The sequence below is a fragment of the Billgrantia hypersalina genome (assembly GCF_052584175.1).
On sequence record NZ_JBMIQI010000018.1, the window covers coordinates 349,546 to 579,186 of the forward strand.

Genomic DNA, 229,641 nt, shown 5'->3' on the forward strand with positions numbered 1-229,641 from the left:
GCATCACACTCATTTATCGACCTCCTACCAGCGTCGTGACGCGCAGTGTCCTGTCATCGGGTATTTCCGCCTGCGACATGACAACCAGATGACGCATGCGCCGACGCAGGAAGCGGGACAGCAGCGGACGCAGGCTGTGTTGCACCACCAGCACGGGCGGCTCACCGCTGGCTTCATGCCGCTCCACGGCCTGTTCGGCCTGCTTCATCAACGTTTCTGCCAGCCCCGGCTCGAGCGCCCCGTTACCGTTCATGGCCTGCAGCAGAACCTGTTCAAGCTGGGCATCGAGGCCTATCACATTCAGCGTATCGCGCCCCGGGAACCACTGCTGGGTTATCGCCCGACCCAGCGCTATCCGCACCAGCGCGGTCAGCTCATTGGTATCCTGCTGGTGTGGCGCGTACTCCGCCAAGGTATCCAGGATAGTGCGCATGTCGCGAATCGAGACGTCCTCTTCCAGCAGGTTCTGCAGAATGCGCTGCAGTGCCGTGAGGTTGACCGCCTTGGGTACCACGTCCTCGACCAGCGATTTCTGCTCTTCACCCAATTTATCGAGTAGCTTCTGCACCTCCTGACGCCCCAGCATCTCGGGTGCATGCCGATGCAGCAGGTGATTGAGATGGGTGGCGATCACCGTACCGGCGTCCACCACGGTGTAGCCGTAAACCTGGGCGTGCTCGCGCTGGCCGGCATCGATCCAGACCGCCGGCAGCCCGAAAGCCGGATCGGAAGTGGGTGAGCCCTGGAGCTGGCCGGTGACCTGACCGGGGTCGATGGCCAACCATTGACCCGGAAACGCTTCGGCGCGACCGATCTCGGCCCCCTTGAGGGTGATCACATAGGTGTTGGCCCCCAACTCGAGGTTGTCGCGGATGTGCACCACGGCGGGAAGGAAGCCAACTTCCTGGGCGAACTTCTTGCGTACGCTCTTGATCCGTCCCAGCAGCTCGCCGTCCTGGCGCTGATCCACCAGCGGGATCAACCTGTGCCCGACTTCCAGGCCCAGCGTATCCACCAGCTGGACGTCGTCCCAGCTGGCCTCCGGCGCCTCCGGCTGAGGTGGCGGCGCGGTGCTGAGCTCCTTCTCCACCAGGCGCTGCTCCTTCTGGCGCGTCAACATCCAGGCCAGGCCGGCCAGCAATACGGTGAAGATCAGGAAGACCAGGTTGGGCATGCCCGGCACCAGGCCCAGGAGCCCCATGACCAGGGCCGCCAGCACCAGCACCTGGGGATTGACGAACAGCTGGCTGATCATCTGCTGCCCGACGTCCTGCTCGGTATTGACCCGGGACACGGTCACGCCTGCAGCGGTGGAAATGACCAGAGCGGGAATCTGGGCCACCAGGCCGTCGCCGATGGTCATCAGGGTGTAGGTCCGTGCGGCATCGCCGAAGCCCATGCCATGTTGCAGCATGCCGATCAGCAGCCCGCCGATGACGTTGACCACCATGATGACCAGGCCGGCCATGGCATCGCCGCGAACGAACTTGCTGGCCCCGTCCATCGAGCCGTAGAAATCGGCCTCCTGAGCGACTTCGCCGCGACGGCTACGCGCCTCCTCCTCGCCGATCAGACCGGCGTTGAGATCGGCATCGATGGCCATCTGCTTGCCCGGCATGGCATCGAGCATGAAGCGCGCACCGACCTCGGCAATCCGGCCCGCACCCTTGGTGATGACCATGAAGTTGATGATGACGAGAATCAGGAACACCACCAGACCCACGGCGAAGTTGCCGCCGATGAGGAATTCGCCGAAGGCCTCGATGACCTTGCCGGCCGCGTCGCCGCCCTGATGGCCTTCCATGAGGATGACCCGGGTAGAGGCCACGTTGAGCGACAGGCGCAGCAACGTAGTGAACAGCAGCACCGCCGGAAACGCGGCAAAGTCGAGCGGCTTCTGGGTGAACATGCTGACCAGCAGCACCATCACGGCCAGGGCGATGTTGAAAGTGAAGAGCAGATCGAGCGCGAACGGCGGCAGCGGCACGATCATCATGCCGAGGATCATGATGATCAGGATCGGGCCGGCCAGCAGTTTCATGCGGACGTCGCCCATCCAGTCGCGGCGCCCCATGAGATGACTCAGGGATTTCATCGACGAGCTCCGCCGGGCTCGGACGGCCCTTGGTCAGTGGCACCATCGACCGCATCGGCGGCTGGTATTTCCAGGCTTTGCGGTATGGTCAGGTTCTCGGGTTTAGGCGGCACCTCTCCCCCCTCTCGTGAAACGTGCTTGAGACGGAAGGCCCAGGCCAGCACCTCCGCCACGGCGGTATACAGATCCAGCGGAATCTCGTGGTCGAGGTCGACGTGATGGTACAACGCACGCGCCAGGGGCGGTGCCTGCAACAGCGGTACGCCGGCTTCCTCGCCAAGCTCGCGAATGCGCGCCGCCACCATGTCGGCACCCTTGGCCACCACGCGGGGGGCGCCCATGCGCGCCTCGTCGTACTGTAACGCCACCGCATAATGGGTAGGGTTGGTGATGATCACGTCGGCCTCCGGTACCTTGCTCATCATGCGGCTTCGCGCCATGGCCTGCTGTTGCGAGCGGATGCGCGCCTTGACGTGCGGATCGCCCTCCGACTCCTTGTGTTCACGCTTGATCTCTTCCTTGGACATGCGCAGCTTCTTGGCGTGGCTCCAGAGCTGATAGGGAACGTCGATCAGGATCACCACCAGCAGCGTCAGCACCATCAGACCGCAGGCTTCGGCCGCCATCCACAGGGCGCGGGCCAGTGCCTGGCTGGTGGGCAGGTTCATCAACGCCAGGTACTCCCCGATGTTGAAATAGAGGTACGCCATGCCGACGCCACCAATCAGGATCGACTTGGCCACTGCCTTGAACAACTCCACCAGTGCCTGCGTGCCGAACATGCGCTTAAGCCCCTTGAACGGGTTGAGCTTCGACATCTGGGGTTTGAGCGACTTGGCTGAGATCAGCCAGCCCCCCAGCAGGGCCGGTGCCACCAGCGCCACCAGGGTAAGCAACAAGAACAAGGGCAGCATGGTCAGCAGCGTACGGCTGCCAAGATCGAGCACATTGCTCAGCATGGGGCCGGTTTCGAAGGCCTGGCGACGCTCGAACAGAAAAGCCTGCTCCATCACCAGCCCCAGCTGGTCGTAGAGCAGCGCGCCCATCGACCACATGCCGACCACGCCTCCCAGCAGGAGCATGAAGGTGGTGAGCTCCCGGGAGCGGGCAACCTGACCTTCCTCGCGCGCCTTCTCGAGGCGTCGAGGCGTGGCCTCTTCGGTCTTTTCCTGATCACTGCTCTCGTCGGCCATGGCACCCGCACACTTTTACGCACGGTGGCCATTGTGGCGTCAACGGCAGGCTGGCGATACGCCAAAAAGCGCCGATGATCGTGGCTTTATCGGCCAGGACCCTCGACGCTGGAGAAGGTAGCGAAGTGAGACACGATCCAGCCATTCGCAGGGATCGCCGTCACTCTTCGCCTGGGTTACGCTTTTCAAGCGTAGGGGGTAGCCTAGAAACCGAGCTGATCGAGAAGATCGTCCACCTGATCCTGATTGGTCACGACATCGGCGCCGGGCTTGATCTGTGGTCCGTTGAGCAACCCTTCCTCACGCCGACGCGCTTCGTTCTCCCATTGGTCGTTGGCCTTGCGCTGCATGCTCTCGCGAGCCACTTCCTCGGGAACATTGTCGATCAACACCTGGACAAGCTGATGCTCGATCTCGCGAATCACATCCATCATTTTCTTGATCACCTGGCCGGTCAGGTCCTGAAAGTCCTGGGCCATCATGATCTCGATCAGCTCCTTCTGGGTGGCCTGGGTCTTGACCGGCACCTCGCCCAGGTAGGAGCGTGTCTGCTTGACCAGGTCGCGGGCCTCGTCGAGCTCCTTGGGCTCGGCGAACCACTCCGCCCAGCGCTTGTCCAGCGACTCGGCGCCATTGCTGATCGAATCCTGCAGTGGCTGGGCACGATCGATGGCGTTGAGGGCGCGTTCCGCAGCCTGCTCGGTCATGGTGGCCACGTAGCTCAGCCGGTCACGCGCATCGGGGATGGCTTCCGCCGCCTTCTCGATCTCCTTGTCCAACCCCAGCTCACGCATGCTTTCCCTTAGCATGCGGGTCAGCTGCCCGATACGCTGGACCAGCTCTTCGCCAGCGGCATTAGGTTGAGCCTCGCCAGGCTGCTCATTAGCGCTCATCTTGTTAACTCCTCCGCAAGCGGATCTCGCTTGCCGGCTTCACTTGCCCAGTTTTTCGAAAATCTTGTTGAGCTTCTCTTCCAGCGTCGCGGCGGTGAACGGCTTCACCACGTAGCCGCTGGCCCCCGCCTGAGCAGCCGCGATGATGTTCTCTTTCTTCGCCTCGGCAGTCACCATCAATACGGGCAGCTCCTTGAGCGCCGCATCGGCACGGATCTGCTTGAGCATCTCGAGCCCGTCGAGGTTCGGCATGTTCCAGTCGGACACCACGAACTCGAAGGAGCCTGAACGCAGCTTTGAAAGCGCTTCCTGACCGTCTTCGGCCTCTTCCACATTGGTATAGCCCAGCTCCTTGAGCAGGCTCCGAACGATCCGGCGCATGGTCGGGAAATCGTCCACCACCAGAAAGCTCATGTTCTTGTCGGCCATCGTGATTCCTCTTCTCTATCAAGCTACGTTCGTTGTGACGGCCGCTGAATGCCGTCATGGATGCATAAAAAGGGTCAGAACTCTTCCCACTCGCCCGCCGCCACCGGCTCGGCCTGGGGCTTGCGCCGCGGCTTGGGATCGGCATCGGTCACCGCGCGCGCGCCCACCCGGGCCGGGACGTTCGGTTTGGGCAAGGTGGGAGCAGCGGCACGCTGCGTCTGGTTCGTTACGCTGGCGATATCCCCAGCGCCCCGAGGCTCATCACGCCTGGGCTCACGCTGTGCGTCGCCAGCCAGCCGGAACACGGCGACGGCCTGTTCGAGCCGCTTCGCCTGCTCCTCGAGCGAGGCGGCAGCCACCGTGGCCTGCTGCACCAGAGAGGCATTCTGCTGGGTCACCTGGTCCATTTGGCCTACCGCCTGGCTCACCTGCTCAATGCCGTCGCTCTGTTCCTGAGAAGCCGCTGATATCTCATCCATGATATCGGTGACACGACGCACGGCCTTGACCACTTCGTCCATGGTCTCGCCCGCCTGTTCGGCCAGGGTCGAGCCCTCTTTCACCTGAGCCACCGAACCGTCGATGAGCGCCTTGATCTCCTTGGCCGCCGTGGCACTCCGGCTGGCCAGATTGCGCACTTCACCTGCCACCACGGCAAAGCCGCGACCCTGCTCGCCCGCCCGGGCGGCCTCCACCGAGGCGTTGAGTGCCAGGATGTTGGTTTGAAACGCGATGGAGTCGATCACGCTGGTGATATCGCTGATCTTCTGTGAGCTGGCCGAGATACCGCCCATGGTCTTGACTACGCGATCGACGACATCCCCGCCGCGCTCGGCGGTGGTAGAGGCGTCCAGAGCCAGTCCGCTGGCCTGACGTGCGTTGTCGGCGTTCTGGCGCACCGTGGCCGTAATCTCCTCCATGCTCGAGGCGGTCTCCTCGAGCGAGGCAGCCTGTTGTTCGGTGCGCGAAGAGAGGTCCGCATTACCGCCAGCGATCTCTCGGGTGCCGATATGGATCGAGCTGCTGCTGTCGCGCACCTGACCCACGATGCGACCCAGGCTTTGCTGCATGTTGCGCATGGCATTGAACAGCTTGCCGATCTCGTTGCGGCTGCCCTCGGGAATGCTGCCGGTCAGATCGGCCTTGGCAATGGTCTGGAGGTGCTTGACCGCGGAATTGAGCGGTCGAATGACGGTGGCGCGAAGCCCTGCATAAACCAGCACCAACACGGTTACGGCAATCGCCATAGCTGCCAATATTATGAAGACGAACCGCTCTGACTGGGTGCGGAAGTCAGCCGTCATCGCCTGGGCGTTATCGAACGCATAGTTAACGAACTCGGTCATGCTCCCGGCAAGTGAAGCGCTCGGTTCGAATAAAGCCTCGCGCAGGTTGTTAAACTCCCGAGCACTCAGCTCATCCAGCGCTTGATGTTGCTCCCGTACCAGGCCCAGCACGGAGGCAAAATCCTGTTCGATTCGACGAGCCATGCCCATGGCACGCTCGGATTTCGGTGCCGCGACAAAGTTGCTGAAGTGGATTTCGGCCCGATCCATTCGGTCTGCCGCGATATCGAGCTGCTCATTGGCGTCGGCCATGCGTCCCAGCATAATCTGATTAGAGGCGATCTCTAGACTCACCCGGGCCACGTTGAGCAAGGCATCCGCGCGGTTGATCTCGTTGAGCTGCTGCACGTTGATGCGGTCGAGGTCCGCCATGATCCGGGCGGCCTGGCGATCCGACATGATCGAGAGAGCGGATACGACAGCGATCAGCACGGCAAAACTGGCCAATGCAGCAATAACGGAAGCATGAATGCTAATGTTGCGTATAAAGCGGCTCATCAATGGCATTCCTCGCGATTCGTTCAGTCAAATTCCGTAACGTCTTATTCAGGTTATTTCCCCGATCAAACTCGCTGCGCGCGGCCGGAAGCCGCCACCAGCGCCATCAGGCGCTCGGGAATGTCGTCTAGGCCGATCACCTCCACCGCCCCCCCCAGGGCAATGGCTTCGCGCGGCATGCCGAAGACCACGCAGCTCGCCTCATCCTGCGCCAGGGTGGCCGAGCCGGCCTGGCGCATCTCCAGCAACCCCGCCGCGCCATCCTTTCCCATACCGGTAAGAATGACGCCGATGGCGTTGCGACCTGCCTGGGTGGCAGCGGAGTGGAACAGGACATCGACCGAAGGGCGGTGCCGATTGACCGGCGGCCCGTCATCGAGCCTGGCGACATAGTTCGCACCGCTTCGGGAGAGCTTCAGGTGAGCATCGCCAGGCGCGATATAGGCATGCCCCGGCAGCACACGCTCGCCGTCGCTGGCTTCCTTCACGGTCACGTTGCAGAGGCGATTCAAACGCTCGGCGAAGGAGCGGGTGAAACCACCAGGCATGTGCTGTGTGATCAGGATGGCCGGGCTGTTGGCCGGCAGCGGCTCGAGCACGGCGCGTATCGCCTCGGTACCTCCCGTGGAGGCGCCGATGATGATCAGCTTTTCGCTTGACACCAGCGGGGCCTTGAGAGTCGCCCGCGGCGCAGCCTGGGCCTGTCGCGCCTGACGCGGGCGCGACTTGGCGGCGGCTCGAATTTTCTCGGCGATGTCATTGGCGTATTCCAGCATTCCGCTGCGGATACCCAGGGACGGCTTGGCGACAAAGTCCAGAGCACCCAGTTCCAGTGCCCGCAGGGTGACCTCGGAGCCAGCCTGCGTCAGCGACGACACCATCAGCACCGGCATGGGCCGCAGACGCATGAGACGCTCGAGGAAATCGAGACCATCCATTCGCGGCATCTCGACGTCAAGGGTCAGCACGTCGGGATTGTGGCGCTTGATCAAGTCGCGCGCGACCAGAGGGTCCGGCGCTACGGCCACCACTTCCATGTCCGGCTGCGAGTTGATGATCTCGCTAAGCAGGTCACGAATCAGCGCCGAGTCATCAACGCACAGCACCTTGATCTTGTTCGATCCCAAGGCAGGTCTCCTGGTTTGTTAGGGAGTCTTGCGCCCCAAGCCAAATAGATATTTCGTTACATCGGCGCAGCCGGCTGAAACTTTAGGTTGTGTCTGAAAATCGGCGAGCACGGGTCAGGCAAGGCAAAACCAATGCGAAGACGGACCGGGCTCACGTGCGAGTCACCAGGCTGAAAATGAGGAAACGCCTAGGCCAGGGTGTAGACCGTTTGGCCGCGCAGGCGAAACACCTTGCTGATGTAGGAAAAATTCTCGGAGTGGCCGGCAAACAGCAAGCCGTCGGGCTTGAGCAGGGGGGCGAAACGTTCGAGGATTCGCGCCTGGGTCTGCTTGTCGAAGTAGATCATCACGTTGCGACAGAAGATGGCATCGAAAGGCCCCTTGAGCGGCCACTGCGGCGCCAACAGGTTCATGTGCGTGAATTCCACCATGGACGACACTTCGGGCCGAACCCTGGCCATCCCCTCATGCTGGCCCCGCCCCTTCTGGAAGAAGCGCCTGACCCGGCTCTCATCGAGCTTGCGAACCTGTTCGATGGGATAGACGCCCGCTCGAGCACGGGTCAGTGCCTCGGTATCGATGTCCGTCGCCACGACACGGGCTTCGGTCGCCCGCGCGCCCAGGCTCTCCTGCAGTGTCATGGCGATTGAATAGGGCTCCTCGCCCGTTGATGCCGCCGCACTCCAGATGCGTACGGGACTGCTTGCCTTGCCGACGTGCTCGGCGAGCAGCGGGAAATGATGCATTTCGCGAAAGAAAGCCGTGAGGTTGGTCGTCAACGCATTCGTGAACTCCTCCCATTCACGTGCATCAGGCTGGCGTGCCAGGCGCTCCAGGTAGTCGCTGAAGCGGGTCAGGCCATGGTGACGCAGCCGCTTGGCCAAGCGGCTGTAGACCATCTCGCGCTTGTGTTCCGCCAGCACGATGCCGGCCCGCTGATAGATCAGCTGGCGAATCTTGGTGAAGTCTTCGTCGGTCAGGACCAGGTCGCGTTCAAGATGCCCCAGCCCTGACCACTGCCCCGGTTCATTACCGGGCGTCCGTGACTGTGTCAAAATGTTTCCCACTCTTCATCGGCTGCCGCCTTGCTCGATTTGCCTGCTGTCCGTTTTATGGGAAGCGGGTCGTGCGACAAGGCGGGAGCGGTAGCCCGTGAACGTTCGGCCTTGGCATGTTTGCCCTGGCTGTGTAGCTGGCTCGGCACCTGCTCGAGCCCGGCGCCGCGCAGGCGGAAGACCCGAATGGCTTGGTCGAGCAGCTCCGCCTGGTGCTGCAGGTCGCTTGCCGCCCGTGCACTCTGCTGCACGCGCTCGGCATTCTGCTGGGTGACCTGGTCCATCTCGGTGATGGCCTGGTTGATCTGGCCGATGCCCCCGCTCTGCTCCTCGGAGGCCGCGGTGATCTCGCCCATGATGTCGTTCACCCGCTGCGAGGCCGCCACCACTTCGGCCATGGCGCTCTCGGCACGCTGGACCTGGCTGGCCCCCTCATGGATCTCGCTGGCGGAGCCGTCGATCAGGCGACGAATCTCCTTGGCGGCGTCCGCGCTGCGCCCCGCCAAATTGCGCACCTCACCCGCCACCACGGCGAAGCCGCGGCCCTGCTCGCCCGCCCGGGCTGCCTCCACCGAGGCGTTCAGCGCCAGGATGTTGGTCTGGAAGGCGATCGAGTCGATGACGTTGATGATGTCCTTCATTTTCTCGGCGCCGGCGGTGATGCGCTCCATGGTCTGCACCACCCCATGCATCAGTTCGCCGGTGTCGCGGACGCGGCTGGCGTTGTCCAGTGCCAGTCCGCTGGCCTGGCGGGCGTTATCGGTATTCTGCTGCACCGTGGTGGTCATCTCCTCCATGCTCGAGGCGGTCTCCTGCAGCGAGGCGGCCTGCTGCTCGGTGCGGGCCGACAGGTCCTCATTGCCGCGGGCGATGGAGCGCGATGCGGGCGTTACCACGTCGATGCCCTGCTGCACGCTGGCGGTGGTGCTGTAGAGGCTCTTGCGCATGGTATTCAGTGCACCGAGCAGCACGCCGACTTCGTCGCGCGTACGCTTCGGCGAACGTATCGCCAGGTTGCCTGAAGCGACCTGCAGGGTGAAATCGACGGCGCGCCGAAGCGGGCGCGTCACTGCCCGCCGGGTCCAGATGCCGAGCAGGACCAGAAACAGGATACCGATCGACAGCGCTGCAGCCTGGCCGATCAGCATCATCTGCTGGCCGCGCTCGGCCTCACCGGCCAGCTGATTGGCATAGTCGAGCTTGCCTTCGATCAACACATTGATGCCGTCGGAAATGCCGTCGACTTCGGCCCGCAGCACATCGTTGTAGGCCTCGTAGGCGGCAAAACCACTACCGTCGATCAGCGCCTGCAACGTGGGCCGAATGCCTTCATCGACGGCTACGCCGAGCTGGGTGTCGAGAGTCGCCACTACTTCACGCGTTGCGTCCTCGCCATCGAGGAAGCTTGCCCATGACGCGTTGATCCGCTCGACGACAGTTTCGGTTTCCTCCGCCAGTTCCTGTATCTGGTCCGGGCTAAGCGCCCGCGGGTTGCGCACCGGGCGCTCGAGATCGCTCATCAATTGGCTGAGCAGTTGATCGATGCGCTGCAGGTCGGCGATATCCTGCACCCCGTTGTCGTTGAGGTAGGCCACCCGATCGCCGGACACCTTGAGCCCGTAGAGTCCCACGGCCCCGCTGAGCAGCAACAGCAGAACAGGCACCAGCGTCAGCGTGACCAACTTGGCGCTGATGGTATGCACGTTGAACCGGGTCAGCGCCCCAACCAGCCCACGATGCACCAGCTGCCCCTGCCTGAACCTCAGTTTGCTTCGCCCTGCTCGCAGCTGGGCGTAGCGTTTCGCCGTCGCCTCGATAACGGCCGCCTCGGCACGCGTGCGTACCGAGGTGTAGCCCTGGCACTTGCCGTCGTCGAGAATCGGCGTCACCGTGGCCTGCACCCAGTAGTGATCGCCATCCTTGCGCCGGTTCTTGATCACCCCTTGCCAGGATTCGCCCGTCTCGATGGTCTTCCACAAGTCGGCAAAGGCTTCCTGCGGCATGTCGGGATGCCGAATGAGGTTGTGCGGCGCGCCAATCAGCTCTTCATGAGAGTAACCACTTACCTCGACAAACGCTGCGTTAGCGTAGGTGATACGCCCTTCCAGATCCGTTCGAGTGATGAGCAGGTGCTCATCGCTCAGTTTGAACTCCCGCTGCGTTACCGGCTGATTGTCGCGCATAGTTATTATCCTGTGCCGTCCTGGTAAGTCCCCTGGTGCTGCTTATGTTCAGAACGTCTCCCACTCTTCGTCCATTGCCGGCTTGCTCGCCTTGGCCGGCGCCCGCTTGGCGGGACGAGGATCTTGCTGCAAGCCAGGCACCCTGGCCGGCTGGTGTCTCTCGCCGCCCGGCTTGCTCGCTTGCGCCGCTGGCTGGCTGGGCACGCTTTCAGGGCCGGCGCCGCGCAGGCGGAAGACCCGAATGGCCTGGGCCAAGTGCTCCGCCTGGTGCTGCAGGTCGCTTGCCGCCCGTGCACTCTGCTGCACGCGCTCGGCATTCTGCTGGGTGACCTGGTCCATCTCGGTGATGGCCTGGTTGATCTGGCCGATGCCCCCGCTCTGCTCCTCGGAGGCCGCGGTGATCTCGCCCATGATGTCGTTCACCCGCTGCGAGGCCGCCACCACTTCGGCCATGGCGCTCTCGGCACGCTGGACCTGGCTGGCCCCCTCATGGATCTCGCTGGCGGAGCCGTCGATCAGGCGACGAATCTCCTTGGCGGCGTCCGCGCTGCGCCCCGCCAAATTGCGCACCTCACCCGCCACCACGGCGAAGCCGCGGCCCTGCTCGCCCGCCCGGGCTGCCTCCACCGAGGCGTTCAGCGCCAGGATGTTGGTCTGGAAGGCGATCGAGTCGATGACGTTGATGATGTCCTTCATTTTCTCGGCGCCGGCGGTGATGCGCTCCATGGTCTGCACCACACCATGCATCAGTTCGCCGGTGTCGCGGACGCGGCTGGCGTTGTCCAGCGCCAGTCCGCTGGCCTGGCGGGCGTTATCGGTATTCTGCTGCACCGTGGTGGTCATCTCCTCCATGCTCGAAGCGGTTTCCTGCAGCGAGGCGGCCTGCTGCTCGGTACGTGCCGACAGGTCCTCGTTGCCGCGGGCGATGGAGCGCGACGCGGGCGTCACCACGTCGATGCCCTGCTGCACGCTGGCAGTGGTGCTGTAGAGGCTCTTGCGCATGGTGTCCAGCGAGCCGAGCAGGGCACCGATCTCGTCACGGGTCTCTGGTGGGGTGCGGACGGCCAGGTTGCCCGAGGCGATCTGCAAGGTGAAATCCGTCGCACGACGTACCGGCCGGGTAATGGCGCGCATGATCCACACGCTGATGATCAACAGCAGCACGAAACCGAGCGCCATGAACCCGAGCTGGCCGGCAAGCATGCGCTGCTGTCCCTGCTCGGCTTCTTCGGCCATGCCCAGGGCAGCGATGCGCTGCTGCTCGATCAACTCGTTAACTTGGACCGTCAGGGTCGCTGCGCTATCTCGCAGATCCGAAGTATTGTTATTCAGAGCCATCATGGCGTCGAAAGCCTCGGTCCCGCCCAAGGCATTGGCCATCGGGGCCAGCCCCTCCTCGAGGAAGCCTGTCAGCGCGGCATCGAACTCCAGCGCCAGTTCGGTTCGGTTGCGAGCCAGGAAGTCGCTCCATAGCCCTGACAGCTCCTCGGCGAGGTCGGCCAGTTCCTCGGCGTGCTGATGCCGCTCGCCGAGTATTTCCATGCGCTCGTTGCCGGTAAGGCGCTGCGGCCCTTCATTTATCAGCTGGCCGAGCTGCTGCAGCCGTATCACGTCCTGCAGCCCGTCGCGGTTGAGTTCCGCCAGACGCTCGCCCGATTCCTGTAAGCCATAGAGTCCCACAGCGCCACTGATGGCGAGCAGCAGCAGGGCCGAGACGGTCAGCATCGACAGCCGAGCACGGATGGTCCGCGGGTTGATGCGTGCGAGCCAGCCCAGCGGCCCGCGCCGCACCAGTTGACCCTGACGAATGGCGAGGCCCGAACGGCCGGCTCGCATGCGCGCGTAGTCACGCTCGGCGGCTTCCGCCAGCTGGGGTTCGATGGCCGTGCGTACCGAGGTGAAGCCCAGGCACTGCCCCTCCTCGACGATGGGCGTAACCGTGGCGCGCACCCAGTAGTGGTCGCCGTTCTTGCGTCGGTTCTTGACCACGCCCTGCCACGTTCCGCCGCCCTGAATCGTCTTCCACAAATCGGTAAAGGCCTCCTGCGGCATGTCAGGGTGACGGATCAGGTTATGGGGCGCTCCGATCAACTCATCATGCTCGAAGCCGCTCACTTCGACGAAAGCCGAGTTGGCGTAAGTGATTCGGCCCTTGAGGTCGGTGCGAGTGATCAGCAGTTGCTGATCATCCAGTTTGTATTCCCGCTGCGTGACTGGCTGATTGTTGCGCATTGTCATTATTCCCTTTAACCGCCTCGATTCATCAGGGGTGGGCGTTGCTTACGGCACCACCTGTCCAAGAGTTCTACGGCCTCAGAACGAGGCCCACTCCTCTTCTTCTTTTTTATTCGGCGGTGCGCTCGATGCAGCAGCCGCTTGTGAGCGCCCGGCAGGCAGCGGGTCGCACGGTATGGATTCCGGGAGGGCCTTGGTTGCCTTTGTCTGGGGGCTCGCATCGCCGCTGCGGGAGCGGTGCTCCACCGGCCCGTTCGCTTGTCCGGACAGCCTGAAGCGCAGCACGGCCTCGCGTAGGCGGGCGGCTTCCGCCTCCAGTTGTGTCGCAGCCGTGGCCGCTTGCTGCACCAGGGCCGCATTCTGCTGTGTCACCTGGTCCATTTGGGTCACGGCCTGATTGACCTGCCCGATGCCGTTGCTCTGCTCCAGCGAGGCCGAAGCAATTTCATCCATGATGTCACTGACCCGCTGTACCGCGGCGACGATCTCGCTCATGGTCTGGCCGGCCTTGTCCACCCTGGCCGTGCCGACATCCACCTTCTCCAGCGACGCCGCAATCAGGGCGCGAATCTCGCCGGCTGCCGAGGCACTACGCCCCGCCAGGCTGCGCACTTCCTGGGCCACGACGGCAAAGCCCCGTCCGTGTTCGCCGGCCCGGGCAGCCTCGACCGAGGCATTGAGGGCCAGGATGTTGGTCTGGAAGGCGATGGTGTCGATCACGCTGATGATGTCGGACATCTTGTGCGAACTCTCGCTGATGTCGTGCATGGTCGAGACGACCTCGCTGACCACCTCGCCCCCCTGGGCCGCGGTGCGCGATGCTTCGGCCGCCAGTTGGCTCGCCTGGCGCGCATTGTCAGCGTTCTGCTCGACGGTGGAGGCCAGCTCCTCCATGCTCGAGGCGGTTTCGGCCAACGAAGCGGCCTGCTGCTCGGTGCGCGAAGATAGTTCGCCGTTTCCTTCAGCGATGTCCTGCGCCCCGACATAGATACCCTCGCTGCTGCTGCGCACCGTCCCGACGGTGTCGGAAAGGCCGTCTTGCATGTGCTTGAGGGAGGTGAAAAGACGCCCGATCTCGTTGGTGCCCCGATTTTCTACCGGCTGGGAGAGATCTCCCTGCGCCAGGCCCTCGAAGTACCCGACCAGGCGCGCGAGCGGCCGCAGCACATTGACACTGATACCCCAGACCACCACGACCATGACCGCCACCGAGCCTGCCAGTGCGGCAATGATGACCAGACGCATCATGCCTGCCGTGGCGGCGAAAGACGCCTGGTAGGCGGCCCCCGACTCCCCGGCATGTGGCGCCATCGCCGCCACGGCGGCACTGCCCTGCTGCAAGGCGTAAAGCCCCAGGCCACTGAGCACGGCGATCATGCCGCCGAAGAAGAGCAGGACCAGGAACCAGCTGGCCCTGACCGTCAGGTTATCGAGTAGCTTCACGTTTCCCCCATCCCAATCAACCCCAGGCAAGCCGTCACTCAAGTGACATATCGGCTTTCTCGTCAGAAACTTGACGGTCCTATTCAGCAACCCGTTCGACCAGTTCCATTTCGTCGCTGGTCAGCAGCTTGTCGATATCGACGATCACCAGCATGCGGTCATCGAGGCTGCCCAGGCCGCTCAGGAAATCCGACGACAGGGTGACGCCGAACTCGGGAGCCGGCTTGATCTGGTCGGGTGAAAGTGTCATCACGTCGGAAACGCCATCGACGACGATACCGACGACTCGATCTTCGACATTGACCACGATCACGACGGTCTGGCCGCCATATTCCACCTTGTCGAGATGGAACTTGATACGCAGGTCAACGATAGGAACGATCACGCCACGCAGGTTGGTCACGCCCTTGATGAAGTCCGGTGCGTTGGCGATCCGTGTCACGTTCTCGTAGCCGCGGATCTCCTGCACCTTGAGGATGTCGATGGCGTACTCTTCTTCGCCCAGAGAGAACACCAGAAATTCACGGTTATGGGCTTCGGCCGCGGCCAGTGCCGCATCATTCATCTGGTTCATGATCAGGTCTCCAGCTCTTTGTCGGTGAGGGCTTCGAGTGACGGTTTACGCTCAGGCCGGCGTTTTTCCTTCTTCGCCCGGCTGAGGCGATGCAGACCGGTGATGTCGAGGATCAGCGCCACGCTGCCATCCCCGAGGATGGTGGCGGCGGAGACTCCCGGCACCTTGCGGTAATTGGTTTCCAGGTTCTTGACGACGACTTGCTGCTGGCCAACCAGATCATCCACCAGCAGCGCATAACGACGCCCCTCGCCCTGCACGATTACGGCGATGGTTTCGGTGAGCTCGGTCTTGGCGTTGGGCACCTCGAGCGCTTCGTGTACCGCCACGACCGGCAGGTACTCGTCACGCACTTTGAGCACTACGTCGTCGCCGGCCATGGCATAGAGGTCTTCCTTGGCCGGCTGCAGCGACTCGAGGACGGCGGACAGCGGCAGAATGAACATCTCTGCGCCTACCTTGATCGACATGCCGTCGAGGATCGCCAGGGTCAGCGGCAGGACAATGCGAATCGTGGTTCCCTCGCCCGGACGCGACATGATCTGCACATGGCCGCCCATGCCCTGGATGTTACGCTTGACCACGTCCATGCCGACGCCGCGTCCCGAAACGTCGGTGACCTCCTTGGCGGTCGAGAAACCCGGGGCGAAGATGAGCTGCCACACCTCGTCGTCGCTCATGCTGTCGGATACCGGCAACCCGTTCTCCCGCGCCTTGGACAGCAACCTGTCGCGGTTGAGGCCGGCGCCGTCGTCAATTACCTCGATGATGATGTTGCCGCCCTGATGCTTGGCCGAGAGCACCAGCTTGCCGGTGCGTGGCTTGCCGGCCGCTTCGCGGGCGTCGGGCGGCTCGATGCCGTGATCGAGGCTGTTGCGCACCAGATGTGTCAGCGGATCGATGATGCGCTCGGTGAGGCTCTTGTCGAGCTCGGTCGACTCGCCCTCTGTGACGAGCTCGATCTCCTTGCCCAGCTTGCTGGCCGTCTCGCGCACCACCCGGGGAAATCGGCTGAAGACGAAGTCCATGGGAATCATGCGGATCGACATCACCGATTCCTGCAGGTCCCGGGCGTTGCGCTGCAGCAGGCTCATGCCATTTTGCAGGGCACTATTGGTGCTGTTGTCCATCTCGCTGACGGTCTGGTCGAGCATCGACTGGGTGATGATCAGTTCACCCACCAGGTTGATGATCTGATCGACCTTGTCGACAGACACCCGTATCGAAGTCGACTCGCCGCCGGGCTTGGCCTTGCCCTTCGCCTTGGCGGCCTTGGCCTCACCCGTAGGCTTGCCGGCAGCGGCAGGCCTGGCCGGTTCCGCCGCGGACTCAGCCGGCTTGGCAGCCGCCTCGACCGGTGCGGTCGGTGCAGCCTCAGGGGCTTGTTCCTGAGAAGCCGCTTGCGGTGGTTGCCCACCATCGACAGCGCGGATCTTGACCTGGTCGGCATCGATGATGAAGCACATCACCGCCTCGATGTCGTCGTCGCTGTCAGTCGAGACGAGCGTGACTTCATAGCACGCCTCGTCGCCGCCATGGTTTATCACTTCGCCCAGCTGCCCCAGCTCTTCGACGAGCAGCTGGCGGTCCTTCTCGCTGACGTTGAGCAGCGTCACGATGCGCTGGGCAGCGCCGTCGTCGCTTGCGGGCTGCTTCTCGGCCTCTGGCTTGGCCACGGGCTTCGGCTCGGGCTTGGGCGCGGCAGGAGCCCCGCCCTCCAAATCCTGGCCGATCTCCTCGAGAGCGATCTGCTGGAGCGTCTTGCAGATGCGCTCGAAGGCCTCTTGATCGGGCTCGTCGCCGTTGCGATAGGCGTCTAGCTGATCGCTGAGCATATCCTTGGTTTCCAGAAAGGTATCGACGATATCCCGGCGCAGCGTCAGCTCGCCTTTGCGGGTATGGTCGAGCAGGTTCTCGAACAGATGCGTGGTTTTTTGCAGGACGTCGAAACCGAACGTGCCTGCCCCCCCCTTGATCGAATGGGCGGCACGGAAGATGGCGTTGAGCTGCTCGCTATCCGGCGCGTCCACGTCGAGCTCCAGGAGGTAGCGTTCCATGTCGGCCAACAGTTCTTCGGCTTCCTCGAAGAAAGTGTCATAGAAATCCGTGATATCCATGCGCTTTACCACCTGGTGTCAAATTGATTTCCTGTCGCCTCGCTCTCGCCCTAGTCGGGATCGAGCGTGTTGCGCAGACCTTCAGTAAACTGTTCTATGGGCGCCAGATCGACATCGCTTTCGAGGCGCGAACTCATCGGACTCGGCACGCCCGGACCGTTGAGAATGTTCGGTCGGCGAATGTATTCCGACACCTCCGGCAGAAGCACCAGCAGCTCGATCCGGCGGTTGTCGGCATCGAACGGGTCGGTGTCCGGCAGCAGCACGCGGTCGGCAAAGCCCGAGACCCGCAGCAGCTTGTCCGAATCGAGCCCACCGGCGACCAGTTCGCGACGCGAGGCATTGGCACGATCATTGGAGAGCTCCCAGTTGCTGTAGCCCCGATACCCGCCCGCATAAGCCCGACTGTCGGTATGTCCGCCAATGCTCAGGTCATTCGGCAGGTCGTTGAGCAACGGCGCAATGGTGCGCAGCAGGTTGCGCATGTAGGGCTCGACGCGGTCACTACCCACGGCGAACATGGGCCGCTGCTCCGTATCCAGCAGTTGGATACGCAACCCTTCGGGCGTCAGGTCGAAGCGCATCTGCTGGCGCAGCTCGCGCAGCTCGGGATCGGCCTCGATCACCGTCTCGATGCGCCGTTGGAGATCCATGAAGAAACGACGCTGCTGTTCGCTGGGCCGCGAGAACTCACGGGTATCGATTCGCGCTCTTTCGCCATCGCTGTGGGCCGGGTCAGGACCGCCACCGGGAATGGCTCGGGTACTACCGGAACGATCCCCGCCCGTGACCGCGCTGGCCAATGGCGCACTGAAATACTCCGCCACGCCCTCACGTTGCTCGTCGCTCGCCACCGACAGGATCCACATCACCAGGAACAGTGCCATCAGGGCCGTCATGAAATCGGCCAGGGCAATTTTCCAGCTTCCGCCATGGTGGGCGTGGACGACCTTCTTGCGCCGGATGATGATCGGACGCTTGTCTGCTCCCGCGCTCATTCCGCTGCCGCACCCGACTTGGCGTTACGTACATACTCCTCGAGCTCGGTAAACCCGGGGCGCTCTGCGGTATGCAGCGCCTTGCGGCCGAACTCCACCGCCAGTTGCGGCGCATAGCCATGAAGGCTGGCCAGCAGGGTAATGCGGATGCACTGCAGCATCTTTTCCGCCTCCTTGATCTGGCGCTCGATGCTGCTGGCGACGGGATTGATGAAGCCATAGCCCATCAGGATGCCGAGGAAGGTACCGACCAGGGCATGAGCGATCATCTCCCCCATCTGCTCCGGCCCGGCGTCGGCGTAGGTCAGGGCCTTGACCACGCCCATGACGGCCGCCACGATGCCGAACGCCGGCATGGCGTCGCCCACCTTGGCGATGGCATCCGCCGGGATATGCGCCTCCTGCTCGAAGGTTTCGATCTCGTGGAGCATCAGCTCGTCGATCTCCATCGGATCCATCCCGCCCGCCACCATCAGGCGCAGGTAGTCGGTGAGGAAATTCATGATCATCGGGTCGGCCAGCACCTTGGGGTGCTCCTGGAACAGCGCACTCTCCTGGGGGCTGTCGATATCGCGCTCGATACCGAGCATGCCCTCGCGGCGGATCTTGGTCAGCAGCTTGAACTGCACCGCCAACAGCTCCATATACATTGACTTGTTGTATTTCTTGGTGCGCTTCAGTTTTGGGATGATCTTGAACGTCGCCTTGATCGCCTTGCCGTTATTGGCGGCAATGAAGGCACCTATTCCGGCCCCACCGATCATCAGCAGCTCGGTAGGCTGAACGAGCGGTCCCAGGAAACCGCCGGCCAGTACGAAGCCGCCGAAGACGCACAATATGACTACGAGATAACCGAGCAGAATCAGCACAACCGATACCTTTTAAATGGATGCGAGTCGTCGTTACCCAATGTATCGGCCAGGCATGGCAACACTTGAGGCTCAAAGGCAAAAAAGAGAAGGGAAAAGGGAGAGATGCAGACAATGCGGTCAGGGAGATAGCATGACGCCGCCCAACATGGAGCGGCGTCAAAAAGGTCCGGCACTCAGGCGATGACCAGTTCAGCCAACCCGCTTGACCAGCACGGTTTCGCTTTCGATGGCAGCGGCTTCGCGCTCGCGCCGCTTGCGCGTCTTGCCGGCCCGGGAAGGCGGCATGCAGATTCCGCACACGTAGTCATGGTCCGGCGTGTGCGCATGTGCAACGAAGTCGCCGCTGCAGTGGGTGCAGGCAGAGAGCTGCAACAGGTCGCTCTCGAAGAATCGCACCAGGGTCCAGGCACGCGTCAGGGCCAGTACCGGTTCAGCCTGATCAATGGCCACCTGCTCGCTGTAGAGCCGGTAGGCCGTGACGAACGCCTGCATTCTTTCGCACTTCTGCTCTTCGAGCAGGCTGCGATAAATGTTGTAGAACAGCGAGGCGTGAACGTTGGGCAGCCAGGTAATGAACCAGTCGGTGGAGAAAGGCAACATGCCCTTGGGCGGGGACATGCCACGCACTTCCTTGAACAGGCGAATCAGGCGTGCACGGCTCAGGTCGGTCTCGGTTTCCAGCACCTGAAGGCGAGCGCCGAGTTCGATCAGTTCAATGGCAAGCTGAACCTGCTGCATTTCCTCGACAAGACTTTTCTGTGTCATCACTCGCCCCCCCGTGACAAGGAAGCCGCTCCACGCCCTGCCATCAGCAGCGAGGCGTGGAACTGGGACAATCCATTGTCACGGGGGTTATCGACGACCTGACGGAGCTGCTCAATGCCTTCGAAACCGAAGTGGCAGAGCAACTGATTGGTACGTGCCAGGCACGTCAGTTGCGCGGCACCGAGCGATTGCAGAAAGTTGGCGGTTTCGTCATCGATCTTTAGACGAAACATGGCCGCCGCTCTATCGTCAGCGATCAAGCGCTGAGCCAAGAGTAGATAGGCGAGGTTGAGCTCCTGGATATCTTCCAGGTGGTTCGTATTCTTCATTCTGGTTTCCCTGCACGCGGTTGATTCGCGTGTCCTTATATTCTTGTCTCTTGCTATTCCAAGGATCAGGCGGACGCCCTAGCCTCGTAAGGACATACTCGACACACATGCATTGTGACCACTGTTTTGCTACCTGCCAACACCCCATATGAGCGCATAGCCTTAAGACAAAAAAATGAGGCTGCTAATGCTTTCGAACGAGTTTGTTAACGCATTGTGCGGCAAAGCAAAAAAAGTTACGTGTCGATATTGACAAAGCCTTAGTCGCTATCATTCAGTAACAAATTTTTACATATTAGAAGGGTTTTTTGCCCTCTTCCCCTTGCTTGTCGGCAACTTCGTAGACCCAGACGAGCAGTTCAGCGATGACCTGATAGAGCATCGGCGGGATCCTCTCGTCGAGGTCGAGGCCCATCAGCAACGACACCAGCTCAGGGGCATCGTGAACGTAAATGCCTTGGCGCTTGGCTTCGGCCAGTATTCTTTCGGCCATGTCGCCGTAGCCCTTGGCCAGCACCCGCGGGGCATCGTCTCCGTCGCGATAGGCCAATGCCACCGCCTGGCGGCGACGTTCAGGCCTGGGTTCCGTCATCCGTTTCTCCTTCTGCCCCTTCTTGCTCCATAGGGCGCGCATCGATCAACACCGACGCCAACCCTGCCGCCCTGAGCCGACGCTCCAGCTCGGGGACACCGGCTTGGAGAGCCTCCAATGCAGATGCGTCACGGCTCTGCAGCTGTAAACGAACATTCTGCTCCTGCAGCCACATGGCAACGCTGAGCTCGCCCAACTGCGGCACCGAGAGCTTCAGCTCGGAGTGCCATGCCTCCTGGCGCGACTCCTCCTCACCACTACCCGACGAGTCTCCTTCGCGGCGGGCGCCGGCAGGCAAGTGGATCACCAGCGCCATGAAGATGCCTGACCAGACGTCCCCCTCCCAGCGCAGCATCGGCGTAACCAGCATCTCGAGCTGATGGCGCACCACCCCCTGAAGACTCTCGTGCACAGGCTCACCGCCGGCGGGACGTGCCCGCGACGACTCGATGCCCTCCCGCATCGCGGGCTCCGTCAACTCACCACGCGCCGCTACCGGCGCCGCACTCTCCCGGGCCTGACCCGCCGGCCCAGAGCCCTCGGCGATAGGCCGCTCGCCTCTCGCCGCTGCGGGATACAGCAATTCGGTAGCCGCATAGGAGTGTGCCGCCTGGGCTGCCTGGCCTTGGCCGGGAATCGTCTGCCCCACTCCGGATGGCAGCGCGCCGGGCGGCGTTATCGGGCTCTGTGGCGCTTGCGGCGATGCCGGCATGGGCGCCGGCGCTGGCGTACCCGCCTGAGTCGGTGCGGCAGCAGTGAAGCGCAGCGTTCGCATCATCTGGGGCTCACGCTCCAGCTGCTGTCGGCTGACTTCGCCTTTATACCAACGAGAGAGATGGGACTCGTAAAACAGGCCGCTGTCGCGTATCCCTGACTGCAGCCTGTCGGCCAGTGTCGAGGCGCTCGGTACCCCGCTCGAGTTCATCAACGGCACCGCCGCATTCAGTACCGAAGGCGGTGCAGGAAAGCGCACCAGCAGATCGGCGATGGTGCGTGCCGTCGGGCTGAAGTGAGTCTGGGCGGAAGCGGGGGGTGGTAGAGCATCGGCGCGTGGCGCCTGGCTTTCGCCTCGCGGGGAAGGCGTGGCAGTGCCTGGCAGAGGTGCCAGTACCGGGCGACGCCCCTCCAGCCGCGAGTCGCTATGCAGAGCCCTGGGGCCTTCGCCCGGATCGACCGGGCGCACCGGTTCAGTCAGGTCGCGCGGCGCCGCCGTGTCGACACGCTTGCCCAGCACCTGGTGGAGAAGCGTATCCAGCAGTGGCGTAATGCCACTCACGGCGTCTCCGGACCGAACTTGTCGGAGGCTTCGATCACGGCAGTCGCCTGCTTGCCATAGCTGCGATGCAGGTCACGCTGACGACGGCTAGTCCCCATCAACTGACCCAGCTCGCTACGGCGTAAAAGGAGCTGTTCGCGGATGGCCAGGTCATCGCCCAGAATCGCTTCCAGCAGATCGGCCTTGCGCTGCACGCCGTCATGATCCAGCTCGGCCTCCTTGTCGAGCAGCCTGATACGATCCGACAATCGTAGATAATCGGATTGGCGCTCGATAAGCGCATCCCACTCACCGGCTCGCGCCAGCTCGAGCATGATGGCGACCTGCTGCCGAAGCTGGGCGTAGCCGTCGAGTAGGGCTCGGGTTGTCGTCATGGCCATTCAGCCTTGCGCTCCTGCACTGCCGATCTCCCGCCATGCCGAGGCGATGTCGTCCAGTAGGTTCTCGGCCTGGTCGAGGCTCTCCTGGTCGTTGTGCAGGTTGGCGGAAAGCAACAGCCGCGAGATGTACTCATAGAGCGAACCGAGCCGCTCGGCGATTTCGCCGCCTTTTTCGGTGTCCAGCGCCGCCAACAAACCGTTGTTGACGATATCCAGCGCCTTGGAGATGGCCTTGCCCTTCTCCGCGGTGTTACCCGCCTGCATGTGGATGCGTGCCGCGCGAATGGCCCCCTGGGCACCATCGAACAGCATCACGATTAGCTGGTGGGGCGAGGCCGACATCACACCGCTCTCCACCCCGACCCGTGCATAGGCCCCGGCGCCACGGCCGTAAGCGGCTGTTCCTCGCATGACAGTCATGGCGAAACTCTCCTATGGTTCATGACCCGGTTACTGCGGCATCACGCTGGCATGGCCGATCACATGTGCCGTCACTTCTTGCGCCCGAGCTGGGCGTTCATCATATCGAACTGCTGAAACAGGTAATCGCTCACCTGGTTCATGTTGGCAATCATGCTGTCGAGCTGACCGAACTGGGTACGGTAACGCTGCATGGTCTGTTCGATGCCGCGCTCCATCCGCTCGTAACGATCCTTGAGACCACTGATACGAGACTCGAGCCCCCGCTTGGCGTTATCCAGCAAGCCACGATCGCGCAGCACCTGATCCAGCGTCTCGCCCAGCTTGCCGGCAAGGCCGCCCGCCTTGTCCTCGCCAGCGAAAAAAGCGGCAAGCGACTGGGGATCGTTGGCAACAATCCCGCTCATCTTTTCCTCATCGAGCTTGAGGGTACCGTCTCGCTGCAGCGTGATGCCCACATCCGACAGCATGCGCAGATCGCCCCCGCCTACCGCACCGCCAAGCACACCGCGCAGGCGCGATTCGACGGTACGCAGGGCGCTGTCGCCCAGCAACTCCCCTGCGACACCGGTATCTGCATTGAAACGCGTCATCTCCCCGACGTTCTTGCGCAGGTCGTTATACGCCTTGACGAAGCCGCTTACCGCCTCGCGAATGGCCAAGGTGTTACGCTCCACCACTACCGTGTTGCTGCTGCCCTCGGCAGTTTCTTCAGCAAGATCGAGGGTCACACCCTGGATCGCCCCCTCGACCCAGTTGGTCTGGCTCGTGATGGCGATGCCATTGACGGTGAGCGAGGCGTTCTTGGCCGCCACCACCGTTTCGGGCGTAACGCCCAGGTGCTGTTCAAGCCCTCCGGAAAACTCTGCCGTAACTGCCGCCTGGGTGCCGGTCTCGCTGGAGGTAATCACCAAGCGATGCGGGCTACCGGAACCATCATCGATGATGGTAGCCGTGACACCGGATTTACTATCGTTAATCGACTGGCGGATATCTTCCAGCGTGCTCTTGGCAGGATCGATGACGATATCGATCGGCTCGCCTTCACCGAGCGTCAGCCTTACGTTGCCTCCGCCCAGCTGCGCTGTCTTGTCCTCCACTCCGGTAGCGGCAATGCTCTGCGCCGTGGCGAGTGCAGTCACGCTGACAGAGTATCGCCCCGGCGGCGCATCGGACTTGGCGGCGGCTGTGATACCCGTACCGGTTACGCTGCTCGAGACGCTCTGGAAGAACTTCGGGTCATTGAGCTTGGCAGCCGCCTCTTGCAGCTTGGTCAAGCCACTCTGCAGCTTGCCATAGGCCGAGATCTTGGCCTGGTGCCCCTGCTGCTGCAGCTTGATGGGCTCGAGCTTCTTGCGCTCGGCCGCATTGAGCTGATCGAGCAGACTATTCAGATCCAGCCCGGAACCGATGCCCAGTGAGCTTATCGTCGCCATGACGCTTCCTTCTTCATGCGGCTATTGTGGCAGGCTTCGCGCCAAGGGTTCCGGTGAAAAGCCCGCGATCAAGGGGTTATTTCCTAATATCGGCCGGTCACGAACCAACTTTAGGGCGGATACCCTCACCCTGCAGGATTGCCTCATGTCGAGACGGCGACCTCCTCGACCATCTCTCCCAGGCGCGCGGTCACGTCCCCACGCATTATCTCGCCCACGGCCTCGCCGGGCGGTGAAACCTCTTCCGTGAGCTGCACCTGGAAGGGCTTGCCCTGCTGATCGAGCCGTTGTATCCAGCCCAGCGCACCGCCCGAGAAACGCACCAACGAGCCCACCGGGCGCAGCCCGAAGCGCTGCACGTAGCGCTTCACCCAGCGTGGATCGAACTGCTGGGGTGACTTGAGCAGATGGCGGTATACCGCATCGATGCGCCACGCGGGCCGGTCGGCCCGGTCACGGCGCATGGCGTCCACCACGTCGACCACCGCACCCATGCGAGCCAGTTCGGAAAGGTCGTCGCCTTCGTTACCTGCCGGGTAGCCGCTACCGTCGAGGCGCTCATTGATACCCGTCACCATGGCTCGCATGATGTTTACCGAAAGCCACTGACAACGCTCCAGGCGCTGTACCAACAGCTCGACATGTGCCTTGAGACTGGCATACTCATCGGGACCAAACGGGCTGGCCGAAAGCAGGCCGGGCGGCAACAGCCCCTTGCCCAGGTCGTGGACCATGGCGCTGGCTGCGAGCGCCTTGCGGACGTCGCGCGGTACCGAGCCACTCCCGGCCAGCGCCAGCACATGCACGGCAACACTCAACCCGTGGCGCACCAGCAGCGGCTCCTGCCCCAGGCAGCGGGTGGCGAAGAGCAAGGCCTCGATATCCTCCTCCGCCAGCTGCAGCAGCATGTCGGCATGCCGAGACAGCTGTACGGGATCGATGCCGTCCCCCTGCTGCAACTCCAGCAGTTGGGCATCGAGATAGCCTGCTACTCTGGCCAGCCGCCGCGCCATGGGAGTCGGGTACGCCAACAGGTTACGCCGACCCACCGGGGCAGCGGCCCCCACCGACTGGCTCTGGAACAGAGTCGACGGCAGGCGGCCCACATCGGCCTCTTCACCATAGCGTGACGACTCGCGCTCGATCTCGCGCACGAAGAACCAGAGCTTCCGCTCCTGCTCGGCGCTGCAGTTCTCGAAGTGAAAGCCGACCCGTAGGGTCTGACGATCGCTATCCGCCACCTTGTGGCGCGGTGCCGCTTGAACCGAGAAACGTGTGCCATTGGGAAAGCAGAGCTCGATCTCGACCAGAGCCGCTTCAGCCAGCAAGGTAGCCGCCGAGGAAGGCAGTTCGAGCTGGCAGCCCTGCTGCGAAAGGTCCTTGAGGTCGCCCTGCACCGTGGCGTCACCACCGGCTTCGATACCGCGAACGATGGCCCCCACCTCCATGCCCAACCGCAGGCGGGCCCGAAAGGCCTCGCGACGCTGCAGTTCTTCGAGGTAATGGGGGTACTCGCATTGGCAGCGTACTCGCCCCTCCTGCGTCTCGATCTGCAGCGACTTCACGAAGGGGGTGCGGATCATCTTGCCTTGCACCTGCCCCAGCAGCTGAAAACCGATACCGCGCTTCAACTCACCGACGATTTCACGCACCGCGGTAATATCGAGAACCATCGACTCGGGCGCCGACAGCTCCATCACGACGACGGGCAAGGGCGTGCTTCCGGTTTTTTCCAGCAGCAGAGACGCACCGCCCGGCTGGATCAACTGCTCCAGCAGCGCCTCGATCTCGGTCGGGCTCCCCACCCGAATGAACTCGTCCTGCCCCATCCTTGTCTTCCGCCCCTTCAGTCGTTGAGTGTTTTACCGTTTGCCGTGGTCGCAGCAGGGCTACTTATTGAACGGCAGTAACGTGTTCCTGGCCGGCGCTGTCTGCTCCCGCAAATAGCCCTGCAGCTTCTCGAATGGCATGGGCCGGGCAAAGAAGAATCCCTGGAACACATCGCAGCCATGCGCCGTCAAGAAATCGCGCTGGTCGGCTTCCTCTATGCCTTCCGCCACCACGGTCAAACCCAGGTGATGTGCCATGGAAATGATGCCCTGCACGATTGCGCTGTCGTGTCGGCTGGTCGCGATATCACGCACGAAACTGCGGTCGATCTTGATCTTGCCGATGGGCAACTGCTTCAGGTAGCTAAGGCTCGAGAAGCCGGTGCCGAAGTCGTCGATGGAAACTTCCACTCCCATGTCGCGCAAACGATGCAGCGTATCGACGGCCGCAGCGGTATCGGCCATCAGAACCCCCTCGGTCAGCTCCAGCTCGAGGTACTCCGGCGCCAGCCCGGTCTCCAGCAGCGCCTGCTGAAGGTTACTCAGGAAGTTGGCGCGCCGGAACTGCAGCGGCGAGAGGTTGACCGAGACGCGATAGTGTCCATAGCCCTCGGCAGCCAACCGACACATGTCGCGGCACGCCTGGCGCAGCACCCATTCGCTGATCGGCCCGATCTGCCCGGTATCTTCGGCCAGCGGAATGAACAGGCCGGGTGAGAGGTAGCCCTTGACCGGGTGCTTCCAGCGCACCAGCGCCTCGAAGCCAATCACCCGTCCGCTGCGGGCGTCCAGCAAAGGCTGGTAATGCAGCTCGAAATTCTCCGCCTCGATCGCTTCCTGCAGATCGTTGCGCAGCGCCATGCGCGCGCTCACCTCATCGTTGATGTCGCTGGTAAAGCACTCCCAGGCGTTACGTCCCTTCTGCTTGGCACGATACATGGCCATATCGGCCTGCTGTATCAGCTCGACGGGATTATCCAGCGCTTTGTCCAGGAAGGCGATACCCACACTGGCGCCGATGTAGAGCTCATGATTGCCGACCCGATACGGGCGGCGTATGCAGGCAAGAAGACGCTCCGTGAGTCGAATGGCGCTCTCCTCACGCAGCAGCTCGGGCAGCAGAATGACGAATTCGTCGCTACCGAACCGAGCCAGCGTATCCCCCGGGTCCAGCTCATCGGCCAAACGCTGGGCCACCTGAATCAGCACCTGATCGCCCACCTCGTGGCCGAGACTGTCGTTGATCGGCTTGAAGTCGTCCAGGTCGACAAACAGGACTGCAAGATGACGCCCGTGGCGCTTGGCGAGTTGAACATCGTGCAGCAGGTGGTCCTCGAACAAGGAGCGATTGGCCAGCCCCGTCAGCGCATCGTGGCTGGCATGAAACGACAACTTCGCCTCATAGGACTTGCGCTCGGAAATGTCGTGCTGGACACCTACGAAGTGCGTGACGACGCCCTCACCATCCCTCACCGGGGCCAGGTAGAGGTTGTTCCAGAAGGGCGTGCCATCCTTGCGGTAATTGCACAGCGTGACACTGATTTCGCGCTGCTCCTTGATCGCTTGCCTCAGCAGCTCCACGGCTTCCGCGTCCGTCTCGCTGCCCTGCAGGATACTGCAGTTTCGCCCCATCACATCATCGCGACTGTACCCCGTGATACGCTCGAAGGCCTCGTTGACATAGACGATGGGCACGCTGGGGAGCCTGGCATCGGCGATAATGATGCCGTTGATGCTCGCCTCCACGCTGCGCTGCAGAAGTCGCAGCTCCGTCTCGCGATGGTGCTGCTCGGTCATGTCCTTGGCGATGCCATAGAAGCCGATGACCCGGCCGTTAATCACGATAGGCAGATTGGTCACGTCGAGATAGACGCTGTGCCCTTCACGGTGGCGGATGGAAACCGAATAGCGGAAAGCCTCGCCCTTTTCGCCAGCTCGATAGAGCGAACGGATTTGCTCCTGCTCTCCCGGCTGGACCAGTATTGAGAAATGCGAGCCGATCAGTTGCTCGAGAGCATACCCCGTCACCTTGCTGCAAGCGGTGTTGGCCGAGGTGAAATGACCCTCCATATCAACTGAGAACACCGCATCGGGGTGGTAGGTGAACAGCGACCGGTAGCGCTGCTCGTTCTCCTTCAATGCCTCGCGGTTGCGTTCACGCTCGACCGCCAGCGAAACCAGTTCGGCAGCTTCGATAACGCGTCGGCGGTCGCTCTTGGTGGGTTCCCCCGGCCGGCAGTAGTAGATGGCGAATGTGCCCAAGACCTGAGCGTTGCTACCCGTCACAGGATACGACCAGCACGCCTTGAGGCCATGCCGCTCGGCGAGCTGATGGAAGCCGCGCCAGCGCGGATCACGTGCGATTTCGGGGCATACCACGAAGTCCCGGATAAAGGCCGCGCGGCCGCAGGCACCGTTTTCGGGGCCAATCGCCACTCCCGCGACGGCCTTGCAAAAGGCTTGCGGCAGATTGACGCTGTAGAGGCGCTCCAGGCAAAGCCTTGCCTCGTCGCACAGCATGATGGAAGCGATACCGCCCGGCACCTGGGCCTCAACGATGCGACAGATGGCGCCAAGCGTCTCCGCGAGCGGCTGATCGCGGGCGATCAAGGTCTGTACGCGCTGCTGGGCACGCAGGTGGCGCTGGGTACGTGCCAGAGCCAGCGAGCGGCGCCGGCTCAGATCGGCCATGGCCAGGCTGAAGGCCAGCAGGTAGCTCAGCACCAACCCGCCTACGGCCACTCCGAGCGGCATCCCACCCAGCAGGCCCGCTGTGGTCGAGGGCCCTTCGCCGTGCACGCGTACCCTGACAGTTGCCCCGCCGGGGAGCACCAGCCATCCGTGTCGGAGTTCCAGATTCGCTTGGTCGTCAGTCCCTTGATTGGTCACCATCAGGCGACCGTGCCGCTGGACGGAAATCGTAAGCGGCGTCACGAGTGAACGAATCTCCTGGCTGAAGAGATGGCTCAGGTCGAGAACAGCCAGCAGACGGCTATCGGCGGGCTCGGGCAGCGGTACCGAAACGAGAGCCAGCTCGGGCCTGTAGGCATCCGGCAGCACCCAGCGCGGGTAGCTGCCCCCTACCGCCAGCCAGTCCATCAGCCAGTCATGGCGCTCGAGCCAGTTCAGCAGCTGGAATTCGGTGTTACGCTCCCGCCCCCAGCGGAACTGTTCATTTTCTTCCCCCTGCCAAAACAACGACAACAGGCTCGGCATGTCGCGAAAGAAAGCGTTGACTTCAACCTGACGATAACTATCAGGCGGCAACTCCCCCAACTGAGCCCAGCGCTCCGCCAGACGCTGCAGCTCTCGCTGCTGTCCATCCACCACACGTTCGGCGGTGATCTTGAAGTTGGAAAAAAGATCGTTCGCATGTTGCTGCCTGGCTTCATGCTGCTGCCAGGTGAGCGCGTACCAAACCAGTCCGCTCGCCGTCACACCACCCGCCAGGGCCAGGATAGCCCCACGCCCCAGCAGTGGCGCTACGTACGGGTTTCTCGCCTTCAATACCATGGCGGTACCGCACAGCAGCGCAGGCAAGGCGGTGAAAGGCGTGGCGAAAGCCGTACCCCAGGGGCTCGAAGCGAGCAGGTCGGGGCGCAGCCCGGCCACGATGCTCAGGCCGCCAATCACGATGATGCCGATCCCCCCCAGCCACCACATCAATCGAGCACGCGACGAGCCGGTACCAGCCATCAGGCAAGCCGAGACGATCAGTAGCGCAATGCTGGTAGCCGGCGAAAGTGGTTCATAAACCTCAGGAAACGTGGCGGTAAGGCCCTGTGGGAGCCACACCAGCACGGGGGCATGGAGCCCGAACGGCAGCAGCAGCGCACCGCACAGCTGCGCCGCCGACCTCCTGCCCAGCAGATTGGCCAACAGGCCTGCACCGACCAGCAGCATGATGGGCAGGCTGACCGAGGCCGGCTGCCACTCAACCGGCAGCTGCCAGTTCGCCAACCCGTAGATGGCGCCCATGACCAGCAGCAGCACCGGCACGAGAAACAACCAGGTATGCAACGCCACCTGCTGAGAATTGTTGGGCATTTTGCCCCCGCTCGCTAACTATCCTGATCCTATATCGGCAGGAAGCCGCAAGACTTGAGGCTGCGCTATTGTGCAAGCGCGCTATCGGATGCCGCCACCACCTGGTTGCGCCCTTCCCGCTTGGCCTTATAGAGGGCCTCGTCGGCGCGCTTGAGTGCCGCCTGGGGCGGTTCGTCCTGCTCCAGCCGGGTCACGCCGATGCTAGCAGTCACCGCAATATGCTGGCCATCGTGGTCGGTGAACTCGCTTTTCTCCACGGCGTAGCGAATCCGCTCGGCCACCTCCATTGCCCTGGCCTGGCCACTACCCACCAGAATGATGATGAACTCCTCGCCGCCATAGCGTGCCACGCAGTCGTGCCGCCGCGTCTGCCTGACGAGCAGACCGGCAAACTGGCACAGCACCTTGTCGCCGATCGAATGGCCATAGTTATCGTTGATGCGCTTGAAGTGGTCCAGGTCGAGCATCAGCAGCGAGCAGGGCACGTTACCAAGGCTGTCTTGCCCTTCGGTTTCACGCTGCCAGGCCTGAACCTTGGCCAGGTGCACCTCGAGCGCACCGCGGTTGAAAAGACCTGTCAAGGGGTCGTGAGTGGCTTGCCGATAGAGCCGAAGCAGCAGGCTGAGCTGGAAATGGTTGGCCGCCAGGGAAACCACCAACAGGCTTCCCAGCAGCCAGAGATTTTCCATGCCGCGACCGGTCAACCAGCTACCGTCGACAACCTGGGAAAAGGCCAGCAGCCCCAGCATGGCAAGACCGGCACCCAGCGACTCCAGCAGCGTGAAGGGAAAGACGCTCAGCGCGGCCACCAGCAGGAAGGGAATGAACCCATACCCTACCAGGCTCGACACCTGGTCTGGCGGCAACATGGCCAACACCAGCAGATAGAACCCTGCCGGCAGTGCCAGCAGCATACCGGCGCTGAAGCGGATCCGCCGGATACGCTCCCGGCTCCCATAGGCAAGCGCCAGGACACCTACCAGCCCCAGCATCAACACGACCCGGCCTATCAGGATATGGCCCAGCAGATCGGTCGGCAGCACCAGGGCATCCACCACGATCCACAGCGGCGAGAGCAGCGCAAAGATGAGCCCCAGCGCCAGTACGCGGCTGCGCAGGTAGCGCGCATGGGCGAAGGCGAAATCACGTGAGTGGTGATGCCAGCTCAGGGTATCCCGCAGTGAACTCAGACCGACGAAAAGTTCATGCCCCACCTCCGGCGGCTCGGCTAACGCATCCAGGTGGGGGTTCTCGTACTCGCGGGGTTCGCGTGCTTTTCTGATGAGCATGGCTTGGCCTTGTGGATTGGCCGCACGTCAAGATGGCCGGTAACGGGAGCGCGTCATAGAGGCGCGAATGAAACGCAACTGTGCCGATTCGTCGTTATAGCAGAGCGAGTTAATCGTAACGAGACATCGAAGGTTGACCTGAGACAAATAACGCGCGGTTAGGTGGCTATTTCAAGCGCGTCAAATCAAGGAAGCGCCCTTCAGGCGTGAAAGTGAGCCGAAACGTACCATGCACACCCTCCCGGGTGACGACACGACGCAGCGCTTCGGCAGGAAACGCCACTCGCCGGCCATCCAGGCTGGAGGCAAGCACCTGACCTACCCGGCCCTCGTAGTGGGCAAGGCAAGCCTCGGCAGAAAGCTGCAACACGACATCGATACTGGGCATGACGGTAACGAAGGCTCCTGGCGACGTGACCTGGCGTTAGAATTGCCTTCAACGCACGACGCGACAATACTCTACTCGATCCTGTCTCTCGAACGGATGACCCTCATGTTCGCTTCCACGGTTATCGGCCCTGTCAGCTACTCAGCCCAAGCGCCTGGCCCGGCCCAACCCTCGGTGCGTGACGAGCCAACACGCGCGCTGGGCGAAGCCGACAAGAGTGACTCGGCAAATGCCGCGGGCGAAGAAGCCGCCGATGGCAAGGTGGCCAAGGCCGATACTGCCCAGAAGCCCAACGGAGAGACCCTCAGCGAGCAGGAACTGCAACAGCTGGAACAGATGAAAACCACCGACCGCGACGTGCGCCAGCACGAGCTGGCCCACCAGATCGCCGGCGGGCAGTATACCGGCGCGGCCAGCTTCCAGTACGAGCGTGGCCCCGATGGCAAGCGCTACGCCGTGGCGGGCGAAGTCCCCGTAGACTACGGCCCCGTGCCCGGCGACCCTCGTGCCACCATCGGGAAGATGCAGCAGGTGATCAGCGCGGCCCTGGCGCCTGCCGACCCTTCACCCAAGGACCACCAGGTGGCCGCTCAGGCACGTCAGTATCTGCTGACTGCCCAGTTAGAACTGTCGCGCCAGGCCAGCGAGCTGCACGCCAGCCAGCGCCCTCCCCTTAATAGCGGCGCACGCGCCGAGGAGACCACGGCCGAATCGAGCGCGCCACAGAACACGGCCAACCGTAACACGCTGGATGCCTCACCTTCGCTGAGCCAATACGACGTTATCGCTCGGGCGGTGCAGAGCCAGGGCGGTAGCGCCAGGCTCAGCAATACGGCCTGAAGCCCCGCGAGTCCTTCCAGCGTGGAATTAACGCTAGCCATCTCATGACGATAGCGACTTCTCATAAGGCCCTGCGCGGCATACGCTCTCGCTTGCGCGCGGCACCCGTTTACGTTGCGTAACCGGGGCGCCCTTGCCCGAGCCCTTGCTCGCTTACGCAGGAAACCCACATGAAAAGAACTCAAACAAGCGCCTGGCATAACGCCCGTCTCGGGTTAATTGCCTTGAGCATGGTGGCCGCTGCTACCTCAGCCCATGCCCAGGAACCGGATTGGAGCGCCGAGCCCAGCTACGGCAGCGTTCACCTTCAGGCCGGCTTCACGCCCGACCCCTGGACCCAAAGCCTGCAGGCCGGCGGCTCCTCGCCGGTAAGCGCCAAGCTGGGCCCCAACTGCACCGGCTACATCATGGCCAGCGCCCCGGACGTCGACCTGCACTACACGGCCGGCAACATGCCGCTCTATGTCAGCGCTAGCTCAGGCAGCGATACCACGCTGGTGATCAACGCGCCCGATGGTCGCTGGTACTGCAACGACGACTTCAATGGGCTCGATCCGGTGGTCATGTTCCAGAACCCGCCAAGTGGAATGTACAATATCTGGGTGGGCGTTCACGGCAGCGATCAGATGCAGTCAGCGACGCTCCGGATCACCGAGTTGAATCCGACTCAGTAATCAATCCGATCAGACGGGCCGCTCAGTGCGGCCCTGCTCCAGCATCGCCAGCGTATGTTCCCGCTGCTGTTTCACGGACAGGTCGAATATTTCCAGTAGCTTGTCGTAATCTTCCCGCATCTCTTCATCCATGCCGGTGGCCTCAAAACGCGACATTGTTTTGTGGGTTTCTTCAATGACCTGCTGGAGCTCGTCGATTACCCGTTGATGCTCAGCTTCATTCATTCGACATCCCGCCCCTATCCGTCTGATATCCATGAGCCTGGGCATACAGCCGACGAATGCTCTCGATGGCCACGGTTTCATGCTCATCCAGTGCCAACGAAGCGTCTTCCAGCCCTTGTTGAACCGCAATAAACTCCTTAGAAAATCGCCTGAGAAGATGATCGAGATTCATGCGGATCATGCCGAGTTCCAGCTCGAACTCCACCTTGAGTTTATTCAGCCTCAGTTTCTCTCTGGGATCGAGACAAGACTGAATCTTGACCTCAAGCGTATCGGCAAGGAAATGCTCGGTCGCCTTTAGCTTAGGCATAAGAATATCGAGCAGTTCCCTTGCCGATAGGCTCGTGTGTCGTTCGGTCATCTAGTTCTCCTTAAAAAAACAGGCGCCACGAGGGCGCCTGTCGGGGTCCAGAGAGCGAGGCCAAACAAGCTCCTCTCTCTTTGTCTGGTCCAGATTAACCCAGCAGAGACAGCACGTTCTGCGGGATCTGGTTGGCCTGGGCCAGTACGGAAGTGCCGGCCTGCTGCAGGATCTGCGCACGGGTCATGTTGGCCACTTCCACCGCGTAGTCGGCATCTTCGATGCGCGAGCGGGCGGCAGACAGGTTGGTTTCGTTGGTCTGCAGGTTAGTGATGGCAGATTCAAAACGGTTCTGGATAGCACCCAGATCAGAGCGCAGGGTATCCACTTGGCTAAGTGCATCATCGATAGCCTTCAAAGGATCGACAGTCAGTGCCTCACCTACACTAGCTTCACCATCTGTGGCAATAGTTGCCAGATTGTAAGTGCCATCACCATTATCGATGACGTACTCACCGGTGCCATTACCATCCTTATCGTTAATTTCGACAAGATCGGAGCTAGCGAGATTGGTAGCGGTATCGAGCGTCACATCGGCAAGAACGCTATCCACCGGCCCGCTTTGGGTATCAACATCATCAGCATCGACGGCTGTTGAGCTAGAATCAAAAGTCAGGGCACTTGCGTCGCTAGTATCGATGTCATAGTAGTTCCCATCACTAGCCAGCGCGACGTAACCGCCACCATTCTTAGCAAAGATATTTCCGTCTGCAGCCACATCAGCCAACGGCGTGCCATTCTGGTCCTCCATGTCAGCAATAGCACTAATATCAAACTTAACGGTTACTCCTGTGTCAGTATTAGAGGCAGTAGCGCCAAAGTTCTCTGACTGGATAGTACGCTGCGTCACATCAAGGCTATCCATTCTCATGGTTTCTGAAGTGATCTTTTTGAGATCGACACTGATGGTTTCCCCATCATTTGCACCGACCTGAATGGAAATTGACTGGTTTTCAGCCAGCACTTTGGTGCCGTTGAAATTGGTTTCCTCGGAAATACGATCAATCTCATTCAGACGTTGGTTAATTTCATCTTGAATGGACTTAAGATCATCTGCGGAGTTAGTGCCATTCTGTGCCTGTACGGTCAGCTCACGAACGCGCTGCAGGTTGTCATTAACCTGATTCAGTGCGCCTTCAGCGGTCTGGGCGACAGAGATACCGTCGTTGGCGTTACGCTGCGCAGTAGACAGACCCGTGATCTGGCTGGACATGCGGTTGGCGATGGCCTGACCGGCGGCGTCGTCCTTGGCGCTGGTAGACGGTCCTGACAAGAATGGCTTGATTAGCAAAGACTTTTTATGATGCTAATAGTATCACGACGACTTCTTTCTACTCATTTTCTACAGCGCGAGCCTTGAAAAGGAGTAGCTGGCGCATGGCAAAAACCAACCAAGCCATTGATTTCAATGGAAGAGGCACTGTTTTGGCTTTCTACGTCTGATCATTCTTGTCCTTGGGCAGCTTGCTCAAGGTTTCCTGCGTCCTTTTTGCTATCCGGTCGTGGTCGTCCTTGGTGAGCCGGACAGGCTTCAGAACCCCGATTCCGGTCTGCGTCCGGTCCTGCCGCCGCCGTCCCTGGTCAGCTAAGCGCTCTCTGAGGGACTCAAGTGCCTGCGGTTCGAACTCGATCTGAACGCTATCCGAGTAGAGGGTATCGACCTTGACGCCGATTTCTCTCAGTTTTCTTAGCACGTTGGAGTAGGAATCCAGCCGCATCGCGACTTCCATGGTCTCGGCACGCGCAATGGTTGGCTTGGAGACGCCGACCAGTTCAGCGAACTCGGCCTGATTGAGACCAAGGGCACCACGAACGGAACGCAGCGCTACGGCTATCTTGAGGTGGGCGTCGATGTCGTCGCTCAAAGCCAAGGCTCCAATGATACTATTAGTATCTCAATAATAGACAGGGTGCCGCCATCGTGATACTGTTAGCATCACGAGGTGACAGCCATGCCAAAAACTAAACTCACACAACCCTTTGTAGCATCTGCTTCCTGCCCCACAGGCAAGCAGAAGATCGACTATTTTGACACAGATGTGCCCGGCCTGCTGCTGAAGGTCATGCCCACAGGCAAGCGTACCTACTATGTCCGGTACAAGGATCCGCACGGCAAAACAAAGGAACGTAGGCTCCATGATGCCAGCGTGGTTAGCCTGGATGATGCGCGCCAGCAAGCGAAGCAGACCCTTTCCAAGATCGAGCTTGGCCAGGATCCGTTTGCCGAGAAGGTGCTGAAGCGTCAGGTGCCAACGCTCAATGCGTTCATCCATGACACCTACCTGCCCTACATCAAAGCAGCCAAGAAAAGCTGGCAACTGGATGAAGCTCAATTACGTCTGCATGTGCAGTCCAGCATCGGGAAGCTGTATATGGATGAGATTGCCTCTCAACATATCAACAGCCTTTTCATCGCTCACAGCAAGGCTCACAAACCAGCGAGTACCAACCGGATGCTGAACGTCCTGCACCGGTTATTCGTTTGCGCGCTGGACTGGGAAATTCCCGGAGTGACGCAGAACCCTGCTGCCAAGATTCGCAAGCTGAAGGAGAATAATCAGCGAGATCGGTATCTCTCTGAAGATGAACTAAGGTCACTTTGGAAGGTGCTGGATGAACTGGAATCTACCGTTCATGCCAACCTATTCAAAATGCTGATCTTGACAGGGGCGAGAAGAAATGAAGTTGCTGAGTCCAAGTGGTGCGACATCGACCTAATTCAGAAGCAATGGCGCATTCCCAAGAACAAGTCGGGCAAGGTTCGCTATGTGCCATTGTCGGATTACGCTGTAGCTCTGCTGAAAACTGTCGAACGGTTTTCTGGCTGTGACTATGTGTTCCCGAACCCTGAGACACTGAAGCCTTATGTCAACTTGTTTCATACCTGGGATGCAATTCGAAAGGATGCTGGAATTCCCGACATCAGAATTCATGATCTACGCCACACCCATGCCAGTTATCTGGTCAATACTGGCACACCGATTTATGAAGTGAAGGAATTACTGGGACATTCGAATGTAGCAACGACACAGCGCTATGCTCATCTCAGCAACGCGACACTTCTCAGGGCAACCAACACGGTGGCAAGCTTTGTCAATGAAACACTTGCCACCATACCCGGACAATTAGAAAGAAGTCAATTGAAAATTGGGCACCCGGCTTAATCAAAGCCGAATTCGTCGCCCATCTAGGCTGACCTGATCCCAGACAATGGGATCACTATTCAGAGTAGAATGAATTTGTTTGGTCATGTACTCCACCACGGGTCCAACATTGTCAATTCGCTTGATCCATTCATCACTGGCTGCAGTCAACGCAGGATTCCCTGCCGAAGAACTGGCTTGCAGCCATGATTCAATTACAGCATCTCGCAAATTGAATTGATTGCGTCGCTCAGGATTGAGAATTTGCGGCGTGAGATCTTGAATCATCATGTGAACATGGAGCGAATTATCGAAATACCCTTCCTCAATTACCGGAAACGACGTAATTCGCTTCTTGGATCGACGTCCAAATGCCTTTTCACTCAGTTTATTGAGGAAATTCTCAATTGCATTTACTGCCGCGAACCTATCTTTCACAGCATGCTTGAATGTTAACGTGAGAAACCAGTCGAAACTAATATCACCCAGCATCTTCTTGACACCAGCGACATAGCGAAACTTTCTCTTCTCCTCTTCAGTCAGCACAATACCTCTTACCTCAAACTTTCTTCCCGTACTAGTTTCCATCATCTTCTCTCCTGTGTTCAATTTATCAATCGATCAGCTGAATCTACAGATAATACAACCACCAAGACATCCGCCGTCATTGTGCAGATGCCTAACCAACCGGTATAATATTCGGCCTGTGAGCCTCTTTTCGTGGAAGTCTGCCACTGCAGTTAAGTCCACAGAGTGCGAAGAACTGCCTTCACTCACCCACCTATTTACGATGGGCATCTGGAATTCGACCGCATGTCTCAAAATTTTTCAGCCCGGCCCCGGCCCACTGACTCTGAGAAGGCTTTGATCGTTGATCGGATCGAGAAAAGGCAACAATATGGGGTCGTGAGCTATGCGGAAGCCTGCCGTGAGCATGGCGTAGCGCTGAGCACGTTTCAGCGCTGGCGCAAGGCCATCAAGGGAGAGCGCCAGCCAGCCAAGCGTCCCAAGACGCCTGGAAGAACGCTGACGGCGGAAACGCAAAAGCTGATCATCGAGCTGGCGCAAGATCCACGTCATACCAGCGGGGCGAGTGTCGCCAGGGCCGTCAGGGAAGCCGGGGTTGCGGTAGGAGATGCCACGGTGCTGAAGATCCTGCGTGACGCAGGAATCTATCATCAGATCAAGCGTAGAGGTCGACCTTAGCGCCCTGGATGCAGCGTTTCTGACACGGTGTAAGAGCCAAGACAGTGGGTCAGACTCTGGGCTCCTATTCTATGATAGATATAACTGTAACCACCGCCCTGCCGTGCAAGGGTCACACGGTGGATTGTTTCGGCAGTTTCATCGTTGTGGGCAATGCCGTCTTCATGAGATCCGCCAGAGAAGCGCTCTGGCGAATTTTGACAGTAGCCCTATGGGTAGGCATGGGAGATAGATAAAAAAAGGCTCAGCGAAGCTGTCAGGGCGCACCAGAGCGCGTCGACTGCGATGACTCCGACGCATCCAGCATCTGCATCACGTATTGCCGCTGCTCCTTGATCACCTGAGTGGCAATCTCTTCAAGCCGGGCATAGTCATCCGACATCTGCTCATCCATGCCTGTAGCCTCGAAACGCTCCATGGTGGCGCGAGTGTCGTCCAGCACCGCCTGAAGCTCATTAAAGACTTGCTGGTGTTCATCGGGTGTCATGCTCGCCTCGTTTGCACTTGGGTGCGCTTTCAAGGAATGTGGTTCTGCCCCCCATTACTATTGGTATAATTCGGAAACCGAGAAAAGGGCCGCCAACCCTACTTTAGTGCACGGCCCAATTTTAGATCATTCAATCATTAACACCTTGGGTGTCAGCTTGCTAAAATCAAGTCCAAGGAGCATGCCTTGCTGATCCCCATTTTTAATCGGGGTGACATGTGTCCAGCCAGCATCAAAGGCAGTCTGGGAAAACCAGTCAATTACGGTTTGACTAAAATTTTTTGCTTCACTCCCCGTTTCTTGGTTGTACAAGGCTACAACCATTTCTTTGGTGCAAAAATGGGTGGGATTTTGAATAGTAACCCTAGTGGGATCAGGAAAGTTAAAATTTCGACCGGGACGACCCATAAGCCTTAACAAGCCTCTCTGAGTTAGTTTCATAAGCCATAAAACGGGGGCCAATGGCCCCCGTCATTACTTACCACTTCAGCCTTGCGGCCACGCCTTAACTTAACCCAGCAGAGACAGCACGTTCTGCGGGATCTGGTTGGCCTGGGCCAGTACGGAAGTGCCGGCCTGCTGCAGAATCTGCGCGCGGGTCATGTTGGCCACTTCCACCGCGTAGTCAGCATCTTCGATGCGCGAACGTGCGGCTGACAGATTGGTTTCGTTGGTGTTCAGGTTGGTGATAGCGTCTTCAAAACGGTTCTGAACGGCACCCAGAGAAGAGCGCAGACCATCAATTTTGCTCAGAGCTGCGTCCAGCGTGGCAAGCGGACTGGCAGTGGCTTCGACAGATTCACCAGCAGCACCGCCAACGATGATATTTTCGGCTTTAGCACCGATAGTGACAGCAGCTGTCGGATCGTCAGTGCCATTTCCATCAGTAATACTGACGCTTGCAGCATAAAACTCATTGTCAATCTTGACGTAATGGTTACCGTCGTCGTCCACAGTGAAGTCTGCAGCCGCAACAGTTACTTCCTCACCACCACGAGTAAAGGTGATGTCGGCGTGAGCTACGGTAACCGGAGTGCCTTGACCGTCTTCCAGAGCGGCTTGAGTCAGGTCACCTTCACTGACAAGTGTCTGGACGTTAAAAGCACCGTCAACCAGTGTTTGAGAGTTGATTTGCTGAAGCTCTACCCCGATGACTTGACCATCGTTGGCACCGACCTGAATGTTCAGAGTAGAATTTTCAGCCAGCACACGGACGCCGTTGAAGGCGGTTTCATCGGAAATGCGGTCGATTTCTGACAGACGCTGGGTGATCTCGTCCTGAATGGACTGCCTGTCAGCAACGGAGTTGGTGCCATTCTCAGCCTGAACGGTCAGCTCACGAATACGCTGAACGTTATCGTTGATCTGACTCAGAGCACCTTCAGCAGTCTGAGCCAGCGAGATACCGTCGTTGGCGTTACGCTGAGCCTGTGCCAGACCGGTGATCTGAGCGGTCATGCGGTTGGCGATGGCCTGACCGGCCGCATCATCCTTGGCGCTGTTGATACGCAGGCCGGAGGAGAGACGCTCCATGGAAGTCTGCAGGGCATTCTGCGACTTGCTCAGGTTGGACTGGCCGATCATCGAGGTGATGTTGGTATTGATGACTGACATGGGTCATTCCTTCTTTTCGTTGAGGGCTCCATTGGTGGGCCCACTGAACCTTGTTTCATTGGCCCAGCATCTCGGGCCTACCTCAACGGCGCCGTTGGCCGTTACCCTGTTTAACGGCACTTGGCGCTGGGACTTTAGGGCGAGAAGAAAAAATTTTCGTTTGGCGTTGACAGCCTATGCACGAGACCTGCCCCAGCCGAGGATTACGGCGTGAGCGCGCGCGCGGGCGCACAGGCGATTATCGGAAGCGACGACCACCCCAGGGTCCAAAGAAACAGAAACGCCGCCAGGCGATGCCTGACGGCGTTTCCGCTCGATCAGCTGCGATCAATCCCGCCCAAGCTGGGCGTTCATATTCTCGAACTGCTGGAACAGGTAGTCGCTGGTCTGGTTCATCTGGGCGATCATGCCGTCGAGCTGGCCGAACTGGGTGCGGTAGCGCTCGATGGTGCCTTCGATGGTCTGCTCCATGCGCGTATAGCGCTCATTGAGGCTCTCGATGCGGCTCTCGGCGCCGCTGATGGCGCCACCCAAGGCGCCGTTGTTGCCGACGAGCTGCGTCACGGTTTCGCCCAGTTGGCCGGCCAGGCCGCCAAGCGCATCCTCGCCAGCAAAGAAGTCACCCAGCGAATCCTGGTCGGTGGCGATCACCTCATCCAGTCGCTGCTCGTCGATTTCCAGCGTACCGTCGAGCTTGAGCGAGAGACCGATGTCGCTGAGCATGGAGAAGCCGCCCTCTTCTGCCGCCACGCCGCCGGCCAGCACCCCACGCAAGCGCCCTTCGACACTGCGAACGGCACTGTCGCCAAGCAGGTCGCCGGCTTCGCCGCTCTCGCCATCGAAGGCGGTCAGCTCACCGATGGAGCCCTTCAGGGTATTGAAGGCTTCGACGAAATCGGTGATGGCTTCCCGTACCGCGCGTGTGTTCTGCTCGACCTTGACGATGCTGCTGCCCTCTGCCGCGAGGTTGAGCGTAACGCCCTGGATGGCATCCTCTACCTGATTGGTAGGGCTGGTGATAGCAATACCGTTGACGGTCAACTGGGCATCCTTGCCCGCGCTGTCGACGGCAGTTGCCGTGTCGCTGAAGCTCACCCCATCGGCCAAGGCGACGCCGGTCCAGTCCATGCCGGTGATCGAGGCTTCTTCTCCGGTTTCGGTGGACATCAGCGCCAACCGATGGCCTTCGCCATCGTTGACGATCGAGGCGGTGACGCCGGCCTGCTCGGCATTGATGGCGTCACGGATGTCTTCGAGCGTGCTATCCGCTGCGATGGCAACCGGCACGCTTTCGCCGTTTCCGCCGTTGGCATGCGCGAACTGAAGCTGCAGCGTACCATCACTACTCGTCACCGCGTCATCGAGCGATTCGATCCCTTCCAGGCGTGCCGTGGCATAGCTGCCTGCAGATGCCAGATTGGAAACTTCCACCGCGTAGCTACCAAGGCTGGCGTCGGCAGAGGCAGCGGCATCCACAGCTTCGCCGGAAGTGGATGTGGAAAGGCTTTGGTAGAGCGAGGCGTCATTAAGCGCATTGGTCGCGGTCTGAAAACCCGACAGCGCCCCTTTCAGCTCGCCGTAGGCAGAGATCTTGACCTGCTGGGTCTCGATCTGCTGTTCGATGGGCTCGAGCTTGCCGCGTTCGGCATCGTTGAGCTGTTCTAGCAAGCCGTTGAGATCGAGCCCGGAGCCGATGCCAAGGGAAGAGATGCTGGCCATGAGAAACTGCCTTGTGCCGGTGAATTCGGGTGCCGGGCGTGATTACTGCGCTCGGCACCTTCCTTATCTTTTAGTTGTCGGCTGCTGGCAGGTGAACTTTAGGCCCGTTTCTAATAATTAGCTCAGCTCGACCAGTGCACGCTTGGCGATTCTTTTGCTGGACGAGGCGGCCGGGGAAGCCAGTTGCGTCATGGTTTGGCTCCGCTCGCTGAGTTTGAACCCACCCACAGCCTCGGCTAGACGATCGGCCTGTTCCTTGAGCTGCTCGGCCGCGACGGTGGATTCCTCCACCAGCGCGGCGTTCTGCTGGGTCATGCGGTCGAGCTCGGCCACGGCCACGTTGACATGGCCGATGCCGTCGCTCTGTTCTCCCGCCGCCACGCTGATTTCGCCCAGCACCTTGGCCACGCGGTTGACGCCCGCGACCAGCTCATCCATGGTGGCGCCGGCTTGCTGTACCAGCTGGGTACCTGAGGCCACCTTCTGGCCGGAGGCCTCGATCAGTCCGCGGATCTCTCGCGAGGCCTCGGCGCTGCGCGTGGCCAGCTGGCGAACTTCGCCCGCTACCACCGCAAAGCCGCGGCCCTGCTCCCCGGCCCGGGCCGCCTCGACCGAGGCGTTGAGTGCCAGCAGGTTGGTCTGGAAGGCGATGCCATCCATCACCTTGACGATATGACCGATGCGCTCCGATGAGGCCGTGATTTCCTGCATGGTGGTCACGACCTGACCCACCACTTCGCCTCCACGGGTCGCCACGTCGGAAGCCGACTGGGATAGCTCGCTGGCATGGCGCGACGAGTCCGCCGTGTGCTCGACCGTGCTGGCGATCTGCTCGATCGAGGCCGAACTCTCCTGCAGGCTGGCGGCGGCGTTCTCGGTACGCCGGGAGAGATCCTGGCCGCCGCTGGCGATTTCGCCTGCGGCCACGGTGACCGACTCGCTGGCATCACGAATCGTGAGCATGACGTCTTCAATACGGAAGACGAACTGGTTGAATGCCGAGGCAATTTGCGCGACTTCATCTCGGCCATCCTCCGGCAGCCGTTGGGTGAGGTCGCCATCGCCGCTGGCAATGTCGGTCATGGCGTTGCGCACTGCCTGCAGGCGGCGGAACATGATCGTCAAGAGCGCTCCGAGAACCAGCACGGCTCCCAATACCACCAGCACCAGGGTAAGCGCGGAACTGCCCAGCACTGCGCGTAGGCCGGCAGTGGCTTCGCGCTCGTCCAGCGCGACGACCAGCTGCCAGTCGGTGCCGGCAATCGGCTGGCTCTGAAGCAACCGTGGCCGGTCTGAAAGGACCATTCGCTCCGGTTCGCTCGCCTGCTGAAGCCCGGCAAGGAAGGCTGCGTCCAACTCAGGAGAAAGCTGGGTAGAGGGCTCGAGGCTCAGCTCAGAGTCCGGATGAGCAATCAGTGTGCCATCCGCCGCAACGAGAAAGGCGAAGCTGCTCGGTGTCGGTGCAATACTCTCGACAATGGCCACCACATCGTCGATGGCCACGTCACCGCCGGCCACTGCGGCCAGACGGCCATTGCGTTCAAACGGGCTGGCGATGGTGACGACCAGCCCACCGGTCACGGTATCGACGTAAGGCAGGGTGACGATGCTCTCGCCTTCGGCGGCGGCGCTTTCGTACCAGGGGCGTACTCGAGGATCGAAATCGGCAGGCGGCTCCCAACCGTCATAGAAGATGGTTTCGCCAGTGTCCTGGTACGCCATGTAGGTGGCCAGGAAGCTGCCGGACGCCTGGATCGCCTTCAATACGGGATCGAGATGGTCGGCTCGAATGCTGCTCTCCATCGACTCGAGCATGCTGGCATGCACGCCTACCCACTCACTGATAGTGCGGCCGTTGCCTTCAGCGACGGAAATGAGATTGCGAGAGAGCTGCTCGTCGTTATGCGACTTGACGGTGTAATAGCTGACAGCGGCATTGATTATCAGGGCCACGGCAATGACGGATGCCGCGGCAAACAGGAGTCGGAATCTAAGGGAAGAAAGCATGAAGTTCTCACGATATCGGGATGCGTATCCGAGCACCTCCTGTGCCTCGGGCTGCCCCTGATATCGGCCGCCAACGACTAGACTTTAGGCGCAGATCAACGCGCGTGAATGATCACCTCAACACGTCGATTCTGGGCACGCCCCTCTCCCGTGTCGTTGCTCGCCAGGGGGCGCGTGTCGGCCAGGCCCACCGCACGCAGGCGCTGCGAGTCGACGCCTGCGCGCTCCAGGGCGTGAACGATGGCAATCGCCCTGGCGCTGGAGAGCACCCAGTTCGAGGGAAATTCTTCTGTCTGAATCGAGCGGCTGTCGGTGTGCCCTTCCACGGCGACGTCACCATCGTGGCGCTGAATCACCTCCATCAGTCGCTGGATCAGCACTTCGCCGTCTTCGGTGAGTTCGGCAGCGGCCGTGGGAAACAACAGACGATCTTCCACCCGCAGCTTGATCCCTTCCGCCACACGCGACACCTCGACACCTTCCAGATCGGCCAGGTAGGGGGCTTCTTCCAACCGCTCGTCCAGCGCCTGCTGCAGCGCTTGCGATGCCGCGATGGCTTGCGGATCGACTTCATGCGCGCCATTCGGAGGGCGGTCGGTCACTACCAGAACGAACTCCCCCTCAGGATTCGGCACCAGGCCGTTTGCCGCTAGTACGGTCTTAGGCACTTCAGCCTGCGAGAACAAGAGCGGAGAGGGTTCTCGCTGCGCCAGCAGGGCCAACGGCGTTGGTGGCGCCACGAAGGCAGGCGGTGCGCCTGTAGGGGTTCGTGGTTCGGTCCCTCGCGGCGGGCCCGCCACGCCCAGCGCTGCCGTAATAGCTGATTGGCTCAGTCTGCCGGTAACGGGCTGGGGCTCGACGGGCACGGGCTCAGTCGTGGGCAGCGCCTGGGCCATTTCACTGGGCAGCGGTATTGCGAAGGGAATCGGCGTCGGGCGCTGCGCTGACGTCTCATCAGCGCTGCCGAAATGGGACAGCGTGAAAATGAGCACCATCAAGGCAACCAGCAGCGTCATGATGTCCAGATAGCCGATCATCCAGGTGCTGTCCTGGTCGTGATCGTGATGGGTGGGCATCAGCGACTCGTGGCGCATGGGGCCACGATGATCGCCACTACTGGCGTTCAGTGAACTCATCGAAACGGCAATAATCCGGAAAAGACGATAAAGGCGCCTAGCCTAACGGGTCGGGCCTTCAAGTGAAATGACGAAAAGCGTGAGGTTTCGTCAGGCGTCTTGCGCTTCTACTCCACTGCGCGTCGCCAGGTAGAGGCTGGCAAAGTGCTCGGCCGGCACCGGCCTGCCGGTCAGGTAGCCCTGGATCAATTCGACCCCGTGGCGCCCCAGAATGTCGCGCTGGGCCTTGGTTTCGACGCCGACAGCCGCGAGGCGAAGCTCCATTTCGCGTGCCAATCCGGCGACTGCCGCCACGATCGCCGCACTGCCACGCTGGCCGCTGTCCAGCCGTTGCACGAAACGCCGGTCGATCTTGAGCATGCTGATCGGCAGATCCTGCAGGTAGCCGAGGGAGGCATAACCGGTGCCGAAGTCGTTGATGGCGACCTCGCCGCCCAGGCGGCGCAAGCGCTTGAGCACGACGGCCGCCTGGTGGGGCTTGTCGAGCAGGGTGCGCTCGGCGATCTCGAACCCCAGCAGGCCGGGGAGCAGTCGGTGCTCCTTGAGCTTGGTGGCAACACGCACGGGCAGGTCGTGTTGCCAGAACTGCCGCGCGGAGAGGTTGATGCTGATGGGCACCGCCCCGATACCGACGGCTCCCCAGGCAGCCAGCTGTGCACAGATCTGCTCCAGCACGTACTCGTCCAATTGCGGCAGCAGCCCCGCTCGTTCGGCCAGGGTAACGGCACTGATCGGAGGCACGCTGCCCAGCAGCGGATGATGCCAGCGCAGCAGGGCCTCGGCGCCATGCAGCCTGCCGCTTTCTCTCTCGAATATCGGCTGATAGTGCAGCTGCAGGCCCTCGCCCGAGACGAAGGCTTCGCGCAGGGCCTTTTCAAGCGCTCGCTGGCGATCGTCCTGCAGGTTCATCTCGTTGCGATAGAGGCGATAGCCGTTGCGTCCCTCCTGCTTGGCCCGATACATGGCCACGTCGGCATTGTGCACCAGGGATTCGGCAGTGGTGGCATCATCGGGGTAAAGACTGATACCCAGGCTGCAGCCAAGGCGAAACTCCTGGCCCTCGAGCACGCAGGGTTCCCTCACGGCTTCTACCAGTCGCCGCGCAATACGGGTTACCTCGTCAACCTCCTCGAGATCGGGAAGCAGCACGAGGAACTCGTCGCCGCCCAGGCGAGCCAGGGTATCGTCCTCGCGCAGGCGAAGCTGCAGGCGCTCCGCCATCATCACCAGCAGCTCGTCGCCGAACGCGTGGCCCAAGGCATCGTTGACCTCCTTGAAATGATCGAGATCGACGAAGATCACCGCCAGCCGGGTCTGGTTGCGATGGGCATGGCGGATCGCCAACTCGAGGCGGTCCTCTAGCAGGCGCCGATTGGGCAGGCCGGTCAGGGCATCGTAGTAGGCCAGCTTGCGAATGCGCTCTTCGTTCTCGCGCAGGTGGGTAATGTCGCTGAACAACGCCGCGTAGTGGCTCACCGCCCCATTGTCGTCGGTGATCGCCGTGACGGTCAGCAGCTCCAGGTAGAGTTCGCCACTCTTGCGCCGGTTCCATATCTCACCGCGCCAGTAACCGCTGCGCTTGAGCGCGTCCCACATTTGGCGATAGAAAGCGGCGTCGTGGCGCCCCGATGACAGGACCTGCGGCGTCTTGCCGATCACCTCTTCGGCCGTGTACCCCGTCATGTGGGTAAAGGCGCGATTGACGAATTCGATGCGATTGTTTGGGTCAGTAACGATGATGCCTTCCAGCGAGGAATCGATGACTCGCTCCGCAAGCTGAAGGTTTTCCCGCGACTGGGCGAGCGCTCGGTCGCGCTGCTCCAGCGCGTTGCGCAAATCCTGCATGTAGAGGTGCTCGGCGCCGGCCAGCATATCGCGAAAGCCCAGCAGCCCCACCACTTCATCGGCTTCGTCGAGTACGGCCAGGTGGCGTACGCGATGGTTCATCAGCAGGTCGCGGGCGGCAATCAGGGTGTCATGCTGATTCACGGTCAGGAGAGGCCTGCTGGCCAGCCCTTCGATGGGCGTGTTGCCCGGGTGGCGCGCCACGAACCGTACCAGGTCGCGCTCGGTCAGGATGCCCAGCTCGCCGTCGGCACACTTGACCACCACCGCATCGCATTCGGAGAGCCGCATTGAACGCGCGGCTTGTGCCAGCAGCTGCTCGCCATCCAGCACCAGCGCCCGCTGGCGCATTGCCGCATGTACCTCTCGGAGTCGCAGGTAGGGTTCGAGCCCCTGATTCAGGGCAACATCGGTCTGCGACAGAATGCCGACCGGCGCCCCCGCGTCATCGACGACCAGAAAATGGCGACGTCTCTCGGCGTTGAAGCGCAGCGCCGCCTCGGTCATGGGCGTGGAAAGATGCAGGCTTGCCACCGGCTGGCTCATGATCTTAGAGATCGGCAGGCGAACGGCTTCGGGGTCGGCGAAGTTGACGGCCAACGCGTCGTGTTCGGTCCAGATACCCAGCGGCTGCCCCGCCTTGACCACTACGATGGAACTGCACTGGCGCGCCGCCATGCGCTCGGCGGCCATCCAGAGTGGCGTGTCGGGCTCGCAGGTGAGAAGCCCGGTCTGCATGATGCGTTCGATGGGTAGCTCTTGGCTCATGTCGCCTCACTGGCAGCTGCTGAAAACATCGGCAGAACACCACCGTATGCTTGCACGCACGTTCGGGATTGGAACGCCACGAAATGTAGCCAATCCGTAACAGCATTCTATCCTCTTGGCCCCACTTTGCACCAACGAACCGTCAATCCAGCCAACGCTGCGGTCGTGGTCACAATCGAAACAAATAATTTCGAGTCGAGGCTAAAGCTGCGACTTTCGCGGCCGATAGAGTTAACGGGAGAGGCTATCTAGAAAAGACGATCTGCAGAAAGCCTTGGAGGGGGTGCTGTTTTGCCAGCATCAGCACGGGGATATCCATAAGGAAACAACATGTCTTCGCCATTGACCGATGCCACTAATGCCTTGAGCACGTCGGCACTGCATGACCTGACGCCACGTCAGCGCAAGGAAACCGTGCTGGCTACATTGCCCACCGCCGGCACCATGCTGGCCCAGGCCGAGAGCCACGGCATGTCACCAAGCCAGGCCGACCTGGTGGAGCCGGTACAGCGGATCAACGAAGTGCTGCGCCAGTATGGCGTGGAGTTCGAGCTAAACGACACGTCGCGCGTCGTCACTCGCATCGTGGACAGGGAAACGGGCGACGTGCTGCGTCAGATTCCTTCCGAGGAGGTACTGGCCATCGCCGAGCGGCTGGATGAACTGCAGGGGCGGCTGATCAATCTACAGGCTTGAAACCGACAGTCCATAGCGAACTGGAAAGTCGGCGTGCGAATACCGGATATCCAGCCTCAGACCTGCATGTTCATGACGTCTTTATAGGCCGCCACCAAGCGGTTACGAACCTGCAGGCCCATCTGGAACGCCACGCTGGCCTTCTGCATGTCGACCATGACGTCGTTGAGTTCGACATTGGGATCGCCGGCCTGGAATGCCATGCTTTTGGCGGCGGAGGCCTGCTGCAGGCGATTGATGCGCTGAATCGAGGCCTGCAGCTCGCCGGCAAAGCCGCCCTGCCCCACCTGAGTGGAAACCTGCTGGCCCTTGGCGGCCTGTCCACTGGCTTGGGTCGCCAGCGTCTGCATCTGGGCCAGCGCCGACTGGATGGCAGGTGAACTCATGATCAGCACCCTCGCTCGTTAGGTTATGGGTCGTCTCGTGCGCCTGCGGCCTCCCGAAACCGGCCCCTGGCGAATGTAGAGCAAGGCTATCAGGTTACGTATTTTCACCAAACGACCAATTGGCAGGTAAAAAAGGGGCTTTTCCCGCCTTTGGCGTAGAGGGCGACTCGCATAATAGCGTTCATCACAGTTGCGCCCCGTCAGGGGCAGCCAGAACGCGGTGAACGGATGCAGTCAATGCCATCTTCCAGCAACACTTTCCATGCAGCCGATGGTGCTCTCTTCTGGGGGCGCGCATGAGCAATGGTGCCACGACGCAGGAGCGTCAGGCCTCGTCAGCCAGCGCTTCCTCTACTGCGCTGCTCGAGCGACTCCAGCAGCAGCTGCGCGGCAACCCGCTGATCGCCATCCTGGTCGGCGGCGCCGCGATGGTCGCGATCGTGGTCGCCCTGATGATGTGGGCACGCGAGCCCGAGTATCGCGTCCTCTACAGCAACCTTACCGAAGCCGATGGTGGGCGCATCATCAGCGAACTGGAAACCCGGGGCGTGCCGTATCGCTTCAGCGAAGGGGGCACCGCGCTACTGGTACCGGGCGATTCCGTACATAGCCTTCGACTCCAGTTGGCCGAGCAGGGCCTGCCGCGCGGCGGCAACGTCGGCTTCGAACTGATGGACAGCCAGGCATTCGGCGTCAGCCAGTTCGCCGAACAGGTCAACTTCCAGCGCGGCCTCGAAGGCGAACTGTCGCGCTCCATCGAGTCCCTGGGGCCGGTGGAGCGCGCGCGCGTTCACCTGGCCATGTCCCGGGACTCGGTATTCGTGCGCGACCGCGAACCCGCCAAGGCCTCCATCATCGTGACCCTCGAGCCGGGTCGCGTGATGGGGGAAGGCCAGGTTGCCGCCATCGTCCACATGGTGTCCAGCAGCGTACCGGACCTGGCCTCGGAGAACGTCACCGTGGTCGACCAGAACGGCCGCATGCTGTCGCAGCCCAACTCTCAAGGTCGCGGTCTGGATGCCACCCAACTCGATTATATCGCCGAGGTGGAACGCTCGTTCCAGAAGCGCATCGAGAGCATCCTGGCCCCGATCCTGGGTCGCGAGAGCGTCAGCGCCCAGGTGGCCGCCCAGATCGACTTCTCACGCCGCGAAGAGACTTCCGAGCGCTTTGGCCCCAACCAGCCGCCCAACGAGGCGGCGGTACGCAGCCGTCAATCGAGCCTCTCCTACAACGGCGGCGATGGCGTCGCGCTGGGCATACCCGGCGCGCTGAGCAATACACCGCCGGGCACCGCCCCTTCTCCCATTGAGGAGCTCCCCACCGATGAGGAAGGAGAACTCACCGAGGAGGCTAAGCAGAGCCTGCAGGCACTGAACAACCTGCAACAGGACGACGTGGTCAATTACGAAGTCGACCGTAACATCCAGCACATCCAGCATCGGCAGGGCCAGGTGACTCGCCTGTCCGCCGCGGTGGTGGTGGATTATCGCGAAGAGCGCAACGAGGACGGCGAATGGCAGCGCGTGCCGCTGAGCGACGCCGAAGTTGCACAGATCGAACGCCTGGTGCGCCAGGCCATCGGCTTCTCCCAGGCCCGGGGTGACGAGATCGAGGTCGTCAACAGCCCGTTCAGCCGCATCGTCGAGGAAGCCGAAGAGCTCGAGTGGTGGCAGTCGCCCGAGGTCCATCAGCTGGCCCTGACCATTGGCCGCTACCTGCTGGTGGCACTGGGTATCCTGCTGGGCTACCTGCTGGTACTGCGCCCGCTGATCAAGCGCTACACCGAACAGCCCGTGTTGGCCAGCGCGCCGGGCACCGGCCTGCAGGTTCGCGTGGGCGACGACAGCGAGCCGACCGAAGGCGAACTGCAGGCGACAGGCGATGAAGACGATGCTCTGCGGCCCTACCAGAAGCCCAAGCGCAAGCGCCGCTCGTCGGCCTATGAAGACCATCTGGCCGAGCTGCGTGAGCTCGCCCAGGAAGACCCCCGCATGATCGCCATGATCGTACGCAGCTGGATGAACAAGAATGAGTAGTGCCAAAGCGATGAGCGGCGTTCGCCGCAGCGCCATCCTGATGCTGGCCCTCGATGAGGACAGCGCGGCAGAGGTATTCAAGTACCTGGGGCCAAAGGAGATCCAGCAGCTCAGCATGGAAATGGCGGAGATGGATCAGGTCTCTCACGAGGACATGCAGCAGGTCATGCTGGAGTTCCATCGCGAGACAGAAGAGTTCATCGCGCTCAACCTCAACTCCAGCGACCATATTCGCTCGGTGCTGACCAAGGCATTGGGCAGCGAGCGCGCTTCCAGCCTGATCGAAGACATTCTCGAGAGTCAGGGCAGCAGCAGCGGCATCGACTCGCTCAACCTGATGGAAGCCACCATGGTGGCCGAGCTGATCCGCGACGAGCATCCCCAGATCATCGCCACCATCCTGGTGCATCTGGAGCGCCACCAGGCCGCCGACGTGCTGGAGCAGTTCGACGACAAGCTGCGCAACGACGTGGTGCTGCGTATCGCCACGTTCAGCGGCGTGCAGCCGGCCGCCCTGCAGGAACTTACCGAGGTGCTCTCGGGCATGCTCGACGGCCAGAACCTCAAGCGCAGCAAGATGGGCGGCGTGAGGACGGCGGCCGAGATCCTCAACCTGATGAACTCCTCGCTCGAGGAAACTGCCATCGAGACGGTTCGCGCCCACAGCGAGGACCTGGCACAGAAGATCATCGACGAGATGTTCCTGTTCGAGAACCTCATGGACCTGGACGATCGCAGTATCCAGCTGGTGCTCAAGGAGATCGATACCAACTCGCTGGTCGTCGCGCTCAAGGGGGCACCCGAAGGGCTCATGGAGAAATTCCTGCGCAACATGTCGCGGCGTGCCGCGGACCTCATGCGCGAGGACATGGAAGCGCGCGGGCCGATTCGAGTCTCCCAGGTGGAAGCCGAGCAGAAAACCATCCTTCAGGTGGTCCGCCGCTTGGCGGATTCCGGCGAGATCGTGCTGAGCGGCGGAGACGACACCTATGTCTGATCGGGTGCCTTCCTCTTCCGAGCGGCATGCCCCCTGGCAGCGCTGGCAGATGGGCGAGCTGCACGCCGATACGCAAGGCGAGCGCCCCGCGCAGGAGCTGGACCCGGCCGAGCAGGCCAGACGCCGAGCCGCCTTTCAGCGGCAGGCGGAGCTGAAGGCGCTACGCGAGAAGGTCATGCAGGAAGCCCGCGAAGAGGGCTACCAGGCCGGTTTCGAGGCGGGGCGCACCGAAGGCCATGCCCAAGGACTGAAAGAAGGAAGAGAAGAGGCGCAGCGCGAGCTGAAGCAGCAGGTGCACGACACCGTGGCACCGCTCAAGCCGCTTGCCGATCAGTTCGCCGGCGCCCTGGAAGCGCTCGACGAAGAGATTGCCAATGACCTTGTCGAACTGGCCATGGCGACCGGGCGCCAGCTGGCCGGCGAGGCGCTCAAGGCGCGCCCCAAGCAGGTGCTGGAGCTGGTCAAGGCCCTGCTGCACACGGAGCCGCCCCTGGTTGGCCAGCAGCGCTTGTGGCTCCATCCTCAGGACCACCAGTTGGTCCAAGAGCATCTGGGCGCGGAGTTGGCGGCGGCGGGTTGGAAACTTCAACCGGACGCTCAACTGACCCGCGGCGGGTGTCGTGTCACCAGCGCGAATGGGGAGCTGGACGCCACCTGGGAAAGCCGATGGGAGTCCGTCAAGTCGCAGGTCAGGCGGCGGCGCTCGGCGAATCCCGATGAAGACAACGAAGCATAGAGACAGTACATGAGCGAAGCAGCATCACCCACTCTCAACACGCACCAGGCACGCTGGCAGCACACGCTGCGGCACGTGCGTGCGCGGGTGGAGACGGTGCCAGGGTATCGCACCAGCGGTAGGGTACTTCGCGCCACCGGCATGGTGATCGAAGCCGTTGGCCTGCGGGTGGCGCTGGGTAACGCCTGTCGCATTGAGCTGCTCTCGCCCGGCGGCAACGAGCCGCCCCGCTTCGCCGAGGCCGAAGTGGTCGGCTTCAACGGCGAGCGCCTGCTGTTGATGCCCCTCACGGAGATTGCCGGCCTGATGCCCGGCGCGCGGGTCTTCCCGCTGGGAGACGGCCCCGACCACGCCGCTCGCCGCTTCCCGCTCGGAGAGTCACTGCTGGGCCGCGTGGTGGATGGCAACGGTGAGCCGCTGGATGGCCTCGGCCCGGTGGATGACGCCCCGCGCGCCCCGCTCTCGACGCCACCGCTCAATCCGCTGAAGCGAGCGCCGATCAACCAGCAAATCGATGTCGGCATTCGCGCCATCAACGCCCTGCTCAGCGTCGGACGCGGCCAGCGCATGGGCCTGTTCGCCGGCTCCGGCGTGGGCAAGTCGGTACTGCTCGGCATGATGGCCCGTTATACCGGCGCCGACGTCATCGTGGTGGGGTTGATCGGCGAGCGTGGCCGCGAAGTGCAGGACTTCATTGACAACATCCTCGGCCCCGAGGGGCGCCGTCGCGCCGTGGTGGTAGCGGCACCCGCCGACACCTCGCCGCTTCAGCGCCTGCAGGGCGCAGCCTACGCCACGCGACTGGCGGAGGGCTTCCGCGACCAGGGCAAGAATGTGCTGCTGATCATGGATTCGCTGACGCGCTACGCCATGGCCCAGCGTGAGATCGCCCTGGCCATCGGCGAACCGCCGGCAACCAAGGGCTATCCGCCCTCGGTGTTCGCCAAGATTCCCAGCCTGGTGGAGCGTGCCGGCAATGCGGAACGCGGTCGCGGCTCGATTACGGCCTTCTATACCGTGCTGACCGAAGGCGACGACCAGCAGGATCCCATCGCTGACTCGGCGCGGGCCATCCTCGATGGACATATCGTGCTGTCGCGTACCCTGGCCGAGGCCGGGCATTATCCGGCCATCGACATCGAGGCCTCGATCAGTCGCGTCATGACGCACATCATCGACGACCAGCAGCTGGCGATGACCCAGGCGTTCAAGCGTCTCTTCTCACGCTACCAGCGCAACCGCGACCTGATCAGCGTCGGCGCCTACAGCCCCGGTCACGACCCTCAGCTGGATGAGGCCGTGCAGCGCTACCCGCAGCTGGAGCACTTCCTCCAGCAGGGCATGAATGAAAACGCCTCGATCGAGGCTTCACGACAGGTTCTGGCTGAGACACTAGGAGTCAGACAATGAGTGCATCGTCCCAACTCGCCATGCTGAGCGACCTGGCACGCGACGCGCGCGACCAGGCGGGCCAACTGCTCGCCGGTGAACGGCAGAACGAACGCCAGGTGGCGTCCCAACTGGAGTCGCTCAATCGCTATCGCCTCGAGTACGCCGAGCGCTTGCAGCAAGCCATGCGCGAGGGCATCGACCCCGCCAGCATGCATAACTACCAGCAGTTCCTGGCCTCGCTCGACGCCGCCCTGCAGCGAGCCAGGCAGGCACTCGATGCCCAGCAACATCGCGTGCAGCAGAGCCAGCAGCAGTGGCAGCAGAAACAGAAACGGCTTTCGGCCTTCGACACTTTGGTGTCGCGGCGCGATGCCGAGCGTCAGCGCCAGGAAGCGCGCCGAGAGCAACGCACCAGCGATGAGATGGCAGCCGGACGACTATTACGCCAGCGTATCGACCCCACGTCGTGAGCCGGTAAGGAGAAAAACATGAATATCCAGACGATCCTGTCCGCCCTGCCGACACAGCTCTCCGGCAAGCCGGAGTCCGGTACCGGCCAGGGCCAGTTTGCACTGGCACTCAACCATGCTGCCGTGGCCAACTCGAGCCAGGCCGGCAACGCCTCGCTGCCCGCCCAGTTGAATGCCATGACGGTCGAGGGTTTGCCACCGCCCACCATGGCCGCCCAACAGGCATTGCTACACGCCCTGAACGCCCACGCGACCCAGCCGCTCAGCGGCGAGGCGGAGCTTGCCCAGCCCGACGCACAGTGGGACGAGATCATGGCACGTCTGGCCCTGATCGAAGGCAGCCATCAAGCGCCGGTCATTACCGATCTGCCCGCCCTGCCCCAACAGGCGCTGGTCGATAAGGATCTGACCGATCCAGAGCTGACACTACCCGCCGACGCGATGTCCACCGAGCTTGCTGAGCAGCCCCAAGCGGCCGCCTTAGTGGCGGCTGCCATGACCGAGACTCAACGCCAGGATAGCCCCCTGCCCGGAGTCAACGCACAAGGGACTAACGCTACACGTCCCGACATGTCGGCCCTGACGACTTCGTCCGTTTCGGCCAGCCCGCTAGCGGCTCAACTGGCGGCATCCGCTGCAGCTGCGGGTCAGGAAGCTGAAGGCGACGGCGAGGCTCCGGCTCGCCCCACCGACTTCACGAGCTCCCTGGCCAAGGTTGCGGCACCCCAAGCCGGTAACGAACTGCGCGCGATGGCACCGGATACGGCACGCACCGGCTTCGTGCCGGAGGCCGCCTCCATGGGCCAGCCCCAGCCCAGCGGCACCGCGGCTGGCCAGGCCAACCCCACGGCACAGCCCGCCCTGCCCAGTCAGGCCAGCCTCAGCGCGCCGCTGCAGAGCCCGGCCTGGCCCGGCCAACTGGGCCAGCAATTGGTGCAGTTCGCCCGCCAGGGCGGAGAACAGCAGGTCGAGATGCGCCTGAACCCGGCCGAGCTGGGCCCGCTCTCAGTCACTCTCAAGGTGACCGAACAGGGCGCTCAGGCGCAGTTCCTGTCGGCTCATGCCCAGGTACGCCAAGTACTCGAGCAGGCTATCCCGCAGCTTCGCGAGGCGCTGGCCGAGCAGGGCATTTCCCTCGGCGAGGCTTCGGTGGGCGACCATCGCCGCCAGGATGCCCAGGCCTTCGCAGGGGGAGAGGGTCGACACGGCCAGTCCGGCACGGACCAGGGTGAAGGCATTCCTGCCATGGACAACGACGTGGCGCTGGGTACCGCCACCCCGATGTCGCTGGATGGCCGTGTGAACCTCTACGCCTGAGACAAAATGCCAAGATAAGCCCATTCGCGCGGTCTGTTCCTGTCATCACAGGCCGCGCAACTTCGACACAATACCCTTCATCCGCTGGTTCAACACAATAGGCAAGGCAATGGCAAAATCGACGGGTGGCTCCTCCAAGCTGCTGTGGTTGATGATACTGCTGGTACTGCTCTCCACGGCAGCCGCTGGAGCGGCCATCTATATGGTCATGAGCGATCGCAACGGCAATGAGGGAGAGAACGCCCAGGCGCAGCAGTTGCAGCGTCAGGCACCGATCTTCGTCAAGATCGACCCCTTCACGGTCAATCTCGCCGACGACAGCTTCGGCTCACGGCTCCTGTACACCGGCATTTCGTTGAAAGTCGGTAGCGAAGAGACCCGTGAGATCCTCACCGAGCACATGCCACAGGTACGCAGCCGACTGCTGATGCTCTTCTCCGGCAAGCAGGCGAACGAACTGACCACACCGGACGGCAAGCGCCGCCTGAGCGAAGAAGTCATTGCCATTCTCACCGAGCCGCTGACCGAGCCGCAGCCCGCCCTGGAAATCCGGGATGTGCTGTTCACCGAGTTCATCGTGCAGTAACCGGGTGTTCTTGCCACATGTCCCAAGACGATCTGCTGTCACAGGATGAGATCGACGCCCTGCTGAAGGGAGTCAGCGGCGACGATGAACCCGTTGCGCAAAACGACGGTAACACTCGCGTTCGCCCCTATGACCCCGCGACACAGCACCGCGTCATTCGCGAGCGCCTGCAGGCGCTGGATATCATCAACGAGCGTTTTGCGCGGCATTTCCGCATGGGGCTGTTCAACCTGTTGCGGCGCAGTGCCGATATCACCGTCGATTCGGTACGCTACCTGAGCTACAGCGAGTTCTCACGCAACGTGCCGGTGCCGACCAATATCAACATCATCGGGATGAAGCCCCTGCGCGGCTCGGCGCTGATCGTGTTCCCGCCGAACCTGGTGTTCATGGTGGTCGACAACCTGTTCGGCGGCGATGGCCGCTTCCTGACCAAGTCCGAAGGGCGGGAATTCACCAACACCGAGCAGCGCATCATCCAGCGTCTGCTGCATCTGGCCATCGACGCCTACGAGGAGTCGTGGAAGTCGGTCTATCCGCTGCAGATCAGCTACCTGCGCTCGGAGATGCAGTCGAAGTTCGCCAACATCACCAACTCGCCCAACGAGATCGTGGTGAACACCAACTTCAATATCGAAGTGGGCAATCTGACCAGCAGCTTTCAGATCTGCATTCCCTACTCGATGGTCGAGCCATTGCGCGACCTGCTGGCCAATCCTCTCAGCGATGGCCACCATGACCAGGACGGTTCCTGGACCAAGCGCATGGCCGGCGAGCTCCGCCGCTCCGAGGTGGAGCTGATCGCCAATTTCGCCAGTGTTTCCACCCGTATCGCGCATGTGATGGCGCTCAAGGTGGGCGATGTACTTCCCTTCGAACTCCCTGAAACGGTAACCGCCAGCGTCGATGGCGTTCCGGTGATGGAGTGCGATTACGGTAGCCAGCACGAGCAGCGCGCGCTGCGTGTCATCCGCATCATCGACCATGGTGCACAGAACCCGGTGTCCAAGGACGCCTTCATCAAGGGCGCAGCGCCTCAAGCCAAGGATTCCAAGCATGACTGATCCCAAGAAACCCGATCAGAACGTTTCCGACGACGACTGGGCCGCCGCCATGTCCGAACAAGACGGCACCCCCGCTGTCGACGACGATCCCTGGGCCGAAGCCATGGCCGAGCAGGAAGCGGCCGAGGCAGCGGCAAGCAGCGGCGGCGATGATGACCCCTGGGCGGAAGCCCTGGCCGAACAGGAAGCCGCCGAGGCGGCCGCCGACGAGACACCCGCCGCAGCCAGCGCGCCCGCGTCTGCTCCGCAGTCCGCCGGCGATCGCGTTTTCCGCCCGCTGGACAAGGGCAAGGAAGGCGGGGCGGCCCGTGACCTCGAGATGATCATGGACATCCCGGTCAAGCTGACCGTGGAGCTGGGCCGTACCAAGCTGACCATCAAGCAGTTGCTGGAGCTGGCCCAGGGCTCGGTCGTCGAGCTCGACGGACTGGCCGGCGAGCCGATGGATATCCTCATCAACGGCTACCTCATCGCCCAAGGCGAAGTGGTGGTGGTCGACGACAAGTACGGGATCCGCATCACCGAGATCATTACACCTTCAGAGCGGGTGCAGAAACTCAACCGATGAGCAATACCGCCAATTCCGAGACCGCTGCGGGACTCGACTCTCTCGCCGTCGGCGGCGATGCCCTGGTGGGCATGGCCACCTTCGGCAAGACGGCCGCTGCGCTGGCCCTGGTCATTGCCATCATTCTGGTGTGCACCGCACTGCTGCGCCGCTGGGGCCCCCAGAAGCGGGCCGCTGGCGGTCACCTGCATGTGATCGGCAGCGCCGCTCTCGGCAGCCGGGAGCGCGTCGTGATCGTCGAGGTCGAAGGCACCTGGCTGGTGCTCGGCGTCGGTGGCGGTCAGATCAACAAGCTGCATGAACTGGATGCGCCGGTGCGAGAATCGGGGGATAACGCCAGCGGCGCACCCGACGGCGAGCGCTTTGCCGCTCGCTTCGCCCGCGCGCTCAAGCAGAACGCCGGCCTGGGCGGCTCCGGGCGAGGCGACTCATGACACGCCCCCGCTTGCCGCTGCGTTCGTTGGCGCGACTCGTTGTGCTCGCGCTGATCCTGCTCCCCCTTGGCGCTCATGCCCAGCAGATCCCGGGGATCATCAGCCAACCCCTGGAAGACGGCGGCCAGCAATGGTCGATCCAGCTTCAGACCCTGCTGCTGCTCAGCTCGCTGGCATTCCTGCCGGCCGCGTTGCTGATGATGACCAGCTTCACTCGCATCATCATCGTCCTGAGCCTGCTGCGTACGGCGATCGGTACCCAATCCACGCCGCCCAACCAGGTCATGCTGGGTCTCGCCCTGTTCCTGACCTTTTTCATCATGTCGCCGGTCATCGGCATGGTTTACGAAACCGCCTGGGTACCGCTGTCGGCTGAAGAGATCACCTTTCAGGAGTTTTTACAGCTGGCCCAGGAGCCGTTCCGCGAATTCATGCTGGCGCAGACTCGCGAACCCGACCTGGCCCTTTTTGCGCGACTGGGCGATATCGGTCCCATGCAGGGGCCCGAAGATGTGCCACTGCGTATTCTGGTGCCGGCCTTCGTCACCAGCGAGCTGAAAACCGCGTTCCAGATCGGTTTCACCATCTTCATTCCGTTTCTGATCATCGACCTGGTGGTGGCCAGTACGCTGATGTCGCTGGGCATGATGATGGTACCGCCGGCCACGATCTCGCTGCCGTTCAAGCTGATGCTTTTCGTGCTAGTGGACGGCTGGCAGCTGATCATCGGCTCGTTGTCGGAAAGCTTTTTCATCTAGAGGTGCCGTTATGACTCCCGAAATGGTCATGAGCATTGCCTACCAGGGCATGCGTGTCACTCTGTTCCTGGCCGGCCCGTTGCTGATCACCGCGCTGCTGACCGGGCTTATCGTGAGCCTGTTCCAGGCCGCCACCCAGATCAACGAGATGACCCTCTCGTTCATTCCCAAGATTCTCGGCGTGTTCAGCGTGCTGGTACTCGCCGGGCCCTGGCTGATCGGCCTGATTGTGAATTTCACCCGCAATCTCTTCACCAGCATTCCCAGTATGCTGATGTGAGGCGAACATGGTCGAGGTGACCTTCGCCCAGCTGCACGGCTGGCTCGTCATCCTGCTGTGGCCCTTCGTGCGGATTCTTGCCTTTTTCGCCGCTGCCCCCCTGTGGGGTCACTCCAGCGTGCCCCGACAGGCCAAGGTCGGGCTGGCATTCCTGATTACTCTGGTTATTGCGCCGGTTCTTCCCTCCATGCCGGACGTACCCATCATGTCGTGGGCAGGCCTGGGCCTGATGGTCGAGCAGATGCTGATCGGCATCGCCATCGGCCTGGTGATGCATGTGGTCTTCGCCGTGGTACAGGCTGCCGGTGAGTTCATCGGGCTACAGATGGGACTGGCCTTCGCCACCTTCTTCGATGCCGGCAGCGGCACCAATACCATGATCCTGTCACGGGTGTTCTTCATGATCACCCTGCTGATGTTCCTTGCTTTAGGAGGTCATCTGATGGTGCTCGAGGCGCTCGTTTCGAGTTTTCATGGCCTGCCGGTCGGCATCGGGGCGTTCAATCCCGCCGCTTTCGAGATGCTGGTACGCTATGGCGGCACCATCTTCGTGGCAGGCATGTCACTGGCGCTACCGCTGGTCGGTTCGCTTTTGATCATCAACCTGGCCATGGGCATACTCAACCGCTCCGCCCCGCAGCTGACGGTGTTCAACATCGGCTTTCCCATGACCCTGACCATCGGTCTGGTGCTGCTGATGGTACTGATGACCGACTTGTCCCGCTTCTTGCAGCGCCTGTTCAGCAACGGTATCGAGTTCATCTACTCGTTGATCGAAGCCTTGGCGCCCCTGACCTGAGCCAACGTCACGTTCGTCTTCGAAATGCAGGGTCAAAAAAACCGCCCCGGCGAACCGGAGCGGCGAAACGAGACCGTGCTTTGCAAAGGCAAACGACACGATCTGCAGGGAACCAAAGTACGACGGTGACAAGCCTTGGCATCCCTGCCAGGGTGGTGCTTACAAGAAGTTGAACAGCGACATGCCCTTGACGTCGACGAAAGCCTTTTGAGCCGCCTGTAGCCCCACCTGGCGCAGGCTGTACTCGGAGATGGCCTCGTTGTAATCCAGATCGACAAGATCCGAAAGCGTCTGCTCGTAGTTCATCATGCGGTTGCCGCCCACGGCATCGACCACGTCCAGCTCGTTGAGCCGAGCCCCCATGGAGGCGCGTACGGTCAGGACGTTATCGAGGCTGTTATCCAGCTCTCGCATCACCGTATTGATGGTATTGCGAAAGTGAGCACGATTTTCGGCGGTGCCTTCCTGATCCAGTTCCAGCAGGTCGATGGCATCCTTCAAGGATTTGAACACATCCTGGTTAGCGCTGGCATCGTTGGCCGGGCGCAGCTGCAGCTGGTCGCCGTCTACCGGCTCGCCCTCGAGGGTGATGCTAACGCCACCGAAGGCGATAGTCTTGCCGGTTTCGTAGGCTGCCTCCGTCACAATGGCTGTCGCATTCCCCTCTGTGTCGAAAGCGGTAACGCTATAGACCGTGTTGCCATCGGCATCGGTCCCGAACTCAAGCTGGAAGGCATCGCCAAAATTCGCATCGTTAGGGTCGACGCGGTTAGGCCCGCTGGTAAAGGCAACCGAGCCTTCGTTACGCACATAACCCTGCTGGGTACCGATGCTGATGTTCCCAGCCGATTCACGTTCTGCCCGCGCCACGTAGCCGGCCCCGGAAGGCACGCTCTGGAAAATCGCCTTGCCATTGTCAGCCACCGGCATCAGCCGCGAGGCATCGATGCGCTGTTCGCGTGTATTCTCGTCGCCGATATAGTCGACACCCGAGACACCTTCTCCGGTAGTACGTGCAAAAGGCGGCGAGTTGTCCTGGTAACCACCGAACAGGTAGCGGCCATTGCCGTCGCTGGCGTTGGCTTGGCCAACAAGCGTTTCGTAGATGCCGCGTAGCTCGGAAGCCACGGACTGGCGATCGACATCACTCAGGGTATCGCTTGAGGCCTGCACCAGCAGTGTCTTGGCACTGGTAATGGCATCGCTCACGCTGTTGAGCACGCTTTCGCCTTGGGCCAGCGTATTACGGGCCGACACTCTCGCATCGGCGAACTGCTCAGTCACCGCCTTGGCCTGGGATACCCCCACCGAGCGCGAGGCTGCCTGAGGATCGTCGGAGGGATTGACCACGCGACGGCCGCTGGCGATCTGCTGGCCAACCTTCATGAAATCGCCCTGCTGGCGGTTCATGGACGAGACGCTCTGCTCGTACATGGTCACGGTGCTGATACGCATCGTACGGGACTCCCTGAGAATCAGTTACGCAAGCCGAGAATGGTATCGAACACCGTGGAAGCGGTATCGATGACCCGGGCGTTGGCCGTGTAGAATTGCTGGTATCGGATAAGGTTCGCCGCCTCTTCGTCCAGGTTGACCCCGGATTCGGATTGCTGCACCGCCTTCAGCTGATCGGTAAGCCCCTGCCGCGCATCAAGATTGACCTTGACGATATTGGTACGGTTGCCGACATCGCTGACCATGCCGCCATAGGCTTGGCTCAGCGAAGCGCGGCCGGCCACCAGGGATTGACTCTGCAGGTTCTGCAACGCCAGGGCATTGCGGTTGTCGCCTGTGCCGGAGGCGGCGACAGAGAGCGAAAGGCTAGCGGTATTGCCATCACCGGGGACGCTGTCGACGACAAATTCGATGCCATCGAGGTTGATCCGGTCCCCTGCCACGATTTCATCGCCCGCAGTATAAGCCCCACCGTTGACCGTGAACGAACCGGGATCAGCAGGCGTCGACACCGTCGTTACCCCGCCCGCCGTTGATAGAGTGAAATCATGAGCGGTGGCACTGTTAAAAGCGCCTGCCTCGGCACGCAGGCCGGAGACTGCTAGATCACCTGAAGTCGCTACGAAGCTACCCGCGGCAACCTTGTCCAAATCGCCTATCTTCGATTCCATGTTCGCCGCCGCGCGACGTACCGGCTGCACTTCGTAGCGGTTGCCGTCAGCTGGCACATCGCTGAACTCGAGCGTAATGCCGCCGAAACTCAGTACATTATTATCCCAACTGACTTCATCGGCCGGGACGGCCTGGCCGTTATCCTTGCGGGTAATCTGCGGTTCGCCATCCTGGAAGCGGATGGTGTAGTCGGTCGCGCGCAGCTTGTCTATATTCGTCTCGTCGAATGCCGCTGACGTGACTTCCGCCCCACCGGTATTGCGCGGATACGAGTACGCCTGGGGCTGGCCAATACTGAAGAAGTCTTCGCCTTGCTCGCCGTTAAGATCCATGCCCAAGCGGTGCTGCTCATTGAAGCCCACCGCCAACGACACGGCCAGCTGGCCGATCTGGTTCTGGGTCTTGTCGAGCGTTTCGGCGCGGAAGGTCATCAATCCACCCAGGGTACCGCCCTTGATGGTGTCCTCCGGCAGTGCCACCCGATTACCGCCGGAATCCTTGTAGCCCAGCACTGTCCGCTGAGGATCGTTCGGCGAGTCCATCGCTTCAAGGCGATAGTGGTTGGTACCGGAAACCAGCGGCTGGCCGTTGGGCAGGCTGATGTTGTAGGTCTTGCCATCCTGAACGTCGAGGCGAACGTCCATGCGTTCGCTGAGCTCGGCCACCAGCTGGTCGCGCTGGTTGAGCAGGCTGTTCGGTGCCTCGCCACTGCGCGCACGTGCCAGGGCAATCTCGCGGTTCAAGGTGGCGAGCTGTTCGGTCGTATTGTTGATCTGGGTGACTTCGTCGCCAATCTGACCGTTGATCCCTGTTTGCATATCCTGCAGGTAGCCATCAAAGGCGCGGAACTGGGCGGTCAGGGTATCGGCGGTGCCGAGCAGGCCCTGGCGGGCCGCCGGGTCGGAAGGTGCACCGGCGAGGTCTTCGAGCGATGAGAAGAAGTTCTGCATCAGCGGTGCCAGGCCCGCTTCGCGATCGGCCAGCAGATTGTCGATCTGGCTGATCTGGTTTTCGTAGGTCTTCAGCGCGCTGGAAGAACTGGTCGCGGCATTGAGCTGCGAAGCCACGTACTGGTTAAACTGGCGCTGAATGTCGTTGACCTGTACCCCGGCATCGGCGCGGTTCTGCCCCAGGAGGGTCAGTTCGCGATTGTAGCCCGGCGTATAGACGTTGCTGATGTTGTTGCTTGTGGTGTTCAGCGCGTTCTGTGCGGCATTCAGGCCGCTCAGGCCGACGGAGAAAATGGTGCTCATGGTGTCGTTTCCCTTTCGCCAATGCCCTTTATATCGGCCTGCTTACCCGAAACTTTAATGAACTGTTGCTTGCTCAATAGCTGAAAAAGACCAATGATTCGCCACGCTGCTGCACCGGCCCCATGCTATTCATGACGGCGATCAGCTTGTCGGCGTAGGCCGGGTCGGTGGCATAGCCGCCGGACTGCAGCGCCCTGGCCGCCTGCTCGGCACTGCCGGCTGTGGTCACTTCCGCATAGCGGGGATTGTTGCCGATCAGCCGCGCATAGTCGGTGAAGGCTTCCTCGAAGGAGCCGTAGGCGCGGAAGGTATCGTCCACACGCGTACGCCGCCCGTTGAGGTATTCATGAGTGGTGACGTCAGTGGTACGACCCTGCCAGTTACTGCCCGCCTTGATACCGAACAGGTTGTAACTGTTGCCGCCATCTGATGTGGCGATCTCGTGGCGCCCCCAACCGGTTTCCAGGGCGGCCTGTGCCAGGATGAGCTCGGCCGGCACGCCTGTCTTGCGGCTAGCGGCCTGGGCAGGCCCCGCGAGACGCTCCAAGAAGCGCTGCACATGCTCGCCACTCGGACCGTTAGAGCCGGTTCGGCCCCGCTGTTCAGCTGACGTAGCTGCAGCCGCTGGTTGGGTTTCAGGAGCTGGGCTAGGCAGCGCGGCATCGAGCGCCGACATGAAACCGCCACGCACGGACTCGAGCTCCTCAAGGAAGCTGGACGGCATCGGTGCCGGTTCAGCCTTCTGGCCTTCCACCGGCTCGTCGCGGCCCGCTTCCTCTTCGTTCACGGGCTGCAGCGCATCCTGGAGCACCCGTGGGGTACCCCGGGGTATTCCGGCAATCAGTTCGCTCAGTTCATGATCGGCAACACCGGAACGGGAACCCGCCAGCCCCATCTGCCCTTCCAATTGTGCGACAAGGTGATCGGCCAGCCCGATGCCGCGACCCGCCATGGTCTGCGCCCACTGCTGGTCGAGCATCGACTGGTAGAACTCGCCCTGCTGGCTGTCGAGCAGGCCGCCGGAGGGAATGGTGTCGCGCATGCTCTTGAGCATCATCTGCAGGAACAGCGCCTCGAATTGCTGGGCCGCCCCGCGCAGGCCGGCACCGGTATCCTGGCGTGCCGTGTGCTTGAGCCGCTCGAGGCCCTGCACGTCAAGGGCGAACTGGCCGGTGGCGTCCTGGATGCTCATCAGATGATCTCCAGCTCGGCACGCAGCGAGCCGGATGCCTTGAGCGCCTCGAGGATTGCCATCAAGTCGCTGGGCGTGGCCCCGAGGGCGTTGAGGGCGTTGACCACATCGACCAGGTCGGCGCCTTCGACCAGGCGCAGATAGGCATCCTGCTCCTGAACCTCGATTTCGGTATCCGGCACCACCACGGTTTCACCCGCACCCAAGGGAGCAGGCTGGCTGACCTGGAAGCGGGTGTCGATGACAATGGAGAGGTTGCCGTGGGCCACGGCGGCACGATGCAGCTTGACGGCGCTGTTCATGACGACGGAGCCAGTACGGGCGTTGAAGATGACCTTGGCCGCTGCCTCCATCGGCGTTACGTTGATGTTCTCCACCTGTGCCATGAAATTGACCCGCGAGTTGGGGTTCGTCGGCCCGTCGAGTGCGATCACGCGGCCGTCCCGTGCCGCCGCCACGGGGCGACCGAATTCTGCGTTGATCGCGTTGACCACCCGCTGCGCGGTGCCGAAGTCGGCCTGTTTGAGTTCAAGCTCGAGCAGGCCGGCATTGGCGCCAAGATCTACCGGCACCTCGCGCTCGACCATGGCACCACCGGCGATACGCCCGCCGGCCAGTTGATTCACCTGCACTTGGGCGCCGCCCGCCTGCGCACCGGCGCCGCCCACCAGCAAGTTTCCCTGGGCGATGGCGTAGGTGTCGCCATCGGCGCCCTTGAGCGGGGTCATCAGCAACGTACCGCCACGCAGGCTGCGAGCGTTACCGATGGAGGAAACATTGACGTCGAGCCGCTGACCCGGGCGAGAAAACGGCGGCAGGTCCGCGGTGACCATGACGGCGGCGACATTGCGCAACTGCATGTTGGTACCCGGCGGCACGGTAATGCCGAGCTGCGACAGCATGTTGGTGAGACTCTGCCCGGTGAAGGGCGCCTGCATGGTCTGATCGCCGGTACCGTCAAGCCCTACTACCAGGCCGTAACCGACCAGCACGTTGTCGCGTACGCCGGCGAAGTTGGCGATTTCGCGAATGCGCTCGGCCTGAGCCGGCAGCGCCAGCAGGCACAGCCATGCCAACAGCAGGATTCTTGTCGCCAGTGACGGGGAACGGTTTGGCTTGGGCATCGTGTGAATCATCATGGTCGCCTCGCTCGTGCTCGCATCAGAAAGGCGAAATGTTGAGGAAGAAGCGCTGCATCCAGCCCATGTACTGCGCCTCGTTGATGTAGCCATTGCCCACGTATTCGATACGGGCATCGGCCACGGCAGTCGATGGCACGGTATTCTGGCCGGTAATGGTGCGCGGATTGACCACGCCCGAGAACCGGATGAACTCGACGCCCTGGTTGATGGCGATCTGTTTCTCGCCGCGTACCCGCAGGTTGCCGTTGTGCATCACTTCGAGTACCGACACAGTAATGGTGCCGGTGAAGCTGTTGTTGGCCTGTGAACCGCCACCACCAGCGAAATCGCTCTCGCCGGAGAGGTCGAAGCCGTATTCGGCCAGGCGTTCCAACGCGTCGGGCATCCCCTGCAGGTCAAGGCCTGCCGAGCCGTTGCGGTTCATGTTCGATTGCGAGTTCTTGCTGGCGCTGACCTGCTCGTCCAGCACGATGGTCAGGATGTCGCCTACCATGCGCGGACGACGGTCTTCGAACAGCGGCTGCACGCCACGGTGCGCCTGATAGATGGAGCCATTGGCCAGCCGCGGCGGCGGCTCGGCAATGTTGATCTGCTCCTGCTCTCCCACCACCGACGCACGCGGCACCTGGGCGCAACCACCCAAGGCCAGCATTGCAACGGCGAGAATCGCCAGGGCCACTCTCGCGGCCAGGGTACCCTTACCTTTCATTCTTACTCGCTTCCGGCCGAACGCTTCAGGCCACGGTGTTGCGTTTATCGTCGATCAGAGCTGGCTCAAGCGCGCCAGCATCTCGTCGCTGGTCTGCACGGCACGGCTGTTGATCTCATAGGCCCGCTGGGTCTGGATCATGCTGACCATCTCCTCCACGACGTTGACGTTGGAGGTTTCCACGTAGCCCTGGAAGAGCCGGCCGGCGCCATTCATGCCCGGCATGGCTTCGTTGCGTGGGCCGGAGGAAGTGGTTTCGCGATAGAGATTGCCGCCGATACTCTCCAGGCCGGTCGCATTGACGAAGGTGGAGACGGTGATCTGGCCCACTTCCAGCGATTCATTGACGCCGGGCTGAGTGACCGAGACGATGCCGTCTTCACCGATGGAGATCGACAGGGCGTTGTCGGGAATGATGATGGCCGGTTCCAGCGGATATCCGTTGGCGTTAACCATCTGGCCATTCTCGTTGAGCTGAAAACTGCCGTCACGGGTGTAGGCGGTAGTACCATCGGGCATCAGTACCTGGAAGAAGCCGTTACCGTTGATCGCCAGGTCGCGGGAGTTCTCGGTCTGCTCGAGGCTTCCCTGGCTGTGCAGGCGCTCGGTGGCCACCGGACGCACCCCGGTACCGACCTGCATGCCCGAAGGCAGCCGGTTCTGCACATCATTCTGAGCACCGGGCTGGCGCAGGTTCTGATAGAGCAGATCCTCGAACACTGCCCGAGAACGCTTGAAGCCGTTGGTGCTGACGTTGGCCAGGTTGTTGGAGATGACGTCCAGCTTGACCTGCTGGGATTCCAGGCCTGTCTTGGCCGTCCACAGTGACTTGATCATGATATTTTTCCTTTACCCTTCGGGCCGTCAGCCTTGGATGGAAAGCAGGTTATTGGCCCGCTGGGCGTTCTCGTCGGCAGTACTGATCGCTTTCATCTGCATTTCGTAGCGCTTGGCCACGTCGATCATCGCCACCATGGCTTCAACGGCGCTCACGTTGCTGCCTTCCAGCGCACCGCTGGCGAGACGGGCTTCGTCATCCCCCTGCAGTGCCGCTACCTCGCCCTCGGCATTGGGGGCCATGCGGAACAAGCCATCATCGCCACGCACCAGGTTCTGCTCCGGGGTGACCAGCTTGAGTCGTCCCACGTCGACCAGAGCCTCGGGACCTTCACCCTCGCCGATGGCGCTGAGCGTACCGTCGGCACCGACACTGACGCTCGACCCCAGCGGCACGATGATGGGACCGCCATCGCCGATCACCGGGCGCCCCATGACGGTGACCAAGCCATCGCCATCAACGGCCAGGTCACCTCGCCGGGTATAGGCTTCCGTTCCGTCGTCCGCCTGCACGACGAGCCAGGCATCGCCGTGCAAGGCGACGTCCAGCTCGCGCCCGGTATGGGTGATGGGCCCCGGGCTGAAATCGCTGCCCGGCGTGCTGGCCGCAACCGACACGCGAGTGGGCAAGCCTTCGCCCTGCACCGGCACTGCGCGCATGGCTTGCAGCTGTGCGCGAAAACCACTGGTAGAAACGTTGGACAGGTTATGGCTGACGACAGCCTGCTGATCCATGCTCTGCTTGGCCCCGCTCATGGCGGTATAGAGGATGCGATCCATGACTCAACTCCCTTAGGCTCTATCAAAAAGTGCCTGCGCTCGGCCAGACGGCGTTAAAAATCGGCTCAAAATACTCATTTACAGCTCGTAAACTCCGTTTTTTCACCGATTTTTGCCTTGTCTGGCCTTCGCTCGCCAACTTTTCAGACAGAGCCTAGCGCTTAGTTTTTGCGCTTAGCGCAGGTTGATGGCGGTTTGCAGGAGTTCGTCCTGGGTCTTGATCGTCTGCGAGTTGGCCTGGTAGGCACGCTGCGCCACGATCATGCTGACCAGCTCGCGAGCCATGTCGACGTTGGATGTCTCGACCGCACCCGAAACGATGCCGCCCAGCAGGCCGGTACCTGGTGCACCAACCAATTCCTGTCCCGATTCGTTGGAAGCGCGCCAGACGTTGTCGCCGGCGGGCGTCAGTCCTTCGGGGTTGCGGAAGCTCACCAGCGAGATCTGCCCGGCGGGGCGCGACTCCTCGTTGGAGTAGTTGCGCATGATGGTGCCATCTTCATCAATGGTAATGCCCACCAGGGTGCCGGAGGTATAGCCGTTCTGCGTCAGGCTGCTGACGGTAGAGGTGTTCCCGAACTGGGTAGTGCCGGCGAGGTTGAGTACGAACTCCATCGGTGCAGGATCTCCACCCAGCTCAGCCGCAGTGAAGTTTATCTCAGGCATGGCATCCTCAGCAGGATCTACTAGCTTGCCATTAGCATTGAACTCCAAGTTAAAGTCGTTGGCAGCACTGTAATTCCCATCCATAGTCATTTTGGCGTTCCAGGTATTCGTGGCGCCATCTGCCTTTTCGTAATAAACAGTGATATTTCTAGGATTACCCAGCGAATCGTAGACGGTGAAGTTGTTGGAGTAGTGGTAGTCGATCATGGTGCCATCGTTTGTTTCCACCGTGCTCAAATCATCGCCTGCCACCTTGCGGGCATCCAGGTTGAGGGTGGTACCGACGCGCGTGGTGGCACTGGCATCCAGCTCCTCGGCGGAGACATTAAGCGGTTGCGGCTGGCCACCCACCTGAACCTGACCCTGAGCGTTGAGGCCGTAGCCCATGATCTGGAAGCCCTGGGCGTTGACCAGGTCGCCATCGGACTGCATCGAAAGCTGGCCGTTGCGTGAATAGACCACTTCGCCACTCGTATCCATGTAGCGGAAGAAGCCGTCGCCGGCGACTGCCAGGTCCAGGTTACGGTTGGTGGACTCGACGTTGCCTTCGTTGAAGTTCTGCAGCACAGACGACACCCGCGTGCCCAGGCCGACCTTTGAGCCGGCGAAGACGTCGGAGAACTGGACATTGGAGCCCTTGAAGCCGACGGTCTGGGAGTTTGCGATGTTGTTGCCGATCGTGCCCAGCTTCTGCGACTGGGAGTTCAGGCCGCTCAATGCTTGTGAAAAACTCATTTTTCGTTCCTCTGCCTAAGTGCCGCTATACGCGGTTCTCTTATGTGGTATCAGTGAATGTTGAATCAGAGAATCTGCTTGACCTGATCGAGGCCGACCTGGCCATAGACCGCCCCCAGGTCCAGCTTCACGCCGCCGTTCTTGTCGGGCGGCGTGACCCCGCCGACCACGGCGTAGTTGAGCGTGGTGGCGTCGATCGTCTTGTCGCCGCTGGTGGCCTCGATGCGCACGCGGTAAGAGCCTGCTACGGCTGCCTCACCCTCGCTGGTCCGGCCGTCCCAGGTAAAGGATTCCACTCCCGCCTTGACCGAGCCGATGTCGTAGCGGTTGATCACCTGGCCGCTGGCGTTGGTAATCACTACGTTCACGTTTTCGGCCGACTGGGGCAGTTCGATGCCGAAAGGCGTGGTATGCGATTCGCCGTCCGCGCCCTGCTCGAGCAGCACGCGATCGCCAGGCACCAGCACACCCTGGCCGATCAAGCCGGTGGCCTGCAGCGTCTGGCCGGCGTTCATCTGGTCGGTAATGCCACTCAAGGTCGTGTTGAGATCCTCGATCCCGCTGACGGTATTGATCTGCGCCAGCTGGCTGGTCATCTCGTGGTTGTCCATCGGCTCGAGCGGGTCCTGATGCTGCATCTGGGCAATCAGCAGGGTCATGAAATTGTTGCGCAAATCGGCCGATTGGCTGGCATCAGGCGCGGCAGGGCCGCCCTGGTTCAGGCGCGTGACGACGTTGGCGTCGATGGTATTGGACATGCGATTAGCCCTCGCCCAGCGTGAGTGTCTTGAGCATCATCTGCTTGCTCGTGTTCATGACCTCGACGTTGGCCTGATAGGAGCGCGACGCCGAAATCATGTTGACCATTTCATGCACTGGCTCGACGTTGGGCATGGTCACATAGCCCTCCTCATTGGCCAGCGGGTGCTCGGGGCGATACTCCAAGCGCATGGGCGAAGGGTCCTCGACCACTTCGCGCACCCCAACGCCCCCGACGCCACGTCCGCCCTGCAGGCGCGACTCGAACAATACCTGCTTGGCCCGGTAGGCCTCGCCATCCGGCCCGGCCACGCTGTCGGCGTTGGCCAGGTTGCTGGCAGTGACGTTCATGCGCTGCGACTGGGCGCTCATGGCCGAGCCGGCGATATCGAACACGGAAAACATCGACATGGTAAGATCTCTCTCAGTCTGATCCGGCCTTTATTCCGGCTGCATGGCGTTCTTCAGCCCCTGGATGCGGCTGTTCATGATGGTCAGTGCCGCCTGGTAGCGCACTGAGTTGTCGGCGAACTGGGTCCGCTCGCGATCCATGTCCACCGTGTTGCCATCCAGGCTTGGCTGGTCGGGGATGCGATAGAGCAGTTCCTGGCCGGGCGCCGTCATGCCACGGCCCGACAGGTGCCCTTCCGAGGTTCGCGCCAGCGATAGTCCACTGCCGGACGTGCGCCCCTGCTCGACCGCCTTCTTTAGCTCGCTGGCGAAATCGATGTCGCGCGCCTTGTAGTTCGGCGTATCGGCGTTGGCGATATTGCTCGCCAGGATCTGTTGACGCTGCTGACGCAGCCCCAGCGCCTGCTGGTGGTAATTAAAGGCGGCCTCGAGCTGGTCGATCATGCCGGCACTCCCCGTGCAAACCCAGATGGAAAAGATGCGGAACTTCTTGAGGTTGAAGATTAACGATGCCTCTGTCATTCCAATGGCTGAAACAAGCCACGTTTCCTGGTTCATTTCGTCTGTTTCAGTACGACGGCGGCGGCTAGAATCCTGCCATGGCCCCTGTTGGACGACCTCGCCCCATGCGTTTCACCCGCTTCGCCCTGCTGCTGACGTTGTCGTTGACCACCCTGGTGACGATAACGGCCGCCTCGGCTGACGACACCGAGCTGCTGCAAGCCGTGCACGGTTTTCTGCATGAGCAGGCACAGACGTTGGGCGATGAGCTCATCATTGAGCTGCGTCCACCGTCCGCCAGGCTGCCGGCCTGCGAATCCCCGGATCCTTTCCTGACCCGCCCGGGCCAGGTACCCCTGGGGCGCATTTCCGTTGGTGTGCGCTGTGGCCAGGACGGGCGACAGGTACGCTATCTGCAAGCGGAAATCGGGGTGATGGGAGAGTTTCCGGTGCTCGATTCACCGCTCGCCGCCGGTGATACCGTGCAACGTGAAGATCTGGTCATGCACGAGGGAAACCTGGCCGAGCTGCCCAATCGCGCCCTGCTCGACATCGATGAAATCGTCGGTCAGGTAGCGACTCGCGCCCTAAGCCCCGGCCAGCCGCTGTTGGCCCATCAGTTCCGCAGCCTGCCCCTGGTGGAAAGGAACCAACGTGTCGTGGTCGTAGCCAGAGGAGCCGCCTTCCGGGTTTCACGTGAGGGGCAGGCCCTGGAGCCAGGCGCCTTGGGCGATCGAATCAGGGTTCGCTTCGATAGCCGCGAAGTCGTGACGGCCGAGGTAGTCGGCGAGGGTGCCCTTGTCGTAGACTTCTGAATCCGACCGCAGCACGCTGACGAGTGCAATTGTCTGGCAAGGCGTTTTGCGCCTGGGAAACTTGCGCCGATAAAAAAGGCCTAAAGTTTACCAGCACGCTGCCGATAGCAGAGGAAAGCATTCGGTCATGAGGCCATTAACGTGAAAATCAACAGCCAGAACCCCCTGTCTCGCCCGACCCAGACGACACCGCGCGAGGAGACTCAGCCGGTCAAGGGTGCGACTCCGTCGGGACAGCAGCAGCCCGGCCCATCGGCCGCCACGCACCTGAGCCAGAAAGCGACCGACGCCTCGCGCGACATCGACACGGCTCGGGTCGAGGAGATTCGCGAAGCCATTCGCGATGGGCGCCTGGAGATTCGCGCCGACCGCATTGCCGATTCGCTGATCGAGTCTCTGTCCGCGGAGAGCCGTGGGGAATGAGTCTGGCCAAGCTTCTCGAGGAACAGCAACAGCGCTTGGGCAGTATCATCGAAGCGCTGAGGCACGAACGTACTCTGCTGGCCAGCGCCGATATCGATAGCGAAGCGCTGGCCGAAGCGGCCAAGCGCAAGCAGGCCATGCTGGCGAAGCTGGAAGCCAGCGAAACGCTGCGCCAAGGCGTGCAACGCCGTCTGGGCTATGCCAACGACGCCGCAGGGGCACGACAGGCAGCCGCCGATGCCGGCTGCGAGCAGGCTTGGGAGTATACCCTCGAGCTGACACGCGAAGCCCAGCGCCTCAATACGCTGAACGGCGGGCTCGTCACCCTGCGTATGGAACAAAACACGCGCCTGCTCGATTTCATTCATAAAGCCGCAGAGAAGACCGTGTACCGCGCCAGCGGACGCGTGGCGGCTCAGTCGGGACGAATCAACGCTTCCGTCTAGCCCACCCTATCAAGACCACTCGACCAACCGAAACGGCAGCTCGCTCGAGCTGCCGTTTCGTTTATGCTTCTCCCTTCCCGACCTTTCTCTCGGCCAAAGCGCCTCACAAAAGCGTGTCGATCAGGTCATCGTCGGGCGTGGTTATCACTACGGTATTGCGTCCTTCGGCCTTTGCCCTGTAGCTTGCCTGGTCGGCGCGGGCGAGCACGGCTTCGACAGATTCGTCCTCCTCCTGTAGCGCCGTGACGCCCATGCTCAGGGTAATGTTGTAGGTCTTGCCCTCGTTGGTCACGGTGACCTCGGACACCGCACGCCGCAAGGACTCGGCGATCTCACTGGCCTGCTTGAGGGTACAGCTGGGCAACAGGACGGCAAACTCATCGCCACCCTGGCGGGCGACATGGTCGCTGCGCCGGACCTCCCAAGCAACCACCTGGGCGATGCGCCGTAGCATTTCATCTCCCAGGGCATGCCCACCCTCATCGTTGATCGGCTTGAAGTGATCCAGGTCGAACAGGATCAGCACCGAAGGCGTGCCGGTCTTGGCATATTCCGCCAGCGCTTCCTCGAGACGCCGCTCGAAACCGCGACGATTGAGTAGCCCCGTCAACGGGTCGTGCTCGGCTTCCCAACGCTGTAGGGCTTCTTGCTGCCGGCGCTCGGTAATGTCCTTGACCATACCCACGAAGCCCAGGGGCTGATCGTTACCGAGTACCTGACTGGCATGTACTTCAACCCACAGGGTAACCCCGTCCGGATGCAGGAAACGCAGTTGACGCAAGAAATCACTGCCGGTCGCCCGGGTGTGGCGCCACATATCCTGGGTGCCCTGCTTGTCGTCAGGATGAATCCTTTCCCACCAATCCTTGAAGCCTTCCTTCCCATCAAGCCCGAGCAGATCGAGCAGCGCCGGATTGAAATAGTTCAGGTGTCCCTTCAGGTCTGCCACGAACATGCCGATGGGCGTCGAGCCGAGCACGGCGTCGAGAAATGCCTGACGATCACGAAGATGTTCCAGCGCCGCCAGCCGCTCATGCTCCAGTCGGTTGAAGCTGCTTGCCACCTGACGCATCTCCTGCATGCCGGTGGAGAGTTCGAGATATCGCCTTTCGCCCGCGCCGACCTGGGCGATCTGCCGCTCGAGCCGATGGAGAGGCTGCAGAAGCCGCCTGACCAGCCAGCGCATGGTGATGAGCAACACGATGGCCAGCACCAGCCAGGCCCACCATAACCGGGCCAGAAAGTCTCCCAGCGGCTCCTGCGCCTGCGCCTGTGGCACTGCCACCTTGACGATCCAGTTCGCCGGCCAGATCTGTCGATACGCCATCAAGTTCGGCGTCCCGTCGGCGCCCTGGGTGATGCTCTCACCCTGCCAGCCGCTCAGTGCCAGCGCCATCGTGTCGTCGGCAGCAGAAGGAGACGCTTCCTGGGTCAGGTGAGTGCTGCGGTGCGGATGAAACAGCACGTCGCCTCGGGCGGTGAGCACCGATACATAGCCATCCTCGCCCAGCCGGATGGTTTCCAGGCGACGAAAGAGGCCGCCCCGTGTCAGATTGATCATGCCACCCACCATACCGGCGAAGGCGCCTTGCTCGTCGAAGCGCGGCACCAGCATCAGCACTTGGGAATCGCCGCTCGCCCGACCGACGAAAGGCTGGCTAACGTAGGGCCAGGGCGAATGTCGTACCATGCGATAGTATTCGGTCCCGGCGGTATCCAGCCCCATCCGCCCCGGCACCTCGGGCCAATCCGCGATCACTCGCCCCTCGGCATTGGTGACCATCAGCCCCTCGAACCACTCCAGCAGCACCTGGCTATGCGACAGCCGATACGATATTTCGCTCGGCTCTGCATCGTGCAGACTCCGCTCAAGCCGCTCGAGCGCGCTTAACCGGCGCTCGACCTGTTCGGTCATGTCGTCGGCGATAAGCTGCGATTCGTAGCGCAGGTGGGCAAGATTGGCCTCGTCGACGAGATCCTTGCCGAACTGCCAGGCAAGTGCGAGCACGACTCCGACGATGACCAGCCAGGTCATGACCAGCCCTGCCAGCAGACGCCCCTGGAGCGAGCAGATCGAGCGAGCCATGGACCCGAAATGTGACGTCACGTGAAAGATTTCCCCTCGGTCAAGGTAACAGGCGGCCTGTCGGTGGGTATTGACAGGACATGCCGCCCTCCCTTGGCAGCCCCACGCATGGGAAGTGCATCACTACCATCGCTATCGGCATTTCCCAAGCGAACTTGAGCCCCCAATGCGCATCCAACATCTTACTCAGCCAAGGAAGGGCCCTCTCAACGCAAGGACGTCGGCTCCCTCAAGTTCGCGTCAAAGTGGACGATATAACAGCATCTCCTTGGATACGTTTCGGCGACAGCTCCCTGATGAACCAACACGGCAACCGCCCCCCGGGCAAGCAGATCCCAATCCTTGCCCAACATCCTGCCCGGCTCGTGCAGCAGGCTTTCGAGCAGAGCCAGACCGGCATGGTCATCACCGATGCCGAAGGGCGAATCGTGCTGGTCAACGACGCCTTCTGTCGCATCGCCGGCACCGATAGCGCCGAGACGGTCGGTTGGCCGATCGAGCATTTCTTCGTCTCGCTTCGCTCCCCTTCTTCCCAACCCCCTATGGCGGACAGGAAGGCGCACGAAACTGTCACCTGGCAGCAGGAAGTACTATGCCGCCGCAACGACGGTGAATCGATGCCCGTGCTGATGACGGTTGACGGCCTGCTCGACGACCAGCATGTCCCGCATCACTATTTTCACACCTTCGTCCTCCTGAACGCCCCCGGCGGCGAACTTCTCGAAGATCGCCACTGGATCCACATCGACCCCATGACGGGCCTGCCGAACTGGCTACTGCTGCGGGATCGGCTAAGCCACGCCCTGGCACAGGCAGAGCGTGCCGACACCACGCTCGCGCTTCTGTTCATCGATATCGACCGCTTCAAGACGATCAACGACGCGGTCGGTCACATCGAGGGCGATCGCATGCTGGGCGAGATTGCCCAGAGGCTGCAGCGTGAGGTGCGCAGCAAGGATACGCTGGCCCGACTCGGCAGCGACCAGTTCGTCGTGCTGCTGGAAAAGGATGGCTCGGCCGAAGCCGCCCAAGTCGTGGCGGAACGGCTCCAGGAAGCCCTGGAGCCGCCATTCATCACCGGCGATCGCTACCTGTTGATGACGGCATCGATCGGCATCGCCCTATACCCCGGCGATGCCCAGGACATCGAGACGCTGATCTCAACGGCCCGCAGCGCCATGTTCATTGCCCGCAAAAAGGGCCCCGGCCGCCTGGCCTTCGTCGATCATCGTCTGACGTCACGGCTCAAGGAGAAACATCGGCTGGAGGGCCTGCTCAGCGAAGCCATCCACATGCCGAATGATCATTTCGAGCTGCACTACCAGCCGGAATTGGAGCGTCACTCTCTTCACTGTACCGGCTTGGTAGCCATGCTTCGCTGGAAGCACCCTGGACGGTGGCAGCATCCACCGGCCCACTATCTGGACGTGATCGCGCGCCTGGGGCTCGGCGTACGCCTCAATCGCTGGATGATCCAGACGGTAATCGCCGACCACCGCCAGTGGCGCAACGCCAACTCCCGCCTGGGCAGTTTGCCGGTGGCCATCCCTCTTTGTGAAGCGCATTTGACCCAGGATACATTCGACCACCGACCGCTCGATCACTTTTTGCGTCATCATGAATCGGCCACCCTCGAGTGGCTGACGCTGAAAATGCCCGCGCAGAGTTTGAGCAGCCACCTGGACAGCGCCACGCACATGTTCAAGCGGCTCGAGCAACTCGGCATACGCCTCGCGGTCGATGAACTCGGCGATACCCCTGTCGACCTCGCCTCGCTAGCCCGCCTGCCCTTCCAGAAGGCCTACATCGATGCCCGGTTGGCAAGCCCTCAGCGTGACGGTCGTCGCCTGGTGGAAGCCTCGTGTCGCATGCTCAATGCCTTGGGTATCGAGCCGGTCCTGGTGGGTGTCGATCACGAGGAGAACGCAGCCGAGCTGGAAACCCTCTCCGCGCGGCTGGTGCAGGGCAACCTTTTTTGCCCCGCCATGCCCACCGAGGACTTGGCCCAGTGGCTGAGCGAACACCCATCGCCTGCTCCCTGACCGTACGATAATTCAGGCGCGATTGCGTCCCGCATCGTGGCGTGACAGATCCAGCTCTTCCGGATATTCGGGTGGGAATGCCTCCAGAAAGGCCTGGCTAGCGCGCAAGACGCGTGCGTCGTCATGCTTGCCACCGGCCAGTTGAAAGCCCACCGGCATGCCATCCGGCGTGAAGCCGCAGGGAATGGAAGCGGCAGGCTGCTGGCTGAGATTGAAGGGATAGGAAAATGGGGCCCATTCCTCCCAATCGCGCATGCCACTGCCTGGCGGAACGTCGTGGTGAAGCGGAAAGGGGCGCACTGCCACCGAAGGCGTCATCACCAGATGGTAGCGCTGGTTGAAGTGCTCCAGCCTCTCCGTCAGGCGCGCCCTGTCCTTGAGCGCGTAGAACATGTCGAGCGCGCTAAGCTGTTCCGCACGCTTCGCATCCGTCACCATGCCCGGGTCGAGCAGCCTCCGCTGCCGCTCGTTGTGCTCGCGATAAACCGCCAGCGAAGCGGTAAACCAGAGCGTGTTGAAGATACGGATGGGCGACTCGAAGCCAGGATCCACCTCCTCGACCACGGCTCCCAGCTCTTCCAGGCGACAGGCAGCCCGGCGCACGCACTCCGCCACAGCCGGCTCCACTCGGGCATAGCCCAGCGTCGGCGAGAAGGCGATGCGCATACCCGCTATGCCCTGGCCAAGCTCTTCGCCCCAATCGGCGGGCTGCCCACGCAAGGCATAAGGGTCGCGATAGTCGTAGCGCCCGATCTCGTTGAGCATACGTGCTGCGTCGGACACGGTACGCGTCAGCGGCCCCAGATGGGAAAGCGACGCCTCCTTGGAGCGCGGCCACTCCGGAACCCAACCGAAGGTAGGTTTGAAGCCGAACACCCCCGTGAAGGAAGCGGGTATGCGAATCGAGCCGCCGGAATCGCCGCCTTGATGCAGCACGCCCATGTTGAGCGCCGCCGCACCGCCTGAGGACCCCCCGGGGGTCAGGCGGGTGTCCCATGGATTGGCCGTGGCGCCAAAGAGTCGGTTGTCGGTGATGGCCTTCCAGCCGAACTCCGGCGTATTGGTCTTGCCCAGGATCACCGCCCCCGCTTCACGCAGCATGCGTGCTGGGGGTGAGTCCTGTTCGCAGGGGACATCCGACACCGTGAGCGATCCTTTACGTGCCGGCAATCCGGCGGATTCTGTCAAGTCCTTTAGCGAAACAGGAACACCGTCGATCGGGCTGAGCGGTCGCCCCTCCTGCCAGCGCCTGGTCGAGGCGTCGGCTGCCGCTTTCGCTCCTTCCCTGTCAACCACGACATACGCGTTGACGACACTATTGAAGCGATCGATACGCTCGAGCGCCGCCTTCGTCGCCTCCAGCGGCGAGGCGGCGCCATTTTCGAAGAGCCGACGTAGCTGGCCGGCATCCATGGTGCCGAGATCGGTGTCGCTCACGAGAACCTCCGTTTCCCCAGTGCGTCCTCTTGATTGTGGAAAAAAGCAGCCTATAAGGGCAAACATGAGCCATGAGCTTGGTGTTGGATACCTCCAACCCGCTAGCGGCGAGACACCGATTGACGCCTCCGACGCTTGAGCAACATCCAACTACCGATCGCCACGGCAGCGACCGCTGAAACTGCCGCCAGCCCTCCATGCCGCATGCGAGTCGAGCGATAGTCACCGTCGATGCGCCGTTCACCGGCCGGTGGCGCAAACAAGTTTCCCGACGATCTCGGTAAGGTATTGGCTCGGCGCAGCGAAAAGTCCACCAGCCCCGCATTGATCAGGCTGTAGCCCGGAATGAACTGAGCCAACAGCGACAGTACCGCCGGCAGGCCGACGTAAACGCTATGCCGCGGACGCCTGGCGAGCCCGACGATGGCCCTTGCGGTGCGCCGCGGATCGTAGACCGGGGGCACGGGCTTGATGGACCGGCCGGTATAGTTGCCACCATCACGGAACCCGGGCGTATCCATGACGGCCGGGTAGACATTACAGACGTGGATGTCGGGCCAGCGGCGCAGCTCACCGCGGAGGCTCTCGGCGAAGGCACGCAAGCCGAACTTGGCTGCACTGTACGACGCGGCATAGGGCTGCGGGGCCCAGCCACCCAGAGAGATATTGTTGATCAGGATGCCGTGCTCCTGCCGCTTGAAGTGCGGTATTACGGCATGCGCTCCACGCAGGCCGCCCAGCAAGTCGGTCTGCACGACCTGCTCATGCGAATCGAGGGGAACCTCCTCGAATGGCCCAAGTGCGCCGATGCCGGCATTGTTGACCCAGACGTCGATGCCCCCCGCCGTTTCGATCACGCCCTGAGCCAGCCGCTTCATGTCGTCGGGTCGACTAACATCGGCAACGACAATCCTGGCCACGCCGCCCAGCCGATGACACGTCTCGGCCACCTCGTGCAAGGCGTGGCGATCGCGGGCGGCGAGAAACAGTGCGGCACCGCAGCGGGCGAATTCGTAGGCACTCGCCCGCCCGATACCGCTGGAAGCCCCGGTCAATACGACCACGGCATTACGCAAGTCTCGTGTACGCATCTTCATTCCTCCCTGATCGCTACAGTCCATAACCTATGGCGTCGTCCTTCCAACGTAGCCGCGCGACGGGGAAAAGGCTCAGCGATCCGAGTCGGCTTTGAGCCTGGCCCCGAAGCCAAACGTCCCAAACAGGAGATAGGAACGGTGACTGGCGCTGAGAGCAGAAACGAAAAAGCCGCCTGGCGCGATGCGCCAGGCGGCTGATTCTTCGAAACTTGTTGGTGGAGCCTAGCGGGATCGAACCGCTGACCTCAACACTGCCAGTGTTGCGCTCTCCCAGCTGAGCTAAGGCCCCACACGTTCCCGCCTTGCGAGAACGAGGCGAATCTTACCCATTGCGATCCTGTTCGTCAAGACTCGTACTTAGTAGAGCCCGCCTCGTTGCTGAGATATTGGGAAACGGTATACTCATCCAATTTCCCTTGCCCGATGAGTATGGCAAGCTTACCTGAAACACCCAGGGGTTCACCCGATAGTGCATCGCGGGATCCGTTTCCAAGCTCCGCGGCGCGCCTGCTCGACGCCGCCAGCTTCCGTAATGACGAGGAATGTCAGCCTTGATCAAGGTGCTCATTGTCGATGACCATCATCTGGTTCGAACCAGTCTCGCCCGCTTGCTCGAGAATGAAGAAGACATAGAGGTACTGGGCGAAGCCGCCAGTGGCGAAGAAGCCATCACCCTCTGCCGCAAGCTGGAGCCCGACGTGGTACTGATGGATCTCCGGATGCCGGGTATCGGCGGCCTCGAAGCCACGCGCAAGATCATGCGCAACAGTTCCGATGTACGCATCCTGGCCTTGACCGGCTTCATGGAGGACAATTTCGCCCAGCGCATGCTGGAGGCCGGGGCCGGAGGGTTCATCAGCAAGGATACGCAGGTCGCAGACATGGTCGAGGCCATTCGCAGCGTCTTTGCCGGGCACCGTTACATCAGCCCCGATATTGCCCAGCGCCTGGTGCTGTCCCGCTTCGACTCGGAAGAGAATCCCTTCGACCAGCTCTCCCAGCGTGAGCTCCAGGTCGCCATGATGATCGTCAACTGCCAGCGGGTCTCGGAGATCTCGGATCGGCTATTTCTCAGTCCCAAGACCGTCAATACCTATCGCTACCGCATCTTCGAGAAGCTGGGAGTCCAGACCGACGTTGAACTGACCCACCTGGGGCTGAAGCACGGCCTGGTCGAAGGGTTCGACACCACCAGCTGAGCGGTCGCGCCAGGTAAGCTTCCTCATCATGCCCTTGTCCCTCTGTCACATCGCCAGGACGCCATGACCTTCGATTCACGGCTGTTCCTCGCCAACCTCACCCAGTCGCCGGGAATCTACCGGATGCTGGACGAGTGCGGCGATACGCTCTACGTAGGCAAGGCCAAGCGGCTGAAAGCCCGCCTGGCCAGCTACTTTCGCGGCGCACACAACGCCAAGACCCAAGCCATGGTGTCCCGCATCGCGGACGTCCAGGTCACGGTCACGCGTAGCGAAATCGAGGCCCTGCTGCTAGAGCAGACCCTGATCAAGGAACTGCGCCCGCCTTATAACATCCTGCTGCGCGATGACAAGTCCTACCCCTTCGTCTTCGTCAGCGATCGCCACCCCTACCCTGCGCTGGAGTACAAGCGTGCCCGCAGGCGCCACGAGGATGGTCGCTACCTGGGTCCGTACCCCAGCAGCGGCGCGGTGCGGGAAAGCCTTTCGCTGATGCAGAAGATCTTTCGCATACGCAACTGCGAGGACAGCGTCTTCTCGCATCGCACGCGCCCCTGCCTGCAGTACCAGATACAGCGCTGTAGCGCGCCCTGCGTGGGCTACATCAGCGAAGGCGACTACCGTCGCGACCTGGAGCATGCGGTCATGTGCCTCGAAGGGCGTAGCGAGCAGGTCACTGAAGAATTGACCGAAGCCATGGAGACCGCCAGCCGCAACCTGGCCTTCGAGGATGCCGCCCGCCTGCGCGATCAGATACAGCACCTGCGCCAGCTACAGCATCGCCAGTTCGTCGACACCGAAGGTGGCGACGCCGATGCCTTCGCCCTGGCCGAACGGGAAGGCGCCCTCTGCATCTCCGTGTTGGCGATACGCCAAGGCCGCCTGCTGGGCGCTCGCCACCACTCGCCGGACAATGGGCTGGGTCTCGAGGCCACCGAGCTGCTGGGTGAATTCGTCAGTCAGTACTATCTCGGCCAGGAACGCGAAATACCGCGCGAGGTCATCGCCAGCCTGCCGCTTCCCGACAGCGACATACTGGAAAGCGCCCTGAGCAGTCGCGCCGAGCGACGCGTACGTGTGACGCACAAGGTACGCGGCCACCGTAGCCAGTGGCTCGAGCTGGCCAGGACCAACGCCGAACAGCAGCTGGCCAGCCGTCTGGCCAGCCAGAGCGAGCTCGATCGCCGCTTCGACTCGCTGCGAGAGGCGCTGGCATTGGACGCGGCGCCCGAGAGGCTCGAGTGCTTCGACATCAGCCACAGCCACGGCGAGGCGACAGTCGCCTCGTGCGTGGTATTCGATCGCAACGGCCCGCGAAAATCGGACTACCGCCGCTTCAATATCGAAGGCGTGACCGCAGGCGACGACTACGCCGCCATGCGTCAGGCGCTCAGCCGGCGATTCCGGCGCCTGGCGGAAGGGGAAGGTATCGCGCCCGATGTACTGCTACTGGACGGCGGCAAGGGGCAGCTCAACCTGGCGCGCGACGTGCTAGGCGAGCTGGGCCTCTACCACATTCGGCTGCTCGGCGTGGCCAAGGGCACCACGCGCAAGGCCGGGCTCGAAACGCTATTCATCGAAACCATCGACCGTACCCTCGACCTTCCGGCGGCCTCACCCGCCCTGCACTTGATTCAGCACGTGCGCGACGAGGCCCACCGCTTTGCCATCACCGGACATCGAAACCGCCGCGACAAGGCCCGGCGCAGCTCCGCTCTGGAGGACATTGCCGGCATCGGACCCAAGCGGCGGCGTGAGCTGCTGCGCTTTTTCGGTGGCATGCAGGGTGTCAAGCGAGCCAGCCGTGAAGAGCTGGCACGCGTTCCGGGCATCAGTGCCGCCCTGGCCGACGCGATACATCGTTCGCTGCATGGATGATAGCGGCCGGTGCAGATAGAATGGGCCACCTCGGCTTTCGTGACCCTCGGCAAGGACCCCTCGTCAATGAACATCCCCAACATCCTGACGCTGGCAAGAATCGCCTTCATTCCGCTGCTGGTGGTGTTCGTCTATCTCCCCTATTCGTGGAGCATGCCCGTCGCGGCAGGCCTGTTCGCCCTGGCCGCGGTGACGGATTGGCTCGACGGCTACCTGGCACGACGCTGGAACCAATCCACACCGTTCGGGGCCTTCCTCGACCCGGTCGCGGACAAGTTGATGGTGGCCGTTGCCCTTGCACTGCTCATCGAGCGCTTCGACAGCATCTGGCTGACCCTGCCGGCACTGGTCATCATCGGTCGCGAGATCGTGATCTCGGCACTCCGCGAGTGGATGGCCGAAATGGGCAAGCGGGGTAGCGTCGCCGTCTCATGGCTGGGCAAGGTGAAGACGACGCTGCAGATGATTGCCCTGCTACTGCTGCTGGCCTTTGCACCAGGCACACAGCTTGCTTTGGTGGGGGTTCTCACCCTGCATGTCGCCGCCATCATGACGCTCTGGTCGATGATCATGTACCTCCGCGCCGCTTGGCCCCACCTGTCTCGCTCGATGTAAACGCAAGCCACCACTCGCCACCAAGTGATTGACAACAGCGAGCTTATCCGTATAATTCGCACTCGAGTCAAGCGGGAATAGCTCAGTGGTAGAGCATCGCCTTGCCAAGGCGAGGGTCGGGAGTTCGAATCTCCTTTCCCGCTCCAATGTGACTCATCGAGGCTGGATGGCAGAGTGGTTATGCAGCGGACTGCAACTCCGTGTACGCCGGTTCGATTCCGACTCCAGCCTCCATTCCTGTTTCCTTTCAGCTGCCTGCTCGAAACCGTGCCGCCCGGATGGCGAAATTGGTAGACGCAAGAGACTTAAAATCTCTCGGTGGCAACACCGTGCCGGTTCGAGCCCGGCTCCGGGCACCAGACTCTTCGCTATCCTCTCGCGCCTATCCAGCCGACCACCTTATACGGCATGCTGGCTGACGCAGAAGGCTTCAGCGAGAATGCGCATGGTCCCTATCAGACAGGCCCGTAGCGAACACGACGTGCTTATCATCGGCGGCGGCGTTGCCGGCCTGACCCTGGCCCTGCACGTTGCCGGAACGCGCCGTGTCACCTTGGTACGCCCCGCCAGCGACGAGCAGGGCGCTAGCCGCTGGGCCCAGGGCGGGATAGCGGCGGTACTCTCCCCTCAGGACGACTTCGAGGCCCACGTGGCGGATACGCTGGTGGCTGGCGATGGGCTTTGCGACGAGCGCGCTGTGCGCTTCACCGTCGAGCAGGGCCCAGGGGCCATCGAATGGCTGCTGTCGCTTGGTGTGCCATTCACACGCGACACCAGTCCGTCCGCCAGCTACCCCTACCATCTGACCCGCGAAGGCGGGCACGGCGCACGTCGCATCATTCATGCCGAAGATGCCACGGGGCGTGCCGTGCTGGATACACTCAAGCGTCATGCACAGACCCAGCCGGCGATCACGATCCGCGACGACCTGGTGGCCTTCGGCCTGCTGTCCGATGCCGAAGGCCGGTGCCGCGGCGCTCGCTGCCTGGACCGAAACGGTAGGCTGCAGGAACTGCTCGCCGGCGATACGGTACTGGCCACCGGGGGCGCCAGCGGCATCTACCGCCACACCACCAGCCCGCACCCGGCCAGCGGCGAGGGCATGATGATGGCCGCCGAGCTGGGTGCCGAGCTGATGAACCTCGAGTTCCAGCAGTTCCACCCAACTTGTCTCTACGATCCGGAAGGCCCTCCCTTCCTTATCAGCGAAGCGGTCCGCGGCGAAGGTGGGCGACTCTTCAGCACCGACGGACGACGTTTCATGCCGGAGCGGGACGAGCGCGCCGAGCTGGCACCACGGGACATTGTCGCTCGCGCCATCGACGCCGAGATGCAGCGCACCGGTTCACCTCATGTCTGGCTGGATGTGACCCATCTCGGCGACGAAGCCATTCGCCATCACTTTCCCACCATTCACGCGCACTGTCTTGGCCGCGGTCTCGACATCACGCAACAGCCGATCCCCGTCGTGCCCGCCGCCCACTATAGCTGCGGTGGCGTTGCCACTGACCTCGATGGCAGCACCAGCGTGCCGCACCTCCATGCGGTCGGTGAAGTCGCTTGTACCGGGCTACACGGCGCCAATCGCATGGCCAGCAATTCACTGCTGGAATGCCTGGTATACGCGCGAAGCTGCGCCGAGAAACTGGCGACCTGCGTCGCCCCCAACACGACGCCGCTGGCACCGAACGAATCGGAAGGAAAAGCGGTGGATACCCAGCGCATTCAGCAGTGGCGCGCCACCCTGCGCGACACGATGAGCCGCCATGTCGCGATCGTTCGTCGCGACGCCGGGCTGGACGTGGCAGCTAACGAACTGTCAGCACTGGCGCAAGACGTCCAGGCCGCCATCGAGGAAACCCCTCTCAATCTGAATCTGGCAAGCCTGTGGCACGCCCTTCGCCTGGCTCGCCTGACCGTATTGGCGGCACGGATGCGGCGTGAATCGCGTGGCCTGCATTACAATCCTGACTGCCCTCACCACGCGCCTGGCGGCCTGGCACCGCAACCCTCGCGACTGCATCTGGACGACCTGCACCGGCCGGCCCCGGCCTGAAAGCCAACCTGCTTTGCCAACTCAGCGGAGCAGGACGCACCGAAGCTCACGCAGCATGTCACGCGGCGCACTGTCAGGCCAGAGCCATATCCGGCTCCCCTCGATATCAATGGCGACCAGCCAAGGGCCCAGGTAGGCGCAGCGCAACTCGACCGGTTGCGCCTCGGTTGCCGAGGCGGGTTGCCACGACCAGCGCCAGCCTCCACCAGGCTCCGGCTCCCCGTGCAGTTCGCCACGCTCCTGATCGTGCCAGAGCCACCAGCCCAGCGGCACCAGCCACGCAAGGGCCAACAGCTCCAGCCAGCCAGGCGCGTGGCTCAGCACCACCCCACTGACAGCCAAGGCCAGCAGGAATTGACAGCCCCAGGCCAGTTTAGACGGGACGACGCGGATCGTTGTCTGCGTTCTCGGCATGCTGCTGGATCAGGGTCACGATACGCTCAAAGGACGGGGCCGGCGGCTCCCGCTGCATCAGCCAGGCGAACAGATCCTGATCCTCACCCTCGATCAGGGTCCGATAGGCCGCCTGATCCTCGGCATCAAGCTGGTCATAGCAGTGCTCGAGGAAAGGTATCAGCAGCAGGTCGAGTTCCCACATCCCGCGCCGAGAGTGCCAATAGAGCCGCTTGCGCAGGGCAGTATCATCCGGAGTATTCGCTTCGCTCAACGTCGGCCTCGGTGGTACGAATGAATGGAAAACCAGTATACCGGACCCGAAGAAATCGGGCAGTGCTCCGCCCCACTTTGCGGCCTTTTCTTGACCATGGTCGTAGTGCGTTGTTTTATCACGATTTGCGCAGTATGCTGACGAAAGAATAAGAATGCCGCCTAGGTCCCACCGGACCGGGAATCGCCTGGAGATGACCCGATGACCAAATCAGAATTGATCGAACAGATTGCCATGCGACAGCCTGAGCTTTCGATCAAGGAAGTCGAATCCGCGGTTCGCCTGATTCTCGATGACATCACCGACACCCTGGCCGAAGGGGGGCGGGTCGAGATCAGAGGATTCGGCAGCTTTTCCCTGCATTACCGGGAGCCGCGCATCGGCCGCAACCCCAAGACCGGCGATCCGGTCGAACTGGAGGGCAAGTTCGTGCCACACTTCAAGCCCGGCAAGGAGCTCCGCGAGCAGGTCAATGCCAGCCGCGCCCTAGGCTATTAATTCTTTCGTCATTCACAAGGGATAAACTCATGCGTTGGCTCAAAGGCCTGATCCTGGCCATCATCCTGCTGGCGGTACTGCTTGTCGGCATACTCTTCGCCGTCAACAACCAGCAGACGGTACCGCTCAACCTGATCTGGATAGAGCTGCCGGCCATATCGCTCTCCGTCTGGCTCCTGGCCGCCCTGGTCTGCGGTGTGGTACTGGGCATGCTGGCGATGACAGGCGTCTGGCTGAGGCTACGTACTGCGCTCTCGCGCGCCCAGCGCCTGAATCGACAGCAGCGCAAGGAACTCGACCGGCTTCGCGTTCAGGAGCTCAAGGAACTGCCCTAAATGCCCGATGCCCTGCTGCTTGCCCTGCTGGTGGCGGCCGTTGCCATTGGCTGGTGGCTAGGCCGACGTGAGCGCCAGGGTAGCCACGATCCCGCACCACAAAATACGCTGTCGCGGGATTATTTCGTCGGTCTGAACTACCTGCTCAACGAGCAACCCGATCGCGCCATCGAAACCTTTGTCGCCGCACTCGAGGTGAACAGCGAAACCGTCGATACCCACATCACCCTGGGCAACCTTTTTCGCACCCGGGGCGAAGCCGATCGCGCCGTCAAGATCCACCAGAACCTGCTGGCCCGCCCTACGCTGACCGTCCTTCAGAGCGACCAGGTACAGCTGGAACTCTCGCGCGACTTCCTGCATCTCGGCCTGTTCGACCGCAGCGAGAGGCTGCTTCAGCAGTTGGTACGCGACTCCTACCACGACGACATTCGCCATGCCGCCAAGCGCCTGTTGGCCGACCTCTTCGATCGCGAAAGGGAGTGGCAAGCGGCCTTCGACGTGGCCTATCCCAACCTCGTTCGGCAGCACGAGGACATCCGCCGCGCAGCCGCCCACTGGCTATGTGAACTGGCCGACCAGGAGCGCCACTCGGCAAGCCCGGGCCTGGCCCGCAAGCACCTGAGGCGGGCGCTTGCCATCGACCCACGCTGTGTACGCGCCAACTTGCTGTTGGCGGCGCTGGCCCAGGACACGGCGCAGTACCACGAGGCCATCCGCATCCTCATGCGAATACCGGACCAGGACCTCGATATGATGCCGATTGTGCTGGAACCGCTTCGCCACGCCTACCTGATGCTGGATAACGAAGCGGGCCTGGTGGCGTGCCTGGAAGGGTTGCTCGAGCGCGCCCATGTCACCAGTCTCATCATCATGCTGGCGGAGGCCCAGCGCCGCCGGCTGGGGCTGCAGGCCGCCATCGAGCTGGTCAGCGAGCAGCTCAACCGAGCCCCCAGCCTGGGTGCGCTCGACTATTTGCTCGACCTCTACCAGTACCAGCAGCAGGAGCGGGGCACGCCAGACAGCCGCCTGCAGCTGCTCAAGCAACACACCCACACGCTGCTGGCGGCTCGCCCTCGACATCGCTGCCAGCGCTGCGGCTTCGCTGGCCAACCCCTGCACTGGCAGTGCCCCAGCTGTCGTAGCTGGGGCACGACGCGCCCCATCACGGGTATTGAAGGGGAATAACGCCTAGCTGGCAGCGAGCTCCTGCTCGATGAGCGCCAACGCTGCCATCGGATCTTCCGCCTGGGTGACCGGCCGGCCGATCACCAAATGCGTGCTGCCTGCCGCCATGGCCTCGCTCGGCGTCATTACCCGCTTCTGGTCGCCATGAACGGTATTGGCGGGCCTGATTCCCGGCGTTACCTTGAGGAAACCGTCACCGCAGAGTTGACGCAGCCGCGCGGCCTCATGGGCTGAGCAGACCACACCGTCCATGCCGCATTGCCGGGACAGCAAGGCCAACCGTTCGACGTGCGCCATCGGTTCCGCCGCGACGCCCACTTCCACGAGATCCTCCGCCGTCATACTGGTCAGTACCGTCACGGCAATCAGTCGCGTCTTCAAGCCATGACGATCGAGCCGCTCGCGCGCGGCCTCCATCATTCGCCGTCCGCCGCCGGCGTGTACGTTGACCATCCATACGCCCTGCTCGGCAGCCGCCTGAACGGCCCCGGCCACGGTGTTGGGGATGTCATGGAACTTGAGGTCGAGAAATAGCTGAAAACCGCGTCCATGCAGCGCCTCGATGACTTCAGGACCACTGCGTGTGAACAGCTCCTTGCCGACCTTGACGCGGCAGCGTTCGGGATCGAGGCGATCTGCCAGACACAGGGCGGCATCGAGCGAGGGGTGGTCGAGGGCGATGATCAGCGGGGATTGACAAGACACGTTGAAGGGCTCCGGCGGCAGACTGGGGCAACGATTATAACAGTCCCAGCCGGTTAACCGTTCGTCACAGCGTGGTCTATGCTCTACCTAACGTATGTTATGGCGCCCGCGAGATGCGTTTCGCCCAGCGTATGCGGATCATCCGCCCTACCCCGAGCCGATGGACCAGGAGGACTCCATGACAAGTGAACAACGCATCGGCCCCATCGTATTACCCGACAATCGAGCCCAGCGCGTTTTAACCTCACTGCTCGAGGGCTCGGGCGTCACCCTGAATGGCGACGCCCGCTGGGATCCACAGATCTACCATCCCGATTTCTGTTCCCGCATTCTGCGGCAAGGCTCCCTCGGGCTGGGGGAATCCTATATGGATGGCTGGTGGGAGAGCGACAGTATCGACGAGCTGGCGTACCACCTTCTCCGGCATGGTCTCGGCGAGCGCGCCCGCCCGCCGTCGGACCGCATCATGTACCGCCTCCAGGCCGGGCTGCTCAATCTGCAAAGCAAGGCGCGCGCCTACATCGTCGGTGAAGCGCATTACGATCTCGGCAACGACCTGTTCGAGCGCATGCTCGATCCTACGATGTGCTACTCCTGCGGCTACTGGAAGGAGGCCCGAACGCTACACGAGGCTCAACTTGCCAAGCTGGACTTGGTCTGCCGCAAGCTGGAACTGCGCCCCAACATGCACGTACTCGACATCGGTTGCGGCTGGGGCAGTTTCGCCGAATACGCCGCCCGCCACTACGGTGTCACCGTCACCGGCATCACCATTTCTAGGGAACAGGCTGAACTGGCCCGCGAGCGTTGCGCCGGCTTACCCGTGACCATCGAGCTCAAGGACTACCGGGAACTGAGCGGTAGCTTCGATCGCATCGTCTCGATCGGCATGTTCGAGCATGTCGGCCATCGCAACTATGGCGTCTACTTCCAGACCGTAGAGAAGTTGCTGGCAGAAGGCGGACTATTCCTGTTGCACACCATCGGCTCGAATAGCTCCGAGATCAGCGTAGACCCCTGGATCGACCGCTATATCTTCCCCAACGGCGTGCTGCCTTCGGCCCGCCACATCGCCGATGCCAGCGAGGGCCTGCTGCTGCTCGAGGATTGGCAAAACTTCGGTCCGGACTACGACAGGACCCTCATGGCCTGGCGCGACAATTTCGATGCTCACTGGCACGAGATCGCCGAACGCTACAGCGATCGCATCCGACGCATGTTCCGCTACTACCTTTCAGTATGCGCCGGCGCCTTTCGCGCCCGGGAGATCCAGCTCTGGCAGGTGGTGTTCTCTCACGAGCGGGCACAACGCTACGACGCCCCGCGCTAGCGTCCATGCATGCTCAGCAAAGGGGGCTTACAGAAGGTGTCGTCAATCTCCTACACCTTTCAGCAGGTGATTTACGCACTGTTACATCGTATATTAGGCCTTCGTCCAACGGCTCTTCCCTGATGCAGGTCGCTTTCACGAAGCCATGCATGCCTACGGCAATGCACCGAGCCGTCAATATCATGAGCCGTTAAGAACAACAGCACGATTGCGCCTGCAACAGCAGGGAACAAGGGACACCCGCATGCCTGAAGACAATGCCATGACGGGTGGGGGTCTGAATGAGCCGGTTAGCATGCGTGACTTCGCCGAACGCCTGCCTGGCGTCATCTTTCAGTTCCATCGTGACCATAGCGGTCACATGCACTTCCCCTACCTGGCCGGAAGCGGTACCGGTCTGCCTGGAATCGACCGCAACGACCTGGGACGGGACGCGCGTCATATGCTCGACCGCCTGGACGCCGAAGACTATCCGCGCGTCATGGCGGCCATAGAGCGCTCGGCGCGCTGGCGCATTCCGATTGCCACCAAGTTTCGCCTGCGCCTGTCGCGCCGCCACTGCCGCTGGGTTGCCCTGCGCGCCCAACCCGAGGACTCGACGACCGGCGTACTCTGGCACGGGCTGATGATAGACATTACCGAACAGATGTCCGAGGAGGCCCGGCTGCGTCGGCTCTCCGATACCGACGACCTGACCGGACTGGCCAATCGCCGCCGGCTGATGACTCGGCTGGACGAGGAGATCGCCAGGAGCAACCGCCACGCAAGCCCACTGTCGCTGATGCTGATCGATCTGGATCATTTCAAGCGTGTGAATGACACTTGGGGGCACCTGCAGGGCGACCAGGTCCTGGCGGAATTTGCCAGCCTGTGCCAAAAGTTGCTGCGCGAAGAGGACGTCATCGGTCGTCTCGGCGGTGAAGAATTCGCCGTTGTACTGCCGCTGACACCGATCGTGGCCAGCTTCCCCCTTGCCGAACGGCTACGTAGCGCCATAGCGGAGCACGATTTCGGCATCTCGGCCGGCCAGGTCACGGCCAGTATCGGTCTCGCCGAATACCGACTGGGGGAACCGCGGGACACCCTGATCGACAAGGCCGACCGCAGCCTCTACGCCGCCAAGCACCGCGGCCGCAACCGTGTCGTCAGCGACTGATTGCGTTCCGACCCGCCGTGGGTCGAGTGGCAGATTGCCTTAGGCGATGGCATGATGTAAAGGGAACGGGGCATGCGTGTCGAGAGGCCCAGCATCGCCACGATTACCCCTACTTGCCGCCAGAACCGACGAGGTAGCGAAATAAATGTTCGAACATATTGAGCGGGTACCCGGGGACGCCATCCTCGGCCTGATCGAGGCATTCAAGAAGGATACCAATCCTCAGAAGGTCGATCTCGGCGTCGGTGTCTACAAGGACGCCCAGGGCAACACGCCTGTGATGCGCGCCGTCAAGGAAGCCGAGGCCCTGCTGCTCAAGAACGAAACCACCAAGACCTACATCGGCTCCCATGGCGCTCCCGAGTACGGCGAGGTAGTCCTGCCGATGGTGCTCGGCGAAAGTTCGCAGGTACTCGCCGGCGGTCGCGCCAGTGCCACCCAGTCGCCAGGCGGTACCGGCGCACTAAGACTGGCAGCCGACTTCATCAGTGCCCAGCTTCCCGGCAAAGGCATCTGGGTGAGCAACCCCACCTGGCCGAACCATCACGGTATCTTCACCGCCGCCGGCATCGAACTTCACAAGTACCCCTACGTGGACGCCGAGAACCGCCTCGATTTCGACGGCATGCTGAAGGCCGTGAAGCAGATTCCCGCCGGCGACGTCATCGTCTTGCATGCTTGCTGCCACAACCCCACCGGTTTCGACCTGAACCGTGACCAGTGGCAACAGATTCTTGAAGTGGTCCGCGAACGCAGCCTGCTGCCGCTGATCGACTTCGCCTATCAGGGCTTCGGCGAAGGGCTCGACGAAGATGCCTATGGCGTCCGCCTGATGGCCGAGAATCTCGACGAGGTAATCATCACCAGCTCCTGCTCCAAGAACTTCGGTATCTACTGCGAGCGCACCGGCTGCCTGATCATGGTGGCGAAGAACAAGGAGCAGATGGAGAACGTGCGCTCACAGGTGGCGATCGTGGCTCGCGAGAATTACTCCAATCCGCCGGCCCATGGCGGTGCCATCGTTAGCGAGATTCTCCGCTCCGCCGAGCTGGCCGCCCTGTGGCGCGAGGAACTCACCGAGATGCGCGACCGCATCAATACCCTGCGCCGGGATTTCGTCGAAGCCCTGAAGCCCTACGGGCTCGACCAGAAATATGCCTGCGTGGCCGAACAGCGCGGCATGTTCTCCTATACCGGCCTGCAGCCGGAGCAGGTCGACCGCCTGCGCGACGAGTTCGGCATCTATATGGTCCGCTCGGGCCGTGCCAACGTGGCCGGTTTCTCGCACGAGAACCTGCCCTACCTGGCCAAGGCCATCGCTGCCGTCAATTGACCGCACGACGGTCGAAGGTCCCATGCCCCGGTTCTACCGGGGCATGTTGTTCATGCAGGTCCGTTAATTCTCGGGGGGCTTGGCCAGACGCACATCAGACTCCCAAACCGTTGAAAAGTGGTCGTATGTTCTCGATCAGATAGCGGTCGTCGAACCCGGCCTCCTCCTTGAGCGCCTCCAGGTCAGGCAGCATGACCTTGTGTCGATCCCGAAAGACCAGACCATCATCGCTCAAGGCACTGAAGGTACGACTAACATGCACGGGGCTTAGCCCCAGCAGGTCGGCCAGCACCTCCTGTGACAAGGGCAAGCGGATGCTCTCGCTGCCGTTGGCCTCGTTCTGCTTGATACGCTGGAACATTTCCAGCAGGAAGTGAGCCAGCTTCTGACGGGCATTGCGGCGTGCCAGATTGACCAAACGTTCCGTGATCAGCACTTGCTGGCGGCTGGCGATGGCAAACAAAATCGAGGTAAGGGTAAACGAGCGCCGAAAAATGTCGATAAGATGGCTGTGCGGAAAGAAGCAGGCCTCCCCATCCTCGACCATCTGCACACCGGCCAGGCGCTCCGAGAAGGCGAACTCGCGCAAGCCGATGATGTCGCCCGGTAGGTAAATTTCCAGAATCTGTCGCGTCCCGTTTTCGAGATTTCGATACGAAAAGGCCCAGCCACTCTTGAGGGTACAGAACTCTTGAGCAGCGTCACGCTCTTCCCACAGCACGGTTCCCGCCCTGACCGGCGTGGAGCTGTCTTCCAGCGCCGTCAGCAACTCTCTATCCTCACGCGACAAGGGGTAATAATAGTTGAAATGGCGGACAATACAGCTCTGCTCTGAGTCCATCGACATTCCCTCTTGCTATACGGACCGAAGCCCCCAATGTGAACGATGCGCGAATTGTCCCAGACTCGGGCTAGAAAATCCGCTGTGCTCCGTCACCTCACGTTGACCCTGATCAGCCAGAACTAAGACAAAGGCAGCCTTGACCATTCAGTCAGATTGGCCCCAAACTGGCTCTGCCTTGTATACAACCCGACAACACAAGAGGCTCAACATGGCGGCTTCCCCTGTGCACTACCCGTGGTACAAGAAGGAGGATACCGACGCCTTCTTCGCCCTGTTTCAAAACAATATCGCGAACTTCGTCATCATCGCCATCACCATGCTGGGCATGGGTTTTCCGGCATCCATCGTCTACGGCCAGGTCTTACCCGGCGCCGCCGTTGCGGTGATGGTGGGAAATTTCTATTACGCATGGAGTGCGGCTCGCCTGGCGCGCAGGGAGAACCGCGCGGACGTCACCGCCCTTTCGTACGGTATTTCCACTCCGGTCATGTTCGTCTTCCTGTTCGGTGTACTGTTGCCCGCGAAACAGCTCACTGGCGATGCCGAGCTGGCATGGAAGGTTGCCGTCGCGGCCTGTTTCATCAGCGGTGCCATCGAGGCCGCGGTAAGCCTGGTCGGCCGCTGGGTTCAGTATCATCTGCCACGTGCCGCCATGCTCGGAGCCGTGGCCGGCGTGGCACTGACTTTCATCGCCGGTGAGATGCTGTTCAAGACCATGGAGATGCCGGTCATCGGCCTCCTGGTGCTGGCTATTATCATCGTCGGACTGGTGGCACGCGTGGCGATGCCGTTCCGCCTGCCCACATCGCTGTTCGCCATCGTCATCGGCACCGCCATGGCATACCTGATCGGCGATGCCGGCGGCGAGCGCTTCAGCGATGCCTTCACCCACCTCGGGTTCTATCCCCTGCTGCCCAACCTGGCCTGGTTCGAGGGCCTCGGACTGCTGTTCACGGGAATGCTGGCGGTACTCACCGTGGTGCTGCCGATCACGCTGTACAACGCCATCGAAACCATGAACAACGTCGAGGCGATGGAAGCCGCGGGCGACAAGTACGACGTGCGCGAATGCCAGGCCGTCGACGGTGCGGGTACCATGCTTGGCGCGCTATTCGGCGGCGTCTTCCCCACTACGGTCTATATTGCCACGGTGGGAGCGAAATGGATGGGTGCCGGCCGCGGCTACAGTATCCTCAACGGTGCCGTCTATGCCCTGGCCACCATGTTCGGCCTGATCGCCGCGTTGGCGGCCATCATTCCGGTATCGGTCGTCGCACCCATCCTGGTCTTCGTCGGCATGTCGATGATCGCGACCGCCTTCCAGAGCAACGACACCCGCTACTACCCGGCCGTGGCGCTGGCCATGCTGCCCTACTTCGCCAACTACGTCATGACGCGCTTCAATCGGGGCGCCGGCGAGGTGGTGGCAGACATATCGGGAGGCATCGTCGCCATGGGCCAAGGGGCCATGTTCATGGCCATCTTCATTGGTGCCATGACCGTCGCAGTCATCGACCACCAGTTCCGCCGAGCTGCGGCTTTCGCCGCTGTCGCCGCCGGCTTCTCCTTCGTCGGCCTGATGCATGCGCCGGAACTCGCCTTCAACGCGGCCTGGGACTTCACGCTCGGATATCTGGTGATGGGTGCACTATTTCTCTATTTCGCCTGGCAGCAGGAGAAACTGGCTGCGCCTTATGCAGGCGCATCACGCCCGGCGCCAGCGACACAGCCTCCCGCAGCTGACTGAGGCACTTCCCCGTCCAGCTGCAAAACAAGCGCATGCTGACCCATGGATGAGTGCAGACGTCCTTCGATACTCTCACGCAAAGGCCCTGTCCACTGGACAGGGCCTTTTGCCGAGCGCCAACAGGCGACCTTTGGGAACAAAAAAGAAGCGGCTCCCGTATGGGAGCCGCCACGAAGCCTACCTAGCGCTTACTGAGCGGGCTGGGCAGGCTGTCCTTCTTGCTGTTGCATCTGATCCTGCAGGTCCTGCATCTGCTGTTGCTGCTGGGAGATTGCCTCATCCAGGCGCTGACGCTGTTCGTCGGTGAAGACCGACTCGATGCGAGACTGCAGCAAGACGGACTCGGCAGTGATCTCACCGGTCAGGTCGCCGAGCCGAGCGGCATCCTGACGAATCGCATTCTCGTCGTAATCCGGCCCCACATGATCGCCGAGACGTGCCTGGAGTGCCTGAGCCTCCTGCTCCTTGGGCGCAAGTTCACGCTCGGCCTCGTCCAGCAGGCTGCGAATTTCCTGCTGCTGGTTCTCGTCCAGGTCGAGCAGTTGGTCCAGCTGATCCACCTGGTCGCCCTGAGGCGCCTGCATCTGCTCCTGTGCCGTTGCAGCACCGGCAAAACCCAGAGTGAAAGCGAGCGCTGCCAGGAACTTGGTCAACTTCATGTCCTACTCCATTCCTTAAGAGTTGCTTTCATGGCCCGACCCGGTCGAACCACTACGTTCTATACCTGACAGCGGAAAAAACGTCAGGTTCGCTCGTCAGGTAAAAGTTCCGATCCACGGCGTCCGCCTGAGCCCTCTCGCGGTAGCGTTCTTCGCAACAGCCTCCAGGCAACCCAACCGGCCAGCACATTACCCAGCGCCGCCCCCAGTGCCAGACCCGGCAGTTCGCCGAGCCATGCGCCGAGCCCCAGGCAAGGCAGATAACACACAAACAGCCTCGCTGCCGATAGCAGCATGGCGCGCAGCGGCCAGCCCAGGGCGTTGCCAGCGGAAACCACCAGCATGCAGACGCCAAGCGCCGCATAGCTGGGCAAAAGCAAGCGGATGAGGATCGTCAGGTCGTCGCGTACGTCCGGGCTGCCCGCCAGCAGTTGAGAAACCCAAGGCGAGAACACGGCGAGCATCAGCCCTAGACCGAGCTGCCATGCCACCACGGTCCTTAGCGCCAGGCGCATCAATTGCCGGACCTGCTCCCAGTCACCGGCACCATAGCAACGCCCCAACCAGGGGGGCAGCGACATGGTCATCGCCAACACCACGACCAGCGCCAGCGTCTCCAGGCGACTCGCAAGCCCCCAGGCGGCGACCGCCGACTCGCCCAACCCGGCCACTATCGACACCGCCAACATCGCTGCCAGCGGAGGCATCAGCTGGCTGAGCATGGCCGGCCCGGCAATACTCGCCAGAGGGCGCGCCGAGGCGGCTAGTTCCTGGCTCAACCCATGGCGCGCCAGCCAGTCGTTCTGCCTCAGGCGTCTGACCACCAGGAGCAGACCACTCGAAAAGGCGATCGCAGTAGCCCAGGCCGCCCCTGGCAACCCCAGACCTGGCCAAGGCCCGAAGCCAAAGATCAACAGCGGATCGAGCGCCAGGTTGACGAGACTGGTGATCACCATCAACTTGCCGGGAAGGCGGGTATCGCCGTGGGCGCGAAACAGGCTATAGAGGAAATAGAGCACCGCGCCAAGCCACGCTGCCAAGAGCTGCGGAGCCCAGTAGTCGCGAATCAATTCCAGCGTTGCCGTATCGGCACCCAGGCGGGAGAAAATCGGCCCTTGGGCCCACCACAGCAGGAGGGCGAGCAAGGCAATCGCGACGCTGCCCAACATTAATACCAGCGACCCGAGGCGGCGCGCCCGCGCCGCCTCACCGGCCCCCAACGCGCGCGAAATCAAGGCGGCGATAGCAATACCCAACCCCACTTGCACGCCGATGATGAGAAAGGTCAAGGGAAAGGTGAACGACTGCGCGGCCAAAGGCGCCGTGCCCAGGCGTGCCACAAAAGCGCTGTCCACCAGTTGGAAGCCCAGCAGGGCCAATACCCCAATGGCCATCGGCCAGGTCTGACGCCAGAGCGTCAGCCCCAGGGAAGCTGCGGCGGTGGCAGGTGGCATCAGGACAACTCCGTCGAATGTCAGGGAGCTGCATTCTACGCGAAAGGTCTTACAGGCTCAGCCTTGCAGATCGCCGGGGCTGCTGACCAGCCCCAGCAGAACGCGCTCTGTCTTTTCTGCCGGCAGCGGGCGGTAGAAGAAGTAGCCTTGCACAAGGTCGCATTTCATCTCGCGAATCAATTCGAGCTGATCACGATCCTCGACACCCTCCGCCACGACCTCGAGTCCCAGCCGATGGCCGATGAATACCGCAGCCTCCATGATGGCCCTGTCCTTCGGTTCCCCTGGCGCATCGCGTATGAAGCTACGGTCGATCTTGAGCGCCGTCACCGGGAAGCGCTTGAGATAGCTCAGCGAGGAATAACCGGTGCCGAAATCGTCGATGGCGATGCGAAACCCTTGGTGGTAGAGCTGCCAGAGCCCGGACAGGATGCGTTCGTCGGCTTCGATCAGAACGTTCTCTGTCAGCTCGATGCCGATCTCCCTGGGCCCGAGCCGGTAACGCAGCAGGCATCGGTTCAAGCGCTCGAAGATATCCGGTTTCGCTAGCTGCCGCCCCGATACGTTGACATCGATGCGCTCCAGCGGCACACCTGCGTCTCGCCATCGAGCCCTCTGTCGACAGGCCTCTTCCATGACCCAGTCGCCCAGTCGATGAATCAGCCCGGAGCGTTCGGCCACCGGGATGAACTCGTACGGGGACACCGCGGCCCCACCCGGCGGCTCCCAGCGAAGCAGCGCTTCGAGATTCTCGATCCTTCCGCTGGCCACCGATACTTGCGGCTGGTAGTGAAGCGTCAACTCGCCGGCCTCCAGGGCACGTTCCAGGCTCTCGGCCAGGCGATGCTCGCGTACCAGTTCGTCGTGCAGTCGCTGGTGGAAGAAACGCACGCTTCCACGCCCTTCCAGCTTGGCTCGATTCTTAGCCACATCGGCATTTCTGATCAGCTCCCGCGCCGCGCTGCCGTTATCGGGAAAGAGGCTGACACCGATGCTGGCCGAGATACGGCGCTCATGCCCCTCCAGACCAAAGGGTTGCCGGAACAAGCCATGGATCTTGTTGACGATCTGCAGTACATCCTCCTCGCGATGCAACCCGGGGAAGGCGAGGACGAACTCATCGCTCGATACGCGTGACAACAGATCGGTGGAGCGCAATTGATCGCGCAAGCGCCGGGTCAACTCTATCAGGAGTTGGTCGCCCTGCTCGTAGCCCAAGGCGTCGTTGATCTCGACGAAGCGATCGATATCGACGTAGAGAAGGGCCAGGCCGATGCCGCGTCGACGGACACCATCGAGAACATGGTCGAGGTCCGCCTCGAAGGTCAACCGGTTGGGCAACTGCGTCAGCCTGTCATAGCGAGTCGCGAACTCCAGATCCCGATGCGCCTGCTTCTGTCCGGAGAGGTCGACGTCGACACAGAACATGAGGGGATCGTCGGTATGCTCCTGCAGCATGACATGGTGGGAAAAGACCGGAACCAACTCACCGCTCTTGTGCCGGAGCTCCAACTCTTCCGCGGGGATTTCAACGCCTTCGCGTATCCAGGCCCGGTGTGCCCGAATGACGCCCTCGCGCATGGCATCGGGAATGATGAGTTCTTCGAGCAAGCCGCCAAGCGCCTCCTCGGGGGTGTAACCGTAAAGTCGCGTGCTGGCCTCGTTCCAGTAGATGACTCGCCTGTTACGGTCGTAACCCTGGACCGCTACCTTGGGTAGGCTTTCGAGCAGGGCTCGGAAGCGCTGCTCGCTTTCCAGGTACTGTCGGCGTACGCGTTCGACGGAATCGGGCTCTTCCGCATGGGCTCGGGGCGAAAAGGGCTTACCAAGCAGCCTGCGCAGCCAGTGTCTGAAGCGCTGTTCGCGGCGCATACATCTTTCCTCGTGGGGGCATTACGGCGTCTTCCGTGCCTCCTGGCAAAACATTTGCGCCGCTTTTTGTTACATCCTACACAGCAAAGTCTGATTTCTCCTACGCCCTTTGACCAAATTCTTCAGGCTGTCCCGCCTCCGGCTCACGAGTAAGCTGTGAATCGGCCACTGTCGAATAACATTTTTTGACATTTAGTTGCATTTGTTTTCACTTTCAATCGTTGCGGGGTTCTCCCCGGCAGCAAAGGGCAATTCCGCCCACCTATAGGAGAAAGCGACATGAAACTCGATACCCTCAAGCATGGTTACGACTATACCGGCATGCCTGTCGACCCTCGCTCCCATTACTGGGAGGCGAGCGTCGTCGCTGATCTGGGGCGTCAGAACTGGGCGCTGACTGACATACGCTCTCAGGTGGAGCTTTCGGCGTGGCAGGCCTTTACCGCCGACCTGCCCCGTGACCCTTACGTCAACAGCCGCTGGAAGCGCATGTCATGGCTGGCATTGGATGATGCCGGTGAGGTCAGGGACATGGGGCACTGCCCCATGGCTCAGGGCGGCGCCTTCAACGCAGCCGAAAGCATGGCCGACCGGCTGCGCTACTACGACCCTCTGACACCCGAGTTCCTCGAGCGCGCCGACGTCAAGGCCTTCGTTCGCGCTTGGGCCAAGCTGTGGGACCTTCAACCCAATGAGCCGATTCTGATGCAAATTACCGGCGTGCGCGGCCAAGGCCAGGTCGATCCCCTGCAGGGCCAAGGCATCCACGCCGATGGATGCAAGGCGCTGAGCATACTGGTTTTGCAACGCGAGAACGTGAGCGGCGGGGCCAATCACCTCTATGCCGACAGGAACGGTAACCAGCCGTTGATGGAAGCTACCCTGCAGGAAGGCGACATTCTTCACTTGCACGATGACCGGCTGTATCACAGCATTGACGGTATCGCCCAGCAGAACCCGAACGCCGCGTTCGAGCGCTTCATCATCATCATCAACAGCCGCTTCGTGGACGATTTCCAGAACCGCATTTTGCGCCGGCATTTCCCCCATGCGGTACTCAACGAAACCCGCTAAGCGCTGAGAAGCTCCTGCCCCGCTCGTGTCCCGTGACAAACGCCCCCCCCGGCACAGGCCGGGGGGGCGTTCGTTCTGCTACGCAGTAGCCAGCTTCGCCAGTCTTACTGACGAACGCCTTCGAAGGTGACGTAGAGTTCGAGTTCGTGCATCACTTCAGGAAACTCGCTCATGTCGATGCCGTAATCGGCCAGCGTCAGCGTGGTCGAACCCTCGAAGCCGGCGCGGTAATTGCCCCACGGGTCGTCACCCTCTCCCATCAATGTCACCGGCATCTCGATCTCGCGGGTTTCGCCCTTGAGGGTCAGTTCCCCGGTGAGCACGCCCTCGTTCTCCCCTTCCGGTTCGAAGCCGGTGGAAACGAAGGTGGCAGTCGGATATTCGTCGGCGCTGAGGAAATCATCGCTCAGGATATGGCGGTCACGCTCAGCATGATTGGTGTTGAGGCTGCCCACCTGTACCTCCATTTCCACGCTTGCGGCCTCGAGATCCTCGGGGTCGTAGTGGAAACGCCCTTCGAATTCCTCGAAATTGCCGAGAATGTAGGAGAAGCCGAGATGGTTGATCTTGAATTGGACGAAGGCATGCTGCCCCTCGGTATCCACCACGTATTCATCGGCCATGACCTGACCGGTAGCGGCCAGGGAAACGGCGCAAAGGGCAGTAGCGAGTGCGGCTTTCTTGAACATGTGTTTCTCCTTGATTGAGCGCTTGCAGCGCGGGCGTTCAGCGGCGACGCGTACGTGCCGGGTTCAACATGCGCACGATAGTATCGTGGCGATCGACGAAGTGATGCTTGAGCGCAGCCAGAGAGTGCCCTGCTGCCAGCAGCAGCAGCGCCAGGGCGCTGTACCAGTGGATCTCGCCGGCGATACTGGCCTGGTCGGGCAAGTGGCTGACCAATGCCGGCACCTCGAACCAGTCGAATACGCTGATACCGCGGCCGCGGGCCGTGGAGATGAGATAGCCGCTTACCATTACCGCGAGCATCAGCACATAGAGGGCGATATGACCCAGGTGGGCAGCGAGCCGTTCCATCGGGCGCCCCTGCGCCACAGGAGTCGGTTGCAGGAGGCGCCAGACGATTCGCAGCAGGGTCGCGAACAGCAAGAGCATGCCGATCGAACGGTGCCACCAGGGGGCAAGGTTGTACCAGGGGTCGTAGTAGCCCAACCCGGTCATCCACCAACCAAGGATGAACAAGCCCACGATAGCCAAGGCACTGACCCAATGCAGGGTAATACTGAGCAGGCCCCAGCCTGAGCGGGTGTTGCGCCACATTACTCATCGCTCCCGTTGAGCTTCGCCAATGGGGGCAGCATACCGTAACGCATCCTCAAAACGCGCTGAAAATTCCGAATGTTACGTTCGTAAAAATTCCTGCTCTACCCCGATGCTCGTCGCAGCATTGCTTCCGGAGCCGAGTGTCAGATCAACGCGTCGAGCCCTCGCGCCAGATCGTCGCGTATATCCTCGAAAGCCTCGAGCCCGACCGCGACGCGTATCAAGCTCTCGCCGATGCCGGCCGCCTCCTTCTGCGCATCGGAGAGGCGTCCATGTGTCGTGGTGCCGGGATGGGTAATGGTGGTCTTGACGTCGCCAAGGTTACCGGTGATCGACAGCATGCGCGTGGCATCGATCACTGACCAGGCACCCTCGCGCCCCCCTCTCACCTCGAAACCCAGCACCGCGCCGAAGGCGCTCTGCTGGCGTTTCGCCAGCGCATGCTGAGGATGATCGGACAAGCCGCTATAGAACACTCGTGTCACGGCAGGATGCCCCTGCAGCCACTCGGCAAGCGCCTGGGCGTTCTCGCAGTGAGCACGCATGCGCAGGCCCAGCGTCTCGAGGCCCTTGGTGAAGAGCCAGGCATTGAACGGGCTCAGGCAAGGCCCGCAGGTGCGCACCACCCCGAACACTTCCTCCAGCTCCTTGTTACGTCCCACCACGGCACCGCCCACCGCCCGGCCCTGGCCATCCAGATACTTGGTCGCGGAGTGTATGACCAGGTCCGCCCCCAGCGCCAGCGGCTGTTGCAAGGCCGGTGTCAGGAAGCAGTTATCGACGGCAAGCAGCGTGCCATGCCGATGGGCGATTGTCGCCAGCGCGGCAATATCGACCACTTCCGAAAGTGGGTTCGAAGGCGTCTCGGCGAAAAGCAACCGCGTCCTGGAGGTGATCGCCGCCTCCCAGGCGGTCAGATCCGAGAGTTCGACATAACGGGTGGTGATGCCGAGCTTGCCGAAGTACTTGTCGAATAGGCTGACGGTAGAGCCGAATAGCGAGCGCGACGCGACGATCTCGTCACCGGCCTGCAGCAGCGCGAGTACTGTCGAGAGAATTGCCGCCATGCCGGAGCTGGTCGCCACGCAGCGCTCCCCTCCTTCCAGTGCCGCCAGGCGTTGCTCGAAGGTGCGCACCGTAGGGTTGGTGAAGCGAGAGTAGACGTTGCCCGGCTCCTCCCCCTTGAACTTGCGTGCCGCTTCCGCAGCGCTACCGTAGACGAAGCTGGAGGTCGGGAAGATCGGCTCGCCATGCTCCTGCTCGTGGGTGCGCTGATGACCGGCGCGAATCGCCAGGGTCTCCAGGGCCCAAGCCGTGTCGGGCGTCGTCTCGTCGTGCATGGTGGCCCCTCAGTCGTCGATGTCGTCTTCCTGATTGTGCATGCCCACCAGCGCGTGGGCACCTACACTTTGCTGCTCCTTGGCGGCATCGTTGCGCGAGGCTTCGAGTGCCGAGAGATAGCCGGAATCGATGTCGCCGGTGATGTAACTGCCATCGAACACCGAGCAGTCGAAGTGTTCGAGCTTGGGATTGACTTCACGGCAGGCGGCCTTGAGGTCCTCCAGGTCCTGATAGAAGATGCGATCGGCGCCGATCAACTCCCCTACCTCTGCCTCGCTGCGGCCATGGGCGATCAGCTCCGAGGCTGCCGGCATGTCGATGCCGTACACGTTAGGGTAGCGTACCGGTGGCGCCGCCGAAGCGAAATACACCTTGTTGGCACCCGCTTCCCGGGCCATCTGGATGATCTGCTTGCACGTCGTGCCACGCACGATGGAATCATCCACCAGCAGGACGTTCTTGCCCTGGAATTCCACACCGATGGCGTTGAGCTTCTGGCGCACCGACTTCTTGCGCTGGGTCTGGCCCGGCATGATGAAGGTCCGCCCGATGTAGCGGTTCTTCATGAAGCCTTCCCGGTAGGTCACGCCAAGATGCTGGGCAAGCTCCAGAGCCGAGGTGCGCGACGTGTCGGGGATCGGAATCACCACGTCGATGTCGTGCTCCGGCCATTCGCTGCGAATGCGATCGCCCAGCTTGCGCCCCATCTGAATGCGCGTTCCGTAGACATAGGCACCATCGAGAATGGAATCGGGGCGCGCCAGGTAGACATGCTCGAAGATGCACGGCGCCAGCAGCGGCGCATCGGCGCACTGCTGGGTATGGATATTGCCTTCCATGTCGACGAAGATCGCTTCGCCGGGCGCCAGGTCGCGATGCAGCTCGAAGCCACCGACGTCGAGCGCCACCGACTCGGAGGCAATCATCACTTCCTGGCCGTTGCCCTCGTCACGGGTGCCGAAGACGACGGGGCGTATGCCGTTGGGATCGCGGAAGGCGACCAGGCCCACGCCATTGATGATGGCCACGGCGGCGTAGCCACCGCGACAGCGACGATGCACGCGACGCACCGCATCGAAGATGTCGCCGGGCGCCAGGTGCAGGCCCTGCTTGCCCAGCTCATGAGCGAATACGTTGAGCAGCACCTCGGAGTCGGAGCTGGTATTGATGTGGCGCAGGTCCGAGGAGAACAGCTCCTGCTTGATCTGCTCCGAGTTGGTCAGGTTGCCGTTGTGGGCCAGCGCGATGCCGTAGGGCGAGTTGACGTAGAACGGCTGCGATTCCGCCTCGCTCGATGAGCCGGCGGTCGGGTAACGCACATGACCGATACCCAGGTTGCCCTTCAGACGCGCCATGTGGCGAGTGTGGAAGACGTCGCGAACCAGGCCATTGCTCTTGCGCAGCAGGAAGCGCCCCTCGTTCCACGTCATCATGCCGGCGGCATCCTGGCCGCGATGCTGGAGCACCGTCAGGGCATCATAGATCGCCTGGTTCACGGTCTGCTTGGCCAGTAGGCCGACGATACCGCACATTCCACCTTACCTCGCTTACAGGTGCCGACCGCAGCCGGCAAGAAGAAATCTGTTCACTCCGTACCGCCGTCCGGCTCGCTCCCGTCGCGCCGCTCGGGAAGCGACATATTGCGCCATCCCTCGGGCGCCTGGGGTACCCGGCCTTCCCAGGCCTCGAGCTGGTTGACCGCCCAGTCGCGTAGCTGCTCGAACGACGGCCTCAGCTGCGCTCCTTGCCACGCCTGCAGCTGTGACAGTGGGGTCAAGCTGATCAGGATGGTGGCAACCACCAACACCGCTGCCCCTCGTGCGGCTCCGAAGCAGGCGCCGGCCACACGATTGAAGAACCCCATGCCGACCCACTCCACGGCGGCATGTACCATGCGAATGACAATACCGCACAGTAGCACCACGCCGAGGATCACCAGAACGAAGGCGAGCACCAGCCGGCCATCCGCATTGTCGATCAAGCCGGACAGCAGATCGGCTACCGGCTCGGCGAGTAGCCGCGCTGCCAACAGCGCGACGATCCAGGCTGCCAGTCCCAGCCCTTCGCGAACCAGACCGCGCATGAAACCGGCCAGGGTCGAAACGGCCAGCACGGCGAGAAAGCCCCAGTCGATCCAGGTCAGCGTCATGGCCTCACTCTCTCATTCTGACCAGTAGTCCCTGAAGGTTGGCCTGTTCCTTCACTTCGCTCATGGCGCGTTCACCGGACTCGGAGGAATCGAAAGGCCCGACATAGACGGTCGTCATGTTGTTGTCGCGCCGCCGAGTGTAGACGGGAAAGCCCTGGTCCTGCAGTTGCGACTGCAGGCGCTCGGCATTTCCCGGTTCACCGAAACTCCCCACTTGCACCGCCCATACGCCGCTGGACGCTGCATTAGCGGAAGGCGATTGCCGCTCGGGCTCGGGATTCTGCGTATCGGGCTGACGGTTGCTCGCCAAGCGCTCTGAAGCCGCCTGGGCCAAGTCGGCGATCGGATCCTGTCGAGGCGTCTCGGCCGGCGACGAGGCCTCCCGGTTCTCGGTGCTCGCCGCCTCGTCCTGCTGTACCGCTACTGCGGGCTCTGGGTCGACACGCGCCACGTCGCCGGGTTCAGGCTCGACCCCTTCCAGCGCAGGCCGAGGCTCCTCCAGCGCAGGACTCGACTCGGGGGAGCGGATCTGTCCGAGACTCTCCGGGGGTTGCGGATCGGGCACGTTGCGCCGCTCCACCGGCACCGGCTGCTCGATGGTCAGCACCGGCTCGGGGCGTTCGTCGCGGGGCGCCGGCTCGTCGAACAGCATCGGCACAAAGATGACGGCCAGGGCGACCAGGATAACCGCCCCGCTGATTCGTTCACGCATTCCGTACTTCATATGCCCTCCTGCCCCAGCCAGGCTGCCCGTGCCTGATTCCATGCCAGTATGTTCGCTACCGTGTAGAAGGAGCCGCAGACCAGTACGCGATCGTCGGGCGCCAGGCGCTCGGATAGCCAATCGGCACCGGCTTCGGGCGAATCGGCCTGGGAGGCGACATGTCCCTGGTGAGCTTCGATGCGTCTCGCCAGGTCCGCGGCGGGACGCGAGCGTTCGCCCGCCAGGCTCACCGCTATCCACATGTCCGCCACGCCGGCCAGGGCCTCGATCACACCATCGGCATCCTTGTCAGCCAGCATGCCTAGCAACACCCAGGTACGCCCGCGACATGGCTGTGACGATAATTTCGCTGCCAGGTAAGCGGCAGCATGGGGGTTATGACCTACGTCCAGGCACCACTGGCCCAGCCACTGCATGCGCCCGGGCACCCGCACTCCGGCCAGTGCCGCCCGGCAGTTCGCCTCGTCCAGCTCGATACCGGCCGAAACCAGTGCCTGCAGCGCCGTTGCGGCATTGTCCAGCGGCAGGCCCGGGTCGGGCAAGCCTTCAAGCCAGGCAGAAACGCCATTAGCCGCCGTTCCCTGCCAGCGAAAACGGCCCGCCTCAGACGCATGCCAGAAGAACTCGTGACCCAGCGCCACTACCGCAGCCCCACGTTCATCGGCACTCTCTCGCACGCTCGGGGGCAGGTCGCAACTGCCCAGCACGGCGGGTCGGCCAGTGCGCATGATGCCGGCCTTCTCGCGGCCGATACCCTCGAGGTCGGTACCGAGGAAGGCGGCATGGTCAAGTGCAATGGTGGTAATGACGGCGACATCGGCATCGATGACGTTGACCGCATCCAGCCGTCCACCCAGGCCGACCTCGAGGACGGCGAGATCGGGTCGGCGCCGGGCAATGGCCCAGAGCGCCGCCAGGGTACCGGCCTCGAAGTAGGTCAGACTGACCGGGACGTCGGCTAGGCGTGCCGCTTCCACGGCTTCAAACCCGGCAATGAGGGTGGCGTCGTCGGCCTCGCAACCCTCGAGCCGTAGCCTCTCGTTGTAGCGCAGCAGGTGGGGCGACGTGTAGGCGGCGGCGGTGAGGCCGTGAGCTCGCGCCACTGCCTCGATCATGGCCACGGTCGACCCCTTGCCATTGGTGCCGGCAACGGTGATGGTACGGCCTGCCAGAGGCTGCTCCAGTAGCCCCATTCGGCGGGCGACCTCTGCCACCCTGTCGAGCCCCAGGTCGATGCCTACCGGATGGATCTGCTCAAGGTAGCTGAGCCAGGCCTCGAGCGTACGGGGTGGCGATGAGGGCATCACGTTCCTTCAGCGCACCGAGTCGGCTCGGTCATCGTCATCGATGCTATCCGACGATAAGGTTTCTTCCGGCGCTTCGTGATCGGAGGAATCGATATAATCGCCTTCAGCCGCTTCGGCACGCTCTGCCTCGTCGACGAGATCGGGCGCGAGGGCCATGTCCTCTTCGAGGCCATGGGGAGGCTGGTGGGTCAGCTTGCGCAGTACACCACCCAGACGCTCGCGCATCTTCCCACGATGAACAATCATATCCACCGTGCCATGCTCGAGAAGGAATTCGCTGCGCTGGAACCCTTCAGGGAGTTTTTCACGCACGGTCTGTTCGATGACCCGGGGGCCGGCGAAGCCGATCAAGGCATTGGGTTCCGCCACGTTGAGATCGCCGAGCATGGCCAGAGAGGCCGACACGCCACCGAAAACCGGATCGGTCAGCACGGAGACATAGGGTACGCCAGCCTCGCGCAGCCTTTCGAGCGCAGCCGAGGTCTTGGCCATCTGCATCAGCGAGAAGAGTGCTTCCTGCATCCGTGCCCCGCCCGAGGCGGAGAAACAGATGAAGGGGATGCGCTCTTCCAGCGCCAGTGTGGCGGCGCGCACGAACTTCTCACCCACCACGGCTCCCATGGAGCCGCCCATGAAGGTGAACTCGAACGACACCACGACCACGGGAAGGCCGTCCAGGGTACCGCGCATCGCGATCAGAGCATCCTTCTCGCCGGTTTCCTTCTGGGCCGCATTGAGGCGGTCCTTGTATTTCTTGGAATCGCGAAACTTGAGGCGGTCCAGCGGCTCGAGATCGGCTGAAATCTCCTCCCGGCCCTCCTTGTCGAGGAACCAGTCGAGTCGCTTGCGCGCGGTCAATCGCAGATGGTGGTCGCACTTGGGGCAGACGTTATGATGCTTCTCGAGCTCGGGCAGGTAGAGCACCGCCTCGCATTTGGGGCACTTGCGCCACAGGCCGTCGGGCACGCTGGCCCGCCGGTCCTTGCGCTGAATACGTCCCATCGAGGGAACAATCTTGTCGAGCCAGCTCATGTCAGAAAGAGTTCCGTATGCTGTTGCGCCCGGCAGAGCCGGGCGTCATGAATCACAACTGTAGGCCAGGGCATGCTCAGCGTTCGGGCAGCGCATCCAGGGCCCGGCGCATCTCACCGATTATCGCCTTGAGCTCATCGGCAATCGCTTCCGGTCGCTCGGCATTGTCGGCGATACGGCTGACCAGGGCGCTGCCGACGATGACACCATCGGCTACCTTGCCGACCTCGGCCGCCGAGGTACCGTCACGGATGCCGAAGCCGACGCACAACGGCAGTTCGGTCAGGCCACGCAGCGGTGCCAGGTGCTCGGCCACGTCCGCGGCATTGAGCGTGGCGGCGCCGGTCACGCCCTTCAGCGCGACGTAGTAGAGGTAGCCCTCGCCATGGGCGCATATTGTAGCGGCCCGCTCGGTCGAAGTGGTAGGGGCGACGAGAAAGATCGAGGCCAGGCCGCGCTGCTTGAGGATGGGGCCGAACTCATCGGCCTCCTCCGGCGGCATGTCCACCGTGAGCACGCCGTCGATGCCCGCGGCGGCAGCCTGATCGGCGAACGCCTCGAGACCGATGCGCTCGACAGGGTTGAGATAGCCCATCAGCACGATGGGCGTGTCGCCGTCGCGTTGGCGAAATTCACGCACCATCTCGAACAGATGCGTCAAACGTACGTTGTGCTTGAGCGCACGCTCACAGGCCTTCTGGATCACCGGGCCGTCGGCCATGGGGTCGGAGAACGGCACGCCTAGCTCGAGCACGTCGGCCCCGGCCTCCACCAGGGCATGCATGAACCCCACGGTGTACTGCGGTGCCGGGTCCCCGGCGGTGATGTAGGGAATCAGCGCCCTACGGCCCTGTTGCTTGAGTTCGGCAAAGCGCTTGTCGATTCGATTCATCGTCAGAACTCCAGGCCGTCGATCTTGGCAACCGTCATGATGTCCTTGTCGCCGCGGCCGGAGAGGTTGACGACGATGTTCTGGTCGGGGCTCAGGGTCGGAGCCAACACCTTGGCATGGGCCAGGGCATGGGCGGACTCCAGCGCCGGCATGATGCCCTCGACCCGAGTCAGCTCGCGGAATGCCTCGAGCACGGCGTCGTCGGTGGCCGCCACGTACTGCACCCGGCCCACGTCCTTCCACAGCGCATGCTCCGGTCCCACGCCGGGGTAATCCAGGCCCGCAGAAATCGAGTGGGTGTCGGACACCTGACCGCCCTCGTCGGACATCAGGTAGGTACGGTTGCCGTGCAACACACCACGCGGCGCGTTGGAGGCGAGCGGAGCCGCATGACGCCCGGTGTCGACGCCGTCGCCGCCGGCCTCGACGCCGTACATGGCAACCTCATCATCCTCGACGAAGGGATAGAACAGCCCCATGGCGTTGGAGCCGCCACCGACGCAGGCGATCAGTGCATCAGGCAACTGGCCGAACTCCTCCAGCGACTGGCGTCGTGCTTCGCGGCCGACCACGGCATTGAAATCGCGCACCATCATGGGATAGGGATGCGGCCCCGCCACGGTGCCGATGATGTAGAAGGTATCGTCGACGTTGGTCACCCAGTCGCGCAGCGCTTCGTTCATGGCATCCTTGAGGGTCCGGGTGCCCGAGGTCACCGGATGCACCGTGGCGCCGAGCAAACGCATACGATAGACATTGAGCTTCTGGCGCTCGACGTCCTCGGCTCCCATGTAGATTTCGCACTTCAGCCCCAGGCGTGCCGCCACGGTAGCGGTGGCCACCCCATGCTGGCCGGCACCGGTTTCGGCGATCACCCGCGGCTTGCCGCTCATCTTGGCCAGCAGCGCCTGTCCGATGGTGTTGTTCACCTTGTGCGCGCCAGTGTGGTTGAGGTCCTCGCGCTTGAGCCAGATCCGTGCCCCGCCGAGTTTCTGCGACCATCGTTCCGCGTGATAGAGCGGGGAGGGACGGCCCACGTAATGGGCCAGGTCGTAGTCGAATTCGGCCTGGAAGTCCAGATCGTCACGAAGACGCAGGTAAGTCTTCTCCAGATCATCCAGGGCGAAGCTCAGGGTCTCCGAGACGAACCGACCACCGTACGGGCCGAAATGGCCTCGGGCATCCGGCAGTCGGGTCAGGTCACTGAACTTGCTCACTCAAGACACCTCATAGGGTCGCCATCAGGATTGGGTGTGGGATCGGGCCTGTGCACGGGTGCGGTTATGTCACGCGCCTGCGGTCACCCTGAGCCGCTGCCTCGGCGAAAGCCGAGAGCAGGCGTGGGTCCTTGCGACCGGGCTCGGCTTCCACGCCACCGGAGACGTCCACCGCAAAAGGGTGCACCTGCGCGATGGCGCTGGCCACATTGTCCGCAGTCAGCCCACCGGCGAGAATAACAGGTTTTGCCAGGCTTGCGGGGATTCGCGACCAGTCGAAGGTTTCACCGGTGCCGCCCGGTACGCCGGGACGATAGGCATCCAGCAACAGCGCTTGAGCCCCGGCGTAGGCCTCGGCCGCGCCGTGCAGGTCGAGATCGTCGCGCATGCGTAGCGCCTTGATCCAGGGCCGCTCGAAGCCGGCGCAGTATGCGGGGGGCTCCTCGCCGTGAAACTGCAGCACATCGAGGTGTCGGCTGGCGCGCAGGATCAACTCGGGCGGAGCGTCGACGAACAGGCCTACCCGCGCGACAAAGGCCGGTACGCATTCCACCAGCGCCGCAAGGCGTGATTCGTCGACGTGGCGTCGACTGCCGGGCCACAGCACGAAGCCGAGCGCATCGGCTCCTGCGGACACGGCATCGACCACATCGTCCTCGCGGGTCAGGCCACAGAACTTGATGCGCGTGCGCATCGGCTGAATGCGAGCTGTCATGCCTCGTCCTCTCTCACCATGGATTCGCCGGACGTCCTGGCTGTCGGGCGGCCTCGTCGAAATTCGACCATGGGACATGACGGCAGTTCGCGCTCACCGGTCCATTCGCCCAGAAACGCCAGCAGATTCGGCCCCAGCGGCTCACGCGGCAACCCCCAGGCGTCATCGTAGAGCGAATCGACGAAATGCAGGCCGCAGGCCGGTGCGGTCACGTCGGAAAGCGTTCGATCCTTCAGCGCCAGCAGTTCGGCCAGGTAGCCGTCGCCCCGCTCTCCTCGCCCCACCGTGACCAGCGCACCGACGATGTTGCGAATCATGTGATGCAGAAACGCGTTGCCCTGCACGTCGACGACGACCAGTGGCCCATGCCGATGGACTTCGATGAAATGGAGATGACGCCAGGGGGTCTTCGACTGGCAGCCCGCGGCACGAAAGCTGGAGAAGTCATGCTCGCCCACCAGCGCCTGGGCCGCATGGTGCATGGCCTCGGCATCCAGGGGATCGCGACACCAGGTAACATTGTGCCGCTCCAGCACCGGTCGGCTCGGCTGGTTGAGAATGATGTAGCGATAGCGCCGCGCCAGCGCCTTGAAGCGGGCGTGGAAGTCCTGGGGCACCTCGCGTACCCAGCGTACCGCGATATCGCGTACCAGGTTGGCATTGACCCCGAACACCCACGCCTTCTGCGAGCGCGGCGCGGGCGCATCGAAATGCACGATTTGGCGCGTGGCGTGGACACCGGAATCGGTCCGCCCGCTGGCATGCACCGTCACCGGCTGGCTCGCCACCTTGGACAGTGCCCGCTCCAGCTCGGCCTGCACCGAGGGGGCATGCTTGAGGCGCTGCCAGCCACAGTAGGCGCTGCCATCGTATTCCACCCCCAGGGCCAGGCGGCCAACCAAGGGGGTGCGTTCGTCGAGAGGTCGAAACAGGGTCATGCCACCGTCAGAGTCGATAGTGAGTGATCAGCGCCTGTGCCTCGTCACGCAGGCGTGGTGCTTCGGCCCCCTCGAGCACTCGCTGCAACAGTGCGCGGGCACGCTCCACCTCGCCGCTCTCAAGCAGACGACGAGCGTCGGCCAGGTCGTCAGGCTGGGCAGGCATCTCGGGGCCAGCGCCATTATCCGGGTCCAGCGGCGGGAAGGCTACCTCCTCGACTTCCCATTCGACCTCCTTGTTATCAGCGGCCGCTCCGGACGCTGACGCCACAGGCTCCGCCTCCTCGGGCTGCCCGTCCCCCTCACCCACCAAGGGGAAGTCAATGCTCGGCTGCATCGGCGTCTCCGTGCGTGGTGCCGGCTTCGGGTCGAGGGGAGGAGGCTGGTAGTCGATCACATCCCATTCGACCCGAGCCTCCTTCTGCATCGGCCGCGACGGCGGCTCCGGCATGGGGTCGTTTGCCGGCGGTGCCGAACGCTTCGCTTCTCCCAACTCTGGCGGAGCCGCAGGTCGCGCACCCGAATCGTCGCCCATGAACGAGGGGAAGGAGGCGTAGTCAAGCGTCGCCCCGGGTACGGCCTCCCTTCTCTGGGCTTTCTCGGCAGGCGCTTCCACATCATGCCCGGCCCCGGCAGTCGGACTGTCGCTCGCTATCTCCGGGAAAGCCTCGTGCTCGGGGTTGTCCGTGGCTTCGTCGTTGGCCCTCGCCTCTCCGTAGGCTGGGTATGCCCCCGTCTCGGGCGTCTGCCTTTCGGCGGCTTCTTCCACAGCGCCGCTGGGCCTGGCTTGCTGCCGGGCCATGAGCCTTGCCGCTTCAGCCAGCACTCCCGAATCGCCGGTTTCGGCCAGCGTCTGCATAGTCTCTTCGGCTGATTGCCAGTTGCCTTGCTCCACATGAACGTTAAGCAGCTTGAGCCTCAGGTCGTGTCGCTCGGGATCACGGTCCAGGCTGGCCTGCAAGAGTTCCCGGGCCTGGTCATAGCGTCCATAGGCCATGAAGATATCCGCTTCGCTGATGGCCTCCGCCTGGGGCATCGTCGGGCGAGGTGCTTCATCCTGCTGTGGTTCGCCAGTCTCAACGGTCATGCCCGCCACCATGGGCGGCATCGTGGCCGACGATGCGCTCGACGGAATGGTTACCGCCGACGTCGGCATACCATGGATCATACTGGGCATGGCGGCGCTCCCCATGGCGGCATCCGCATCACGGCGCTGACGCCGACGCACCCACAGCCAGAGCCCAAGCAGCGCCACCAGCCCGGCGCCGCCCACTACCAGGTTGCGATCGAGCGACGCCGGGTACATCGCGCCGCCCCACCATGACGCGTCGCCCTGTGCGTCGGCATCCGATTGCACGACCACACGGCCAACCCCACCCCCTTCGGTCCCCGTCCCGTCAGCCAGCAGCACGGCCAGTTGCTCGCGCATGGCCTCGACCTCGTCGCGCAGGCCGCCAAGCTCCTGCTGCAAGGCGTCGCGCTCGGCTTGCACTTCCTCCAGCGCAACGCGGCTCTCCTGCCAGCGACGCTCGAGCAGGGCAAGACGTGGATCGGCCTGCTCCAGGGCCAACTCGCCCGCTCCGAGCGTCGCAAGCGTATCGGCATCGAGCGTGTCGTCGGACTGGCCCGCCTCGCCGACCGAGACCCCCTCTTCCGACTCGTCAACCCGATCCGCCCGCCCCTCCGTCGCGTTCTCGGCCGCCAGCTCCTCGTCGCTGAGCAGCGTCAGGCGCGGCGTGGAGCCGGCCTCCTCGGTGGCCACGGCAAGAACGGCCCCGCCCTGGTCGAGCGTGCCGGTGTCATCGGTTATCGTGGAGGGCTCGGCGACCGCTCGAGCAGCGGGGGCTGCGACGACCTCATCGCCCTCTCCCGTCGCCACGGAGGGACCGAGAGGGACGCGGCGGGGGGCTTCGCTACCGCGACTGGCCCAGGCCTGGTTCATGGCCTGGACGATGCGGGCTGCCTCATCAGCCGAACGGGTGGCGATGGCATCACGCGCCGGTACGACCAGGCTGTGCCCGGCACGCATGGCGTTGATGTTGCCGGAAGGAAAGATGTCGGGATTGGCTTCGACCAACGCCACCATCATCTGGTTCATGCTGATGCCGCTGTCTGGACGCAGCCGCCCGGCAACCGACCACAGCGTATCGCCGCTGCCGATCCAGGCGCGGCTCTCCGCTTGAGGCTGGCGGCCTGCCGACGTTTCAGCCGGCCGTGACGCCACGACCTCGGTCTCGGCCTCCTCATGTTCCGCCGCGCCAGGGCTTGTCGCAGATGCAGGCCGCCGACTCGAGCCACTCACCAGCACCGGCATGTTGTCGTAGCCCGGCGGGTCGAGCAGCAGGGTGATTTCTCTCAGTTGGCGGCCCGATGGCCAGTCAAAGCGCAGCAGCAGATCCATCCAGGGCTCCCGAACCGCTCTTTCGCTGGCCAGGGTCACCACCCACTCCCCCTGGCGCACCTCGACGTCGGCCCGGACGCTGGCGGCAAGAGGCGTACGCAAGAGCCCCGCCGACTCGAACTCCCGCGGGTCAGCCACGCTGACACGTAGCAGCTCGGGATCGAGCCCGCCCGTATCGGTAAGCGGAATGACGGCACGCAGCGGGGCATTGAGGGAGGAACGCACATCGACCTCCCCGACACCCAGCGCCAGCGCCTGGGAGTTGGCTGCCGACAGCGCCAGCAGCACGGCAAATGTCAACTTGCGTCTCATCGAGTTCCCTTGCGTTGCCCGCTTGCTTTTAAAACATACTGTTCTTGTGAGCCGAGAATTAAGATCATGGAGGAATATACAACCTTTCTTCTTGCCGCCGCTTCCGGACCGACGCCCATGTAAAACGGGGCATCTCCCGCAGGAGATGCCCCGTCAATGGCACTGCGGGTGGATCACTGCTCGCGCAGGATCTTCAACATCCGCTTGAGCGGCTCGGCAGCTCCCCACAGCAACTGGTCGCCAGCCGTGAAGGCGGAGAGGTACTCGCCACCCATCTGCATCTTGCGCAGACGGCCTACCGGGACGCTCAAGGTGCCCGTGACGGTAGAAGGCGTCAGCCCGGCAATGGTGGCCTCCTTATCGTTGGGGATCACCTTGACCCACTCGTTGTGCTTGGCGATGCGCTCCTCGATTTCATCTATCGGCACATCTTTCTTCAACTTGATAGTGAAGGCCTGGCTATGTGAACGCATGGCGCCGATACGTACGCAGATGCCGTCGATCGGTACCGGGTTGTCTTGCAGGCCGAGAATCTTGTTGGTCTCGACGCTTCCCTTCCACTCCTCACGGCTTTGGCCGTTTTCAAGCTTAGTGTCGATCCAGGGCAACAGGCTGCCGGCCAGCGGTGCGGTGAAGTTTTCGACCGGGAAATCGCCACTCCGCATGGCCTGCGTGACCCTGCGGTCGATATCGAGAATGGCACTGGCGGGGTCGTCCAACTCGTCGGCCACGCTGTCGCGCAGCGCGCCCATCTGCAGCAGCAGCTCGCGCATGTGCTTGGCGCCGGAGCCGGAGGCGGCCTGATAGGTCATGGAGGTCATCCATTCGATCAGGTCAGCCTCGAACAGCCCACCCAGGCCCATCAGCATCAAGCTGACGGTACAGTTTCCGCCGACGAAGGTCTTGGCGCCACGCGCCAGCTGCTGATCGATGACACGACGATTGACGGGATCGAGCACGATGGTCGCTTCGTCCTCCATGCGCAGGGTGCTGGCGGCATCGATCCAATAGCCCTTCCAGCCGCTGCCACGCAGGTCGCCATAGACCTGCTTGGTGTAATCGCCACCCTGGCAGGTGATCACGACATCCAGTTGCTTGAGCTCGTCGATGTCGGTGGCATCCTTGAGCGGAGGCACGTCCACGCCGATGTCGGGGCCGGGCTTGCCGACCTGGGAGGTGGTGAAGAAGATCGGCTCGATGCCGTCGAAGTCTCCATCCTCCAACATGCGCTGCATGAGCACGGAGCCCACCATGCCACGCCAACCGACGAAACCGACTTTCAACATGTGAAGTCCTCCTGAGAAGTATGAGGCCCATAGTATACATGACCCGGGCCCACCTCGCAGGCGGGCCCAGCCCCGGGGCAACGGCTCTTGATATCGGGCAACCCTCAGGCCTCGAAGGCGGCCAGCACGGCATCGCCCATCTCGCGGGTAGAGACGGTGCGTGTTCCCTCGGAGGCAATATCCGCGGTGCGCAGGCCGTCGTCCAGCACTTTCCCGACGGCAGTCTCGATACGGGCCGCCAGCTCGGGCTCGGCGAGTGAATAACGTAGCATCATCGCCACCGACAGGATGGTGGCCAAGGGGTTGGCGACGTTCTGCCCCGCAATATCCGGCGCGCTGCCGTGGCAGGGCTCGTACATGCCCTGGCCGCTCTCGTTGAGCGAGGCCGAGGGCAGCATGCCGATGGAGCCGGTGAGCATGGCGGCCGCATCCGAGAGGATGTCACCGAACATGTTGCCGGTGACCATCACGTCGAACTGCTTGGGGGCACGTACCAGCTGCATGGCGGCGTTATCGACGTACATGTGCGAGAGTTCGACGTCGGGATATTCCGGCGCCAGCCGCTCCATCACCTCGCGCCACAGGATGGTGACCTCGAGCACGTTGGCCTTGTCGACGCTGCAAAGGCGCTTGCCGCGCTTCTGCGCCAGCTCGAAGGCGACCCGGCCGATGCGCTCGATTTCACTCTCGGAGTAGATATAGGTGTTGAAGCCGACTCGCTGGCCGTCGCGTACCTCGATGCCGCGGGGCTGGCCGAAGTAGATGCCGCCGGTCAGCTCGCGCACGATCATGATGTCCAGTCCTGCCACCAGCTCATGCTTGAGGCTGGAGGCGCTGGCCAGCTGCGGATAGGTAATGGCCGGGCGCAGGTTGGCGAACAGGCCGAGGTTCTTGCGCAAGCCGAGCAGGCCTTTCTCGGGGCGTTTGGCCAGGTCCTCGAGCTTGTCCCACTTGGGCCCGCCCACGGCACCAAGCAGGATGGCGTCGGCGGCCTTGGCTTTGTCCAGGGTCACTGCGGGCAGCGGCTCGCCGTGCTCGTCATAGGCGCTCCCCCCCACCAGACCTTCCTCGACCTCGACGTCCAGGCCGCGGGCCTTACAGGCAGCCAGGATGCGGCTCGCCTGGGCGGTGATCTCGGGGCCGATGCCGTCACCCGGCAATACCAGAATCTTGCGTGTCATCGTTGTTTCCTTGGTTGACTACGCCGTCCAAGCGGGGGCTCCGGGGGCAAGCCGAAGAGGAAGTCTTTTGCCAGGCATGGCAAAAGTAGCGCCCAGGGATGGGTTCACAGCGCCTCCTCGCAGGCCTGCCGCCGGATCAGCCCCGCGCCATCGACGGATGCAAAGTTAAGTACGTGTCAGGCCTGAGCCGGACTCCGGAACAGCCACGGCCGCTCGGCACGGTGGCGCTGTTCGAAGTGGCGGATGACGTCCTCGTCCTGCAGCGTGATGCCGATATCGTCGAGCCCCTCGAGCAGGCAGTGCTTGCGAAAGGCGTCGACGTCGAACTCGAGGATCTCGCCCGAGGGCGTGATCACCCGCTGATTCTCGAGATCCACGTCGAGGCGATAGCCTTCGTTGGCCTCCACCTCGCGGAACAGGTGATCCACGGCCTCTTCCGGCAGGGTGATGAGCAGCAGGCCGTTCTTGAAGGCATTGTTGTAGAAGATGTCGGCGAAGCTCGGGGCGATCACCACGCGAAAGCCGAAATCCTCCAACGCCCACGGCGCATGCTCGCGTGAGCTGCCGCAGCCGAAGTTGCGCCGGGCGAGCAAGACGCTTGCGCCCTGGTAGCGCGGCAGGTTGAGCACGAAATCGGGATTGACCGGGCGCTTCGAGCAGTCCTGGCCGGGCTGGCCCTCGTCGAGATAGCGCAGCTCGTCGAACAGGTTGACACCGAAACCGGTGCGCTTGATCGACTTCAGGAATTGCTTGGGGATGATCAGGTCAGTGTCGACGTTGGCCCGATCGAGCGGGGCAACGAGCCCCTCGATGCGTTCGAACTTTCTCATGGCTCAGGCCTCCTCTGCGACGGGCTGGGCATCGAAGCGACGTATGTCGACGAAGTGGCCGGCAATGGCGGCGGCAGCGGCCATGGCCGGGCTGACCAGGTGGGTGCGCCCGCCGTAGCCTTGCCGCCCCTCGAAGTTGCGATTCGAGGTGGAGGCGCAGTGCTCGCCGGACCCCAGTTTGTCGGCATTCATCGCCAGGCACATGGAGCAGCCCGGCTCGCGCCACTCGAAGCCCGCCTCGATGAAAATCCTGTCGAGCCCCTCGGCTTCAGCCTGGCGCTTCACCAGGCCGGAGCCCGGCACCACCATGGCGAGCTTGATGGAGTCGGCCACTTTCTTGCCGCGTGCGACCTTGGCGGCCTCACGCAAGTCCTCGATACGCGAGTTGGTGCACGAGCCGATGAATACCTTGTCGAGCTTGATGTCGGTGATTTTCTGCCTGGGGGCCAGGCCCATGTATTCAAGCGCCCGGGTATAGCCACGGCGCACGGTGTCGTCGTCGGTGTCGGCCGGGTCGGGCACCTCACCGGAGATACCGGTGACCATCTCGGGACTTGTCCCCCAGCTCACCTGGGGTTCGATCTCGGCGGCATCGAGCGTGACCACTTTATCGAACTCAGCGTCGGGGTCGGAAACCAGGTTGCGCCAATCGGCCACTGCGGCCTGCCACTGCTCCCCCCGGGGGGCGAAGGGGCGCTCGGCGAGATACTCGATCGTGGTGTCGTCCACCGCGATCAGACCGACCCGGGCGCCAGCCTCGATCGCCATGTTGCACACCGTCATGCGGCCTTCCATGGAAAGGTCGCGAATGGCGCTGCCGGCGAACTCGATGGCATAGCCTGTGCCACCGGCGGTACCGATGCGGCCGATGATGGCGAGCACGATATCCTTGGCGGTCACGCCCGTGCCGAGCTTGCCCTCGACGCGCACCTGCATGTTCTTCATCTTCTGCGCCAGCACGCACTGGGTCGCGAGCACGTGCTCCACCTCCGACGTGCCGATACCGTGGGCGAGCGCGGCAAAGGCGCCATGCGTAGCGGTATGAGAGTCGCCGCAGACCACGGTCATGCCCGGCAGGGTGGCGCCCTGCTCCGGCCCCACCACGTGCACGATGCCTTGGCGCGGGTCGTTGATCTTGAATTCCTCGATGCCGAATTCGATGCAGTTATCATCGAGCGTCTGTACCTGAATCAGCGACACCGGGTCCTTGATGCCGGCATTGCCCTCGGCGCGTTCCTTGAGGGTGGTCGGCACGTTGTGGTCCGGCGTGGCCAGGTTGGCATCGAGCCGCCACGGCTTGCGCCCGGCCAGGCGCAGCCCCTCGAAGGCCTGCGGGGAGGTCACTTCGTGCAGCAGCTGGCGGTCGATGTAGATCAGTGCGGTACCGTCGTCGCGCTCCTTCACCAGGTGCTGCGACCACAGCTTGTCATAAAGCGTCTGGCCTGCCATATCGTTCTCCCGGGCGCTATGGCCCTTTGCCTGTCCGGTCTAGGGAAAGACTCCCCAAATGACTGCGCGAGCGAATCGCTGCGTTGCGCGGTGCTCGGAATCCTCACATATACCCCATATGCTCCGGTTCCTGTGCTCCGTGCGCCTTGCGCTTCATCTCGCTCGTCGATTTGTTCAGCGCACCCAAGGTTCGCCGATCTCGTACGTTTTGCCTCAAGAGCCATTGCAGCAGGACTCGCCGAGGGGCGCCGGGGACAGGTCGGAGAGGAGGTCATTTGCCATGGATGGCAAATGTAGCGTCCAGGGATGGATTCACAGCGCCTCCTCGAAGACCTTGTCGCCGGCAAAGCCCCGACATGCCAAGGCTACCCTTTCCTGCATCGCCATGGCCGAGTGATTGCAGTCTTGCGCGGCTCGCCCATAAAATCAATTCATGTTATTTATTCATTGGATTCCAGAAGGGAATAGAAAGCGAATCGATGGATACCCAGAGCCTGCAAGCCTTTCTCGCCGTGGCCGATAACGGCAGCTTCTCCCGCGCCGCCGAGCAGCTCTACCTGACGCAGCCGGCCGTCTCCAAGCGAATCGCTACACTCGAGGATCAGATCGGTGCCCGGCTGTTCGATCGCATCGGCCGCCGCGTCACTCTCACCGAGGCGGGCCGGGTGCTGCTGCCGCGCGCCCGGCAAATCCTCGTCATGGTGGACGACAGCCGGCGTGCGCTGACCAACCTCGAGGGCCAGATAGCTGGCAGCCTGACCCTGGCCACCAGCCACCATATTGGCCTGCATCGCCTGCCGCCGCTGCTAAGGGCTTACACACGGGCGCATCCCCAAGTGCGTCTGGATCTGCGATTTCTCGATTCGGAGCAGGCGTACCAGGGCGTACTCGACGGCGAACTGGAAATCGCTGTGGTCACCCTTGCTCCCCACCCCGACCCTCAGATCGACGTGGTGCCGGTATGGGACGACCGGATGTGCTTCGTCTGTGCCGAGGATCATCCGCTGGCGGGCCGCAGGCGGCTGACACTGCACGAACTGTGCGGCTTCGATGCCGTGCTGCCTGGCCCCTTGACGTTCACCCGCACGCTGATCGAATCGCGCTTCGCCGCCGCCGGCCTCGAGCTGCCGGTGGCGCTCTCCACCAACTATCTCGAAACCCTCAAGATGATGACGGCCATCGGTCTGGGATGGAGCCTTCTACCGGAGCGACTGGTCGCTGGCGAGCTCCACGAGCTCGATGTGGAGCATCCCGTCATTCACCGCTCGCTGGGCTACCTCGTGCATCGAAGCCGGACGCTGAGCAACGCCGCGCGAGCCATGCTGAGCCTGCTGGAAGAGGCACGAGACACGGCGATTCGCCGTTGAATGGCGTATATTGTTAGACTGCTCACGAATAGCATGACCGTCTCGATTCGCCCCGGAGTCACACCATCGTGCCCTCTCCCGATTCGCCACCCCTCTCGCGTCATGCCCTGGCCGGTTCGTTGATCCTGCTTGGCCTGGTGCTGCAGATACTGGGCTTCGCCGGGGTTTCGCCCTTGCCGCATGGCGTCGGCTACTCGCTGTGGCTGGCCACGTTCTTGCTATGGCGCGATACTCCCCGGCGAACCCGCTGGCAGGCCGGCGCACTGGCTGCCATCGGCCTGGGGCTGCTGGTCCTCGCGCAGTGGCGCTATGCCGCCGAGATCGCCTGGGTGTCGGTAACCAGTGGCAACACTTACGTGGTCGCAATGCTGGTGGGCGTCAGCTTCATTGGCTTGATCGGAAACCGCAGCGGCAAGACGCGCCCGCTTGGCCGTCCGGTCACCGGTTGCCGAGGCACCCTGGGGACCTGGCTGGGCGTGCATCTGCTCGGCACCATCCTCAACCTGTCGACGGTTTTCATGGTTGGCGACCGCCTGGCTCGTCGAGGCCCGCTGACCACCCCCCAGCTGCTGGCACTGAACAGAGGTCTTTCGAGTGCCGCGTTGTGGTCGCCGTTCTTTGCCTCCATGGGTGTGGTCATGACGCTGGCACCCGACATGGCGTACTCCCGCATCCTTGCGGCCGGCCTACCGCTCGCGCTTCTCAGTGGGCTTATCACCACGCTGGAGCTGTCGCGCCGCTACGATCTGGCCGAGGTACCGGGCTTTTCGCTTTCGCCCCGCAGCCTGCTGATGCCGGTAGCGATGGCCATCCTGGTGATGCTGTTTCATCTCCAGCTCACCCCCGAGCTCGGCATCGTCAGCATCATCACCTTTCTGCTGCCGGCGGTAGCGCTGGCCAGTAATCTGCCCGCCGGGCCGCGCTGGACCCTGCGGCGGGTGCGTCAACACACCCTGACTCGCCTGCCGGCCATGCGCGGCGAGATCGCCCTGTTTCTCTCGGCGGGCCTGTTGACACTGGGCCTCTCCACGCTGGTGGGCGCAGCCACGGGTAGTGAATGGACACTCTTTGCCCGCTTCGGCCCTGCCCAGGCAGTGGCCAGCTTCCTGGCAATCGTGGCCAGTGCCGTGGCGGGCCTGCATCCGATCATCGGCGTCTCGGTACTCGCCTCGACCCTTGATCTCACTGGAAACGAACAGACGCTATTCGCCTTCACCGGACTTGCCTCATGGGCGGTGGGGACGTCGGTGGGCCCACTGTCTGGCATCAACCTCTCGCTGCAAGGACGCTACGGGGTCAGCGGCTATCGCATGATGCAGCATAACCTGGGCTATGCCCTGGCGCTCAGTGTGCTGGTGGTCGCCGTCATTCTTTTGAATGAGGCCTGAGCACTGAGCGCATGAGGATGCTGGTCCCTGACGACCAATGGTTGCACCTCGGGGGAGGAGAACACTCTGTCCCTTACGGCAACACCCTCCAATGCAATTTCATGCGATGCAGCGAAGGATTTCAGGCGGAACGCCCTGCAACGTTGTGTGACACTACGGGCGAATCAAAGGCGCACCGTTTCTTTCGCTCGCAAACGCAGGTTTTCATGAGGCGCTCATGATCGGGTACCACTATTTTCGCTCCGACGGCTTTCTCTGGCGCAAACACCTTGGCGCCCTGCTTCCCCTGTCGATGCCGCATCGCAGCCCCGGGCTTCGTCAATCGCAGGCCATAGCGCTGCTGGCCAAGCATTTCGCCTACTTGGTTCGCTGGGAGTCCGACTTTGATAGTGCCACTCCCGGCGAATGGTGGCATGTCATCAAATCGGAGCCCGAGGAATTGGGCAATCTCAGTGCCAATACACGCAACAAGGTACGCCGAGGCGAGCGGCAGTTTCTTATCGAAGCGGTTTCCCGTGAACGAATATTGGACGAGGGGCACGAGGTATACTGCAAGGCTTACCAGCGCTATGACACTTTCGAGCCCATGATGTCAAAGGTCGCCTTCAACAAGGCAATTCTCGCCCTGCCGAAGGAGACCGAGTTCTGGGCTGTCCGCGACCGGAACACCGGGGCTATGGAGGCTTTCAGCGAGAATCTGGTCATTGATGGTGCTTGTTTCTATCTTACCATCTGGCTATCTCCCGATTCGCTGAAGCGATACGCCTCATACGCACTGATACATCATATGAACCGGCACTACCTCAATACACGGGGACTCGCCTATGTCTCGGATGGAGCAAGAAACATCAGTCATGAAAGCGGCATACACGACTTTCTCATTGAACGTTTCGGCTTTCGCAGGGCCTACGCCAGGCTGCATATCGCCTATTTTCCCTTATTGATTCCGGTAATCCATGCCCTCTTCCCCTTTCGCCGAAAAATCGGCCGGGCTCAGGGAAACGTATGGAAGAAAGTGGCTGTGCTTCTGGAACAGGAAGCCATACGGCGTTCCTTTCAAACGCATCGGGGCACACGAACCGTCACCGGCTGACCTCCGCTTCAGCATGTCCCGTGCGGCAACGCTAGTCACGACTATTGGAGCGACACCGTGAATCTCTTTCGTCCCGTATCACGTAGCAAGAAGCGTAAGCTGGATATCGCCTTGGCCTCCGTGGGGCTGTGTCTCGTGTGGTGGTTGATCGGCTTGGCCTGGATTGCGGCCTCTATCGACACCCGCCGGAATGGTCTTTTCACACAGCAACGGATTGGCATGAACGGCCGGACGTTCACGCTCTACAAGATACGGACCATGAAAGATACTCCCGAGGTCACTACGACGGTGACTTGCTCGAAAGACCCCAGGATCACTCCCCTGGGGCATCTGCTGCGACGGACGAAGGTGGATGAACTGCCTCAGCTCTGGAACGTGCTGAAAGGCGACATGAGTTTCGTTGGCCCCCGGCCGGACGTCGTGGGTTTCGCCGATAACCTTGAGGGCGAAGAACGCCTGTTGCTGCGTGTTCGACCCGGCATTACCGGCCCCGCCACGCTCAAGTATCGGGATGAAGAGGAGCTTCTCAGCAAGGCGGAAGATCCCGAAGCCTATAACCGCAATATCATCTGGCCGGACAAGGTTCGCATCAACCTGCATTATTTGCGGGAATGGAGCCTGGCCGAAGACCTGAAGTTCATCTGGCGAACCCTGGCAGGGTAACCTCGCCGAGTGAGTCGTTGCGGAGAGCCAGGCGCGGTGGGGCGGAACACAACCCCCACGCCTGACATCTGCGGAAGCTCGCATCACTCCGGGGCGCGAGCAAAATAGCGGTGCCCGCATCGATGACACGGCTCGAGGCGGGTCACACCCTCGAGTTCGACCACGGCGTCGCAGTGCACGCAGGCCATGCGTCCTGGCGCGACAATCTCACCTTCGCAGTAATCGGCACGGGCCGCTTCCAGGTCTTCCTTGAGTCGCTCGTTCTCGACGATGCTGCGATCGGCGATGGAGAGCAGGGACTCCGCCACCTTGCGTGAGAGCAGGTCGAGATCGATGCCCAGCCAGGCAGCTACGCCCCGCCCACCTGCCTGCAGGTAACGCCGCATGTCCACCAGGTCGCGCTCGACCCAGGCGCGCAGCAGGGCGAGCTCATCCTTGGTGAACTCTTCGAGTTCGGCTTCGAATTCCACTGCCTCGTCCAGCTCCCGCTGCAGGTTCTCCCAGGTCAGGTCATCCGCACCCTCGCGCAGCCGGGCCAGCATGCGCTCGTAACCTTCTCGCAGCCGATATTCTCGTTGGGTGCCGGGGCGTTCGCTCATGGTCGTCATCTCCTCGTCGCAGGTTAGGCATAGGCCGGGGCATGGCCGGGCATGCCCTACTGGGGTATCCTTGGGTACCATTTAGACGCCATCCTGCCGTCAGTTCAACGTTTTATCGTGCGGTTGAAGAGCAGGAGCGACGTCGACCCATTTCCTGCGCAAGCGCACGGCACTCCCGTGCACGAACACTCTAAGGTCATTGCGAAAGCCGATGGACGCACAGTACAAGCCCTTTGAAATAGAACGTGACGCCCAGCAGTTCTGGGACGAAAACCAGTGCTTCAAGGCGGTGGAGGATGCCAACCGCGAGAAGTTCTACTGCCTGTCGATGTTTCCCTACCCCAGCGGCAAGTTGCACATGGGTCATGTGCGGAATTACACCATTGGCGACGTCGTATCGCGCTTTCAGCGCATGCAGGGCAGAAATGTCATGCAGCCCATGGGCTGGGACGCTTTCGGCATGCCGGCCGAGAACGCCGCGATCCAGAACCGGGTGCCACCGGCGAAATGGACGTACGACAACATCGACTACATGCGTCACCAGCTCAAGGCGCTGGGGTTCGCCTACGACTGGAGCCGCGAATTCGCGACCTGCGACACCGACTACTACCGCTGGGAGCAGTGGTTCTTCGCCAAGCTGGTAGAAAAGGGGCTGGTGTACAAGAAGATGTCCACGGTCAACTGGGATCCGGTGGACCAGACCGTGCTGGCCAACGAGCAGGTCATCGAGGGCCGCGGCTGGCGCTCCGGTGCGCTGGTGGAGCGTAAGGAGATTCCGCTGTGGTTCCTCAGGATCACCGACTACGCCGACGAACTGCTTGCGGATCTCGACAAGATCGACTGGCCCGAGCAGGTCAAGACCATGCAGCGCAACTGGATCGGCAAGTCGCGCGGCGTGGAGCTCAGCTTCGAGATCAAGGCAGCGGATGGCACTGTCGCAGCCCCGCTGTCGGTGTATACCACCCGACCCGACACGCTGATGGGTGTGACCTACGTGGCAGTGGCGGCCGGCCACCCGCTGGCCAAGACGGCTGCCGAAAGCAATGCCGCGCTGGCCGCCTTTTGCGAGGAGTGCGCCCGCGGCGGCACCTCGGAAGCCGAGCTGGCCACCATGGAAAAGCGCGGCATGCCTACCGGGCATGTCGCCGTGCATCCTATCAGCGGCCGTGAAGTTCCCGTCTTCGTGGCCAACTTCGTGCTGATGGAGTACGGCACCGGCGCCGTCATGGCGGTACCCGGCCATGACCAGCGCGACTGGGAGTTCGCCGCCAAGTACGACCTGCCCATCGAGGCGGTGATCGCCGACGAGAATGACCAGGAACCGGATCTCTCCGAAAGCGCCTACGTCGAGTATGGCCGGCTGATCAATTCGGGGGAGTTCGATGGACTGGACTTCAACGCCGCCTTCGACGCCATCGCAAGTAGGCTGATCGAGCTTGGCCGAGGCGAGGTGAAGACCAACTACCGCCTGCGCGACTGGGGCGTTGCCCGCCAGCGCTACTGGGGCGCGCCGATCCCGGTCAAGTACGGACCCGAGGGCCAGACCGTGCCGCTCTCCGACGACGAACTGCCGGTGGCTCTGCCCATGGAGGTGACCGTCGATGCCAGCGGCTCGCCGCTGAAGAAGATGCCCGAATTCTACGATCTCGGCGGCGGCTGGGTGCGTGAAACCGATACCTTCGACACGTTTATGGAGTCCTCCTGGTACTTCGCCCGCTTCTGTTGTGCCGACAACAAGCAGTCGATGCTCGACGAACGTGCCGACTACTGGTTGCCGGTTGACCTTTACATCGGCGGTATCGAACACGCCATCCTGCATCTGCTCTACGCCCGCTTCTTTACCAAGCTGATGCGTGACCTCGGCCTGGTAAAGGTCGACGAACCGTTCCAGCGCCTGCTCACCCAGGGCATGGTGATCGCCGAAACCTTCTATCGCCACACACCGAACGGTGGCAAGGCGTGGTTCAACCCGGCCGATGTCGAGGTCAAGCGCGACGACAAGGGTCGCCCGGTCAGCGCGGTGCTGATCGAGGATAGCCAGCCGGTAGAGATGGGCGGCATCGAGAAGATGTCCAAATCGAAGAACAACGGCGTCGACCCGCAGGCGATGATCGATCGCTTCGGCGCCGACACCGTGCGCCTGTTCATGATGTTCGCCGCCCCGCCCGAACAATCGCTCGAGTGGTCCGACTCCGGCGTCGAGGGCGCCAGCCGCTTCCTCAAGCGCCTGTGGCGCCTGGTGGCCGAGCACCTCGAGGCCGGCGAGCCGGGCCCCCTGGAAACTGGCGCGCTCGATGATACGCAACGTGAACTGCGGCGCAAAACCCACGAGACGATCAGGAAGGCCAGCGACGATATCGGTCGGCGCACCACCTTCAATACCGCCATCGCAGCGGTCATGGAGCTGACCAACGCACTCGCCAAGTTCGACGACCTCTCGCCCCGGGGCCTGGCCGTGGCTCGCGAGGCGGTGGAAGCCTGCGTGCTGCTGCTCGCGCCGATCACACCGCATGCCTGCCACGCCCTATGGCGCGAACTCGGCCATGCCGAACCCGCCATCGATGCGCAGTGGCCGCAGGTGGATGAATCGGCTCTGGAGCGTGACACCGTCGAATTGGTGGTGCAGGTCAACGGCAAGCTGCGCGCGCGTATCGAGGTGGCTGCCGACGCCTCCCGGGAAGCTGTCGAGGCCGAGGCCTTCGCCGCCGAAAACGTGCAGCGACACACCGAGGGCAAGACGGTGCGCAAGGTAATCGTGGTGCCGGGCAAGTTGGTCAATATCGTGGTGAGCTGACGCAGATCGAACAGGAGCAACCATGCAGCGACGCGGTTTTCTCAATCTCGCCCTGGCGGCCGGTGCCGCTCTGGGCCTGGCCGGCTGCGGCTTCCGCTTGCGCGGCTACGACACGCCGGGGCCGGCCCTCGACGAAGTCGCTCTGGCCGGCAGCGACAGCGAATTCTCGCGTCTGGCCGCCGAGCGGCTGGCTGCCGTCGGCACCCGGGTTCACGCCGCCGCTCCGTGGGTGCTCAACTTGGGTGAGGAGCGTTTCAACGAGCGCTCCCTGAGCGTACTCGACAGCGGCTCGCAGGAGCAGGAGATGAGTCTGTCGCTGCCTTTCTCGGTTCAGCGAAGCAGCGACGGTGCCTACCGACTGCCCGAGCAGCGCCTCGAGGTGACGACCCGTTACATGGTCAACGAGGATGAGCTGCTGGCCCAGGACGAGCTGCGCGAGGAAGCTCGTCAGGATCTGCGTCAGGAGGCCCTGCGCCAACTCTTCGACCGGCTTCGCTCGCTGGAAAAGGCAGGCCCATGAAAGCGGGCTTGCGTGAGGTTTCCGCGTGAAGGTCTTTGCCGACAAACTGCCGGAAGCGCTGGCCAAGAAATTGCCGCCGGTGGTCATCGTGGCCGGCGAGGAGCCACTGCAGCACATGGAGGCCTGCGACGCCGTGCGCGCCGCAGCTCGTGAGCGTGGCATCGAGGAGCGTGACATTCTCCACGTTGAGGCCAACTTCGCCTGGGGCCGGCTGCGCGAAGCTTCGGCCAGCCTGTCGCTGTTCGCCTCGAGCAAACTGATCGAACTGCGACTGGGAAGCCAAAACCTGGGGCAGGAGGGGGCCAAGGCGCTCAAGGAGTATGCCGACGCACCGGGAACCCGTGACAACGTCCTGCTCATCAGCATGGGCAAGCTTGATTACCGTCAGCAGAAAAGCGCCTGGTTCCAGGCGCTCGACAAGCTCGGCCTTTTCGTACCGGTTTGGCCGGTGGACGTATCGCGGCTGGGCTTCTGGTTGCGCGACCGTGCCGAACGACACGGCCTTTCTCTGGACCTCGATGCCGCCCGCCTGCTGGGAGATCGCACGGAAGGCAACCTGCTGGCAGCGGATCAGGAATTGCAGAAACTTGCCCTGCTGCTACCAAGCGGTACGCGAGTGGGCCCCGCCCAGGTCGCCGGCGGGGTGGAGGACAGCGCCCGCTACGATGTCTTCACCCTGGCCGACGCCTGTCTCAAGGGGGAGCGGGAACGCGTATCGCGCATCGTTCGCGGACTGCGTGGTGAAGGCGTCGAGGCGCCTATCGTTCTGTGGGCGTTGAATCGGGAATTGCGCACCCTGCTCTCGCTTCACCAGCACCTCGACCAGGGACAGAGTTTCGAGCACGCCTGCAAGGCACAGAAACCGGCCATTTTCGACAAACGTCGCCCTGCCTACCAGCAGGCCATCTCTCGCCTGCCCAGAAAGCGCCTGCATAAACTGCTGTTGTTCTCCCAGCGCCTCGATCTCGCCATCAAGGGCGCCGCCTCGCTACCGCTATGGGAAGGTCTTCACGATCTGGCCCTGACGCTGGCCGGAGGGCGTGGGCTGCTGGCCGAGCTGCCCTCCTCTTACCGGGTCGTATAAGGACAACGCCCCTCGCGCTGACGAAAGGCGATTCAACCGTAAAATCAGAGAGCGCAACGAGCCGGCGCCGGCCAACCGCGAAATAGGTCTGCAAGGGCATGAAATGTCACGCGCTTTCTGCTTATACTGATATAGCATCGTTGGAGCTAATCAGGACGACTGCGCTCGCAGCCCTGAGCGCTGGATCATTCAAGAGCCGGAAGCCCTAGCCAAAGAAGAAGGAACATGATCATGAAAACACTCCGCCGCTTTCTCAGTCCGCTGTTGATCCTGGCCCTGGTACTGGGCAGCGTATCGGTTTCAGCCGCTCCGTTGCCCGCCAGCGAACTGGTTTCCACCCAGGCCGCCCTGTCGGCTGAGCGTGCCGACGCCGATCGCGAGCGCATCCATGAGATCCTGTCTCGTGACGACGTTCAGGAGCAGCTCGTCGCCCAAGGGGTCGATCTGGCCGAGGTCGAGGCCCGTGTGGCAGCGCTTTCCGACGAGGAGGCGCGCCAGATGGCCGAACAGCTCGACCAGCTACCCGCCGGTGCCAGCGTTGTCGGCGCCCTGCTGCTTGTCTTCCTGGTTCTGTTGGTCACCGACATTCTGGGCCTGACCAACGTCTTCCCCTTCACGCGATGAGGGACCGAGTCGTGCAAGACCGATACGATCGGACCTGCCTGAACGCCCGCCTAGCGGGCGTTCTGCTGCTGGGCCTGTGGATTCTGCTGCTGGCGGGGTGTGTCTCCTCGCCAAAGCTGGCCGACACGACGGAGCAGGCCCTGCCTCGTCAGGCAGAGGTGGAAGACGTTCCGTTCCACGCTCAGCGCGAGTACCAGTGCGGCCCGGCCTCTCTGGCCATGGTGCTCAACCATGACGACGTCGACGTGGCCATGGAAACGCTGATTCCCCAAGTGTTCATACCAAGCCGCGAAGGCAGCGTGCAGCCGGAGATGCTCGCCACAGTGAGGCGCCACGGTCGCATCCCCTTCGTACTCAACGATTCCTTAGACGCCCTGTTGACCGAAATCGCCGGCGGCAACCCGGTGGTGGTGATGCAGAACCTCTCACTGCCCGCCTGGCCCATGTGGCATTACGCCGTGGCCATCGGCTACGACCTGGATGCCGAGGAGTTGACCCTGCATAGTGGCGAAGAGGCCGAGCGTATCGAATCGTTTCGCCGCTTTGATGCCACCTGGGCACGAAGCGGTCGCTGGGCCTTCGTTGCCCTGCGACCTGGCGAATTGCCGCATAGTGCCGACGAGCAACGCACGTTGAAGGCAATCGCCGCTTTCGAACAGGTACAGGGCCCCGACGTGACGCTTCCCGCCTGGGAGGCCTATGTCGTGCGTTTCCCCGACAATGGAATGGGCCATTTCGCGCTGGGCAACGCCCGCTACGCTGCCGGGGATGCGCCGGGCGCCATCGAGGCCTTCCGCAGCGCCGTTGCACATCGCGAGGATCACGGCGCGGCATGGTTGAACCTGGGGCTTATATTGCGGGCCGCCGACAAGCCCGAGGAGGCCCGGCAGGCACTGACGCGCGCGGCCGAGCTGCCGGGGCCGTGGCAGCAGCGGGCCCACCAGGCGCTGGAGAGGTAACGGTCAAAGTGCCCGGGCCGAGGTTTCCTGCCAGTTCTCCTTGCGATGCGTGCGCGCCCTGTCAACCAAGTAACACGTCTGCAACAAGTTGGCGCGCTGGATGATGGACAGCCCCGGCTCCTTCAGCGCGCCTGCCGACACGGCAGCCCTCAGGGCAGGCAAGCACAAATGCTCCGGCTTCACTGCGTCCTGTGCCACCTCCCATTCAGGGCTCGCCGCCACCGTCTTCCAGTCCGCCCAGGAGCCCTGATAGCGTCTCTGCAGCCTCAAGCGTCGCGCCAACTCACGGCCCCCCCAGATCGTTGCATGCAGCGGAAAATTCACCCACCAGGGAAAAGCCGGCAACCGGCCGTCGGCATGAAGCAAGAAGCGTGTCTGCTTCAGGTAGGGAGCGAACGCGGCGAGGAACAATTTTCGATTGAGCTTCCAGCGCGTAGGGCATGCGGCGCTGACCTTCACCGCCTCCTTGGCCATGAACACCTCGTAGCTGCGAAAAAGGCGACGATTGCTGTAGAGATTGGAAATGCCGAGCCGCATCGTCATCGGCCACAGCGCGAACCACTCGTGCGCGCTTTGCGGGCGCATAGCGCTGACTTCGTGAAAATGCTCGCGTCGTCGTCGCGTCACCTCCCGCAGCAGGTGCGCAGGAAACAGGCGGCTCCTCACCGGCTGGGTGCGCGTCTCGCCTGGTAGCGGCCACTGCGGCAGAAAGCTGAAGAATCTGGCCAACGGCGGCTTCCTCGCGGAGCGCGACTTCAGCAAGGTGTCGCTGACATATCCGCCAAAGACGGCTTCGTAATCCGCCAGCCCATGACGCCCATGGAAGCCCAACGCATGCGCATGGATATACTGGTGCCCGCTGCCGACCAGACGCGAGGCCTCCGGCAGGATGAAGAGATAGTGGAGTTCGTCTCGGTAGTCGGGAAGGAAGCGGGACTCCGATGCGGCTGCCACTTTTGCCGCTATACGGCCTTCGCGAGTCATGCTGTTGAGGAAGATGAGGCTGTCCCGCTCCAGCCGCTTTGGCAGCATGGCGGCCAAGACCCTTGAGTCTTCTCCGCCACTGATGAATTGGGCCACTCGCCCCATCGAGTCGGTCACCCGCTCGATGTAACCCTCAAGCCCGTCCCTCAAGGCCTCGGCCGCCTCCCCCAGGTGGCGGAAAGGTGCCGTCTCCACGGGCTGCCAGTAAGGGACACGCTCGAGGTGGAGAGCTGCGCCCTGGCGCAGTCGGAATACATGCAGCGTGGCGGGATGACACTGGCGGATCTGACGATAGGCGGTGTAGGGAAAGGTGACGACATCGTGAAGGATGAAATCGACCAGAGAGGCCTCATCGAAATTCGTCTCCAGACCGCAGGCTCCCGCCAGTGCATCGACATGAGTGCCCAAAGCCAGCCAAGGCTTCCGCTGGAACCGATAGACAGGGATGAACATCATGAGATCGGTAATGCAGGTGACACGGTGCGTAAGCTTATCGATGATCAGGATCACGAAGGGGCCGCTGAGATCTTCGCTCCAATCCACCGCCCCCCGTTTCCAATGAGCGAGGATAGCCTTCGTACCCGCCTGGTCGTCGTTGCCCGTCAGGAAGCGGTTGTCATGAAAATATAGAACCGGGCCGCCGATGACCACGCAGAGGTGGGTTCCGCTCTCGACTGGAGCGAAACCGGTATATCGGGACGAGGACACGGCCAGGGAACCCCAGTCGCCATGATACTCTCGGACAGGAATAGGATCCTCGAGATAAATCGATTCAAGTTCCTCGGTGAGGCGGCCAGCAGGAAGACGCTTGGAACTGAACAGGAAGTCGCTCATACAATCCCTCGCATAGATGGCAGAGCCGTCGGCAACCGAAAACGGGGTGAGTCAGCACGATGCCGAAATCCCTGTCAGTACACCTCACCTCCCTTACGGCGTCCAATCCAGTGCGCGGGCTCGCCATCGTCTCGGAGCCGGCGTAAACCCAAGACGAAGCCAGGCGGCAATCGCTTCCACCGGGAAGGACAAGAATCAAGTATGGTTGCTCTCACCCGACGCAATGACGAAACTAAGCATCCCGGACAAGGATTGGAGGGGCCCATGCCATACGACGTTGCACTGAAGAGAATCTATGCAGAGCCCGATAGCCGTGATGGGGCCCGTATCCTGGTGGACAGGCTCTGGCCACGCGGCATGCCGAGGGAACGGCTGGCTTTGACCGACTGGTATCGTGATGCCTCGCCTTCCCTCGCTTTGAGCCGGCAGCGCCGTACGGGAGAGATCAGCACAGCCGTGTTCGCCGTTCGTTATCGCGGTGAGCTACGTGATGCTCCCGAGAATCTGCTGCCTCTCATGCGCCACGCCCGCCGGGGCAGGCTCACGTTACTCTCTGCCTCACGCGACCTGGAAGCGTCCCACCTACCGCTCTTGCGCCAGGCAATACTGGACGCGCTGCAGAAGGAAGACGTCGAGGATGCCTTGCCCTCGTCGCCTCCCTGTTACCTGGGATTACTGGATCGAAATGGAAGAAACGAGCGGAACGAATGAGCGGGGCGGCGCCTCTCTCTTACGACGTCGCGCAGGGCGACGCCATGTAGCCAGGCCAATCTCACCACTTCGGCGCGGCTCTCCATGGCAGCGAGCCGCTTGATCGCCAGGCGACGGGGAAGGAAGCAAAGCTCGACACCGGCCCACGCCAGCATGAAGGCAGTAAAGGGCCACCACCATTCCCAGCCTTTGACGCTTAAAAGCGTAAACGCAAGGAGGACTACAGGCGTCAGTACCATGCCCCACCATGCCTGATGCCTACCCAGGAACCGATTGATGCGCAACATCTCCCTGCGCAGCTCCTTCGACGATCTGGCGACGGGAAGGCCTACGGTGTTCATCTTGTTCATCGGAGCGCCTCATCAGAAAGATCGTTGTTTGATGAGTTGCGTTCAGCAGCGGTAACAGCAGCAATATACGTAGCGCTGATCAGTAAATCCATCCGGTATCCAGACTGCTGTTCATGACACAAGCACTCCACATACCTGACGGTAAGTCTACTCGATCATGGCACGTCTAATGCTGAACCCCCCTGTCAGCATCCTTTTCATTAATAAAACGATACCAGACGACTTTGCACAGACTTCGGCACCCGGAAAAAAGCCCTTGGCCAGGGCGATTTTCTTTCTTCAAAATAACACAGATACGAAAAATAACATGGCTTAATTTCCTCGGTCCGCCAGAGCGCTTCACCTCGGTGTCTTATCATGACGCACTCGTTTTATATTTTCTTGCGACACCAACCCGGTAAGGCGTGTCTTCAATAGCACCCAGTAAGCCATGGCCAGTCCCAGGTAGCCGCTCATTCCCCTCACGTCACGCAACATGGACTGCGTCAAGCCATACCCGATGAATGCAGTGACAATCAACAGGCCGGATAACGCCAGTACCCTGGCCTGGGGATCGCACGAGCGGCGCAAGTGAAGCGCGAACAACAGGGCTGGCACTCCATAAAGGGCCAGTAGCGTCACGATCCCCAGCACACCGCGCCGTGCCGCGGTATCCACGAGGTCGCTGTGCAACTGGTCGTGTCGGCTCGCTCCAGGATGCAACACGCCACGAGCCACCATATCGTCGCGAGCCACTTCGAGCCCCCCTTCTCCCCACCCCAGCAGCGGTTTCTGCAGGAAGATACGCCCCCCCGCCTGCCACATCTCCAGACGCAACCCCACGGAGCTGCCGCCATCGCCCTCGAGCAGGTAGCTTCGTACATCGTCTATGGCCCGTTCCACCCGCTTGGTCACGCCGTACTCCGTGATCGTTGTCATCGCCACCAACAACACCATCAATATCCCGCCCCCTGCGGCCAAACTCAGCCGCTGGCGACGAGAAAAGACGGGTCGAAAGGCGCTGTAACTCAGCCAGGCCAGCAGCGGTACGGCCACCCAGCCGCCGCGAGTGCCGGACAGGAAGGAGGCGGCCATGCCGGCCACCGCTGCCACTCCCAGTGCCAAGGTGAGCCCGGGGAAGGCGGAGCACGAACGATTAAGGCGACCCAACATGGCTACCAACGCCAGCACACCAAGCAGGAGGGAAAGATTGCCGAAAGGTATGGCATTCATGCCGTTGTCGGCGCGATAGGCGTCCAGCACGAAGCGTTCATATAAGGCAATGATTCCAGTCCCCGTGCCTCCCGCCACCAGGCCCAGCCACATGCCCATCCGAGAGGGGGGATATTGGCGCCACCAGATCAGCAGTGCTGCCGCGAGCAAAGGCCATAACGGCATCGTTCCCCTTACCGGTTCCAGAGCGGGAAGAAAACCGCTACGCGCTGCATCCAGGCACCATAGCGTCGAGTATGCCGCGAGAGACAGCAACCAGAGCCGATCCTCACCATCCAGCCTCATCGCCGGGGTCCTTGCCGGATCGCGGTGCAGTACCGCTCCCGCAATAGCTAGCACGCAGGCGGCCAGTGGCACGGCTTTGTACCCCCAAGGCACAAGGAGCAGAAGGGAAACGAAGGCTCCCAGCACTAGGGTATTCGCCTTGCACCAAGCGCTTTCGCCTCGCTCGACCGACCGCCGCCCCAACGTCACATCTGGCATACGCTTCGCTCCCAGCTTCAAGCCCCGATGGGTTCCCGCCCAGCTACGTCAGGCCAGGGAGCACGTTACAGCTTGCCGATCCAACCGTCGGCAGCCTCGAGTAGAAGCTGGTGCACGTGTCGAAAAGCCTCGGTGCTCTTGCGGTAAGGATCGGGTATTTCACGACCCTGGCCAGCGTCAAGCCAGCGGCCGAAAAGCATCGTCTTACCCAGCACGGAGGGCGCCATCTGACCTACGGCAAGGCGCTGCCCATCAGACATCACCAGCACCAGATCGGCCTTGAACAACATGTCCGCATCGACTTGACGTGCTTGGTGGTCATCGACGTTCAAACCGGCGGCCTCGGCCAGTAAACGCGCCGTGGGCTCCACCTCCTGGCCCTCCAGCGCGTTCAGGCCCGCTGTCGCGATATCCCTGTCGGGAAGCCGAGCCTTCAGCATGGCCGCTGCCACAGGGCTGCGGCAGATATTGCCGGTGCACAGTATCAAGATTCGATGAAACATAACGCCTCGAATAGTTAGGAATGGATGGGGGTTACGCAACCAATCATAAGGCACTACGACGCAATAGCGCGCTTGAGCGGTCCAGTCAGCAAATCGAGTCGAATGGATATTTCAAGATTTCTCTCCGTTCGGATGATGCCTTCTCAGCCGGACTAACTAAAACTCTCCAGCATGACAGGACGAGAAGAATGAAAAGAGACTACGAAACCTCTGCCACACGACCCATGAAACAAATCTAGTTTCGCGCCGCTTGAAGATTACCCCTTCCGCCCCTCCCAGCACTCATTCATTAATTCTCCCTAATCGCTGCTGACTTACCTCGCATCCCACCTCGTTTTAAAAAAACCAACTTGGGCTTTTACCCTTCATTCAATATGCTTTGAAACATTGATTAACAAAAATGAACACCATTTATTTACATACATCGCCGCGGTCTTCGATTCAAGTTTTTTAGGACTTTTTTCTCCGGAAAGGATTCGACACGATGCCTCTCGATCGCCTTTTTCGCTTGCCTCGATACTACAAGCGATTGATTCAGCTTTTCATCGACGCCATCTTGCTGACACTTAGCTTCGTCATGGCGATCTGGTTGCGCCTCGAGAACCTGGAACCGCTATCGGACCCTGCGATCTGGGTGATGTGGTTGACCGTACTGCCGATCAGCCTGGCAGTATTCGCAAAGCTGGGGTTTTACCGCGCGGTGATACGCTATCTGAGCGTCAAGGCATTGAAAACGCTACTGATCGGAATCTCAGCCTCTGCGGCTCTTCTCGTGATCACCTCCAGTCTGTTCGCCATTTTCTTGCCGCGCTCAACCTGCCTGATCTACCCCATGCTGGCATTGTTCAGCGTGGGCGGTGTGCGTTATTTTCTGCGCTCGCTGAATATGCACAACATGATCCGCTACAAGGCAAGGGTCATCATCTACGGTGCCGGAGCGGCGGGTTCGCAGCTGGCGAATACCCTTCGGCAAGGTTCGGAATATGCGCCGGTTGCTTTTGTCGACGATTGGCGTGGCATGCATGGCACCTTCGTCGAGGGATTGGAGGTTTATGGACCGGAGATGCTGCCGGGACTGCTCAGGCACTTCGGGGCAGAGCGGATTTTGCTGGCCATTCCCAGCGCGCCGCGATCCCGCAGGCGAGAGATCCTGCGCAGCCTGGAAACCTTGTCCGTCCCCGTACAAACCCTGCCGAGCATCGAGGACATCATCGGCGGCCATGCACGACTCAATGAGATACGGGATATCACCGTAGAGGATCTGCTGGGACGCGACCCTGTACCTCCAAACCAGGCATTGATGGATGCCAACGTACGCGGCAAGGTGGTCTTGGTAACCGGTGCCGGGGGGTCCATCGGCTCGGAGCTGTGTCACCAACTGCTTCAGCAGTGTCCCAAACAGCTGCTGTTGTATGAGTTGTGCGAATTTGCCCTGTATGGCATCGAGCGCGCTCTCGCTCAGCGGATGCAGGAGCAGGGGCTGGATGTTTCGGTGAAGGCTCTGCTGGGTTCTGTACAGGATCGCAAGCGCCTGGATAACGTGATGCGTACTTTCGGCGTGGAAACCATCTACCACGCCGCCGCCTATAAGCATGTCCCCATGGTGGAACACAATGTGTCCCAGGGTATCCTCAACAACGTCTTCGGTACCTTGGCCACGGCTCAGGCGGCGGTGGCTTGCAAAGTGGAAACCTTCGTTCTGGTCTCGACCGACAAGGCGGTACGCCCCACCAACGTCATGGGCACCACGAAGCGCATTGCCGAGCTGATCTGCCAGGCGCTGGCCGACCAACAGTCACAGACGCGCTTCAGCATGGTTCGTTTCGGAAACGTCCTGGGCTCTTCCGGCTCTGTGGTACCTCTTTTTCGGGACCAAATCGCTCGTGGCGGGCCGATTACCGTGACCCACCCGGAAGTGACACGCTATTTCATGACCATCCCAGAGGCTGCCCAACTGGTAATCCAGGCAGGCGCGATGGGTAGCGGTGGCGATGTCTTCGTCCTCGACATGGGCAAACCGGTTCGGATTGCGGACTTGGCAGCGGAGATGGTCAGGCTGTCCGGACTGGAGGTATTGAGTGAGGAGAATCCCGAAGGAGACATCGAGATACGTCACACGGGCCTTCGACCCGGCGAGAAGCTTTACGAAGAGCTTCTGATCGGAGAGAACGAGGCGCCCACTGCCCATCCGCGCATCCGGACCGCCAAGGAGTATTACTGGCCCTGGTCCCGCCTGGAAGCGTACCTGGGTCGACTACTGCAAGCTATCGAATATCAGCAGCATGAACAGATCCGTGAACTGCTCATGACGGCTCCCACGGGGTATGCCCCACGAGACGGCATCGTCGACCTGGTGTGGCTCGGCCGCACCCCTTCCCCTGCCAGGCAACGCACACTGGATCTGCCCACTGAAACGGGTAGTCAGCCAGCCATGCTGGATGCAAAGCCCGCGCCTGATGCTTTCAATACACTAAATGGATGAGGTGACTCCCGAGACGCTCCCTCACCGCACTTCGGATTCAGTCCATGGCGCGCGAGTGGCAAGAGGCCGTGGACGTTTCATTGCTCCCAAACCAGGGCGGCCAGCCCCATGTATTCATGCAGCGCACGCTCGGTTTTCTTGAGTGCCTGGCTGGTGGGAAGCCAGTAAGCCAGGTTCCATGGCATGTCAGGATTGACCATCCGGTGGGTTGGGGCTGCCACGGGTTCGAGGCCCACGGCCTGAAAATGCGCCATGGCCCTGGGCATGTGGGAGGCCGAGGTCACCAGCAATAGTCGGCTATCCTCTTCGAGCAGGTCGCGCACCGCCTGGGCTTCGCTTGCTGTGTCGGTGGGCCAATCGATCACTTCCAGCCGCTCGGCTGAAACACCAAGCTCTCTCGCGGCCTGAGCGTACGCTTCCGCCACGGGAGGAAAGCCTTCTGCCCGACTGCTGCCACTGACCAACAAGCGCGCCTGAGGAAAATCCTGCAGCAGCCTCACCCCTTCGATCAGTCGGTAGAGAGAACTTTCGTTCAGGCGTGACAAGTGGGAGCCGCCCCGCTCAGGCTGCCAGCCGCCGCCCAGCACGACAATGGTTTCCACCCAGGCTTCGCCACGGGAAATCGCCAGCGGCGGATAACGACTCTCCAGGGGGCCCAGTAACCGATCGGCTACCGGGGCCCAGGCTGACAACAGCAGCATGGCCGTTGCCAACATGCCGGTGCCAATCCCCGCTCGCCGGCGGCCACTCAGGAATAGCGCCCCAGCGAGGCCCACAAGGCAGAGAAAGAGGGGTAACGGCATGGCGTAAGCGGCAACCAAACCCTTCAGAGTGGAGAACATGGCGCTCCTCTATGCGGAGTGAAGGGTAATGCCAGTCAACCGGTGGCATGAGACATCACCTCTGTCAGTACCCGGCAAGTGAGATCGACCTGCGCTTCGGTGAGCGTAGGATGACACAGAAACATCAGGCTGGTCCGACCCAGCTCCCTCGCTACCGGCAACCCCTCGGGCGGCTGCCAACCGGTGCCATCAAAGGCCTTTTCCCGATATATCTCGGAACAGGAGCCGCTATAGCATGGCACGCCACGGGATACGATCGCGTCGATGATGCGATCCCGATCCCAGCCCTGCGCCAGCGCCTCCGGCTCGACGAATACGTAGCATTTGTAGGCAGCATGCTGAATGTACTCAGGAGGAGTCGGCACCCGCAACCCCGCGCACTGACTGGCGGCATGCCAGATGCGTTGGGCATTGTGCCGACGTTTCTCCGACCACTCCGTCAAGCGTCTCAGCTGGATCCTGCCGATGGCCGCTTGCATCTCGGTAAGCCGCCAGTTCGTGCCGAAATGGTGATGCAGCCAGCGAAAGCCCGGCGGATGACGTTCCTGGTATACCGCATCCCAGCTCTTGCCATGATCCTTGTAGGACCACATGCGTCGCCAGAGGTCCGGGTCGTTGGTCGTGACCATACCGCCCTCTCCGCCAGTCGTCATGATCTTGTCTTGACAGAAGGACCAGCAGCCAACCTTGGCGATGGAGCCGACGCAACGATCGCGGTAACGCGCCCCGTGGGCTTGCGCGCAATCTTCGATCACCTCGATGCCGTTGCGCGCAACCGCCATGAGCCCGTCCATGTCGCAGGGCCACCCGGCCAGATGGACCGCGATTATCGCTCGCGTGCGTGGGGTAATCTTGGCGGCAACCGTGGCTAGGGTAATGTTCTGGGAATCACGGTCGACGTCGGCAAATACCGGTGTCGCTCCCACGGCAACGATGCAGGAGGCGGACGCCACGAAGGTACGTGAAGTCACAATGACTTCATCGCCAGGCCCGATGCCCAGTCCACGCAACGCCAGCTCGAGGGCTACCGTGCCATTGCTGACCGCGATGGCGTACTCGCAGCCGGACGCCATGGCGAATTCCTGCTCGAAAGCCCGCCCTTCATCACCGGTCCAGTAGTTGACCCGGTTGGAGAGCAGAACTTGCTCGACGGCCTTGGCTTCTTCCTGGGTAAAAGAGGGCCAGGGGGAAAAATCGGTATTCAGCATGGGTATGCCCCTTAGTCTATGAAGCCGACAGTAGTCGCTATCTGTCGTGTGGTACCAACACCTTGGCGTCGTAACGAAGCATCAACAGGTCCCGCTCCCAGCGGTCGAAGTGGCCTATCGCTTGCCCCAACAGGTATTCGCGAATCAGCCAATCGGGGTAATTCGCTCCGGCGGCATCCGCCAGGGGAAACCCCCCTCCGAAACGCGGGTTGATCTCGAGTGCCTTGATGCTTCGAGTGTCAGGCTGGTAGAAAAGCTGAACGGTGATGCAACCACGAGCGCCTCTCAATCGTGCTAGCCGCCCGGCCAGATAGTCATAGACGTACCCCTTGCGGGTAACACCCTTGCTGACTTCCCCCCCACGAACCTCGAGGCGCTGCCTCGGGACGAAACATTTGAGGTGACCATGCCGGTCGTAGTACGCGTCCACGGTGTATTCGTGGTAGTCCTTGCCGATCGGCTCCATGAACATGTTCCGCTCGTCATCAAGCGTGGAACGACTGAGGCGATCGGCCCCGGATACAAGGAAGGCTCCCTCTCCGCTGCTGCCATCGTAGGGCTTGCAGAAGCAGGGGAAGGTCAAGGAGTGCCGCGAATAGATCTCAGGCGTATCGATCCCGATCGATTTGAACAGTTTGGCGGTAAGCCGTTTATCACGACCACGGGCGATCAGGCGCGCATCTGAAATGACGAGATTAATCGACTCCTCGAGAAACCGATACCGGTACCTCGAAAGCGCCATGAGTTCAGTATCAATCGTTGGGATGACCAATCCCACCTTTTGCTCCCGACACAGCGAAAGCAGCGCATCGATATAGCCAGGATCGGATACGGCCGGTATGTCGAAGAAAGCATCGGCTAACTGGCAAGCCGCCGAGTAGCGAGACGACATATCTGCCGCGAATACCTTGGCCAGGGGAAGATGAAAGCGCAGGGACTCGCGAAAGGACTGCAGCAGCTCGACGCGACGCCCAGCCGAGAGGATAAGCACGTTTTGATTCGTCATGGGCTTTTACCCGGCGAACGTCTGTCGCAGGAGCCGCTGAAGCGTGGGGTGACCTCATGGTGGCTCGTGGTGATCCCCTCACGAGTCATTACCTTCGCCACGGTCAGCAGCAGTATCTTGATGTCGAGCCACAGCGAAACGTGGTCGACGTACCATACATCGAGACGAAACTTCTCTTCCCAGCTAAGATTGTTACGGCCATTGATCTGAGCCCAGCCAGTGATGCCCGGACGTACCTCGTGCCGGCGGAATTGAAACGGGGAATAGAGAGGCAGGTACTCCATGAGTAACGGCCGGGGTCCGACAAGGCTCATATCGCCCTTGAGTACGTTCCACAGCTCCGGCAGCTCATCGAGACTCGTCGCTCTCAATTTTTTGCCGAAGCGCGTCAGCCGTTGGTGCGAAGGCAGCAACTCGCCATTGGTATCTCGCGTGTCAAGCATGGTGCGAAACTTGAACATTCGAAAAGGATGCCCCTGCAGGCCAGGACGTTCCTGACAGAACAGTACGGGAACGCCCAGCTTGAGTTTTACCAAGCCAGCGATCACAAGCATGAGTGGTGAAAGAATGATCAATAGGAACGTGGCAATACCGATATCGAAGAGGCGCTTGAACATGAAACCTCCATTTCCCTGAGCATGACAGCGTTGACTTTGCACACGTCATATTTCCGAAGTGCCTCCTCACGCGAACGCCTACCCATGGTGGCAACACGATGTGGCGCTCGGATAAAGGTTCGCATCGCGCTCTCCAGCTCAGTGGCATCGCGGGGTGGAACCAGATAACCGTTCTCACCGTGCTTGACCGTTTCGCGGCATCCCGGGGTATCCGTAGTAATAATGGCGCGCCCCATCGACATGGCTTCAAGAATAGTTCTGGGAATACCCTCACGATAAAAGGAAGGCAGCACGAAAACGCTGGCACGCCCCAGAGCATCGCGTACATCTTCCAACTTCCCGAGATAACTGATGACACCGTCCTGGACCCAGCAGTCAAGCTCATGAGCAGTAACCGAGTTCGGATTACTGTCGAGATCGCCAACCAACATGAATACGGCATCGGGATAGTCAGCCTTGAGACGATAAGCGGCCTCAGCATATTCACGCACCCCTTTATCTATCAGGAGCCGGGCTATCAATAGAAAGGCGACCTGGCGAGGATACTCATGTGGAAAATAGTGATTGACATCGACGCCGGAGCCATTGACGACCACGGAAGGAACGCAACCATTAATAATCTTTCTCTCTAGGAATAGAGCCTGATCGTCAGGATTTTGAAAAAAAATCTTGTGGCTAAATCGCAGCGATAAGCTATAGAGCGCAGATGCCACGCGGCCAACGAGACGGGTTTTAAAGGACTGGTTATAGCTGGAGAAGCTATAACCCAGCCCTGTAATCAGAGCAAACCGCCTAGGGCAACGTGCCAATGCGGCAGCGAGAGTACCAAAGATGACGGGTTTGATCGTATATCCAAGTACATAGTCGGGCTTTATTGCCAACATGAGCCGTACCAGCCCGACCATCGAGCGGAGATCATGAAAAGGGTTCATGCCTGTACGGCTGAGGTAAATATCGTGCACCTTGGCCCCCATCTGCTCCAGCTTGGAGCACGTCGGGACGTCCCGGGTGAGATCCGGTGCGGCGGCATGTACCTCGAGCCCGTTGGCGAGAATATCTTTGATAAGCTGTCCGCGAAAATTAACCAAGGATCCCGACGCGCCGGCAATGATAAGAAACTTCATGTTAGTTACTAGCCTCCTTGCAGTCTGACCACACACTATCGAAAGCATCGACCATACGGTCGATAGTGAAATGTGTTTGTATGTGTTCTGCTGAAGATCGGCAACGTTGAGACCAGAGCGAAGGTTGTTCTTGGCTCTCATTTATTGCCGCATGAATCGCATCGGCCAGCCGCCCGGAGTCCCGAGGTGGAACGACCCACCCCCACTCGCCGATAATCAGTGAGGTATCGCCTACATCCGTACCAACGCAAGGCGTACCACATGCCATCGCCTCCGCAATCACGTTGGGAAAGGCTTCTCCAAAAGAGCTCGAAAGGACGTGCAGGTCAAGACAATTCATGACAACTGGGATGTCCGACCTCAATCCCAGCAACTTGACCTTGTCTTGAAGACCGAGCCGATTGATCCAATCAACTAGTGTCTTGTTGCTGAAATCAAGATCGGCACCCACCAACAGGCAGCGAAAGTCCAGACCACGAGACGCCACCTCTGCCAAAGCTTCGAGAAGGTTGGCATGATCTTTTTGGGCATTAAAGCGACCCACCATCCCCAAGACAGGTAAATGCCGCTCATCATGACTCAGAAAAATGCGTCGGCAGGCCTCGACGTTAGCGTAGGGGTAAAAGTCTGAAAGATCGTAGCCGTTGGGAATGACAACCATCCTGTCAGATCGGTAACCCAGTGCCTCATGCACTTTCGCCGCTTCATGAGCACAACAGACGATACGGGCGGGAACCACCCCGGACAGGGAGGCACACAATCGAGCAGACCATATGGATGAGCGTGAACTCTTCCCGCTTTCCAGCACCGTATGGCGAATGCCCCAGCACACATGGCGAACACCAGCAAGACGTGCACAGACACCGCCGAATAAGTCTGGATGGTACATCCAGGTTTGTACGAGGTCCGGACGATACGATCGGAGTAGCTTTCTGAGTAATAGAAAGCCCTTTAAAACACCATTCCGTCGCGTAAAACCTAAGGTTTCGACGACGATGCCATAGTCACCGAGGGTCTTCTCCAAGTCACCGCCCCCGATCATGGCTACCACGGTATGCGTGTTTTTCTTATCTCCGATACACAAGCGACACAGCGCCGACTGGGCCCCGCCCGGGTAAAGACTGGTGATAACATGAAGAATATGCATGAACAGCCCATTCTGGAAGGATAGAAAAAACCCATGCTAAACTGCAGGATCTAGTTCCCACAGCCTACCCAACCATTTATCGTAAATAATGGAGGAAAACCTGCCTCTTCCCGATGCATGGGCGAAAGTGATTTCACCAAAAAAGATGTTTCCATCAATATTGTAAAGATCCACTCTGGCATGCGAAAAAGGCAAAGCCAGCAATTTAGCTATTTCAAGCATCTTGTCAAAACCTTCTGGCCGCACCATGCTCGTCCTCAGGCAGGGTTGCTTCCAGGAAAACGGTAACCATTCAAGCGATTCGTTAAAAAAAGAACGATGCAATATACCGTGACGATCATAGTCCATTTGCAAAATAACGGTCTGCTTTTTACCGTCGCTTCCATTGAAAACATGAAACTTGTAATCACAAGGATCAGATCCATCGGCCATGCGAAGCTTGCGCTCTACAAGAACTTTAGGCTCGATATGGCTATACCAGGGTTCCTGCTTAACCTTCCCGTAGTTTTCCGACAACTGACGGTTAATTACGTCACAAACGCTTCGCACATGCTCTTCACTATATCCAGGTTCAAGAAATTGAACCGGACCAGAGTTATGATTCGCCTTTACTACCAAGGGACCATGACCCTCCAGTAGTTGCTTGGCTTGCTCGGGCTTGATCATGTCACCGACAAAGACAGAATCAATGATATACTTTTCTCCTATTATATCCGCAACATAATGCTTTACTGCTACTTTATCAGAGCAGGTGATAAAAAGCTTATTCTTCCAATACAACTTGCGGTAGTTTACCTTCTGGTTATAAGTTACGGGATTTTTAAACTGAGGATAGTAACCGGCACGCATCATGAAGGCGGCTCTCTCACGCAGGCCAACAGGGAACAAACGATAGATTGCTTTCATGTCGAACTCCGAATAAGCCAAGATTAACGTGCAATCAAGATGGCAAACGACGTTTATGGACGGCCTCGAGGAAGCCGAATGGCAACGAGGATATCAAGGACCACTTTAAGCAAAAGAAAAAGTCACCCTCCCAATAGAACGCCTTGCGGAGCTCGGCGCCATCCATAGAGGAATTCACCTTATTTTGTTCAACCCAAGCATACTTCATCATTTTATTAGAATATTTCTTGAGCAGGTTTATATCTTTTGCAGCAATATGAGGGCTCAGGTCTTCAACCATGTCATGAAATAAACTCAACGACGGTACGCTATTGCGCGAGACAAAAGAGGCGTCACGATAAGAAATGGAAGCAACATGGGGAGACCACACCATGCGCCTCATTCTTGCCAGCAGTTCTACCCAAGCATAAAGGTCACCTGAACGCTCGGTACGTCCCTCTGGAAAGATGGTGTGCTTATATAGAGAAGCGCGTTTAAAGAGAAGCGAATTGGTGCCCACAGCGCGCAACCCTTTACAAGCGAATTCAAGATAATCGGAAAGATAAAGAATTTGGGGTCCTTGCGAAATAAACTGTCTGGCAAAGGGGTCCAATTTATCAGTGCCACCAACTTGGCTCATCCGTGCGGCACTGATGATAGGGATATCCGGAAATTCACTTGCCACTCGCATCGATTGGGCTAGGTGCTCGGGAAACCAGGCATCATCTGCATCCAGAAAAGCTATCCACTCCCCCTTGGCTTCACTGATACCGTAATTCCGGGCAGCGTAGCCTCCCGGTCCGGGCCGCGGACGGTGCAATACCCGTATACGCGAATCGTGGAACTCCGCCACCTTGTCCAGGCTCCGGTCTTGAGATGCATCATTAACGACGATTAGTTCATATTCTTGGTACGATTGGTCCAACACGGACTGAACCGCTCGTGTAATATATTTATCCTTGTTGAAAACCGGCATTACTACAGAAATTAGCGAGTGCATGCCCCCCCCTTTAAACATGTCAAGCTTTGAGCTAACAAAACTTCATCATTCAGAAGCCGTCGAATCGCGCCATGAATCATTTTTAGGAGCAAATCTATAGCACAGGCCTATTCCGATAACCAGCCACATGAGCCTGGCGGAATAGCCCTTGAAAATGAAGGGCTCTTTATACTCCGCAATAAACATTATGACCATGAACACAATCCAGAAGCTTTTATAGTGTGTGACGTTGTAAACGCCTTTACCCAGGTACGCAACAAAAATATAGAAAGCTGCGGAAATGGGTATTCCTAGTGCGGTAAACATGCGCATATAGCCGATATCAACACTCCGTCTCAAGTCGAAATCACCGCTGTGCACCCCTACACCAAAAAGAAGCTTGGGCCACTCACTAGGTATATTGATCATTCTCTTCAAGGCATCCGTCGTGCCTTCTTGTTCAATACCCTCCATACCTTGATATAAAAAGTTTATGGAATATGCGAGAACATTCTCAGGAAAAAAAATAGCAAATACGGAAGGAATCGCCAAAACCAAACCAACAATAGTGGCATACAAAAGGAACCTACGAATAGACAGCCTGTTTGATGAAAACAAAAGATTTATGACATGGAACAAAAAAATTCCGATGATGCCCACGACGATACCGGTACGACCAATGAACAAAAGAGAAGTAAAAATCGTTATCGAGGCGGTAAAAAAGTACAGGAATCCAATCTTTCTTTTGATATAAAGCGCCTGTAAAAGTATCAAGACCGTACCATGAAACAGAGAGAGATTAGCCGCCCCACCTGAAGCAACGCCTCGAAGACGAAACTCTCTCGTCAAGTAATCTATATTTGAATTTTCTGGCAAGTAAAGCATCGACTCTATAAAATTACGAAAAGGAGGGGAATTATACTCTATGATGATTATGATAGAGTTGACAAAGACGATAAATACGACGAGCTTGAAACATAGCGTCAAGACTTGATCCATATCTAGCGACTTTTTCATCAGAGCCAAAGCAAAAACATGACCTAACAATATATACAAGGCAACCTGTATCATGTACGTAAGGAAAGTCGTAGCAAAAACGTCGGTAAAAAAAATGAATACGGCCAGATTATACAGGCAAAAAAGGCAAAGTACGATAAAAGTCGAAACCAAGGGGATTTGCTGGAGTGACTTCAAGGCGATTGCCGGGTGGGTACCTAGAAACAATGCGATCGACAACATACCACCATGCAAGACGGCCGCTCGCAGGTCAAAATAGGGGCTCAGCAAATAGAGATAAAGAAATAAGGTGAGCCAAAATACGTGAGCATAGGTGATTCCATGTATGTAACGGAGACCACCGCGAAAACTATCTACATCAGCTGTTCTAGTCGTGTACTTCACGGCGTACCACCTTGATCTCGTTGCAGGTAATCTTTCAAGATTTTTCCGCCTGCAGTTAGTTTGGTTTTATCCAAACCAACCGCAGGCGCATCATTTACTTGTACGAGTAGCTGTAGTAGCCATACCCGTAGCTTATGGCTGCCGTTTTCTCTATTGCATTCAGTATGCATCCCTGGACATGCACGCCAGTCGTCGCCAGTCGACGCGCGGCGACCTTGACTTCCCTTACCGGATTCACGCCGAAGCGCGCAACAAGTAGCGAAGTCCCGGCTACTTTACCGATGATGGAAGCGTCCGTGACAGCGAGAATAGGGGGAGTGTCGATGAGAACAAGGTCATATTCCTTTTCGACTTTTTCTATCAGATCGGCAAAAGTATGACGCATGAGGAGCTCAGATGGATTAGGTGGCGCTACACCTCGAGTCATGTAATGCAGGCCAGGTACATCTGAACTCCTGATTGCTTTACCAGCCGGAAGTTTCCCAGACAGCACTTCCGAAAGGCCGTTCTCGGATTTGTCATTGAAGGTAAAATGCATATTCCCTTTTCGCATGTCTGCATCGATGACCAGAACCTTCTGGCCCGCTTGCGCACAGACGAAGGCAAGGTTGATCGTGACAAAGCTCTTGCCTATCCCCGGGCTAGGTCCCGTGACCATAATGGCATTGTTACGAGCATCCATCATGGCGAAATGAAGACTGGTGCGAAGACCTCGTATGGCCTCGACCGCCATATCCGTCGGGTAAAGTTTAGCAAGAAAACTGCCTATAGCATGTTGGCTTGCCTTGTTATTACGATATTTTATTCGCTTAACCAGCTTCATCTGGTCTGAAGAGCGGGGGACTGTTGCATACACGGGCAATCCTATGTCTTCTAATTGTTCGGCGTTTTCTACTCCTTTGCTAAGGAAACCGCGCAGCAACACCCAACTTACTGCAAGCAAGCAGCCTACCAAGAGCGAAATGATCACGATCAGTGCCGTCTTCGGTTTGATCGGACTTGATCGTGTCATGGCAAAGTCAATGATTCTGACGTTACCCACCGTCGCAGCTTTGGCGATATTGAGTTCTTGCATGCGATTCAAGAGCTGTACGTAAATCTGCTGAGTAACTTCCACGTCCCGGTTCATTCTTAAAATTTGCTGCTGGGTTTCAGGCAGGTTATTGGTGCGCTGTTCCAGGTTGGCACGCTCACGCTCAAGCTGAGCTCTTTTTTCCAGCAGAGCGGCGTAGACAGGATGATTGGGCGTGAAACGACGCGACAACTCGGCCTCTTGCATTTCCAGATCATTCAAACGGCTTTCGATATCCACCATGCCGGAAAGCATATGGCGCGTCTCTTCGGTCAGATCCACACTTTCTTGTTCGGTCCTGTACGCATTAAGTCGGTTTTCTGCTTCAACCAGCTGTTCACGTACGTTAGGTAGCTGATCATCAAGAAACTGCAGACTATTTTCCGCTTCCGCTGCCTGACGGGCGATATTCTGAGCCAGATAGACTTCTGTAATGGCATCAAGGGAGGATTCGACCTCATCGATATCGGGACCGGTCAGGACGAGCTGCAAGACACCCGTGTCTCGTTCCCCTTTTGGAGCAACGGCGAATCGACTCCTTAGATAATCGATAGTTGCCTGCTGGCTGCGTTTGCGTAGTGTGAACTGAGCCCCGGCCGGCGCCTGTATTTCGCTTATGTGGACCTCCACCCAAGGATCGTTCGATTCAGAGCGCTCCCCTGCACGGCCAAACAGCAATTCCTCCCCTTCAGGATCGAGTACTCGGTAGCCGCCTTCAGCAACCTCTAATGTCAAAGGTTTGTTTTCCAGCTCCGGCGCAACGCTTAATGATTCGACGTGGACCCGCTCGCCTCCCCAGATCTCGGGTCTACCGTATGCGAAATCGGGCCGTGGAATGTCGTGGCGTATGAGCGCATTACCAACGATAGGGAATACGACAGGTGTGACGCTAATATCCAGCTTCTGTCGATTCGCGGCCTGTCCGATGATAAAACGCGATTGGAGAATTTCTATCTGCGCGCCTGTAACCGGCTCCTCTTGCAGCAGCATTGATGCAATTTCATCAGCTCCCGTCCGCGGCCCCGTCTTTTCCACTTGTACCAGCGCATCGCCTTGATAGATGGGTGTGGCCAACAGAGAGTAGACGAGACCAGCTGCCCCAAAAAGCAAGGTGAGAATAATGATCTTCCATTTATTATCGACAAGCATCCCCAGCATACGACCCAAGTCGACGTTCTCTTCGCCTGGTGGCATACTGGTGGCCGGCGGCGCGCCTGATCCGGCATTGAGTACCGGCCTATTTCCTATCAAACTGTTCATCGTCAATCATCCCTCTGAACACACGCAACGGGTTACCCTTGTCCAGTTTGTATCCATGGCGGACGAAGCCTTTCGCCAGCATGCCCGCCATGGAAATGAGCCAGCCAGTACTAGAGATCTCCAATTTCGTTTGAAGTCGACGCTACATTGCCCGGCAGTGAAATGGACGGCAGAAGCAAGCTAATGACGTTGTTCCAACGGGCCAGCGGAGCGGATGTAACGTACACTACGTCATGCGGTTCGAGAGGGAAATACGAGCCCATATTGAGTGCGACAGCGTTGGAAATATCGAGCTGGTATACGGTAGCCATCTTCTCGCTTCCAGCAGGATTCCCGCGTATCACAAATATGCCGGATGGCTCAGCCCGGGACTCGACTACACCACCCGCTCGGCCTAGTGCATCGGTAAGGCTCATTCGCTCCCTTCCAGATGTTATGTTGCCAGGGTTTCTTACTTGTCCTAGCACTGAAATATTTTGATTTTCTGATGATGCCACATGCAACACGTCACCGTGCTGCAATAATGTATTTTGCGCCAGGTCGCCTCTCTTAAGCATCTGGTAAAGTGAGAGGGTTCGCTCTTCGCCATTACGTGTTAGTGTAATGTTATGCCAGTTCGCGTTTTCCGTTGCTCCCCCCGCCGCGCTGATAGCATCCAGAATAGTCAATGGTACATTGGTGATTGGCTGCGCTCCCGGGGTATTCACCTCGCCACTGACGTAAGCCTTCTTGGAATGGAACGCAGCTACCCTTACCTCTACTTGAGGTTCCGTAACAAAAGTTGCGAGTCTGCTTGAAATCATCCGACGGATTTCTCCGACAGTACGCCCTTCAACCTTGAGGTTTCCTATGTAGGGGTAGTAGATCGTACCGTCGGCATGTACGATATTGCCCGACTCTTCAGCACTTCGCTCGCCCCCTGCGGGAATAGTGAGCTCGGGATGTTCGTACACAACTATATTCAGGACATCGCCAGGTCCCACACGATACTCATAATTTTCTAGTTCATTTGCCAATTCCGGCGTCACACCTTGGGCTCGACTGGTGCCATTGTCCGAGCGATACGTTGAAATCAATTCTGGAGTAATCGTCACGATATCCACTTGCTCATCCAAGGAGACTTCCTGGGCTTCATAATCAATATGTCCACCAGGAGCAAGAGCACACCCGCCGATCAGCCCCAATGACAGCAGTGAAGCTGTAATTAAAGTAACGCGTGCATACGTTTTCATTGTCTTCTCCCTTGCTTTCGAGACATCCCACCTGCTCATACCGACTCCCTTGAGTGCATGCAGTGTGCAGTTGCAGCGGGATTGGCGACCACGGCCTGGATGAATCTGTGTTCTCGGGTGTGGCTTAACCCCTAATTGGCCCACGAGATCCAACCCACGGCATTCGGTTACTTAACAAAAATAATGCTTACACAGGATTACAAAAATTACGAACCCAGTAAGTATGGTTTTTATCATCCAAAATGATCAACAAACGACATACGAAACTGCTCAAGCTTGGACCAGCCTATGCAAAAATTTGATTTATATAGATTTTCTTATACTTCTGAAGGACAGATAAAGTTCTTTTCGCTTAGCATCGGAGGCACATGCCCCGCATAGTTTTACTATGGCTAGTGGTATGAGAAAAATAGCTTTATAGAATGAAAAACAGCAAGACTTTCCTATAGTTTATCATCAAGCAAGTGAGACAAACGATCCGATACAAACCGTGTGGCTGCTGACGTGATATGTTGGCTATCGCTGAAGTAGGACCAAGTATCGTCAGACAAGACGCATTGGTCTATACAGAAAATTTCGTGCGGCTGAAGAACGACTACCCCATCCTGTTGTTCGAAAGATACAAAAAAATCTTGTGTTTCGATTAGCTGTTTTTGGTTAACTATTGCCAAGCGACTAAGACCGGCCAGATATTCTTCTTCTGTTATGCTGATCGAAGGTTGCAAGCCGTTGACCCCTGAAGCTCTCGGGTGCCCACCAATTAGCACAATTTTATCCGAAAAATGACTAAAGTGCTCTATGGTTTGATCTATAAATGTTTTCCATCTCATATTATCATTATCGTGCACAACATAATTGAGTACGGAATCTTCATAAGAATCCCAAGCTTGTGAAATCACCACAAGATCATACTCTTTATTCAAACTATAGAGCTCGTCGCGAATATCATTGCACGAAATATCGGCATACTTATCTTTGAATATTACACCTTTTAAAAGAACGCATCCTCCCCTTGTCACGGTATCCACATCTGCTGTATCCAACCCTAGCGCCATCGTTATCGGAAGTATATAGTGCTGCAATACTGAATCGCCAACAAATAAAACTTTCCTGTCATTTTCTGCGGAAACATTTAAACCCCTGGGGAAATTTTCATGAAACGTCGATGCATGAGCCTCACTTATCGTTAGCGCATAAGGATTCATGATCATAAATCTTTCTGGAAGACCATTATTCTTTGCTATAGCTGCACCCATTAATGACATGCTGATAACTGAACTGCATAGAAAAACAGAAATCAATGTCGCCTTTCTGTTTTGAGATCGAGCAATAGTTCTTACTGGCTTTTCTACATAAAGATAAGTACAAAAACCCAAAAATGCAGCAGCCGAGAAAACCAGAAAAAAGATAAAGAGGGGAGGCAGCTTCCATTCAAAAAAGTGAAAAAAGGATATCAAAGGCTGATGGTAAAGATATAAAGGATAAGAAATCAATCCAATGCCTACCAACATCCTTCCTGATAATGCTTTTTTTACGAAACCAGCATTTGGAAAAACAATGAGTATCGCTACCCCTAAGCAGGGCCAAAGGGCATTGAATCCAGGAAAAAGAGTATTCTCATCGTAAATGAACATGGGTGTTAATATCAGAGACAGACCTAGATATGGCAGCACTTTGTTCTTATCGAGGTTCGTTGCTGATAAATATTTATTTTTAACTATTAAAGCGGTAATTGCACCTAGCAATAGCTCATTGGCACGATACTGTATTAAGTAATAAGCCTCATGATCCCCTTCTTGTGCAGCAAAAATGGCGAGGACAGTTGTTGTAATAAAAGTAAAGATAGCTGCGGGTATTACAGCCACTTCCGCGAACCTGAAAAGTACTAAAAAACAAAGAGGCCAGACAAGATAAAACTGCTCCTCTACACCTAAGGACCATAGATGCATCAAAGGCTGGTAAGCGGCGTCAGCTGTGAAGTAGTTTACCCCTTGTGCGTATAAGATATTGACAGCGCCAAAAGAAGAGAAAAATACCTCCTTGCCAAGCTTGTCCAGCGCTTTATCGGAGTAAAAAAACAAACCAAAGAACAGGACCATAGTAAGGGTTAATATCAAGGAAGGAAGCAACCTCGCCAACCTTCTTTTATAAAACGCGATAAAGCTAAAGCTGTTGGTTTCTAATTCGCTCTTTATCATTGTCGTTATAATATAACCGCTTATTACAAAAAAGATATCGACGCCTACGTACCCTCCTGAAAGGGCTTCAACTCCAGAATGAAACGCGACCACACTTAAGACGGCAACGGCTCTTAAGCCATCGAGATCTCGACGATATTCCATTATTATTATACCTACTGTTTGAAGTACATTTCACTCATATCTTACATGCTGCTTTGCAAGCTAAATTTGAATAACTTAAGAATAAAAAATTGAGAACCTTTAGTGAAACCACTTTCCTGTTTTCAATAAATTATAGAGCTATTGTTTTAGTCAGCATTGATTCCTGCTGTGTTTTTTCCTATTTCTTCTATATTTTCAGCTCTATTGATTAACTTCATGAAATTATTCCCTATCATGCCCGTGACCTGATGAGAGGTTACGATTGAATTGTTTCCATCGCCATCGTTTCCTTGAATATCAACCTGCCGGGACCAAAGGAGTCTTACATTACCTCCCTGAAGGTAATTGTCTTTTATTTTGACAATTTGTGTGTATTTATTGGAATCGCCATGATAGGCATCGGTAATAGCTGAATTTGTCGTCTTGAATTGGTTTCCTATAATCCATAAACCGGTGGAAATTTCTCCATCGCGAGTCTTGTGGAAACCTCCGTACACACACCCCCTTTCCACCTGCTCTGCTGTGTTATGAAGGATGTGTATACCTCGATGTCGGTCAATCCAATAAGCGTTTCTCGTATTTTTGGCACTATTCCCGATGAGCTGGGTGTCGTAGGCAGATGCCAGGCGAAACCCGTGTAGTGTTTGGCCATCGGTGTGATTACCCATGATAAGCACATTTTGCGCCCCACCTTCGCACCCGATACCAACTTGGCCTCGAAGAGCGCGACATTGTCGTATAATACCGCGTTGGGTCGAATTCCAGAAGTTACTGTTTATGTTGTTCGTGAAGCGGCCTAAGCCATAACCTGTGACGAAGATTCCGTAGCTCGACGCATCTTCGGTTCTGACGCGTTCTAGAAGGAAATCCGACATGCCTTCCAGTCGTATCAGCGGGCCGTTATCCAGCGCATGCTTGTCAGCTCCAATCACGCAGAAATCAGAAAGAAAGATTCCGTGCGAATGGAGGCTGTCCCCCACGTCCAGGTGCATGGCGACAAAGTCATCCTGGCGCCAGTCTTCAGGACGAGCTTCGATAACGGTTCGCTCCATCCCTTGGCCGCACAACCGTGTCCCGTCATGCAGTGTCAATTTTCGATAGAGGTACCAGTGACCAGCATCAATGATGCCCACCATGCCATCCGTGGCGATGTTATCTAGAAAGGCTTGTAGCTGCTGTTGATCCCGAATGGGATCGTCTGAAGGGGCCATGCCCATTTCACGCGTGGTTATAATGGCAGGTTTCCGTGCCGTTCTTTGTCCTAACGAGTGGGTTGGCATATCGCTACTTAGAGCATGCAGCGCTGTTGCAGGGTTCGCTTGGACCGCATTGACGACACCACCTACTGACCCAAGTGACATGGTATTGTCTCCTATTCCATACATCAGGCTCAGCTGTGGGCCGCCATGCGTTGGAAAATCTCGTTGCGTTGTGATAGCTCGCTATAGCTACCTGAGTCTATAACCCTGCCTTCCTTCATGAGATAGATACAATTGCATTGGCGCACTGTCGCAAGCCGGTGGGCTATCATGATGATAGTCTTTTTTCCCATTATTTCGTGGATCGCTTCCATGATGAGCTTTTCTGTAATACCGTCTAGAGCACTGGTCGCTTCGTCCAGAATAAGCACCTCGGCATCATGGTATAATGCACGTGCTATGCCGATACGCTGACGTTGACCTCCCGAAAGTTGAACGCCTCTCTCCCCGACGCTGGTATCAAGCCCATCGGGCAGCTCATCCAGTAATTCATGCAGATTCGCCATGCTGGCTGCACGTTGCACAGCTTCGTCGTCTATCGATTCAGGCGCCACCCCGAAAGCAATGTTTTCCCGTATGCTGGCATCCGCAAGGTAGATACTCTGCGGAACGAAACCCAGTGTATTCTGCCACCTTCTTTTATTTTCTTTTTCGATTCGAACGTCATCGATCTTTATTTCGCCTTGATCGGGTTCGATAAGACCGAGAAGTATATCAATAATCGTCGATTTACCCGACCCCGAGGCGCCAACGATACCAATCATACGGTTGGCAGGTATTTCCATGTTAACCCCGTTAAGTGCGAACTCGCGGGTCCCGGGATAACTGAACAGTATATTTTCTAGATGTATGCCATCATAAGGTATGAGCTTGCCATCTACACATTCACTTATACCTTTCTTCCGCTCCTGCTCTCTTGTTTCCGAACTTTCGTAAAGGTCGTCACGAACAGCTTCGAACGAGGCCAGATTACCTCGAATCTGTGACATGCTGGAATAGACTTTCTGGAGAGCCGGCAATATCTTGAAGCCAGCCATGGCATAAATAGATAGCACCGGTAGGATCGTTCCCAAATTTCCGTTATGGGTCGTCAATAGGTACAGCACAAGGAAGATGACGCTCGAAAAGGCGACGAGTTCCATGGCATAACGCGGCACCTGACTGATCGCCTGATTACTCCCAGCAGCTTGTGCAAACTCGAAACTGGGCTTCTCGAAGCGTTTTATGAAAGTTTTTTGCTGCCCCAACAGTAGTGCATCCTTTATTCCACCAAACCCTTCGGCCATCAACTTGAAGCGCTGAGATTGTGTCTCTGAAATTACTTTTCCATTCCTGACCAGACGCCGTCGTACGGTTACGAAAAGAAGGTAATAGCAAACAACGAAAATCGTAATCCCTACTATAGCAACCACTGGGTCATAGATGAAAATTACTGTAGCCATCAAGAAAGCCATTACTAGCTTTGCGTTCATGTGTAGCAAAGGGTTGATCACAAAATTTGTCATGCGCAAGGTTTCTTGAGAAATTTGCTTGGTCAAATGGCTGCTGCTTGTGTTTGCGTGGTACAGCCAAGGTTGATACATATAATACCGATAAAGCCTGTTACCGAGTTCGGCACCCACTTTGGCCCCATATAATGACAGGCGCCAGACTGTATACATTGAAACGAATGAGGCTGCTGCCAGTATTGTCAATACCATGATACCCAGCCAGAAGAGAAAGTCCCTGGGTGATTCGACGCCGCTCATACGATACATCGTGGAAGCGATACTCTCCGACTCATACAACAAATTCATGTCGCCTACGAGTGCCATGAAGGGGCCGATCGACATGACGCCGGCTATCTCAGCGAAGGACATTATTATGATCAGCCCCTGAAGCCGCAATAATTTCTTACGCTGGTCCCTTGTCAGCAAGGCGTATAGCTCCTTAAGACTTCTGAGCATCGCATATTCCTTTTGCTGTAAAATACATGAAATGTAAAGAGCCTGCTGCTAGTTAAGTCAATTTCCAGTACGGCTTAATAGCTTAGGTTGGTCGAACATAAGTCAGCGTGGTAGCATCCTGGACTTGATCTTTTTTTTGTTCTTTCTCTACTTCATCCAGCGTTTCTTTTTGGCATGTCTTGATATTAGCGTAATTGTATACGTTATTTACATATTCGACTTTCGGCTTGAATGTAAAACTTTGCACCAACCCCTGCCAGATAACCCAAGCCTTATAGAAATTACGCTTCGTTATCATTTTCAAGATGAGCGCAACGTTATTGAATATGATGGATGCCGTACGACGCCGAGTCTTGTATTTTTTCGATATATATAAATTGTTTCTGATGAAATTTTTGTAATATTCAATTCTTGTCGGATTATTTTCTGCGACAATGCTGATTGTCCCCCCTCCATGCCTCACATGCACTACATGACTGCGACCGACGAGGTAACCGGGAACATGACGAGTGATGCGGAGGGTGAACTCAGCATCTTCGCCCCAGATAAACATTGATGAGAGGGGCAACCCGTATTCTTGCAAAATCTCTCTTGGTATTAGTATTGATACAAAGGTGCCACTTCCGACCGCTACTAATCCATGCTCAAGCTGCTCGGGCCAGCCAAAATATCCGGCACCGTTCTTTGCATTGCAGACCTGTGGTGTGTTGGTTATCTGCCCATGTTCTGTGTAGGCAGTCGAAAGCAGGTAGCTTCTTCGAACATTCTTGCTTTCGAGCAGTGCATCGGCCTCCAACAATTTTTGTAACGCTTCTGGCTCCGGCAGTACGTCATCATCCATCATCCAGACAAGATCCGCCCCATTATCGTAGGCCAAACGGAATCCTGCATTGAAGCCGCCTGCAGCTCCCACGTTCTTCTTCAAAGAATAGACCTTGACATCCTGATAACTACCCTGCATCAGGAAATCCAGCGTACCATCGGTGCTGGCATTATCAATCACGAGGATCATGTCGCACGGACGGGTCTGGGAGCGGACGGCCTTGAGACAGAGTTCGAGGAGCTCTTTTCGATTGTAAGTAAGAATGACGCCAATCACTTTTTTGTGCATGGTTATCTCCCTGCGAACACGCCGAACTTTTAAGTCATTACTTCAATACAGCTGCTGGGTACGTTCCTTTATTAATGGCCAGTTAGCATCCTTATCAGAAATCACCGATATCGGTAGCGGCCATATTATGCCTAATGCTTCATCGTCATATCTGAGCCCGTCCTCGGAGGAAGGTGTATATGGCGCTGTCACGAGATAGCTGACTTCGACATTATCCTCCAAGGTCATGAACGAATGGGCAAAGCCCTGCGGCACAAGGAGTTGCAATCTGTTTCTGCTGGTTAGCTCAAACATTTGATGCTGCATGTACGTCGGTGAATCCTGACGGATATCCACGATGACGTCGACAATGGCGCCGCTGATGCAACGAATCAGCTTGTCTTCTCCATGGGGAGCCTTTTGGAAATGGAGCCCGCGAAGCGTCCCTCGCTGGGCCGAGTAGGAGGTATTCTGCTGTACGAATTCTCTATCTACTCCTATTGTAGAGAATTCTTCTCGACACATTGTTCGCGCAAAAAATCCTCGTTCATCACCACGAGGCTCAAGCTCCACCAAGTAGGCATCCTTAAGGTCCGTCTGGATGAATTTCATATAGCCTCCTTACTCTCGCTGACTTGGAAGAAAGTACGCTCCTGCTCGCGATATAGTTGGTCCACGTGACGCCCTTCAGGAAAGTGAACGTCATCGAACGTCAGCGGCGCATCCTTCTGAACGCTTTTCTTCAATACGCAATCAATGGCAAGCCCAATGGGTAAAAGCCTTTCCCGGCGAATAACGTCAATGTTTTCAGAGACCCCATACACTTCAAAACCGCCAAACTCACGGATCATGCTCCCTACAGCCAGGTTCTTCTTGGCTACGGCCACAACACCCACCATGGGTGCGCCACGAGGTGTCAGCACGGGGTCATTGAACAGGACGGCTCGAGCCACAGAGGTCGGCACTTCAAAATGACAAAGATGATACGGCGTGTAGAAACAGTAGTAAGGTCCTTTGCCTAGCTTGTAGAGTTCAAGGTAGTGTTGTTTCCGCGGATCGGCCACGGTTCCGATGACGAACACACCAGGACCAGGCCTTGCCCCCACGACGTAATCGACGAGCCCTGGCCCCGCTGCATCCAGGTAAGGTTCAAAGCTGGTTAGCGTCTCTTCGATGGGGATCAGCGGTGAGCGTGGATCACCATTGGAAAAATCGGGCCCCAGCATCCCGCGGCGCGCGACTTGCATCCCCGTGCCGTTGGCTACTATCGCCTGTTCGAACGAGATCTTTGTACCGTCGGCGAAAGAAGCCACCATGGCAGACTTTTGCCCCCATCGCTCCGCAAAGGCGCGCTGCGTCTCGGGGTTGCGATAAGGATCATGTAGGCCCTTGATGTTCCCGCACAGTACGGGTTTGATACCCATACCTTTTGCGAACCGGACCAGGTTCATTTGTACGCCCGGTTGGTCGCCATCTGAAAAGGTATAGATCAGCCCAGCCTGCTCCGCTTTCCGCTTGAGGATAGGGCCGACCGTTCCATCGAGCTCCGCATTCATCTGCACGACGTGTTTGCCGTAACGCAGAGCCGTCAGCACCGCATCCGCCGCGTATTCGATCGACCCCGTGACCTCGATGATCGCGTCGAGGCCCTCCGATGCGGCCAGCGCCTTGGCATCTTCCGTCACCACGGGCTGACCTCTGGCAATTGCCGATTCGATCTGTGCGGTTGTTTCGCATCTTACGGGGTTGACCCCTACCTGTTCGTATACCTTTACCGCGGATTCGATATGGCGGTTCGCAACGGCACAGAGGGTCATGCCCGGGGTCGCGGTCATGATTTGCAATCCAATGCCTTTGCCCTGAAATCCCGCACCGATCATGCCAACGCGAATCGGGTTACTGTCCGCTTCTCTCTTGGCTAAAGCCGTATCTACGATAATCATCAATCATACCTGGCAGTTGGTTGAGGACAGATAAGCCATTGACGTTCAATCTTTCCATACTCTCCACGGTGGGTTGTCGGCCCATGCTGCCTCGAGTACCATCTTGTCACGCAGCGAATCCATGCTTTGCCAGTAACCCTGATGATGGAAGTAACCCAGCTTGCCCATCTGAACCATGCGCTCCATGGGCTCGTTCTCCCAGGTCGTGCGATCGCTGTCGATCAGGTCCAGTACCTCGGGTTCGCAGACGAAGAACCCCCCGTTGATCAACCCGCCGTCCACCGCGCTTTTCTCACGGAACGCCATGACGTGGTTGCTGTTCTCATCCAACCGAAGGGCGCCATAACGACCCGGTTGGGTGACGGCTGTCAGGGTGCACCAGCAACCTGATTGCTTGTGGCTCTCCACTAATGCGCCGATATCGACATCGCTGACACCGTCTCCATACGTCAAGCAAAATGTCTCGTTCTCAAGAAGGTGCTTGGCGCGTTTTATCCTGCCACCCGTCAGCGAGTCAGCACCGGTATCGAGAACGGTCACGTTCCAGTCTTCGCTTACGCCATTCAACCATTCGACTCGCCCTGTTTTCAGATCGATGGTGTAGTCGGTCTGCTTGCCGCGGTAATTGAGGAAATAGTTGCGGATATAGTCGACCTTGTATCCTCCTAGAATCACGAAATCCTTGAATCCATAGTGGGAATAGATCTTCATGATGTGCCAAAGTATGGGGCGCCCCCCCACCTCGACCATCGGTTTGGGACGAATGGATGTTTCCTCGCTCAGGCGAGTGCCGAAGCCACCAGCAAGAATCACGACCTTCATGATTATTCTCCTTATATATAACTGAATGGTTCTTATGGTTTATGCGCGACTTACCGTCCTAGGTTTCCATCCATTCCAAGCTCTCCGTCAGGCGTCCATGTTCGAGATGTGACTGCAGGACCTTCAATCGCATCAGCTGCGAATCCCGGAAGTTATGATCGGTGAAGTTCATTCGCGACAGGCCGTCCACCAATCCTTGGATGGAGTCCTGTAGTGTCATCTGGGGTTGATGTTCTGGAGCGAGTTTCTCGAAGAGACTGAAATCGACCTTGTAGGAGCGGCTATCGACGCCCGCTTTCTCATTGATGTGTACGGTCGTGCCGGGAATGGCGCCGGCGACCGCTTCTGCCAGGTCGCGGACTTGATGGTTGCGTTGATTGGAGCCGGCATTGACGCTGAGAATGCGCCCTCCTTGGCTCGCCTCACGCTGCAAGGCCCAGTCAATCGCCCTTGCCATGTCACTCACATCGATGAGCGGCCGCCAAGGAGTCCCATCGCTGAGCACCGTGATGTTCTTCTGGGACAGGGCACAAGCAACGAAATCGTTCAGGACCAGGTCCAGGCGGAGGCGTGGGGACATGCCGCATGCCGTTGCAAATCTGAGGCTGGTGATGACCATATCCCCGTCGATACCGGCAAGCGCTTCTTCGGAGCCGATCTTGGACCGTGCATAGGCGGTCATCGGTGCGAGCGGATCAGTCTCCCTGCGAGGCTCCCCGCTAGCGAGCCCGTATACGCTACAGCTCGAGGCGAAGATGAAATGACCAACGCCAGCCTCAGCCGCCTGCCTGGCAATGCGTATGGTGGCTTCCTGGTTGATTTCCTGTGTGACGGTTTCGAAACGATTGCCCATCGGATCATTGGAAATGGCCGCAAGCTGCACCACAGCCGTATAACCTTCCAGCATGCTAGCCGGGAGATGACGGATGTCACCGTAATATTGCCTGTCTAGATAACTCTCGGGCAGACGTTCCACGTTCGTCAGACAATGAGCGTAATAGGCGTTATCAAAGCCATGCAGTACCGACTCGGGATGTTGTCGCTTCAGTTCCTTGACGACCTGAGGCCCGACGTATCCCATGTTACCCAGAATCAATATCTTCATTACCTCGTCTCCCCTCGCAGATGCTTGGTTTCTTCTCCTTGCATGGCCTCACCAGCCGAGCCATCGCTCAACATACTCAGCCTTAACTCCTCGTCGCTCACCCAACCCTTGTCACTCATCTCTTCAAATATCTGGCTCACCAGTATCGAGGCGCCGGATAAGCTCAAGTGGTTATTGTCGTAATAGAGAATGTCACCATCGATTTGAGTTGCACATCGGCTCGGCAGGTAGGTATCGCAAAACAACCTGGCCGGTTCGATTTTAAGTAGATTATTGTGCTCCTCGACTTTTGAAATTTGCTCATAGGAAGTTTCAGAACGTTGCTTGAATACCTCATAGCTCGTTGAAAGCGGAGAGAACCGATCGACCCCGAACAACTTTTCCTTGACGAGCAGGTAGGGCACGTCCCATCCCACCTCAGGAACCGGATAAATCAAAACAACTTTTTTACCGGCATTGACCATCGCCTCGACGGTTTCCCTAAGCAACGCCCCGACCATATCAACGCGAAGTCGATCGTCAGCAATGTCGAGTCGATCCATGGGCACGGCACGCACGGCTTCATCGTGCTCAATGCCTCCTTCACCGTTGTTGAATGAAACCCCTTCGAATTGAAGCGGGTATCGTCCCAGCATGACCACTATCTCGACATTATCGTCACCAAGGATGTACTCAAGCACTTGCTCGTTGTGTCGCCCGCATTCCGGTTCGTCGCTACGTGTATATCCCGCGATGGGCAGACAATTGGTATAAACGAACTGCTTGACCTTCATTCCCAAGGCATCGACCCGGTCAGCGACTGGGCCGACAAGGGGTGTCGCTTGGCTATCCCCCCAGACCACTACCGTTCTTCCCCCGCTTTCGTTGTAGACGCAAGCTTCTTGAAGCGAGCGTAAATTTCCCGGTGTGCTCTGGCATTCAGCGTTGATGCGCTTTTGCGAGCGCACCATCACGAGGTGTTCAAGCTCACCATTGAAACGCCAAGGGATACCCTGGGTGTATGTACCGTAAAAACCTACCCCAATCATCAGGCAAGACGTTGCCAGCGCCGTCTTGAAGATTTGAGGCCGAGTGAAAAGCCGACGGTTTCGGAACGGTTGTTCGATATAGCGCCATGAGAACCAGGCCAGCAGCAGGGAGAGAATACTCAGCAGGATGAAATCGGTATGGGAAATGGGCCCCAGGCTTCGCTCCCTGGCGAAAGCGAACACTGGCTGGTGCCAGAGGTAGGCGCTGTAGCTGATCAGACCGATCCCGACCACCGGCTTGAGGGATAGCACGCTTCCTGCAACGTCTCGCTCGCCAGCGAAGAGTAGGATCAGCACGGTGCCGAGAATGGGGATGAGGGCCCAGAGTCCCGGAAACGGTATGCTCTGGTCGAACGTGAAGATGGCGTACAACAGTAATGCCAGCCCGCACATGCCCCCAAGGTTGCTGGCCCACGGCGAAAGCCGGGCCCTGTTCCGATGCAGGTAAATGGCAACGATGGCCCCCGCCAGCAACTCCCAGGCGCGGGTCGGCAATAGATAGAAATTGGCCGAAGGGTGGTGCCTTGAAGCGTATTCCGATAGGGCCAGGCTGGCGAAGAAGCCCAGAATCAGGAGACTGATGAGCAGGCCTTTCCTTATTCGACCTACCAAAAGCATGAAGAGAGGAAAGAACAAGTAGAATTGCTCTTCTACTGCCAGGCTCCAGGTATGCAAAAAGGGCTTCATTTCGGCCGGCCCGGCAAAGTAGTCCGTATCCTGCCAAAAATGAATATTGGAGATAAACAAATTAACGGCTATCAGGCTCTGACTAAGACTCTCGAACTCCTCCGGCAGCATCCAAACCCAAGCCACGGCCAAGCAAACGACACTGACAAAGAACAGTGCCGGAAGTATCCGTCTCGCCCGCCGTTCGTAGAAATTTACAATTGAAAAATTACGCTCGACAATTTCGTTATAGATGATCCCGGTGATTAAATAACCACTTATCACAAAAAATATGTCGACGCCAACATACCCGCCGCTAAAGGTATCGAATCCAGCGTGAAAGAAAATAACGGGTACAACAGCTACGGCTCTTAGCCCATCGACCTCTGGCCTGTAGTGACTCGTCATTGCGCCCTCGCCGTGCTTTCTCAAGTGATAAGTTTCATGGATATTCTTCTCCTATATCAGTCGTTTATACTTTGTTGAACTTAGGGTGGATTATTGCAGCCCACGCTACCGCCAGAGGAGTTCATGGTGGATCTCCCTTTCCGTAACAACTGAACAGCTTCCATTGTTATAATTTCCTTCGGCATGTTACTAAACGTACTTACCCTTTGCGTAGTTGGTTTTTACCATACCTGGTTTTAGGCGGGGTTCATTCTGGTGGGCGTGCATATCTGATACGGTGAAGAAATTAATCCTCCCGCTATTAGTAATCTGCTACAGAAAACTTCAGTAAGACATAGCTCCATGAGAGGCGCTAACATAAAAAAACCTGCCCTCGCATGAGGGCAGGTTAGCATCGATTAATGACGAAGAATTATGATTCAGAACACTCGGTTGAGTCCGTTCTGAGCGGCTACGCGATAAGCTTCTGCCATGGTGGGATAATTGAAGGTCGTGTTGACGAAGTACTTTAGCGTGTTGGCTTCGCCGTTCTGCTGCATGATGGCCTGACCGATATGGACGATCTCCGAGGCTTGGTCCCCAAAGCAGTGTATGCCGTATATCTCAAGGGAATCCTGATGGAACAGGATCTTGAGCATACCCACGGTATCGCCGGTGATCTGGGCCCGGGCGGTATCCTTGAAGAAGGCCTGGGCAACCTCGTAGGGGACCTTGGCTTCCGTCAACTCTCGCTCGGTGCGGCCGAAGGAGCTGATCTCCGGGATGGTGTAGATGCCGGTGGGTACTTCGTTGACGAAGCGGTAATCCCGATCGAGTAACTCGTCGCAGGCATTCAGCCCCTGATCGTAGGCCGCGCTCGCCAGACTCGGCCAGCCGATGACGTCCCCTGCCGCATAGATATGCGGGATGGTCGTACGATAATGATCGTCGACCTGAAGCTGGCCACGGCCGTTAGCTTCGAGACCGACGTTCTCGAGGCCAAGCTCGTCGGTGTTTCCGGTGCGGCCATTGGCCCACAGAAAGGCGTCGGCACGTAGCTTCTTTCCCGATTTGAGGTAGAGCACCACGCCGGAATCATCCCCTTCGACGCGCTCATAATCTTCATTGTGGCGGATCAGCACCCCGTGCTTGCGCAAATGGTAGGAAAGGGCATCGGAGATCTCGTCGTCAAGGAACGAAAGCAGGCTGTCTCGGCTGTTGATAAGGTCGACCTTGACCCCCAGCCCCGAGAAGATCGAGGCGTACTCACAACCGATCACGCCGGCACCGAAGATGATCAGGGTGCGCGGCGTATGCGACAAGCTCAGGATGGTATCGGAGTCGTAGATGCGTGGATGTCGAAAATTGATGTCGGCGGGACGGTAAGGGCGCGAACCCGTGGCGATGACGATCTTCTGCGCCACCAGCTCCTCCAAGGCTTCCTGGCGGTCACGTACCAGCAGGGTGTGCTCGTCCTTGAAGCGCGCTACACCGCTGAAGAGGTCAATGCGATTGCGAGCATAGAACTTGGTGCGCATCTCGACCTGCTGATCGATGGTAATACGCGAGCGCTCCATGACCCTGGGAAAGGAGAACCAGCGGGGCTCGCCGATATCGCGGAACATGCGGTTGGTATTGAACTGCATGATCTGTTTGACCTGATGGCGCAGCGCCTTGGAGGGAATGGTGCCCCAATGGGTGCAGTTACCGCCGAGGACGGGCTGCTTTTCCACTACCGCCACCCGCTTGCCATACTTGGCGGCGTTGATGGCGGCACTCTCGCCGGCGGGTCCGGTACCGATCACCACCACGTCGTAGTTATGGACTGCCATAGGCCATACGTCTCCTGTTCCCTTGCCCAAGCTGCGTTTCGTCTACCAAACGATACGCAGTCACGTGTCCGTCAAGTCGCGCCAGCACCGCATCAGAAGCCTCTCGTTGCCTCGACCGGTCCCGGCGTGACCCGCGCTCAAGCTCAACCGCGCCCCATTGCCCCGATCAGCGGCGGGTAGCGTCGTATCCCAGATCGGCGCCGCGACTCTCGTCGCTTTGGCGGCGAGCGCTCGACTGTCCCGCCTGTCGCTTGCGGTTCTCTTCCTCGCAGACCTCGTCCTTGCCTCCGCAGATATCGCATCCTTCCTTGAGACCAAGCTTGTTAAGCCCGCCGCAGGACCCCGCGATGGGCTTGCGCCCCATGATCACGCCGATCGCCATCGCCGCCATGATCAACAGCATGAAGCCTAAAACAACGAGGAAAGTAGTCATTGAACGCCTCCAGGCAGCTATGACTCGAGCCAAGGCTCGAGGGCCGCAGTATGTTGGATTTCGATACCATGTGGTGTCTTGACAACAACTCTGGCCGCACTATCCAGACGCGTGGCCAGGCGCATCGTTTCTTCAGGCCTGGCATGAATCAGAAGGCTGGCCTGATGCATCGCCTCGACGGCATCCGCCGCTATGACGCTTACCGACAGTGGCGTCGATAGAGTCACGAGTGGCGACGCCGCCGGCTGAACGAAGCGGTGCACCAAGGCGGCGTCCCGCAATCGGATGTATCGTGCGTCATCCGGCCCTGGCAGGCCTGCCAATTCCAGGGATAGCCGCCAGTCACCGACGGGAGGCGTCCCCGAGGTGCGCACCAAGCCCCCTACCTCGACCATCAGCGCGGCAGTGTCCAGGCGATGGTCATCCAGCCAGCGCATGAGCAGATCTACCGCATGGGCATGAAACCAGCGATCCACTTCGTGCCTCAATCCTGCCGAAGGCGGAAGCCAGAATCGGCCAAAGGCGAGAGCGCTGGCCTGGAGGAACAGGTCGCGATGTCGTTCAAGGGTTGCCAGTTCACCTTGTATACCGGCCTCGAGAGCTGCCGCCTGATCTTGCTCAAGGTCGGCATACAAGGTGATGTGGTAGCCCGTACCCAGCGTCGTTCCCTGATACAGGTATTCGCCGGATTGCTGTCGGCACGCAGCGAGCAATGCGGATAACAGCAACATGAGAAGAAACAGGGCCGGCCCGTGAAGGGCCAGCCCGGAGAGTCGCCCTTGGGCGAGGCGTATCATCCGCCAAAGTCGTCCAGCAGGATGTTTTCGGGCTCGACCCCCAAATCGAGCAGCATCTTGATGACCGAGGCGTTCATCATGGGTGGCCCACACATGTAGTACTCGCAGTCCTCGGGAGCCGGATGGTCCTTGAGATAGTTGTCGTACAGTACGTTGTGGATGAACCCGGTCGGCCCGGTCCAGTTGTCTTCGGGTTGCGGGTCAGAAAGCGCCAGGTGCCATTCGAAGTTGGGGTACTCCTCGGCCAGCTGGTCGTACTCCTCGTTGTAGAAGGTCTCACGCCAGGAGCGCGCACCGTACCAGAAGGAGATCTTGCGCTTGGAATTGAGGCGCTTGAGCTGGTCGAAGATGTGGCTACGCATCGGCGCCATACCGGCACCGCCACCGATAAAGACCATCTCGGCATCGGTGTCCTTGGCGAAGAATTCACCGAAGGGCCCCATCACCGTCACCTTGTCACCCGCCTTCAGGCTGAAGACGTAGGTCGACATCAGCCCCGGCGGATGATTGGTCCCGGGCGGCGGCGTGGCGATACGAATGTTGAATTTAAGGATGCCCTTCTCTTCCGGGTAGTTCGCCATGGAGTAGGCGCGAATCACTTCCTCGTTGTTCTTATGGGAGATCTTGAACAGGTCGAACTTCTCCCAGTCGCCCCGGTACTCCTCCTCGATATCGAAATCGGAGAAGGAGATGTCGTAGGGCGGCGCCACCAGCTGGACGTAGCCGCCCGCACGGAAGGCTACTTCCTCGCCCTCCGGCAGCCTGAGATTGAGCTCCTTGATGAAGGTGGCGACATTGGGGTTGGCGATGACCTCGCACTCCCACTTCTTCACGCCGAAGACCTCTTCGGGCACCTCGATCTTCATGTCCTGTTTCACCGGCACCTGACAGGAGAGACGCCAACCCTCCTTCTTCTCGCGCATGGTGAAATGGGATTCCTCGGTCGGCAGAATCGAGCCGCCGCCCTCTTCCACCCGGCATTTACACTGGGCACAGGAGCCGCCGCCACCGCAGGCGGAGGAAAGAAAGATGCCGTTGGCGGCCAGGGTATTGAGCAGCTTGCCGCCGGCCTGGGTGGTAATGGTGTGCTCCGGATCGCCGTTGACCTCAATGGTCACGTCCCCGGTGCTGACGAGCTTGCTGCGGGCGGCCAGGATCACCAGGACGAGGCCGATTACGACCACGGTGAACATGAACACACCGAGCAGGATGACAGATGTTCCAACCATGTCGGTTTCCTATTTGCTGTGTGACCGGTTATCCGGCGATGCGAACATCGCCGGAACGCGCCTTAGAGCTGGATGCCCGAGAAGGACATGAAGCCCAGCGACATCAGGCCCACGGTAATGAAGGTGATACCCAGCCCTTGCAGACCGGCCGGCACGTCGCTGTACTTGAGTCGTTCGCGAATGCCCGCCAGCGCGGTGATGGCCAGTGCCCAGCCGACGCCGGAGCCAAGGCCATAGACAACGGATTCACCGAAACCGTAGTTACGCTCTACCATGAACAGCACGCCACCGAGGATGGCGCAGTTAACAGTGATCAACGGCAGGAAGACGCCGAGGGCGTTGTAGAGTGCCGGCACGTACTTGTCGAGGAACATCTCGAGGATCTGTACCAGGGCGGCGATAACGCCGATGTAGGAGAGCAGACCCAGGAACGACAGGTCGATATTCTCGGCCCCTTCGATTCCGGTCCAGGTCAAGGCACCTTCCGCCAACAGCGCGTTGAAGATGATGTTGTTGACCGGCACGGAGATGGTCAACACCACGATCACGGCGATGCCGAGACCTATCGCGGCCGAGACCTTCTTGGATACCGCCAGGAAGGTACACATGCCCAGGAAGAATGCCAGCGCCAGATTCTCGACGAAGACCGAGGCGACAAAAAGGCTAATGTAGTGTTCCATGTTACACAGCCTCCTTGGGCATGCTGTTCTTTCTCATCACGAACTCGTTCTTCTCGACCTGCTCCGGGTGCGTCTCGCGCAGTGCCCAGATGATCAGGCCGATAATGAAGAAGGCAGACGGCGGCAGCAGCAGCAGGCCATTGGGGACGTACCAGCCACCGTCCTGGACGGTTTGCAGCAGCGTGAAGCCGAACACGCTGCCGGAGCCGAACAGCTCACGGAAGAAGCCCACTGTCAGCAGGATGAAACCGTAGCCCAGCCCATTGCCGACGCCATCCAGGAAGGAAAGCCCCGGCGTGTTCTGCATGGCAAAACCCTCGGCGCGCCCCATCACGATGCAGTTGGTGATGATCAGGCCGACGAAGACCGAGAGCTGCTTCGACATTTCATAGGCAAAGGCCTTGAGTACCTGATCGACCACGATCACCAGCGAGGCGATGATAGTCATCTGCACAATGATGCGGATCGATGAGGGAATGTGCTGACGAATCAGCGATACGAACAGGTTGGAAAAGGCCGTGACGAAGATAACGGCCAGTGCCATGACCAGCGATACGCTCATGCTGGTCGTCACCGCCAGCGCCGAACAGATGCCGAGCACCTGCAGGGCAATGGGGTTGTTGTTGAAGATCGGGGTCGTCAGGACGCCCTTGGGAGTCGCAGCGGACATAGTCAGGCTCCTTAAGCTTCAGCTTCGAGTTCGACGTCGGCTTCCTGAGCTTCCTCCGGGTCGATTCCGTCACGGAATCTCGCCAGATACTCACCGAAGCCCTCGGGACTCAGCCAGAACTGCAGCATGTTGGTGACGCCGTTGGAGGTCAGGGTAGCACCGGACAGCCCATCTACCTGATGCTCGCCGCTGGCACTGCCACGCGCCACGCGGATCGCGGGCGCAACGCTTTCCTCGTCGGGGAAGATCTTCTTGCCTTCCCACTGGGACTGCCAGCGCGGGTTGTTCACCTCGGCACCGAGCCCTGGCGTCTCGCTATGCTCGTAGTAGGTGATCCCGACGATAGTGTTGCCGTCACCTTCCACCGACATGAATCCACGCATCAACCCCCACAGCCCCTGCCCGCGAATCGGCAGGATGACCTGATCGGGGTCGTCGGGGTCTCCGACAAGGTAAACGGTGGCATAGTTCTCCACACGGCTCAGGCCGGCAATGTCGCGATCGCCGGACAGGGTACGTCCCATGGCCGGGTCGCGCGCCGCCTGAAAGTGGTCGAAGGTCTCTGGGTCGAACTCGTCGGTGTACTCTCCCGTCCGCATGTCGACCACGCGCGGCGTGATCTCGCGGAAGGCCTCTTCCACGTTTATGCCCGGCTCGTAGAGGTTCGCCACGCTCAGAATGTTGGTCTTGCGGTCCAGCTCCTCGTTGAGCTGTTGCTTGGGCCGCAATGCTACCGCAGCGGTAGAAACAATGACGGAACACACGATGCAGAGTGCGAACGCCACCACGAGAATCTTCTTGATGGAGTTATTGCTCTGTGCCATCAGGCAGTCTCCTCGGCCGGCACACCAGTGCGCTGCAAGCGGCGCTTGATGTTGGCCTGAACAAAGAAGTGATCGATCAGCGGCGCGAACAGGTTGGCGAACAGGATCGCCAGCATGATGCCCTCGGGGAACGCCGGGTTCACCACGCGGATCAGAACCGTCATCACGCCGATCAGGATGCCGAAGATCAGGCGCCCCGGGTTGGTCATCGAGGCGGACACCGGGTCGGTGGCCATGAAGACCATGCCGAAGGCAAAGCCGCCGATGACGAGATGCCAGTACCAGGGCATGGCAAACATCGAGTTGCTATCGGAGCCGATCAGGTTGAACAACGCACTGGTGGCTACCATGCCAAGTAAGCACCCCAGCATGATTCGCCACGAAGCGATTTTGGTCCACAGCAGCACCGCGGCGCCGAGGAAGATGGCCAGCGCCGAAACCTCACCCACGGAACCCGGTACGAAGCCGATGAAGGCGTCCCACCAGCTGTACTGGGAGGTCAGCTCGGCCATGTTCTCCTGGAAGGCGATGGAGAGCGGGGTCGCGCCGGTATAGCCGTCGGCCGCCACCCAGACGGCGTCACCCGAAATCTGTGCCGGATAAGCGAAATAGAGGAAGGCACGGCCGGTCAGCGCCGGGTTGAGGAAGTTCTTTCCGGTTCCGCCGAAGATCTCCTTGCCGATGACCACGCCGAAGGTGATGCCCAGCGCCACCTGCCACAGCGGAATGGTGGCCGGCAGGATCAAGGCATAGAGCACCGAGGTGACGAAGAAGCCCTCGTTGACCTCATGGCCACGCTTGACGGCGAAAACCACTTCCCAGAACCCGCCGACGACGAAGGTCACCAGATAGATCGGCAGGAAGTAGGTTGCGCCGAGCACGAAGTTGGCCCACAGGCTGTCCGGGTTGTGACCGGAAGCCAGAGTCATGAGGATGGCTTCGCGCCACCCGCCCATGGAGGCATAGCCTTCGGCAATGGCGGAGTTCGCCATCCAGCCGGCATTCCACATGCCGAAGAACATGGCCGGGAAGGTACACAGCCACACGGTGATCATGATGCGCTTGAGGTCGACGCCGTCACGCACGTGAGCCGTGGTCTTGGTCACGCTGGGAGGGGCATAGAAGATGGTATCCACCGCCTCGTACAGCGGGTACCACTTCTCGTACTTGCCACCCTTGTGGAAGTGCGGTTCGAGATTGTCGAGTGTCTGTCGGATACCCATCATCAGGCCTCTTTCTCGATCATGGTGAGGTTTTCACGCAGGATGGGACCGTACTCATACTTGCCCGGGCACACGTAGGTGCACAGCGCCAGGTCCTCTTCATCCAGTTCCAGGCACCCGAGCTGCATGGCCACCTCAATGTCACCGACGATCAGCGTACGCAGCAGCTGGGTCGGTAGAATATCCAACGGCATCACTTCCTCGTAGACGCCAATCGGCACCATGGCTCGCTCAGAGCCGTTGGTGGAGGTGTTTGGCGCATAGTTGGAGAGTCCCTTGAACTTCGACAGGTAGATACCCAGCACGGAGTGACGGTCGCTGCCTGGCGACAGCCAGCCCATGAAAGCACGCTTGTTGCCTTCTTCGAGCAGGCTGATCTGGTTGTGGAAACGACCCAGATAACGCAACGAACCCTCGGCCGTAAATCCGGAGAACACCGAACCGGAGATGACGCGTGTGTCTTCGGGTTGGAGGATTTCGCCGGCCAACAGTTCCTCGGTGCTGGCACCGATTCGCGTACGCAGCAGACGCGGCTTCTCGGCACGGGGACCACCTACGGCCACGACCCGGCTGACGTCGATGCGTCCTTCGGCGAACAGCTTGCCGAAGGCGATCACATCCTGATAGCCGATATGCCAGACCTTGCGATGCAGCGCCACCGGCGACAAGTAGTGGATGTGCGTTCCCACCAGGCCTGCCGGATGCGGGCCGCCGAAGGTTTCCACCTGGACGCCCTCGACATCGGCGCCGGGAATGCGGGCGTCGGGCGCCGTGCACAGGTAGACCTTGCCCTGGGTCAGCCGCGACAGCACCTTCAGGCCATCCTCGAAGGCCTCGGCCTGCGCGTTGATGATCTCTGCCGGGTCGATACTCAGCGGATGCGTATCCATGGCGGTGACGAAGATGTCCGCCGGCTCGCTATCGATGGCCGGGCTGCGCGAGAAGGGACGGGTGCGCAGCGCGACCCACAGACCCGACTCCACCAGCTGGTCGACCACGGCCTGACGCTCCAGGCTGCCAAGCCTGTCACGCCCATGGGCAGTGAACTCTACCGCTTCTTCGTTCTCGTCGACCTGGATGACGACGGAGAGCAGCTTGCGCTTCTCGCCACGGTTGATGGCGACGACCTCGCCGGCAGCTGGTGCCGTGAAGCGTACGCCTTCGTTCTTCTTGTCGGTGAAGAGGAGTTGGCCCAGTTTCACCTTGTCCCCTTCCCGGACCTCCATGGTCGGCTTCATGCCAACGTAGTCGGTGCCCAGGATGGCCACGTGACGCACGGGCCGCGCATCCTCGATGCGCGACTCGGGCGCCCCCATGATGGGGAGATCCAGGCCTTTCTTGACTTCGATCATAGTCTCGCCCAGTTGTTGGATCGGAAATACGAAGGAAAGGGGGTCGAATGGATTCGAATTCTTGTTGAGTCAGCACGTTACCAGTCAGGCCCGAAGGAGTTTCGAACCACCCCGAAAAAATCCACAGTATTATAAAGACAAGCGCGTCCAAAGGCCACACGACCTAAGGTCGCAAAAAGGGCGATAAAGCCGCTCTGCGCCTGGTTTCGAAAGAGTTCAATAGGCGTTGAATGCGCTGATTCCCAGCCATTTCGGCAGCCAGAACGAGACGTGCCGATGCCACCACGGCACCGGCACGCATGAGACGAAAGTGACCCAGATCAGTTATTCCCGACCCCGTGGGTCGGGAATGACACCGCTCGATCAGGCTTGGGCCCGCGGCAGCTTGCGGAAATGCACGTTGGAGATGTGCTGGAGGATGCGCACCACTTGGCAGCTGTAACCGAACTCATTGTCGTACCAGACGTAGAGCACCGCTTGCTTGCCGCTGGCGATGGTCGCCTTGGCATCGACGATACCGGCGTGGCGGTTGCCGACGAAGTCCGACGAGACGACCTCGGGCGAGTCGACATAGTCGATTTGCTTCTGGTAGGCCGAGTCGATCGACATGCGACGCAGGTAGTCGTTGAGCGAGGCTGCATCCGTCTCGCGCTGCAGAGTGAGGTTGAGGATGGCCATCGAGACGTTGGGAATCGGCACGCGAATGGCGTTGCCGGTCAACTTGCCGGAGAGCTCAGGCAGCGCCTTGGCCACCGCCTTGGCGGCACCGGTCTCGGTCAACACCATGTTCAGAGGGGCACTGCGGCCGCGACGGTCGCCCTTGTGGTAGTTGTCGATCAGGTTCTGGTCGTTGGTGTAGGCGTGCACCGTCTCCATGTGGCCGCACTCGACCCCATATTCGTCGTTGATCACCTTGAGCACCGGCACGATGGCGTTGGTGGTGCACGACGCCGCCGAAAGAATCGCGTCGCCCTCCTCGATGTCACCGTGGTTGATACCGAAGACGATGTTCTTGATGCCTCCCTTGCCCGGGGCGGTGAGCAGCGCCTTGGACACTCCCTTGCAATGCAAGTGCTGGCCGAGGCCCTCCTCGTCGCGCCAGATGCCCGTATTGTCGACGACCACGGCGTTATCGATGCCATAGGCGGTGTAGTCGACGTCGCTCGGCTTGTCGGCGTAGATCATCTGAATGACGTTGCCGTTGGCATTGATGGTGCGCGCCTCGGTATCGACACTGATGGTGCCATCGAACGGACCGTGCACCGAGTCGCGGCGCAGCAGGCTCGCCCGCTTCTCCAGGTCCTTGGCGATGTCGCCACGACCGCGCACGACAATGGCGCGCAGGCGCAGCAGGTTGCCGCCCCCCGCTTTCTCGATCAGCACCCGGGCCAGCAGGCGACCGATGCGGCCGAAGCCATACAGCACCACGTCCTTGGACTGGCCGTTGTTGCCATCCAGGTCGTGGGCATCGACGATTTCGGCGAGCTCCTCGCGCAGGAAAGCCTTGGCATCGCCTCCGCCTCGCTTCTTGAACGCCACGCCCAGCTTGCCCACGTCGACGTGCGCCGGCCCCAGGTTGAGTTCGGTCATGGCCTGGACGAGCGGCAGGGTGTCCTGAACCGAGAGTTCGGTGCCCTCGACTTTCCTGACGAAACGATGGTCCTTGAGAATACGGATCACCGAGCGGTTGAACAGCGAGCGACCGTAAAGGGTAGTCACCACGTTGTTTTGACGATAAAGGCTGCCGATCAAGGGGATCATCTGCTCGGCCAGTGCCTGATTGTCGTGCCACTCCTGGAAAACGGTTTCGGGGGGTTGCTGACTCACGTGAAGCCCTCTCTCGTAACTGGAATTCAGTATCATTATCCCGTTGGCGCTTCGGTGGGGCAATCGAAGTATGGTCGCAGGCGCTGTAGGGGGATTACAGGAATCGGGGGTTGACTACAAGCGTCGCGTCGGGCTGGTATGATCCTCCTGTCCCCTGCAGCTGCTCTTGCCAAGGCACTGCGAACGGCCTGACGGCCTGCACTAACGACCGAAGAGACGTTCCGACGCCACATGCCCACATTCTCGCCGCTCGACCCGCCCCGCCCAGCAGGGGTCCGCGAAACTTTATACTGGCAGCTACCGCCAGGCAGTGCCGCTGCCCTGGCGCTGGCTCACCTGGCCGACGACGCTCCGCTGCTGGTGGTCACGCCGGACACCGCAAGCGCACAGCGGCTCGAGAGCGATCTGCGCTTCTTCGCCAGCGTGCCCGTGATGCCCTTCCCCGATTGGGAGACGCTGCCCTACGACAGCTTCTCGCCGCACCAGGACATCGTCTCGGAGCGCCTGCGAACGCTGCGCCGCTTGCAAGACGGAGAACACGGTATCGTACTGGTGCCGATCAATACCCTGATGCAGCGGCTGCCGCCCGTGGATTACATCGCCGGTCGCGTGCTGACGCTCGAAGTGGGCATGCGCCTGGATCGCGAGGGCTTTCGCGAGAGCCTGTCGCGTGCCGGCTATCGTGCCGTGGAGACGGTCTACGAACCGGGCGAGTACGCCCTGCGTGGGGCCCTGATCGACCTGTACCCGATGGGAAGCGAGGGCCCCCTGCGCATCGACCTGTTTGACGACGAGATCGATACCCTGCGCCGCTTCGATCCCGACACCCAGCGCAGCCAGGACAAGGTCGAACGCGTGGAACTGCTGCCGGCACACGAGTACTCGCTATCGCGCAGCGCCATCGCCTGCTTCCGCGAAGGCTTCGAGACTTTGTTCGACGTCGATCCGCGCCAGTGCCCGCTCTACCTCGACGCCTTGAAAGGCATACCCTCCCCCGGTCTCGAACAGTACCTTCCGCTGTTCTTCGAGGAAACGGCCACGCTGTTCGACCATCTGGCCAAGGGAGCCCAGGTCGCCCTGTTACCCGGCGTCTTCGATGCCGCAGAGCATCATTGGCAAGCCATCGAGAGCCGCTACGAGAACCTCGGTGTCGATCCCACCCGGCCCTTGCTTCCCCCGCACCGGGCGTTCGTTCCGGTGGCCGAGGTGTTCGCCGCCATCAAGCGCCACCCGCGGGTGGAGCTGACTGACGAACGCGAGCATCCCCATGCCCACGAGGCCGCGGCCCAGTCACTGCCGGAGGTGGCGCTCAATGCACGTGCCAAACAGCCGCTGGGTTCACTCGCGCGCTTTCTGGAGCGCCACGGCAGTACACGGGTGCTGTTCGTTGCCGAATCGCGTGGGCGCCGAGAGGCGCTGGAAGAACTGCTGGCCCCGCTTCGCCTGGAGCTACCGCATGTCGCGGGGTTCGACGCCTTTCGCCAGGGCGACCCACGGCTGGCCTTGACCGAAGGCGAAGTCAGCGCCGGGCTGTGGCTCGAGCAACCCGATCTCGCCGTGATCAGCGAGACGGAACTGTTCGGCGACGTCGTGCGCCAGAGCCGGCGGCGCGAAAAGGCCACGGATACCAATGAACTGGCCATTCGCCACCTCGCCGAGCTGCGTCCGGGCGCACCCGTGGTACACCAGACCCACGGCGTGGGACGTTATCGGGGCCTGGAACGACTCGAGGCCGGCGGCCAGGCGGCGGAGTTCGTCGCGCTCGAGTATGCCGACGGTGCCAAGCTCTACGTGCCGGTGGACAACCTGCACCTCATTTCACGCTACGCAGGCGCCGACGACGAGCTCGCGCCGCTACATCGGCTCGGCTCCGAACAGTGGGACAAGGCGCGCCGCAAGGCGGCGGAGAAGATTCGCGATACCGCCGCGGAGCTGCTCGACGTCTACGCCCGGCGCGAAGCGCGGGAGGGCTTCGCCTGCGCCCCACCCGACGACGAGTATGCTCGCTTCGCCGCCAGTTTCCCCTTCGAGGAGACACCGGATCAACGCGCCGCCATCAGTGCGGTCATCGGGGACATGACCGCGCCGCGCCCCATGGACCGGGTGGTATGCGGCGACGTCGGCTTCGGCAAGACCGAGGTCGCCATGCGTGCTGCCTTTCTCGCCGTGCACTCGGGGCGCCAGGTGGTGGTGCTGGTGCCGACCACCCTGCTCGCGCGCCAGCACTACGAGAACTTCCGCGACCGCTTCGCCGACACCGCCGTGCAGATAGAGCTGGTTTCGCGCTTTACGGCCGGCAAGGGCCAGGCGGATTCGCTCAAGCGCATCGAGAGCGGCCAAGCCGACATCGTCATCGGCACGCATAAGCTGCTGTCGAAATCGACGAAGTTGCCCAACATGGGTCTGCTCATCATTGACGAGGAGCACCGCTTCGGCGTGGCCCAGAAAGAACGGCTGAAGGAACTGCGTGCCGAAATCGACATTCTCACCCTCACGGCCACCCCGATTCCACGGACCCTCAACATGGCCATGAGCGGCATACGTGACCTGTCGATCATCGCCACGCCTCCGGCGCGCCGCCTGTCGGTAAAGACCTTCGTCCAGCAGCGCGACGAATCGATCATCAAGGAGGCGATCCTGCGCGAGATCCTGCGGGGCGGCCAGGTCTATTACCTGCACAACGAGGTCAGGACCATCGAGACTGCCGCCGAGACGATACGCGCCCTGGTGCCGGATGCGCGCGTGGCGGTAGCCCACGGCCAACTGCCCGAGCGATCGCTCGAGCGGGTAATGTCCGATTTCTATCACAAGCGTTATAACGTGCTGGTCTGCTCCACCATTATCGAAACCGGCATCGATGTCCCCAGTGCCAATACCATCATCATCGAACGCGCCGACAAGTTCGGCCTGGCCCAGCTGCATCAGTTGCGCGGTCGCGTCGGTCGCAGTCATCACCAGGCCTACGCGTACCTGCTCGCCCCGCCGCCGCGCGTCATGACCAAGGATGCCGTCAAGCGCCTCGAGGCGATCGGGGCTGCCGAAGACCTCGGTGCGGGCTTTACCCTCGCCAGTCACGACATGGAGATCCGCGGCGCAGGTGAGCTGCTCGGCGAGGAGCAGAGCGGGCAGATGGAAGCCATCGGCTACACCCTCTACATGGAAATGCTCGACCGCGCCGTGGCCGCCATTCGTGCCGGCAAGACGCCCAATATCGAAGCGCCGTTGAGCGCTGGGGTCGAGATCAGTCTCAACCTGCCGGCGCTCATCCCCGACGATTACCTGCCCGACGTGCAACAACGCCTGGTAATGTACAAGCGGATTGCGAGTGCTGCCGACGAAGCCGAGCTCAAGGAACTGCAGGTCGAGATGATCGACCGGTTCGGCCTGCTGCCGGCCCCGGTCAAGACATTGATGCGCCAGACCCGATTGCGCCAGCGTGCCGAACGTCTGGGCATCGCGCGCCTGGAAGCCGGCGCTGAGCGCGGCCGGATAATATTCGGCAATCAGACCCGGGTCGATCCGCTGCTGCTGGTCACGATGATCCAGGCGGAACCGCAACGCTATCGTCTCGACGGTGCCGACACCCTGCGCTTCGAAGTGGAAATGGAAAACGCTGAGGCACGCTTCCAGGCCGTGGAACAGTTGCTCGACGCACTCAATCGGAAGGCGCAGGCAGCCTGAACGGAAGGAACGCACGCGGCTCGGCGGGACTCCCGCATCGGGCGGGAACGCTATACTATGCGCAGGTGTCCCATCGCAGCCTCGACACGAACCCGACGCCACCACAGCGGCTGGCGTATGACCGTCGCCAAGCGGCCCCTGTCTTCTCGGCAGGCATCCGCCTGGTGACCTTGAGACGAGAACACCACGTACATGAAGAACCCCACACTGGCCAGGCGTATCGGCCTTGGCGCTGCCCTGTTCGGTCTCGCCGCCCTGCTGGCAACGAATACCCTTGCCGAGGAAGGCTCCGATAGCCCCCAGGAGCTGCCCCGCGGCCATTATCACCTGCCCGACGAAGGCAACGTGATCGGCGAGACCTATACGGTCGTCGTCGAAGAGGGAGATACGCTGATCGATATCGGTCGGCGCCACAACGCCGGCTATGAAGAGATGCGCATGGCCAATCCGGACGTGAGCCTGTGGGCGCCGCATCCCGGTACCGAAGTGCTGATCCCCGCCCAGCACATCCTGCCGGATGCGCCGCGCGAAGGTATCGTGGTCAACCTTTCGGAGCTGCGCCTGTACTACTACTCGCGCCCCGGCATCGTCGAGACTTACCCGATCAGCATCGGCCGAGACGGCTTCTCCACACCCGTAGGCGTGACCCGCACCACCGTCAAGGTCAAGGATCCCCACTGGTCGCCACCGCGCTCCATGCGCGAAGAGGCCGCCGCCCGTGGCGAGCCGCCTCCCACCGTGGTACCGCCCGGGCCCGATAATCCCTTGGGTCGCCACGCCATCCTGCTCGGCCTGCCCAGCTACCTGATACATGGCACCAACCGGCCCGATGGCGTCGGCATGCGCGCCAGCCGCGGCTGTATCCGCATGTTCCCCGAGGATATCGAGTCGCTCTACGAGCGCGTGCCCAGCGGCACGCAAGTGAACATCATCGACCAGCCATTCAAGGTCGCCTGGTCGTCGGATGGCGTGCTTTACGCACAGTCCTTTCCGCTGCTGGAAGAGAACGTAGGGACCTTCGAACCGATCCTCAACGCCATGGACATACTGGCCAACTCGTTCGGCGAGGAACGTCCCCCGGTCGACTATGCCCAGCTTCGCCGCGTGGTAGAACAGCCCGATGGCCTGTTGGTCTCGCTATTGCGGGTCGCCGAGGAGGAGCCGACGGCGCCAGCCGAGAACCGCGACGAAGGGCTTACCGAGGGACTGTTCGCCGAGATTGAGGTCAGCCAGGTTTCCGGCCTGTTCGAAGAGCTCGAGGCCTACCGGCGCTAGCACTTAGCCAAGCAATACTCATTACGAGAAAACCCCGCCTTGGCGGGGTTTTCTCGTTGCAGAACCGCCATCGCTCGAAGGCGATGAGGCACTCGACAGAATTACTTCTGCATGGAGCGCTGGAACATGCGGTTCATTTCCTCGCGGTTCTGCTCGGACATCTGCAGAGCCGCCTGGGCGTCACGCTGCGCCTGGTTGGCTGTGTTCTGTGCCTGGGTGGCGATGCTGCGAGCTTCGGCAGCGTCGGCCTGGGCGGCTTCAGCAGTCTGGCGCACTTCGTCCAGAGCTGCGTTGCTGGCACAACCAGCCAGGATGGCCAGAGAAGCAGCAGCTGCGGTCAGCTTCAGGGTGGTCTTCAGAGTCATGATGTTCTCCTTGAGTCTTCCTTGGTACTGCACAGGTGTGCAGCGGCGTTAATGTTGCCTGAGTTCCAGGCTCCCCCTGCTCATAGCAGGATCTTGCAGCGACTGCTGCCAAGCACAGGAATCAAACGCTGTTTTATAATACCTTACCGCGCTTGTCCATAGCTCGAAACGTCCCTTGCGTATCTAGAGCCTAGCGGATGACGACGCGAGTGCCAATGTCGATTAGCTCGGTAAGCCTCTCGATCTGAGCGTCGGTCAGCGCCACGCACCCCTGAGTCCAGTGATAGCTGGCATGAACCTCCGGGTCTGCCCTACCGAGACCATGGAGGCCGATGAAGCCTCCAAGCACGGTCCGCTGGGGCGGATAGCCGTGCTGCCGGTAGTAGGCGAAATAATCTGCGTAATCCTGCTCTGTGTAAAGTCCTGATTCCAACGCCATGCGTGCATGGGATGGCGTCGGATAGTCCAGACTGACGAAAATGTGCCACTGGCTTTCCCGATTGAAGCGATTGACGCGAAACTCGCCCTTGGGCGTCACGTTCCCCCCTTCGGTGCGCATTGTGTCGGCTCCACCACGCCCCAGCGAAATCGGCGAAAAACGCTCGAGTAGACGCTCGCCACGATAAAGGCTTAGCGACGAATCTCGATCGTCTACCAGTATCCACACTTCGCTGTCATGACGCGGACGATGAGCACGCGCCAGCATGGCTTCGATCAGGTTGGCCTGGGCCTCCCGCCCCATCAGCAGAGTGAAGGGGGCAAGCAGGGCGAATTGGCCGAAGCGACGGCGAGAAAGGGGCTTCATCGACTCCTCACGGGTAGACCGGTTCATGTCAGCGATTTATAACGCATCGGCGGCCGGCTGTCTGTCGCGATACGTTACATGAGCCAGCCCATGGGGGCCCAACCCGGGGCAAGCGTGGCCGGAAAACGCGTCTCAAGGTCATCGGCGCGCCACTCCCTTGCAAACTAGATAAAAGGGGTCAAACGGAGAGCATCGCACCCATGCGGAACACCTCCCTGACAGTAGTGACTCCCGCCTCGGCCTTGGCCAGACCATCGGCCAGCATCAGCGACATGCCACGCTCCAGCAGGTGTCGACGCAGCTCGGATTCGTCGGCATGCCGCAGGATTCGCGCATGGTCTTCCGGTGTCAGTTGCCATATCTCGAAAACCCCGATACGCCCGCGGTAACCGAGTCCATCGCACTGTGGACATCCCGTGGCACGCCAGGTCCGCTCAGGCACCGCCATGCCGATGGCCTCCATCCACTCCTGGTCGCGTCGGTCCGGCAGTGTCCGTTCACGGCAATGCTCGCAGAGTCGACGCACCAGTCGCTGCGCGATGACCAGCCCCAGGTTGGCACTGATATCACTATCCTCGAGCCCCAGCTGGCGCATCGAGGTCACCACTCCCACGGCGTCGCGACTATGCAGGGTCCCCATCAGCGAGCGCCCGCTGCTGGTCACATTCAACGCGGAAATGGCCGATTCGCGATCGCGAATCTCGCCGATCAGCACATAGTCGGGATCGAGCCGCAGCAACGAGCGCGTGCCGCTGGCAAAGTCCAGACCATGCTCGAGATCCACCTGAATCTGATTGATCCCGGGGATGTCATATTCGACGGGATCCTCCAGCGTTACCACGTGGCTATCGGTGAGCCGCAGCTGTCCAAGCAAGGTGTAGAGCGTCGTGGTCTTGCCCGCACCGGTCGGTCCGGCCACGAGCAGCATGCTGCCCGTGGCATCCATCCAATGCCTGATGCCCAGCGCTCCCGCCTCGCCAATTCCCAGCGAAGCCGTATCCTCGAAAGCCTGTGGCGGTGTCAGGAAGCGAATCGCGAGCTTCTCACCGGCAACGCAGTGCACTGCCGTGACACGCAGGAAGACCTCTTCTCCCCCCTGCTCTTCCCACTCCCAACTGAAGCTGCCCTCCGCGGTCACCAGCGAAGGTACCGGGTTGAGCTTGGAAAGCACCTTGAACTGATTGACCAATCGCGCTCCCTGCCCTGCGTTCATCCGCAGCGCATCGACGATACGACCGTCGATGCGCAGGCGAACCCGATACCCCTCCGGCTCTGGGTCCAGGTGAACGTCAGTGGCTCTGGCCCGCAGGGCATCGGCGAGCAGCGCATGTGCCTCGAGCGTGTTACCGCTCGGCGGCTGCGCACCGAGCAGCGGGGCCAGGGCCGGAAACAGTCGGGTGCGGTAAGTGTCGGGACTGCCAGGCATGCGGGTTCCTCCTTGAAGAAACCGCGCTCCGGCAAGCCGAAGCGCGGCGGGCCGAAGGACGTCTAGTCCGGTCCCTGTGGTCTATCCCTTCGGCTCGACGGTGAAGAGATTCAACAGCTTGTCCTTCTTGCCGTAGAGATGCACCGTCGTTTCGGGGAAAGGGAAGCGGTCCAGGTATTCGCTTGCGCCATTGCAGGGCGGCTTGTGCGCATGAATCATTGCCGCCAGCAGGCGTTCCCGGTTGGCATGGCTGCAGATACCCAGTGAATACCAGAGTTCCTCGCCGGGTTTGAGCAGTTTATGCCACGTCTCCTTCTCGGGATGGTGCTGCAGCTCATGACGTACATTGCGATGCTCGCCTACGTAGAGTAACTGCTGCACTTCCATATCCTGCGAATCAGGCTTGCGACCGGCACGGAATACGCAGTAGACCCCGCCATCGTCCGGCACGTCCCGCAGCGTTTCATCGGACCAGTAGCCATGCATCTCGGGTGAGAGGAAGACGCTGGACCCGGTTTCCATGGTGGGTTTGTCCGGCATGGTCATCTCCTTGCGTGGGTATTTGCCTTCAGTCTGGCAAAAAGGCCATTGATCTTCGAGGCTGCTGTCTCCCGCCTGGCCAAGACGAAGCCCCGGCGCCTGGCGCACATCAACCTTACCTGATGTGTATCAAGCGACGGGGCTCCGTCTCGTTCATGGATGTGATATGTCTCGCTCACCACTCCTGGCTGGTTTCGCGCAGGGCGGCGATTTCCCGCTTGGCCTCCTTGAGGCAGGCCCTCAGCTCGTCGCCCAGCGCCGCACTGCTGCCCACCGCGATGAGTCCTGGTTGGGAAGCGCTGCGGCGGCGCGCCACGCCGTCACTGTCGTGCAGGGCCTCGATACGCTGCAGCAGCCAGCCGAGCCAGCTCTCGGGGCGAGCCGCCAGCTCACGCAGGCGATGCAGCTCGGCAATGTCCGCCCCTTCGCTGCCGAGCAGGTCGCGCCAGTCGTGTCGTGCCAGCCGGGCATGCTCCGTCACTTCGCGCAGCAGCGACTCGAGCGCCAGCTCGGTCAACGCCAGTGCCGATTCCTCGGCGGCCATGCGGCGCGCCTCGGCGTGTTCGTCGTTGCCGGGCGCGACTTCCAGCATCAGCTCAGCCTGGTACAGCAGTTGATTGGTACGGCCTCGCGGGGTCACTTGCGCTTGTCCTCCACCTGCCATCTGCCGTTGTCATAGACGGCTCGCCAGCCAGTCGCCTTGCCCTCTTCCTCGGTCATGACGAACTGCTCCTTGCTCTTGCGAGAATAGCGGATCTGGGCCGGGCGGCCTTCGGGATCTTCGCTGGGCGCATCGAGCAGATAGCGATATTTCTCCGGCAGCTCCTTGGCGTGCGCCTTGAGCTCGCGCACCAGCGGGGGGCGGGTCTCCCGGTTGCGCGGGAACTTGCTCGCCGCCAGGAACAGGCCGCTGGCACCATCACGCAACACGTAGTGATCGTCGACCTTCTGGCAGGAAAGCTCGGGCATGGGGATGGGATCCATCTTTGGCGGCGCCACCTCGCCACTGCGCAACAGCTTGCGGGTGTTCTTGCACGCCTCGTTGGTACAGCCGAAGTACTTGCCGAAGCGGCCCGACTTGAGCTGCATCTCGCTGCCGCACTTGTCGCACTCGATGGTCGGCCCTTCGTAGCCCTTGAGTCGGAACTTGCCGTGCTCGACCTCATGGCCCTCGCAATCGGGGCTGTTGCCGCAGATATGCAGCTTGCGGGTCTCGTCGATCAGGTAGCTATCCATCGCCGTGCCGCACTTGGGGCAGCGGTGCTTGGCACGTAGCGCCTGGGCCTCGGCCTCTTCGCCGGCATCCGCGGGCACCGCCTCGTCGCCGGGCAGCAGGTCGATGGTGGTCTTGCAGCGCTCCTTGGGGGGCAGGTTGTAGCCGGAGCAGCCCAGGAACACCCCGGTAGAGGCCGTGCGAATCTGCATCTTGCGCCCACAGGTGGGGCAGTCGATATCGGTGGGCACCGGCTGATTGGGGCGCATACCCTCTTCGCTCTCGGCGGCCTCCAGCTCTTCGCGAAATTCGGCGTAGAAGGCATCGAGCAGCTCACGCCAGTTGCGCTCACCCTCGGCCACCTCGTCGAGGCTGTCTTCCATGCGCGCGGTGAAGGAGTAGTCCATCAGGTCGGGGAAGGTCTCCTTGAGACGCTCGGTGACGATGTCGCCAAGCTTCTCGGCATAGAAGCGCCGACTCTCCAACTTGACGTAGCCGCGATCCTGGATGGTGGAAATGATCGAGGCATAGGTCGACGGGCGACCGATACCGCGCTTCTCCAGTTCCTTGACGAGGCTTGCCTCGGTATAGCGGGCCGGCGGCTTGGTGAAGTGCTGCTGGGGATCGAGCGCCGCGAGCTGCATGGGCGTACCCTCGGCGAGGTCCGGCAGCGCCTGATCCTCGTTCTTGCCGGCCGGCTTCATTACGCGGGTGTAGCCGTCGAACTTGAGGACGCGCCCCTTGGCCCGGAGCTCATAGCCATCGGCTTCCACGGTCAGCGTACTGGAGAGGTACTCCGCCGGCGTCATCTGGCACGCCACGAACTGGCGCCAGATCAGATCATAGAGTCGCTCTGCGTCACGCTCCATGCCGGCCAGGTCGGATGCCTTGCGATTGACGTCGGAAGGGCGAATCGCCTCGTGGGCCTCCTGGGCGCCCTCCTTGCTCGAGTAGCGGTTGGGCGATTCGGGCAGGTAGCGCTCGCCATACGCCTGCTCGATGTGCTCGCGCGCCATGGCCAGCGCATCCTGCGACAGGTTGGTGGAGTCGGTACGCATGTAGGTGATGTAGCCCGCCTCGTAGAGACGCTGGGCCAGGGTCATGGTCTTCTTCACCGAGAATCCGAGGCGACCGCTCGCGGCCTGCTGCAGGGTCGAGGTGATAAAGGGCGCGCCCGGCTTCGAGCGGGTGGGCTTGTCTTCGCGCGCGGTGATGGCAAGCTTGGCCTTGCGCAGCGCTGCGATACGCTCGAGTGTCTCGGCCTCGGAGGTGGGCCGGAATGCCTTGCCGTGCTGGCGCACCAGCTCGAAACGCACCGGCTCGCCATGGCTCGACACGAGATCGGCATGGACGTCCCAGAACTCTTCGGGGACGAAGGCTCGTATTTCGCGCTCGCGCTCAACGATCAGGCGCACCGCCACCGACTGCACGCGCCCGGCGGAAAGCCCGCGGGCAATCTTGGCCCACAGCAGCGGCGAGAGCATGAAACCCACCACCCGGTCGAGGAAGCGTCGCGCCTGCTGCGCCTCAACACGAGGAATATTGAGTGTGCCGGGCTCCTTGAACGCCTCCTTGATGGCATTCTTGGTGATCTCGTTGAACACCACGCGGCGGTAGCGCTCGTCATCGCCGCCGATGGTCTCCTTGAGATGCCACGCGATCGCTTCCCCTTCGCGGTCAAGGTCCGTGGCGAGATAGACCGCGTCAGCCTTCTCGGCGAGCTTCTGCAGCTCGGCCACGACTTTCTCCTTGCCGGGCAGAATCTCGTAGTGGGCTTTCCAGCCATGCTCCGGGTCGATACCCATGCGCCGGATGAGCTGTTCCTTGGCCTTGTGCTTCTTGTACTCGGCTTTCTCATCGGGCGACATCTTGCGGGTTGCCGCTGCCTGGCGGGCACGCTCCTTGGGATCGGAGGCCGCCTTGCCCGAGCCGCTGGTCGGCAGGTCGCGAATATGACCCACACTCGACTTCACGACGAATTCGCTGCCGAGATATTTATTGATCGTCTTGGCCTTGGCCGGCGACTCGACGATGACCAATGACTTGCCCATAGTGCTCCACATTCTGCAAGGCGGGTCGGTTGGCTCCGCCTGACGGTTTCGGCCCGCCTGTCCGCGGCGGACGCTCCGTACGGGGTGAAAAATCCGCTTACCCTACCCCAGCAACCCGCTTCGCGCCAGTCGCTTCCGCATGGCGGCAGTAAAGCAGCAACTTGAACGTAGCATCAAGAGAGGCTCAGGCGCACGCTGGCCATGAAGGACCTTAACCAGGCATAAAAGAAGTAGCGCCCCTGTCTTGACTCGACAGGGGCGCCGGGAAGTGCTCCGAAAAAACGTCTCGCTCAGCGCTTGCGCGTCCTGCGGGTTGTGGCTTTCTTGGCTGTCGCCCGGCCCGACGCAGCACCGGTCTTAGCATCCCCTTCTTGCTCGACGGCTTTCTTCGTTGCGTTCCTGGCCGCGCCTCGGGTGGGTGCCTTGCGCTCGGCGGCCGTTGCCGTCCTGACCGGCGTCACCGTCTCGGCATCCGCCTCGAGCAGCTTGTTGACTTCGTCCCGGGCAGTCACTTCGGCCCTGGCACCTGACGCCACCTCTTCGTGAAGGTCGGCTAGCGCCTGACGGCTCGCCGCCGGATCGACTCGCTCCAAGGCTTCGGCGAAGAGATCCTTGATGTGCTCGTAGCGCTTGCTGGCATGCTCGCTGAGTTCGCCGCTAGCCGCCAGCACGTGGTCGATATGCTCCAGTGAAGCGCGAATCGCATCGGCTCGCTCGCTTGACAGCAGCTGCGGTATCGCCTCGAGCGCCGCGTCTCGATCCTGCTTGAGGATGAAGAATTGCTCGCGCACCAGATGCTTGAAGTCGGACAAGCTGCTGCCGGGCTCCAATTCGGCACGCGATGCCCGCAGGCGCTTGAAGTTGCGCTCATCGGTGGTAGGCGCGCCACCCAGCACATGAATGACCGAGCGCATCACCGCCTCATGGATGCCGCCCTCGGCCACGCGCTGGCGTAGCTCATCCTGGCGCCGCTCGATGAAGCGGCGATGTTCCGGTTCGCTGCCGGGCTGGCGACGATGGACATGGGCATCCCCGCCCAGCCCCACCATCGCCTGCAGCAGGGGCTGGCCATAGAGGGTGAGGAAGGTATGTTCGATGCTCTGGTCACGAATCTCGCGCCAGGTATCGAGCCCGTGGGAAATCTGTCGCGACGCGGCCAGCTCCAGACTGCGCAACAGGTTTTCCTCGCCTACGGGATGGCGATCCTGCCGCACCCATTCGGCCAGTACCGGCAGCGGTACCGATAACGGGTTGCGATCCGAGAGCAGCTTGTAGCCCAAGCGGATCGGATGCATGCGACGCATCAGGCGGGCTGCCTCGGTTGTCATTACTGCCCGAATCCAGGGCTGAACGAAGAGCCGATAGAGCCCCAGGTTGATTTCCGAGATACGCTCCACGGTGGCGAAACGCCGGTCGTCGTCTTCGCGGTGCTGGAGCACATCCCGATTGAGCCCCTCGATGGAGCGCGCCTTGAACTCGAGGAGGTAGTCACGCTCGATCAGCTCGGCGTCCTCGCGCTCGGCAGCGCTGGTTACCGTGGTCTCGTAGAGGCCCGGCGGCAGCACGTCGATATAGTCGATGTTGGCGGTGAACTCCGTATGCTCCTTGCGCGACACACTGCCCGACACGAAGATGCCGAGGTGGCCGGTCGTGTCGTGCACGCAATAGACGATGGTTTGCTCGTTGGCGATGATGTCGTCGATGCCCTCATAGAGGTCGCGCACCCAGCCCAGCGCCTGTGGCGGCGGCGTAATATCGTCTCCCTGGGAGCAGAACACCACCACCGGCGAACGCACGTTGCGCAGGTCGATGCGCCGGCCATCCGAGGTGACCAGCTGAGCGGTGGAGAGCCGGTTGCCGACGAACAAGTTGTCGACGATGAACTGGATCTCCTCGCCGCCCAGCACCACATGCCCCCCCCACCAGCGTTCAAAGTGAAGGTAACGCTCGGCTTCGGTATCGACATTGGCAAAGAGGCGGTATTGCTTGTCCCACCAAGTATTGGCGGGATTGAGCCGCTCGAAGTTCTGTACCAGCAGGGCGCCGTCGAACAAGCCGTTGCCCAGGTCGCTGGCCAGCGCCGTCATCCAACTGCCGCCGGTCATGCCGCCTGTGTAGCGCATGGGAGCCTTGCCCCGCTCGCCGGCCCAGTACGAGAGCGGCGCACCGGCGATCAGGATCGGACCGAAGACCTCCGGCTCGAGCGAAGCCGCCATCATGATCTGCCAGCCCGCCTGACAGTTCCCCACCACCATCGGCTTCTCACCCTTGGCCGGGTGAAGCTCGACGACACGACGCAGGAAGGCGATCTCCGCCTCCACCACGTCCTCGACGGTCTGGCCGGGCTCGGGGTAAGGCAAGAAGCCAATGAAATAGCAGGGGTGTCCGGCACGCAGGGCGACACCTACCTCGCTGTCGGGCTTGAAGCCGCCGATGCCGGGCCCATGCCCGGCACGGGGGTCCACCACCACAAAGGGGCGGGCCTCGGGATCGACCTCGACCCCATCCGGGGGAAGGATCCGCATCAGCTCGTAGTTCACCGGCCGCGGCAGGCTGCGGCCGTCCATCATCACCTCGGCGTCGAAGCCGAGTACGTTGGGCTTGGTCTTCTCGATATGCTCGAGATACTGGTTGCCACGCTCGCGCATCACGTCCATGTACAGCACACTGCGTTCGACGGCATCACGCCAGTAGTCGAAGGCGGCACGGCCAAAACCGAAAGGATCAAGCAAGCTGAACGCCTCGGTGGGCGGTGTCGGCATCAGTGAGTTCATGTTCGACTCCAGTGTTCCCTGACGAGAGCGCATCGACGTCAGGAGGAGAATTTTTGCTGCGATGCAACAAGCATAGTACGCCCTGCGTCGGTTTAAAGCAGCCGTTTTGTCGATTTTTCGTCACATCGTTCGCTTCACTCTCTGCCGGACGTCACGACCGCTTCGATACCGCCCGCTTCGCGCCACTCCGCCAGCACCCGGCACTCGCGACGCCTGGCTTCGACACCATCTCGCCCCCACGTCATCAGTCGGGCCCTGGTGTCGCCTCCCTCCGCCGCAGGACGATCGAGCCTGACGCCGGGGCCACCCCCCAATTGACCGTTGCCCGGCTGAAGGAGGCGCCAGCGCGCCTGGCCAGGGCGGCCCGGGCCATGCCCCATATGGCCGACCCTGGGACGCCGAAGGCGCTCGCCCGCCACCAGGCGAATCTGTTCGACCGCCAGGTCGAGCCCGCTCAGAACCTCGGCCAGACCCTCGTAACCCGTCAGCCCGGGCCGCATGGCAACGAAGCCCAGGCGATTGCTGACCAGCGAGAAGCTTAGCGTCGCCAGGCCAATCAGCCCGACCGCCCTGGCCCCCTGCACGGCTAGCTGGCCGAGGTAGGCACGCTGCTCGGGCGTCAGCCTCTCGCTCGGGGCAATGGCGAAATCATCACCTAGCCATTCGTGCTCGACCAAGGCCAACGCCTGGCCTCGGCTGTCTGCCAGAACGGGCAGATGCACAAGCAGAGCCTGTCTCCCCGGCCCGCCCAGCGGTAGCCCGGCCTCGCGCATCAGCTGGCGGGCCGCCCGATCGTCACACATGGCCGCCACCAGCCCTTCACGCGGCCCGATGAAGTCGATCCCGGCACGACCACAGGCCCGGGCAAGCGTCAACTGCTCCCCAGGCAACGCCTCACCTGGATGCAGCGCATCGCAGCCCAACTCACTTGCCCGCTCGACCAAAGCTTCACCTGACGTGTCATGGCCGGCACTCCAGACAAGCTCGAGCTCGGTGCATGCCTGGCCGGCACGCAGGGCAGCAAGCCCAAGCCCTGCCACCATGACACGACGCCAGCGTCCCCGGCGCGACGCCTCCCGTATCGGAGTCTGCATGGCTCGATTTCCTCAGCGCAGGCTACCGGCATGACCCTGGGCGCCGGCAGTGTTAGCATCAAAAGGGTGCATCTCCGGGCCTCCCGTGCCCTCCAGCGGATCGACCGATGACGACGCCAAGCCTGCTCAATCGCCTGACCTTTCGCCAGCTGCAGGTCTTTCTAGCCGTGTATCGCCAGCACTCCTACTCGCGCGCTGCTGAACAGCTTGGACTGACTCAGCCGGCGGTCAGTGCGCAGATTCGCCAGCTCGAGCTGGCGCTGGGCCAGGCGCTTTTCAAGTACACCGGCAGGACGCTGCACTTGCTGCCCGCGGCCGATGCCCTGGCGGCATCGACCCAGGCCATATTCGGCCAGGTATCGCGTCTGCAAATGACCTTGTCGGACATGGATGGCACGATCTCGGGGGAACTCAACCTGGCGGCGGTTTCTACCGCCCAGTACGTGGTACCGCACCTCATCGCCCGCTTCCGCGCCCATTACCCCAACGTCCAGGTACGGCTGCGGGTATGCAATCGCAGCCAGGCCCTGGAACGCCTGGCGGCCCGCCGCGACGACCTGGTGATCATGGCGATGGTGCCCGAGGACGACGACAACCTGGTCTTCATGCCCTTCCTCGAAAACGAGCTGATACCCATCGTCTGGCCAGGGCATCCCTTGCTGGAAGCCGATTCACCGACGCTGGAGGATCTCGCTCGCCATTACTTGCTGATGCGCGAGTCGGGCTCCGGCGTGCGCACCGCCTTCGAGCAGCTTGCCGCCGAACAGGACGTCGCGCTACAGCATACCATGGAGCTGGGGACCAACGAGGCGATCAAGCAGGGCGTGATGGCGCATCTGGGCGTCACGGTTCTGCCTCGGCTTGCCGTTCGCCTGGAACTTGGCGCGGGGTTGCTGGCCGAGCTTACGCTGCCGGGCTTCCCTCTGCGCCGCTCCTGGTGCACGGTCTATCCCCGGGATCGCTTTCCCACCCCGGTGACCGAGCTCTTCCTGCGCTTCGTGCGCGAGCGACTGGGGGAGATCGAGGAGCACTTCAAGGCACCGCCGCAACCGATACCCGACCACGGCGTCGTCTGTCTGCCGCTCTCACACGGCTGAGCGGGCATCGCTGTGCCGGGCAGGAGGGATATGTTAGATTACGGGCCTGCGACCAACGTATCAATTGCATACCATGTGAACCGGTAGGCCCCCGGTCATGGCCTACCGTTTTTCCGCCGCATGGTTGTTGCAGCCGCCGAGTGGAGGGGCTCACACCCTATGAGCGACAGCACCTCAAAACGCGTGCCTAGCGGTGCGAAATTTCGTACCGAACATGGCTTCGCCGCCATCAAGGATGGCATCAAGCAACGCCACCAGACCGAGGAGCGCCCGGAACCGGGGCGCAAGCCTCATTGGCTGCGCGCCCAGATTCCCGGCGGCGGTCGCTTCGAGGCGGTAAAGCGCAATGTCAGCGAGCATCGCCTCAGCACCGTATGTGCCGAATCCCACTGCCCCAATATGGGCGAATGCTGGAGCAACGGCACGGCCACGATCATGCTGATGGGCTCGGTATGCACGCGTGCTTGTCGCTTCTGCGCCGTCGATACCGGCAATCCACGCGGCTGGCTGGACAGCGAGGAGCCCGCCAATACCGCCAAATCGGTCGAACTGATGGGCCTGCGCTACGTGGTGCTGACCTCGGTTGACCGGGACGACCTGCCCGATGGCGGTGCATCGCACTACGCCGAATGCATTCGCGCCATCAAATCCAACACACCGGCGGTGGTGGTCGAGGCGCTGACACCCGATTTCGATGGTGACCCGGCTGCCATCGAGCGCGTGATCGATGCCGGCCTCGAGGTGTTCGCCCAGAACGTCGAGACGGTAGAACGACTCACCCATGACGTGCGCGACCCGCGTGCCGGCTATCGCAAGACCCTTGACGTACTGGCCCACGCCAAGCGCCATCGCCCCGAGGTGCTCACCAAGACCAGCCTGATGCTGGGCCTCGGGGAGACGGACGAGGAGATACTGGCCACCTTTGACGACCTGCGCGCCATCGATGTGGATATCGTCACTCTCGGCCAGTACCTGCGCCCCACCCGCCATCATCTGCCGGTGGAGCGCTGGGTGACGCCTGACGAGTTCGAACGTTATCGCCGCCTGGGGCTGGAGAAGGGCTTCATGGAAGTCGCTTCCGGGCCACTGGTGCGCTCCAGCTACCGAGCCGACCGGGTGTTCGAGAAAAATAACCTGGGGCTGGCGGCCCCCGCGGCCGTACCCGGCCAGGAACCTGACCCCAACCGCATCCAGGCAGTCAATGTCGGCTGACTCACCCACCGCCGACACGTTCCGCTAATGACAAGAGGCGACGTCGAGATCGCCTCTTGTGCCTATCATGCCGTCAACGCCCGCAACAGAATAAACGCGCTCAGAGACTCCCGGCCTCGTGGACAGGGGCCAGAGCCAATGGTTCGTCCCATTCAAGCAGCTCTCGGCCCAGCAGTTCTGCCAGGCGGTGGGCAAGCTGCAAGCCAGCTTGCTCGGTGGAAGGCGGCTCGGCAATCAAGTCGGCCAGGCGCGTCATGGCCATGCCGGCATAACCGCAGGGATTGATGCGCTGGAAAGGCGACAGGTCGCCGTCGATATTGAGCGCCACGCCGTGGTAGCTCGCACCACGCCGAATACGCAGCCCCAGCGAGGCGATCTTGGCCTCACCGACATAGACACCGGGTGCATCGGGGCGAGCATGTGCCTCGACATCATATTTGCCCAGTAAAGCGATCACGGCACTCTCGAGCGCCGTGACGAGATCGCGCACGCCGAGTCTCGCCCGGCGCACGTCGATCAACGGATAGAGCACCACTTGCCCCGGACCATGATAGGTAACCTGCCCGCCACGGTCCGTCTGCACCACGGGTATATCGCCTGGCATCAGCAGGTGCTCGGGCTTGCCTGCCTGCCCCTGAGTGAAGACCGGCTCATGCTCCACCAGCCAGAACTGGTCACGGGTGCTCTCGTCGCGACGATCGGTCAGCTCACGCATGGCCCGCCATACGGGCAGATAGGAGCGACGCCCAAGGGCCTGCAGGGCAATTGGCGGCACACGGCCGTCCCCGGTCATGTCACACCACCATGTGGACGCGACCCGTGGCCTTCAGGTCAGCGAACAGTGCCTTGAGTTGTTCCTCGCCAGTGGCCCGCAGGGTCAGCCTGACCGACAGGAAACGGGCCGTACGGCTCTCCACGACTTCGATGCTGGAGGCATCGAAGCTGTCGTCATGGCGCAGCACCACCTGGCAGACGGTGGCTGTGAAATCTTCAGCAGCATCCCCCACCACTTTGATGGGGTAATCGCAGGGGAAGGTAATGGTCGGCGACGCCGCCGGGCCGCTCGTCGCGGATACCCGGCGCAAATCGCGCAATTTGTCGTCTGGCATGGCTCTCAGCCCGAGTCGCGAAGGTGATATCCGAGCATTTTACTCAACTATCGGCCGCCGACCAAGGCTACAGCCAGTCGCTCAGCAAATTGCTGAAAAAGCGACGCACTTGATCGAACAGGCGCTTGAACAGGCCGCCCTCCTCGATCGACTCGAGAGCGACCAGGGGGTGTTCGCCCACGATCTCCTCACCGAGGCGCACCTCGAGAATACCCACTTGTTCGCCGAGGTTGATCGGTGCGGTGAGGTCCGGACGAATGTCCAGGCGAGCATTGAGCTCCTGATTGCGGGCGCGTGGCAATGTCATGGAGACGTCGCTGTCGACGCCGACGCGCAGCTCGTCCTTATCGCCGCCCCAGATACGCGGCGAGTTCAATACCGCCCCCTGATCGTAGAGGTTCATCGTCTCGTAATAGCGGAAGCCATAGCTGAGAAGCTTCTGGGTTTCCTGCGCCCTGGCTTCTTCCGACTCGGTGCCCATGACGACGGAGATGAGGCGCATATCGTCACGCTTGGCCGATGCGACCAGGCAATAACCCGCCTCATTGGTGTGGCCCGTCTTCAAGCCATCCACCGTGGGATCGCGCCATAGCAGGCGGTTGCGATTGGGCTGACGAATATCGTTATAAGTGAAGTACTTCTCGGCATAGATGGCATAATGCTCGGGATAGTCGCCGATGATGTACTGGGAGAGCTTGGCCATGTCACGTGCCGAGGAGTACTGTTCGGGGTGCGGCAGACCGGTGGCATTGACGAAGTTGGTATTTTCCATTCCCAACCGCGTGGCATGCTGGTTCATCATATCGGCGAAGGGGGCTTCGCCACCGGCAAGGTGCTCGGCGACGGCGACGCTGGCATCATTGCCGGACTGGATGATGATTCCGTAAAGTAGATCGCGTATCGAGACGTTCGTGTTGACCTCGATGAACATCTTGGAACCGCCCGTACGCCAGGCGTTCTCGCTGACGCTTACGGCGTCGTCCAGGCTGATGTTGCCGCGGTCCAGCTCACGCTCGACCAGATAGGCGGTCATCAACTTGGTCAGGCTCGCCGGCGGCAGGCGCTCGTCGGCGTTGTGCTCTGCCAGCACCCTGCCGCTGTCGGCATCCATGAGGATCCAGGATTTCGCCGCGATCTGAGGCGGTGCCGGAATCATGGTCTGGGGCTGAGGCACGGCTTGCGCCAGCGCCTGGGATACGACCAACAGCAGGCCAAGCAGCGTCAACGGCAGAAACCGCGAACGGAAACGGGAAAGCAGCACTCGCATGGGCATGGATCTCATCGCTACGTCGAGAAAGGTCAAGGGTGTAACAAGCGCCGATCAATCGGCGTCGTTGACGATAAAGGCCTGATCGAAACCGGCACGCCTCAGCTCTGCCCGAGCCGGTTCGACCTGCCCGGTGTGCGCCAGAGGCCCCACCTGGATCCGATACATGCCGGTAGCATCCGCAACGCGCACGGGATGCGACAGTTCGCGCTCCAGGCGAGCCTTGAGCGCACGTGCGCTATCGGCCGAACCCAGCGCTGCGATTTGCAAATAGATCACTTCCGCGTCGCTGTCGGCTTCGTTGCTTGCGCTGGCTTCGGAGGTTGCACTGGGGGCGGCACGGGACGTCGCCCCCGCGCCGGCCTGTGCTGCAGCGTCGCTGCGTGACGCCCTGTCGGGCGCGGATTGGACAGTGCCCTCAGCCGTTCGGTTCGTCTCTACGCTGCCATTCTCTGCCAGCCAGGCCTCGGGGTCGATCGCTTCGACCTTTACCCTGCCCGTACCGCGGTCGAGTATATCGAGCCTTGCAGCAGCGGCATACGAGAGGTCGATCTCGCGGTCGCTATGGAAAGGGCCGCGATCGTTGACGCGCACGATCACCGAGCGGCCATTGTCGAGACTGGTGACTCGGGCATAGGTGGGCAACGGCAAGGAGCGGTGCGCTGCGCTCATCTTGTACATATCGTAGATTTCGCCGTTGGACGTGGCATAGCCATGGAATTTCTCGCCATACCATGACGCCGTCCCCTGGCGTTCGTAGCCACGGGCGTCCGGCAATACATTGTAGGACTTGCCCCAGACTTCATAGACGGGGCGATTGCCCCCACGCGAGGGGGGCTCCACGCGTGGCACGGCATCGGGGATCTGGCTGACGTCGGGTGGATCCTGGGGGTAGGCATCGCCACTCATGGCGTAACGCTCCGCCGACGTAGAAGGCGCCCCGTCACGCTGCGCCGGCGCACTCGAACCGCTGCCGGCACAGCCTGCCATCAGCGTTGACACGACCAGTACCAACCCCAGGACTTTCACAGTGACTCCTCCTGCTCAACAGACAAGGATACGGACAGCGGGAAAGGCTCGAGGTCGCGCATATCCGCTATTGCCTCGGCCAACTCGGTCACGGCCATGGCATAGAGGTGGCTGTGGTTGTAACGGGTGATGACATAAAAGTTTTCGTGGCCCAGGCGGTAGCGCCATGACGTTTCGTCGACCTCCAGTGCCAGCGGGATCACCCGCTGCTTCGGATCGAGCCCGGCGGGCGATACGACTCTCTCCCGCGCCAGTTCGCCCACCTCGGCATAGGGCCGCAGGGTGCGGTTGAACTCGACCGACTCAGGTGGCGTCTCGGGCCCCTCGGCCTCGACATAGATGGGCTCATCTCGGCGCCAGCCATGTTCGGCGAAATAGTTCCCCACGCTGCCGATGGCATCGACGGGATTGGCCCACAGGTCACGCTGGCCATCGCCGTCAAAGTCAACGGCATAGGCGCGGTAGCTGGTGGGGATGAACTGGGGGTAACCCATGGCGCCGGCATAGGAACCCGTGAGACTGCCGGGCTCCACCTCCTGCTCATGCGCTATTTCGAGAAAAGCTGCCAGTTCGCCGCGGAAGAAGCTGCCACGCGCGGGGTGGTGGAAAGCCAGCGTGGAGAGCGAGTCAATGACACGATGGCGGCCAGTGAAGCGGCCGTAACTGGTTTCAACGCCGATGATGGCGGCGATGATCTCAGGCGGCACACCATATTCGGCCTGGGCGCGCTCGAAGGCCTCGTCGTGAGAATCGATGAAGGCCACGCCCCGGGCGATTCGCTCCGGCTGCAGGAATATCTCCCGGTATTCGTCCCAGCGCAGCCGCCGCTCCGCCGCACCCGCCATGGCATCGAGCACGCCCTGCTGGAAAGCGGCACCCTGCAGGGCCGCCTCCAGCCATTCGCGCTCGATGCCGCGCTCGGCCAGCTCATTCACCAGTTGCCTTGCACCCTCGTGCCGCTCCGGCGCGAAATCCGCCGCGTGCAGAGCCGGCGCCGGCATTCCAAGGAACATGGCCGTCAACGCAGCAGCCCCGGCCCCTTTCCAACTACACAATGGCGTCATGCTTGTGCCACTCCCTGACTGGGCCTAAAAACCGGCTAGCGCGGCAGTAGTCGCCGGTGCCCGTGAATCGACATGAGAATACCGAATCCCGCCAGCAAGGTCACGCTGGAGGTTCCCCCGTAGCTCACCAGCGGAAGCGGAACGCCCACAACCGGCAAGATCCCGCTGACCATGCCCACATTGACGAAGATATAGATGAAGAAGGTCAGTATGATGCTCCCCCCAAGCAACCGGCCGAAGGTATCGTGCGCCGACGCGGCAAGCCACAGCCCGCGGAACACGATGAGGAGGTAGAGTCCCAGCACGAGCAGCATGCCCACCAGGCCGAACTCCTCGCCGAGGACGGCCACGATGAAATCGGTGTGGCGCTCGGGCAGGAATTCCAACTGCGACTGGGTTCCCTGCAGCCAGCCTTTGCCCCACAGCCCGCCGCTGCCGATGGCGGTCGTCGACTGAATGATGTTCCAGCCCGCCCCCAGGGGATCGCTCTCAGGGTTGAGGAAGGTCAGCACCCGCTGGCGCTGGTAGTTGTGAAGATTGATCCATAGCAGCGGCAGTGCCGCAGCCGCTGCGACGCAGAGCAGGCCAATGAAGCGCCAAGAGAGGCCCGCCAGCAATACCACGAAGATACCGGCACAGGCCACCAGCAGGGAGGTGCCCAGATCCGGCTGCTTGGCGATCAACACGACGGGCAAGCCGAGCAACACGGCACTCACCAGCAGATCTTTCCAGCGTGGAGGCAACGGGCGTCGGCTAAGCCATGCCGCGAGCATCAGCGGCATGGCCAGTTTCATCAATTCGGAAGGCTGGAAGCGAATCACCCCGGGTATCTCCAGCCAGCGCTGTGCGCCCATGCCGAAATCGCCCACAAGCTCGACCGCAATCAACATCAACAGGCCGGCGCCGTACATCAGCGGCGCCCAGCGCATCAGCGTGGCGGGTGGCAGCTGTGCCAGGATCAGCATGACCACGAGCGCCACCAGGAAGCGCGTTCCCTGTGCCATGACCACCTCGATACGCTGGCCGCTCGCGCTGTAGAGCACTACGAGCCCCGATACCAGCAGTATCAGCAGCAATGCCAGCAACCACGGGTCGAGATGCGTTCGCTCCCATAGACTCCTGCGTCGCGAAATGCCGCTTTGCGGCGCCCGCACGGGCCGCGCCCGCAGTCCTTTCATCAAGCCCATCAACGCCATCGCTCAGTTCCCCGCCACGGTACTGTTGTCGTTCTCCAATACCTCGCGCACTTCCTCGACGTCGGGCGCCTCTTCCTCCAATAGCCAGGCATCGGTCATGGCCCGTGCAAGGTGTGCCGCATGGGTACTGCCACCACCGGCGTTCTCGACGATAACGGAGACTGCAATCTGAGGGTCCTCCAACGGGGCAAAGGCCATGAACAGCGCGTGGTCGCGCAGGCGCTCGGCGAGCTCTTCTGCGTTGTACCGCTGGTCCTGCCCCAGCGAGAAGACCTGGGCGGTACCGGATTTTCCACCCATGCGGTACTCGAGCCCAACACCGGTGCGCCTGGCCGTCCCCTCGTTGCCGGTGAGCACCTTCTCCATGCCGGCGAAGACGCGATCCCACCAGGCCTCGTTCTGGATGACGATGTCGCCGGGAGTATCCGGCAATTCCGTCGGCACCGGCGCTTCGCCGATCCGGTTCGCCAGGCGGGGCTTCACCCAACGGCCACGATTGGCGAGTACCGCCGTAGCCGTTGCCAGCTGCAGCGGGGTGACTTGCCAGTAGCCCTGACCGATGCCGACCGAGAGTGTTTCGCCTGGGTACCAGGGCTGATTGAAGCGAGCCCGCTTCCAGTCCCGCGAGGGCATCAGCGCTCCACTCTCGCCATAGACATCGTGCGCGACCGTCTGGCCGAAGCCGAAGGCGCTCATCTGCGCATGCAGACGGTCGATGCCCATCTCATGGGCGAGCGAGTAGTAATAGGTATTGTTGGAGACAGCGATGGAGCGCTCCATGTCCACCCGACCATGCCCCCAGCGCAGCCAGTTGCGATAGCGTCGGCTATCGTTGGGCAGCTGATAGAAGCCGGGGTCGTTGATCGTGCGATCCGGCGTGATCACTCCCTCCGCCAGGCCGGCCAGGGCGAGAAAGGGCTTGATGGTCGAGCCCGGCGGATACTGACCGCGGATGGCACGATTGAAAAGCGGCAGGTCGATATCCTCCTGCAGCTCCCGATACGAGGTGAAGTCGATCCCGGTCACGAACTGGTTGCTGTCGAAACCGGGGACGGACACCATGGCCAGAATTTCGCCGGTTCCGGGCACAATGGCCACGATGGAGCCACGCCTGCCATCGAGAAGTTCGTAGGCCAGGTTCTGGAGTTCCCGGTCGAGGGTCAGGGTCAGGTCCTGCCCGGGCACTGGATCGGTGCGCCCCAGCTCACGCAGCACCCGTCCCCGGGCATTGGTTTCCACTTGGCGTAAACCGGCCTCGCCATGCAATACGTCTTCGTAGAAGCGTTCCACGCCGGTCTTGCCGATGAAATGGGTTCCGGCATAGCGCCCCGGGTCCAGCGTCTTCAACTCATCGGCATTGATACGGCCGACATAGCCCAGTGCGTGAGCCATGATGGGGGCATCCGGGTAGTAGCGCAGCAGCTGGGCCTCGACCTCGATCCCAGGCAGGCGATGCCGATTGACCGCCAGCCGGGCGATCTGAAGCTCGTCGAGATCGCTCATCAGCAGCGCCGGCTGGAACGGACGCTGTGGCTGGCGAGCGCGGACACGGAATCCTTCGGCCTCTTCCGGACTCAGCGCCAGCAGCTCTTCGAGTCGATCCAGGGTGGTATCGAGGTCGTCGACCCGTTCCCGGGTCAGGGTCAGGTTGTAGGTGGGCCGGTTCTCGGCCAGCAGCTCGCCGTTGCGGTCGTAGATCAGACCGCGGGTGGGGGGCAGCGGCTCCACCCGCACCCGGTTCTTCTCAGAGCGGGTACTGTAGACTTCATGCTGAACGACCTGCAGATAGATGAGCCGCCCCGACAGCAGCCCGACCAGCAGCAGTATCGTCAGCGCAGCAAGGAAGGCGCGCACGCGAAAGATGCGCAGCTCCTGCTCGGGATTCTTGAGGGTGTCACGGCGGTCGCACATGCCGGCTAATGATCTCGACTCAGGGTTTCGGAAAGCCGCCGCTCAGCGGTGGTAGGGGTGTCCTACCAGCAGGGTCCAGGCGCGGTAGAGCTGTTCGGCCAGTATGACCCTGACCAGGGGGTGAGGCAGGGTCAACGGTGAAAGCGACCAGCGCTGGTCCGCAGCGGCAGAGAGCTCGCTTTCGAGGCCATCCGGCCCGCCGACTAGCAGGACCACGTCCCGCCCGCCGAGCCGCCAACCTTCGGCCTCCTGGGCCAGACGCTCCGTACTCCAGACCCGCCCGCCGACCTCGAGCGCCACGATGTGCTCGTCACCGCGAAGCCGCTCGCGCAAGCGCTTGGCCTCGAGGGCGACGGCCCGGGCGGTGTCGGCGTTCTTGCCGCGCTGTCCTGGGGCGATCTCTTCGATCTCCAGGCTGAAATCGCGAGGCAGGCGCTTGCGGTACTCCTCGACGCCATCGTTGACCCAGGCAGGCATGCGGGTGCCGACCGCCAGCAGGCGGATCCTCATGCGCCACCGTGCTCCTGCTGCTCCATGTCGTTAGGCAGGTCGGCCCAGAGCCGCTCCAGGTCGTAGAGCTGACGCGTTTCGGGCAGCATGACATGAACGACCAGATCGCCAAGGTCCACGAGGACCCAATCGGATCCGGCCTGCCCCTCGACGCCCAAGGGCTGGATACCACTGGCCTTGGCCTGTTCCACCACGTGCTCGGCAAGGGCCGACACGTGGCGGGTGGAGGTACCGCTGGCCATTACCATCAGATCGGTGACGCTGGTCAAGCGCGAGACATCCAGCAGCGCGACATCCTTGGCCTTGAGATCCTCCAGTGCATCTACCACCAGTGTCTTGAGCGAATCGTTGTGCATAGCCCCTCATCTACGGGAAGTCTTGGACGCCGCCATTGTAGCGTCTTGGGCAGCGGCTGGCAGCGTTCAACGCTGCCGATAGAGCGAGTTGGCGATTATCCTTGCCTCGACGGACGCGGGCAGCAGATAACGAACGCTGCGGCCCGCTTGAAGCCGCTGGCGAATCGCCGTTGCCGAGAGAGCCATGCGCGTGGGAAGCGCAAGGCGAAGCAGGCGGCCCGCAGGCCACTGCATCAAAGCGGCGGGACTATCGACCTCGCGCCCCGCAATCAGTTCGACCAAGGCAGGAGACAATGGCGCCTGATGATCGGGACGGTCAATGACCACCAGATGAGCCAGCGCGAAAAGCCGCTGCGGTGAATGCCAGTCGGCCAGGCGAAGAAAGGCGTCATGCCCCAGCGCCATGACGAGGCGCGCCTCGACGCCGTACTCCTCGCGCAGACTGGCCAGGGTATCGGCGCTATAGGAGGGGCCATCACGCTGGAGTTCACGGCCATCGGCCAGGAGCCCCGGGGTATCCCCGATGCCCAGCCGCAACAGCGCCATGCGCTCGCCTGGCGAAACTTGTGGCGAATCGCGCAGCGGCGGCATGCTCGCCGGGATCATGTGGACGCGATCCAACCCCAGCACCTCGCGCAACTCGACGGCACTGCGCAGATGACCCAAGTGCACGGGATCGAAGGTGCCGCCGAGCATGCCAATACGTGGCGGCTCGAGCGGCTTCGCCGCTTGCCTTGAAGGCAGTGCGCTGGTCTGTTGGGACGTCACCGACGAACCTGGCCGTCGCCCAGCACCACGTACTTGCGCGTAGTCAGGCCCTCGAGCCCGACCGGACCGCGCGCATGGAGCTTGTCGGTGGAAATGCCGATCTCCGCCCCCAGGCCATACTCGAAGCCATCGGCGAAGCGGGTCGAGGCATTGACCATGACCGAGCTGGAATCGACCTCGGCCATGAACCGACGTGCCAGGCCGTAATGCTCGGTGACGATGGCGTCGGTATGATGCGACCCGTAGCGCTCGATGTGATCGATGGCGTCATCGATGCCGTCAACCACGCGTAGCGCCAGTATCGGAGCTAGGTATTCCGCGCCCCAGTCTTCTTCTGTCGCGGCAGCAATGCCATCGAGGATGGCGCGGCTGCGTTCGCAGCCGCGCAGCTCGACGCCATGCTCGGCATAGGCGTCGGCCAGCCTCGGCAATAGCCCCTCGGCGACCGCCGCATCGACAAGAAGCGTCTCCATGGTGTTGCAGGTGCCGTAGCGCTGCGTCTTGGCATTGACAGCAATTGCCAGCGCCTTGTCGAGATCGGCAGTGGCATCGACATAGACATGGCAAACCCCGTCCAGGTGCTTGATCACGGGGACTCGCGCCTCACGTGAAATGCGCTCGATCAGCGACTTGCCACCGCGGGGAATGATCACGTCGACGTACTCGGGCATACTGATCAACCGCCCTACCGCAGCCCGATCGGTGGTGGCAACGACCTGCACCGCCTTCTCCGGCAATCCGGCCTCGAGCAGACCCTCTCGAATGCAGGCGGCGATAGCGGCATTGGACTGGCAGGCCTCGGAACCACCACGCAAGATGCTGGCATTACCCGATTTCAGGCATAGGCTGGCGGCTTCCAGGGTTACATTGGGGCGCGATTCGTAGATGATGCCGATCACGCCGAGGGGAACGCGCATCTGCCCCACCTGAATGCCACTGGGACGAGAATGCAGGCCGTCGATCTCACCCACCGGATCAGGCAGCGCCGCCACCTGGTAAAGTCCTTCCACCATGGCGTCGAGTCGCGCATCGTCGAGCGCCAGGCGATCCAGCAGGGCAGCCTCCAGGCCGCACTCTCTTCCGCGCGTCAGATCGGCGGCATTGGCGGACAGTATCTCGCCACGGCGCCGCTGAAGCTGTTCGGCCATCGCCAGCAGGGCGCGGTTCTTGTCGCCCGTTTCGGCACGACGCATCGCAGTGGCGGCGGCACGCGCCGCCTGACCCAGACCGGTCATGTAGGCGGCGACGTCCGCCACCTCGGTATGGGCAAGTTCGGTTTGGGAGGCGTGAGCGGTCATGTGGAACGAAGTTCTCCTGGGGCAGAGCGCCACACGGCGCTACGGGCGTTATACTGGCGCGACAACTCGAGAGACTCCATAGTAAGGCACCATGCAGAGCAAGTACAAAGTCGGGCTGATGCGCCTGAACCTGTGGGCAGCGGCGCTGCTGCTGGTCGTTCTGGCCTATCTTTCGGAACCGCTATCCAGCAGCCTGCTGCTGGTGCTGGCGAGCGGCTGGCTGATTGTCACCGCCAGCCTGCTCGAAATGAGCCATCGGCGCCCGGCCACCATTCCCTGGCAGCTGCTGCCCAGCCTGCTGCTGGCTGGCCTGCTCGTCGTCAATCCCGAACGTCATGCACTCTGGCTATGGGTCTGGCCTGCCCTGCTGATGCTGCCCCAACCCGGCTGGGTGCTGGCGCTGAGCTGCGCGTTGGCCGGATTCACCTGGTGGAACCTGGCCGACCTGCTGGGTCCCGAGCAGACGCTCTTCTCGGGGCTGGTACTGCTGCCCTTGATGCTGCTCGCCCTGGCGCGCAATCGTCATCTGCTGCCGACGCACGCCGCCGCTCGCCAACGCATGCGACTGGTACCGGGACTTCCCCTCTGGAGCGGCCAGCAGCTCTCCCATGACCTGCGCCGCGAGCGCGCACGCTGTCAACGTGAAGGCGTGCACGGCGAGCTCATGCTGTTGCGCACGCCACGGCATCAGCTCTGGCCACTGGCGCAGAACCTGTGCCGCCTGACCCATGAATTCGAGAACTGCTATCGTCTCGACCATCGGACCCTGGCCACGCTGCTGCTGAGTCGCAACCAGGAACAGGCCCGCGGACGACGCCAGACCCTGCTCAAGGGATTGCGTCCCAATGCCAAGGTGCGCTTCATCCCGCTGAGCCACGCCACGTCGCTCGAAGAGCTGACCGGGCGCTTCGAGCACCAGCGCGAGGACACGCTGATCGAGACGGAGCATCTCCATGGATGACGGCAGCCGGCGCCACGCCGCGCGCTTCGTGGTTGCCTATGCCATCGCCGCGCTGCTGCTGGGCGGTTACGCCCTCTGGCGCTACCTCATGGGCGACTACAACCGCATACTGCTGCCCGCCTCCCTCGCCCTGGTCATGCTGGTGGCATGCCTGCTGCGCGTTGCCCGAGCCAGCCACACACGCCTGCCGGCCTACCTCGCCCTGATCGTTGGCTACTTGATGCTGGCGCTGGAGCTGCCATGGCTCGAAGAAGCGGGGGTCATGTGGCTCGGCCTGGCTCCACTGCTCACGGTACTTCTGCTGCCGCTCTCTTCCGCCATGTTGCTCAACCTGCTGCTGACCCCGGCGTGGCTATTGCTCGGCGACATGCTGGTGGAACCGTATCTGGTGTTGAGCTTTGTCGCCATGGCGCTGGTCGTGGCCCTGGTGCCGTGGGAGCAGCGCCGTCAATTGGCGCTGCTCAATGCCACCAACCCCCGCGATCGGCACTGCAACGCCCTGTCACGCGAAGCCATGCACGAACTGCTGGCCAGCGAATACCACCGCACCCAGTTTCTCGGCCAACCCCTCGCCGTCCTGGTGCTGCACCTCCCCCAGTTAGAAATGGCCAGCGAGCAGTTCGGCAGCCGGGCACGCCAGTCGTTGCTCGACGCCCTGTGCCTGGCCGTTCACCGCTGCTCGCGACGCCATGATTTCCTGGGCCGGCAAAGCGCGTCAACCTTCTGGCTGGTACTGCCCGATACCAGCCAGAGCGGCACCCAGATGGTGCAGCAACGCATCGAGCAGGCATTGGAGTCTACGGTACTGGTCGATACCGGCACGCTACAGGCGTCCATAGCCCACTGTCAGCGGATGCCCGGTGAGAGCTGGCCGCGCTTCGAGCAGCGCCTGCTAGGCCTGACACGACAGCTCAGCGAGGCCTGAGCGGCCCCCTGCGACTTGCAAGAAATGACACGAGGAGTCCCTGCTTGAGTCTGTTCGAGACCCTGCAACAGCTTGCCCGCTCCCCCGAAATGCTGCTGTTGATCATGGGCGCCATTGCCCTGTTCGAGTCTCTTGCCCTGGTCGGCCTGCTCCTGCCGGGTGTGGTGCTGGTCACGGCCGCGGCCTCACTTGCCGGCCATCAGGACATGCCGGTGACCTCACTGCTGATAGCGGCTTTCATCGGCGCCGTTCTCGGCGACGGGTTCAGCTTCGCCCTGGGGTATACCCAGCGCGAGCGGGTTACCCGGCTATGGCCTTTGTCGCGCCATCCCGAATGGCTGGCTCGCGGCGCCCGCTTCTTCCAGCGCTATGGCACCCTCTCGGTATTCTTCGGCCGTTTCGTTGGCCCGGTACGTCCTGTGATTCCCCTGATTGCCGGGATGTTGCACATGTCGCCCCGCGCCTTTCTCTGGGCCAACCTGGCATCGGCCGCCCTTTGGGCGCCGGCCTATGTCCTGCCGGGGTACCTGCTGGGGCAGACCTGGCAGCAGCTACTCGACATCCCCGAGGGGCTGGAAGCCCTGTTGATCACCTTGGCGATCATGCTCGTGGTGTTGACGCTGGCCTTTTCGTGGCTGCGCCACCAGGTAAGCCGCTCCGGGCGTGTCTACCGGGCGCTGGCACGCGGCGCCAGACGCCACTCCACACTGCGCCGGGCGTGGCTGAGATGGAGCTGGCGTGGCGGCGAGATCCCCCTGGCCAGCTGGCTGCTGTTGATTCTATCGCTTGGCGGCCTTTCGGGCCTGACGATCGCCGTCATAAGGCAGAGCGGGCCCTTCCTCATCGATCTTCAGGTATACGCCTTCTTCGATTCTCTGGTCGTGCCGGCACTTCCCGCGGCAGGCCAGGTGCTGGCGCGCGTCGGTGACATTGCCGGCATCCTGGCTCTCGTTCTGCCCTGGGGTGCCTGGCTGATGGCCCGCCGGCACCTTGCCGCCCTGGCCCACATCTTCGCCGGCCTAGGCGGCATCGCCGTGCTCAACATACTGGGCAAGGCACTGATCGGCCGGCCACGTCCGGAGACGCCGGACTACCTGACCGGCTCATTGTCCTACCCCAGCGCCCACGCCTCGTCCGCCGTGGTGCTGTACGGCCTGGCCGCCGCCTTCATCGCCCAGGAGCTGCCACCGCAACGGCGTTTCTGGGCTTACTGGCTGGCCATCGCCCTGACCCTGCCCATGGCGCTCTCACGCCTGGTCATCGGCGTGCACTGGCTCTCCGACCTGATCGGCGGCGGCCTGCTGGGACTGGTGGTATGCGCCCTGGTGCGCCTGGCCTGGCAGCGACGGGACCACGCTCCGCTCACGCCCTGCCCATGGCCCTGGTTGACGGTGGCCTCGCTGGTACTGCTCAGCGCCCGGGTCGCCTTGTTGCCGGCGGTTTGATGCGCCCGGTGGCGCCTCAGCCTAGCGCCAGCCAGATTCCCACACCGACCATCAGCGAGCCGGCGATGCGGTTGAGCAGTCTCACATTGCCGCTCTCGCCGAGCACGCGGCGAAGGCCGCGCCCACCGGCGGCATAAAGCAGCAGGCTCAGGAATTCGATGGCCAGGATCACAGCGATAAGCACGACCAGCTGCCCCCCCAGCGGACTCGACGCATCGAGGAAAGGCGGCAACAGCGCAACGAAGAAGGCCCAGCCCTTGGGATTGGCGACAGCCGTGACGAATCCCTGCAGTGCCAGCTGGCCTCGCGAAGCCGGCGGCAGCTCGACGCTCTCGAGCGGAATCGCCATGCGACCACGTGAGCGCCACATCATCACGCCAAGGTAGCCGAGATAGCAGCCGCCGACCCATTTGAACAGGGCAAAGAGTTCAGGCTGACGCAGCATCAGCGTGGCCACCCCCGCGCTGGCGGCGGCGGCAACCAGCCCCACACCGACGAGCTCGCCCGCCATCATCCATAACGTGCGCTTCACGCCCTGGGTCATGCCCAGCACCATCGACAGGGTCATGCACATGCCCGGCGTCAGCGAGACGAACAGAAAAGTCGGCACGAAGACCGACAGCAACGACAACTTGATCACGGCAATTGGCCTCGTCCTAGTGCACTCGGTCTGCCTGGCTTCAAAGACACCAAGGTGGTAGCAACGGGGGCACGACGTTACTCCCCCCAGCGCGGCATGATGCGATGCTCGATGTCGAGCTGGTTGAGAATCCGCGCCACGATGAAGTCGACGAGGTCCTCCACCCTCTCGGGGCGATGGTAGAAACCGGGCGCTGCCGGAAGGATCACCGCGCCCATACGGGTCAGCGACAGCATATGCTCGAGATGGATCGCCGACAGCGGTGTTTCGCGCGGCACCAGGATAAGCTTGCGTCGCTCCTTGAGCGCCACGTCGGCCGCACGCTCGATCAGGTTGTTGCTGGCACCGGTTGCCACGGCCGACAAAGTACCGGTGGAACAGGGGCAGATCACCATGGCGGAAGACGCACCGGAGCCCGAAGCCACCGGTGCCATCCAGTCTTCGCGGCCAAAGCAGCGTATCTGACCCGCCTTCGCGCCGCTGCGCTCTGTCAGGGCACGCGCCAGCCGCTCGGGCCGTGCCGGCAGGGCGGCATCGGTCTCGGTCTCGATGACCAGATGGGCGGCCTTTGAGATCATCACCCATACTTCATGCCCGGTGGCCACCAGCGCTTCGACCAGACGCAGGCCGTACTGAGCGCCGGACGCTCCGGTGATCGCCACCGTGACGGGCCGACCAAAGGTCGTCTCGCCCATCGGCCCGGAACCCGCCTCTTCCATCGGCCCGGAACCCGCCTCAGCCATGAGCCACCTCGAGCGCCGCCAGCAACTTCTCATGGATACCGCCGAAGCCGCCGTTCGACATCACGACGATGCGGTCGAGCGGGCGCGCCTCGGCCACCAGCGCCGACACCAAGGTATCGAGGCTCTCCTCGAGCCGCGCCGGAACCGGGCTGGCCGCGAGCACGGGGCCAAGCGACCAGTCGAGACCCGGCGGTTGGTACCAGTACACCATGTCGGCTGCACCGACACTTTCCGCCAGGCGTTCGCGCAGGGTGCCCAGACGCATGGTATTGGAACGCGGCTCGATCACCGCCAGCAGCCGGCCCTTCGGCGTGGCGGCACGCAACCCCTCGAGCGTGGCGGCGAAAGCGGTGGGATGATGGGCGAAGTCATCGATGACCTGGATGCCGGCCACCTCGCCGCGCATCTCCTGGCGGCGGCGCGGCGTCTCGAAGCGCGCCAGGGCCGCACATGCGCGCGCCAGGTCGACGCCGCAGGCATGGGTCGCGGCCAGAGCGGCCAGCGCGTTGCGGGCGTTGTGGGTGCCGGTTAGAGACCAGTCGACCACGGCATCCTCGTCGATGTCCGCTTGCTGGTGCACCACTCGGAAACGTGAGGCGTCGTCGCGTTCCAGCACGAGTCGCCAAGGGCTCTCCTCCGCAACACCGAAGCGCTCAACCCGCGTCCAGCAGCCCATGTCCAGCACGCGCTCCAGGGCCGGCTCACCATCTGACACGAGCAGCCGTCCGCGCCCCGGCACGGTACGCACCAAGTGGTGAAACTGTCGCTCGATAGCGGCTAGATCGGTGAAAATGTCGGCATGATCGAACTCCAGGTTGCCGAGAATCGCGATCTCGGGTCGGTAGTGAACGAACTTGGAGCGCTTGTCGAAGAAGGCGGTATCGTACTCGTCCGCCTCGACCACGAAAGGCGCGGCGTTACCCCCGAGGCGCGCCGAAACGCCGAAATTGCGTGGAACGCCGCCAATCAAGAAGCCCGGCTCGAATCCGGCCGACTCCAGCAGCCAGGCAACGAGACTCGCCGTGGTGGTCTTGCCATGGGTGCCGGCCACGGCAATGACCCGCCGCTTGGGAAGCACGTGCTCGGCCAGCCACTGCGGGCCGGAGGTGTAGGGAATATCCAGGTCGAGGAGCGCCTCGACTTCCGGGTTGCCTCTCGACAATGCATTGCCCACCACCACCAGGTCGGGCCGCGGTGCCAGGTTGGCCGCAGCGTAGCCGTCACACAAGCCGATGCCTGCCTCTTCCAACTGCGTGCTCATCGGCGGGTAGACACCGCTGTCGGAGCCGGTGACGACATGGCCGAGATCGCGCGCCAGCAGGGCCAGGCTGCCCATGAAGGTGCCGCATATGCCGAGAATATGAAGGTGCATGCAGTTCGACCTTTTCACCAGATAACGCAGGCGGGCAGTGCCCACCGGGAAGGAATCGGCAGACTATCACGGCCCGACGCCAGCCCTCCAGCAGCGTGCAGGTTCGCTGCCTTTCGTCTAAAATATTTCGCCTTGTCATGAAATATGAAATGGACATTTCCCCGATAGGAAGCCCCATGGCCCAGCATAACGCCTTCTATGCCCAGTCTGGCGGTGTCACCGCCGTGATCAACGCCAGCGCCTGCGGCGTGATCGAAGCCTGCCGTCAACACTCCGACCGCATCGGCAAGGTCTATGCCGGACATAACGGCATCATTGGCGCCCTGACCGAAGATCTGATCGACGTCAGCCAGGAGTCGGACGAGGCGATTGCCGCCCTGCGCCACACGCCCGGTGGCGCCTTCGGCTCCTGCCGCTACAAGCTCAAGGACATCGAGAGCCATCGCGCCCAGTACGAGCGGTTGATCGAGGTCTTCAAGGCGCATGACATCCGTTACTTCTTCTACAATGGCGGTGGCGACAGCGCCGATACCTGTCTGAAGGTATCGCAACTTTCCGAGAAGATGGGCTACCCGCTGACCGCCATTCACGTGCCCAAGACCGTGGACAACGACCTCCCGATTACCGACAATTCGCCGGGCTTCGGCAGCGTCGCCAAGTACATCGCCACCTCCACCCTGGAGGCCTCTCTGGATATCGCCTCCATGTGCGCCACCTCGACCAAGGTCTTCGTGCTCGAGGTGATGGGACGCCATGCGGGCTGGATCGCAGCCGCCGGCGCCCTGGCCGGGGAAGGCGAAGGCGAGCCGCCTCATCTGGTGATTTTTCCCGAGATACCTTTTGAGCGCAGCAGGGTAATGGCTCGCGTCGAGGAGTGCGTACAGAAATACGGCTACTGCGTGATCGTGGTTTCCGAGGGCGCCCGCTACGAGGACGGCACCTTTCTCGCCGATTCGGGCAATACCGATGCCTTCGGCCATCGCCAGTTGGGCGGCGTGGCACCCACGCTGGCCGGCATGGTCAAGCAGGACCTCGGCTACAAGTACCACTGGGCAGTGGCGGACTACTTGCAGCGCGCAGCTCGCCACCTGGCATCGCGCACCGACGTCGAGCAGGCCTATGCCGTGGGCCAGCAGGCGGTGGAGCTGGCCATCGCCGGCAAGAACGCCATGATGCCGGCCATCAAGCGTGTCAGCGACACCCCCTACGAGTGGCGCATCGAATCCGCCCCACTGGCCGAGGTGGCCAATCGCGAGAAGTTCATGCCTCGCGAATTCATTCGTGAGGATGGCTTTGCCATTACTGACGTTTGCCGCCGCTACCTGGCCCCGCTGATTCAGGGCGAGGATTACCCGCCTTACGAGAATGGACTCCCCAAGGTGGCGAATCTCAAGCTGGCCAAGGTCGAGCGCAAGCTGCCCGAGTTCACGCTCTGACGCCGCGCGCCGTCCCGCGCAAGCGCTCCGGCCCCGTTGGCCCAGGCGCTTGCGCGCCCACCTTGCCCCGACCTTCCTGCCTCACTTCAGCAGCCAGGAAAGTATCAGCAGCAGCAGCAGTATACCGGCCACTCCCTGCCAGAAATTGGCCGGATCGCGCATGAAGCGGCGCGGGTCGCGGCGTCTTGGCCTGTCGCGTCCGTCCTGCTCCCGCAGGGCATAGAGCAGTTCGGAGAGGCGCCGAAAGCGCAGCGACCGCTGGGGATCCAGCGCGCGGCGCAGGGTATCGTCGAGCTGCGCCGAAACCTCTGGGTTGAAGAGCCTGGCGCTGCGATAGCTGAGCTGCTCGAGATCGGTATGGCTGCGTAGCCGATTCGGCGTCAGCTCGTAGGGCAACTCCCCCGTCAAAAGCCAATAGATCGTCGAGGCCAACGCGTACTGGTCGCTGCGCCGCCCCACACTGTCATCCAGGGCATACTCCGGAGCACTGTGCTCAGACAAGCCGGTCTGACGGGCCAACTCGCGGGAGCGCCGATGCCCATCCAGATCACGCATGTGGCAGGCGCTGAAGTCGGTCAAGACGACCTGTCCGTGCACGTCGATCAGGATGTTGTCCGGATGGATGCGCTGGTGCAGCACCTCGCGATGATGCAGGGCCTGTATCGCCTTGCCCAGCTGCACGGCGATATCCAGACGCTGGGCGAGGCTGGCCTGGGGATGGCGAAGCACCCATTCAGTGAGTGTCATCCCCTCCACGTAGGACATCAGGTAGTAGAGATAGCGTCGCGGACGAGAGGATTCCATGACTCTCGCCACGAACGGGGACTTGACCCGCTCCACCACCCATTGCTGGAGCAGGAAATGCTCCAGATAGGCATTGCGATTGGACAGTTCGGGGCTCGGCGCCTTCATGACCATCTCGCGTTCGGTACGGCTATCACGGACCCGATAAACACGCGATTGCGCGGTACGCGACAGCACCTCCTGCACTTCGAGACCGTCGATGCGCTCGCCCGGGGAGAGTTCGGGCGGAATCGGCAGGTCGCCGTAGATGCGGCTGGGGTGGTCGCGCTCCACTTCCGGCAATTGGTCGATGCGCACCAGCTGGAAACAGAACTGATCGGCCCCGTAGCCCCGTTCCTGGGCCCGCTCCCTTGCCGCTTCCGCCAAGCGTTCACAGGCCGCATCGAGATCGCTGGCGTCCTGGCGGATCAACCCGACGTAGTCGGAGGGCATCAGGGTGCCGCGCACCGCCTGCGTGGTGAAGAGGAAGATATCGCCCTGCTTGAGAGGCAGTTGAAGGTAGTCGATATCGATGCTGCCATCCAGCCCCAGGGCTCGCGATGGGTAGCGATACCCGCCCAGATCGGTGATGTGATCTCTCGAAAGCTGTTCGAATTCGGCGCCCCGCAGCCGAAATATCAGGGTATCGCCCATGTGGAACAGGTGAGCATCCCGCCCACGATAGACCATTGCCGAGAGCGAGGAGACGTAGCTGCCATCCTCGACGAAGGTGCTCTGGCTGTAGCACCAGCCGTTGAGCGCCCGTAGCACACGGGTCGCCGATGTCTTGACGTCCCAATGGTCCGGTGTCGAGAAGTAGTCGGCGAGAAACCCCCTGACACTGAGGTCGCCGGCCTGCTTGGCAATGGCATTGCGCGAACTGGTATCGCTGATCACCGCGCAGGCACCCTTGGCGGCGAACTGCCCCGCCTCCTCGGGGATCCGAACCGACATGGAACTGCGATGCCGGCGACGGTCCGGTGCCACGAAGGCCTGGCCGACACTCAACGAGAGCCGATTCGACGACAAGACACGCTCCTTCAAGATATCGCCACTGTTCACCGCTCACTCCGAATGACTGGCCGAACCGCCCGACGTCGGCCATCATACACGGTTGTGGGTTTCACAACCTGTCAACCAAAGCCCAAGCCGGGCCGACTCTCACCTATGTCGCATTGGTAATCCCCGGGCCAGCTCCGTATAATTCGGCGCATTTTGCGGTGTCTCATTTTTTCGCCAACGAAGGAAGCGACGATGAACTTCGACCACATCCCCGCCGGCAAGGACCTCCCGAACGACGTCTATGTCGCCATTGAGATTCCTGCCAACCACGCTCCGATCAAGTACGAGATCGACAAGGATATGGGCGCTCTTCTGGTGGATCGCTTCATGGCCACGCCGATGTTCTACCCTGCCAATTACGGTTTCATTCCCCACACCCTGGCCGACGACGGCGACCCGCTCGACGCACTGGTGGTCACCCCCTATCCGGTCCAGGCCGGCAGCGTCATCCGTGCCCGTCCGGTCGGCATCCTCAACATGACCGACGAAGCCGGCGAGGACGCCAAGCTGGTTTGCGTGCCGCATGCCAAGCTGTCGACTCTCTATGACGACGTTCATGAAGTCACCGACCTGCCGGAGCTGCTGCGCCAGCAGATCGCGCATTTCTTCGAGAACTACAAGGATCTCGAGAAGGGCAAGTGGGTCAAGGTGGAATCCTGGGAGGGTGCGGAAGCCGCCCGCAAGGCCATTGAAAAAGCCCTGGCCGCCCACGACAAGGCCTGATCCGTCTTGGCTTGCCAGTTTGACGAACGGGCCGCCCCATGGGCGGCCCGTTCGCTTCATGCGACATCAGAGCGCAGCCGCAGGGGGCGGGCTGTGGTTCTCTCCGCTCCGATGTCTGCGGTATCCTAGCGCAAAGCGTCGATGGCCCGATCGGAGCTCGTCGTTTCGTTCACGGGTCGATCCAGTAACACCACGGCCACCCAGGATGGTCCGCTTCCGTTCGCTTTCGCTTGCCAGAAGGACTCCGCGTTGACTAGTCGCCCTCTCGCCATGCGCGTCATCTGCTGCCTGCTGCTGTGGTGGCCACTGGCCGCCCCGGCCCAGTGGTTCTCTTCTTCGGACAGCAGCCAGGGGGAATTCCTGCCCGTCATGGAGGCGTTCAAGCCCAGCGCCTGGCATGACGGCGAGACACTCTTCATCGGCTTCGAGAACGCTGAAGGTTATTATCTCTATCGCCATCAGCTGGATGTCGAAAGTCGCAGCGATTCGCTCGAAATAGGCGAGCCAACCCTTCCCCAGGGGGAGTTCAAGAGCGACGAGTTCCTCGGCGACGTCTACGTCTTCTACGACCGGGTGGTTTTCGAAGCACCTCTGCAGGGAGAAACCGAGGGCCCGCTGGAGATCGCGGTTCGCTTCCAGGGGTGTGCGGATGCCGGGCTCTGCTACCCGCCTGAAAGGGTCGAGCTACAAGCGCCTGCCAGCACCATGCCAGCCGCCTTCGCCGGCTGGCAGGAAGAGGCTGCCGCTGGGGCTGAGGGCACGGAGCGCGAAACCGCTGCGGTCGAGGATGCCGTGCCGCCTGACCTGCAGAGCCAGGACGGTCGCTTGAGCAGCCTGATAGGCGAGGCCAGCCTGCCGTTGGTCCTGGGTCTTTTCTTCCTCGCCGGCCTGGGCCTGACCTTCACACCCTGCGTGCTGCCGATGGTACCGATCCTCTCTTCGATCATCGTCGGCCAGAACCCGACACGTCGGCGCGCCTTCGCGCTCTCCGCCAGCTACGTCATGGGCATGGCGCTTGCCTACGCCCTGGTCGGTGTCTTGATGGGGCTCTTCGGCGCCGGCCTCAACCTGCAGGCCCACCTTCAGTCCGCTCCTGTCCTGATCGCTTTCGCCCTGCTCTTTACACTCTTTGCATTGGCGATGTTCGGGACATTCGATCTTCGCCTGACACCACGCCTGGCGGGGCACGTCGACGCCTGGCAGGCCCGCGTTCAGCGTAGCGGGCCGCTGGGCCTCGCTGCTGCCGGTGCTCTCTCGGTACTGGTGGTCTCGCCCTGCGTCTCGGCCCCCCTCGCCGGCGCGCTGGTGTTCATCTCGTCCACCGGTAACGCCCTGATGGGAGGCGCAGCCCTGCTAGCCCTCGGCCTGGGCATGGGCGTGCCGCTACTGCTGGTCGGCACCTTCGGGGCCACCGCCCTGCCGCGCAGCGGCGCCTGGATGAATGGCATCAAGATCGCTTTCGGTGTCCTGCTGCTCGGCGTGGCCATCTGGCTGGTCGAACGGCTGCTTCCCGCCGCCGCCAGCCTGCTGCTGTGGGCGGCACTGTCCATCGGCAGTGCCCTGGCCCTGGGGGCCCTGTCGTTCAACCTGGCCCAGGGCTGGCCTCGGGTACGCCAGGCCGTAGGCCTGATGCTGTTGGCCTGGGGTATCGCGCTGGTATTCGGCGCCGCCATGGGGGGCAGCGATCCCCTGCGCCCGCTGGCACCGCTTCCTTCCGCCGGCTCCTCGCCGGAGCGCGTATCAATCACCACCGTTGACGATCTCGAAGCCCTGCGCAGCTCACTTCGCGAACACGCCGGCCAGGGCCGACCCGCTTTTGTCCACTTCACCGCGGACTGGTGCATTTCGTGCAAGCAGCTGGAGCGACAGGTCTACCCCGACCCGCGGGTCGCCGAGCCGCTTTCCCGATTCGCTCGCATCAATGTCGACGTGACCCGCACGGATGCCGCTACCCGCGACCTGCTCGACCATTTCAGCCTGTTCGGCCCGCCAAGCCTGCTATTCTTCAGCGGCGAAGAGGAGATCCGCCAAGCCCGCATCCAGGGAACCGTAGGGGTCGACGAACTCGCCAGCCACCTTCAGGGGCTGCTCGACTGGTTCGAACGTCAGCGCGCCTGACCGAGGCTGGCATGTCGGCGAAAGGAGTCGAACACTGTTCCCGGCCGGCTGGACATCCCCTGCGATTTTAGGCACACTCCGCCAACAACGCTTATCAAGGCCGATAGCGCCGGCAATATTCGCCATCTTGCCGCGATCTATCGAAAGTTGGCTTGGGTTAACAGCGCCCTTGCCCACCGCCATTTACCCACCGGTCGAGACTCAACATGGATATCCGCAAGGTCAAGAAGCTGATCGAGCTGCTCGAAGAATCCAACATCAGCGAAATCGAGATTCAGGAAGGCGAAGAATCGGTGCGTATCAGCCGTCATCCCAACGGCGTCAGCTGGCCCCAGGCTCCCATGCCACAATACGCTGCCCCGCAGCCGGCACCGGGGCAAGCAGCTCCTAACCTCTCTGCGGAGCCTGCAGAGGAAGCCCCGACGGCTTACCAGGGCCATGCCTTGACCTCCCCCATGGTCGGAACCTTCTATCGCAGCCCGGCACCGGGGTCGAAACCCTTTATCGAAGTGGGCCAGAGTGTCAAGAAGGGCGAAACGGTCTGTATCGTTGAAGCCATGAAGATGATGAACCAGATCGAAGCCGATCGCGACGGCGTCATCGAGGCGATCCTGGTCGAGGACGGCGAGCCGGTCGAATTCGACCAGCCGATGCTTATCATTTCCTGATCTTTCACCGACACTGGCGGACACCCTATGCTGGACAAGGTACTCATCGCCAACCGCGGCGAGATCGCCCTGCGCATCCTGCGTGCCTGCAAGGAGCTGGGCATCAAGACCGTCGCGGTTCACTCCAAGGCCGACCGTGAGTTGATGCACGTGCGTCTGGCCGACGAGGCCGTGTGCATCGGCCCGGCGCCCTCGGCGCAGTCTTATCTGAACATCCCGGCACTGATCAGCGCCGCGGAAGTCACCGACTCCAGTGCGATCCACCCCGGCTACGGCTTTCTCTCCGAGAACGCCAACTTCGCCGAACAGGTGGAGCGCTCCGGCTTCGTCTTCATCGGACCGCGTGCGGATACCATTCGGCTGATGGGCGACAAGGTCAGTGCCATCGAAGCCATGAAGAAGGCCGGCGTCCCCACTGTCCCCGGCTCGGACGGCCCGCTGGGTGACGACGAGAGCGAGAACGTGGCCATTGCCCGGCGAATCGGTTACCCCGTCATCATCAAGGCCGCTGCCGGCGGCGGCGGGCGCGGCATGCGCGTGGTGCACACCGAAGGGCACCTGCTGTCGGCGATCAACGTGACACGCACCGAGGCGCATGCGGCCTTCGGTGACGGCACGGTCTACATGGAGAAGTTTCTCGAGCGGCCGCGCCACGTCGAGATTCAGGTCTTGGCCGATGGCCAGGGCAATGCCATCCATCTGTATGATCGCGATTGCTCACTGCAGCGCCGCCACCAGAAGGTGCTCGAAGAGGCTCCGGCCCCCGGCATCGATCCGGGTGCCCGGGCCAAGGTGCTCGATGCGTGCCGTGAGGCATGCATCGAGATCGACTATCGCGGCGCCGGTACCTTCGAGTTCCTCTACGAAGACGGCCAGTTCTTCTTCATCGAGATGAACACCCGGGTCCAGGTGGAACATCCCGTGACCGAGATGGTCACTGGCGTGGACATCGTACGCGAGCAGCTACGCATCGCCTCCGGCCTGCCGCTGTCGATCCGGCAGGAAGACGTCCAGCTCGAGGGTCACGCTTTCGAGTGCCGCATCAACGCCGAGGATTCCCGAACCTTCATGCCCTCGCCCGGCAAGGTTACCCTCTACCATCCGCCAGGCGGGCTCGGGGTACGCATGGATTCGCATGTCTATACCGGCTACACCGTGCCGCCCCACTATGATTCTCTGATCGGCAAGCTGATCACCTGGGGCGACAGTCGTGAAATCGCCCTCACGCGCATGCGCAATGCCCTTGACGAACTCCTGGTGGAGGGCATCAAGACCAATACCGATCTGCACAAGGACCTGGTTCGCGACGGCCTCTTCCAGCAGGGCGGTGTCAACATCCACTACCTGGAGAAGAAGCTCGGTTCCTAGGAGGTTCCTGGCCGAGCATCGATCCCCGCGGGGTGGCCAAGGCCATCCCGCTTGCGTTTCGCACGGAGACTGCCATGCCCTGGCTGCAACTCAAGGCCCGCATCGCCCCGGAGCAGGCTGAACTGCTCGAAGAGCTGCTCCTGGCCGAAGGCGCCACCGCCATCACCCTTCAGGATGCCCACGACGACCCGGTCTTCGAGCCCGAACGCGGCACCACGCCACTGTGGAACGAGACGGTGCTGACCGGCCTTTACGACGATCTCGAGGGGCTCGACGCCATGCTCGAACGACTGGCGGCCGCCTGGGCCGAAACCCAGCCCGACGAGCCCTGCCCGCTCATTGAACATGAGCTGCTGGCCGATCGCGACTGGGAGCGTGAATGGATGGAGGATTTCCAGCCTCTACGCATGGGCCAGCGGTTGTGGATCGTACCGAGCTGGCATGAACCGCCCGATCCCGACGCCGTCAACCTGCGCCTGGACCCGGGTCTCGCCTTCGGCACCGGCACCCATCCCACCACGGCGCTGTGCCTCGAGTGGCTCGATGCCCTGGCGCAGGAGGGCGGCCTCGACGGCGTCGAGGTGCTCGACGTCGGCTGCGGTTCAGGCATCCTTGCCATCGCTGCCCTCAAGCTGGGTGCGGCGATGGCCACCGGCACCGACATCGACCCGCAGGCGCTGCAGGCCAGTCGTGACAACGCCGAACGCAACGATGTCGCGGCGGGTGAATTCGCGCTCTGCTATCCCGAGCAGCTTGCTGAAGGACGTCGCTTTCCGCTGGTGGTGGCCAATATCCTGGCCGGCCCCTTGGTGGAGCTGGCCCCGACTATCGCCGGCCATGTGGCGCCGGGCGGGCGCCTGGCCCTGTCGGGCATTCTCGAGCGTCAAGCCGATGCGGTGCTCGACGCCTATCGCGACCAGGGGCTGGCGATGGGTGACCCGCAGGCACGCGAGGGCTGGGTCTGCCTGAGTGGGCAACGACCACAATGAGGCTCTCCCCTTACGCGACCTTCACCCTGCCCCTTCGGGGGCGTATGATAAGCAGCCCCAAGACCACTGATACGACTCATGTCTGCTAGCCGCCCGCTGCCACAGATAGGCCGCCACCGCTTGCCCAACCGGGTTATCCTGGCCCCCATGGCTGGCGTGACCGATCGCCCCTTTCGCCAACTCTGCCGCCGCCTGGGGGCAGGGCTGGTGGTTGGCGAAATGGTCACCTCGGACCCGGCACTGTGGCACACGCGCAAGTCGCGCCAGCGCATGGATCACCGCGGCGAGCCCGGCCCTCGGGCAGTGCAGATTGCCGGTGGCGACGCCGCCATGCTGGCCGAGGCGGCCCGCCTCAATGCCGGCCAGGGCGCCGAGATCATCGATATCAATATGGGCTGTCCGGCCAAGAAGGTTTGCAACAAGGCCGCCGGTTCCGCGCTGCTTCGCGATGAGACGCTGGTCGCCGAGATACTCGAGGCCGTGGTGGCCGCCGTTGATGTTCCGGTGACGCTGAAGATCCGCACCGGCTGGTCCGCCGAGAGCAATAACGGCGTGCGGGTGGCTCGCCTGGCGGAGGCCGCGGGTATCCAGGCCCTGGCCGTGCACGGCCGGCACCGCCAGCAGCGCTTTCAGGGCGAGGCCGAATACGACACCATCGCCGCCATCAAGCAGGCGGTTGAAATACCGGTGTTCGCCAACGGCGATATCGACTCTCCCCGCAAGGCCGCCGAGGTTCTGGACTATACTGGAGCGGATGCGGTGATGGTCGGCCGCGGTGCCCAAGGCAACCCGTGGATATTTCGCGAGATCGACCACTTCCTGCGCCATGGGCGTGGCTGCCCCCCTCCCGGTCTGGACGAGCGTGCCGATGTCCTGCGGGGCCATCTTGTCGCCCTGCACGATTTCTACGGCTGCTACATGGGAGCGCGTATCGCACGCAAGCATCTGAGCTGGTACCTCGCCGCAGACAGCCGCTTCGACACCGACCGTCAACGCGAGCTACGGGCTGCCTTCAATACCCTGGAGCAGCCCGACGAACAGTATGCCTTCATCGACGACCTGTTTAGCCCCGAACGTGAGGAATATCGCGTTTGGGCGACGAATGGAACCAGTGCCGCATGAACCGTGAAGCTTTCAACCAGAATGCCGATGTGCCTGGCCTGGAGGACGGCTCCTGCGCCGACCTGACAGGCCTCGACAGCACCCTCCTGCCACCGCCCACACTGGCAGAGCAGCCCCTGCGCGAAGCCGTGAACGCCGCCATGCGACGCTATTTCGATCACCTGGACGGCGGCACCGTAACCGATCTCTACGCCATGGTAATGACGGAAGTCGAGGCACCTCTGCTGGCCAGCGTGCTGGAATATACCCATGGCAACCAGACCCGCGCCGCGGAGATGCTAGGTCTCAATCGCGGTACGCTGCGCAAGAAGCTCAAGCAGCATGACCTGATCTGATCCCGTAATCATCCACTTCGACAAGAGTTGCACCCCAACATGGCCCAACCCTCTCCCATCCCGGTACGTCGGGCGCTGATCAGCGTCTCCGACAAGACCGGCATCGTCGACTTTGCCCACGGCCTGTCCCAGTATGGCGTCGAGCTGCTCTCCACCGGCGGCACCTTTCGCCTGCTGCAGGAGAACGGCATTGCCGTGACCGAGGTGTCCGAGCACACCGGCTTTCCCGAGATCATGGACGGCCGCGTCAAGACGCTGCATCCCAAGATCCACGGCGGCATCCTGGGGCGCCGCGGGCAGGACGACGATGTGATGGAAGAGCATGACATCGCGCCGATCGAAATGGTGGTGGTCAATCTCTACCCCTTCGCCCAGACCGTGGCCAAACCGGACTGTACACTCGAGGCTGCCATCGAGAACATCGACATCGGCGGCCCGACCATGGTGCGTGCCTGCGCCAAGAACCACGCCCACACTACCATCGTGGTGGATGCCGACGACTATTCACGGGTGCTCGCCGAGATGGCCTCCCAAGCGGGAGCGTTGAGCGATGCTACCCGCTTCGACCTGGCAGTGAAGGCCTTCGAGCATACCGCCGGTTACGATGCGGCGATCGCCGACTACCTGGGCCAGCGGGTACCGGGCGGCGAAAACGGCTTTCCCCGTACCTACAACCTGCAATTCGTCAAGAAGCAGGCCATGCGATACGGCGAAAATCCTCACCAGAGCGCGGCGTTCTACATCGAGGCCGATGCGCAGGAAGCCAGCGTGGCTACCGCCCACCAGCGTCAGGGCAAGGAACTGTCCTACAATAACGTCGCCGATACCGACGCCGCCTTCGAATGCGTCAAGAGCTTCACCGACTGCGCCTGTGTGATCGTCAAGCACGCCAACCCCTGCGGCGTGGCAGTCGGCGCTTCGCCCCGCGAGGCCTATGACAAGGCCTTCGCCACCGATCCCACCAGCGCCTTTGGCGGTATCATCGCCTTCAATCGGCCACTGGATGCCGACACCGCGCGCGCCATCATAGATCGCCAATTTGTCGAGGTAATCATCGCCCCCGGCGTCGACGATGCCGCCCTCGCCATCGTCGCAGAGAAGCAGAACGTTCGCCTGCTCGATGTAGGCGAGCACTGGCCCGGCGAGCAACAGCACGCCCACGATTACAAACGTGTGACCGGCGGGCTGCTGGTACAGGATCGCGACCTGGGCATGGTCGGCCGCGACGAGCTGACCGTGGTCACCGAGCGCGTTCCCACCGAGCAGGAGCTGCGCGACCTGACCTTTGCCTGGAAGGTGGCGAAGTACGTCAAGTCCAATGCCATCGTCTACGCCAGGAAGGGTCAGACCGTCGGGGTCGGCGCCGGCCAGATGAGCCGTGTCTACTCGGCCCGGATCGCCGGCATCAAGGCCGCCGACGAAGGTCTCGAGGTGCCTGGTTCGGTGATGGCTTCCGACGCCTTCTTCCCGTTCCGGGACGGCATCGATGCAGCGGCGCAGGCCGGTATCACTGCCGTGATACAGCCCGGCGGCTCCATGCGTGACCAGGAAGTGATCGATGCCGCCAATGAGGCGGGGATTGCCATGGTGTTCACCGGCATGCGCCATTTCCGCCATTAAAGACGCTGCATCACGCCCAGCCGTTTTCTCAAGCAAGACCGAAGAGAAAACCCCATTGGCCTCGGGCCAATGGGGTTGCCGTTCTTGTGGTCAGAACTTCTATGGCGCTATCAGCCGAGATCGATGCAGAGATACTTGGTTTCGAGGAACTCCTCGATCCCTTGATGGCCGCCTTCACGACCCAGCCCGGAAGCCTTGACACCACCGAACGGGGCCGCCGTATTGGAGATCAGCCCGGTGTTGATACCCACCATGCCATATTCCAGGGCATCGGCGACGCGCCACACGCGGCCCAGGTCGCGCGAGTAGAAATAGGAGGCGAGGCCGTACTGGGTATCGTTGGCCATCTGCACGGCATCTTCCTCATCGTCGAAGGGGAACACGGCGGCCAGCGGCCCAAAGGTTTCCTCCTGAGCCACCTTCATGTCGCCATTGGCAAAGCTGATCAAGGTCGGCGTGAAGAAATTGCCGCCCAACGGGTGCGGGTGACCGCCCAGCAGCAACTCGGCCCCCTTGTCGACGGCATCCTGTACGTGCTCGCTGACCTTGCTCACGGCATTTTCATCGATCAGCGGACCGATGTTGATGTCCGTCTCGGTACCGTTCCCGACCTTGAGTTCGCTATGCATCGCTACCGCCAGCTTCTCGCAGAAGGCGTTCACGACGCTGGACTGAACCAGGAAGCGGTTGGTACAGATGCAGGTTTGGCCGGCATTGCGAAACTTGGCGGCCATCGCTCCCTCCACCGCGGCATCCAGGTCGGCATCCTCGAACACGATGAACGGGGCGTTGCCGCCAAGCTCCAGAGAGATCTTCTGGATATGCTGTGAGGCCCGGGACATCAGTTCACGGCCCACCTCGGTGGAACCGGTGAAGGTAATCTTGCGCACCAGCGGCGATTCGGTCATTGCCGCGGCGATTTCGCCGGCGCGCCCCGGGACCACGTTGAATACGCCGCGGGGCACGCCGGCTCGCTCGGCCAGCAATGCCATGGCAGTGGCCGAAAACGGCGTCTGGCTGGCTGGCTTGATGACGATGGTGCAGCCCGCCGCCAATGCCGCACCGGCTTTACGGGTAATCATCGCCGCCGGGAAATTCCATGGCGTAATGGCGCCGACCACGCCCACCGGCTGCTTGGTCACCACGATGCGCTGGTTGGGCTTCGCCGCCGGTATGGTTTCGCCATAGACCCGCCGTGCCTCCTCAGCAAACCAACGCAGGAAGCTGGCGGCGTAGGCGATCTCACCGGCCGCCTCCTTGAGCGGCTTGCCCTGCTCATGGGTCATGATCATCGCCAGATCATCCTGATGCTCGAACATCAGGTCGTGCCACTTCATCAGGATATCGGCCCGCTCCTGGGCAGTGAGCGCACGCCAGCCGACGAGTGCCGCATCCGCGGCTGCGATGGCCCGCTCGGTCTCGCTCCGACCCAACCTCGGCACGGTACCGAAGGTCTCTCCCGTCGCCGGGTTGACCACTTCTATCTGTTCGCCGCTATCGGCGGCAACCCAGCTACCGTCGATATAAGCGAAAGGACAGTAGAGCTGCGTTTCCTTGAGGGCTTCCATGTTGTCTCTCCTGGCCTCAGCGGGGCCTGTATCCGAATGAAGGTGAATGCGTTCCGAACCCTGTCCCGATCACTGGGCCTCGATATTGGGCTGCTCGGGAACACTCGGGGGCATGTCTTCCTGTACCGGTGGCTGCAACATAGCATTCAGTATGGCAAGTATCAGAACCAGTGCGATGGCAATCCAGCAGAATGCACGCCCGATGTAGCGCTGGGGATGACGCCGTATCTGGCGCAATCCCAGTACGGCAAAGAGGGCAGCGGCAATGTTCAGTGGCGGCAGGCTGCCCTGGAAAAGCAGGGCGATGAGTGCCGTGACGATGGCGGTCGTGGCCCAGGGGGCGTAGCGTCGCCGCGGCGAACCCGGGGGGGAGGTGTCGCTTTCCAACGGCTCGTCTCTCTCTGTCGGTTCTCGCAGTGTCGTTCCATGCTAAGCGCAAAACCCGCTCCCACCAACCCAGGGCAGTATGATGGCATGAAACTCTCGCCAATCACCGCTCGCGCCGCGGCTCTCGCGTTGCGGAAAGCGTGATGGAAACCGAATCGGCAAAACGCAGTGCATGTGGCTTGTCGATTTCGACCTGCGCTGTCAGTACCTGCTCATGGGACATGACCAGGTCGAGAACTTCCCGGGTCATGCGCTCCAGCAGCTGGAAGCGATTTTCCTCGACCAGGGCGATCACCTCCTTGGTGATCGTGCGGTAGTTGAGCGCCTGTTCAATGCGATTGAAGCGCATCGCCCTGTCGGCCCGGTAGCGGATCACGGCGTTGATCACTACGTCCTGACGATTCAGAATTTCCTCCTCCTTGATGCCGATGTAGGTGCGCAGACGCAGATTCTTGATGCGAATGGTCGCCAGGTCATGGTCGAGGTGCTGATCGTCCAGGGCATGCAGCGTCATGGCGTGGGCTCCAGATGAGTAAGGGTCAGAGGGGTCGAATAGGCCCTCAGCGGCCGCAAACCAGGGTGAGGAACTCCTGACGGGTCGGCGAATTGTCTCGGAAGGCGCCCAACATTACCGACGTGGACATGCTGGAATTCTGTTTCTCCACGCCACGCATCATCATGCACAGGTGACGCGCCTCGATCACTACCGCAACGCCGTTTGCTTCGGTGACCTGCAGGACGGCCTCGGCGATCTGTCGCGTCAGGTTCTCCTGGATCTGCATACGGCGCGCGTACATGTCGACGATACGCGCGAACTTGGAAAGTCCAAGCACCTTGCCGCTGGGCATATAGGCGATGTGACACTTGCCGATGAAAGGCAGAAGATGATGCTCGCACATCGAGTAGAGCTCGATGTCCTTGATCAGCACCATCTCGTCGGTTTCGCTCTCAAACACGGCTCCGTTGACGATTTCCTCGAGCGTCTGCCCATAGCCACGGGTGAGAAACTGCATCGCCTTGGCAGCTCGCTTCGGCGTATCGCGTAAGCCCTCCCGGTCGGGGTCTTCACCGAGTTCAAGTAGGATCCGGCGATAATGGTTGGCTAGCTCTTCGTTCATGGACAGACCTGCGAGTGGTTATGCCGTTCGTCTCGTGATGGCCTGGCCATCGTCTTGAACTACAATGATTTTACAAAAATAAAATTTGTACAAATATTCGCTGCTCTCGAGACATATTCTACCGTAATCGAAGCCGCCCCGCAGTGGCGGTACGCCTGGAACCGCCACTGCGACATTCGTGACACTGCTGCACCGGGTTAGCTATGGTAGGATTTCCTGTCGAATCTGCCGCTACGCGCAACCTGGTCCCCTCGAGAGCCCGATATGATCAAGATTCCGGATGCGATACTGAAAGCCAGCGGACTGGCTATTCTTCTCTTGCCTCTCCACGCCGCGGCGGACACCCTCTCCCTGCCTGCCGAGGCCGATGTCGCCATGCAGGTCGTCGACGATCTGATCTTGGAGGATGGGAACGCGCGTCGCGACGACATTCTGCTGCGCCCCGTCACCGGCATTGGTGCAACGACCCACGAACTTCCCGAATACTGTGTCGTGGTGGCCGATGCCCGTCAGGATGGGGATCGCATGCGTATTACCGCCAAATCCTTGACCTGCATCGAGACCGAAGACGCCGATAGTCACATCTTCAGCGGTGAGTTCTCCGCGACGGCCTACGAGCGGGACGGCAGCTATGGACTTGCCACCTGCGAATCGGGCCGCTGCGAACTGGCCAGCGACCACGTGTTCCACCTCAATCTGGCCAACGGCCTCGAGATCGAGGAGCTGGACAACCCCTCTGCCCGCATCAACGAGCAGCGCCGTCAAGCCAACGGTGAGGGAGTCGCCAACCCGATCCCTGCCGAGCGCCCCGATCCCGATACAGATTGATCGCTCATACGGCGCGCCTTCCGTGTGCGCCCATGCCTCATGCCATCCAGCGCGGCGCCCGTTCGAGTAGCTGGCGCTGCTGCTCCAGTTGGCGGATGTGGGCATCCCAGTATCCGGCGTCGGCGACCCAGGGGAATGCCGGAGGAAAGGCAGGATCGTCCCAACGAGCCACCAGCCAGGCGCTGTGACGCATCAGGCGAAACGTACGTAGCGGCTCGATCAGCCTTAGCTCGCGGCGATCGAATTCCCGGTGCTGCTCGTATCCCTCCAGCACTTCGGAGAGCTGCATCTGCCACTCCGCCTCGTGCTGCGCGGTGAGCAGCATCCAAAGGTCTTGGATGGCGGGGGCCATCAGGCAGTCGTCGAAATCCACCAGGGCAAAGGTATCGTCACGGCCAAGCATGTTGCCGATATGGCAATCGCCCTGCACCCGGATCGCCCGCTCCGGCGCCCACGCATAGGCCTGCAGTTCGCCATGCAGCAATTCGGAAATGCGTTCATAGGCCCCACGCTGACGCCGGTCCAGCCAAGGGGCGCCCAACACGCGCTGCTGGGCCTCGCGTATCATTCCATCCAGCTCGAGCCGGCCGCGATGCACAAAGCCGGCTTGCTCGCCAACCGCGTGGACGGCGCCGATCAGCTCGCCAAGAGCGAACAGATGCGACGGATTCTCGAGTTCCGGCGCCTGCCCAGAAAGCTGAGGGAAAAGCGCCAGCCGAAACCCCTCGGCATGATGGAGGCTGCGACCCGTTTCATCGCGCCAGGGAGCGGCCACGGCAACGTTCTCGCCTCGCAGTTCGGAGAGAAAGTCATGCTCCTCCTGAATCTGCGCATCGCTCCAGCGCCCCGGGCGGTAGAACTTGGCCACCCAGCGCCGCGCTTCATCATCGTGCAGCAGAAAGACCCGATTCTCGTAGCTATTCAAGGCAAAGGGTTCGCCCGGCAACCAGAAGCCGAGAGACTCGACGGCTGCCACGACACGCGCCGGGGAGAGGGCTGCAAAGGGATGCGCTGTGCTCTGCATGTTCGTCACCGATTGAGGAGAAACGCCATGTTAGCAGCCGGGGCCCGCAGAGTGTGACTCCCCGCCCGGAAGTGGCGTGCGGGCCACCGCCCAGGCCTCCACCTCACGGGCACCGGCCGCCAGGCAGGCCTCGGCCAAGGCATCCAGCGTGGCTCCGGTGGTCATGACATCATCGAGCAGCGCTACGCGTGGAGGCAGCGATTCCTTCACCACAAAGCCACTGCGCAGGTTGCGGTACCGTTCGGTGCGATCGAGGCCACGTTGTGAGCGAGTATGCTTCGGCCGGGTCGCGCACGACATATCCAGACCATGACGCACCGCCAGGCGTCGAGCCAGCCAGTCGGCCTGGTCGAAGCCGCGCTGGCGGGCCCGCTTGGGATGGAGCGGCACCGGTATCAAGGCTTGCGGCCAGGCCAAAGCCTGCAGGCCCAGGCCGCGCTCAAGCAGTTCGAGCAATACATGGCCGGCACGCGGTGAGGCATGGAACTTGAAGCGCTGCATCAACCCTGCCACATCGTCCTCGTAGCGCAGCGGCACCCGCGAGCGCAGGAAGGCCGGTGGTCGCGTCAGGCAGCGACCGCAGAGCCTGGCCGAGCGCGAACCGGAGGGCAACGGCTCGCCACAGCTCGGACAGGCTGCCATGTTCCACGGCAGTGCCTCGAAGCAGGCCCGGCACCAGGCGCGCTCCGGCTCTGCCGGGGCCAGGCAGAAGCTGCAACGCCCCGGCAAGGCAAGAACCAGGCCGCGGTTGATGCCATGCCAGAGCGGCCGCAGCCAATGGCGCCATCGTTTGGCCTGTCCGCCTCGAAGCAAGCCATGCTCAGGTTCTGCTGCCATGCCGGCTTTCCTCTTCCTGGGCATAAATGAGGCAAGCTTACCATCGCCATGCAGTGCTCAGGGTATCGGCTCAAAAGGTCAACTTTAGATTTCTTCCGGGTTGACAGCTGGTCAGTTTCACGTACGCTCACAGTCAACTCCCGAGAAACGCAAAGTTGACCAAGACGAGCCCCACCATGACCGATGCCCTGCAAGCCGGCCCGAACGCACCAGCCGTCAATCAAGCACCGATTCGTCACGACTGGTCGCTGACCGAGATCGAAGCGCTCTTCGCCCTTCCTTTCAATGACCTGCTGTTTCGCGCCCAGGGGGTGCATCGCGCCTATTTCGACGCCAATGCCGTGCAGGTCTCCACCCTGCTGTCGATCAAGACCGGTGCCTGTCCCGAGGATTGCAAGTATTGCCCCCAGTCAGGTCACTACGCCACTGGCCTAGGCAGGGAGAAGCTGCTCGAGATCGAGAAGGTGGTCGCCCAGGCCAAGGCCGCCCAGGAGGCCGGCGCCAGCCGCTTCTGCATGGGTGCTGCCTGGCGCAGCCCGCGCGAAAAAGACCTGGCCGTGGTGCTGGAGATGGTGCGCCGGGTCAAGGCGTTGGGACTCGAGACCTGCATGACGCTGGGCATGGTCGACGCCGAACAGGCCTCACGCCTGGCCGAGGCCGGCCTCGACTATTACAACCACAATCTCGACACTTCGCCGGAATACTATGGCGAGATCATCACCACCCGCACCTATTCCGACCGCCTGGAGACCTTGGGCAACGTCCGCGAAGCGGGCATGAAGGTCTGCTCGGGCGGCATTCTCGGCATGGGCGAGGCGCCGCGCGACCGAGCCGCCCTGTTGCAACAGCTGGCCAGGCTCGATCCGCATCCCGAATCGGTGCCTATCAACCTGCTGGTCAAGGTACCCGGCACACCGTTGGAAGAAGTGGAAGACCTCGACCCCATCGAGTTCGTACGCGCTATCGCCGTCGCCCGCATCCTGATGCCGGCAAGCCATGTACGCCTCTCGGCCGGCCGCGAGCAGATGGATGAATCGACCCAGGCGCTGGCGTTTCTTGCCGGTGCCAATTCCATCTTCTACGGCGACAAGCTCCTGACCACCGGCAACCCGCAGGCGACACGCGATCGCGCTCTGTTCGACAAGCTCGGGCTGCATCCCGAGCGCCGCGAGACTTGCCACGACGACACCCGACAACAGGCCGCGCTTGAAGAGGCACTGATCCGACAAGCGGGCGAGACCCGCAGTGCCGCACTGGCCTACGACGCCACCCAGGCATGACCGCGATGCCGGCTTCCGCTCACGTCTGGCCCGAGCGCCTCGCTGTCGCTGCCGCCCATCGCCAGGCGCAGGGGTTGTGGCGGCGGCGAAGTACACCCCATGCCGAGCTGATCGACTTTGCCGGCAACGACTACCTTGGGCTGGCCGGCGATCCCCGGCTGGCCGAGGCCCAGGCGGAAGGCGCCCGCCGATTCGGTACCGGTGCCGGCGCCTCGCACCTCGTCAGCGGCCACCGTGAGGTCCACGAAACGCTCGAGCGGCGCCTGGCCGAACTCGTCGGGCGCCCCCGTGCGCTGCTATTTTCCACCGGCTACATGGCCAACCTGGGCACCCTGCAGGCCCTGTGTGACAGTGACACCCACGTCTTCCAGGATCGGCTCAATCACGCCTCGCTGATTGACGGTGCCAAACTGGCCGGGGCCCGCTCGCGACGCTTCCATCATCTTGACCTCGGCGATCTCGAGCGCCTGCTGAACCGGGCGCCGATGAGCTCGGCCAGACTTGTCGTCAGTGACGGCGTATTCAGCATGGACGGTGACGTAGCCAACATCAGCGGCCTGGCGGAAACAAGCTTCCGCCACCACGCCTGGCTGATGATCGACGACGCCCATGGCCTGGGGGTGCTCGGTCAACATGGCGACGGTTGCGTCGGCTACGCCCATGACGTCGAGCGCGTCCCGATCCTGGTGGGCACCTTGGGCAAAGCGCTGGGTACCGCGGGTGCCTTCGTGGCTGGCAGCGAGACGCTGATCGAGCATCTGATTCAGTTCGCCCGCCCCTATGTCTACACCACGGCACAGCCTCCCGGCGTGGCGGCCGCCACGCTCGCTGCACTCGACGTTCTCGCCGCCGAGCCGGAACGCCGGGAGCGGCTACGGGACGCCATCACTTATTTTCGCCATGAAGCAAGCCGGCTCGACCTGCCGCTGGCCGACTCCTTCACTCCCATTCAGCCGCTGGTTCTGGGTAATAGCCAACGCGTCATGCATTGGGCCGACCGTCTGCGCCAGGAAGGGCTGCTGGTCGGCGCCATTCGCCCTCCCACCGTGCCCCAGGGCGAGGCACGACTCCGCATCACCCTCAATGCCGCCCACGATAAGCCAGCGCTGGATCGCCTGGTCGAGTCCCTGGTGCGCCTGCACCAAGAGGAAACAGCATGACGCTGGTGTTGCTCTCCGGTTGGGGCATCGACGCTAGGATCTGGCAGCCGCTCGCCTCCTACTGGCCGCCAGGCATCGAGGTGAATACCCCCGACTGGCCGGGCTATGGCACACGCGCCGGCGAAACGACACCGGCGACCCTGGCCGAGCTGGCAAGCGCGATGAGCCATGTCTTGTCGGCCGATGCCGTCTGGGTCGGCTGGTCTTTCGGTGGCCTGCTTGCCGGTTCGCTGCTGGCGCACCTGCCCGCACCGCGCGCCCTGGTACTGATGGGAATCGGCTCACGCTTCTGCAGCGAAGACGGTGTCACGCCAGCGGAACTGGCCACCTTTCGCCGTGCCTTCGAGCGTGAACCCCACGCCACCTGGCAACACTTCCTGCGCTGGCAGCTACAGGGGGAGCCCTCTCCCCGCTCGGCACATTGCCGCCTGGTCGACCTCCTGGGTCGGCTTCCCAGCGCTTCGGGCGAAACGCTGGCCTTGGGCCTCGAGCAGTTGGGGCAACTCGACCTCTCCGAGCAATTCCTGGCACCGTCCTGCCCGATCCGCCGGCTGATCGGCGAGCGGGACCCACTGGTAGGCGAGACTGCCCGACAAGCGGCCGACATGCTGCTCGCTGACAATGGACACTGTCCCATGTTGACGCGCCCGGATAACCTGACGAGTCATCTGGTCATGCTGCTGCAAGATATCGTCCAACAACCAAAAGCCGGCGAGGCTGTCCTGTGA

The 229,641-nt window shown here is 61.2% G+C and carries 206 protein-coding genes and 4 tRNA genes (1 of these 210 only partly in view); 68 read left to right on the forward strand and 142 right to left on the reverse strand.

Annotated elements, in window-relative coordinates:
• The 26 genes from flhF to ACOJCM_RS16265 form a co-directional block, all read right to left on the reverse strand.
• Positions 1-4: the 5' portion of a flagellar biosynthesis protein FlhF gene (gene flhF / locus ACOJCM_RS16140; protein WP_445213490.1), read on the reverse strand. It extends 2,189 nt beyond the left edge of the window; only the first 4 of its 2,193 coding nucleotides appear in the window; its start codon is at positions 2-4; its stop codon lies off the left edge, out of view.
• Positions 5-13: 9 nt separating this feature from the next.
• Positions 14-2,095, reverse strand: coding sequence for a flagellar biosynthesis protein FlhA (gene flhA, locus ACOJCM_RS16145; RefSeq protein WP_445213094.1), 2,082 nt, complete (start codon positions 2,093-2,095; stop codon positions 14-16).
• Positions 2,092-3,288 carry a flagellar biosynthesis protein FlhB gene (gene flhB, locus ACOJCM_RS16150; RefSeq protein WP_445213095.1) on the reverse strand — a complete coding sequence of 399 codons (1,197 nt, stop codon included), beginning with the start codon at positions 3,286-3,288 and terminating at the stop codon, positions 2,092-2,094. Before flhB ends, flhA begins: the two co-directional genes overlap by 4 nt.
• A 203-nt stretch (positions 3,289-3,491) precedes the next feature.
• Positions 3,492-4,181: a protein phosphatase CheZ gene (gene cheZ, locus ACOJCM_RS16155; RefSeq protein ID WP_445213096.1), complete on the reverse strand. Its 690-nt coding sequence runs from the start codon at positions 4,179-4,181 to the stop codon at positions 3,492-3,494.
• Positions 4,182-4,220: 39 nt separating this feature from the next.
• Positions 4,221-4,610, reverse strand: coding sequence for a chemotaxis response regulator CheY (gene cheY / locus ACOJCM_RS16160; RefSeq protein ID WP_228580148.1), 390 nt, complete (start codon positions 4,608-4,610; stop codon positions 4,221-4,223).
• Positions 4,611-4,684: 74 nt separating this feature from the next.
• Entirely contained in the window at positions 4,685-6,454 is a 1,770-nt protein-coding gene (locus tag ACOJCM_RS16165; RefSeq protein ID WP_445213097.1) for a methyl-accepting chemotaxis protein, read from the reverse strand.
• Positions 6,455-6,519: 65 nt separating this feature from the next.
• The gene (locus ACOJCM_RS16170) at positions 6,520-7,581 is read right to left on the reverse strand and encodes a protein-glutamate methylesterase/protein-glutamine glutaminase (protein WP_445213098.1); all 1,062 of its coding nucleotides are present in this window, start codon (positions 7,579-7,581) and stop codon (positions 6,520-6,522) included.
• Positions 7,582-7,769: 188 nt separating this feature from the next.
• Positions 7,770-8,636, reverse strand: coding sequence for a CheR family methyltransferase (locus ACOJCM_RS16175; protein ID WP_445213099.1), 867 nt, complete (start codon positions 8,634-8,636; stop codon positions 7,770-7,772).
• Positions 8,633-10,819 (reverse strand): methyl-accepting chemotaxis protein, encoded by a 2,187-nt coding sequence (locus ACOJCM_RS16180; RefSeq protein ID WP_445213100.1) that lies wholly within the window; start codon positions 10,817-10,819, stop codon positions 8,633-8,635. Before ACOJCM_RS16180 ends, ACOJCM_RS16175 begins: the two co-directional genes overlap by 4 nt.
• Before the next feature lie 48 nt (positions 10,820-10,867).
• Positions 10,868-13,051, reverse strand: a complete 2,184-nt coding sequence (locus ACOJCM_RS16185; protein ID WP_445213101.1) for a methyl-accepting chemotaxis protein — start codon at positions 13,049-13,051, stop codon at positions 10,868-10,870.
• 81 nt (positions 13,052-13,132) lie between these two features.
• Complete coding sequence (locus tag ACOJCM_RS16190) at positions 13,133-14,497, reverse strand: methyl-accepting chemotaxis protein (protein WP_445213102.1); 1,365 nt, start codon at positions 14,495-14,497, stop codon at positions 13,133-13,135.
• A 79-nt stretch (positions 14,498-14,576) separates the two neighbouring features.
• On the reverse strand, positions 14,577-15,071 hold the full coding sequence (locus tag ACOJCM_RS16195; RefSeq protein ID WP_445213103.1) for a chemotaxis protein CheW: 495 nt from the start codon (positions 15,069-15,071) through the stop codon (positions 14,577-14,579).
• Between the two features lie 2 nt (positions 15,072-15,073).
• The gene (cheA, locus tag ACOJCM_RS16200; protein WP_445213104.1) at positions 15,074-17,188 is read right to left on the reverse strand and encodes a chemotaxis protein CheA; all 2,115 of its coding nucleotides are present in this window, start codon (positions 17,186-17,188) and stop codon (positions 15,074-15,076) included.
• A gap of 50 nt (positions 17,189-17,238) precedes the next feature.
• Positions 17,239-18,186 carry a flagellar motor protein MotB gene (motB, locus tag ACOJCM_RS16205; RefSeq protein WP_445213105.1) on the reverse strand — a complete coding sequence of 316 codons (948 nt, stop codon included), beginning with the start codon at positions 18,184-18,186 and terminating at the stop codon, positions 17,239-17,241.
• Complete coding sequence (gene motA / locus ACOJCM_RS16210) at positions 18,183-19,055, reverse strand: flagellar motor stator protein MotA (protein WP_445213106.1); 873 nt, start codon at positions 19,053-19,055, stop codon at positions 18,183-18,185. The genes motB and motA overlap by 4 nt, the downstream gene beginning before the upstream one ends.
• Positions 19,056-19,247: 192 nt before the next feature.
• A complete protein-coding gene (flhC, locus tag ACOJCM_RS16215; protein WP_445213107.1) occupies positions 19,248-19,823 on the reverse strand; it encodes a flagellar transcriptional regulator FlhC in 576 nt (191 codons plus the stop codon).
• Positions 19,823-20,152 carry a flagellar transcriptional regulator FlhD gene (flhD, locus tag ACOJCM_RS16220; RefSeq protein WP_445213108.1) on the reverse strand — a complete coding sequence of 110 codons (330 nt, stop codon included), beginning with the start codon at positions 20,150-20,152 and terminating at the stop codon, positions 19,823-19,825. Before flhD ends, flhC begins: the two co-directional genes overlap by 1 nt.
• A 295-nt stretch (positions 20,153-20,447) precedes the next feature.
• On the reverse strand, positions 20,448-20,744 hold the full coding sequence (locus ACOJCM_RS16225) for an EscU/YscU/HrcU family type III secretion system export apparatus switch protein (protein WP_445213109.1): 297 nt from the start codon (positions 20,742-20,744) through the stop codon (positions 20,448-20,450).
• Positions 20,725-22,020 carry a flagellar hook-length control protein FliK gene (gene fliK, locus ACOJCM_RS16230; protein WP_445213110.1) on the reverse strand — a complete coding sequence of 432 codons (1,296 nt, stop codon included), beginning with the start codon at positions 22,018-22,020 and terminating at the stop codon, positions 20,725-20,727. Before fliK ends, ACOJCM_RS16225 begins: the two co-directional genes overlap by 20 nt.
• Positions 22,017-22,400, reverse strand: a complete 384-nt coding sequence (locus ACOJCM_RS16235; RefSeq protein ID WP_445213111.1) for a flagellar protein FliT — start codon at positions 22,398-22,400, stop codon at positions 22,017-22,019. The genes fliK and ACOJCM_RS16235 overlap by 4 nt, the downstream gene beginning before the upstream one ends.
• Positions 22,401-22,820: a flagellar export chaperone FliS gene (gene fliS / locus ACOJCM_RS16240; protein WP_445213112.1), complete on the reverse strand. Its 420-nt coding sequence runs from the start codon at positions 22,818-22,820 to the stop codon at positions 22,401-22,403.
• 71 nt (positions 22,821-22,891) lie between these two features.
• On the reverse strand, positions 22,892-24,256 hold the full coding sequence (gene fliD / locus ACOJCM_RS16245) for a flagellar filament capping protein FliD (RefSeq protein WP_445213113.1): 1,365 nt from the start codon (positions 24,254-24,256) through the stop codon (positions 22,892-22,894).
• Positions 24,257-24,399: 143 nt separating this feature from the next.
• Positions 24,400-26,085, reverse strand: a complete 1,686-nt coding sequence (locus tag ACOJCM_RS16250; protein ID WP_445213114.1) for an HD domain-containing phosphohydrolase — start codon at positions 26,083-26,085, stop codon at positions 24,400-24,402.
• Between the two features lie 60 nt (positions 26,086-26,145).
• Entirely contained in the window at positions 26,146-30,132 is a 3,987-nt protein-coding gene (locus tag ACOJCM_RS16255) for an EAL domain-containing protein (RefSeq protein WP_445213115.1), read from the reverse strand.
• Positions 30,133-30,197: 65 nt separating this feature from the next.
• Positions 30,198-31,421: a diguanylate cyclase gene (locus ACOJCM_RS16260; protein WP_445213116.1), complete on the reverse strand. Its 1,224-nt coding sequence runs from the start codon at positions 31,419-31,421 to the stop codon at positions 30,198-30,200.
• 166 nt (positions 31,422-31,587) lie between these two features.
• Positions 31,588-31,809, reverse strand: coding sequence for a DUF2835 domain-containing protein (locus ACOJCM_RS16265; protein WP_445213117.1), 222 nt, complete (start codon positions 31,807-31,809; stop codon positions 31,588-31,590).
• Between the two features lie 105 nt (positions 31,810-31,914).
• On the opposite strand from ACOJCM_RS16265, the gene ACOJCM_RS16270 reads away from it, so the two are divergent.
• Together ACOJCM_RS16270 and ACOJCM_RS16275 are read left to right on the forward strand one after the other, a co-directional pair.
• Complete coding sequence (locus tag ACOJCM_RS16270; RefSeq protein WP_445213118.1) at positions 31,915-32,649, forward strand: putative metalloprotease CJM1_0395 family protein; 735 nt, start codon at positions 31,915-31,917, stop codon at positions 32,647-32,649.
• Between the two features lie 170 nt (positions 32,650-32,819).
• Positions 32,820-33,323, forward strand: coding sequence for a hypothetical protein (locus ACOJCM_RS16275; protein WP_445213119.1), 504 nt, complete (start codon positions 32,820-32,822; stop codon positions 33,321-33,323).
• 9 nt (positions 33,324-33,332) lie between these two features.
• Here the strand turns inward: ACOJCM_RS16275 and ACOJCM_RS16280 are convergent, their stop codons facing one another.
• The 4 genes from ACOJCM_RS16280 to ACOJCM_RS16295 all read right to left on the reverse strand — a co-directional run bounded on the left by ACOJCM_RS16280 (position 33,333) and on the right by ACOJCM_RS16295 (position 35,774).
• A complete protein-coding gene (locus ACOJCM_RS16280) occupies positions 33,333-33,548 on the reverse strand; it encodes a hypothetical protein (RefSeq protein WP_445213120.1) in 216 nt (71 codons plus the stop codon).
• Complete coding sequence (locus tag ACOJCM_RS16285; RefSeq protein ID WP_445213121.1) at positions 33,541-33,909, reverse strand: hypothetical protein; 369 nt, start codon at positions 33,907-33,909, stop codon at positions 33,541-33,543. The genes ACOJCM_RS16280 and ACOJCM_RS16285 overlap by 8 nt, the downstream gene beginning before the upstream one ends.
• Positions 33,910-34,003: 94 nt before the next feature.
• Positions 34,004-35,200, reverse strand: a complete 1,197-nt coding sequence (locus tag ACOJCM_RS16290) for a FliC/FljB family flagellin (protein ID WP_445213122.1) — start codon at positions 35,198-35,200, stop codon at positions 34,004-34,006.
• 142 nt (positions 35,201-35,342) lie between these two features.
• Positions 35,343-35,774 (reverse strand): helix-turn-helix domain-containing protein, encoded by a 432-nt coding sequence (locus ACOJCM_RS16295; RefSeq protein WP_445213123.1) that lies wholly within the window; start codon positions 35,772-35,774, stop codon positions 35,343-35,345.
• A gap of 87 nt (positions 35,775-35,861) precedes the next feature.
• Here ACOJCM_RS16295 and ACOJCM_RS16300 point away from each other — a divergent pair, with 87 nt between their 5' ends.
• A complete protein-coding gene (locus ACOJCM_RS16300; RefSeq protein ID WP_445213124.1) occupies positions 35,862-37,073 on the forward strand; it encodes a tyrosine-type recombinase/integrase in 1,212 nt (403 codons plus the stop codon).
• Here ACOJCM_RS16300 and ACOJCM_RS16305 read toward each other — a convergent pair whose 3' ends face one another.
• Positions 37,074-37,643 carry a hypothetical protein gene (locus ACOJCM_RS16305; RefSeq protein WP_445213125.1) on the reverse strand — a complete coding sequence of 190 codons (570 nt, stop codon included), beginning with the start codon at positions 37,641-37,643 and terminating at the stop codon, positions 37,074-37,076.
• 222 nt (positions 37,644-37,865) lie between these two features.
• On the opposite strand from ACOJCM_RS16305, the gene ACOJCM_RS16310 reads away from it, so the two are divergent.
• Positions 37,866-38,258 carry a transposase gene (locus tag ACOJCM_RS16310; protein ID WP_445213126.1) on the forward strand — a complete coding sequence of 131 codons (393 nt, stop codon included), beginning with the start codon at positions 37,866-37,868 and terminating at the stop codon, positions 38,256-38,258.
• A gap of 256 nt (positions 38,259-38,514) precedes the next feature.
• On the opposite strand, the gene ACOJCM_RS16315 is transcribed toward ACOJCM_RS16310, so the two are convergent.
• The 7 genes from ACOJCM_RS16315 to ACOJCM_RS16345 all read right to left on the reverse strand — a co-directional run bounded on the left by ACOJCM_RS16315 (position 38,515) and on the right by ACOJCM_RS16345 (position 47,834).
• Positions 38,515-38,745, reverse strand: a complete 231-nt coding sequence (locus tag ACOJCM_RS16315; protein ID WP_445213127.1) for a hypothetical protein — start codon at positions 38,743-38,745, stop codon at positions 38,515-38,517.
• A gap of 126 nt (positions 38,746-38,871) precedes the next feature.
• Positions 38,872-39,153, reverse strand: a complete 282-nt coding sequence (locus ACOJCM_RS16320) for a hypothetical protein (protein ID WP_445213128.1) — start codon at positions 39,151-39,153, stop codon at positions 38,872-38,874.
• A 102-nt stretch (positions 39,154-39,255) separates the two neighbouring features.
• The gene (locus ACOJCM_RS16325; protein ID WP_445213129.1) at positions 39,256-40,359 is read right to left on the reverse strand and encodes a FliC/FljB family flagellin; all 1,104 of its coding nucleotides are present in this window, start codon (positions 40,357-40,359) and stop codon (positions 39,256-39,258) included.
• A 327-nt stretch (positions 40,360-40,686) separates the two neighbouring features.
• On the reverse strand, positions 40,687-42,078 hold the full coding sequence (fliD, locus tag ACOJCM_RS16330; RefSeq protein WP_445213130.1) for a flagellar filament capping protein FliD: 1,392 nt from the start codon (positions 42,076-42,078) through the stop codon (positions 40,687-40,689).
• 117 nt (positions 42,079-42,195) lie between these two features.
• Positions 42,196-44,085, reverse strand: a complete 1,890-nt coding sequence (locus ACOJCM_RS16335; protein WP_445213131.1) for a methyl-accepting chemotaxis protein — start codon at positions 44,083-44,085, stop codon at positions 42,196-42,198.
• 95 nt (positions 44,086-44,180) lie between these two features.
• Entirely contained in the window at positions 44,181-45,221 is a 1,041-nt protein-coding gene (locus ACOJCM_RS16340; protein ID WP_445213132.1) for an OmpA family protein, read from the reverse strand.
• Between the two features lie 90 nt (positions 45,222-45,311).
• The gene (locus tag ACOJCM_RS16345) at positions 45,312-47,834 is read right to left on the reverse strand and encodes an EAL domain-containing protein (protein ID WP_445213133.1); all 2,523 of its coding nucleotides are present in this window, start codon (positions 47,832-47,834) and stop codon (positions 45,312-45,314) included.
• Positions 47,835-48,164: 330 nt separating this feature from the next.
• Here ACOJCM_RS16345 and ACOJCM_RS16350 point away from each other — a divergent pair, with 330 nt between their 5' ends.
• The gene (locus tag ACOJCM_RS16350) at positions 48,165-48,530 is read left to right on the forward strand and encodes a flagellar protein FlaG (protein ID WP_445213134.1); all 366 of its coding nucleotides are present in this window, start codon (positions 48,165-48,167) and stop codon (positions 48,528-48,530) included.
• A 56-nt stretch (positions 48,531-48,586) separates the two neighbouring features.
• Here the strand turns inward: ACOJCM_RS16350 and fliE are convergent, their stop codons facing one another.
• On the reverse strand, positions 48,587-48,916 hold the full coding sequence (gene fliE / locus ACOJCM_RS16355; RefSeq protein WP_445213135.1) for a flagellar hook-basal body complex protein FliE: 330 nt from the start codon (positions 48,914-48,916) through the stop codon (positions 48,587-48,589).
• 296 nt (positions 48,917-49,212) lie between these two features.
• Between fliE and fliF the strand changes: the two genes are divergently transcribed.
• The 13 genes from fliF to fliR all read left to right on the forward strand — a co-directional run bounded on the left by fliF (position 49,213) and on the right by fliR (position 60,356).
• The gene (fliF, locus tag ACOJCM_RS16360) at positions 49,213-50,955 is read left to right on the forward strand and encodes a flagellar basal-body MS-ring/collar protein FliF (protein WP_445213136.1); all 1,743 of its coding nucleotides are present in this window, start codon (positions 49,213-49,215) and stop codon (positions 50,953-50,955) included.
• Entirely contained in the window at positions 50,948-51,952 is a 1,005-nt protein-coding gene (gene fliG / locus ACOJCM_RS16365) for a flagellar motor switch protein FliG (protein ID WP_445213137.1), read from the forward strand. The genes fliF and fliG overlap by 8 nt, the downstream gene beginning before the upstream one ends.
• Complete coding sequence (locus ACOJCM_RS16370; protein ID WP_445213138.1) at positions 51,945-52,688, forward strand: flagellar assembly protein FliH; 744 nt, start codon at positions 51,945-51,947, stop codon at positions 52,686-52,688. Before fliG ends, ACOJCM_RS16370 begins: the two co-directional genes overlap by 8 nt.
• Before the next feature lie 9 nt (positions 52,689-52,697).
• Positions 52,698-54,098 (forward strand): flagellar protein export ATPase FliI, encoded by a 1,401-nt coding sequence (gene fliI, locus ACOJCM_RS16375; RefSeq protein WP_445213139.1) that lies wholly within the window; start codon positions 52,698-52,700, stop codon positions 54,096-54,098.
• Positions 54,095-54,550, forward strand: coding sequence for a flagellar export protein FliJ (fliJ, locus tag ACOJCM_RS16380; RefSeq protein ID WP_445213140.1), 456 nt, complete (start codon positions 54,095-54,097; stop codon positions 54,548-54,550). The genes fliI and fliJ overlap by 4 nt, the downstream gene beginning before the upstream one ends.
• Before the next feature lie 18 nt (positions 54,551-54,568).
• Positions 54,569-55,867 carry a flagellar hook-length control protein FliK gene (locus ACOJCM_RS16385; RefSeq protein WP_445213141.1) on the forward strand — a complete coding sequence of 433 codons (1,299 nt, stop codon included), beginning with the start codon at positions 54,569-54,571 and terminating at the stop codon, positions 55,865-55,867.
• A 109-nt stretch (positions 55,868-55,976) separates the two neighbouring features.
• Positions 55,977-56,453, forward strand: coding sequence for a flagellar basal body-associated protein FliL (gene fliL, locus ACOJCM_RS16390; protein WP_445213142.1), 477 nt, complete (start codon positions 55,977-55,979; stop codon positions 56,451-56,453).
• Between the two features lie 17 nt (positions 56,454-56,470).
• On the forward strand, positions 56,471-57,517 hold the full coding sequence (gene fliM / locus ACOJCM_RS16395; protein WP_445213143.1) for a flagellar motor switch protein FliM: 1,047 nt from the start codon (positions 56,471-56,473) through the stop codon (positions 57,515-57,517).
• Positions 57,510-58,085 carry a flagellar motor switch protein FliN gene (gene fliN / locus ACOJCM_RS16400; protein ID WP_445213144.1) on the forward strand — a complete coding sequence of 192 codons (576 nt, stop codon included), beginning with the start codon at positions 57,510-57,512 and terminating at the stop codon, positions 58,083-58,085. Before fliM ends, fliN begins: the two co-directional genes overlap by 8 nt.
• On the forward strand, positions 58,082-58,519 hold the full coding sequence (fliO, locus tag ACOJCM_RS16405) for a flagellar biosynthetic protein FliO (RefSeq protein ID WP_445213145.1): 438 nt from the start codon (positions 58,082-58,084) through the stop codon (positions 58,517-58,519). The genes fliN and fliO overlap by 4 nt, the downstream gene beginning before the upstream one ends.
• Complete coding sequence (gene fliP, locus ACOJCM_RS16410; RefSeq protein WP_445213146.1) at positions 58,516-59,277, forward strand: flagellar type III secretion system pore protein FliP; 762 nt, start codon at positions 58,516-58,518, stop codon at positions 59,275-59,277. Before fliO ends, fliP begins: the two co-directional genes overlap by 4 nt.
• 10 nt (positions 59,278-59,287) lie before the next feature.
• Positions 59,288-59,557, forward strand: coding sequence for a flagellar biosynthesis protein FliQ (gene fliQ, locus ACOJCM_RS16415; RefSeq protein WP_445213147.1), 270 nt, complete (start codon positions 59,288-59,290; stop codon positions 59,555-59,557).
• A 7-nt stretch (positions 59,558-59,564) separates the two neighbouring features.
• The gene (fliR, locus tag ACOJCM_RS16420) at positions 59,565-60,356 is read left to right on the forward strand and encodes a flagellar biosynthetic protein FliR (protein WP_445213148.1); all 792 of its coding nucleotides are present in this window, start codon (positions 59,565-59,567) and stop codon (positions 60,354-60,356) included.
• A 159-nt stretch (positions 60,357-60,515) separates the two neighbouring features.
• On the opposite strand, the gene flgL is transcribed toward fliR, so the two are convergent.
• From flgL to flgB, 11 genes are all read right to left on the reverse strand, one after another.
• Positions 60,516-61,811, reverse strand: a complete 1,296-nt coding sequence (gene flgL / locus ACOJCM_RS16425) for a flagellar hook-associated protein FlgL (protein ID WP_445213149.1) — start codon at positions 61,809-61,811, stop codon at positions 60,516-60,518.
• 20 nt (positions 61,812-61,831) lie between these two features.
• Entirely contained in the window at positions 61,832-63,736 is a 1,905-nt protein-coding gene (gene flgK / locus ACOJCM_RS16430; protein WP_445213150.1) for a flagellar hook-associated protein FlgK, read from the reverse strand.
• A 73-nt stretch (positions 63,737-63,809) separates the two neighbouring features.
• Positions 63,810-64,928, reverse strand: a complete 1,119-nt coding sequence (gene flgJ, locus ACOJCM_RS16435) for a flagellar assembly peptidoglycan hydrolase FlgJ (RefSeq protein ID WP_445213151.1) — start codon at positions 64,926-64,928, stop codon at positions 63,810-63,812.
• Complete coding sequence (locus ACOJCM_RS16440; RefSeq protein ID WP_445213491.1) at positions 64,928-66,052, reverse strand: flagellar basal body P-ring protein FlgI; 1,125 nt, start codon at positions 66,050-66,052, stop codon at positions 64,928-64,930. The genes flgJ and ACOJCM_RS16440 overlap by 1 nt, the downstream gene beginning before the upstream one ends.
• A 37-nt stretch (positions 66,053-66,089) precedes the next feature.
• Positions 66,090-66,779 carry a flagellar basal body L-ring protein FlgH gene (locus tag ACOJCM_RS16445; RefSeq protein WP_445213152.1) on the reverse strand — a complete coding sequence of 230 codons (690 nt, stop codon included), beginning with the start codon at positions 66,777-66,779 and terminating at the stop codon, positions 66,090-66,092.
• 54 nt (positions 66,780-66,833) lie between these two features.
• Positions 66,834-67,616: a flagellar basal-body rod protein FlgG gene (flgG, locus tag ACOJCM_RS16450; protein ID WP_445213153.1), complete on the reverse strand. Its 783-nt coding sequence runs from the start codon at positions 67,614-67,616 to the stop codon at positions 66,834-66,836.
• A 27-nt stretch (positions 67,617-67,643) separates the two neighbouring features.
• The gene (locus tag ACOJCM_RS16455) at positions 67,644-68,396 is read right to left on the reverse strand and encodes a flagellar basal body rod protein FlgF (protein WP_445213154.1); all 753 of its coding nucleotides are present in this window, start codon (positions 68,394-68,396) and stop codon (positions 67,644-67,646) included.
• A 174-nt stretch (positions 68,397-68,570) separates the two neighbouring features.
• The gene (gene flgE, locus ACOJCM_RS16460) at positions 68,571-69,797 is read right to left on the reverse strand and encodes a flagellar hook protein FlgE (RefSeq protein WP_445213155.1); all 1,227 of its coding nucleotides are present in this window, start codon (positions 69,795-69,797) and stop codon (positions 68,571-68,573) included.
• A 65-nt stretch (positions 69,798-69,862) separates the two neighbouring features.
• On the reverse strand, positions 69,863-70,555 hold the full coding sequence (locus ACOJCM_RS16465; protein WP_445213156.1) for a flagellar hook assembly protein FlgD: 693 nt from the start codon (positions 70,553-70,555) through the stop codon (positions 69,863-69,865).
• 4 nt (positions 70,556-70,559) lie between these two features.
• Positions 70,560-70,967 (reverse strand): flagellar basal body rod protein FlgC, encoded by a 408-nt coding sequence (gene flgC, locus ACOJCM_RS16470; protein ID WP_445213157.1) that lies wholly within the window; start codon positions 70,965-70,967, stop codon positions 70,560-70,562.
• A gap of 30 nt (positions 70,968-70,997) precedes the next feature.
• On the reverse strand, positions 70,998-71,411 hold the full coding sequence (gene flgB, locus ACOJCM_RS16475; protein ID WP_445213158.1) for a flagellar basal body rod protein FlgB: 414 nt from the start codon (positions 71,409-71,411) through the stop codon (positions 70,998-71,000).
• A 182-nt stretch (positions 71,412-71,593) separates the two neighbouring features.
• On the opposite strand from flgB, the gene flgA reads away from it, so the two are divergent.
• The 3 genes from flgA to ACOJCM_RS16490 all read left to right on the forward strand — a co-directional run bounded on the left by flgA (position 71,594) and on the right by ACOJCM_RS16490 (position 73,152).
• Entirely contained in the window at positions 71,594-72,283 is a 690-nt protein-coding gene (flgA, locus tag ACOJCM_RS16480) for a flagellar basal body P-ring formation chaperone FlgA (protein WP_445213159.1), read from the forward strand.
• A gap of 141 nt (positions 72,284-72,424) precedes the next feature.
• Positions 72,425-72,706, forward strand: a complete 282-nt coding sequence (gene flgM / locus ACOJCM_RS16485) for a flagellar biosynthesis anti-sigma factor FlgM (RefSeq protein ID WP_445213160.1) — start codon at positions 72,425-72,427, stop codon at positions 72,704-72,706.
• Positions 72,703-73,152: a flagella synthesis protein FlgN gene (locus tag ACOJCM_RS16490; protein WP_445213161.1), complete on the forward strand. Its 450-nt coding sequence runs from the start codon at positions 72,703-72,705 to the stop codon at positions 73,150-73,152. Before flgM ends, ACOJCM_RS16490 begins: the two co-directional genes overlap by 4 nt.
• Before the next feature lie 103 nt (positions 73,153-73,255).
• Here the strand turns inward: ACOJCM_RS16490 and ACOJCM_RS16495 are convergent, their stop codons facing one another.
• Positions 73,256-75,259 carry a diguanylate cyclase gene (locus ACOJCM_RS16495; RefSeq protein WP_445213162.1) on the reverse strand — a complete coding sequence of 668 codons (2,004 nt, stop codon included), beginning with the start codon at positions 75,257-75,259 and terminating at the stop codon, positions 73,256-73,258.
• A 275-nt stretch (positions 75,260-75,534) separates the two neighbouring features.
• Here ACOJCM_RS16495 and ACOJCM_RS16500 point away from each other — a divergent pair, with 275 nt between their 5' ends.
• On the forward strand, positions 75,535-77,280 hold the full coding sequence (locus tag ACOJCM_RS16500) for a putative bifunctional diguanylate cyclase/phosphodiesterase (protein ID WP_445213163.1): 1,746 nt from the start codon (positions 75,535-75,537) through the stop codon (positions 77,278-77,280).
• Between the two features lie 12 nt (positions 77,281-77,292).
• Here the strand turns inward: ACOJCM_RS16500 and ACOJCM_RS16505 are convergent, their stop codons facing one another.
• The 3 genes from ACOJCM_RS16505 to ACOJCM_RS16515 all read right to left on the reverse strand — a co-directional run bounded on the left by ACOJCM_RS16505 (position 77,293) and on the right by ACOJCM_RS16515 (position 80,103).
• The gene (locus ACOJCM_RS16505; RefSeq protein ID WP_445213164.1) at positions 77,293-78,717 is read right to left on the reverse strand and encodes an amidase; all 1,425 of its coding nucleotides are present in this window, start codon (positions 78,715-78,717) and stop codon (positions 77,293-77,295) included.
• A gap of 101 nt (positions 78,718-78,818) precedes the next feature.
• Positions 78,819-79,808 carry an SDR family oxidoreductase gene (locus ACOJCM_RS16510; protein WP_445213165.1) on the reverse strand — a complete coding sequence of 330 codons (990 nt, stop codon included), beginning with the start codon at positions 79,806-79,808 and terminating at the stop codon, positions 78,819-78,821.
• Positions 79,809-80,027: 219 nt separating this feature from the next.
• Positions 80,028-80,103: transfer RNA gene (locus ACOJCM_RS16515), tRNA-Ala, on the reverse strand.
• Positions 80,104-80,365: 262 nt separating this feature from the next.
• On the opposite strand from ACOJCM_RS16515, the gene uvrY reads away from it, so the two are divergent.
• The 7 genes from uvrY to nadB all read left to right on the forward strand — a co-directional run bounded on the left by uvrY (position 80,366) and on the right by nadB (position 85,562).
• Positions 80,366-81,013 (forward strand): UvrY/SirA/GacA family response regulator transcription factor, encoded by a 648-nt coding sequence (gene uvrY, locus ACOJCM_RS16520; RefSeq protein ID WP_445213166.1) that lies wholly within the window; start codon positions 80,366-80,368, stop codon positions 81,011-81,013.
• Positions 81,014-81,076: 63 nt separating this feature from the next.
• On the forward strand, positions 81,077-82,891 hold the full coding sequence (gene uvrC / locus ACOJCM_RS16525) for an excinuclease ABC subunit UvrC (RefSeq protein WP_445213167.1): 1,815 nt from the start codon (positions 81,077-81,079) through the stop codon (positions 82,889-82,891).
• A gap of 66 nt (positions 82,892-82,957) precedes the next feature.
• A complete protein-coding gene (gene pgsA, locus ACOJCM_RS16530; protein ID WP_445213168.1) occupies positions 82,958-83,506 on the forward strand; it encodes a CDP-diacylglycerol--glycerol-3-phosphate 3-phosphatidyltransferase in 549 nt (182 codons plus the stop codon).
• Positions 83,507-83,577: 71 nt separating this feature from the next.
• A tRNA-Gly gene (locus ACOJCM_RS16535) sits at positions 83,578-83,652 on the forward strand.
• A gap of 14 nt (positions 83,653-83,666) precedes the next feature.
• Positions 83,667-83,740, forward strand: a tRNA-Cys gene (locus ACOJCM_RS16540).
• 38 nt (positions 83,741-83,778) lie between these two features.
• Positions 83,779-83,865, forward strand: a tRNA-Leu gene (locus ACOJCM_RS16545).
• 86 nt (positions 83,866-83,951) lie between these two features.
• Positions 83,952-85,562 (forward strand): L-aspartate oxidase, encoded by a 1,611-nt coding sequence (nadB, locus tag ACOJCM_RS16550; RefSeq protein WP_445213169.1) that lies wholly within the window; start codon positions 83,952-83,954, stop codon positions 85,560-85,562.
• Positions 85,563-85,583: 21 nt separating this feature from the next.
• Here the strand turns inward: nadB and ACOJCM_RS16555 are convergent, their stop codons facing one another.
• Positions 85,584-85,976: a hypothetical protein gene (locus ACOJCM_RS16555; protein WP_445213170.1), complete on the reverse strand. Its 393-nt coding sequence runs from the start codon at positions 85,974-85,976 to the stop codon at positions 85,584-85,586.
• Positions 85,936-86,229 carry an FAD assembly factor SdhE gene (locus tag ACOJCM_RS16560; protein WP_445213171.1) on the reverse strand — a complete coding sequence of 98 codons (294 nt, stop codon included), beginning with the start codon at positions 86,227-86,229 and terminating at the stop codon, positions 85,936-85,938. The genes ACOJCM_RS16555 and ACOJCM_RS16560 overlap by 41 nt, the downstream gene beginning before the upstream one ends.
• A gap of 201 nt (positions 86,230-86,430) precedes the next feature.
• Between ACOJCM_RS16560 and ACOJCM_RS16565 the strand changes: the two genes are divergently transcribed.
• From ACOJCM_RS16565 to lapB, 3 genes are read left to right on the forward strand one after another with little or no spacing between them, the layout of a single operon-like run.
• Complete coding sequence (locus tag ACOJCM_RS16565) at positions 86,431-86,727, forward strand: integration host factor subunit beta (RefSeq protein ID WP_445213172.1); 297 nt, start codon at positions 86,431-86,433, stop codon at positions 86,725-86,727.
• Positions 86,728-86,756: 29 nt separating this feature from the next.
• Entirely contained in the window at positions 86,757-87,062 is a 306-nt protein-coding gene (locus ACOJCM_RS16570; protein WP_445213173.1) for a LapA family protein, read from the forward strand.
• Positions 87,063-88,250: a lipopolysaccharide assembly protein LapB gene (lapB, locus tag ACOJCM_RS16575; RefSeq protein ID WP_445213174.1), complete on the forward strand. Its 1,188-nt coding sequence runs from the start codon at positions 87,063-87,065 to the stop codon at positions 88,248-88,250. It begins immediately after the preceding gene.
• A gap of 3 nt (positions 88,251-88,253) precedes the next feature.
• On the opposite strand, the gene pyrF is transcribed toward lapB, so the two are convergent.
• A complete protein-coding gene (pyrF, locus tag ACOJCM_RS16580; protein ID WP_445213175.1) occupies positions 88,254-88,955 on the reverse strand; it encodes an orotidine-5'-phosphate decarboxylase in 702 nt (233 codons plus the stop codon).
• Positions 88,956-89,133: 178 nt separating this feature from the next.
• Between pyrF and cfa the strand changes: the two genes are divergently transcribed.
• The 3 genes from cfa (at position 89,134) to ACOJCM_RS16595 (ending at position 92,774) form a co-directional block, all read left to right on the forward strand.
• Complete coding sequence (cfa, locus tag ACOJCM_RS16585; RefSeq protein WP_445213176.1) at positions 89,134-90,285, forward strand: cyclopropane fatty acyl phospholipid synthase; 1,152 nt, start codon at positions 89,134-89,136, stop codon at positions 90,283-90,285.
• 244 nt (positions 90,286-90,529) lie between these two features.
• Positions 90,530-91,441, forward strand: coding sequence for a GGDEF domain-containing protein (locus ACOJCM_RS16590; protein WP_445213177.1), 912 nt, complete (start codon positions 90,530-90,532; stop codon positions 91,439-91,441).
• Positions 91,442-91,586: 145 nt separating this feature from the next.
• The gene (locus ACOJCM_RS16595; RefSeq protein WP_445213178.1) at positions 91,587-92,774 is read left to right on the forward strand and encodes an amino acid aminotransferase; all 1,188 of its coding nucleotides are present in this window, start codon (positions 91,587-91,589) and stop codon (positions 92,772-92,774) included.
• A 94-nt stretch (positions 92,775-92,868) separates the two neighbouring features.
• On the opposite strand, the gene ACOJCM_RS16600 is transcribed toward ACOJCM_RS16595, so the two are convergent.
• Positions 92,869-93,615 carry a Crp/Fnr family transcriptional regulator gene (locus tag ACOJCM_RS16600; RefSeq protein WP_445213179.1) on the reverse strand — a complete coding sequence of 249 codons (747 nt, stop codon included), beginning with the start codon at positions 93,613-93,615 and terminating at the stop codon, positions 92,869-92,871.
• A 211-nt stretch (positions 93,616-93,826) separates the two neighbouring features.
• On the opposite strand from ACOJCM_RS16600, the gene ACOJCM_RS16605 reads away from it, so the two are divergent.
• The gene (locus ACOJCM_RS16605; RefSeq protein WP_445213180.1) at positions 93,827-95,365 is read left to right on the forward strand and encodes an NCS2 family permease; all 1,539 of its coding nucleotides are present in this window, start codon (positions 93,827-93,829) and stop codon (positions 95,363-95,365) included.
• Between the two features lie 188 nt (positions 95,366-95,553).
• Here ACOJCM_RS16605 and ACOJCM_RS16610 read toward each other — a convergent pair whose 3' ends face one another.
• The 3 genes from ACOJCM_RS16610 to ACOJCM_RS16620 all read right to left on the reverse strand — a co-directional run bounded on the left by ACOJCM_RS16610 (position 95,554) and on the right by ACOJCM_RS16620 (position 99,350).
• Positions 95,554-96,024 (reverse strand): Spy/CpxP family protein refolding chaperone, encoded by a 471-nt coding sequence (locus tag ACOJCM_RS16610; RefSeq protein ID WP_445213181.1) that lies wholly within the window; start codon positions 96,022-96,024, stop codon positions 95,554-95,556.
• Between the two features lie 83 nt (positions 96,025-96,107).
• Entirely contained in the window at positions 96,108-97,478 is a 1,371-nt protein-coding gene (locus ACOJCM_RS16615; protein WP_445213182.1) for an MATE family efflux transporter, read from the reverse strand.
• A 57-nt stretch (positions 97,479-97,535) separates the two neighbouring features.
• Positions 97,536-99,350 carry a putative bifunctional diguanylate cyclase/phosphodiesterase gene (locus ACOJCM_RS16620; RefSeq protein ID WP_445213183.1) on the reverse strand — a complete coding sequence of 605 codons (1,815 nt, stop codon included), beginning with the start codon at positions 99,348-99,350 and terminating at the stop codon, positions 97,536-97,538.
• A gap of 279 nt (positions 99,351-99,629) precedes the next feature.
• On the opposite strand from ACOJCM_RS16620, the gene ACOJCM_RS16625 reads away from it, so the two are divergent.
• Entirely contained in the window at positions 99,630-100,424 is a 795-nt protein-coding gene (locus ACOJCM_RS16625) for a 2OG-Fe dioxygenase family protein (protein WP_445213184.1), read from the forward strand.
• Positions 100,425-100,528: 104 nt separating this feature from the next.
• Here ACOJCM_RS16625 and ACOJCM_RS16630 read toward each other — a convergent pair whose 3' ends face one another.
• From ACOJCM_RS16630 to leuC, 17 genes are all read right to left on the reverse strand, one after another.
• Positions 100,529-101,113, reverse strand: a complete 585-nt coding sequence (locus ACOJCM_RS16630; protein ID WP_445213185.1) for a YceI family protein — start codon at positions 101,111-101,113, stop codon at positions 100,529-100,531.
• A 37-nt stretch (positions 101,114-101,150) separates the two neighbouring features.
• Complete coding sequence (locus tag ACOJCM_RS16635) at positions 101,151-101,705, reverse strand: cytochrome b (RefSeq protein ID WP_445213186.1); 555 nt, start codon at positions 101,703-101,705, stop codon at positions 101,151-101,153.
• 146 nt (positions 101,706-101,851) lie between these two features.
• On the reverse strand, positions 101,852-103,048 hold the full coding sequence (locus ACOJCM_RS16640; RefSeq protein ID WP_445213187.1) for an O-succinylhomoserine sulfhydrylase: 1,197 nt from the start codon (positions 103,046-103,048) through the stop codon (positions 101,852-101,854).
• Between the two features lie 9 nt (positions 103,049-103,057).
• Positions 103,058-104,581 (reverse strand): amidophosphoribosyltransferase, encoded by a 1,524-nt coding sequence (gene purF, locus ACOJCM_RS16645; protein WP_445213188.1) that lies wholly within the window; start codon positions 104,579-104,581, stop codon positions 103,058-103,060.
• 53 nt (positions 104,582-104,634) lie between these two features.
• Positions 104,635-105,198 carry a CvpA family protein gene (locus ACOJCM_RS16650; protein WP_445213189.1) on the reverse strand — a complete coding sequence of 188 codons (564 nt, stop codon included), beginning with the start codon at positions 105,196-105,198 and terminating at the stop codon, positions 104,635-104,637.
• A gap of 4 nt (positions 105,199-105,202) precedes the next feature.
• Entirely contained in the window at positions 105,203-105,910 is a 708-nt protein-coding gene (locus ACOJCM_RS16655) for an SPOR domain-containing protein (RefSeq protein WP_445213190.1), read from the reverse strand.
• Positions 105,911-105,918: 8 nt separating this feature from the next.
• The gene (gene folC, locus ACOJCM_RS16660; RefSeq protein ID WP_445213191.1) at positions 105,919-107,226 is read right to left on the reverse strand and encodes a bifunctional tetrahydrofolate synthase/dihydrofolate synthase; all 1,308 of its coding nucleotides are present in this window, start codon (positions 107,224-107,226) and stop codon (positions 105,919-105,921) included.
• Positions 107,227-107,235: 9 nt separating this feature from the next.
• The gene (accD, locus tag ACOJCM_RS16665; protein ID WP_445213192.1) at positions 107,236-108,261 is read right to left on the reverse strand and encodes an acetyl-CoA carboxylase, carboxyltransferase subunit beta; all 1,026 of its coding nucleotides are present in this window, start codon (positions 108,259-108,261) and stop codon (positions 107,236-107,238) included.
• 76 nt (positions 108,262-108,337) lie between these two features.
• Positions 108,338-109,153, reverse strand: coding sequence for a tryptophan synthase subunit alpha (gene trpA / locus ACOJCM_RS16670; protein WP_445213193.1), 816 nt, complete (start codon positions 109,151-109,153; stop codon positions 108,338-108,340).
• Between the two features lie 2 nt (positions 109,154-109,155).
• Complete coding sequence (trpB, locus tag ACOJCM_RS16675; RefSeq protein WP_445213194.1) at positions 109,156-110,370, reverse strand: tryptophan synthase subunit beta; 1,215 nt, start codon at positions 110,368-110,370, stop codon at positions 109,156-109,158.
• Between the two features lie 64 nt (positions 110,371-110,434).
• A complete protein-coding gene (locus ACOJCM_RS16680; RefSeq protein ID WP_445213195.1) occupies positions 110,435-111,085 on the reverse strand; it encodes a phosphoribosylanthranilate isomerase in 651 nt (216 codons plus the stop codon).
• Complete coding sequence (truA, locus tag ACOJCM_RS16685) at positions 111,082-112,023, reverse strand: tRNA pseudouridine(38-40) synthase TruA (protein ID WP_445213196.1); 942 nt, start codon at positions 112,021-112,023, stop codon at positions 111,082-111,084. The genes ACOJCM_RS16680 and truA overlap by 4 nt, the downstream gene beginning before the upstream one ends.
• A 7-nt stretch (positions 112,024-112,030) precedes the next feature.
• Positions 112,031-114,736, reverse strand: a complete 2,706-nt coding sequence (locus tag ACOJCM_RS16690) for a FimV/HubP family polar landmark protein (RefSeq protein WP_445213197.1) — start codon at positions 114,734-114,736, stop codon at positions 112,031-112,033.
• Between the two features lie 173 nt (positions 114,737-114,909).
• The gene (gene asd, locus ACOJCM_RS16695) at positions 114,910-116,022 is read right to left on the reverse strand and encodes an aspartate-semialdehyde dehydrogenase (protein WP_445213198.1); all 1,113 of its coding nucleotides are present in this window, start codon (positions 116,020-116,022) and stop codon (positions 114,910-114,912) included.
• A 104-nt stretch (positions 116,023-116,126) separates the two neighbouring features.
• Positions 116,127-117,203 carry a 3-isopropylmalate dehydrogenase gene (leuB, locus tag ACOJCM_RS16700; RefSeq protein WP_445213199.1) on the reverse strand — a complete coding sequence of 359 codons (1,077 nt, stop codon included), beginning with the start codon at positions 117,201-117,203 and terminating at the stop codon, positions 116,127-116,129.
• Positions 117,204-117,379: 176 nt separating this feature from the next.
• A complete protein-coding gene (gene leuD, locus ACOJCM_RS16705; protein WP_445213200.1) occupies positions 117,380-118,033 on the reverse strand; it encodes a 3-isopropylmalate dehydratase small subunit in 654 nt (217 codons plus the stop codon).
• A gap of 3 nt (positions 118,034-118,036) precedes the next feature.
• Positions 118,037-119,482, reverse strand: coding sequence for a 3-isopropylmalate dehydratase large subunit (gene leuC, locus ACOJCM_RS16710; RefSeq protein WP_445213201.1), 1,446 nt, complete (start codon positions 119,480-119,482; stop codon positions 118,037-118,039).
• Between the two features lie 479 nt (positions 119,483-119,961).
• On the opposite strand from leuC, the gene ACOJCM_RS16715 reads away from it, so the two are divergent.
• The 4 genes from ACOJCM_RS16715 (at position 119,962) to ACOJCM_RS16730 (ending at position 123,993) form a co-directional block, all read left to right on the forward strand.
• On the forward strand, positions 119,962-120,849 hold the full coding sequence (locus ACOJCM_RS16715; protein WP_445213202.1) for a LysR family transcriptional regulator: 888 nt from the start codon (positions 119,962-119,964) through the stop codon (positions 120,847-120,849).
• Between the two features lie 68 nt (positions 120,850-120,917).
• Entirely contained in the window at positions 120,918-122,237 is a 1,320-nt protein-coding gene (locus ACOJCM_RS16720) for a hypothetical protein (RefSeq protein ID WP_445213203.1), read from the forward strand.
• A gap of 217 nt (positions 122,238-122,454) precedes the next feature.
• Positions 122,455-123,330 carry a hypothetical protein gene (locus ACOJCM_RS16725; RefSeq protein WP_445213204.1) on the forward strand — a complete coding sequence of 292 codons (876 nt, stop codon included), beginning with the start codon at positions 122,455-122,457 and terminating at the stop codon, positions 123,328-123,330.
• 57 nt (positions 123,331-123,387) lie between these two features.
• A complete protein-coding gene (locus tag ACOJCM_RS16730; RefSeq protein ID WP_445213205.1) occupies positions 123,388-123,993 on the forward strand; it encodes a sugar transferase in 606 nt (201 codons plus the stop codon).
• Positions 123,994-124,076: 83 nt separating this feature from the next.
• On the opposite strand, the gene ACOJCM_RS16735 is transcribed toward ACOJCM_RS16730, so the two are convergent.
• Positions 124,077-124,592, reverse strand: a complete 516-nt coding sequence (locus tag ACOJCM_RS16735; protein ID WP_445213206.1) for a zinc ribbon-containing protein — start codon at positions 124,590-124,592, stop codon at positions 124,077-124,079.
• A 211-nt stretch (positions 124,593-124,803) separates the two neighbouring features.
• Between ACOJCM_RS16735 and leuS the strand changes: the two genes are divergently transcribed.
• The 5 genes from leuS (at position 124,804) to ACOJCM_RS16760 (ending at position 130,573) form a co-directional block, all read left to right on the forward strand.
• Positions 124,804-127,386: a leucine--tRNA ligase gene (leuS, locus tag ACOJCM_RS16740; protein WP_445213207.1), complete on the forward strand. Its 2,583-nt coding sequence runs from the start codon at positions 124,804-124,806 to the stop codon at positions 127,384-127,386.
• Between the two features lie 22 nt (positions 127,387-127,408).
• Positions 127,409-127,906, forward strand: coding sequence for an LPS-assembly lipoprotein LptE (locus ACOJCM_RS16745; protein ID WP_445213208.1), 498 nt, complete (start codon positions 127,409-127,411; stop codon positions 127,904-127,906).
• Between the two features lie 25 nt (positions 127,907-127,931).
• On the forward strand, positions 127,932-128,990 hold the full coding sequence (holA, locus tag ACOJCM_RS16750) for a DNA polymerase III subunit delta (protein WP_445213209.1): 1,059 nt from the start codon (positions 127,932-127,934) through the stop codon (positions 128,988-128,990).
• Positions 128,991-129,221: 231 nt separating this feature from the next.
• Positions 129,222-129,614 (forward strand): PA2779 family protein, encoded by a 393-nt coding sequence (locus ACOJCM_RS16755; RefSeq protein ID WP_445213210.1) that lies wholly within the window; start codon positions 129,222-129,224, stop codon positions 129,612-129,614.
• A gap of 11 nt (positions 129,615-129,625) precedes the next feature.
• The gene (locus ACOJCM_RS16760; RefSeq protein WP_445213211.1) at positions 129,626-130,573 is read left to right on the forward strand and encodes a PA2778 family cysteine peptidase; all 948 of its coding nucleotides are present in this window, start codon (positions 129,626-129,628) and stop codon (positions 130,571-130,573) included.
• A 3-nt stretch (positions 130,574-130,576) separates the two neighbouring features.
• Here ACOJCM_RS16760 and ACOJCM_RS16765 read toward each other — a convergent pair whose 3' ends face one another.
• Positions 130,577-132,391, reverse strand: a complete 1,815-nt coding sequence (locus tag ACOJCM_RS16765; RefSeq protein ID WP_445213212.1) for a hypothetical protein — start codon at positions 132,389-132,391, stop codon at positions 130,577-130,579.
• A gap of 264 nt (positions 132,392-132,655) precedes the next feature.
• On the opposite strand from ACOJCM_RS16765, the gene ACOJCM_RS16770 reads away from it, so the two are divergent.
• Entirely contained in the window at positions 132,656-133,102 is a 447-nt protein-coding gene (locus ACOJCM_RS16770) for a DUF488 domain-containing protein (protein ID WP_445213213.1), read from the forward strand.
• Here ACOJCM_RS16770 and ACOJCM_RS16775 read toward each other — a convergent pair.
• The 3 genes from ACOJCM_RS16775 to ACOJCM_RS16785 form a co-directional block, all read right to left on the reverse strand.
• The gene (locus ACOJCM_RS16775) at positions 133,054-133,452 is read right to left on the reverse strand and encodes a hypothetical protein (protein WP_445213214.1); all 399 of its coding nucleotides are present in this window, start codon (positions 133,450-133,452) and stop codon (positions 133,054-133,056) included. The two genes, ACOJCM_RS16770 and ACOJCM_RS16775, sit on opposite strands and share 49 nt — an antisense overlap.
• Positions 133,453-133,791: 339 nt before the next feature.
• Positions 133,792-134,949: an O-antigen ligase family protein gene (locus ACOJCM_RS16780; RefSeq protein WP_445213215.1), complete on the reverse strand. Its 1,158-nt coding sequence runs from the start codon at positions 134,947-134,949 to the stop codon at positions 133,792-133,794.
• A 263-nt stretch (positions 134,950-135,212) separates the two neighbouring features.
• On the reverse strand, positions 135,213-135,650 hold the full coding sequence (locus ACOJCM_RS16785; RefSeq protein ID WP_445213216.1) for a low molecular weight protein-tyrosine-phosphatase: 438 nt from the start codon (positions 135,648-135,650) through the stop codon (positions 135,213-135,215).
• A 484-nt stretch (positions 135,651-136,134) separates the two neighbouring features.
• Here ACOJCM_RS16785 and ACOJCM_RS16790 point away from each other — a divergent pair, with 484 nt between their 5' ends.
• On the forward strand, positions 136,135-138,132 hold the full coding sequence (locus ACOJCM_RS16790; protein ID WP_445213217.1) for a polysaccharide biosynthesis protein: 1,998 nt from the start codon (positions 136,135-136,137) through the stop codon (positions 138,130-138,132).
• A 77-nt stretch (positions 138,133-138,209) separates the two neighbouring features.
• Here the strand turns inward: ACOJCM_RS16790 and ACOJCM_RS16795 are convergent, their stop codons facing one another.
• From ACOJCM_RS16795 to ACOJCM_RS16940, 30 genes are all read right to left on the reverse strand, one after another.
• On the reverse strand, positions 138,210-138,974 hold the full coding sequence (locus ACOJCM_RS16795) for an ElyC/SanA/YdcF family protein (protein WP_445213218.1): 765 nt from the start codon (positions 138,972-138,974) through the stop codon (positions 138,210-138,212).
• A 35-nt stretch (positions 138,975-139,009) separates the two neighbouring features.
• Positions 139,010-140,182, reverse strand: coding sequence for a DegT/DnrJ/EryC1/StrS family aminotransferase (locus ACOJCM_RS16800; RefSeq protein WP_445213219.1), 1,173 nt, complete (start codon positions 140,180-140,182; stop codon positions 139,010-139,012).
• A gap of 37 nt (positions 140,183-140,219) precedes the next feature.
• Complete coding sequence (locus tag ACOJCM_RS16805; RefSeq protein WP_445213220.1) at positions 140,220-141,188, reverse strand: ATP-grasp domain-containing protein; 969 nt, start codon at positions 141,186-141,188, stop codon at positions 140,220-140,222.
• On the reverse strand, positions 141,185-141,805 hold the full coding sequence (locus tag ACOJCM_RS16810; RefSeq protein WP_445213221.1) for a sugar transferase: 621 nt from the start codon (positions 141,803-141,805) through the stop codon (positions 141,185-141,187). Before ACOJCM_RS16810 ends, ACOJCM_RS16805 begins: the two co-directional genes overlap by 4 nt.
• On the reverse strand, positions 141,760-142,929 hold the full coding sequence (locus ACOJCM_RS16815) for a glycosyltransferase family 4 protein (RefSeq protein ID WP_445213222.1): 1,170 nt from the start codon (positions 142,927-142,929) through the stop codon (positions 141,760-141,762). Before ACOJCM_RS16815 ends, ACOJCM_RS16810 begins: the two co-directional genes overlap by 46 nt.
• Position 142,930: 1 nt before the next feature.
• Entirely contained in the window at positions 142,931-144,076 is a 1,146-nt protein-coding gene (locus ACOJCM_RS16820) for a glycosyltransferase (protein ID WP_445213223.1), read from the reverse strand.
• 36 nt (positions 144,077-144,112) lie between these two features.
• Positions 144,113-144,982, reverse strand: coding sequence for an ATP-grasp fold amidoligase family protein (locus ACOJCM_RS16825; RefSeq protein WP_445213224.1), 870 nt, complete (start codon positions 144,980-144,982; stop codon positions 144,113-144,115).
• Between the two features lie 34 nt (positions 144,983-145,016).
• A complete protein-coding gene (locus ACOJCM_RS16830) occupies positions 145,017-145,961 on the reverse strand; it encodes a glycosyltransferase family 2 protein (RefSeq protein ID WP_445213225.1) in 945 nt (314 codons plus the stop codon).
• Positions 145,962-146,006: 45 nt separating this feature from the next.
• Positions 146,007-147,341 (reverse strand): hypothetical protein, encoded by a 1,335-nt coding sequence (locus ACOJCM_RS16835; protein WP_445213226.1) that lies wholly within the window; start codon positions 147,339-147,341, stop codon positions 146,007-146,009.
• A 94-nt stretch (positions 147,342-147,435) separates the two neighbouring features.
• Positions 147,436-149,673, reverse strand: coding sequence for a polysaccharide biosynthesis tyrosine autokinase (locus ACOJCM_RS16840; RefSeq protein WP_445213227.1), 2,238 nt, complete (start codon positions 149,671-149,673; stop codon positions 147,436-147,438).
• A 110-nt stretch (positions 149,674-149,783) separates the two neighbouring features.
• Positions 149,784-150,905: a polysaccharide export protein gene (locus ACOJCM_RS16845; RefSeq protein WP_445213228.1), complete on the reverse strand. Its 1,122-nt coding sequence runs from the start codon at positions 150,903-150,905 to the stop codon at positions 149,784-149,786.
• 443 nt (positions 150,906-151,348) lie between these two features.
• Complete coding sequence (locus tag ACOJCM_RS16850; protein ID WP_445213229.1) at positions 151,349-153,247, reverse strand: acyltransferase family protein; 1,899 nt, start codon at positions 153,245-153,247, stop codon at positions 151,349-151,351.
• A 146-nt stretch (positions 153,248-153,393) separates the two neighbouring features.
• Positions 153,394-154,608 (reverse strand): right-handed parallel beta-helix repeat-containing protein, encoded by a 1,215-nt coding sequence (locus tag ACOJCM_RS16855; RefSeq protein ID WP_445213230.1) that lies wholly within the window; start codon positions 154,606-154,608, stop codon positions 153,394-153,396.
• Between the two features lie 29 nt (positions 154,609-154,637).
• Positions 154,638-156,452 (reverse strand): ABC transporter ATP-binding protein, encoded by a 1,815-nt coding sequence (locus tag ACOJCM_RS16860; protein WP_445213231.1) that lies wholly within the window; start codon positions 156,450-156,452, stop codon positions 154,638-154,640.
• 82 nt (positions 156,453-156,534) lie between these two features.
• Positions 156,535-157,563, reverse strand: a complete 1,029-nt coding sequence (locus ACOJCM_RS16865) for a glycosyltransferase family 2 protein (protein WP_445213232.1) — start codon at positions 157,561-157,563, stop codon at positions 156,535-156,537.
• A gap of 42 nt (positions 157,564-157,605) precedes the next feature.
• Positions 157,606-158,154, reverse strand: a complete 549-nt coding sequence (rfbC, locus tag ACOJCM_RS16870) for a dTDP-4-dehydrorhamnose 3,5-epimerase (protein ID WP_445213233.1) — start codon at positions 158,152-158,154, stop codon at positions 157,606-157,608.
• On the reverse strand, positions 158,151-159,485 hold the full coding sequence (locus ACOJCM_RS16875) for an NAD(P)H-dependent oxidoreductase (RefSeq protein ID WP_445213234.1): 1,335 nt from the start codon (positions 159,483-159,485) through the stop codon (positions 158,151-158,153). The genes rfbC and ACOJCM_RS16875 overlap by 4 nt, the downstream gene beginning before the upstream one ends.
• Positions 159,486-159,530: 45 nt before the next feature.
• Positions 159,531-160,307, reverse strand: a complete 777-nt coding sequence (rfbF, locus tag ACOJCM_RS16880; RefSeq protein WP_445213235.1) for a glucose-1-phosphate cytidylyltransferase — start codon at positions 160,305-160,307, stop codon at positions 159,531-159,533.
• Positions 160,308-160,365: 58 nt separating this feature from the next.
• A complete protein-coding gene (locus ACOJCM_RS16885; RefSeq protein ID WP_445213236.1) occupies positions 160,366-161,412 on the reverse strand; it encodes an NAD-dependent epimerase/dehydratase family protein in 1,047 nt (348 codons plus the stop codon).
• Positions 161,412-163,514 (reverse strand): acyltransferase family protein, encoded by a 2,103-nt coding sequence (locus ACOJCM_RS16890; protein WP_445213237.1) that lies wholly within the window; start codon positions 163,512-163,514, stop codon positions 161,412-161,414. Before ACOJCM_RS16890 ends, ACOJCM_RS16885 begins: the two co-directional genes overlap by 1 nt.
• 419 nt (positions 163,515-163,933) lie before the next feature.
• Entirely contained in the window at positions 163,934-165,325 is a 1,392-nt protein-coding gene (sthA, locus tag ACOJCM_RS16895; RefSeq protein WP_445213238.1) for a Si-specific NAD(P)(+) transhydrogenase, read from the reverse strand.
• 166 nt (positions 165,326-165,491) lie between these two features.
• Positions 165,492-165,758, reverse strand: a complete 267-nt coding sequence (gene nqrM / locus ACOJCM_RS16900; RefSeq protein ID WP_445213239.1) for a (Na+)-NQR maturation NqrM — start codon at positions 165,756-165,758, stop codon at positions 165,492-165,494.
• 17 nt (positions 165,759-165,775) lie between these two features.
• A complete protein-coding gene (locus tag ACOJCM_RS16905) occupies positions 165,776-166,555 on the reverse strand; it encodes a hypothetical protein (protein WP_445213240.1) in 780 nt (259 codons plus the stop codon).
• On the reverse strand, positions 166,552-167,784 hold the full coding sequence (nqrF, locus tag ACOJCM_RS16910; RefSeq protein WP_445213241.1) for an NADH:ubiquinone reductase (Na(+)-transporting) subunit F: 1,233 nt from the start codon (positions 167,782-167,784) through the stop codon (positions 166,552-166,554). Before nqrF ends, ACOJCM_RS16905 begins: the two co-directional genes overlap by 4 nt.
• Positions 167,785-167,846: 62 nt before the next feature.
• Positions 167,847-168,464: an NADH:ubiquinone reductase (Na(+)-transporting) subunit E gene (gene nqrE / locus ACOJCM_RS16915; RefSeq protein ID WP_445213242.1), complete on the reverse strand. Its 618-nt coding sequence runs from the start codon at positions 168,462-168,464 to the stop codon at positions 167,847-167,849.
• Position 168,465: 1 nt separating this feature from the next.
• Positions 168,466-169,134, reverse strand: a complete 669-nt coding sequence (locus ACOJCM_RS16920; RefSeq protein WP_445213243.1) for an NADH:ubiquinone reductase (Na(+)-transporting) subunit D — start codon at positions 169,132-169,134, stop codon at positions 168,466-168,468.
• Between the two features lie 11 nt (positions 169,135-169,145).
• Positions 169,146-169,958: a Na(+)-translocating NADH-quinone reductase subunit C gene (locus tag ACOJCM_RS16925; protein WP_445213244.1), complete on the reverse strand. Its 813-nt coding sequence runs from the start codon at positions 169,956-169,958 to the stop codon at positions 169,146-169,148.
• A complete protein-coding gene (locus tag ACOJCM_RS16930) occupies positions 169,958-171,184 on the reverse strand; it encodes an NADH:ubiquinone reductase (Na(+)-transporting) subunit B (RefSeq protein WP_445213245.1) in 1,227 nt (408 codons plus the stop codon). Before ACOJCM_RS16930 ends, ACOJCM_RS16925 begins: the two co-directional genes overlap by 1 nt.
• A complete protein-coding gene (locus ACOJCM_RS16935) occupies positions 171,184-172,533 on the reverse strand; it encodes a Na(+)-translocating NADH-quinone reductase subunit A (protein WP_445213246.1) in 1,350 nt (449 codons plus the stop codon). Before ACOJCM_RS16935 ends, ACOJCM_RS16930 begins: the two co-directional genes overlap by 1 nt.
• A 363-nt stretch (positions 172,534-172,896) precedes the next feature.
• Complete coding sequence (locus ACOJCM_RS16940; RefSeq protein ID WP_445213247.1) at positions 172,897-174,360, reverse strand: glyceraldehyde-3-phosphate dehydrogenase; 1,464 nt, start codon at positions 174,358-174,360, stop codon at positions 172,897-172,899.
• A 231-nt stretch (positions 174,361-174,591) separates the two neighbouring features.
• Between ACOJCM_RS16940 and mfd the strand changes: the two genes are divergently transcribed.
• Together mfd and ACOJCM_RS16950 are read left to right on the forward strand one after the other, a co-directional pair.
• Positions 174,592-178,041: a transcription-repair coupling factor gene (mfd, locus tag ACOJCM_RS16945; protein ID WP_445213248.1), complete on the forward strand. Its 3,450-nt coding sequence runs from the start codon at positions 174,592-174,594 to the stop codon at positions 178,039-178,041.
• 192 nt (positions 178,042-178,233) lie between these two features.
• Entirely contained in the window at positions 178,234-179,316 is a 1,083-nt protein-coding gene (locus ACOJCM_RS16950) for a L,D-transpeptidase family protein (protein ID WP_445213249.1), read from the forward strand.
• Between the two features lie 101 nt (positions 179,317-179,417).
• Here ACOJCM_RS16950 and ACOJCM_RS16955 read toward each other — a convergent pair whose 3' ends face one another.
• The 8 genes from ACOJCM_RS16955 to ACOJCM_RS16990 all read right to left on the reverse strand — a co-directional run bounded on the left by ACOJCM_RS16955 (position 179,418) and on the right by ACOJCM_RS16990 (position 189,584).
• Complete coding sequence (locus ACOJCM_RS16955; protein ID WP_149326529.1) at positions 179,418-179,681, reverse strand: Lpp/OprI family alanine-zipper lipoprotein; 264 nt, start codon at positions 179,679-179,681, stop codon at positions 179,418-179,420.
• Between the two features lie 190 nt (positions 179,682-179,871).
• On the reverse strand, positions 179,872-180,486 hold the full coding sequence (locus ACOJCM_RS16960) for a L,D-transpeptidase family protein (protein ID WP_445213250.1): 615 nt from the start codon (positions 180,484-180,486) through the stop codon (positions 179,872-179,874).
• Positions 180,487-180,664: 178 nt separating this feature from the next.
• Positions 180,665-181,912, reverse strand: a complete 1,248-nt coding sequence (locus ACOJCM_RS16965) for a GspE/PulE family protein (protein WP_445213251.1) — start codon at positions 181,910-181,912, stop codon at positions 180,665-180,667.
• A gap of 81 nt (positions 181,913-181,993) precedes the next feature.
• Complete coding sequence (locus tag ACOJCM_RS16970) at positions 181,994-182,452, reverse strand: hypothetical protein (protein ID WP_445213252.1); 459 nt, start codon at positions 182,450-182,452, stop codon at positions 181,994-181,996.
• A 175-nt stretch (positions 182,453-182,627) separates the two neighbouring features.
• Positions 182,628-183,092 (reverse strand): DUF6586 family protein, encoded by a 465-nt coding sequence (locus ACOJCM_RS16975; protein ID WP_445213253.1) that lies wholly within the window; start codon positions 183,090-183,092, stop codon positions 182,628-182,630.
• Entirely contained in the window at positions 183,089-185,716 is a 2,628-nt protein-coding gene (gene topA, locus ACOJCM_RS16980) for a type I DNA topoisomerase (protein ID WP_445213254.1), read from the reverse strand. Before topA ends, ACOJCM_RS16975 begins: the two co-directional genes overlap by 4 nt.
• Before the next feature lie 290 nt (positions 185,717-186,006).
• Positions 186,007-188,490, reverse strand: coding sequence for a DUF3141 domain-containing protein (locus tag ACOJCM_RS16985; protein ID WP_445213255.1), 2,484 nt, complete (start codon positions 188,488-188,490; stop codon positions 186,007-186,009).
• Positions 188,491-188,624: 134 nt separating this feature from the next.
• Positions 188,625-189,584, reverse strand: a complete 960-nt coding sequence (locus ACOJCM_RS16990; RefSeq protein WP_445213256.1) for an ATP-binding protein — start codon at positions 189,582-189,584, stop codon at positions 188,625-188,627.
• 107 nt (positions 189,585-189,691) lie between these two features.
• On the opposite strand from ACOJCM_RS16990, the gene ACOJCM_RS16995 reads away from it, so the two are divergent.
• Entirely contained in the window at positions 189,692-190,681 is a 990-nt protein-coding gene (locus ACOJCM_RS16995) for a LysR family transcriptional regulator (protein WP_445213257.1), read from the forward strand.
• 159 nt (positions 190,682-190,840) lie between these two features.
• Positions 190,841-191,893: a lipoyl synthase gene (gene lipA, locus ACOJCM_RS17000; protein WP_445213258.1), complete on the forward strand. Its 1,053-nt coding sequence runs from the start codon at positions 190,841-190,843 to the stop codon at positions 191,891-191,893.
• Positions 191,894-191,993: 100 nt separating this feature from the next.
• On the opposite strand, the gene lipB is transcribed toward lipA, so the two are convergent.
• The 11 genes from lipB to ACOJCM_RS17055 form a co-directional block, all read right to left on the reverse strand.
• On the reverse strand, positions 191,994-192,686 hold the full coding sequence (gene lipB / locus ACOJCM_RS17005; protein ID WP_445213259.1) for a lipoyl(octanoyl) transferase LipB: 693 nt from the start codon (positions 192,684-192,686) through the stop codon (positions 191,994-191,996).
• 1 nt (position 192,687) lies between these two features.
• Positions 192,688-193,002, reverse strand: coding sequence for an HP0495 family protein (locus tag ACOJCM_RS17010; RefSeq protein WP_445213260.1), 315 nt, complete (start codon positions 193,000-193,002; stop codon positions 192,688-192,690).
• A gap of 67 nt (positions 193,003-193,069) precedes the next feature.
• Positions 193,070-194,269 carry a D-alanyl-D-alanine carboxypeptidase family protein gene (locus tag ACOJCM_RS17015; RefSeq protein WP_445213261.1) on the reverse strand — a complete coding sequence of 400 codons (1,200 nt, stop codon included), beginning with the start codon at positions 194,267-194,269 and terminating at the stop codon, positions 193,070-193,072.
• Between the two features lie 54 nt (positions 194,270-194,323).
• Positions 194,324-195,298: a septal ring lytic transglycosylase RlpA family protein gene (locus ACOJCM_RS17020; protein WP_445213262.1), complete on the reverse strand. Its 975-nt coding sequence runs from the start codon at positions 195,296-195,298 to the stop codon at positions 194,324-194,326.
• On the reverse strand, positions 195,295-196,362 hold the full coding sequence (mltB, locus tag ACOJCM_RS17025) for a lytic murein transglycosylase B (protein WP_445213263.1): 1,068 nt from the start codon (positions 196,360-196,362) through the stop codon (positions 195,295-195,297). Before mltB ends, ACOJCM_RS17020 begins: the two co-directional genes overlap by 4 nt.
• A 35-nt stretch (positions 196,363-196,397) precedes the next feature.
• Positions 196,398-197,558 (reverse strand): rod shape-determining protein RodA, encoded by a 1,161-nt coding sequence (gene rodA, locus ACOJCM_RS17030; protein ID WP_445213264.1) that lies wholly within the window; start codon positions 197,556-197,558, stop codon positions 196,398-196,400.
• 3 nt (positions 197,559-197,561) lie between these two features.
• Entirely contained in the window at positions 197,562-199,469 is a 1,908-nt protein-coding gene (gene mrdA, locus ACOJCM_RS17035) for a penicillin-binding protein 2 (protein ID WP_445213265.1), read from the reverse strand.
• A gap of 42 nt (positions 199,470-199,511) precedes the next feature.
• On the reverse strand, positions 199,512-199,979 hold the full coding sequence (gene rlmH / locus ACOJCM_RS17040) for a 23S rRNA (pseudouridine(1915)-N(3))-methyltransferase RlmH (RefSeq protein WP_445213266.1): 468 nt from the start codon (positions 199,977-199,979) through the stop codon (positions 199,512-199,514).
• On the reverse strand, positions 199,976-200,335 hold the full coding sequence (gene rsfS / locus ACOJCM_RS17045; protein ID WP_445213267.1) for a ribosome silencing factor: 360 nt from the start codon (positions 200,333-200,335) through the stop codon (positions 199,976-199,978). The genes rlmH and rsfS overlap by 4 nt, the downstream gene beginning before the upstream one ends.
• Positions 200,336-200,401: 66 nt before the next feature.
• Entirely contained in the window at positions 200,402-201,031 is a 630-nt protein-coding gene (gene nadD, locus ACOJCM_RS17050) for a nicotinate-nucleotide adenylyltransferase (protein WP_445213492.1), read from the reverse strand.
• A 68-nt stretch (positions 201,032-201,099) separates the two neighbouring features.
• On the reverse strand, positions 201,100-202,401 hold the full coding sequence (locus ACOJCM_RS17055; RefSeq protein WP_445213268.1) for a glutamate-5-semialdehyde dehydrogenase: 1,302 nt from the start codon (positions 202,399-202,401) through the stop codon (positions 201,100-201,102).
• Between the two features lie 91 nt (positions 202,402-202,492).
• On the opposite strand from ACOJCM_RS17055, the gene ACOJCM_RS17060 reads away from it, so the two are divergent.
• From ACOJCM_RS17060 to ACOJCM_RS17070, 3 genes are read left to right on the forward strand one after another with little or no spacing between them, the layout of a single operon-like run.
• Positions 202,493-203,362, forward strand: coding sequence for a hypothetical protein (locus tag ACOJCM_RS17060; RefSeq protein ID WP_445213269.1), 870 nt, complete (start codon positions 202,493-202,495; stop codon positions 203,360-203,362).
• Positions 203,355-204,287 carry a diguanylate cyclase domain-containing protein gene (locus ACOJCM_RS17065; protein WP_445213270.1) on the forward strand — a complete coding sequence of 311 codons (933 nt, stop codon included), beginning with the start codon at positions 203,355-203,357 and terminating at the stop codon, positions 204,285-204,287. Before ACOJCM_RS17060 ends, ACOJCM_RS17065 begins: the two co-directional genes overlap by 8 nt.
• A 44-nt stretch (positions 204,288-204,331) precedes the next feature.
• Positions 204,332-205,732 carry a bifunctional DedA family/phosphatase PAP2 family protein gene (locus ACOJCM_RS17070; RefSeq protein WP_445213271.1) on the forward strand — a complete coding sequence of 467 codons (1,401 nt, stop codon included), beginning with the start codon at positions 204,332-204,334 and terminating at the stop codon, positions 205,730-205,732.
• Between the two features lie 16 nt (positions 205,733-205,748).
• On the opposite strand, the gene ACOJCM_RS17075 is transcribed toward ACOJCM_RS17070, so the two are convergent.
• The 3 genes from ACOJCM_RS17075 to mpl all read right to left on the reverse strand — a co-directional run bounded on the left by ACOJCM_RS17075 (position 205,749) and on the right by mpl (position 208,487).
• Complete coding sequence (locus tag ACOJCM_RS17075) at positions 205,749-206,372, reverse strand: LysE family translocator (protein WP_445213272.1); 624 nt, start codon at positions 206,370-206,372, stop codon at positions 205,749-205,751.
• 77 nt (positions 206,373-206,449) lie between these two features.
• The gene (locus ACOJCM_RS17080; RefSeq protein ID WP_445213493.1) at positions 206,450-207,067 is read right to left on the reverse strand and encodes a flavin prenyltransferase UbiX; all 618 of its coding nucleotides are present in this window, start codon (positions 207,065-207,067) and stop codon (positions 206,450-206,452) included.
• A gap of 40 nt (positions 207,068-207,107) precedes the next feature.
• Positions 207,108-208,487 carry a UDP-N-acetylmuramate:L-alanyl-gamma-D-glutamyl-meso-diaminopimelate ligase gene (gene mpl, locus ACOJCM_RS17085; protein WP_445213273.1) on the reverse strand — a complete coding sequence of 460 codons (1,380 nt, stop codon included), beginning with the start codon at positions 208,485-208,487 and terminating at the stop codon, positions 207,108-207,110.
• 176 nt (positions 208,488-208,663) lie between these two features.
• Here mpl and ACOJCM_RS17090 point away from each other — a divergent pair, with 176 nt between their 5' ends.
• Positions 208,664-209,923 (forward strand): 6-phosphofructokinase, encoded by a 1,260-nt coding sequence (locus tag ACOJCM_RS17090; RefSeq protein WP_445213274.1) that lies wholly within the window; start codon positions 208,664-208,666, stop codon positions 209,921-209,923.
• Positions 209,924-210,004: 81 nt separating this feature from the next.
• Here the strand turns inward: ACOJCM_RS17090 and ACOJCM_RS17095 are convergent, their stop codons facing one another.
• On the reverse strand, positions 210,005-211,660 hold the full coding sequence (locus ACOJCM_RS17095; protein WP_445213494.1) for a protein kinase domain-containing protein: 1,656 nt from the start codon (positions 211,658-211,660) through the stop codon (positions 210,005-210,007).
• Positions 211,661-211,960: 300 nt separating this feature from the next.
• On the opposite strand from ACOJCM_RS17095, the gene ppa reads away from it, so the two are divergent.
• The 8 genes from ppa to purH all read left to right on the forward strand — a co-directional run bounded on the left by ppa (position 211,961) and on the right by purH (position 220,711).
• The gene (ppa, locus tag ACOJCM_RS17100) at positions 211,961-212,491 is read left to right on the forward strand and encodes an inorganic diphosphatase (RefSeq protein ID WP_445213275.1); all 531 of its coding nucleotides are present in this window, start codon (positions 211,961-211,963) and stop codon (positions 212,489-212,491) included.
• A gap of 270 nt (positions 212,492-212,761) precedes the next feature.
• Positions 212,762-214,609 (forward strand): protein-disulfide reductase DsbD, encoded by a 1,848-nt coding sequence (gene dsbD / locus ACOJCM_RS17105; protein ID WP_445213495.1) that lies wholly within the window; start codon positions 212,762-212,764, stop codon positions 214,607-214,609.
• 206 nt (positions 214,610-214,815) lie between these two features.
• The gene (accB, locus tag ACOJCM_RS17110; RefSeq protein ID WP_445213276.1) at positions 214,816-215,277 is read left to right on the forward strand and encodes an acetyl-CoA carboxylase biotin carboxyl carrier protein; all 462 of its coding nucleotides are present in this window, start codon (positions 214,816-214,818) and stop codon (positions 215,275-215,277) included.
• 27 nt (positions 215,278-215,304) lie between these two features.
• Positions 215,305-216,645, forward strand: coding sequence for an acetyl-CoA carboxylase biotin carboxylase subunit (gene accC / locus ACOJCM_RS17115; protein WP_445213277.1), 1,341 nt, complete (start codon positions 215,305-215,307; stop codon positions 216,643-216,645).
• Positions 216,646-216,719: 74 nt separating this feature from the next.
• Positions 216,720-217,634: a 50S ribosomal protein L11 methyltransferase gene (gene prmA / locus ACOJCM_RS17120; protein WP_445213278.1), complete on the forward strand. Its 915-nt coding sequence runs from the start codon at positions 216,720-216,722 to the stop codon at positions 217,632-217,634.
• Between the two features lie 78 nt (positions 217,635-217,712).
• Positions 217,713-218,756, forward strand: coding sequence for a tRNA dihydrouridine synthase DusB (gene dusB, locus ACOJCM_RS17125; protein WP_445213279.1), 1,044 nt, complete (start codon positions 217,713-217,715; stop codon positions 218,754-218,756).
• Entirely contained in the window at positions 218,753-219,091 is a 339-nt protein-coding gene (gene fis, locus ACOJCM_RS17130; RefSeq protein ID WP_445213280.1) for a DNA-binding transcriptional regulator Fis, read from the forward strand. The genes dusB and fis overlap by 4 nt, the downstream gene beginning before the upstream one ends.
• A gap of 39 nt (positions 219,092-219,130) precedes the next feature.
• Positions 219,131-220,711, forward strand: a complete 1,581-nt coding sequence (gene purH / locus ACOJCM_RS17135) for a bifunctional phosphoribosylaminoimidazolecarboxamide formyltransferase/IMP cyclohydrolase (RefSeq protein ID WP_445213281.1) — start codon at positions 219,131-219,133, stop codon at positions 220,709-220,711.
• A gap of 110 nt (positions 220,712-220,821) precedes the next feature.
• Here the strand turns inward: purH and ACOJCM_RS17140 are convergent, their stop codons facing one another.
• The 4 genes from ACOJCM_RS17140 to folE form a co-directional block, all read right to left on the reverse strand.
• Positions 220,822-222,279 carry an NAD-dependent succinate-semialdehyde dehydrogenase gene (locus tag ACOJCM_RS17140; protein ID WP_445213282.1) on the reverse strand — a complete coding sequence of 486 codons (1,458 nt, stop codon included), beginning with the start codon at positions 222,277-222,279 and terminating at the stop codon, positions 220,822-220,824.
• 69 nt (positions 222,280-222,348) lie between these two features.
• Positions 222,349-222,666: a DUF4190 domain-containing protein gene (locus ACOJCM_RS17145; protein WP_445213283.1), complete on the reverse strand. Its 318-nt coding sequence runs from the start codon at positions 222,664-222,666 to the stop codon at positions 222,349-222,351.
• A gap of 103 nt (positions 222,667-222,769) precedes the next feature.
• Entirely contained in the window at positions 222,770-223,180 is a 411-nt protein-coding gene (gene folX, locus ACOJCM_RS17150; protein ID WP_445213284.1) for a dihydroneopterin triphosphate 2'-epimerase, read from the reverse strand.
• 46 nt (positions 223,181-223,226) lie between these two features.
• Positions 223,227-223,784, reverse strand: a complete 558-nt coding sequence (folE, locus tag ACOJCM_RS17155; RefSeq protein WP_445213285.1) for a GTP cyclohydrolase I FolE — start codon at positions 223,782-223,784, stop codon at positions 223,227-223,229.
• Between the two features lie 264 nt (positions 223,785-224,048).
• Between folE and ACOJCM_RS17160 the strand changes: the two genes are divergently transcribed.
• Entirely contained in the window at positions 224,049-224,612 is a 564-nt protein-coding gene (locus ACOJCM_RS17160) for a hypothetical protein (RefSeq protein ID WP_445213286.1), read from the forward strand.
• A 37-nt stretch (positions 224,613-224,649) separates the two neighbouring features.
• Here the strand turns inward: ACOJCM_RS17160 and ACOJCM_RS17165 are convergent, their stop codons facing one another.
• Both ACOJCM_RS17165 and ACOJCM_RS17170 read right to left on the reverse strand, forming a co-directional pair.
• Positions 224,650-225,636, reverse strand: coding sequence for a serine/threonine protein kinase (locus ACOJCM_RS17165; protein ID WP_445213287.1), 987 nt, complete (start codon positions 225,634-225,636; stop codon positions 224,650-224,652).
• 30 nt (positions 225,637-225,666) lie between these two features.
• Positions 225,667-226,473, reverse strand: a complete 807-nt coding sequence (locus tag ACOJCM_RS17170) for a ComF family protein (protein WP_445213288.1) — start codon at positions 226,471-226,473, stop codon at positions 225,667-225,669.
• A gap of 176 nt (positions 226,474-226,649) precedes the next feature.
• Here ACOJCM_RS17170 and bioB point away from each other — a divergent pair, with 176 nt between their 5' ends.
• The 3 genes from bioB to ACOJCM_RS17185 are packed head-to-tail and all read left to right on the forward strand — an operon-like array spanning position 226,650 to position 229,641.
• Positions 226,650-227,753, forward strand: coding sequence for a biotin synthase BioB (bioB, locus tag ACOJCM_RS17175; RefSeq protein WP_445213289.1), 1,104 nt, complete (start codon positions 226,650-226,652; stop codon positions 227,751-227,753).
• A 5-nt stretch (positions 227,754-227,758) separates the two neighbouring features.
• Complete coding sequence (bioF, locus tag ACOJCM_RS17180) at positions 227,759-228,913, forward strand: 8-amino-7-oxononanoate synthase (RefSeq protein WP_445213496.1); 1,155 nt, start codon at positions 227,759-227,761, stop codon at positions 228,911-228,913.
• Complete coding sequence (locus tag ACOJCM_RS17185) at positions 228,910-229,641, forward strand: alpha/beta fold hydrolase (RefSeq protein ID WP_445213290.1); 732 nt, start codon at positions 228,910-228,912, stop codon at positions 229,639-229,641. Before bioF ends, ACOJCM_RS17185 begins: the two co-directional genes overlap by 4 nt.

Excerpts from the sequence above, each read along its gene's own strand:
- flhA (WP_445213094.1), bottom strand. The coding sequence starts at position 2,095 with ATGAAATCCCTGAGTCATCTCATGGGGCGCCGCGACTGGATGGGCGAC.
- flhB (WP_445213095.1), bottom strand. The coding sequence starts at position 3,288 with ATGGCCGACGAGAGCAGTGATCAGGAAAAGACCGAAGAGGCCACGCCT.
- cheZ (WP_445213096.1), bottom strand. The coding sequence starts at position 4,181 with ATGAGCGCTAATGAGCAGCCTGGCGAGGCTCAACCTAATGCCGCTGGC.
- cheY (WP_228580148.1), bottom strand. The coding sequence starts at position 4,610 with ATGGCCGACAAGAACATGAGCTTTCTGGTGGTGGACGATTTCCCGACC.
- ACOJCM_RS16165 (WP_445213097.1), bottom strand. The coding sequence starts at position 6,454 with ATGAGCCGCTTTATACGCAACATTAGCATTCATGCTTCCGTTATTGCT.
- ACOJCM_RS16180 (WP_445213100.1), bottom strand. The coding sequence starts at position 10,819 with ATGCGCGACAATCAGCCGGTAACGCAGCGGGAGTTCAAACTGAGCGAT.
- ACOJCM_RS16185 (WP_445213101.1), bottom strand. The coding sequence starts at position 13,051 with ATGCGCAACAATCAGCCAGTCACGCAGCGGGAATACAAACTGGATGAT.
- ACOJCM_RS16195 (WP_445213103.1), bottom strand. The coding sequence starts at position 15,071 with ATGAACCAGATGAATGATGCGGCACTGGCCGCGGCCGAAGCCCATAAC.
- cheA (WP_445213104.1), bottom strand. The coding sequence starts at position 17,188 with ATGGATATCACGGATTTCTATGACACTTTCTTCGAGGAAGCCGAAGAA.
- motB (WP_445213105.1), bottom strand. The coding sequence starts at position 18,186 with ATGAGCGCGGGAGCAGACAAGCGTCCGATCATCATCCGGCGCAAGAAG.
- flhC (WP_445213107.1), bottom strand. The coding sequence starts at position 19,823 with ATGACACAGAAAAGTCTTGTCGAGGAAATGCAGCAGGTTCAGCTTGCC.
- flhD (WP_445213108.1), bottom strand. The coding sequence starts at position 20,152 with ATGAAGAATACGAACCACCTGGAAGATATCCAGGAGCTCAACCTCGCC.
- ACOJCM_RS16225 (WP_445213109.1), bottom strand. The coding sequence starts at position 20,744 with ATGACGGAACCCAGGCCTGAACGTCGCCGCCAGGCGGTGGCATTGGCC.
- ACOJCM_RS16235 (WP_445213111.1), bottom strand. The coding sequence starts at position 22,400 with ATGGCCATGACGACAACCCGAGCCCTACTCGACGGCTACGCCCAGCTT.
- fliS (WP_445213112.1), bottom strand. The coding sequence starts at position 22,820 with ATGACTGTCATGCGAGGAACAGCCGCTTACGGCCGTGGCGCCGGGGCC.
- fliD (WP_445213113.1), bottom strand. The coding sequence starts at position 24,256 with ATGGCGACGATAAGCTCACTGGGCATCGGTTCCGGGCTGGATCTGAAT.
- ACOJCM_RS16250 (WP_445213114.1), bottom strand. The coding sequence starts at position 26,085 with ATGGGGCAGGACGAGTTCATTCGGGTGGGGAGCCCGACCGAGATCGAG.
- ACOJCM_RS16255 (WP_445213115.1), bottom strand. The coding sequence starts at position 30,132 with ATGCCCAACAATTCTCAGCAGGTGGCGTTGCATACCTGGTTGTTTCTC.
- ACOJCM_RS16260 (WP_445213116.1), bottom strand. The coding sequence starts at position 31,421 with ATGCTCATCAGAAAAGCACGCGAACCCCGCGAGTACGAGAACCCCCAC.
- ACOJCM_RS16265 (WP_445213117.1), bottom strand. The coding sequence starts at position 31,809 with ATGCCCAGTATCGATGTCGTGTTGCAGCTTTCTGCCGAGGCTTGCCTT.
- ACOJCM_RS16270 (WP_445213118.1), top strand. The coding sequence starts at position 31,915 with ATGTTCGCTTCCACGGTTATCGGCCCTGTCAGCTACTCAGCCCAAGCG.
- ACOJCM_RS16275 (WP_445213119.1), top strand. The coding sequence starts at position 32,820 with ATGAAAAGAACTCAAACAAGCGCCTGGCATAACGCCCGTCTCGGGTTA.
- ACOJCM_RS16280 (WP_445213120.1), bottom strand. The coding sequence starts at position 33,548 with ATGAATGAAGCTGAGCATCAACGGGTAATCGACGAGCTCCAGCAGGTC.
- ACOJCM_RS16285 (WP_445213121.1), bottom strand. The coding sequence starts at position 33,909 with ATGACCGAACGACACACGAGCCTATCGGCAAGGGAACTGCTCGATATT.
- ACOJCM_RS16300 (WP_445213124.1), top strand. The coding sequence starts at position 35,862 with ATGCCAAAAACTAAACTCACACAACCCTTTGTAGCATCTGCTTCCTGC.
- ACOJCM_RS16305 (WP_445213125.1), bottom strand. The coding sequence starts at position 37,643 with ATGATGGAAACTAGTACGGGAAGAAAGTTTGAGGTAAGAGGTATTGTG.
- ACOJCM_RS16310 (WP_445213126.1), top strand. The coding sequence starts at position 37,866 with ATGTCTCAAAATTTTTCAGCCCGGCCCCGGCCCACTGACTCTGAGAAG.
- ACOJCM_RS16315 (WP_445213127.1), bottom strand. The coding sequence starts at position 38,745 with ATGACACCCGATGAACACCAGCAAGTCTTTAATGAGCTTCAGGCGGTG.
- ACOJCM_RS16320 (WP_445213128.1), bottom strand. The coding sequence starts at position 39,153 with ATGGGTCGTCCCGGTCGAAATTTTAACTTTCCTGATCCCACTAGGGTT.
- ACOJCM_RS16325 (WP_445213129.1), bottom strand. The coding sequence starts at position 40,359 with ATGTCAGTCATCAATACCAACATCACCTCGATGATCGGCCAGTCCAAC.
- fliD (WP_445213130.1), bottom strand. The coding sequence starts at position 42,078 with ATGGCCAGCATCTCTTCCCTTGGCATCGGCTCCGGGCTCGATCTCAAC.
- ACOJCM_RS16335 (WP_445213131.1), bottom strand. The coding sequence starts at position 44,085 with ATGCTTTCTTCCCTTAGATTCCGACTCCTGTTTGCCGCGGCATCCGTC.
- ACOJCM_RS16340 (WP_445213132.1), bottom strand. The coding sequence starts at position 45,221 with ATGAGTTCACTGAACGCCAGTAGTGGCGATCATCGTGGCCCCATGCGC.
- ACOJCM_RS16345 (WP_445213133.1), bottom strand. The coding sequence starts at position 47,834 with ATGAGCCAAGAGCTACCCATCGAACGCATCATGCAGACCGGGCTTCTC.
- ACOJCM_RS16350 (WP_445213134.1), top strand. The coding sequence starts at position 48,165 with ATGTCTTCGCCATTGACCGATGCCACTAATGCCTTGAGCACGTCGGCA.
- fliE (WP_445213135.1), bottom strand. The coding sequence starts at position 48,916 with ATGAGTTCACCTGCCATCCAGTCGGCGCTGGCCCAGATGCAGACGCTG.
- fliF (WP_445213136.1), top strand. The coding sequence starts at position 49,213 with ATGAGCAATGGTGCCACGACGCAGGAGCGTCAGGCCTCGTCAGCCAGC.
- fliG (WP_445213137.1), top strand. The coding sequence starts at position 50,948 with ATGAGTAGTGCCAAAGCGATGAGCGGCGTTCGCCGCAGCGCCATCCTG.
- ACOJCM_RS16370 (WP_445213138.1), top strand. The coding sequence starts at position 51,945 with ATGTCTGATCGGGTGCCTTCCTCTTCCGAGCGGCATGCCCCCTGGCAG.
- fliI (WP_445213139.1), top strand. The coding sequence starts at position 52,698 with ATGAGCGAAGCAGCATCACCCACTCTCAACACGCACCAGGCACGCTGG.
- fliJ (WP_445213140.1), top strand. The coding sequence starts at position 54,095 with ATGAGTGCATCGTCCCAACTCGCCATGCTGAGCGACCTGGCACGCGAC.
- ACOJCM_RS16385 (WP_445213141.1), top strand. The coding sequence starts at position 54,569 with ATGAATATCCAGACGATCCTGTCCGCCCTGCCGACACAGCTCTCCGGC.
- fliL (WP_445213142.1), top strand. The coding sequence starts at position 55,977 with ATGGCAAAATCGACGGGTGGCTCCTCCAAGCTGCTGTGGTTGATGATA.
- fliM (WP_445213143.1), top strand. The coding sequence starts at position 56,471 with ATGTCCCAAGACGATCTGCTGTCACAGGATGAGATCGACGCCCTGCTG.
- fliN (WP_445213144.1), top strand. The coding sequence starts at position 57,510 with ATGACTGATCCCAAGAAACCCGATCAGAACGTTTCCGACGACGACTGG.
- fliO (WP_445213145.1), top strand. The coding sequence starts at position 58,082 with ATGAGCAATACCGCCAATTCCGAGACCGCTGCGGGACTCGACTCTCTC.
- fliP (WP_445213146.1), top strand. The coding sequence starts at position 58,516 with ATGACACGCCCCCGCTTGCCGCTGCGTTCGTTGGCGCGACTCGTTGTG.
- fliQ (WP_445213147.1), top strand. The coding sequence starts at position 59,288 with ATGACTCCCGAAATGGTCATGAGCATTGCCTACCAGGGCATGCGTGTC.
- fliR (WP_445213148.1), top strand. The coding sequence starts at position 59,565 with ATGGTCGAGGTGACCTTCGCCCAGCTGCACGGCTGGCTCGTCATCCTG.
- flgL (WP_445213149.1), bottom strand. The coding sequence starts at position 61,811 with ATGCGTATCAGCACCGTGACCATGTACGAGCAGAGCGTCTCGTCCATG.
- flgK (WP_445213150.1), bottom strand. The coding sequence starts at position 63,736 with ATGAGCACCATTTTCTCCGTCGGCCTGAGCGGCCTGAATGCCGCACAG.
- flgJ (WP_445213151.1), bottom strand. The coding sequence starts at position 64,928 with ATGAGCATCCAGGACGCCACCGGCCAGTTCGCCCTTGACGTGCAGGGC.
- ACOJCM_RS16440 (WP_445213491.1), bottom strand. The coding sequence starts at position 66,052 with ATGCCCAAGCCAAACCGTTCCCCGTCACTGGCGACAAGAATCCTGCTG.
- ACOJCM_RS16445 (WP_445213152.1), bottom strand. The coding sequence starts at position 66,779 with ATGAAAGGTAAGGGTACCCTGGCCGCGAGAGTGGCCCTGGCGATTCTC.
- flgG (WP_445213153.1), bottom strand. The coding sequence starts at position 67,616 with ATGATCAAGTCACTGTGGACGGCCAAGACAGGCCTGGAATCCCAGCAG.
- ACOJCM_RS16455 (WP_445213154.1), bottom strand. The coding sequence starts at position 68,396 with ATGGATCGCATCCTCTATACCGCCATGAGCGGGGCCAAGCAGAGCATG.
- flgE (WP_445213155.1), bottom strand. The coding sequence starts at position 69,797 with ATGAGTTTTTCACAAGCATTGAGCGGCCTGAACTCCCAGTCGCAGAAG.
- ACOJCM_RS16465 (WP_445213156.1), bottom strand. The coding sequence starts at position 70,555 with ATGTCCAATACCATCGACGCCAACGTCGTCACGCGCCTGAACCAGGGC.
- flgC (WP_445213157.1), bottom strand. The coding sequence starts at position 70,967 with ATGTCGATGTTTTCCGTGTTCGATATCGCCGGCTCGGCCATGAGCGCC.
- flgB (WP_445213158.1), bottom strand. The coding sequence starts at position 71,411 with ATGATCGACCAGCTCGAGGCCGCCTTTAATTACCACCAGCAGGCGCTG.
- flgA (WP_445213159.1), top strand. The coding sequence starts at position 71,594 with ATGCGTTTCACCCGCTTCGCCCTGCTGCTGACGTTGTCGTTGACCACC.
- ACOJCM_RS16490 (WP_445213161.1), top strand. The coding sequence starts at position 72,703 with ATGAGTCTGGCCAAGCTTCTCGAGGAACAGCAACAGCGCTTGGGCAGT.
- ACOJCM_RS16500 (WP_445213163.1), top strand. The coding sequence starts at position 75,535 with ATGAACCAACACGGCAACCGCCCCCCGGGCAAGCAGATCCCAATCCTT.
- ACOJCM_RS16510 (WP_445213165.1), bottom strand. The coding sequence starts at position 79,808 with ATGCGTACACGAGACTTGCGTAATGCCGTGGTCGTATTGACCGGGGCT.
- uvrC (WP_445213167.1), top strand. The coding sequence starts at position 81,077 with ATGACCTTCGATTCACGGCTGTTCCTCGCCAACCTCACCCAGTCGCCG.
- pgsA (WP_445213168.1), top strand. The coding sequence starts at position 82,958 with ATGAACATCCCCAACATCCTGACGCTGGCAAGAATCGCCTTCATTCCG.
- nadB (WP_445213169.1), top strand. The coding sequence starts at position 83,952 with ATGGTCCCTATCAGACAGGCCCGTAGCGAACACGACGTGCTTATCATC.
- ACOJCM_RS16555 (WP_445213170.1), bottom strand. The coding sequence starts at position 85,976 with ATGCCGAGAACGCAGACAACGATCCGCGTCGTCCCGTCTAAACTGGCC.
- ACOJCM_RS16565 (WP_445213172.1), top strand. The coding sequence starts at position 86,431 with ATGACCAAATCAGAATTGATCGAACAGATTGCCATGCGACAGCCTGAG.
- ACOJCM_RS16570 (WP_445213173.1), top strand. The coding sequence starts at position 86,757 with ATGCGTTGGCTCAAAGGCCTGATCCTGGCCATCATCCTGCTGGCGGTA.
- lapB (WP_445213174.1), top strand. The coding sequence starts at position 87,063 with ATGCCCGATGCCCTGCTGCTTGCCCTGCTGGTGGCGGCCGTTGCCATT.
- cfa (WP_445213176.1), top strand. The coding sequence starts at position 89,134 with ATGACAAGTGAACAACGCATCGGCCCCATCGTATTACCCGACAATCGA.
- ACOJCM_RS16590 (WP_445213177.1), top strand. The coding sequence starts at position 90,530 with ATGCCTGAAGACAATGCCATGACGGGTGGGGGTCTGAATGAGCCGGTT.
- ACOJCM_RS16595 (WP_445213178.1), top strand. The coding sequence starts at position 91,587 with ATGTTCGAACATATTGAGCGGGTACCCGGGGACGCCATCCTCGGCCTG.
- ACOJCM_RS16600 (WP_445213179.1), bottom strand. The coding sequence starts at position 93,615 with ATGGACTCAGAGCAGAGCTGTATTGTCCGCCATTTCAACTATTATTAC.
- ACOJCM_RS16605 (WP_445213180.1), top strand. The coding sequence starts at position 93,827 with ATGGCGGCTTCCCCTGTGCACTACCCGTGGTACAAGAAGGAGGATACC.
- ACOJCM_RS16610 (WP_445213181.1), bottom strand. The coding sequence starts at position 96,024 with ATGAAGTTGACCAAGTTCCTGGCAGCGCTCGCTTTCACTCTGGGTTTT.
- ACOJCM_RS16615 (WP_445213182.1), bottom strand. The coding sequence starts at position 97,478 with ATGCCACCTGCCACCGCCGCAGCTTCCCTGGGGCTGACGCTCTGGCGT.
- ACOJCM_RS16620 (WP_445213183.1), bottom strand. The coding sequence starts at position 99,350 with ATGCGCCGCGAACAGCGCTTCAGACACTGGCTGCGCAGGCTGCTTGGT.
- ACOJCM_RS16625 (WP_445213184.1), top strand. The coding sequence starts at position 99,630 with ATGAAACTCGATACCCTCAAGCATGGTTACGACTATACCGGCATGCCT.
- ACOJCM_RS16630 (WP_445213185.1), bottom strand. The coding sequence starts at position 101,113 with ATGTTCAAGAAAGCCGCACTCGCTACTGCCCTTTGCGCCGTTTCCCTG.
- ACOJCM_RS16635 (WP_445213186.1), bottom strand. The coding sequence starts at position 101,705 with ATGTGGCGCAACACCCGCTCAGGCTGGGGCCTGCTCAGTATTACCCTG.
- ACOJCM_RS16640 (WP_445213187.1), bottom strand. The coding sequence starts at position 103,048 with ATGCACGACGAGACGACGCCCGACACGGCTTGGGCCCTGGAGACCCTG.
- purF (WP_445213188.1), bottom strand. The coding sequence starts at position 104,581 with ATGTGCGGTATCGTCGGCCTACTGGCCAAGCAGACCGTGAACCAGGCG.
- ACOJCM_RS16650 (WP_445213189.1), bottom strand. The coding sequence starts at position 105,198 with ATGACGCTGACCTGGATCGACTGGGGCTTTCTCGCCGTGCTGGCCGTT.
- ACOJCM_RS16655 (WP_445213190.1), bottom strand. The coding sequence starts at position 105,910 with ATGCGTGAACGAATCAGCGGGGCGGTTATCCTGGTCGCCCTGGCCGTC.
- folC (WP_445213191.1), bottom strand. The coding sequence starts at position 107,226 with ATGCCCTCATCGCCACCCCGTACGCTCGAGGCCTGGCTCAGCTACCTT.
- accD (WP_445213192.1), bottom strand. The coding sequence starts at position 108,261 with ATGAGCTGGCTCGACAAGATTGTTCCCTCGATGGGACGTATTCAGCGC.
- trpA (WP_445213193.1), bottom strand. The coding sequence starts at position 109,153 with ATGAATCGAATCGACAAGCGCTTTGCCGAACTCAAGCAACAGGGCCGT.
- ACOJCM_RS16680 (WP_445213195.1), bottom strand. The coding sequence starts at position 111,085 with ATGACAGCTCGCATTCAGCCGATGCGCACGCGCATCAAGTTCTGTGGC.
- truA (WP_445213196.1), bottom strand. The coding sequence starts at position 112,023 with ATGACCCTGTTTCGACCTCTCGACGAACGCACCCCCTTGGTTGGCCGC.
- ACOJCM_RS16690 (WP_445213197.1), bottom strand. The coding sequence starts at position 114,736 with ATGAGACGCAAGTTGACATTTGCCGTGCTGCTGGCGCTGTCGGCAGCC.
- asd (WP_445213198.1), bottom strand. The coding sequence starts at position 116,022 with ATGTTGAAAGTCGGTTTCGTCGGTTGGCGTGGCATGGTGGGCTCCGTG.
- leuB (WP_445213199.1), bottom strand. The coding sequence starts at position 117,203 with ATGACACGCAAGATTCTGGTATTGCCGGGTGACGGCATCGGCCCCGAG.
- leuD (WP_445213200.1), bottom strand. The coding sequence starts at position 118,033 with ATGAGAAAGTTCGAACGCATCGAGGGGCTCGTTGCCCCGCTCGATCGG.
- leuC (WP_445213201.1), bottom strand. The coding sequence starts at position 119,482 with ATGGCAGGCCAGACGCTTTATGACAAGCTGTGGTCGCAGCACCTGGTG.
- ACOJCM_RS16715 (WP_445213202.1), top strand. The coding sequence starts at position 119,962 with ATGGATACCCAGAGCCTGCAAGCCTTTCTCGCCGTGGCCGATAACGGC.
- ACOJCM_RS16725 (WP_445213204.1), top strand. The coding sequence starts at position 122,455 with ATGATCGGGTACCACTATTTTCGCTCCGACGGCTTTCTCTGGCGCAAA.
- ACOJCM_RS16735 (WP_445213206.1), bottom strand. The coding sequence starts at position 124,592 with ATGAGCGAACGCCCCGGCACCCAACGAGAATATCGGCTGCGAGAAGGT.
- leuS (WP_445213207.1), top strand. The coding sequence starts at position 124,804 with ATGGACGCACAGTACAAGCCCTTTGAAATAGAACGTGACGCCCAGCAG.
- ACOJCM_RS16745 (WP_445213208.1), top strand. The coding sequence starts at position 127,409 with ATGCAGCGACGCGGTTTTCTCAATCTCGCCCTGGCGGCCGGTGCCGCT.
- ACOJCM_RS16755 (WP_445213210.1), top strand. The coding sequence starts at position 129,222 with ATGAAAACACTCCGCCGCTTTCTCAGTCCGCTGTTGATCCTGGCCCTG.
- ACOJCM_RS16765 (WP_445213212.1), bottom strand. The coding sequence starts at position 132,391 with ATGAGCGACTTCCTGTTCAGTTCCAAGCGTCTTCCTGCTGGCCGCCTC.
- ACOJCM_RS16770 (WP_445213213.1), top strand. The coding sequence starts at position 132,656 with ATGCCATACGACGTTGCACTGAAGAGAATCTATGCAGAGCCCGATAGC.
- ACOJCM_RS16775 (WP_445213214.1), bottom strand. The coding sequence starts at position 133,452 with ATGAACAAGATGAACACCGTAGGCCTTCCCGTCGCCAGATCGTCGAAG.
- ACOJCM_RS16780 (WP_445213215.1), bottom strand. The coding sequence starts at position 134,949 with ATGAGGCTGGATGGTGAGGATCGGCTCTGGTTGCTGTCTCTCGCGGCA.
- ACOJCM_RS16785 (WP_445213216.1), bottom strand. The coding sequence starts at position 135,650 with ATGTTTCATCGAATCTTGATACTGTGCACCGGCAATATCTGCCGCAGC.
- ACOJCM_RS16790 (WP_445213217.1), top strand. The coding sequence starts at position 136,135 with ATGCCTCTCGATCGCCTTTTTCGCTTGCCTCGATACTACAAGCGATTG.
- ACOJCM_RS16795 (WP_445213218.1), bottom strand. The coding sequence starts at position 138,974 with ATGTTCTCCACTCTGAAGGGTTTGGTTGCCGCTTACGCCATGCCGTTA.
- ACOJCM_RS16800 (WP_445213219.1), bottom strand. The coding sequence starts at position 140,182 with ATGCTGAATACCGATTTTTCCCCCTGGCCCTCTTTTACCCAGGAAGAA.
- ACOJCM_RS16805 (WP_445213220.1), bottom strand. The coding sequence starts at position 141,188 with ATGACGAATCAAAACGTGCTTATCCTCTCGGCTGGGCGTCGCGTCGAG.
- ACOJCM_RS16810 (WP_445213221.1), bottom strand. The coding sequence starts at position 141,805 with ATGTTCAAGCGCCTCTTCGATATCGGTATTGCCACGTTCCTATTGATC.
- ACOJCM_RS16815 (WP_445213222.1), bottom strand. The coding sequence starts at position 142,929 with ATGAAGTTTCTTATCATTGCCGGCGCGTCGGGATCCTTGGTTAATTTT.
- ACOJCM_RS16820 (WP_445213223.1), bottom strand. The coding sequence starts at position 144,076 with ATGCATATTCTTCATGTTATCACCAGTCTTTACCCGGGCGGGGCCCAG.
- ACOJCM_RS16825 (WP_445213224.1), bottom strand. The coding sequence starts at position 144,982 with ATGAAAGCAATCTATCGTTTGTTCCCTGTTGGCCTGCGTGAGAGAGCC.
- ACOJCM_RS16830 (WP_445213225.1), bottom strand. The coding sequence starts at position 145,961 with ATGCACTCGCTAATTTCTGTAGTAATGCCGGTTTTCAACAAGGATAAA.
- ACOJCM_RS16840 (WP_445213227.1), bottom strand. The coding sequence starts at position 149,673 with ATGAACAGTTTGATAGGAAATAGGCCGGTACTCAATGCCGGATCAGGC.
- ACOJCM_RS16845 (WP_445213228.1), bottom strand. The coding sequence starts at position 150,905 with ATGAAAACGTATGCACGCGTTACTTTAATTACAGCTTCACTGCTGTCA.
- ACOJCM_RS16850 (WP_445213229.1), bottom strand. The coding sequence starts at position 153,247 with ATGGAATATCGTCGAGATCTCGATGGCTTAAGAGCCGTTGCCGTCTTA.
- ACOJCM_RS16855 (WP_445213230.1), bottom strand. The coding sequence starts at position 154,608 with ATGTCACTTGGGTCAGTAGGTGGTGTCGTCAATGCGGTCCAAGCGAAC.
- ACOJCM_RS16860 (WP_445213231.1), bottom strand. The coding sequence starts at position 156,452 with ATGCTCAGAAGTCTTAAGGAGCTATACGCCTTGCTGACAAGGGACCAG.
- ACOJCM_RS16865 (WP_445213232.1), bottom strand. The coding sequence starts at position 157,563 with ATGCACAAAAAAGTGATTGGCGTCATTCTTACTTACAATCGAAAAGAG.
- rfbC (WP_445213233.1), bottom strand. The coding sequence starts at position 158,154 with ATGAAATTCATCCAGACGGACCTTAAGGATGCCTACTTGGTGGAGCTT.
- ACOJCM_RS16875 (WP_445213234.1), bottom strand. The coding sequence starts at position 159,485 with ATGATTATCGTAGATACGGCTTTAGCCAAGAGAGAAGCGGACAGTAAC.
- rfbF (WP_445213235.1), bottom strand. The coding sequence starts at position 160,307 with ATGAAGGTCGTGATTCTTGCTGGTGGCTTCGGCACTCGCCTGAGCGAG.
- ACOJCM_RS16885 (WP_445213236.1), bottom strand. The coding sequence starts at position 161,412 with ATGAAGATATTGATTCTGGGTAACATGGGATACGTCGGGCCTCAGGTC.
- ACOJCM_RS16890 (WP_445213237.1), bottom strand. The coding sequence starts at position 163,514 with ATGACGAGTCACTACAGGCCAGAGGTCGATGGGCTAAGAGCCGTAGCT.
- sthA (WP_445213238.1), bottom strand. The coding sequence starts at position 165,325 with ATGGCAGTCCATAACTACGACGTGGTGGTGATCGGTACCGGACCCGCC.
- nqrM (WP_445213239.1), bottom strand. The coding sequence starts at position 165,758 with ATGACTACTTTCCTCGTTGTTTTAGGCTTCATGCTGTTGATCATGGCG.
- ACOJCM_RS16905 (WP_445213240.1), bottom strand. The coding sequence starts at position 166,555 with ATGATACGCCTCGCCCAAGGGCGACTCTCCGGGCTGGCCCTTCACGGG.
- nqrF (WP_445213241.1), bottom strand. The coding sequence starts at position 167,784 with ATGGTTGGAACATCTGTCATCCTGCTCGGTGTGTTCATGTTCACCGTG.
- nqrE (WP_445213242.1), bottom strand. The coding sequence starts at position 168,464 with ATGGAACACTACATTAGCCTTTTTGTCGCCTCGGTCTTCGTCGAGAAT.
- ACOJCM_RS16920 (WP_445213243.1), bottom strand. The coding sequence starts at position 169,134 with ATGTCCGCTGCGACTCCCAAGGGCGTCCTGACGACCCCGATCTTCAAC.
- ACOJCM_RS16925 (WP_445213244.1), bottom strand. The coding sequence starts at position 169,958 with ATGGCACAGAGCAATAACTCCATCAAGAAGATTCTCGTGGTGGCGTTC.
- ACOJCM_RS16930 (WP_445213245.1), bottom strand. The coding sequence starts at position 171,184 with ATGATGGGTATCCGACAGACACTCGACAATCTCGAACCGCACTTCCAC.
- ACOJCM_RS16935 (WP_445213246.1), bottom strand. The coding sequence starts at position 172,533 with ATGATCGAAGTCAAGAAAGGCCTGGATCTCCCCATCATGGGGGCGCCC.
- mfd (WP_445213248.1), top strand. The coding sequence starts at position 174,592 with ATGCCCACATTCTCGCCGCTCGACCCGCCCCGCCCAGCAGGGGTCCGC.
- ACOJCM_RS16950 (WP_445213249.1), top strand. The coding sequence starts at position 178,234 with ATGAAGAACCCCACACTGGCCAGGCGTATCGGCCTTGGCGCTGCCCTG.
- ACOJCM_RS16955 (WP_149326529.1), bottom strand. The coding sequence starts at position 179,681 with ATGACTCTGAAGACCACCCTGAAGCTGACCGCAGCTGCTGCTTCTCTG.
- ACOJCM_RS16960 (WP_445213250.1), bottom strand. The coding sequence starts at position 180,486 with ATGAAGCCCCTTTCTCGCCGTCGCTTCGGCCAATTCGCCCTGCTTGCC.
- ACOJCM_RS16965 (WP_445213251.1), bottom strand. The coding sequence starts at position 181,912 with ATGCCTGGCAGTCCCGACACTTACCGCACCCGACTGTTTCCGGCCCTG.
- ACOJCM_RS16970 (WP_445213252.1), bottom strand. The coding sequence starts at position 182,452 with ATGCCGGACAAACCCACCATGGAAACCGGGTCCAGCGTCTTCCTCTCA.
- topA (WP_445213254.1), bottom strand. The coding sequence starts at position 185,716 with ATGGGCAAGTCATTGGTCATCGTCGAGTCGCCGGCCAAGGCCAAGACG.
- ACOJCM_RS16985 (WP_445213255.1), bottom strand. The coding sequence starts at position 188,490 with ATGAACTCACTGATGCCGACACCGCCCACCGAGGCGTTCAGCTTGCTT.
- ACOJCM_RS16990 (WP_445213256.1), bottom strand. The coding sequence starts at position 189,584 with ATGCAGACTCCGATACGGGAGGCGTCGCGCCGGGGACGCTGGCGTCGT.
- ACOJCM_RS16995 (WP_445213257.1), top strand. The coding sequence starts at position 189,692 with ATGACGACGCCAAGCCTGCTCAATCGCCTGACCTTTCGCCAGCTGCAG.
- lipA (WP_445213258.1), top strand. The coding sequence starts at position 190,841 with ATGAGCGACAGCACCTCAAAACGCGTGCCTAGCGGTGCGAAATTTCGT.
- lipB (WP_445213259.1), bottom strand. The coding sequence starts at position 192,686 with ATGACCGGGGACGGCCGTGTGCCGCCAATTGCCCTGCAGGCCCTTGGG.
- ACOJCM_RS17010 (WP_445213260.1), bottom strand. The coding sequence starts at position 193,002 with ATGCCAGACGACAAATTGCGCGATTTGCGCCGGGTATCCGCGACGAGC.
- ACOJCM_RS17015 (WP_445213261.1), bottom strand. The coding sequence starts at position 194,269 with ATGCGAGTGCTGCTTTCCCGTTTCCGTTCGCGGTTTCTGCCGTTGACG.
- mltB (WP_445213263.1), bottom strand. The coding sequence starts at position 196,362 with ATGACGCCATTGTGTAGTTGGAAAGGGGCCGGGGCTGCTGCGTTGACG.
- rodA (WP_445213264.1), bottom strand. The coding sequence starts at position 197,558 with ATGGCGTTGATGGGCTTGATGAAAGGACTGCGGGCGCGGCCCGTGCGG.
- mrdA (WP_445213265.1), bottom strand. The coding sequence starts at position 199,469 with ATGTGCGACCGCCGTGACACCCTCAAGAATCCCGAGCAGGAGCTGCGC.
- rlmH (WP_445213266.1), bottom strand. The coding sequence starts at position 199,979 with ATGAGGATCCGCCTGCTGGCGGTCGGCACCCGCATGCCTGCCTGGGTC.
- rsfS (WP_445213267.1), bottom strand. The coding sequence starts at position 200,335 with ATGCACAACGATTCGCTCAAGACACTGGTGGTAGATGCACTGGAGGAT.
- nadD (WP_445213492.1), bottom strand. The coding sequence starts at position 201,031 with ATGCTCGGCGGCACCTTCGATCCCGTGCACTTGGGTCATCTGCGCAGT.
- ACOJCM_RS17055 (WP_445213268.1), bottom strand. The coding sequence starts at position 202,401 with ATGACCGCTCACGCCTCCCAAACCGAACTTGCCCATACCGAGGTGGCG.
- ACOJCM_RS17060 (WP_445213269.1), top strand. The coding sequence starts at position 202,493 with ATGCAGAGCAAGTACAAAGTCGGGCTGATGCGCCTGAACCTGTGGGCA.
- ACOJCM_RS17065 (WP_445213270.1), top strand. The coding sequence starts at position 203,355 with ATGGATGACGGCAGCCGGCGCCACGCCGCGCGCTTCGTGGTTGCCTAT.
- ACOJCM_RS17080 (WP_445213493.1), bottom strand. The coding sequence starts at position 207,067 with ATGGGCGAGACGACCTTTGGTCGGCCCGTCACGGTGGCGATCACCGGA.
- mpl (WP_445213273.1), bottom strand. The coding sequence starts at position 208,487 with ATGCACCTTCATATTCTCGGCATATGCGGCACCTTCATGGGCAGCCTG.
- ACOJCM_RS17090 (WP_445213274.1), top strand. The coding sequence starts at position 208,664 with ATGGCCCAGCATAACGCCTTCTATGCCCAGTCTGGCGGTGTCACCGCC.
- ACOJCM_RS17095 (WP_445213494.1), bottom strand. The coding sequence starts at position 211,660 with ATGTCGGTTCGGATCCCCGAGGAGGCGGGGCAGTTCGCCGCCAAGGGT.
- ppa (WP_445213275.1), top strand. The coding sequence starts at position 211,961 with ATGAACTTCGACCACATCCCCGCCGGCAAGGACCTCCCGAACGACGTC.
- dsbD (WP_445213495.1), top strand. The coding sequence starts at position 212,762 with ATGCGCGTCATCTGCTGCCTGCTGCTGTGGTGGCCACTGGCCGCCCCG.
- accB (WP_445213276.1), top strand. The coding sequence starts at position 214,816 with ATGGATATCCGCAAGGTCAAGAAGCTGATCGAGCTGCTCGAAGAATCC.
- accC (WP_445213277.1), top strand. The coding sequence starts at position 215,305 with ATGCTGGACAAGGTACTCATCGCCAACCGCGGCGAGATCGCCCTGCGC.
- prmA (WP_445213278.1), top strand. The coding sequence starts at position 216,720 with ATGCCCTGGCTGCAACTCAAGGCCCGCATCGCCCCGGAGCAGGCTGAA.
- dusB (WP_445213279.1), top strand. The coding sequence starts at position 217,713 with ATGTCTGCTAGCCGCCCGCTGCCACAGATAGGCCGCCACCGCTTGCCC.
- fis (WP_445213280.1), top strand. The coding sequence starts at position 218,753 with ATGAACCGTGAAGCTTTCAACCAGAATGCCGATGTGCCTGGCCTGGAG.
- purH (WP_445213281.1), top strand. The coding sequence starts at position 219,131 with ATGGCCCAACCCTCTCCCATCCCGGTACGTCGGGCGCTGATCAGCGTC.
- ACOJCM_RS17140 (WP_445213282.1), bottom strand. The coding sequence starts at position 222,279 with ATGGAAGCCCTCAAGGAAACGCAGCTCTACTGTCCTTTCGCTTATATC.
- folX (WP_445213284.1), bottom strand. The coding sequence starts at position 223,180 with ATGACGCTGCATGCCCTGGACGATCAGCACCTCGACCATGACCTGGCG.
- folE (WP_445213285.1), bottom strand. The coding sequence starts at position 223,784 with ATGAACGAAGAGCTAGCCAACCATTATCGCCGGATCCTACTTGAACTC.
- ACOJCM_RS17160 (WP_445213286.1), top strand. The coding sequence starts at position 224,049 with ATGATCAAGATTCCGGATGCGATACTGAAAGCCAGCGGACTGGCTATT.
- ACOJCM_RS17165 (WP_445213287.1), bottom strand. The coding sequence starts at position 225,636 with ATGCAGAGCACAGCGCATCCCTTTGCAGCCCTCTCCCCGGCGCGTGTC.
- ACOJCM_RS17170 (WP_445213288.1), bottom strand. The coding sequence starts at position 226,473 with ATGGCAGCAGAACCTGAGCATGGCTTGCTTCGAGGCGGACAGGCCAAA.
- bioB (WP_445213289.1), top strand. The coding sequence starts at position 226,650 with ATGACCGATGCCCTGCAAGCCGGCCCGAACGCACCAGCCGTCAATCAA.
- bioF (WP_445213496.1), top strand. The coding sequence starts at position 227,759 with ATGCCGGCTTCCGCTCACGTCTGGCCCGAGCGCCTCGCTGTCGCTGCC.
- ACOJCM_RS17185 (WP_445213290.1), top strand. The coding sequence starts at position 228,910 with ATGACGCTGGTGTTGCTCTCCGGTTGGGGCATCGACGCTAGGATCTGG.